Below are 226,141 nucleotides of genomic sequence, written 5' to 3' on the forward strand. Positions count from 1 at the left end.
GGTTTCTACCTGCGTCCTGCTGCCGAGAGCGCGGCGGTGATTGCTCAGCTTGAGCAATTGCAGGCTGAACTCGAAGTGATGGTCGAGCGCTGGGCCGAGCTGGATGCCTGATTGATCCTGCTGCAATAAAAAAAGCCCGACCTCGGTTACTCGAGTGTCGGGCTTTTCGTAGGAGCTGCCGAAGGCTGCGATCTTTTGATCTTCAAGAAAGCCAAGATCAAAAGATCGCAGCCTTCGGCAGCTCCTACAGGGGCGGCGAGGTTCAGCTTTTGATCAGGCGCACCGCAAGCACATCACAAGGCGCACCGTGCAGCACGTCGTTGGCGGTGGAGCCCAGTAGCAGCGCCAGGCCATGCCGGCCATGGCTGCCGACCACGATCAGGTCGCAGGTCTGTTCCTTGGCCAGGTGGTGAATCTCCTGTCGCGGCTGACCGTAAGTCAGGTGGCTGTATTCCTTGGAGAGTTCCGGGTACTTCACAATCAGCCGGTCAAGGCGCTCCTTGGCCTGATCGAACTGTTGCTGCTGCAACTGGGACAGGTCCATCGGCACGTCGCCGCCAAAGGCCATGGCCATCGGTTCGACAATGTGCACCAGGGACAGCTTCGCACCGTTGCTCACCGACAGTTCGCGGGCGCGGTGGATAACAGGATCGCACTCTTCGGTTAGATCTACAGCGACCAGAATATGGTTGTAGGGCATGAGGTGCTCCTCCTGAGGATTGCAATATTGGTAAGTATGGCTGGTTTCAAGCGCATTGGTTCCAAAGTGACCCAAAGCGCTCATCAAGAATCGGGAGTAGAGATATGACGGTCTGGATAGTGGTGTCAATCCTGCTGGTGGTACTGAGTCCGCTGGCATGGTTGCGACCGTCCCGCCACCAGAGCGGCCGTATGGCCTTGCGCATGGAGGCGCGGCGCATCGGGTTGGCCATGCAGCTGGCGCCTCAGGAGTGGCCGCATTGGCTGAGCCAGGAGCCGCCGAGCCCATGTGCCCAGTACCATCGACCGCGTCGAGGTAATCAGCCAGCGTGCTGGAGCTATTGGCAAAAAGCGCCGGGTGTATGGGTCAATCAGTGGCAGGAGATCTGTGAGGATCGGGCGTTGCTGATTCATTTCGAAAAGTTGCCAGATAACGTCTACAAGATCGAAGCGGACAAGCAGATGATCACGCTGTACTGGGGCGAGAAGGGCGAGGCGACGGTTTTGCAGGATATCGATGCGGTGCTGAAAGCGCTGGCATGACTCAAGGAAGTTTCGCGCTGCAATGGCGCGAAACGCCTGACAGACAGGCAATAAAAAGCCCGACATCATCATCGGGCTGGAGTTGGCCAGGCAGGCCGGAAATTCTTTGTGGCGCTGATCTTACGCCGGGCATTCGCCAAAAGCGTTTAAATTTTTTCTTCAATGTCCCGCCAGCGTAGCTGCTTAAACGCAGGTTGCCGTGAATTAGGGCGACTTTTCTAACTATTGATTCTATGAATGGCCTCACATGCATCCGCGTGTTGTAAACCTTCGTGTTACGGAAATGACTGGAAAGTCGCGTTTCAACCAGCATTTTGGGCGATTGACAATTGTCGGAAATTCCGTGAAGGTGGCGTACCCAAATCAAACGGGCGTATGAATTGAGCGTTTGTATTGCAGAACGCTCCTACAGAATCCCGACTATCGCGTTGGCGGGTGTGCCGGGTGGATTGGCGTTAGCATCGACGAAAAGCGTCCTGCCGAGCCATTCGCCTGCGTCCGACGTGTACTGTTCAGCTTCCATATCGTGGAGATCAGTTGATGATTTACGAAGGTAAAGCCATCACGGTTAAGGCTCTTGAAAGTGGCATCGTCGAACTGAAGTTCGATCTCAAGGGTGAGTCCGTCAACAAGTTCAACCGTCTAACCCTGAACGAACTGCGTCAGGCCGTAGACACCATCAAGGCAGATGCTTCGATCAAGGGTGTGATCGTCAGCAGTGGCAAGGACGTGTTCATCGTCGGCGCCGACATCACCGAATTTGTCGAGAACTTCAAGCTGCCAGATGCAGAGCTTGTCGCTGGCAACCTCGAAGCCAACAAGATTTTCAGCGATTTCGAAGACCTCAACGTCCCGACTGTCGCCGCGATCAACGGTATCGCCCTGGGCGGCGGTCTGGAAATGTGCCTGGCGGCGGACTACCGCGTCATGTCCACCAAGGCCAAGATCGGTTTGCCAGAAGTCAAACTGGGCATCTACCCAGGCTTCGGCGGCACCGTGCGCTTGCCGCGCATCATCGGTGCCGACAACGCCATCGAGTGGATTGCCGCCGGCAAGGAAAACCGTCCTGAAGACGCGCTGAAAGTTGGCGCCGTCGATGCAGTGGTTGCCCCTGAGAAACTGCAGGAAGCGGCTCTGGAGCTGATCAAACGCGCCATCTCCGGCGAGTTCGACTACAAGGCCAAGCGTCAGCCGAAGCTCGAAAAGCTGAAGTTGAATGCCATTGAACAAATGATGGCTTTCGAAACCGCCAAAGGTTTCGTGGCCGGTCAGGCTGGCCCGAACTACCCGGCGCCGGTTGAAGCGATCAAGACCATCCAGAAAGCGGCGAACTTCGGTCGCGACAAGGCACTGGAAGTCGAAGCCAACGGTTTCGTCAAACTGGCCAAGACCTCTGCTGCGCAGAGCTTGATCGGTCTGTTCCTGAACGATCAGGAACTGAAGAAAAAGGCCAAGGCCTACGACGAAATCGCCAAGGACGTGAAGCAGGCCGCTGTATTGGGCGCCGGCATCATGGGTGGCGGTATCGCTTATCAGTCGGCTTCCAAAGGTACGCCGATCCTGATGAAGGACATCAACGAGCACGGCATCGAGCAAGGTCTGGCTGAAGCCGCCAAACTGCTGGTCGGCCGCGTTGATAAAGGTCGCATGACCCCGGCGAAAATGGCTGAAGTGCTCAACGGCATTCGTCCGACCCTGTCCTACGGTGATTTTGGTCACGTTGATCTGGTTGTCGAAGCCGTCGTCGAAAACCCTAAGGTCAAGCAAGCCGTACTGGCCGAAGTTGAAGACAAGGTCAAAGAGGACACCATCCTCGCGTCCAACACCTCGACCATTTCCATTACCTTGTTGGCCAAGGCCCTCAAGCGCCCGGAAAACTTCGTCGGCATGCACTTCTTCAACCCGGTGCACATGATGCCGCTGGTTGAAGTGATTCGTGGCGAGAAGTCCAGCGAGCTGGCTGTTGCCACCACCGTTGCCTATGCCAAGAAAATGGGCAAGAACCCGATCGTCGTCAACGACTGCCCGGGCTTCCTGGTCAACCGTGTCCTGTTCCCGTACTTCGGCGGTTTCGCCAAGCTGGTCAGCGCCGGTGTGGACTTCGTCCGTATCGACAAGGTCATGGAAAAATTCGGCTGGCCTATGGGCCCGGCATACCTGATGGACGTGGTCGGCATCGACACCGGTCACCACGGTCGTGACGTGATGGCTGAAGGCTTCCCGGACCGCATGAAAGACGATCGCCGTACGGCCATCGACGTGCTCTACGAAGCCAAGCGCCTGGGCCAGAAGAACGGCAAGGGTTTCTACGCTTACGAGACCGACAAGAAGGGCAAGCAGAAGAAAGTCGCCGATCCGTCGGTGCTGGAAGTGCTCAAGCCGATCGTTTATGAGCAGCGCGAAGTCACTGACGAAGACATCATCAACTGGATGATGATCCCGCTGTGTCTGGAAACCGTGCGTTGCCTGGAAGACGGCATTGTCGAAACCGCCGCCGAAGCCGACATGGGTCTGGTCTACGGTATTGGTTTCCCTCCATTCCGTGGCGGCGCGCTGCGCTACATCGATTCGCTCGGTGTTGCAGAGTTCGTTGCCCTGGCTGACCAGTACGCTGATTTGGGCGCGCTGTACCACCCGACCGCGAAGCTGCGTGAAATGGCCAAGACTGGCCAACGGTTCTTCGGTTAAGCGTCCCAACTTTTGAGCGAGAGTGAAATTTTATGAGCTTGAATCCAAGAGACGTCGTGATTGTCGACTTCGGTCGTACTCCGATGGGCCGCTCCAAGGGCGGCATGCACCGCAACACCCGCGCCGAAGACATGTCGGCGCACCTGATCAGCAAACTGCTGGAACGCAACGTCAAGGTTGACCCGAACGAAGTCGAAGACGTGATCTGGGGCTGCGTAAACCAGACCCTGGAGCAGGGCTGGAACATCGCCCGCATGGCGTCGCTGATGACTCAGATCCCACACACCGCTGCCGGCCAGACCGTCAGCCGCCTGTGTGGCTCGTCGATGAGCGCCCTGCACACCGCGGCGCAAGCGATCATGACCGGCAACGGTGACGTGTTCGTCGTTGGCGGCGTCGAGCATATGGGTCACGTGAGCATGATGCACGGTGTCGATCCGAACCCGCACATGTCCCTGTACGCGGCGAAAGCCTCGGGCATGATGGGCCTGACCGCTGAAATGCTGGGCAAAATGCACGGCATCACTCGCGAGCAACAGGACGCTTTCGGCGTGCGCTCCCACCAGCTCGCCCACAAGGCGACTCTGGAAGGCAAGTTCAAAGACGAAATAATCCCGATGCAGGGCTACGACGAGAACGGTTTCCTGAAACTGTTCGACTACGACGAAACCATTCGTCCGGAAACTACCCTGGAAAGCCTGGCGGCGTTGAAGCCAGCGTTTAACCCGAAGGGCGGCACCGTGACAGCCGGTACTTCGTCGCAGATCACCGATGGTGCTTCGTGCATGATCGTGATGTCGGCGCAGCGGGCCCAGGACCTGGGCATCCAGCCTTTGGCGGTGATTCGCTCGATGGCGGTGGCAGGTGTGGATCCGGCAATCATGGGCTATGGTCCAGTTCCGGCTACTCAGAAAGCACTGAAGCGTGCGGGCCTGGGGATCAACGATATCGACTTCTTCGAGCTCAACGAAGCTTTCGCCGCACAGGCCCTGCCAGTGCTGAAAGATTTGAAAGTGCTCGACAAGATGAACGAGAAGGTTAACCTGCACGGCGGCGCAATCGCCTTGGGTCACCCGTTCGGTTGCTCCGGTGCTCGTATCTCCGGCACTTTGCTGAACGTGATGAAGCAAAATGGCGGCACCTTCGGGGTAGCCACCATGTGCATTGGTCTCGGCCAAGGCATCTCCACCGTCTTCGAACGCGTTTAAGCGTCTCGTTGATGGAAGCCGGGGCCACGTGCCCCGGTTTTTGTTTTTCTGAATTTATTTTTGTTTTTATTTTGAAAAGATTTGAGTGAGGGCCAAACCATGCCGATACAACCTGGGCTCTACCAACATTACAAAGGTCCGCAGTACCGCGTATTCAGCATTGCGCGGCATTCCGAAACCGAAGAAGAAGTGGTCTTCTACCAAGCCCTGTATGGCGATTACGGCTTTTGGGTGCGTCCCTTGAACATGTTCCTGGAGTCGGTCGAGGTTGACGGCGAACAGGTCCCACGCTTTGCTTTGGTGCAAGCCGAACCGAGCCTTTTTTCCAAGCCATAAGCTGAGTGCGCGCTGAACCCTGCGCTTGACCTCACCTTGTAGCCACTATATATAGCGGTGCCGCGTCAGGCGCCAACCGCCTTTCACTTCTAGAATTCAGGAATTTTCTGATCCATGGGCAAATCGCTGGTCATTGTGGAATCCCCGGCTAAGGCCAAGACCATCAACAAGTATCTGGGTAACCAATACGTGGTGAAGTCGAGTATCGGCCATATCCGAGACCTGCCCACCAGCGGTTCGGCTAGCGCCAGCAAAGAGCCAGCCGCCAAGCGCGGCAAGGCCGCCGCGGGTGAAGGTCCGGTGCTCACGCCGAAAGAGAAGGCGCGCAAACAGCTCGTCTCGCGCATGGGTGTCGATCCCGATCATGGCTGGAAAGCCAAGTACGAGATCCTTCCGGGCAAAGAGAAAGTCATCGAAGAGCTGCGCCGGCTCGCCAAAGATGCTGACACCATCTATCTCGCAACCGACTTGGATCGCGAGGGGGAAGCCATTGCCTGGCACCTGCGCGAAGCCATCGGTGGTGACGACAGCCGCTACAAGCGCGTGGTGTTCAACGAAATCACCAAGAAAGCGATTCAGGAAGCTTTCTCCAAACCGGGCGAGCTGGACATCGACCGTGTCAACGCCCAGCAGGCGCGTCGTTTCCTCGACCGCGTGGTGGGTTACATGGTTTCGCCGCTGCTGTGGGCCAAGGTCGCTCGCGGCTTGTCCGCCGGTCGCGTGCAGTCAGTTGCAGTAAAACTGGTCGTTGAGCGTGAGCGTGAAATCCGCGCGTTCAATCCGGAAGAGTACTGGGAAGTCCACGCTGATCTCGGCACCGCCAAGGGCGCAACCGTGCGCTTTGACGTGGCCCGCGAGAAAGGCGAGGCCTTCAAGCCGCTCAACGAAACCCAGGCCATGGCCGCACTGGAGAAGCTAAAGTCTTCCAGCTACAGCATCGTCAAGCGTGAAGACAAACCGACCAGCAGCAAGCCGTCGGCACCGTTCATCACCTCCACCCTGCAGCAGGCCGCGAGCAACCGCCTGGGCTTTGGGGTGAAGAAAACCATGATGATGGCCCAGCGTTTGTACGAAGCGGGCTACATCACGTATATGCGTACCGACTCCACCAACCTCTCGGTTGATGCAGTGGAGATGGCGCGTACTTATATTGAAGGCGAGTTCGGCAAGAAGTACCTGCCGGAGAACCCGAACGTCTACAGCAGCAAGGAAGGCGCACAAGAGGCTCACGAAGCGATTCGTCCCTCCGACGCCAATACTGAGCCAAGCAAGCTGTCGGGCATGGAGCGTGATGCTGAGCGGCTCTACGAGCTGATCTGGCGCCAGTTCCTCGCTTGCCAGATGCTGCCTGCGCAGTACCTGTCGACCACAGTGACCGTCGGTGCCGGTGATTTCGAGCTGCGCGCCAAGGGCCGCATCCTGAAGTTCGACGGTTACACCCGCGTCATGCCGCAAATCGCCAAGCCTGGCGATGATGACGTGCTGCCGGACATGGCCCAGGGCGACGCGATGAAGCTGATCAAGCTTGATCCGACCCAGCACTTCACCAAGCCGCCGGCGCGTTACTCCGAAGCGAGCCTGGTAAAAGAAATGGAAAAACGCGGCATCGGTCGTCCTTCGACCTACGCGGCAATCATTTCGACCATCCAGGACCGCGGCTACGTGGCGCTGCACAACCGTCGTTTCTACTCGGAAAAGATGGGCGACATCGTTACCGAGCGTTTGGCCGAGAGCTTCTCCAATCTCATGGACTATGGCTTCACTGCCGGCATGGAAGAGAACCTCGATGACGTGGCCCAGGGCGAACGCGACTGGAAAAACGTGCTCGACGAGTTCTACGGTGACTTCAAGAAGAAACTCGAAGTAGCCGAAAGCGCTGAAGGCGGCATGCGCGCCAACCAGCCGGTAATGACCGATATTCCGTGCGTGGTGTGCGGTCGTCCGATGCAGATTCGTACCGCATCGACAGGCGTGTTCCTCGGCTGCTCGGGCTACAGCCTGCCGCCGAAAGAACGCTGCAAAGCCACAGTCAACCTGGTGCCGGGCGATGAAATCGCCGCTGACGACGAGGGTGAATCGGAATCCCTGGTGCTGCGCGGCAAGCATCGCTGCCCGATCTGCAGCACGGCAATGGACGCTTACCTGCTGGATGAGAAGCGCAAGCTGCACATCTGCGGTAACAACCCGGATTGCGACGGCTACGAAATCGAAGAGGGCAGCTATCGCATCAAAGGCTATGAAGGTCCGAGCCTGGAATGCGATAAGTGCGGCAGCGAGATGCAACTCAAGACCGGCCGTTTCGGCAAGTTCTTTGGGTGCACCAATGCTACGTGCAAGAACACCCGAAAACTGCTGAAAAGCGGTGATGCTGCACCGCCGAAGATGGACCCGGTGAAGATGCCTGAGCTGAAATGCGAAAAGGTCAACGACACCTACATCCTGCGCGACGGTGCATCCGGCCTGTTCCTTGCGGCGAGCCAGTTCCCGAAAAACCGCGAGACCCGTGCTCCGCTGGTGATCGAGATCGTGCCGCACAAGGATGAGATCGATCCGAAGTATCACTTCCTCTGCGAAGCGCCGAAGAAAGATCCTGACGGTCGTCCAGCTGTGATTCGCTACAGCCGCAAGACCAAGGAGCAATACGTGCAGACCGAAGTCGAAGGCAAGCCTACCGGCTGGAAAGCTTTCTACGACGGCGGCAAGTGGACGGTTGAAGACAAGCGTACCCCTGCAAAGGCTTAAAAAGTCCTTGTACTGAAAAGGCCGCATGACAATCCTCGGATTTTCATGCGGCCTTTTTGTTTTGGGCTTGCGGTCAGATCGGCTGATCCACGACACTGTCGGGTCTGTGTGACGCAATTATTTCGCTGTGGAGGCTGCCGTCATGGCCCACGAACTCTATACCCGTACCAACCAGAAGATTTATTTCGCCGGCCTGTCGCTCGAAGCACTCGCCAGGGCCGAAGAGGGGCGGGCGATGAATTCCCTGGCACTGATTCAGGCCGGGCGCGAATCGGCGCTGTTTCACCTGTACGGTGCGTTGCTGGGGCTGTGCCATGAAATCGCCGGTTTCTATCGCTTGCCGCAGGCCAATGCGCCGCGAGCAGAGATGTTGCTGACCCGCGAGGTGCTTGAAGCCATCGCCATTCCGGAAATGGCCGAGCTAGTGGAGTTGGCAGGTAATTCGGATACCTGGCTGGCCAAACTACTGGCCGCTCACGCAGCCCTGTTTCAGCCGCCACGGGTGCCGCACAAGCCAAAGGGCGACGTGACGCAGCCATTGATCATGGCGGTAAATCTGGATGAAGAGGACGCACCTCAAGAGTTGAGCCGCGAAGAGCTGGAGAGCTGGCGTCAGAACCTCAAAGGGTTGGCGATTCGCTTTCGTGAAGGGTTGAACGAGTGCTAAGGGATTGATCGATTTTGACGGATGATCTGTTGGGTTGTCCGTTCAGAGTTAAGTACTAACAGATATTTCTTCGCGATGACTTCTGGTCAAGATCCCGAGCGAAGCTTGGCCGATGCCTATATAATCCCCGCCTTTCGTGGAGAACAGACCTTTATGCCAACGTCCTTTCTAGAAATTGTCGAGTTACCAGACGGCCGAATCGAACTGCGCAGGGCTGAGGACGAGGGTTCTCTGGTTACTTTGGATTTCTCCGAGGATGCCAAAGCGTTCCTTCAAGGCAATCACGTGGAAGTCGCCAAGGCGATGTTGAGCGTCGGTGTGCAAATGGCCGGACGCCTTGTTGAAGGCGAATTCAATAAAGATGAAGAGCCGCGGATCCTGCATTGATCCCGTCCGTCGGTTTCTGCTGATTCCGCTACAGATCGGCTTCTCTATCCCTGGAGAAGCCAGGCCCTGTTCAGGGCGTGAATTGTTTGTCAGTTATCCCAGTCGAATATTCAGACTTTGAGCATCCCCGGTGCGGGCGGCGCTGATCAACTGTTGCCGTGAAGCAGCATTCAGCGGGTTGAGCCAGCTGACGACCGTGTGACTGCGGCCCAATCGCAAAGCTTCGCAGGTCAGCTGTTGAGCGCTCTGGGTGCCACGGGGCTGCAGCAGCAGGATGCGTTCACGGTTCAGGCCAGCGTCTCGCAGCCATGTCTGGGTCAGGCTGGCGGGCGGGGCGATCAGGGTCAGCCAGCGTGCATCCTGGTCCTGGCTCAATTCCCGGAGAATAGGCGCCAGAAGGTTCAGGCAGCTCCCTGCTGCACCACGCAGTGACAGCTCGCTGAAGACTTCGGGCTCGGCGCTCCAGGGCGACTCGACCACGTCTTTCAGGATCGGCGCCAGCGGTTGCGCCATGAACGCCTCGAACAACGGCAGTTGGGCTTGCTGTGGTGTATGTGGGAACTGCATAAAGCCTCCTTTAGCGGCGAATCACGCCGACACTCAAGCCTTCGATCACCAGTTCCTGATCTTTCAGGTTGACTTCAATTGGGGCGAACTCAGGGTTTTCGGCAATCAGCCAAACCTTGCTGCCATCGCGCTTGAAGCGCTTGACGGTGACTTCATCGCCGATCCGCGCCACCACGATCTGGCCATTGCGGGCTTCGCGGGTGGTGTGGACGGCCAGCAGGTCGCCGTCGAAAATGCCCACATCCTTCATGCTCATGCCATGAACCCGCAGCAAATAGTCGGCACGTGGATGGAAGAAGGTCGGGTTGATGTTGCAGGACTCTTCGATGTGTTGCTGGGCGAGGATCGGGGCACCGGCAGCCACGCGACCGATAATCGGCAGGGTGGATTCGTCGGCCTTGGCTTCGAAACCGGGAATACGGATGCCGCGGGAGGCGCCAGGCGTCATCTCGATCGCGCCCTTGCGAGCCAATGCCTTGAGATGTTCTTCCGCCGCATTGGGCGACTTGAACCCCAGTTCCTGAGCGATTTCCGCACGGGTCGGCGGGTAGCCGTTGTCATCGAGGCAACGTTTGATGAAGGCCAGAATCTCTGCTTGGCGTGGCGTCAGCTTTAGCATATTGATCGCTCTGTCTTTTTATACAGTGACTGGGATTATATACAGTGAAAGCTTCTTGGCAATGCCCCTTTTTTAGCGCGCCGCTGGACGGTCAGTCAGCGCACTGATTAACGACGCCGAGTTGTATGGTTAAATAGCTGACCGACCATTCCCAAAACGAACCGGCAGGCTTGACAATGCACAGGCTGAAACGTATGTTTCAAACAAGTGTTTGTCAGGCGGAGTAGCCATGGCCCAGTCGGAAACCGTTGAACGCATTCTCGATGCTGCCGAGCAGTTGTTCGCGGAAAAAGGTTTCGCCGAAACCTCGTTGCGTCTGATCACCAGCAAGGCCGGAGTCAATCTGGCGGCGGTGAATTATCATTTCGGCTCCAAGAAGGCGCTGATCCAGGCCGTCTTCTCGCGTTTCCTCGGGCCGTTCTGCATTAGTCTCGATAAAGAGCTGGAGCGGCGTCAGGCCAAGCCGGAAAACAAGCCAACGCTTGAAGAGCTGCTGGAAATCCTCGTCGAGCAAGCCTTGGTGGTACAGCCCCGCAGTGGTAATGATCTCTCTATCTTCATGCGTTTGCTGGGCCTGGCCTTCAGCCAGAGCCAGGGGCACTTGCGTCGATATCTGGAAGACATGTACGGCAAGGTTTTCCGTCGTTACATGATGCTGGTCAACGAAGCCGCGCCACGTATTCCGCCGATTGAACTGTTCTGGCGCGTGCATTTCATGCTCGGCGCTGCGGCGTTCAGCATGTCGGGGATCAAGGCCTTGCGTGCGATTGCCGAGACCGATTTCGGCGTCAACACTTCCATCGAGCAGGTGATGCGCCTGATGGTGCCGTTCCTCGCTGCCGGCATGCGTGCCGAAACCGGCGTCACCGACACGGCCATGGCCACCGCGCAGTTGCGTCCGCGTAGCAAGTCGGCCCCGGTTGCCGCCAAGGTTTAACCGCACACGGGTGGGCGCGGCAGCTGACATCCGCTAAGCTAGCCGCCCATGCCGACTCTCGTTCTGAACCCGCTTCCCATTGATATCGCCGACCTGCCGGGCATAGCCCAAGGCGGCGAATGCGTGCGGGCCGGGTTTATCGTTTTCAAGGAATCTCTATGACTGCTGGCCTGCAAGGCTCGTTGATGGTGGACGTCGCCGGTACCTGGCTGACGGCCGAAGATCGCCAATTGTTGCGTCAGCCCGAAGTGGGCGGCCTGATCATTTTCGCCCGCAACATCGAGCACCCGCGCCAGGTGCGCGAGCTGAGCGCCGCGATCCGCGCTACTCGTCCAGATCTGCTGCTGGCGGTGGACCAGGAGGGCGGTCGGGTTCAACGCCTGCGTCAGGGTTTCGTGCGACTGCCGGCGATGCGCGCCATCGCCGATAATCCGAATGCCGAATACCTGGCCGAACAGTGCGGCTGGATCATGGCGACCGAAGTCCTCGCCGTCGGCCTCGACCTGAGCTTCGCCCCGGTGCTGGACCTGGATTACCAGCGCAGCGCTGTGGTCGGTACCCGCTCGTTCGAAGGCGACCCCGAGCGAGCCGCCTTGCTTGCTGGTGCATTCATTCGCGGCATGAACAGCGCGGGTATGGCAGCCACCGGTAAACACTTCCCGGGTCACGGTTGGGCCGAGGCGGATTCCCACGTCGCCATTCCCAACGATGAGCGTAGCCTCGACCAGATCCGCGCCAAAGACCTGGTGCCGTTCGCCCGCCTGAGCAAGCAACTGGCCGCCGTCATGCCGGCCCACGTTATTTATCCACAGGTCGACTCCCAACCGGCCGGCTTCTCCCGGCGCTGGTTGCAGGACATCCTGCGTGGCGAGTTGCAATTCGACGGCGTGATCTTCAGTGACGACCTGTCCATGGCCGGTGCCCATGTGGTTGGCGATGCCGCCAGTCGCATCGAAGCCGCGCTGACTGCCGGTTGCGATATGGGCCTGGTGTGCAACGATCGCGCTGCTGCTGAATTGGCCCTGTCCGCCGCCCAGCGCATGAAGGTCACGCCGTCGCCGCGTATCGCGCGGATGCGCGGGCAGTCGTTCGCCGGCACCGAATACCGTCAAGACCCGCGCTGGCTCTCCGCTGTCGGCGCGCTCAAAGAAGCTCAACTGATTGAATAAGGACTTAACGTTATGACGGTTTACGCGATTATCGGTGGCACCGGCCTGACTCAACTCGAAGGCCTGAACATTCGTCAGTCACTGGCGGTGGACACGCCTTATGGCCCGCCTTCGGCAGAAATTCAGATCGGCGCGTACGGAGGCAAGGAGGTGCTGTTCCTCGCACGCCACGGCCATCCTCATCGCTTGCCGCCGCATCAAGTGAACTACCGCGCCAACCTCTGGGCGCTGAAGCAGGCCGGGGCCGAAGCGATTCTCGCGGTCAACGCCGTGGGTGGGATTCATGCCGCGATGGGCACCGGACATTTCTGCGTGCCTCATCAACTGATCGACTACACCAGCGGCCGCGAACACACCTATTTCGCCGGTGACCTGGAACAGGTCACCCACATCGATTTCAGCTATCCCTACAGCGAGCCGCTGCGTCAGCAGTTGATCGCCGCATTGGCGGCCGAAGGTGTTAGCTACAGCAGTCACGGCGTGTATGCCTGCACTCAGGGGCCACGGCTGGAAACCGTTGCGGAAATCGCCCGGCTTGAACGTGACGGCTGCGACATCGTCGGCATGACCGGCATGCCGGAAGCGGCACTGGCCCGTGAGCTGGAACTGGATTACGCCTGCCTGGCGCTGGTGGTGAACCCGGCGGCGGGCAAGTCCACGGCGGTGATTACCATGGCCGAGATCGAACAGGCATTGCATGACGGGATGGGCAAAGTGAAGTCTACGTTGGCGCGAGTGTTAAGAGGCTGAGTTGTATGTCACCCGCATTAATCCATTCAACATATTGAGTCTATGTCGACAATCATTGAGCAAGTTCAACAGCTGCCATGGGCAGATGCATTCAGTCATCGCGCTCTGGATAAGGCGCGCAGATACGCCCATGAGCATCGGGTGAAAATCCTCGAACTTGATGATGTGTTGGTTCGTGCGACCTGTGAGGGCTCCCAAGGTAACGTCTACGAACAGCGCATCGAACTGGTCGAAGATGCTAACGGTGATTTCGAGCTGGACTGCACCTGTTCATGCCCAGTAGGGGTCGATTGCAAACACTGCGCAACCGTTATCTACGAACTGCAAGGCCTTCCTGTCACGGCGACTGACAGTACTGCTCCCGTTCACTTGAACCGCGAGTTGGAACGCTGGCTCGACGGTATTCCTTCGGCGGGCAAGACGCTCGATGAGCCGGCGTTGGGGACGAGTACGCGCCTGTTTTACAAACTCAGGGCAACGTCTACTGCCGGAAAATGGACGCTGGAAATTTTCAAGGCCCGCCAGCTCAAGGGCGGCCGCTTGCAAGACATCAAGTCGGTTTACTCGTTGTCGGATACGCTGATCCGACAACCCGGTTACCTGACTGAACTGGATCTGCGGATCGCCAGATTTTTGGTCGCCGTTCACTCCCACCACGCCTATTATTCCGGTTATCCCCTGGAAGGCAGCAGCGGCGCCGAACTCATCGAAATGCTGTTGCGAACCGCGCGTCTTTTCCTTGATTTCGACCGGCCACAACCCCTGACGCCGGGAATAAGGAGAACAGGTCAGTTTTCCTGGTCCGAACAAGCCAACGGCAGTTTTCGTCCGCAATGGAGTAGTGACGACGCCCCAGTGGAAACAATCCTGGCCTTGGAGCCCTTGTACTATCTGGATCGCGAGCGGCTGCAAGTCGGACCGCTGTTCAGCGAGCTCGATGAGAAACTGGCGTGTCACTTGTCGCTGGCCCCTGATATTCCGGCGCGCCAGGCAATGCAATTCAGTCATCGGATGAGTGCCGCAACCCGAGTAGCACCGCCACCACAGGCCCTGACGGAGCGCGTAATTGAGGGCATCTTGCCCCAGGCTAACCTGGCACTCGCCAGCGGCAAGCGGTACATCCGCTGGCAGCAAGAGCCAGAGCATCGGGCTGCCTTGGTGTTTACCTACAACGGCCATCCAACGTCGGACAGGAACCCTGAGGTGTTGGTCCTTTCCGGGACCGAAACCCAGCGTATCCAGCGCAACCCCGTCGCTGAAAAAACCTTGCGCCAAGCCCTGCAAAAATACGGTTTTAAGAAGGCCACACGCAAAAGCAACCTGGATCGTCCGGGCGAAATGCTCACCCTGCCGGATGACGCGGCCTGGCTTGCCTTTGTGCAGGATGGGATCCCGGCGTTGCGGGAGAAAAACTGGCTGATCGATATCAACGATAACTTTCACTTCAACTTGCAGCCTGTAGAGCAGTGGTATGCAGAGGTCGAGGAAGAGTCGGGGCACCAGTGGTTTGATCTGCAGTTGGGGATTGTCGTCAACGGCGAGCGCCACAGCCTGCTGCCGATCTTGCTGCATTTGCTGCGCAGTCAGCCGCAACTGCTGGATCCCGCAAGCCTGGCCCAGCGCGACGATGACGAACAGCTGTTGATTGAACTTGGCGATGGGCGTTTCGGTGCCAAGCCCCGTACTAAAGTCGCGCTGCCCTATGGTCGGATCAAACCGCTGATGGCTACCCTTGGCGAGTTGTATCTGGGGGAGCATCAAGGCGAGTCATTACGTTTGAGTTTGCCGGATGCCGCGCGCTTGAGTGCGCTGGAAGCCGTGCCACTAGTGTGGCAGGGCGGTGAACGGCTGCGCAGTTTTGCAAAGCGTTTACGGGATTCAAACCATGCTCACGTCCCAGCACCCGAAGGCCTGAACGCGACGCTACGACCGTATCAGCTCGAAGGCCTGAACTGGATGCAAACCCTCCGCGAGCTGGAGGTCGGCGGTATCCTCGGCGACGACATGGGGCTGGGGAAAACCTTACAAGCCCTGGCTCATCTGCTGACGGAAAAGCAGGCCGGGCGGCTTGATCGTCCGGCACTGGCCGTGATGCCCACCAGCCTGATTCCCAACTGGCTCGACGAGTCACTGCGCTTTACCCCGCAGTTGAAAGTATTGGCACTGCATGGCGCGACGCGGCAGAAAGACTTTGCCAACCTTGCCGACTATGACTTGGTGTTGACCACCTATGCGCTGCTGCCGCGGGATCTGGAGGTGTTGAAGCCTCAGGTCTGGAGTGTGCTGATTCTCGATGAGGCGCAGAACATCAAGAACCCGGTCAGCAAAGCCGCCCAGGCAGCCCGTGACCTGCAGGCCCGTCAGCGACTGTGTCTGAGCGGAACGCCGCTGGAAAACCACCTTGGCGAATTGTGGTCCCAGTTTCACTTTTTGCTGCCCGGCTGGCTGGGCGACAGCAAAACCTTCAATCGCGACTACCGCACGCCGATCGAGAAGCACGGCAACGGTGAGCGGATGCAGCATCTGACCGCCCGTATCAAACCCTTTCTGCTGCGTCGCAAGAAAGATCAGGTCGCCACCGAATTGCCGCCGAAAACCGAAATCGTGCATTGGGTTGATCTCAGCGACGGGCAACGGGATGTGTATGAAACCGTGCGCGTGGCCATGGACAAGAAGGTTCGGGACGAAATTGTCCGCAGTGGCGTGGGTCGCAGTCAAATCATCATCCTTGATGCGTTGCTCAAGTTGCGTCAGGTCTGCTGCGATCTGCGCTTGATTAAAATGACGCTCACGGCAAAGGCCCTGCGATCAGGCAGTGGGAAGCTGGTCAGTCTGATGGAGATGCTGGAGGAGTTGCTCAGCGAAGGCCGCAAGATTTTGCTGTTTTCGCAGTTCACTTCGATGCTCGCCCTGATTGAGGAAGAGTTGCAGCAGCGTGGTGTTGGCTACTCGCTGCTAACCGGTGAAACGACGGATCGGCGCACGCCGGTGAAGGATTTCCAGAGCGGTAAAGTGCCGCTGTTTCTAATCAGTTTGAAGGCCGGTGGCACAGGTCTGAACCTGACCGCTGCAGATACGGTGATACATTTCGATCCATGGTGGAACCCGGCAGTAGAAAATCAGGCGACCGACCGCGCCTACCGGATTGGGCAAAACAAACCGGTGTTCGTCTACAAGCTGATTGCCCGGGGTACGGTGGAAGAAAAAATACAGGCGTTGCAGCAGGAGAAGGCTGTGTTGGCTGGGGCGGTGCTTGAAGGTGGGGCGATGGGTGGGTTGAAGCTTGAGCAAAGTGATATTGAGGCGTTGTTTGCACCATTGCCCGATCTCAAGTCCTGATAGAGGGGCTTTTCAGTGATGGGCCCTTCGCGGGCAAGCGCTCCTACAGGATTGATGTAAACGCTGTAGGCGCAAGGCTTGCCCGCGATGACGATTGATTAGACCGCCAATCTCAACGCTTCTCCAACTTATCCGGCAACGGCGCAAACAGCGCTTCAATATCATCATTCTGCAACTTCCAGTCCCCGGCCGAGCGGCCATCGAGTACGCCCGCCGCCAGGTCGGATTTTTCCTTTTGCAGATGCTGAATCTTCTCTTCGACCGTGCCACGGGCAATCATCTTGTAGACGAACACCGGTTTCTCCTGGCCGATGCGATAAGCCCGGTCAGTCGCCTGGTTTTCCGTCGCCGGGTTCCACCACGGGTCGTAGTGAATCACCGTGTCGGCTTCCGTCAGGTTCAAGCCCACACCACCTGCCTTCAGGCTGATCAGAAAGATCTGACGCTTGCCGCTCTGGAAGTCCTTCACCGGTGCGCGTCGATCGCGGGTTTGTCCGGTCAAGATCGCGTATTCAACGCCGCGTTTCTTCAGTTCGTCCTCGATCAGCGCCAGCATCGACGTGAACTGCGAGAACAGCAAAATCCGCCGACCTTCTTCGAATAACTCTTCCAGCATCTCCATCAAGCTGTCGAGCTTGCCGGACGTGCTGCCGCGAGTGGGCAGGACGGCATCGTTGACCAGGCGTAAATCGCAGCACACCTGCCGCAACTTGAGCAGCGCTTCCAGAATGATGATCTGACTGCGCGCCACGCCTTTACGGGTGATCTCGTCGCGGACTTTCTTGTCCATGGCCAGGCGCATGGTTTCGTACACATCGCGCTGGGCTTCGTTAAGCTCGACCCAATGGATGATCTCGGTTTTCGGCGGCAACTCCGTCGCGACCTGTTCCTTGGTCCGACGCAGCAGAAACGGTTTGATCCGACCGTTGAGGTGCTGAAGTCTGACTTCGCTGCCGCGCTTTTCAATAGGCACGCGGTAATCGCGATTGAAACTTTTGACATCGCCGAGCCAGCCCGGAAGCAGGAAGTGGAACAGCGACCACAGCTCGCCCAAGTGATTCTCCAGCGGCGTGCCACTCAGGCACAGACGCTGGCGTGCATTGAGCTCACGGGCAGCCTGGGCGGCCTTGCTGTTGGGGTTCTTGATGTACTGCGCCTCATCCAGAACCAATACGTGCAGCGGCACCGCCGCCAGGGTTTCAACGTCCTTGGGCAGCAGTGCATAGGTGGTCAGGATCAGGTCGTAATCGGTCAGGTTCTCGAAGTGTTTTTTGCGGCTGGCACCGTACAGCGCCAGCACGTTGAGCTGTGGCGTGAAGTGCGCCGCTTCGTCGAGCCAGTTGGGGATCAGGCTGGTGGGCATTACCACCATGCACGGTCGATCGAGACGCCCGGCGATTTTCTCGCTGAGAATATGCGCCAAGGTCTGTAGGGTTTTGCCCAGGCCCATGTCATCCGCGAGAATCCCGCCGACTTCCAATTGTCGCAACGACTGCATCCAGCTCAGGCCTTCGAGCTGATACGGCCGCAAAGTAGCGTTCAAGCCCTCCGGCGCCACTGTCGTGAAGTCTTTGATGTCACGCAGGCGCTGGGCAAAGGTGCGAATCTGCTCGCCGCCTTCCCACAGCAGGGGCATGCCTTCCAGCGGATTCAGCCGGATGGCGTCGGCCTTGCTCAGACGCAGTGCGGTTTCGCCGGGGCCTTGCAGGTAGAACTCGCCAAGCGTTGCCAGCACCGGTTTCAAGCGACCGAAGGGCAGGGCGACCTGCAGCGGGCCGTATTCGGAGTTCGGGCGATTGGGGATGTTCACCAGGATCAACTCGTCGTCACGACGTCGAGCCAGTCGTTCCGGGTTGAGGATTTCGGTGTGCGAGCGCATCAGGTTCAGCAGGATCGGCAGCAGGCTCAGACGTTCGCCGTTGACGATGATCCCCAGCTCCAGGTCAAACCAGTCGCGCTCAGGCGCCTGTTCGACGGTGGCATACCAGTCATCCACGGCGGTCAGGTCGAAACCGAAATCCTCATCGATCTGCAGCTCCCAGCCCTGGGCGCGCAGCTTCGGCAGTTCGTTGAGGGTGAACGTCAGCCAGGCGCTGTCGTTGACCATCTCGAACAGTTCGCCGGCACTTTCCGGCAAGGCCTTGCTTTGGCGGGTGGCGATTTTGAAGCCGAGGATTCGTAGCTGTTCCCTGTAGGCCTGTTCGACTTCCGGGTGACGTTTTATCCGTAAAGTCTGTGTTTCCTGACGAATCAGGACGTCGGCATTCTTCTGCCCGGAGACGTATTCATCCAGATAGCTGAAGGACAGCGCCGCGCGATGCTGGATGTAACGCTGCATCTTGCCGTTGCGCGGTTCGAAAGCGCTGAACTCGATGCTCGCCAGCCACAGGCGCGGCACCGGTTGTACGTTATCCACCGGAATTTGTGGCAGTGCTTTCGGGCTGCGGTTTTCCAGCACGGCCTGGAGTTTTTCCAGCAGCTCGGCGTCTTGCGCCGCGGCGGGATAGGCCAGGGTTTCCTGGACTTTGAGCAGCACCGCTGCGCAATGTTTGCAGTTGCTGTGGACCGGGCAAGAGCAGTTGGCGTCGATTAACAGCAACGTGCCTTTGGCCGACTCGCGCAGGCGAATGGTCTGACGGTAAACGTTACCGCCCGAACCTTCACAAGCCGCGATGATGGTAGCGTCGCCGGCCTCGACGATCCTGACGCGGTTCTCCAAAGCGTAGCGACGGCCACGCTCCAGGCTCTGTTCCTTGAATCGGCTGACCCAGGAAGGTGCCAGGGGTTTGCTCAGGGTCGGGGGCATGGACTTAATCAGTCCGGAATTTGTTCGGGGGCTGGCCGAGGCGCAGGAGCGGTCAGCGAAGTGATCTTGATCAACAGGCCGAGGTGGCCATTGTCGAGGAAGTTCAGCTGGCCGTTCTTGGTGTGGCTTTCCTGCTTCAGGCGTTCGCTGGCGGTGACCATGCCGTTGGCGTCGATCTGGTTGACCCAGAAGTCGGCGTCGACGTCGGTGAAACGACCCAGTTTCAGGTTCAGTGTGCCCTCGATCGGGAACTGGCCGAACTGCTCCGTACCATCGCTGATCGCGACTTTGCTTTCGGATTCACCCAGAGTCTGTTGCCAGGCCTTGTGCAATAACACCGTGTAATCGGCGCTGGCCGTGAGTTTTTCTATCTCGCCATTCAGGCTCGGCGTGCGCTGGCTGTCGGGGCTGAGGCGCTGTGCGCCGGCCGCCCAGTCTTCCGGTGCGGCACGGCTGACGATGGCCGGCACGGCGTTTTGCCGGACCAGAATCATTTCGACCTGATACAGGTCATCGGCAAACGCCGTAGGAGTGACCAGAGCAATCAACAAGGTCAGTGAGCGAAACAGGCGCATGCGGCGTCCTTCAAGCAGTTTTCGGGAGGAGGCGCTCAAACAGCGCCTCTACAGTATTAAAGCGCTCTTCCGGGCGCTCCATCGGCACCATGAATTTGAACATCGTGGCGCCTTCGAATTTGTAGCGTTTGGGTTGGCCCTGAATCAGTTTGATCAGCGTCAACGGGTCGACCGGAGTCTGCGCCGCGAACTCGATTCGACCGCCTTGCGGGCCGCCGTCGACTTTCTTGATGCCCAGTTGTTCGGCCTGCAATTTCAACAAGGTGATTCGCACCAGGTTCTTGGTCGGCTCCGGCAGCAGGCCGAAACGGTCGATCATCTCCACTTGCAGGTCTTTGAGACCTTCCTCGTCGGTCGCCGAGGCGATGCGTTTGTAGAGAATCAGGCGGGCGTGAACATCCGGCAAGTAGTCTTCGGGAATCAACGCCGGTACCCGCAAGTTGACCTCCGGACCGCCACCCAGTGGCTGGTCGAGGTTCGGTTGTTCGCCCTTGCGGATCGATTTCACCGCGCGCTCGAGCATTTCCATGTACAGCGTGAAACCCACCGCCTGAATCTGCCCGCTCTGGCCGTCGCCCAGCAGTTCGCCGGCGCCACGGATTTCCAGGTCGTTGGTGGCGAGCACGAAGCCCGCGCCGAGGTCCTGGGTGTTGGCGATCGCTTCCAGACGCTTTTCGGCGTCGCCGGTGATTTGCTGGCGCGGCGGCGTCAGCAGGTACGCGTAAGCCTGGTGGTGACTGCGACCGACCCGGCCGCGCAACTGGTGCAACTGCGCCAGGCCGAACTTGTCGGCACGCTCGATGATGATGGTGTTGGCGCTCGGCACGTCGATGCCGGTCTCGATGATGGTCGAGGCGATCAGCACGTTGAAGCGCTTGTGGTAGAAGTCGCTCATCACCTGTTCGAGATCGCGTTCGCGCATCTGCCCGTGGCCGATACCGATCCGCGCTTCCGGCACCAGTTCGGCGAGGTCGGCGGCGCATTTCTCGATGGTTTTCACATCGTTGTGCAGGTAGTAGACCTGACCGCCGCGCAGCAACTCACGCAGCAGGGCTTCCTTGATTGTGCTTTTGTTCTGCTCCATCACGAAGGTCCGCACCGAGAGGCGACGGGCCGGCGGAGTGGCGATAATCGACAGATCGCGCATACCCGACACCGCCATGTTCAACGTGCGCGGAATCGGCGTGGCGGTCAGCGTGAGGATGTCGACTTCACTGCGCAGGGCCTTGAGCTGTTCTTTCTGACGCACACCGAAACGGTGCTCTTCGTCGATGATCACCAGCCCCAGGTTTTTGATTTTTACATCGTCGGATAGCAGTTTGTGCGTGCCGATAACGATGTCGATCTTGCCTTCGGCCAAGTCAGCGATGGCAGCATTCACTTCCTTGGTCGACTTGAAGCGGCTCATCACTTCCACGCTCACCGGCCAGTCGGCGAAGCGGTCGCGGAAGCTGTTGTAGTGTTGCTGGGCGAGCAGGGTGGTCGGCACCAGGATCGCCACCTGACGACCGCCGTGCACCGCGATGAACGCGGCTCGCATCGCCACTTCGGTCTTGCCGAAACCGACGTCGCCGCACACCAGTCGATCCATCGGTTTGGGCGCGAGCATGTCGGCGCGTACTGCGTCGATGGTGGTCTGCTGGTCCGGCGTTTCTTCGAACGGGAACCCGGCGCTGAAGGTCGCGTAATCGGCTTTCGGATCGGCAAAAGCGTAGCCCTCGCGGGCGGCGCGACGGGCATAGATGTCGAGCAACTCGGCGGCCACATCGCGCACCTGTTCGGCGGCTTTGCGCTTGGCTTTCTGCCAGGTCTCGGAGCCGAGACGGTGCAGCGGGGCCAGGGCATCGTCGCTGCCGGTGTAGCGGGCGATCAGGTGCAGGTTGGCCACTGGCACGTAGAGCTTGGCGCCTTCGGCGTATTGCAGGGTCAGGAACTCGGCGGCCTGGTCGTCGATTTCCAGGGTTGCCAGGCCGAGGTAGCGGCCAACGCCGTGATCGATATGCACCACCGGCGCGCCTTCGCGCAGCTCGGTGAGGTTCTTGATCACCGCATCGTTGTTGCCGTCGGCGCGCTTTTCCCTGCGCCGACGTTGCATTACCCGCTGACCGAACAATGGGCTTTCCGCGATCAACGCCAGCGCTGGATCGTCCAGCACCAGGCCCTCATCCAGCGGCGCAATGGTGATCGCCAGGCGATCCTTGCTCGCGACAAAGTCCGGCCAGCTGTCGACGGTTTTCGGTCGCAGCTTCAGGCGTTCGAGCAATTCCAGCAGCACTTCACGACGGCCCGCGGACTCGGCGGTAAACAGCACGCGGCCTGGGAATTCGTCGAGGAAGCCTGCGAGCGCCGCCAATGGTTGAGTGGCCTTGGCTTCGATGGCCAGGTTCGGCAACGCTTGCACCGGGAAGCGTTCGCGGCCGACGCCGGTTTCCACGTCTTGTTGACTGGCAACTACGCGCGGCCAGTTTTTCAGGCGCGCGAAGCAGTCTTCCACCGGCAGGAACAGCTCGGCCGGTGGTAATAAAGGACGAGCAGGATCGACGCGGCGTTCTTCATAGCGATTGCGCACGTCGTTCCAGAAGTTCTCCGCCGCCTGTTCGATGCCCGGCAGGGAAAACACCTGGGTGTCCTGGGGCAGGTAATCGAACAGCGTCGAGGTTTCATCGAAGAACAGTGGCAGGTAGTACTCGATACCGGCCGGGGTAATCCCGCTGCTCAGATCCTGAAAGATCGGGCAGCGACGGAAGTCCACATCGAAACGCTCGCGGAAGCGCGCCTTGAAGCGGGTGACCGCGTCTTTTTGCAGCGGGAATTCTCGCGCCGGCAGCAGGCGAACGGTGTCGACCTTATCGATGGAGCGCTGGTTGTCCGGATCGAACGTACGCAGGGTCTCGATTTCGTCGTCGAACAGGTCGATCCGGAACGGCAGTTTGCTGCCCATCGGGAACAGGTCGATCAGCGAGCCGCGCACGGTGAATTCGCCGTGCTCGTACACCGTATCGACGTAGCGATAGCCACTGGCCTCAAGCCGAGTGCGCATTTGCTCGACGTCGAGTTTCTGGCCGACATCCAGCACCAGGCTACTGCCGAGCAGGAACTTGGTCGGCGCGAGGCGATGCAGGGCCGTGGTGATCGGCACCACCAGCACGCCATGGGTCAGCTCCGGCAGCCTATATAAGCTGGCAATGCGCTGGGAGATGATGTCCTGGTGCGGCGAGAACAGATCGTAGGGCAGGGTTTCCCAGTCGGGAAAATGCAGCACGGGCAAATCCGGGGCGAAGAAACTCAGCTCCTGTTCCAGTCGTTCAGCACTTTGGCTGTCGGCAGTCAGCAGCAGGGTAAAGCGCTTGGCAGCGCTGGCGGCCTCGGCGATGGCCAGGCTCAGGGCGGCACCGGGCAGGTTGCCCCAGTGCTGTTTACCTGCCGCGGCAGGGAGTAGCGGTAGACGCAGAACGGGCACGGAAGGTTGAGCTCCAAGCGTTGCGACAAAGTCGGTAATTGTAGCGGCCTCAGGTGCCGGCTGTCAGTTGCAGATATGTCTATTACGCGGGTTGGGCGAAATGTAGTGGTAAAGACAAAATCGGCCGGTTTTTTAGCGAAAAATGACGATTATGTAGTGGCAAAACGAACAGGTGTTACGGATGGTTACGGACAAGGCAGCGCTGTCCCCAAAAAATTGACGATGCTGGAGGCCCCGGTTTTATTGGGCTTCAGGGCAGCGTAAATTTTTTGAACGGAAATTTGTTACGGCTCGCACGACAAGCGCGCATTGCTACGGGAGGCACTCGGCGGCATAATGTAGCCCCTTTTTTCTGCCCCTACATAGTGGAAGGTTCCCGTGACTCAGAAGCCCGACCAGTGTCTTGGTGAATGGATCGACCGTGAAGCACTCGCAGAAGCGATGATTCCGCTTATCGGTCAGCTCTACCGCAATAACAACGTGGTGAGCTCGATCTATGGCCGCAGCCTGATCAATCGTTCAGTCATTGCGATTCTCAAAGCCCACCGCTTTGCTCGCCATCGCCAGTCCGACGACAGCGAACTGTCCGTCCACGAAACATTCCCGCTGCTCAAAGCCATGAGCGAGCTCAAGCTCGGCGCCGCTTCGGTCGACCTGGGCAAGCTGGCGGTCAAATTCAAGGCCGAAGGCAATGGCCGCACGGCCGAGCAGTTCGTCCGTGAAGAACTGGCCGATGTGGTTGGCCAGCAAAACGTTGCCGCGCGCAAAGGCACCGACGTTGTCCTGTACGGCTTCGGTCGTATCGGCCGTCTGCTGGCGCGTATCCTGATCGAGAAAACCGGTGGTGGCGACGGCCTACGTCTGCGCGCCATCGTGGTCCGCAAGGGCGCCGAGAACGATCTGGTCAAGCGTGCCAGTCTGCTGCGTCGTGACTCGGTTCATGGTCCGTTCGATGGCACCATCACTATTGACGAAGCCAACAACACCATCACCGCCAACGGCAACCTGATCCAGGTTATCTACGCGAAAAACCCGACTGAAGTGGATTACACCCAGTACGGCATCAAAGACGCGCTGCTGGTGGACAACACCGGTGTGTGGCGTGACGCCGAGGGTCTGGGTCAGCATTTGGCTTGCCCTGGTATCGACCGCGTTGTGCTGACCGCGCCTGGCAAAGGCAAGCTGAAGAACATCGTTCACGGCATCAACCACGGCGAAATCACCGCTGACGACAAGATCGTTTCCGCCGCTTCCTGCACCACCAACGCCATCGTGCCGGTGCTGAAGGCAGTCAACGACAAGTTCGGCATCATCAACGGTCACGTTGAAACGGTGCACTCGTACACCAACGACCAGAACCTGATCGACAACTTCCACAAGGGCGATCGCCGTGGCCGTAGCGCCGCGTTGAACATGGTCATCACCGAGACCGGTGCTGCCACCGCTGCTGCCAAGGCTTTGCCTGAGCTGGCCGGCAAGCTGACCGGTAACGCGATCCGCGTTCCGACGCCTAACGTGTCGATGGCCATTCTCAACCTGAACCTTGAGAAAGCCGCCACTCGTGAAGAGATGAACGATTACCTGCGTTACATGGCGTTGCACTCCGATCTGCATAAGCAAATCGACTACGTCAACTCGCAGGAAGTGGTGTCCACCGACTTCGTTGGCTCGCGCCACGCTGGCGTGGTGGACGCTGAAGCGACGATCACCCAAGACAACCGCGTTGTTCTGTACGTTTGGTACGACAACGAATTCGGTTACAGCTGCCAAGTGGTTCGCGTGATGGAAGACATGGCCGGTGTAAACCCGCCAGCATTCCCACGCTAAGCGTTAGCCTCACATGAAAACGCCCCGACTTTGGTCGGGGCGTTTTTGTTTGTGCGGTGATCGTTCCCACGCTCGGAGTGGGAATGCCTCAATGGACGCTCTGCGTCCGCTGTCCCGGGCTGCATTCCCTCGCGGAGCGTGGGAACGATCATGTCGTCTAGCGGGCGCCGCCTACTACAGCCGCTTGCGCAGTCCGCAACTCATGCTTGTTACCCCGGAACAACACCAGGGTCGCAATCAACCCCATCACCGCTGCACCACTGAGCCAGATTCCCGGCGCGGCCTTATTGTCCAGCACGTGGATCAGGTAAGTACACGCCGCCGGTGTGAAGCCGCCGAAGGTCGCGGTCGCGAGGCTGTAGGCCAGGGAGAAGCCGGTCGTACGAACTTCTACCGGCATGATCTCGGTCAGGGCCACAACCATGGCGCCGTTGTACGAGCCATACAGGAACGACAGCCACAACTCGACGATCAGCAGATGACTGAAACTCGGGTTCGCCACCAGCCACGACAGGGCAGGGTAAGCCGTCAGGATCGCCAGAATGGTCGCCGCCAACAGTAGGGGTTTACGCCCGATCTTGTCGGAAAAAGCCCCCATCACCGGCAGCCAGAAGAAGTTCGACAGGCCGATGCACACGGTGACCAGCAACGCATCCAGATCTGACAGGTGCAACTCGGCTTTGCCGAAAGTCGGGGTGTAGGCGGTGATCAGGTAGAACGACACAGTGGTCATCACCACCAGCGCCATGCCGGCGATGACGATGCCAAAGTTCTGACCGACCGAACGAATGATTTCCTGCAGGGTAGGGCGGTGTTTACGCGCCTGGAATTCAGGGGTTTCTTCCAGGGAGCGACGAATCACGAAGATCACCGGCACGATCATGCAGCCGATCAGGAATGGCACGCGCCAGCCCCAGTCACCCATTTGTTCCGGGCTGAGCCAGTGGTTCAAACCCACCCCCAGCAAACCGGCGAATACCACGGCGGCTTGTTGACTGGCGGACTGCCAGCTGACGAAGAAGCCTTTGCGGCCCGGAGTGGAAATCTCGGCCAGGTACACCGACACGCCGCCCAGTTCCACGCCCGCCGAGAAGCCTTGCAACAGACGACCGAACAACACGATCAGCGGCGCGGCCACACCCAGCGTGGCGTAACCCGGTACGCAGGCAATCAGCACCGTACCGGCGGCCATCAGGGCGAGGGTGATGATCAGCCCTTTGCGCCGGCCATGACGGTCGATGTAGGCGCCGAGGAAAATCGCCCCCAGCGGACGCATCAGGAACCCGGCGCCGAATGTTGCCAGGGACAGCATCAGGGAGGCGAAGGCGCTGTCGGCAGGGAAGAAGGTCTTGGCAATGGCTGTGGCGTAAAAGCCGTAGACCATAAAGTCGAACATCTCAAGAAAATTACCGCTGACAACGCGAAAGATCGCTTTGCCTTTGCCCGTATTCGAGGACATTTTAACGCTCTCACTTTGGCTGTCTTATTGGAAATCCTTGGTCTTGACGCTTCCATGCTGTCGGCTTAAGGCATGCAGGCACGCGCCGAACAGTTTTGTAACGATATGTGTATGAAGATAGATAGGCAACCACTAGTTAGCCTGCTGCTTAAACGTTATAGCCATTACGCGGCATGAATATAGAGGTGGAGTGAATTAGCCTCTTGGTAGGAGCGAGGCTTGCCCGCGAAGGCGATCGATCTGACACACCGCCTTCGCGCAAGCCTCGCTCCTACAGGAGGGGCATAATGGCCACCCTTGGCGTTGTGTCAGAGGGCTCAGGAGAAGTGAGAGTGTTGAGATGGAAGGGTTTTTACCTGGTGCTGAGTGTTGCCCTGTCAGGCTGCGGCAACGGTGATTCCATGGAAAGCTTCGGTGGCCCGACCATGGGCAGCACCTATTCGATCAAGTACGTACGAACCAAAGGGCTACCCGCACCGAAAGAAGTGCAGGTCGAAGTCGAAAAGATCCTCGCCGACGTCGACCGACAAATGTCCACCTATCGCAGCGACTCGGACATCGAACGCTTCAACGATCTGCCCGCCAATCGCTGTCAGACCATGCCCGCGCCGATCCTCGAATTGGTCCGTGTCGGCGAGCAACTGTCGCTGCAAAGCGAAGGCTCTTACGACCTGACCGTCGAACCACTGATGAACCTTTGGGGTTTCGGCCCACAGGCCCGCGAGGAAAAAGTCCCGAGTCCCGAAGCGCTGGCCGAAGCGATGCAGCGAGTCGGTCACACGCACCTGCGTATCGACGGCGATCAGCTGTGCAAGGACGCCGCCGTCGAGGTCGACTTCAACAGCATCGCCGCCGGCTACTCGGTCGATACCATCGCTGCAAAACTCGACAGCATGGGTATCCACAACTACCTCGCCGAAGCCACTGGTGAACTCAAGGCAGCTGGCAAAAAGCTCGATGGCTCACCGTGGAAAATTGCCCTGGAAGAGCCCCGGGATGATCAGCAAATCGCTGAACGCATCATCAATGTCGACGGCTACGGCGTGTCCACCTCTGGCGACTACCGTAATTATTTCGAGCAGGGCGGCCAGCGTTATTCCCACACCTTCGATGCCAGCACCGGTGCGCCGATTACTCACACCTTGGCGTCCGTCACGGTCATCAATCCTTCAACGCTGATGGCTGATGGACTATCGACGTTGTTGCTGATTCTCGGCCCCGCACGTGGATGGGACTACGCCGAAAAACACAACATCGGTGCATTCTTTGTGATTCGTGCCGATACAGGTTTCGTCACACGGACCAATCAGGCTTTTGAACGCCTCAGTGGCGGCAAAACCGAATGAATACGGCGATCCGAGCATTGAAGACTGGCGTTGTAGCGCCGGCAAAAGTAGCCTACGACGCGACCAAGGGTTAATGTGCGCGGCGTTGACGCTTCTATAGACTGTGTCCGGGTTCTGCACTGGCCCCAAATTGTTCCTTCACGCCGCAGATCGGCGTGATTTAGCCGCAGGTGCCGATGGCGCCGCGGCCTGTTCTGAGGAGTACGCATGGCTGTCTACAACTACGACGTGGTGGTGCTGGGTTCCGGCCCGGCAGGAGAAGGCGCGGCAATGAACGCCGCCAAAGCAGGACGCAAGGTGGCGATGGTCGACAGTCGTCGCCAGGTCGGCGGCAACTGCACCCACCTGGGCACCATCCCGTCCAAGGCATTGCGTCACTCGGTCCGGCAGATCATGCAGTTCAACACCAACCCGATGTTCCGGGCCATTGGTGAGCCGCGTTGGTTCTCGTTCCCGGACGTGCTGAAAAGCGCAGAAAAAGTCATTTCCAAACAGGTCGCTTCGCGCACTGGCTACTACGCCCGTAACCGTGTCGACGTGTTCTTTGGCACCGGCAGCTTCGCCGACGAGCAAACCATCGAAGTGGTCTGCGCCAACGGTGTGGTTGAAAAGCTTGTCGCCAAGCACATCATCATCGCCACCGGCTCGCGTCCTTATCGCCCGGCGGACATCGATTTCCATCACCCGCGTATCTACGATAGCGACACCATCCTCAGCCTCGGCCACACCCCGCGCAAACTCATCGTTTACGGCGCTGGCGTGATCGGTTGCGAGTACGCCTCGATCTTCAGTGGTCTGGGTGTGCTGGTTGAGCTGGTGGACAACCGTGGTCAGTTGCTGAGCTTCCTGGACTCGGAAATTTCCCAGGCCCTGAGCTATCACTTCAGCAACAACAACATCACCGTTCGCCACAACGAAGACTACGACCGCGTCGAAGGCGTGGACAACGGCGTGATCCTGCACCTCAAGTCCGGCAAGAAGATCAAGGCCGATGCCTTGCTCTGGTGCAACGGCCGTACCGGTAACACTGACCAGTTGGGTCTGGAAAACATCGGTGTGAAGGTCAACAGCCGTGGCCAGATCGAAGTCGACGAAGCCTACCGCACCTGCGTGCCGAACATTTACGGTGCCGGTGACGTGATCGGCTGGCCGAGCCTGGCCAGTGCCGCCCACGACCAGGGCCGTTCGGCCGCTGGCAGCATCGTGGATAACAACAGCTGGCGCTTCGTGAATGACGTGCCGACCGGCATCTACACCATTCCGGAGATCAGCTCGATCGGCAAGAACGAGCAAGAGCTGACCCAGGCCAAAGTGCCGTATGAAGTGGGCAAGGCGTTCTTCAAGAGCATGGCGCGTGCACAGATCGCCGGCGAGCCTCAGGGCATGCTGAAGATCCTGTTTCACCGCGAAACCCTGGAAGTGCTGGGCGTTCACTGCTTCGGCTATCAGGCGTCGGAGATTGTTCACATCGGCCAGGCGATCATGAGCCAGCCGGGCGAACTGAACACCCTGAAGTACTTCGTCAACACGACGTTTAACTACCCGACCATGGCCGAAGCCTATCGGGTAGCGGCGTACGATGGCCTCAACCGGCTTTTTTGAGCGGCTCCGGCCGGTGGCCTGAGCCGGCCGGGGAGACCGATTTCAGCAATTCTCGAGGGTGGCAGTGGCCAAACCGGGAAAGTCTGTAATCAGGCTGTCAACGCCGAAGTCGGCGAGTCTGCGCATTAGCGCGGGCTCGTTGACTGTCCATACCGACACATGCAACCCCTGACGCTGCGCCTTCTGCAGGCGTTCCGGCGTACACAGGGTCCAGTTCAGCGCCAGAATCTCACAGCCATAGCTTTGCGCGACTTTCAACGGGTCGAGCCAGGCGTATTCGGCGACTAATCCGCGCGACACGTCCGGCACCAGGTCCAGCGCGGCTTTTAACACTTCGCGCGAACTTGAGGTGATGGTTACCTTGTCGAGCAGGCCGTGACGCACCGCCATTTCCCGAATCGCCAGCACCGTGGTCGCGGCGCGCGTGCGTGAAGCGCTTTTGACTTCCAGTTGCCAGTGCTCGAAATCGCATTTCTCGAACAGCTCTTCCAGCGTTGGAATCGGGCACGGCTTGATCCAGCCCGGGCCGCCCTTGCGTGCGTCGTAGGTCACCAGATCCTGTGCGCTGTGCTCGACCACTTTGCCGCGGCGGTCAGTGGTGCGCTTGAGCGTCGGGTCGTGGATGACCATCAGCTCGCCGTCCATGGACAGGTGCAGGTCCAGTTCGCAGCGGCGCACGCCGTGCTTGAGACATTCCTGAAAACTGGTCAGGGTGTTTTCCGGTGCTTCGCCTTTGGCGCCGCGATGGCCGTAGATAAGGGTCACGGTTCTTCCTTAATTAAATGCCTGATTCGTTTTGTTCGCGGGCCAGGCGTCGTTCCTGGGCCTGCTTTTGCAAGATGTAGCGGGCGAGCAATTGGCGCTGGGCATCAGTCGGGTACTCGAACTCGGTGCCGACATCGTAGCCGTCGCCCTTGCGATCGCAATGGGTGACCCTGGCCCGCAGCAACAGGCCCAGCGCTTGCGGCATCAGCACCAGTTTTACCGAAAGGTGCGCGCCGACAGCAATGGGGGTCGGGTACTGAAAGTCGATGCCGCCTTCGGAAATGATCACCGGTTGCGGTTCGCCGATCTGCCCGAGCACGGTCAGGGCAACCACCTGGCTGAGCAGGTCGATGCGTTTGTTCTGGGATTTCAAGAATGCAGCAATCGCCCGGTCGCGCTCACTGATCTGGCGCAACAGGTGTTGCGATTCGAATTCGCTCAGGTGCAGTTCGCTGAGCAAGTTGAAGAGTGGGGAAGCATCCTGCAACACTTCCTGGCCTGCGGCTTCGGGAGCGGACAGGGGCCGAATTTCCAGTGCGATCGCGTCCTCGATACGGTAGTATTCGCGGCGATCTTCTTCATCTAATGTCGACATGGCGAACCCATGGTAGCGGCGGTGGTCTGAGTGTAAAGCTGGTTATCGACCCCCGCCACAAGGACGTTCCTTTTCCCTCCGAACAAGCCCCGACATGTTCAGACCTCTCTTCGTATTTATTGGCACGCGTTATACCCGTGCAAAGCGTCGCAATCATTTTGTGTCGTTCATTTCCCTGACATCGATGATCGGGCTCGCCCTCGGCGTGGTCGTGATGATCGTCGTGCTGTCGGTCATGAACGGCTTCGATCATGAGATGCGCACCCGCGTGCTGGGCATGGTGCCCCACGCGACCATCGAGTCCGGTGAACCGATCAACGACTGGCAAGGCCTGGCCACCAAGGTCAAGCAGAATCCGCAGGTGACGGCCGTTGCGCCGTTCACCCAGATGCAGGGGCTGCTGACCAACAACGGCAAGGTCTCCAAGGTGCTGCTCAATGGCATCGACCCGGCGCTGGAGCGCCAGGTCTCGATCATTGATAACTTCATGCAGCAGGGCAAGCTCGACGACCTGGCCCCCGGCAGCTTCGGCATCGTTATCGGCGACAAGGCGGCGGCCAAACTCGGCGCGGCCATCGGCGACAAGCTGACCTTCGTCGCACCGGAAGTCACCGTGACCCCGGCCGGGATGTTCCCGCGCATGAAACGCTTTACCGTGGTTGGCATCTTCCATGTCGGCGCCGGTGAGCTGGATGGCTACCTGGGCGTGACCAATCTGCAGGACCTGGCCAGGCTGCATCGCTGGAAACCGGATCAGGTCCAGGGCATCCGCCTGAAATTCGACGACCTGTTCCAGGCGCCACGCGTGGCCTGGACCCTGGCCCAACAACTCGGCGAAGACCACTACTACGCCCGTGACTGGACCCGCACCCACGGCAATCTGTATCAGGCGATCCGCATGGAAAAAGCCATGATCGGCCTGCTGTTGTTGCTGATCGTTGCCGTTGCGGCCTTCAACATCATTTCCACGCTGGTGATGGTGGTGAATGACAAGAAGGGCGATATCGCGATTCTGCGCACCCTTGGCGCCACGCCGGGGTCGATCATGGCGATCTTCATGGTCCAGGGCACGGTCATTGGTGTGGTCGGGACGCTGATCGGCGCCGTGGTCGGGATCTTCGCCGCGCTGAACGTCAGTGCCGCGATCTCGGCCCTCGAAGGCTTGATCGGGCATAAATTCCTCAACGCCGACGTGTATTTCATTGATTACCTGCCATCGCAAGTGCAGAGCCAGGACGTGTTGATGGTCTGCGCCGCCGCGTTGGTACTGAGTTTCCTCGCCACCCTGTATCCAGCCTGGCGTGCCGCGCGCACCCAGCCTGCGGAGGCGCTACGTTATGAGTGAGTCGGGCATGAGTGAAAAAGCAATCTTGAGCTGCCGCAACCTGGGCAAATCCTACGAGGAAGGCCCGGAGTCGGTAGAGGTTTTGGCCGGTCTGCAACTGGAACTGCATCCGGGTGAGCGCGTGGCGATTGTCGGCACTTCGGGTTCGGGTAAAAGTACCTTGCTCAACCTGCTGGGCGGTCTCGACACGCCAACCAAGGGCAGCGTCTGGCTCGACGGCGAGGAACTCTCGGCACTGAGCGAGAAGAATCGTGGCCTGCTGCGTAACCGTTCCCTCGGGTTCGTGTACCAGTTCCACCATTTGCTGCCGGAATTCACCGCCCTGGAAAACGTCTGCATGCCGCTGCTGATCGGCAAGACCGCGATCCCGGAAGCGCGTCAGCGTGCCACTGCGTTGTTGGAGCGGGTAGGGCTGGGGCATCGCCTGCAGCACAAGCCGTCGGAACTGTCCGGTGGCGAACGTCAGCGTGTGGCCATCGCCCGCGCCCTGGTGAACAACCCGGGGCTGGTGATGCTCGACGAGCCGACCGGCAACCTCGACTCCCACACCGCGCAAGGCATTCAGGATTTGATGCTGGAACTCAGCACCTCGATGCGCACGGCGTTCCTGGTGGTGACTCACGACATGAACCTGGCTCGCCAGATGGATCGCGTCCTGCATTTGCAGGAAGGTTGCCTGACGCCCATCTGATTGACCGAAACCCGGCGTGACTGAAAAGTCCGCCGGGTCTTTTATTTAATACGGTGCCCAGCGAATGTTCAGACCGTTATCGATCTTTATCGGCGCGCGCTATACCCGCGCGAAGCGCCGCAATCGCTTTGTTTCTTTCATCTCGATGACCTCGATGATCGGCCTCGCCCTGGGCGTGCTGGCGATGATCGTGGTGCTCTCGGTGATGAACGGCTTCCAGCGCGAAATGAGCTCGCGCATCCTCGGCATGGTGCCCCACGCGACCATCGTCGGTGTGAACCCGATCGACGATTGGCAGCCAGTGGCCGCCGCGGCGATGAAAAATCCCGAAGTGACTGCCGCCGTGCCGTTCACCGAAATGGAAGGCATGCTCTCTTATAAGGGCGCGATGCAGCCAATCCAGATCAGCGGCATCGACCCGGCGCAAGAAGGCAAGGTTTCCATCGTTGCCCAGCACATCGTCCAGGGTCGTCTTGATGCCTTGAAGCCCGGCGAGTTCGGCGTGGTGGTCGGCGAGATCACGGCGCGGCGCTTCCGCTTGAACGTCGGCGACAAACTCACCCTGATCGTGCCGGAAGTCAGCACCGCACCGGGCGGCATCACCCCGCGCATGCAGCGGCTGAACGTGGTTGGCGTGTTCAAGGTTGGCGCCGAACTTGATGGTTCGATGGCGTTGATCCACATGGCCGATGCCGCGCAGATGCAGCACTGGCAGCCGAACCAGGTGCAGAGTGTGCGTCTGGCGGTGAAGGATTTGTACGCGGCGCCCAAAGTGTCGAATGACATCGCCGCCGGACTGGGTGCTGCTTACAAGGCTGACGACTGGACCCACACCCAGGGCAGCCTGTTCAGTGCGATGAAAATGGAAAAAACCATGATCGGCCTGTTGCTGCTGATGATCGTCGCAGTGGCGGCGTTCAACATCATTGCAACCCTGATCATGGTGGTGAACGACAAGGGCGCGGACATCGCGATCCTGCGCACCATCGGCGCCACGCCACGGCAGATCATGGCGATCTTCATGGTGCAGGGCACGGTGATCGGCATTGTCGGCACCTTGATCGGCGGCGTGCTGGGGGTGATTGCGGCGTTGAACGTCAGTGAACTGGTGGGTTGGCTGGAGCGCGTCAGCGGGCAGCACATCTTCAGTTCGGATGTGTATTTCGTCAGCAACTTGCCTTCGGAATTGCAGGGCGGGGATGTGTTGTTGATCTGCTCGGCGGGGTTCATCTTGAGCTTTTTGGCGACGGTATATCCGGCATGGCGTGCGGCGAAGATCGAGCCGGCTCACGCGTTGCGGTATTCGTAAACCACCCACGATCATTCCCTCGCTCTGCGTGGGAATGCCTCAACGGATGCTCCGCGTTCGGCTTTGGATGTGACGCAGAGCGTCACGGGCTGCATTCCCACGCAGAGCGTGGGAACGATCAGATTCGGGGTAACTCGATCACAAACCGCGTCCATCCTTGACCTGATTCGCAACGAATCTGCCCACCATGGGCACGGATGATCGACTGGGTGATCGCCAAACCCAACCCCGCATGCTCACTACTCCCTTCCTGGCGCGCCGGATCTGCCCTATAGAATCGGTCGAACAAGCGCGGCAGCAACGCCTCATCAATCCCGTCTCCGCTGTTTTCAACCGTCAGGCTCAAACCTTTGGGCTGCTCGACAATCCGCACCCGAACCTGACCCTCAACCGGGGTAAACCGCAACGCATTGTCCAGCAGATTGGAAAGCGCCCGGCGCAACATGCTGCGGTCGCCCTCCATCTGCGCCGTGCCGTCACGGCTCAGCTTCACCTGCGCGTCCTCGGCCAGCGGCGCGAAGAATTCCAGCAACAGATCCACTTCCTCCGCCAATTGCAGCGGTTCACGCTTGGGCATCAGCAATCCGTGGTCGGCCTTGGCCAGGTACAACATGTCGTTGACCAGTTGCGCCATCCATTGCAGTTCTTCGAGGTTGCTGTGCAGCGCTTCGCGGTAATCCTCAATGGGGCGCGGGCGGGTGAGGGTGACTTGGGTGTGGGTCAGCAGGTTCGACAGTGGCGTGCGCAGTTCATGGGCGATGTCGGCGGAGAAGGCTGAGAGTCGTTGAAAAGAGTCGTCGAGCCGTCCGAGCATGGCGTTGAAGTTGTGGGCCATTTCCGCAAGCTCCGGCGGCATGTTCTCCTCTGGCAGCCGTGCATTGAGCGATTGCGCCGAAACCCCACTGGCCACCGCGCTCATGCGCCGCAACGGACGCAAACCGCTACGCGCCGCCCAGGCCCCGAGCAGGGCAGTGGCCAGGGCCGAGAGGCCAACCGTCAGCCAGATCAGGTGCTGCATGCGTTGCAGGAAGTGCTGGTGATGAGTGATGTCCAGCAGCAGCGTCAGTTGCGGCGAATCGGGTGTGTCGAGGAACAGCGGGGCGTTGAGCACACGATAGTCGGTGCCATCGCTGCTCAGGGTCGATAAACCCACTGTTTGCGGGAGCTCCTTGGGCAATCGAATAGAGCTGTCGTACCAGCGTTGGCCATCGCTGCCAGTAATGCGCAGTGATAAATCAGCCTGTCGGCTCAGTTCGTCTTGCAGTTTGATTTCGCTTTCACTGGATTGAATGTCGTGCAGCGCCCGACGCAAACCGATCAACTTGCCGTCCAGCAACTGCTGATCGAGCTCAATGAAGTGCGCTTCGCTGGCGCGGCTGAACAGCACCCCGGCAAACAACGACACCACCGCGGTGCAAGCTGCGAACAACAGGGCCAGGCGATTGCTCAAGGACAGTCGGCGCATCAGGTGTCGCGCTCTTCGAGGACATAACCCATACCGCGCACGGTGTGGATCAGTTTGTTGGGGAAGTCGTCGTCGATCTTCAGGCGCAGACGCCGGATTGCTACTTCGATGACATTGGTGTCACTGTCGAAATTCATGTCCCACACCTGGGAGGCGATCAGCGACTTGGGCAGGACTTCACCTTGCCGGCGCAGGAGCATTTCCAGCAGGGCGAATTCCTTGGCGGTCAGGTCGACGCGCTGACCGCTGCGTTCGACCCGGCGGCGGATCAGGTCCAGGCGCAAGTCGGCCAGTTGCAGGTTGGTTTCCTGAGGTGTGGCGCTGCCGCGACGCAGCAGGCTGCGAACCCGGGCCAGCAGTTCGGAAAACGCGAACGGCTTGACCAGATAGTCGTCGGCGCCGAGTTCCAGGCCGTGAACCCTGTCCTCCACCGCGTCTCGGGCTGTCAGAAACAATACCGGCGTATCGAGGCCGGCACCGCGCACTGCTTGCAGAATCTGCCAGCCATCGCGACCGGGCAACATCACGTCGAGGATCAACAAGGCGTAATCGCCGGTCAGCGCCAGCTGCTGGCCGGTGCTGCCGTCGGCCACCAGTTCGGTGTTGAAACCGGCCTCGGTCAGGCCTTGGCGCAGGTAGTGGCCGGTTTTGGCCTGGTCTTCGACGATCAGCAGTTTCATGGGTCACTCTGTTTAGGTGGAACGAGCGCTTTATACCGTGGGTGGCTGCGATGCAGACCAACCTGACAAAGTTGTAATCTGCCTGTCAGGTTGAGGGCAGGCGTGTCAGTTTAGAGTTTTCCACAGGCTGAACCTTATCTTGTTGGAGTACGACTATGTTTTTGCGCAATCCCCTGGTGCTGGCCGCGTGTTTGCTGGCGTTGAGTTCGCCGGTATGGGCCTCGCCTGCGCAGACCTACGATTTCGGTCAACCAGCCCCGGCGGCCAAGGCCGGCCGCAGCGTGGAAGTGGTGATGGGCGATATGTCGTTCGATCCGAAGGCGATCGATATCAAGGCCGGTGAGACGATTCGCTTTGTGCTGGTGAATAAAGGCCAGTTGCTGCACGAATTCAACCTCGGCGACGCGGCGATGCATGCCGCGCACCAGCAGGAAATGTTGAAGATGCAGCAAAGTGGGATGCTGACGCCTACAGCGATGAAAGAAATGGACCACGGCTCCATGGCCGGCATGGATCACGGCATGAAGCACGACGACCCGAATAGCGTGCTGGTGCCGTCGGGTAAAACCGCTGAGCTGACCTGGACCTTCACCAAGGCCACCAGCCTGGAGTTTGCCTGCAACATTCCGGGCCACTATCAGGCGGGCATGGTCGGCAAACTGACAGTCAGTCAGTAAGCACTCAAAGGCGGGCGCAAAGGCTGGTAGAATCCGCTGATTCTTCAGTCAGGTTTCCGCCATGCATCCCGCAGCCGAACATTCGCCGCTGGGCAAATCCAGCGAATACATCGCCACCTACACGCCGTCCTTGCTGTTCCCGATCCCGCGCACCGCGAAATGGGCGGAGCTGGGGCTGACAGCGGACACCCTGCCGTATAAAGGCGTGGACTTCTGGAACTGCTTCGAGCTGTCGTGGCTATTGCCGTCCGGCAAGCCGGTGGTGGCGATCGGTGAATTCAGCATTCCGGCGGATTCGCCGAACATCATCGAATCCAAGTCGTTCAAGCTGTACCTCAATTCCCTGAATCAGACGCCGTTTGCCGACACCGCAAGCCTCGAAGCCACGCTGGTGAAAGACCTGTCGGCCGCAGCCGGTAAACCGGTCGGCGTGCGGATTCGCAGTCTGAAGGACGTCGAGGCAGAAGGCGTTGTGGCGTTGCCGGGCGTGTGTATCGATGACCTGGACATCAGCGTCAGCAATTACGAGCATCCGCGTCCGGAACTGCTGCGTTGCGATGACTCGCGCATTGTCGAGGAGAGCGTGCATAGCCATTTGCTCAAATCCAATTGCCCAGTCACCAGCCAGCCGGACTGGGGCAGCGTGGCGGTGGAATACCGTGGCGCAGCGCTGGAGCACGCGAGTTTGCTGGAATATATCGTGAGCTTCCGTCAGCACTCGGACTTTCATGAACAGTGTGTGGAGCGGATCTTTCTCGATCTGCAGCGGTTGTTGAAACCGGAGAAATTGACGGTGTATGCGCGGTATGTGCGTCGTGGCGGGTTGGATATCAATCCGTATCGCAGTACTGAAGAAGTGCAATTGCCGAACCACCGTCTGGTCCGCCAATAAGATCAAGATCTTTTGATTTCGGTGCTAAAAAAACAAAAAGCCCTGCTATCACTAGCAGGGCTTTTTTGCTTTTGGCGGGTTCAGATCCCGATATTGCCCAGCGTTTGCACGATGTTGCGCAACGTACCGGCAATGGCGGGGTGTTCGAGTTCGAAGCGTTCGACGGCCAGGTTCACGCCGTCGGCAAGGCTGGAATCCTGGGTTTTGGTTTCGAGTTCAAGCTCAAGTTCGATCTGTTCCATCAGCGCGTGCAGATCGGCGCGCTCGGCTTCGGATAGCGGCGGATTCTGTTCCAATTGCTCGCGCAGAGTATTGAGCTGTTCTTGCAGTTCGCGGGCAGGCATGGCGTTCTTCCTTTTATCGATAGGCACTGGCATAGACCGCAGCAGCACGCCAAAGGTCTATGGCTGACCTTTAGATTAATCCACTCTCGGGCAGGCTGCATGCATTCATAGGTGTGAGGCGGCGATCAGGGCTTTTCGCCCTTGAGCCGACGCAAGCTGATGTCCGCCAGGCAGGTATCGAGCTCCCCGAGGTGATCGATCACCGAATGCACCCCCAAGCCAAACAGTTGCATGGTGGCCTTACCGCGCAGGTGTTCGCGGTCTTTCTGGCCCAATGCTTGCCATTCGCTCGGCGCCAGGCCGCACAGCGAACCGCAGGACGCCAGGCCAATGGTCCATAACCCGGCATTCAGTCCGGCCTGCAGCAATCGCGGCTCGCCGCTGACCAGCACGCAGCCGTCCAGATGCTCGACATTTAACGCCATCAAGGCTTGCCAGCAGGCGTTCGGGGCCGGCCATGGATTGATTGTTGCTGGATGTTGCGAAGGTTTGATCCACGTCGGCAGGCCCGCGGCCAGTGTGTGGCTGAGGGCAGGGGGGAGTTCGTCGAGCCAGGCGCAGGGAATCTGCTGGCGCTGCAAACTGCGCAGGCTGTCCAGAGCGCCGGGGGTGGCTTCAGCGTGTTCTGCGTTGGGCGGGCCGGGCTGGCCCGTGCGAGCACCGAAATCCACCAGGCAACCACTGAGGCCGAACAGCACGGCGGTCAGGTTTGGCGCGGCGTCGGGCAAGGCTTCGGCATGCGGCATATCAGCGTCCCTGAAATAGCGACAAGGCTATGGGAAGACGGTGACAGTTGAGTGACATTGATGTGAATCGCTCACAGTCGTTTCGCATCGTCGGCAGGCCGACTGTTAGGGTGCTGCCTAAACCTGACTTTCCGTCTTATACTAGCCGCCTTTACGCTTGGGCCGCGCGCCCGCGCCAGTACAATCCAAGGAGTTTTCTATGCGCTGGAGCAATCAACTCGCTCAGCTATGTATGTGTGCCAGCGTGTTGCTGGTTCCGTTTGTTGCTCAGGCAGCTTCGGAAGATGATCCTTGGGAAAGCGTCAACCGCCCGATTTATCAGTTCAACGATTTTGTCGATACCTATGCGCTGAAGCCTATTGCCCAAGGCTATGAGTTCGTGACGCCGCAGTTCCTGGAAGACGGCATTCACAACATGTTCCGCAACGTCGGGGATGTCACCAACCTGGCCAACAACGTCCTGCAGGCCAAGCCGGCCGCTGCGGGCGTTGACACCGCGCGCCTCATTTTCAACACCACCTTCGGTTTGCTGGGTTTCTTCGATGTCGGGACCAAAATGGGCCTGCAACGCAGCGACGAAGACTTCGGCCAGACCCTCGGCTACTGGGGCGTCGGCAGCGGTCCGTATGTGATGCTGCCGTTGCTCGGCCCAAGCACCCTGCGGGATGCGCCGTCCAAGTTCGTCGACGGCTACACCGGCCCGTACCGGTACATCAACGACGTGCCAGTACGTAACTCGATCTTCGGCCTGAACATCGTCGATACCCGCGCCAGCCTGCTGTCGGCCGAGAAGCTGATCAATGGTGACAAGTACATCTTCATCCGCAATGCGTACTTGCAAAACCGCGAATTCAAGGTCAAGGACGGTCAAGTCGAAGACGATTTCTGATTCAGCGCGGTAAAACGAAGAAGGCGGCCATTGGGCCGCCTTTTTTGGTTCTGGATCCCGTTTATTTCATCTTCAGGATTGTAAGCCCGAGTTTCTGATTATCGCCGTCCTGGGCCTTCACCCACACCACTTCAGTGTCGGCCTCCAGCCCTTTGAGGGCCGCGTGATCGGAATCGATCCGCACGCTGAGCCGGTCCCCGACCTTGAACAAACGCGGCGCCTCCACCTGCATGCCACTGCTGGAAAGGTCGATGCAGACGGCTGGCACCTCATCGCCCTCGTGAATCAGTGACACATCGGCATCGACTCGCATGCGGATGAAATCGCGCTTTTCGCTGTAGTCCCGATCGGTTTGGCTCATGGGCTTCATCCTTCCATTGGGTTACGGTTTTGCCTGTTCTTATAACTCCCGGTGATTTGACAAGTAAAGACGTCAAGCGACCATCGGCGTGAGCTTGAAACGCCCCGCGGATGGGAGTACCGTCTGCGCCTTAGAAGGGCACCTCTGGTGGACCTGTGTGTAGGGCAAACGCTCGAAAACAGTGCAGCAGAGAGGCTAGAAAGCGAATCCAGTAGTGTGAGCCGGGACAAAACCCCTGCCTGCTACGCCAACCTAATTCTGGCGCCGTTTGCCCACATGCCAAAAACCAGTGCCACGCTGCTGATAATCGATGATGACGAAGTAGTGCGCGCGAGCCTCGCCGCCTATTTGGAAGACAGTGGTTTCAGTGTCCTGCAGGCCAGCAATGGCCAGCAGGGTCTTCAGGTATTCGAGCAAGACAAGCCCGACTTGGTCATCTGCGACCTGCGCATGCCGCAGATGGGCGGACTCGAACTCATTCGCCAGGTCACCGAGCTGTCGCCGCAAACCCCGGTTATCGTGGTGTCGGGTGCCGGCGTGATGAACGATGCGGTCGAGGCCCTGCGCCTGGGCGCGGCGGACTACCTGATCAAGCCTCTCGAAGATCTGGCCGTGCTCGAGCACTCCGTGCGCCGGGCCCTGGATCGTGCGCGCCTGCTGCTGGAAAACCAGCGCTACCGCGACAAGCTCGAAAAGGCCAACCGCGAACTCGAAGCCAGCCTGAACCTGCTCCAGGAAGACCAGAACGCCGGTCGCCAGGTGCAGATGAACATGCTGCCGGTCAGCCCCTGGACCATCGACGAGTTCCAGTTTGCGCACCAGATCATCCCGTCGCTGTACCTGTCGGGTGATTTCGTCGACTACTTTCGGGTCGATGAGCGTCGGGTAGCCTTCTACCTGGCGGACGTTTCCGGGCATGGCGCCTCTTCAGCTTTCGTCACCGTGCTGCTGAAGTTCATGACCACGCGCTTGCTGTTCGAATCCAAGCGCAATGGCACGTTGCCGGAATTCAAGCCTTCAGAGGTACTTGGTCATATCAACCGAGGCCTGATCAGTTGTAAGCTGGGTAAACACGTCACAATGGTCGGTGGTGTCATCGACGAGGAGACAGGTTTGTTGACCTATAGCATCGGCGGTCATCTGCCGTTGCCTGTGTTGTACACGCCAGACAGTGTTCGTTATCTGGAAGGGCGTGGTCTGCCGGTCGGCCTCTTCAATGAAGCCACCTATGAAGACCACGTGATGGAGTTGCCACCGACGTTCAGCCTGACGCTGATGTCTGATGGCATTCTGGACCTTTTGCCAGAACCGACACTCAAAGAGAAAGAAGCGGCGTTGCCCCAACGGGTCAAGGCTGCGGGCGGCACCCTGGATGGGCTGCGGCAGGTTTTTGGATTGGCCACGCTAGGGGAGATGCCGGATGATATCGCCCTGTTGGTGTTGAGCAGGAATCTTTAATGAGTACCGGTAGAATCCAGTTCGCCGAGCAGGACGGCACCTTCGTCCTCAAGTTCGTCGGTGAAGTTCGCCTGACCCTGTGTTCGGCGTTGGATGCGACTATTGAGCGGATCTTCACGGCGTTGAACTTCAACGCAATCGTGATCGACCTGACCGAAACCCGCAGCATCGACAGCACCACGTTGGGCCTGCTGGCCAAACTGTCGATCCTGTCGCGGCAGAAGGTCGGCCTGCTGCCGACCGTCGTCACCACCCACGAAGACATCACCCGTCTGCTGCAGTCCATGGGCTTCGAGCAAGTGTTCAACATCGTTGACCGCCCGATCCCGTGCCCTGAATGCCTGACCGACCTGCCAGACCAGGATCAGTCCGAAGAAATCGTGCGGATCAAAGTGCTTGAAGCACACAAGATCCTCATGGGCCTGAACGACTCCAATCGTGAAGCGTTTCATGATCTGGTGAATGCTTTAGAGCGCCACTGATTCCAAAGACTGTGGAGCCCGGACTTGCCCGCGAAGGCGTCCGCATGACCTCCCTATCCGTCAGCGCGAAGCCAGCCCAGTCCCACTCTCAGCAAATACAAAAAAGGGCGAACCCACCTGGGTTCGCCCTTTTTGCATTGCGCTGAACTAGATCACAGCTTGGCTTGCAGCAGCGCCTCAAGCTTCTCTTGATCCCGAGCAAACTGACGAATACCTTCAGCCAGTTTCTCGGTCGCCATCGCATCTTCGTTGGACAACCAACGGAACTGCGCTTCGTTCAGGTTCAAACGCGCTTCCCCAGCATGCCCAGGCGCCAGTTTACGCTCCAGCTTGCCGTTGTCCGCCGCCAGTTTCTCCAGCAGATCCGGGCTGATGGTCAGGCGATCACAACCGGCCAACTGCTCAATCTGATTCAGGTTACGGAAGCTCGCGCCCATCACTACGGTTTTGTAGTCATTGGCCTTGTAGTAGTTGTAGATGCGCGTCACCGACTGCACGCCCGGATCATCCGCGCCGGTGTAGTCGTTGCCGTTGGCCTTCTTGTACCAGTCGTAGATGCGGCCCACGAACGGCGAAATCAGGAACACCCCGGCGTCGGCGCAAGCAGCGGCCTGTGCAAAGGAGAACAGCAGCGTCAGATTGGTCTGAATGCCTTCTTTTTCCAGAATCTCGGCAGCGCGGATGCCTTCCCAAGTGGAGGCGATCTTGATCAGCACGCGGTCACGGCCAATGCCGGCCTTGTCGTACAGTTCGATCAGACGGTGCGCGCGCTTCAATACGGCGTCAGTGTCGAACGACAGACGCGCATCCACTTCGGTGGAAATACGGCCAGGGACCACTTTCAGGATTTCTTGCCCTACCGCGACGCCAAAACGGTCGCTGGCCAGGCCCACATCGCCCTTGCAGTCGTGAACGCAGGCGTTCAGCAACTCGGCATAACCGGGAATGGCCGCCGCTTTGAGCAGCAGGGAAGGGTTGGTGGTAGCGTCCACGGGTTTAACGCGAGCGATTGCTTCGAAGTCGCCGGTGTCGGCAACAACGGTAGTGATTTGTTTGAGTTGTTCCAGCTTGGAAGTCATGGGTGTGCTCTGTCCTATGGGTCTGTTGACATTACCCGAGCGCTGACAGCCACTCAAGGGCGGGTGTGCGTATCGATGGCCCCAATGGCAACATCCTGAAAACGGGTGTTTGATTGGCGGGGCGCGGTGTCGGTAAATACGATGCCAAATCGGGGCACAGGTTCAAAGCAACTGACCGTTAACGCTCCCGTGACCGGCCCTCGCTCCTGAACGGTTGACTGGCCTGGGCACACAACGCGTCCATCCTACTGCGGATTGAGCAATGCCCTGACGGCTATTTCGGCCGGTTTCGGCTGCCCATCAGACGTCTGCAGGCCAAAATTCCTCTCCCGATCATTCCCGCCCGAATCACTGTTCTTCCATTCATAAAGGGAAGTCAGCGGGATCTTCAGTTTTTTCACATCGGCGATGAACGTGCTGACTTTGCTGGCTTGCCCGTCGACCCCGCCGTTGGTACTGAGCGACGGCGCGCCCCATTCGCTGATAACCCCCGGTAATTGGAAGTTCTGCTGAATGAATGCCTGGGCATTGCTGATCTGGGCACCGGAAAGGCCATAGGGGTGATAGGAAATCGCGCTGAGGCATTTGGGGTAGTCACTGACAATCCTGTTCAACGCCACCGTGGACGCGGAACCCGCGCTCGGCGCTTTCGCGAAGCCAAAGCCGAGCAAGGGCGTCGGTTGCGCTTTCTGCCCCAGGGAATGGCACACCGCGCTCATGAACGGCACAAAGGTCGTCTCGAATTGGCCGGTCGGCCAATACTTTTCCAGGTCCGGCTCATTCCATATTTCAATGGCTACCAGCTGTGTGCGGTAGGACTGTTCCAGAGCCAACACCGATTTGGCGAAGAGTTCTCCCGCGGCCACCAGCTCGCGGGCGTTGCCGGGCGTGTCCGTCAGCGCCTCGGTTGCGCGAACGGTCAACAGTACTGGCAATCCGGCGGACTTGGCGGCGGCGAACGCATCGCTGATCTGTTGTTGATAGGCCGAGCCATCCAGGCTGTCTGTCCATACGCCAAAACGCACGAACCCGAATCCCGCCGCTTTGATCCGCCCGGCATCGACGGAGGTGAAATTCTGGATCTTGACCTGGACACCGATGGTCTTGTTAGCGGGCAGGGCGGGGAACAGTTCGCTGGCGTGAACCTGACTGGCGCTACTGAGCATTAGCAGAGTCGAAGCGGCAAGGCGTTTGAAAGGTATCGCATTCATGTCGGGTGTCCTCACGTCGGGCTGGAAATAACATTGGCCATTAGTTTTCGATGTTATTAGTTAGATGATCAAGAGGTTGCGAAGTGCTCGAATGTTATTTTCTGTCGGGTAACGATTGTTAGAAAGTCATCGTTATTTTTGGTCCGTTTATTCTGGTTGGGTGGTTTTTAGGTGTCGTGGTACTTAATACGCTTGTATTGACAGGGCTGATCCGTTTTTGAGTACGGAATGAACCCGTGAGTTCACTCATATCCCCACTACGCATTGGTTGATTCGACATTACACGGGAAGCATTGCCTTGTTCAGAAATATCCTTGTCGTCTGCGTAGGCAATATCTGTCGAAGTCCTACAGCAGAAATGCTGCTGCGCAACGCGCTGGCGTCCTCAACCATTGCCGTGACCTCTGCGGGCCTGTCCGCCAGGGTTGGCGAGGCCATGGAGCCTGCGGCACGCCAGGTTCTGGAAGACGGCGGGCATAGTGCCGAGGCGTTTAAAGCGCGGCAAATTACCCCGGATATCGTTAATGAATCAGACCTGATTCTGGTCATGGAAAAAGAGCATTTAAAACAAGTGCTGAAGATTGCGTCGCACGCCAGGGGCAAAGTGTTTCTTCTCGGGAAGTGGCAGGGTGAGCGAGAAATACAAGACCCGTATCGTCAAGGAAAAGCAGCTTTTATTCATGCCCATGCATTGATTGAAGATGCTGTTTGCTCATGGGCGCAGCGCCTCGGGCATTGATGAATAATTTTCAGATCAGTAAATGGTAAGAACGAACTTATGCAGTTACCGTCAGTAGTTGGCACCCGGGACAACGAGCGAGATGATATTGATCTTCTCGGTATATTCGGCAGTTTAATTGATCAGAAATGGTTGATCGGCGCGCTCACCGGTGCATTTATGCTGACCGGCGTTGCCTATGCGATTTTGGCGACGCCGGTGTATCTGGCGAACGCCGTGGTACAGGTCGAACCGAAAAAGAACGACATGCTCGGTTTTTCCGATCTCAACAGCATGCTCACTGGACAATCGCCGTCGGTGACCGAGATTGGCATCATCAAGTCTCGTGCAGTGATCGGCAAAGCCGTCGATGATTTGCACCTGGATATCGACGTCACGCCCAACACCTTCCCGGTCATTGGCAGTTTTCTGGCCCGACGTTACAAGGGCGACGGTGTAGCCGCACCGCGTTTTGGCCTGAACAGCTACGCCTGGGGCGGTGAACGCCTGGAGATCGCACGGCTCAACCTGCCGGAAGAGCTGTTGGGCAAGAAACTGACGCTGGTGGCCGCCGAGGAGCATCGATTCCAGCTGTTCGATGACAACGATAACCTGCGGGTGGACGGCGTCGTCGGCGAAGCGTTTGCGCAAAACGGCGTCGAGGGCCGGATCGCCAATCTGGCGGCCAATCCCGGCACTCGTTTCGAAGTGGTGCGCAGTCCAAGAATCGTCACCATCCTGGATTATCAGGATGACCTGGATGTGTCCGAGCAAGGCAAGGAGTCGGGCATCATCCGCCTGGCCCTGGCCAGCTCTGACCACGCCCAGGCGGTGAAGATTCTTAATAAAGTCGCCACGTTATATGTGCAGCAAAACGTCGAGCGCACCTCGGCGGAAGCGGCGCAAAGCCTGGATTTCCTGCAAGCCCAGTTGCCGCAGGTCAAGAACGACCTGATCAAGGCCAGCAATGCGCTCAACGGTTATCAAACCCGTGGCAAGACCGTCAACATTTCCCTCGAAACCCAATCGGTGCTGGAACAGATTGTCGGCCTGGACACGCGCATTTCCGAGTTGAAGCTGCAACAGGCGGACCTTGATCGCAAGTTCACCAAGCAGCATCCGGTGTATCGCGCCTTGATGACGCAGATCGGCGAATTGACCCGGCAACAGAAGAGTCTGGAGAGCAAGGTTCAGGATCTGCCCGCCACGCAACAGGAGCTGCTGAACCTGACCCGCGACGTGGAAGTGGCGTCGCAGATCTACACGCAGTTGCTGAACAAATCCCAGGAACTGGACATCGTCAGGGCCGGGGCGGTGGGCAATGCGCGGCTGATCGACGCCGCGGATGTCGACAAGACCACCCCGGTCAAACCGCGCAAGGCCCTGATCGTGCTGATTGCGACTTTCCTTGGGGCGTTTGGCGGCGTCGCCCTGGTGCTGGTGCGCAAATCCCTGAGTCGAGGATTGGAGGGGCCGGAGGCCATCGAGCAACTCGGTTTGCCGGTGTATGCGTCGATTCCGTACAGCGCGCTGCAACAGGAAGAGGACAGCAAAAAACTGCGCTTGAGTGACGAGTCGCGTCGCCAGTCTTTTCTGTTGGCAATGCGTAACCCGACCGACCTGTCTATCGAGTCGATCCGTAGCTTGCGCACCTGCCTGCACTTTGCCGGCCTGGACTCGACCAACAACCGCATCATGATTTCCGGCCCGAGCCCGCAGGTTGGCAAAACCTTCGTCTCTTCCAACCTCGCGGCGGTCATGGCGCAAAGCGGGCAAAGGGTTGTGCTGATCGATGCCGACATGCGCAAAGGGCATTTGCACAAGACGCTCAACACGCCGATCACCAATGGCCTGTCGGACCTGTTGGTCAAGCGCTGCAGCCTTGAGCAGGGCCTCCATCAAACCGAGATCGATAACCTGCACTTCATCAGCCGTGGACAGGTCCCGCCCAATCCGTCCGAGCTGTTGATGCACGCGAACTTCCGTGAGCTGCTGGCACAACTCAGCGACCTGTATGACGTGGTGATCATCGATACGCCACCGCTACTGGCCGTGACCGACGCCGCGATCGTCGGGCGTGAAGCCGCGATCAGCCTGATCGTCACCCGCTTCGGGGTGAACCCCGCCAAAGAGATCGAACTGACGATCCGTCGATTTGCCCAGAACGGCATCCAGTTGAAAGGCGCTGTGTTCAATGGCGTCGAAAAGCGTGCAGCGAGCTACTACGGCAACGGTGGATACGGCAATTACAGCTACGAGTATGCGTCCGACAAAGCTTGATTCGGCGATGGTCATTACCTGCATGGAAATGGGTGAATTGTGAAAAAAATACTGCATGTGGCCGAAACGATTAAAGGCGGCGTGGCGACCGTTATCCGCACGATATCGGTTCCACCTGAGGGCGAGGTTGCGAACTATGAGCTGGTGTATTTGATCCCGCTCGATCAGAAAAAAGAGCTGGTCGGCATTGATGAGCAACAGATCAGAACCTTCGACCGGACCAAGCGCGATGTGCGCTCGCTGCTGCGCTTCGCCTGGCAACTGGCTCGGGTGATTTTCAAGGAAAAACCCGATGTGGTGCATTTGCACAGCACCTTTTCCGGGGTCATTGGCCGTTGTGTGTGCCTGCTCCTGCGACCGTGGCGTTCGCCCAGGATCATCTACTGCCCGCATGCCTTTTCGTTTCTGATGGAGAGTTCGCCGGCCAAGCAGAAAGTCTATTCGCTGATTGAGCGGCTCTTGCAGAAAGTCACGGATACGATCATTTGCGTTAGCCAGTACGAACTGGATAAAGCCGCGCGGTTTGGCATTGATCGCCGTCGTATGACGTTGATCTACAACGGTATTCCTCACAAAAATGATGAGCCGAAGACCCCTGATCAGGCGCCGATCCATCTGCTGTTTGTGGGGCGGCTCGACTATCAGAAGGGTTTCGACGTCTTGCTCAAGGCGTTTGCCGGCGTCCAACGCACTGATCTGAAGCTGACGGTGGTGGGCAGTGCGGTCAACGAGGATACCGTCGATTGCCCGGTGATGGACGCGGTCGAATACGTGCCGTGGGTGACGCCGGCTGAAGTGAATGCGCTGTATCACGCGGCGGATGCGCTGATTGTTCCAAGTCGCTGGGAAGGCTTTGCCATGGTGCCGCTGGAAGGTATGGCCATGGGGCTGCCAGTGATTGCCAGTGACTGCACGTCCTTGCCCGAGTTGGTCACCCACGGTGTGACTGGCTACGTTTTCCCTGTTGGTGATCACCAGGCATTGACCAAGTTGCTGGTGAAAATCCAGAAGCCCGCCTTGCTGGCGCTCGGCGCTCAAGGTCGCCAGAAGGTCCGCGAGCGGTTCAGTGCCACGTTGATGATCAAGCAGACCTATGACGTGTATTCCGCTCCCTCCTATTAAGTAGATATCAGCACATGAACGTAACTATTTTGCATGGCTACAGCGCCTCCAACTCCGGTGATGGCCTGCTCGTGGATCTGGCCATCGCCCTGGTGCTGCGAAACTTTGGCGCCGACACCTCGATCAACGTCGTGGCCTCGGACCCGAAATCATTCAGCTACTTGCCCTACAAGCGCTATGACGCGCCGGTCATGGCGGCCAAGGGTTTGGGGCGGGTCAAGCAAGCGCTGTTCCTTGACCAGTCCTACGCCGGCCTTGCGGACCTGTTGAAAACAACGGACTTGATCGTCGGCGTCGGCGGCGGCTACATGCGCTCCAAAAGCGCCTTTGAACACATCAAGTTGAAACTGGGGCACGCCAAGCAACTGGAAACGGCGATCCTGAGCAAAGTACCGTCGGTGTACCTGCCGCAAAGCATCGGTCCTTTCCACGGTGAGGGCAGCAAGATCGTCGAGCATTACGCCCAGGCCGACGCGGTGTTTGTCCGGGACAACAGGTCGTCGGAGATTTTCGGCACTCATGAAAATGTCTACCGCGCGCCTGACTTGGCGGTGCAGGCCTTGGCCAGCAAGATTCTCCTGCAGCCCAAGTTCACCCGTTGCGCGGCAACTCCGGCGGTGGTCTGCGTAGTGCTGCGCAAACCGCCGGCATGGAGCAAGGAAAAGAAAGCCGGTTACGTGGCCAACTTGAAACTGCTGCTACAGCGCTTGAAGAACAAGAGCAAAGTGGTCTGTGCGGTGCAAAGCGCGGTGCGCGGCAACGATGACGGCGCGTTCTATCGCGAGCTGGGTATCACCGAAGATTTGCTGCCATTGAAGGCGACCCTGGCCAAGCATCAGCCGGACCTGGTGATTTCCGTGCGCCTGCATGGCGCCATCGAATCGCTGCTGGCGGGCGTCCCGGCGTTCCATATCAGCTATGAGCGCAAGGGCTTTGGCGCCTATCAGGACATGGGCGTGGAAGACTGGGTGATCAATGGCGGGGACATCAATGTCGACACCATCATCAACACAGTTTATGCACCGAACGCCTTGTCCCGGTTTGGCCAACAGTTGACGGACACCTGCCGGGAAATCGAAGCCAAGACCCTGGTCATGGACGGGATCATCAAGGGTATCGTTCGATGATATTTCGGCTATTGCTCCGGGGCGGAGCTTTAGGCGCGAAGTTCTTGCTGGTGTTGGCCATCACCCATTACCTGGGCTATGACGCGCTGGGCTTTTACGGCGTGGTGGTGGCCGCGTCGTTGATTGCGTCGAAGTTCTACAGCGTCGGGTTCAGTTCCGAAATCAATCGGCTGATCAGCGTTGGTCGCAGTTCGCGCTGGGTTGTCGATCGGGTTTTGCTGTTGTACCTCGGGGTGGGCATCGTGCTGTCGCTGGCGACGGTCACGGTGTATTCGCTGTTTCAGGGGATCGAGGCGAGTGTCACGCTGATCGTTTGTGTGGCGCTGCTGTTGCTCACCGAACACCTGTCGTTCGAAATCAACTCCTTTGTGTTTTCCGCGCAGAAAGCCACGTGGGGCGCGCTGCTGTTCTTTATCAAAACCGGCCTTTGGGCGCTGTTGGCGTTGGGCGGGATGATGCTCGGCTGGGTGTCCGATATCGCCAGCGTGTTGTGGTTGTGGGTGGCGGCCAACGTGTTGGTGATCGTTGCCGGTTACCTGATTGTGGTGAACGTTCACCGGGGCCGGGTGACCGCTGCCCTGACCACGGCATCGGTGTGGAAAGCCGGACTGCCGTTTTACCTGGGCACGGGCCTGATTGCGTTGAGTCAGTACGCCGAGCGCTTCCTGATTATCGATCTCGAGCCCTACGCCAGCCTGGGCAAGTACGTTTACGCTTGGTCGGCGGCCAACACCTTGCAAGCGCTGTCCTACGCCGTGGTCGCAGTAGTGGGCATCCCAGTGCTCGCCAAGCGCTATCAGAACGACCAGCAGGCGCTGACCGTGCGGCAGTTGTTCCTGAACAAGTGGGTGATGCGGGCGCTGGTGCTGTCAGGCGGCGTGGCGGTGATGATTTTTCTATTCTTCAACGTCGTGCTCGACTACGTCGCAACGTCGGTGCCGCGCCCGGATAACAACATCCTCGGCGTGCTGATTTTTTCCTTCGCCCTGCGCGCCGTTGGCGACATCGTCTGGGGTGGTTTGATCGCCTCGAAAAACAGCCGGGTGTCACTTGTCAGCGCGGCCATCTGCCTGCTGGTTTCGCTGCCGGTCAGTTACCTGTTGATCAAGCACCATTCGATTTATGGTGCGGCCTGGGGGAATGTCTTTTCGATCACCGTGCAGCTTGGCGTCATCGCTTTGTTGACCCGGTTTGCCCGAGCGAAGGTGACCGCGTGAAGCTGCCTTCCATCGAGTTTCGCGGCAGACGACTCGACGCGTCGATCTCGTTCCTGATTCTGTTCAGCGGCCTGTTCCTATCGGTGGCCATGCCGCTGCTGATGCACCGCGACCCGGGCCCCGATGCCATGACGTTGTGGTCCTCCTACGCCCGCGCTGACAACTGCAATTTCTGGAATCCCTTCTCGCCAGACCGCTCTTCCTACGAATGCTCGGCGTACCTGCTGCGACCCACCGGCATCAACCTGACCAATGCCTGGGCCTACGGGATGGCGTGTAATCTGTTCCTGACGGCGGTCCCGGTGTTTATGTTCCGGCGCATGCCGCTGACGATATTTTTCACCCTGTGTTTGTGGGGCGTGGTCCGCTCGTTTTTCCTCGAAAACCTGACCAAGGAAATCATTGTCTCGGTGGCGATGATTTCGATTCTGCTGTTCTCGTTTTCCAGAAAGTATCGCGGGGGATTTTTCTGCTCGGCGGTGATTTACGGCGTGCTGATCCGGCCTTACTGGATCTTGTTTTCCCTGGCCTGGTTCGGCGTCTGTGTGATGAAGAAGTACGTGTCTAGATTGACCTTCTTCCTGATGCTGTTCCTGTTCTACCTGGCCATCGCCACGGCGATTCAACTGGTGGTCGGCTATTCGGTGTCGTCGATTCGCGCAAGCAATAATGAGCTGCGCACGGCGGGCGAGGAGGGCTCGAAGTCGCTGATCGTATCGTGGATCAGCGGCGGTGACTTCGTGTCGCAAGCACTGGACTCGATGAGCATTTTTTTCCGCCTGTCGTTCCCCGTGGAGCTGATCCTGCTCTCCGGTCTGGGCCAGATCATCTTTGTGGTGTTGATGATGATGACGTCTTTGCTGATGTTCAAAATGATCACCTCGAGCGACTACAAGGGCGTGCGCATCGACACCAAAGTCAAAGAACTGATCGCCATTCCCCTGTCTTTTCTGCTGGTGCAGGGCCTGTTCGAACCGGACTTCGGTTCCTTCGCCCGGCATTTTTCCATGGTGGTGCCGGTGCTTTTCATGGGCCTGGGTTTGCAGCTGCGCGCCAAGAAACCTGAGTTGGTTGAAACAAGAATCCTGAGCTGAGGTTTGTGTTTTATGTCGAGCAAGAAGAAGTCGCTGGAGATCGAAACCCTGCGCGGCCTGGCCTGTTTGCTACTGGTGCTTTACCACGTGATCGGACCTTTGGGCGGAGGTTTGAAAATCGACCTGGGTTCACCTTTTCGGGTAATCGCCGACTCGATGGTGTACGTGCGCATGCCGCTGTTCACCTTTATCTCGGGCTACATCTATTCCATCTACAAAATCAGGGGCAATGACTTCTCCGCCTACTTTGTCGGCAAAGTCCGGCGGCTGATCGTGCCGTTGTTTTGCGTGGGGGTGCCGTTCTCGGTACTACAGGCGATCGGGCCTGGGGTGAACAAGGACGTTGGCGTGATCGATGCGCTGTTGTCGTTCTATGTGCCGATCAACCACTTCTGGTTTTTGCAGGCAGTGTTCATCATCTTTATGTTTGTCGGCCTGCTCGAATGGCGTGGGCTGTTGCAGACAATGACACGCCAGTACCTGTTGCTGGCGTTTGCGGCGGGGGTGTTTTTGCTGCCGCCGTTTGCGGTCGATGCGTTCGGTATCAATGGTGCGGTTTATCTGCTGCCGTTTTTTGTGCTGGGGATGATTGGCCATGAAAAGGTCAGCGAGATCCGGCAAACGTTCAGGGTAATCGGGCCGTTGGTGTTCGTGGTGATCTCGCTGGTGCTGCTGTATGTGGCGACGGTGGATCGCGGGTTGATCGTTGATCGTCGGAGCCTGGTCGGTTTGCTGGTAGGTTGTGTGTCTTGCGTGGCACTGCTGTCGAGTAACCTGCAGGCGCGGTGGCTGATCTGGCTCGGTGGTTATTCCTACGCGATTTTCCTGTTTCATGTGTTGTTTGCTGCCACTTCGCGATCCGTGCTCGGGCGTCTGGGGGTTAGCGATGACAGCGTTCTGGTGCTCAGCGGCGTGACCTGTGGTTTGCTGGGGCCGGTGGTGTTGGCGAATATTTTCAGCCGGTTCAGCATCACCTCTGTGCTGTTTCTGGGGGAGCGAGCGACACGCAAAACGCCGCCAGTCGCCGTAATCCCAGTCAGCTAAGCCACAACGCGACCCGTAGCAGCTGTCGAGCAACGCGAGGCTGCGTTCGGCGGCGAAGCCGTCGCAAAACCTGAGCACGCGGTCTTCCTGAAACACCGCACGGTCTGATTTCACGACGGCTTCGCCGTCGAACGCAGCCTCGCGGTGCTCGGCAGCTGCTACAAAGAGTGGCCGGCGCTAGCTGGTAGCCGTGGCAATCCTGATGATCGTTTTGATGAAGGAAATGACGCATGTTTGCAGTTGATGAAGTGCGTCCCGCAGTGGCTTCGGTGGTCGAAGTCGGTGACGCTCGCGAACGGTTTGCGCAATGGCGCGAAGGCAAGGCGGGGAAGGTCCTGGCCATCTCGGTGATCGGTGACAGCTACAGCGCCGGCCAGGATTTTTACCTGAATAAGCTGGTTCAGCGGCTGACCCACGAGGCGGGTTTCGCCGGGCCAGGCTATGTCGGCTTCAACCACGGCGCAGCGCTCGGCGGCACCCATTACAAATACACCCGCAGCAGCGAAAAGTACTTCGGCGGTGATTGGGACGTGTCCGGTCTTGGCCAGGCCAGCCCGGACAGTCGCACTGTCACGGGTCGGCCCGGTGCTTATCTGGAGATCGATGCCAGCTCGACACCTACCGTTGACACGTCCGTTGCCCTGGCGAAATTGCTTTATCTGGGCGACGGAAAATCCAGCGAGGTGCGCTATCGCTGGACGGCATCCGACACTTGGCATTCATTGCAGATCGGTGGTTCAGGTGCCCAGGAAATCCAGTTGCCCGGCACGCCCGATACGGCCGAGTGGGCGTTCCGACTGGAGGTGGTCAAAGGCGCACCCACCCTGTTCGGCCTGTGGCTGAGCAATCATCAGGGTGGCGTCCGGGTGTCCAAGCTCGCGGCGTCCGGCGCGGCTTCTGCGGATTTTTATCACAGCGATGTCCAGTGGCAGACACAGTGGAAAGCGGTGGTGGCGAAGATTCCTGCGGACATTTACCTGATCATGCTGGGCGGCAACGACCAAGGGTTTGGCGTGAAACCCGAGAAGTATCTGGAGAACATCCAAGGCCTGGTGCGGATGGTGCGCGAGATTCACCCGGCGGCGAGCATCAACCTGATCCTGCGCCAGGACACCACACGTTCGAGTGCCTATCCGATGTCGGCTTACGCGCAGGTCCTGGAACCCTGGGCGCGCAGCGAACACCTTGGATACGCCGATATGCAGTGCGCGTTCGGCGCTGACTTCAAACGCTATGCCCTGGGCGGACCTGCCCCGATGATTGGGCCGGACAAAATTCACCCTATCCCAGGGGCGGGAGGTCGGGTGATTACGGGCTATCTTTATCGGTTGATCGTTGGTGGCCACAAGGCGGTTTCGCCACAGGACACTTGTGGTGCGGAGCGACCGAAAATCTCCGGCGAAACAGGCTCTTTGTAGCAGCTGCCGAGCAACGCGAGGCAGCGTTCGGCGGCGGAGCCGTCGTAAAACCTGAGCGCGCGGTCTTGCTGAAGCACCGCGTCAGTTGATTTCACGACGGTATCGCCGCCGAACGCTGCCTCGAGTTGCTCGGCAACTGCTACAAATCGTACTCGGTTTAGCCGATGCCTTTCTCGAAGTGCTCCAACTGACTCAACAACTCAGCCGTCTTGAGCGGCATCAGATGCGGATCACAACGGGTTTGCACGGTGATGACGATGGCCGGGTCGCTGCCGCAAATGCGCGCGCGGAATCGCCAATCGCTGAAGATCACTTTCAGTCCGTCGCGTTCATCGACATCCAGCGCCTGTTGGGCGTACAGCGATTTCAGGTGGGCGAGGAGGGCGTCGGGGTCGAGAATCGGTCGACGGATTTCCCCGGAGGAGGGGAACACGCCGATTCGCTCCACCATCAGCGTGGAGCCCAGCCAGGCTTCAACCGGGGAGGGCAACGACGGATACAGTGACGACCAGGCCATCATCCCGACGTTGCCCATCTCCCGTTCAATGTCTGCCGTGTGTTTTGCATTGTTCATAGTGGCCTGCCTGAATGAAGAGTGGACGACGGTTGAGGACCTGGTCAGAGGCCCTTGAGGTACAGGTGCTCGTAACAGAAATTGGTCGCGTCGAGATAGCCTTCGGCGCCGCCGCAATCGAAGCGCAAGCCGTCGAACTTGTAGGCCAGGACGCAGCCATTTTGCGCCTGCTTCATCAGGGCATCGGTGATCTGGATCTCCCCACCTTTGCCGGGCTGGGTATCGGCGATCAGATCAAAGATATCGGGCGTCAGGATGTAGCGGCCGATGATCGCCAGGTTAGACGGGGCGTCTTCCGGTGCAGGCTTTTCCACCATGCTGCTAACGCGGTAGACGTTGTCGGCGATCAACTCGCCAGCGATCACGCCGTACTTGTGGGTCTGGTCGCGGGGCACTTCCTGGATGGCCACGATCGAGCAGCGGTATCGCTTGTAGAGCTGGATCATTTGCGCCAGTACGCCATCACCTTTCAAATTCAGGCACAGGTCATCCGCCAGCGACACGGCGAAGGGTTCATCGCCAATCAACGGGCGACCGCTGAGAATCGCGTGGCCCAGGCCCTTCATTTCGACCTGCCGGGTGTAAGAGAAGGTGCAGTTTTCGATCAGCTCGCGGGTACCGGCGAGGAATTTCTCTTTTTCGGTGCCGCGAATCTGATGCTCCAGCTCATAACTGATGTCGAAGTGATCTTCCAGCGCGCGCTTGCCCCGCCCTGTCACGATGGCCATGTGTTGCAGGCCGGCGTCCCGCGCTTCCTCTACCGCGTACTGGATCAACGGCTTGTTGACGATCGGCAGCATTTCCTTGGGCATGGCTTTGGTGGCCGGCAAGAAGCGCGTGCCATAACCAGCGGCGGGGAACAAACATTTACGAATCATAAAAGCATCCTGGAAGTCATGGGTCACAGCGAACTGACGAGTGCAATAAACAGTGATTGTAAGTTTCTGAACTAAGCGACTACTTTAATACCTGAGATGGGTTGTTGATGGCAATTATTGTCAGGTGCATAACATGGGAATGTTATGAGTTGTCCGTCTGTTGCGCGTTAGTTATTTTTCGTCGGTATCTGTTGATAGTGGTGGGCGTTTCATAGTGCTAAATAAGTACCCGGTATGACTGTCTGGTCGAACTAAATATTGATCGGTACACGTTATTGCGCACTTTACGACCCCACTATGGACCGCTCTTATGAAGATTCTGGTAACGGGTGGCACTGGGTATATCGGTTCGCACACCACACTTTCGCTGCTTGAAGCGGGCTTTGAAGTGGTGGTGCTGGACAATCTTTGCAACAGCTCCGACGCTGCGCTGCACGCCGTGGAAGCCATCTGCGGCAAAAGTGCGCTGATGATTCACGGTGATGTGTGCGACCGGGCCTTGCTGGACCGGATTTTCCAGCAGCACGCCATTGATGCGGTCCTGCATTTCGCCGGGCTCAAGGCGGTCGGCGAAAGCGTGCGCAAGCCGCTTGAATATTACGAAGCCAACGTCGGCGGCAGCATCACGCTGTGTCAGGCAATGGCCGCCGCCGGGGTGTTTCGCCTGGTGTTCAGTTCATCGGCCACGGTGTACGGCGCGCCGGAGCAGATGCCGATCAGCGAGGATGTCCCCACGGGCAGCCCGACCAATCCCTACGGTCAATCCAAGTTAATTGTTGAAAACCTGCTGCGCGACCTGTGTTTGGCGGAGCCGCGCTGGAGCGTCGCTCTGTTGCGCTATTTCAATCCGATCGGCGCGCATCACAGCGGCCACTTGGGTGAAGACCCCAATGGCATTCCCAATAACCTGGTGCCCTACATCAGCCAAGTGGCGGTCGGCAGCCTGAAAGAGTTGTCGATCTTCGGCAACGATTACCCCACGGCGGACGGCACCGGTGTGCGTGATTACATCCATGTCGTGGATTTGGCGGACGGGCATCTGAAGGCCTTGCAGTCGATTTCCCAAACGACCGGCATCAACATCTGGAACCTGGGCACGGGTGACGGCTACAGCGTGATGCAGGTGTTGCACGCGTTTGAGCAGGCGTCGGGGCGGCCAGTGCCGTATCGGATATTGCCGCGCCGCTCGGGTGATGTTGCCGAGAGCCTGGCCGATCCGTCCAAGGCCGCCCGTGAACTGGGCTGGAAGGCCACGCGCAGTTTGCAGCAAATGATGACCGATACCTGGCGCTGGCAATCGAATCATCCGAAGGGCTACCTCGGATAAGTATTGCTGTTACGACAAACACTGTTTCTGCGGGATGTTATAAACCGACAGGAATGTTAAGTAACGTCGGGAAATTAGGCTGGAGTTACATCCGGCAAATCCGTAGATATAAGCCCTGCCGTTCGACATTTATCAGTCACGTTTGACTGTGAATGAACAACGGATCTTGTTCGCACTTTTTGCGGCTTGATCTTACCACCTCTAACTGCACGCCTTGTTTTCTAACAGGGCCGAACGTTAGAAAGGAGTTGATATGAAGAAAGTGATGGCAATTGCCCTGTTGTCGATGTTTGGCAACTGGGCGTCCGCAGCGGAAGCACCGCTGACACAGGCAACTAATGTCGCCGGTAACGTAGCCGCTTCCCAAGCGCCTGCGGCCAGTACGGCGATGGTTGCAGGTGCAGTGGCTGCCTCCAACAGTGGTGGCAACGCCAACGGCGGTACTACCGGGACCACAGGAACTACCGGTACGACCGGCACCAGTAACTGAAAAACCCTGTAGGTGTAATACAAGGTCGCCCGATGCAAGTCGGGTGACCTTGTTGGATTTGCCCTTGAATAGCGTAGTGCCATTATGAATCGTAGTTTTCCTTTTTTGATGTTGGCCAGTCTCGCTTTGCAAGGTTGTATGTTTTCCCCGGGGCAATACCTGAGCACCAGCGATATCACGCGCCAAGGGGGCAGTGAAAGCAGTCGCGTCGAGCTGATTCCGATCACGCCCAAGCTCATTGCGATGGACAGGGCGACACAGAAACGCACGGCGCTGCCGGCGGAATTGCTGGCGACCCCGGCGGAGTACCGCATCGGCAGCAACGATGTCTTGTACATCACGGTCTGGGACCACCCCGAGCTGACGGCGCCCTCCGGCGCGCAACAGCAGATTGATGCCAACGGCCGTCTGGTACGTTCCGATGGCACGCTGTACTACCCCTTTATCAAAGAAGTCCAGGCGGCTGGCAAAACCATCCAGCAACTGCGTTCGGACATCTCCGAACGACTGTCGGCCTTCATTGCGGACCCGCAAGTGGACGTCGCCGTGTTGCGCTTTGCCAGCCAAAAGGTGGTGGTGTCGGGTGCTGTATCGAAGGCCGGTGCGCAACCCATTTCCACCAACCCGCTCAACGTGGTCGAAGCCCTCGGTTCTGCCGGTATCGACCCGATCAATGCCGACTTGTCCGGCTTGCTGCTGACGCGCAACGGGCGGGTCTATCCGCTGGATCTCGACGCGCTCAATCAGCAGGATTCCGAGTTGCAGAACGTCTACCTCAAGGGTGGCGATCAGCTGTACCTGCCGTACAACGACAACAAGCGCATCTACGTCATGGGCGAAGTCAATCAGCCCCGGGCGCTGACCTTCAAGACCGGCACCATGAACCTGTCTGACGTGCTTGGCTCGGTCGGCGGCTTGAGTCAGACCACCTCCAACGGCAACGCCGTGTACGTGATTCGCGGGGTGGAAAATCTGGATGTGGAACCGGCGAAAATCTACCAGTTGAAAGCCGAGTCGCCGACCGCCATGGCGCTCGCCACGCACTTCAATGTACGACCCCAGGACATCGTCTACGTGGGCCCCGCGAACGTGACTCGCTGGAACCGCTTCATCAGCCAATTGGTGCCTTCGGCCGCCATCCTCGGTGTGGGTGCTTCCTCGGCGAAGAACCTGAGTGAAGTCAGAGACAACGGCAAATAAGGTCAGGTCTGTGAGAACGTTGAATGTTGGCGTCTGCGTGATAGCGGCCGTGTTGTTGTGTGGATGTAACCCGCTGATGACCGCTTCTTTGGGCAACTTCAAAGCCGCGGTGATTGGCCCCGATGAACTGGAGGTCACGCCCGCCCAGGTGGCCAGGGTTGAATTTTCCCAGCTCACTTTAACCACGCCTTCCGGCTCCGGGGTGTTGGCAATGGTGCGTGAGCGGGGCGACCTGCAGTTCTGGGTCGCGTCCGGCAAACAGGTGTTGCTGCTGCGCGACGGACTTGCGGTCCGCACTATTGGCCTGGGCGTCGACGGTGATCTGGACGGCACGCGGCTGGCTGCCACCTCACCCTTCAAGCAGGGCCTGCACACGCTGCCGGATGGCTACACCAGCCAGCGCTGGATCGATCTTTATCGAGGCAGCGAAACAGGCGTGACCTTGAACAGCCGCTTCTCCCGAAAATCCATGGAAACCCTCGAGATTCTCAACAAGGAATACGCCGTGCTACGTGTCGATGAGCAGATTGACGCCCCGGCCATTGGCCTGCGTGCGACCAATCGTTACTGGGTCGATCCCGTTGACGGTTTCATTGTGCAGAGCGAACAACAACTGACCACGCGCCTGCGGGTCAAGATCGTTCAATTGACCCCTGAACGCAGGTTTGCCCGTTGAAGCGGCTACAGCTTCTGTCGGCGTGCCTGCTGTTGATCACCAGCGTCAGCCAAGCGGCGGTCACTGTCACGGGCGATGTGCAAGTCCCTGGGCCGGTCGACCTGCCGCCGGGGGGACGGTTGTCGGACGTAATCAGTGTTGCCGTGCCTAACGCCGAAAGCTACTGGCTCGCCGCCGCGTTGCTGCGCCAGTCGTTGCTGGAAGAACAGGGTCGGCTCAAAACCGGGGTGCTGTTCGATTTGCAGGTGTTGCGGCGTGAAGCCTTGATCTTCGACAGGCCCGGCCGGGCAGATTTGGCAACGCGTCTGTATGAGCAAGTCAGTGCCATGCCGGTCACTGGGCGCGAGGTCACGGTTTTGGACCCGGTTGCGATTGAGGTCGGGTTCGCCCGAAACGTCCGTCTGAGCGATGGCGATCGCCTCATCTATCCATTGCGCGTTGACGAGGTTGAAGTGCTCGGCGCCGTCGCCGAACCGTGCCGCTTGCCTCATGTCGTCCAGCAGGAAGCCCGGGAATACTTGAAAGGCTGCGCAACCCTGGCCGATGCCGATGCCGATTATCTGTGGCTGATCCAGCCTAATGGCGTCACGCGGCAAGTCGGCATCGCGCCGTGGAATCGTGAGAGCGGGCAGGTCCCTGCCGCTGGCAGCAAGATCCTGGTCCCGGTGAAAAATGATGATCTTGATCCGCCTATCCCTGAACTGAATCAGCAGTTGGCCGAATTTCTTGCCACGCAATTGGCTGAGGTGGTTCATTGAATTTACGTTTTGCAGCTGTGTTGTTATTGCCCTGTGGTTTGGCTCATGCGGAGCCGCGTCTGACCCAGAATGATTTCGGGGGAGTCGGCTTGTGGCAGACGCCAACCGCGCGGATGTCCCCGGCCGGCGAGTTGAGTGTGAACGCCAACCGTACCGAACCCTATAGTCGCTACAGCGTGGCGCTACAGCCGTTCGATTGGCTGGAAGGCGCGTTTCGCTACACCGCCATCACCAACCGCCCTTACGGCCCCGAGTCGTTGAGCGGCAACCAGAGTTACAAGGATAAGGCGGTCGATCTCAAAGTCCGTTTGTGGCAAGAAACCCATTGGGCGCCCGATGTGGCGTTGGGTTTTCGAGACATCGGCGGTACCGGCCTGTTCTCCAGCGAATTCCTGGTGGCCAACAAGCGCTATAACGATTTTGATTTCAGTGCCGGCATTGCTTGGGGTTACCTGGGCAATCACGGCGACTTCGACAACCCGGCAGGCTGGCTCGACGATCGCTTCAAGACCCGGCCGGACATGGAAGGCACCGGTGACGTCAACGCCGGCGCCTACTTTCGCGGCAAGCCTTCGTTGTTCGGCGGCGTGACCTACCAGACGCCCTGGGACCGGCTCAGCCTGAAACTCGAGTACGAAGGCAACGACTATAAACACGAGCCCAAGGACAACGTGATCCAGCAGGACTCACCGATCAACCTTGGCGCCGTGTTCAAAGTGAGCGACTCGCTGGACCTCAGCGCGGCTTGGGAGCGGGGCAACACCGCGATGTTCGGCCTGACCTTTCACACCAACTTTGTCAGCCGCAAGGCCCCGGCCAAGAGCTTCGATCCGCCGGCCGAACCGTTGCCGGCCAAGGCTCCGACCGTCGCGATGGAGCAGGTCGACTGGCCGGATGTGTCCCGGCGCCTGCAACAAAATGCCGGATACAAGGTCGAGCGCATCAGCCAGCGTGGTCCCGAGCTGATCGTCTACGGCGAGCAGGGCCGCTATTTTCATTCAGCCAAAGCGGTCGGTCGGGCCAGCCGGATTCTCGACAACAGCGTCAACGCCGATATCGACTGGTTCACCGTGGTGAACAAGCGTTACGACCTGCCACTGGAAGAAACCAGCGTGCCTCGGCAAACCTTTCGCGAGGTGCTCAACAATGAGGAGCCGCTGCAAGCGTTGCACCGCACCACCGAAACCAATCCGGCGATGCCGCACAACGAGAAAACCCTCTACACCGAAGCCCGCGACCCCTTCAGCTACGGCGCCGGGCTGGGCTTCAAACAGAACGTCGGTGGCCCTGACGGCTTTTTCTATCAGTTCAGTGCCGACGCGGACGCCGAGTATCGCTTCAACCGCAACACCTGGTGGAACGGCCTGATCAGCGCCAATCTGCTGAACAACTTCGACGGCTTCAAATACGACGCACCCAGTGGTTTGCCGCGGGTTCGCACGGACTTGCGCCAGTACCTGACCACCTCCGAAGTCACCATGCCGCTGTTCCAGGTCAGCCACGCCGAGCAGTTGGACAAAGACCTGTATGGCATGGTCTACGGCGGCTATCTGGAGTCGATGTTTGCCGGTGTGGGTGGCGAGGTGTTGTTCCGCCCGCAAGGCCAGCGCTGGTCGGTCGGGGCGGATTTGAACTACGTGCGTCAGCGCGAATTCGACCAAGGCTTTGGCCTGCGGGACTACTCGGTCGTCACCGGCCATATCACCGGCTATACCGACTTGCCCTTCGACACACTGGCGGCGGTCAGCGTCGGACGCTACCTGGCCGGGGATTGGGGCACCACGATCGATCTCTCGCGGGAGTTCTCCAACGGCGTGCGGTTCGGCGCCTGGGCGACGATCACCACGGCTACCGGCCCCGAATATGGCGAAGGTAGTTTCGACAAGGGCCTGTACCTGTCCATCCCGTTTGATGAGTTGATGAGCATGTCGACCATGCGCCGCGCCAACCTCGTCTGGTCGCCGCTGACCCGAGACGGTGGCGCGCGGCTCAATCGCAGCTTCCAGTTGCACTCGATGACCGACAGCCGCGACAACGACATGTTCTACCGCAACTTCGGGAAGATCACGGAGTAAGGGGCGGCGATCTGCAGGGCTACATGTCTTGTAGATCGCGTCTTGATTTGCCGCTCGTTGAACATCCGCCAAACACCAAATCACAGCCACGAAAAAGGGGACTTTCGTCCCCTTGTGGTGCTGCTGTCACGTTATCAGTAGATGTCCTTCGAGAGCAGCGTGAAGGGCGTCTTCACCAAGATCTTCAGGTCCAGCCACAACGACCAGTTATTGATGTACTTGAGGTCGATCTCCACACGTTTCTGCATCTTGTCGATGGTGTCCGTCTCGCCACGGCAACCGTTGATTTGCGCCAGTCCGGTGATCCCCGGCTTGATTCGGTGGCGTGCCATGTAGGCCAGAATTTTCCCCGAGTAGTAGTGGTTGTGGGCGACCGCGTGAGGCCGCGGGCCGACCAGGGCCATGTGCCCTTGCAGCACGTTGAACAGTTGCGGCAGTTCATCCAGCGAGGTACGACGGATGAAGCGGCCGACGGCGGTAATGCGCGAGTCGTTGCGGCTGGCCTGCTTGACTTCGTGGTCGTCGTGGACACGCATCGAGCGGAACTTCCAGACCTGGATCACCTTGCCATTCCAGCCATGGCGGTCCTGTTTGAAGAAGATCGGGCCGGGGGAGGTGAGCTTCACCGCCAGCGCAATCACCGCCAGCACCGGGCTCAGCAGGATGATTGCCAGCAATGCCACGGCTTTTTCCACCAGACTCTTGCTCAGTGCGGCGGTGGGTTGGCTGGTCAATGGGCTTTCATTCAAATAGATCGCCGGCAGACCGTCCACGACTCGCACCGAGTGATTGAGCAGGGTCAGGCAGTTCAAGTCCGGGACCCAGACCACATCGACATTGGCACCCAGCAAATCGACATACATGGCTTCGATTTTTGCCGCTTCACTCAGGGGCAGCGTGATGTACAAGCGTCGAATGTCATGGATTCTGATCAGTTCCAGCAGATCTTCCTGCGCACCAACGATCTGTGGTGCGTCTGGTTCCAGCGCGGCAGCGACGCCGGTGCTGACCAGGCCGACCAGGGGCAGGTTTTCGACGCTGCTCAACTTCTTGGCCAGGCCCAGCGCCAGTTCGCCCGTGCCGACGATCAGCGTTCTATGCTCGCTCTTTCGTGACCGCTGATAGTACTTGGAGAACCCGTGCAAAGGCGCGTACAGCAACGCCTGCCCGAGGAAACCATAGACGGCCCAGCTGAGAATCACCTGCCGGGAAAACAGGGCATCGGCCTTGCAGACAAATGCCATGAAGGCCAGCGCAGCCATGGTCATGGACCAGCCCATGAACAGGCGTCCCAGCCCTGTCAGGTAGTTGTCTCTTTTTCGGTATACGCCACTGAACGTATAGGCCGGAACCGAGGCCAATACTGCCAATGTCGCGCATACCCGGTAATAGAACTCGACCGCGCCGGTATGCTGTTCAGCGAGTATGAACAACAATGAAACAGTAAAGCCCTGCGCCAGCGCCCATTGGCCCCAAAAGGTAAGTCCCTTGAGGCCGGTATTTCGATTGATACGAAGAGTAAGATCCATGCGATATCCCCAAAAGACGTCCATTCAGGTATCGACAGTCGAACCGTGAGTTGTTTAAGCAGGATTGTTATTGTTTTAACTAATGCCCTGGGACTAACAACGTCAATAGGTCGAGCTGTCGTCAGTCAATAGATTAAGTTATTGATGGGGGGTGCTGTCTGACGAGTTCTAACAAGGTGGCAAAGTGCCAACTTTCGAGATTGAAAGTGTGGATGTTAGAAAAGGTCGATATTGACGGAGGAGGGGATTGTGGAGAGGGTGTTTGAAGGGGGGGCAAACAAAGTGCACTTTTTATTTTTGTATTAGCACTGTCACATGTTTGTTCTAAACGGGTCAGGCGGGTTGGGCCTCTGAAACAACTTCCTGAATGAGGCAATAGCCGCGATTTCTCACCGCGCGAAATAGTCGTTCACCTTTGCTGGCGCTTTTGAACTTGTCCTGCAATCGACTCAAGCACATTTCCAGGCCACGATACTGTTCCGGTTCTCTGCCAATGCTTAGAATCAGATCATCTCGACTAACGACACGATCTTCATGATGAAGCATCTTTTTCACGAGGGCGGCTTCCAATCCAGTGAGGTTTATCTCGACGTTTTCTTTGATCAATACACTTTGATCATTGTCGAGTTGCCAAGCATCACTGTAAGGATTGCCATCCTCGTTTTTTCGGGGTATATCGCTGGATTCAGCTGGATCTGGCGTAACGCTAGTGCGCGCCCCGGATTGCGCCGCCAACCACTCCGCTTCGAGAGTGGCAAGTATCTTCTGTGTTTCATGTTCGATCGTGTGGGCGACCTGTTTCTTTGTCCCACTTGGGTAGGTGAATTCCATCAGCACGGGGGCGCAAGAGGTAACACCTTCGATAAACATTTGTGCCTGGGATGTACCAAACGAGTTGAAACGCTCGCTGGACAGTATGGTCTCGAGCTCACGCTGGGATGTTGTGCTGTGAGTCACGACGACAAAATATTTTCTGGGGAGGGTTGTACTGATTTCCACGTCTCTCTCCTAAAGTAGTCACCAATGTTCGGTTAAAAGATGATCGGCAGGGGAGTAATAGCTCCCTTGGAAGTAATCAAAGGGCAGCGTCCGGGCCAATGAATGGCTCTCGATATGCTCTACACGATCGGCAATAAAAGAAATCTTGTTGTTGTGGCTCAGTGTCACCATACGGTCATGGAGTCGATTGAAAAACTCAGGGTTGCCATTGAGTTTTAAACACTGTTCCAGGGATGAAATCGATACCTTGATGTAATTAAACAGATTCAAAGTGCTGAAGCGTGTAAGCGCTTCCCGTTGGAGAGTGTAGCCATCCAGTGCGATTTCTATACCATGATCTTTCAAACGATACATATTATAAGTAATGTTTTTTTTATATTTGGAATCCACTTCCCAGAATGGTTGCTCATTGAGTGACACGACCAGGGTGTGGCCGAGATCGCGCAAGTTGTTGCCAGACCGGATCAGCTCGTCGGCCAGCGCGACGCTGGCAAGGCCCGGTTCAGACACGCAGAGGAGCGTTCGGTTCAAATATTTTTTTGGAGTGTTCGGGCGGCGGTCTTTCAAGGAGGAGGGAGAGAGCGCCTGCACCAATGCGTCGCTGCTGCGCTCACAGGATTGGCCTGCCAGCGTCGTCTGGAACGATGCAGCGGGAGGGCTGCGATGAGCCTCTTTCGTCGTTCTTATCTCACTGGCAAACGGGCGGTCATCACGTGACAGGATCAGTTGCCGTGTCAGATAGCGATACGGGGGCTTGGCGGGCGAGATACCTCTAGTCGCAGTCATGCAATAACTCCTTTCCTTGGTTGAATCAGGCGGTCGAGATCAGACCCCTCATCAAACGATATCCATACCCACGAATGCTCTGAATGGCATTAGTGCCATACATGTCTTTGATTTTTCCGCGAAGACGACTGATTGATTTCTCCAAAGCCCTGGGGTCATAAAAATTGGCGTTCAGCCCCATGATTCTGGCGATTTCATCGTGACTTAATATGTGGTTACTGGTTTGTGCAAACGCCTCCAGAATTTTCATTTCTGCAAACGAGATGTCCAGCTTATTGCGGGTGCCCAACAGGCATATACGAGTGGAGTCCAATACCAGGTTGACTTCCCTTTGCCACTCGTCACTGCTGAAGAACTCGGACAGAAACTCAGAGCTTTCGTCGGACAGGGTATTGAGTTTGATGCAGCAGTCGGCTCCAGCAAGATAATACTTCATCTTGTTGTAAGTGCCTCGACCCGTAATGACGGCGCAGATAATTGGATTTAAGTTGATGGCGCGAAGGTTTTCCACCAGCGCCAGGCTCTCATCGAATGCATGAGGGCTGTCAATAATGATGAAGATGGCACGGTACAAATCCGGGTGTTCATTTTTCTTATGCGAATTAGTGTATGAACTAGCATCAAGCGCTATATCAGAGTGCACATGCCTTGCGACTAATGCTCTAAAGTTCTCGGCCACGCTACGGGTGCGGCCCAAGGTGAGAACCCCTGGTTCCTCATTTGTCGGGCGCTGGCTTCTAGTCGCTAATTTCCCTGTAAGCATCATGCTTTTTGACTCGAATGGGTGCTGACATCAGGATGTTAAAGCACCGGTTCTCATCTGTGACTGACAATTGGTAACATTCAAAACGGATTTCAGGCGTGGTTTCCGAGTTTTCTAACATAAACAAAAGGTTTTCGACCTTTTAGTGCTTCTCGCAGCCTGCTGAACTAATGAATTGGCGCCGTTAGATGATGGCATAATGGAATTGTGCCACTATTTTGAATCGATGGCGATGCGTTTTTGTGATCAAAAGGCCATCACGGTCTTCAGCGGTGATTCCGAGCTATTATTCCTCTAAGAGTATGAATGTGTGCGCTCCGTCACATTTTTTATTGGGCAGGAACTAGCCTCCACACGCCGAAGTTCTGCTGATTCGTTAGCCGGACGATTAATAACAAGTCTTGAGTGTGTGGTTGGATAAGACTTATTATCCGCCGGTGCCCTCCGCTAGATGATCATGATTTACCAAGCATTTTAGTAGGCGTTAAGTGTCTGTCTGACGCTTATTGTTGTTCGTTTGTTTAATGTCTAATGAGTTTAATGGGCGTTCAATAAGAATGGCCTGATGGAGGATTGATGGAGTTTTGGACCCTTGTGCAGGTATTGGTTTTAGGTGCGGTAGAGGGGCTGACTGAGTTCTTGCCTATTTCCAGCACCGGGCACCAGATTATTGTCGCTGACTTGTTGAACTTTGGTGGCGAACGCGCCATGGCGTTTAACATTATTATTCAATTGGGTGCCATTCTGGCCGTCGTCTGGGAATTCCGCCCGAAAATCTTCGAGATCATCAAAGGCCTACCGACACAACGTAACGCCCAACGTTTTACATTGAACTTGCTGATTGGTTTTCTTCCCGCTGTTGTCCTGGGTGTGTTATTCGCCGATAAAATTCATGAGTATCTGTTTAATCCGATTACCGTAGCCGTGGCGCTGGTAGTGGGCGGAATAGTCATGTTGTGGGCCGAGCGAAGGGAACATGTGGTGCATGTCGAACATGTTGACGACATGCGTTGGTCAGACGCTTTGAAAGTAGGTTTCGCACAGTGCCTGGCGATGATTCCGGGCACTTCCCGCTCAGGGTCGACCATCATCGGCGGATTGTTGTTTGGACTGTCCCGCAAGACCGCGACCGAGTACTCGTTTTTTCTGGCGATGCCAACGATGGTCGGCGCCGCCGTGTATTCCGGCTACAAGTACCGAGATCTGTTCCAGGCTGGCGACCTGCCTGTATTTGCTCTGGGTTTTGTGATCGCCTTCATCTTCGCGATGATCGCGGTGCGTGGCTTGCTCAAGTTCATCGCCAGCCACAGCTACGCGGCATTCGCCTGGTACCGGATTGCCTTCGGTTTGCTGATTTTGGCCACTTGGGTGTTCGGGTGGGTGAACTGGACGGCGGCATCAGCGGCCTGACCGTCCATAAATGAAGGAGGGGGTTTAACGCCCCTCAAGCAACTCCGCCGCCTGATCCAGCAACACCAAAGGCTCTTTAGCCTTATGAATATCCACCGACAGCAACTGTCGAAACTTGCGCGCCCCCGGAAACCCGGTACCCAACCCCAGCACATGCCGAGTGATATGGTGCATCGACCCGCCGGCATCGATGTGCGCCGCGATGTAAGGCCGCAACTGTGCCAGCGCCTCGGCCCGGGTGATTACCGGCGCCGTGCTGCCAAACAACTGCTGATCCACCTCAGCCATCACATAAGGATTGTGATACGCCTCACGACCCAGCATCACGCCATCAAACGTCTGCAAATGCTCGTGACAGGCTTCCAGCGTCTTGATCCCGCCGTTGAGAATTATCTCCAACTCCGGAAAATCCTTTTTCAACTGCGCCGCCACGTCATACCGCAGCGGCGGAATGTCCCGATTCTCCTTCGGCGACAACCCCTCCAGAATCGCAATCCGCGCATGCACCGTAAAACTCGTGCACCCCGCATCCCGAACCGTACCGACAAAATCACACAACTGCTCGTAACTGTCCCGCCCATTAATCCCGATCCGATGCTTCACCGTCACCGGAATCGACACCGCATCACGCATCGCCTTCACACAATCCGCCACTAACTGCGGATGCCCCATCAACACCGCGCCGATCATATTGTTCTGCACCCGATCACTTGGGCAGCCGACGTTGAGGTTTACCTCGTCGTAGCCGTGGTCTTGGGCCATGCGTGCGCAGGCAGCCAGGTCCAAGGGGACGCTGCCGCCGAGTTGCAGGGCTAGCGGGTGTTCGGCTTCGTTGTGACGGAGGAAACGGTCGTGGTCACCGTTCAGGAGCGCGCCGGTGGTAACCATTTCGGTGTAGAGGAGGGCGTGTTTGGAGAGTAGGCGTAGGAAAAAGCGGCAGTGCCTATCAGTCCAATCCATCATCGGCGCAACGCTGAAGCGGCGGGAGAGTGGGGCGGGTGTCGCGGTGATTGAGTGCATTTGGGGGATCTGGAAATGGGTAAGGCAGGGATGTGGGAGTTTATCAGGATTGAGTCAGCAGGGTTGAAGGGAGTCTAGGATGCAAACTACCTTCCTGTTTGGAGAGGTTAGTCGTGAGGCGCAGGTTACAGCTCTGTAATGAAATATGGGCGACCGTCCAAGGCCACCCTTTAGATCTCTTATTTTTTGCTGCACATCTCAACGTCATCCTGCGTTCTCAAATCAGTCTCGATCCCCAACCGATATTTACAGTAGTCAATAATCAACCCCCGTTGCTCATCCGTCAGCCGTTCCACCTTTCGAGTTTCGCCGTCATTAGCGTGGATGTTGTAGAACTTGATTTGCAAGGTAGGGTGTTTCTTGATGAAGAGGATGGTTTCTACGTCGGCGTCTTCAAGCGCTGTGTAGTAGCCGATGTTTAAAACACCTAACAACATCAGCAGGGCAACTACGAACAGTTTTTTCATCCTTGAATCCCAATAGGAATGGTTTTTCGGAAAGGTCTGCCTTTGATGCTATGGATCTCACCTAAAACTCATACGTGTTTCAGAATTTCCTTCCAGATGTACCCTAGCTGAATCGCAGCCAGGTAACTTTCAATTTATCGACGGCACGACGAGCCCGGCTCGCCGCCCATCCTCCAATGCTTTGTCGATTTCGCACAGCAGCGACTCATCTTCGAATCCCGCCCGATCTCAGCCACAACAGCAACTAGAGCCCCCGCACCCAGTCTTTTTCTTCACCACCTCAAGACTATCTTCGGTCACTAACCTCGCCGGATACCCGGCCTCCGTCAGCGCCAATACCAGAATATCTCCCTCAACATCCCCGCTCACCGTCACCCGCCCAGATGCCAAATCAACCGTCACTCCATCCACCCCTTCAATCGGCTGCAACGCCGTATTGACGTGTTTAACGCAGCTGCCGCAGCTCATGCCTTCGACGTGCAGTTCAGTACTGTTCATTTCGTAAACCTCTTTCAATTAGAAGAGTGGCAGTGCCTGTTGGCGCTGTGATGACTGGAGGGTTGACCTTGTCACGATGGCAAGGTCAAGTGCTTCTTCTAAACGGTCATTGGGCCATCGGCATTTTCATCATGCTCGACTGCTGATCCATCATTTGCATCATCATCCCCATCATCTTTCCCGATCCGTCCTTGTCGCCGGACATGCCTTTGGCCATCCCCATGCCTTGGCAATGGTTGTGCATCATGCCCATGCTGTCTTTCATCGCGGCCATGCCTTCCTGCATGGCGAGTCGGCGTTCGGCCGGGGTTTTGGCGGCGGCCATTTTTTCGTGGGCGGTCTGCATTTTTTGCATCTGGTCGCTCATGGCCTTGTCTGGTTTGGGCTGGATTTGGGTGGTGGCTGGTGCGGTTGGCGGTGTGTCTGGGTGATGTTCGTCGACGGCCAGGGCAATCAATGGGCTGGCGATGAGCATCGCGGCGATGAGTGAATTGAGGGACTTGTGCATGGCATTCTCCAAGGAGTCAGGGACGTGCAGGACGTGGTGAGCCGCGCTAAAGAGGCGCAGCCAAGCGTGCGGCCGGACACCCGGCACGCGGATGAGGGGTTTAATCGTTGAAACGGACGAAGCGCAGACGTGCAGGCGGCCTGGGGGCGCTGGACGGAGTAAGGCGAGGAATGCGAATGGGATTGTCGTGCGGGCGCTTAGAAACACTGCGGGAAGCAGAAGCAGGGCGGCCCAAAGGGCGTGTTTAAAGGTGGGCAGGATCGGGGCGGGACTCAACGCTGTGGCGCTGTGTTCGCAATATTGCAGGCAGCCGCTGGCGTGCTGCGCATGGCCGGTGCTGTGGCTTATTTCGTGGTCGACGTTCAGGTCATGGGGCGGCAGGCTGAGGCATCCCTGGCTCGCCGCTACCACAAAGGCCAACAGCCACAGTGCGAGCACTTGGCGTATCAGCAGCGGTAGATGGGTGCGCAAGCCTTGCATGTCGTGTACCCGGTCTGAGGGTTATCTTGAGCTTAGTCCTGCGCCACAGGCTTTCATTGATCCATATCAAGTGACGCCCCATTACGTTACTCCGCGCTCAACTCTATCTCCGGACTCAACGTCCCCAACCAAGCCACCAACCCCACAATCAACACCGCAGCCGCCAATTCCACCCCCACACTGCGGCGCAACGCATTGGCCGCGACCCTGTATTGCCCCTCCCGCAATGACCGCTCCAAAAACGGCCCGAGATGAAAGCGGTTTAGCGCAGCCAGCACCAGCATCCCGCCAAACAGCATCACTTTGATAACCAGTAAAACGCCATAGGTGCTGAGGAATACCTCATCAAGTCTCGGCCCAACAATGAACAGGTAATTCACAATCCCCGTCACCGCAACCACCACCACAATTACCGCGCCCACCGATTCAAACCGTGCGACAGCACGAGCCAGCAACCTGATGCATCCTTCGGTGTAAACCCCACCGTTTTTCGCCATCAACCCAAACGCCACCAACGCCCCAAACCAAGCCCCCGCCGCTAGCAAGTGCAGAATATCCACCGCAAAATGCCAATAACGACGACTGCCTTCATCCATCGCCCCATGACCGTTCCAGGCCAGGCTGCCCAAGGCGATAGCGCCGGCAACAGAGACGATCAACAGGCTGAGTCCCGGCGCACGTTGATTGAGCATCACCGCCAAACCACCAATTACTAACGCAACGATCCGCACGACCCAAGCCAATCCGACGTCCGTCTCAAACAGCATCATTTCAATATGCGGACGCAACTCACTAAAGTCCGACTCGCCACTCATGGCACTCGCCATCACCACCATACTGGCGACGGACAGCGACAAGCCAAGCACCGCCGCCCCCGCCAGCATCGACCGAAACGGCAACACGACGCCCGACACCCGTTCTTGTCCTTTAAGGCTATAGAGCCCAAACACGGCCACCCCAAACAGCAACATCAAATCCACATACAACCCAAACCGCAGCGCAATGCCGCCCCAGTCGCTCATCAATCACTTCACTTTGAACGTAACGTTGCCGGTGATCGGATGAGTGTCCGAAGACACCGCGCGCCATTCGACTTTGTAGCTGCCGACGGGTAACGGCGATAGCGGGGTGATGACCATGGTTTTCGGATCGCTGCCGCCGGAGACTTTCGCTTTCATGGGCATGGGGGCGTGGGCCATGCCCGGCATTTCGGTCATGACCAGTTTTGCGCCGGAAAATTGGGTCACGAGGCTTTCGGAAAAGTGCAGTTCAATGCTGCTGGGCGCTGCGCCGTCCGCGCCTTCAGTCGGGGTGGAGGAGAGCAGTTTCGGGTGTGCCTGAGCCAGTGCGCTCACGAGTAATCCGGCGGCAACAACAGTGGTTTTGAACATACGCATGCAAGGCCTCTTTACCGCTTCAAGCGGTTGGTTTTTGATTGAACAGGTTTAAAACCACAGCCGAACCCCAAGCACCAGGCGTGCTTCGCTGCGATCCTCGCCTTCATCCCTGGCGTACTCAGCCGTTTTTCCGTAAGTGCGGTTCCAGGTCACGCCGATGTAAGGCGCAAATTCCCGGCGAATTTCATAGCGCAGCCTCAGCCCTGCTTCGGTGTTCGATAGCCCGGAGCCAATCCCCCGTTGCGGGTCGTTTTTTCCGTAGACATTCACCTCGGCGGTCGGTTGCAGAATGAGGCGGTTGGTCAGCAGGATGTCGTAGTCGCCCTCCAGGCGAGCGGCGGTTTGTCCGCCTTCACCGATAAACGCCGTGGCCTCGGCTTCGAAGTTGTACAACGCCATGCCTTGCACGCCGAACGCGGCCCAGGTTTGCGGGGCGCCGGGTTTGAAGTCCTGGCGCACGCCGGTCACCACGTCCCACCAGGGGGAAATGGCGTGGCCCCATAACGCCTGGATTTCGGCGTCTTCGGTTTTGCCGTTGGTGCGTTCGCCTTCGGAGCGCAGCCATAAGCGGTCGATGTCGCCGCCGATCCAGCCGGATAAATCCCAGGCCAGCGCGCTGCCGTCATCGGCGTTTTGCCATTCGAGTTTGTCGGCGAGGAAATACGAATTCAGCGCGGTGTCATGCACGTTGTGGCCGCCGGGACTGGTGAACACGGCGGCGCGGTCGGCATCGGTCAACGCCGGGATCGGTGTGCGGCTTTCGGTCGGTGCGGCGGGCTGCATCTGCCCGTCGTCCATGCTTTGCATCTGGCCAGGGTCCATGCCCGGCATCTGGCTGTGATCCATGCCTTGCATGTCGCCGGTGGCCGCCATCGCCGAAGAAAGTGTCAGGCTCGCAGTCATGAGTGCGAACAAAATCGAAGTGAATCTGGTCATGGGTAGGCGCCTCATTCTTCCACGCGAACTTCACGGAACATGCCCATTTCCATGTGGTACAGGAGATGGCAGTGGTAGGCCCAGCGGCCGAGCGCATCGGCGGTGACCCGATAGCTGCGGCGGGAACCGGGTGGCATGTCGATCGTGTGTTTGCGCACCATGAACTGGCCGTTCTCGTCTTCGAGGTCGCTCCACATCCCGTGCAGGTGAATGGGGTGGGTCATCATCGTGTCGTTGACCAGCACGATACGGACGCGCTCGCCGTACTTGAGTCGCAGCGGTTCGGCGTCGGAGAACTTCACGCCGTTGAACGACCAGGCGAATTTCTCCATGTGCCCGGTGAGATGCAACTCGATAGTGCGGTTGGGCTCGCGGCCGTCCGGGTCTTCGAAGGTGCTGCGCAGGTCGGCGTAGGTTAAAACCCGACGGCCGTTGTTGCGCAGGCCCAGGCCTGGGTCATCGAGTTTAGGCGCGGTGGTCATGGCTTGCATGTCCACCAGCGGGTTGTCTTTTTCCGAGTCGGGATGGGACTGCATGCCAGGCATGGCCATGTTGCTGTGATCCATGCCGGCCATGCTGCCGTGGTCCATCCCGCCCATGCCCATGTCGTCCATGGTCACCAGTGGGCGAGGGTCCAGCAGTGGCACTGGCGCCGATAAACCGGTCTTCACCGCCAGCGTGCCGCGGGCATAGCCGGTGCGGTCCATCGATTGTGCAAAGAGGGTGTAGACGGCTTCGGTCGGCTCGACAATCACATCGAACGTCTCCGCCACCGCAATACGAAACTCGTCGACGCTCACCGGTTTGATGTGCAACCCATCCGCCGCGACCACGGTCATTTTCAACCCGGGAATGCGCACGTCGAAATAGCTCATGGCTGAGCCGTTGATAAAGCGCAGCCGAAGTTTCTCGCCGGGGCGGAACACGCCCGTCCAGTTCGAGTTCGGTGCCTGGCCGTTCATTAAATAGGTGTACGTGGCACCGCTGACGTCGGCCAGGTCGGTGGGATTCATCTTCATCTCGGCCCACATCTTTCGATCGGCCACCGTTGAAGCCCAGCCTTTCTCGCTGACGTCGTGGATGAAATCACCCACGGTGCGCTTGTTGTAGTTGTAGTAATCCGACTGCTTCTTGAGGGTTTTCATCAGGCCGACCGGGTTTTCGTCGGTCCAGTCGGTCAGCATCACCACGTAGTCGCGGTCGTACTGGAAGGGCTCCGGGTCCTTGGCGTCGATCACCAGTGGCCCGTAGACGCCGGACTGTTCCTGAAAACCCGAATGGCTGTGGTACCAGTAAGTGCCGTTCTGCCGGACCTTGAACTGGTAGACGTACATACCGCCCGGTTCGATGCCGTGGAAGCTCAGGCCCGGCACGCCGTCCATGTTGGCCGGCAGCAAGATGCCGTGCCAGTGAATGGAAGTGGTGTCCTTGAGTTTGTTCCTGACCCGTAGGGTGACGGTGTCGCCTTCACGCCAGCGCAGCAGCGGGCCGGGGAGGCCGCCGTTGATGGTCATGGCAGTGCGCGGGTTGCCGGTGATGTTGACCGGTGTTTCGCCGATGAACAGGTCGAAATCTGAACCCGCCAATTCGCCAGACGCGGTGACCGCCCAGGCAGGCGTGCGCCATAATCCGAGGCCGCCAAGGAGCCCGCCCGCCGCCAGTCCCTTCACGAAGGTGCGTCTTGAAGTGTTGGAATGCATGGTGTTTTTGTTCCCCGTCCTGATGCCCTCGGATCCCTCCTGGGCGGAGGGCAGAGAACCTTATGGGGAGGCTAGCGAGTGGCACCTTTCAGTAGCCTGAGGTGGAGATTACCGTTTTGTCAGTTTGCGGGCGATTTGATGGACGGTTATGGCGTCGACACATCGGCCACGGTCGCACCACCGCAATTAACAAAAGACGAAGTCTTCAACCACCGCTGATCCGGATAATAAGAAAACAACAACTGCCCATTTTTCATCGAATCAATCAACCGATGCGCGATCGCCGGCCGCACTGCCGGGCATCCGAGGCTTCGACCGATGCGGCCATTGGCCCGGGCGAGGACGGGGCTGACATACGGCGCGCCGTGAATCACGATCGCTCGTTCAAACGCGTTATCGTTAAACCCGGGCTCCAACCCTTCCATGCGCAGCGAATAGCCGTTTTGCCCGACATAACTTGCCTGGGTACGGTATAAGCCAAGGCTGGTGGCGAAGCTTTCGTTCTGGTTGGAGAAGTTGACCGCCATGTTTTCGCCGCTGTTGCGGCCATGGGCGACGAGTTCATGAAACAGCAGTTTGCGCTTCTTTAAATCGAACACCCACAAGCGCTGTTCGGTCGAAGGTAGCGAGTAATCGATGACGGCGAGTCGCTGGACCGGGGCTGCGCCGCGGGCGATGCTGCACTGGGAGGCGCGTACGGCCAGCCCGATGACTTTGGCGTTAGCGCCAGGGGCCGCTTTGGCGAGGGCGGCAGCAAGAGAATCGGCGTACGCTGCTGGTAGGGACGTTACCGTCAGCAGCAGGACCGAGCATAGAAAGCCAAAGCGGTTTAGCGCCATAGAGATGTCTCATCAAGTTATTTCGAGTTTAGCAGGGCAAACGAGAAGTGCTGAACGCACGAGATTAAGGATTATCCATGAGGCAACTATCAAGGTTATTCGTCATAAGCCGCATCTTTTTTATGGGCTTTCTGATCAGCGGCACAGCGTACGCCGAAACTTCGCCGATTGCGCCGGAAAATCCGCCGATCAGCATGATTGAAGCGATACCCGACGATAACGTCGCCCAAGTGATCCATGCGGCGCTGGAGCCGCTGATCTCGGCTTTTCCACCGCTGCAGACCCGGCCGCGCCATCAACGGATCGACGTTAACCGTGTGGTTCTGGATTTTTATACCCATCGCCAGTTTCGCGCGGCTTGGACCAACCCTGACGATGTCACGCAGTTGTTAAAAAGCCTCAATGACACGCAAATCGATGGGCTGGAACCGGCGGATTTTCGTGGTGATGATTTGGCCATGGCCCAGGCATTGATGCGGAACACCGCGCCAACGCCGGAACAGCAAGCAGCCTTTGATGTCGCGGCCACTCGCACGTACCTCACAGCTTTGCTGCAACTGCGCCGGGGCAAGGTCGATCCTGCACGGCTGGACATGCATTGGAACTTCGATATTACCGGCGCCGATCCCCGAGACGACGTGAATAACTTCTTCATCGCCCTGGACACCCATGATGTCGCCCGCGCCTTTGCGCAGGCGCCGCCGCAAGAGGCGGTGTATGGCGGTTTGCGTGAGGCGTTGGCGCAGTTGCGCATCATCCGTGATCGGGGCGGTTGGCCGAAGGTTGCCGAAGGGCAGTCACTCAAGCCGGGGATGGACGGCGCCGCAGTGGCGCAGTTGCGCGCGCGTTTGGCGGCGGGTGGTTATCTAGACTCGAAACACAGCAAAAGCAACGCATACGACGATGCGGTGATTGCCGCCGTGAAGAAGTACCAGACCGAGCAATACCTGGGCGCGGACGGCGTTGCCGGGGCGACGACCCTCGCCGCGTTGAACGTGCCGGTGCAGGCACGCATCGATCAGGTGCGGGTCAATATGGAACGCGCGCGCTGGCTGCTTTATAAACTGCAGGGCACGTTCGTCATCGTCGATATTGCCGGGTACAAGGTGGCGCTGTATCGCGATGGCCAGCCGATCTGGCGCTCCCGGGTGCAGGTCGGTAAACCGTTCCGCAGTACGCCGATCTTTCAGGCCGAGATTACTTACGTCACGTTCAACCCTACCTGGACCGTGCCGCCGACGATTTTGAAAGAAGACGTGTTGCCGAAGATCCTGAGTAACCCGAATTACCTCAGTGCCAACCGGATCCGTCCGCTGGATCGGGAAGGGAACGTGTTGGATCCGGCGACCGTCGACTGGACCAACCCGCGGGGCATCACTTTGCGCCAGGACGCGGGGCCGGAAAACTCACTGGGTCAGGTGGTCATCCGCTTCCCCAATGACTATGCGATCTACCTGCACGACACGCCGCACCGGGAGTTGTTCGCGAAGAACGTCCGCGCCACCAGTTCGGGCTGTATCCGGGTGGAGAATCCGTTGCAGTTGGTGGAGCTGCTGTTCAACGATCCGGTGCGCTGGAACAGCGCCGGGATTCAAAAGCAATTGGCCAATGGCAAGACCGAGAACATTCGCTTGCCGGTGAAAGTGCCGGTGTTGTTGGCGTATTGGACGGTGGACATGGGCAGCAATGGGCGAGTGGCGTTTAAACCGGATGTGTATGGGTACGATATTCCGGTGTTGAAAGCGTTGAATTCGCCTGCCAAGTTGCCGGCGCTGGATTTGCAAGCAGCGGTGGGGCAAGGCAGGCCATAAATCCCAGTAGATTTTTCAAGGACAACCGATGCTCATTGTCTTCAGCGGGCTCCCGGGCACCGGCAAATCAACCATCGCCAAACGCCTGGTAACCGAACTGGGCGCGCTGTATCTGCGGATCGATTCGATCGAGCAAGCGATTAGAGACGCCGACGTACTCGCGAAGGACGTTGGCCGCAGCGGCTATCTGGTTGGCAACGCGCTGGCCCTGACCAACCTCAGCATGGGAAATATTGTCGTTGTCGATTGTGTTAACCCCGTGCAGGAAAGTCGCGACGCCTGGCGTGAGACGGCCAGTCGGGCGCGATCATCGTTGATCGATATCGAAGTGACCTGCTCTGACCGGGAGGAACATCGGCGGCGGGTAGAGACGCGCCAGATCGATGTTCCTGGCCTGAAAGCGCCCGATTGGCAATCGGTGCTGGATCATGACTATGAACCGTGGGACCGCGAGCCGTTTGGTATCGACACCGCATTGATGTCCGTCGATGAGGCCGTAGCCGGGATCATTGAATCATTGAGCGATTTTCGTTAAACCCGCTCAGGCGCCATTCTTGAGCAGCCGGCTGAGCGCTTCAAGCTCACCTTTCTCCACATCGGAAACCATCACAAACCGCATGTGATTCTCTTGCCAGGACACCACGTTGAAGCCGCGAATCGACTCGGTTTTCGGCGGTTTGTCCGTCTCGTTCGTCGGCAGGATAAAGACGTTGATAATGTGTTTAGCCCGCCCATAGCTCAGCGCCGCCGCAGTCTGATGTTGCAGATAATCCAGTCGTCCACCCAACAACGGAAACCCCTGCGCCGAGTAATCGAACACCGGCGGCGAGAAGTCGAGTTTGCCGGTGAACCAGGGCTTTACGGTGTGGCGGTCGGACGAAACCACATCGTTCAAATGTTCGCCCATCAACGAACGGACATGGCTCGACACAGCCTCATCCATCAACGGCTGTTCACTGCCAGGCGCTGCCACATAAAGCACCATGGCCAAGGTCAGAGCGGCCGCTGAAAACGCAGGCGCGAACCATTTTTTCCAGCGTTCGATGACGCTGGTCCGGGCCGCAACAGGGGCAAACACGCTGGTAGTCAACGACGCCGGCGCCAGGTAATACGGCGCATGTTGCTTCACGCTGACCGTCAGTAACCGCGCTTCCTCAAGCCACCGCGCGCACTCAGCACATCCGGTCAGATGCCCGGCCATATTCGCCGTCATTACCGGATCAAGTTCCTTGTCCAGAAAACCATGAATCAGCGTCTGGCAAACCGTGCAGTCGAGTTCATTCATGATCGTGCAACTTCAATAGTTCGAGTTTGAGCATGGCACGGGCGCGGGCCAGTCTCGACATGACAGTGCCGATGGGGATGTCGGCCACCAGGGCGATGTCCTTGTAAGGCATGTCTTCGAGCTCCTTCAGAATAATTACCTCGCGAAAAATCGGCGGCAGGGCGCACAGGGCTTGCTGGATCAGCACCGCGTTTTCCGTATGGATGGCCAGCAGTTCCGGAGTTTGGCTGTGACTCAGCGCGGCGTCGTCTTCGGGAAGCTCATCGCCGATGGTGACCCAGTGCTGGCCGGCCGAAGCCTTGAGCCAGGTGTAGCTTTCGTTACGCACGATGGTCAGGAACCAGGCCTTGGGGTTGCCGTCGGCGAAACGGTGCAAAAACCTGAAAGCACGCAGGGCGCTTTCCTGCACGACGTCACGTGCGGCGCTGTCGTTGCCGGTGAGCCAGCGCGCGAGGTTGTAGGCCGCGTCCATGTGGGGCGCAAACAGCTCCTCAAATCGCTTCATAGTGGTTCCCGCACCGTCCCACCCCTATAACTCTCACGCGCCGGGTTTTATTCCCGGGAAAAAACATATTTTTCGATGTGGAATAAAGACCTGTCCTACCCGGTTGTACCTCGTGTCAGCTACATCACTGTAGTCCGCCAGCGAGGGCATACCGATGGACATTCATTCAAAATACGAACGGCGCACCGACGGCCCGCTGAACCCCGACCGCCGGACGCTGCTCAAGTGTTCCGCATGGGCCGGGGCCGGCGTGATCTGGGCTTTGAGCGGAGGCATTCCCCGGGCCTTTGCGCTGGATGAGGGCGGCAACGTTTCCGACCCCAAAGCGCTGGCTGCGAGCACGTTCCACTTTGTGCAGATCAGCGACTCACACATCGGCTTCAACAAGGAAGCCAACCCGGAACCGCTGAAGACGTTGCAGGTGGCGATCGACAAGGTCATCGCGCTGCCGAAACGGCCGTCGCTGATCCTGCACACCGGCGACATCACCCACCTGTCCAAAGCCGAGGAGTTCGACACCGCCGCACAACTGCTCAAGGGCCTGCCGTCCACGGTTCACTATGTACCGGGCGAGCACGACACCCTCGACGAGGGCGGCGGCAAACTCTACTTGGAGCGCTACGGCAAGGGCACCAAGGGCAATGGCTGGTACAGCTTCGATGATCACGGCGTGCATTTCATTGCGCTGGTGAACGTCTTCAACTTCCAGGCCGGTCGTGAAGCGAACCTCGGCGCCGATCAACTGGCCTGGCTGGCCGATGACTTGCGCGCCGTGAGCACCAGCACACCGATCGTGGTGTTTACCCATATTCCGTTGTGGACAATTTATCAGCCGTGGGGCTGGGGCACCGAGGATGGCGACCAGGCGATTGCGATGCTGCGCAAGTACGGTTCGGTGACGGTGCTGAACGGGCATATCCATCAGGTGATCCAGAAGGTCGAAGGCAACATCACCTTCCACACCGCCCGTGGTACGGCTTATCCACAACCTGCACCAGGGACGGCGCCGGCACCCGGACCGATGACGGTGGCCGCCGATCAACTGCGCAATTACCTGGGAATCACCGATGTGCGCGCGACACAGGGCGAGCATCCGCTGGCGCTGATTGATTCAACACTGGTTTAGGGGAGGGCACTCAGATGAAAACGCGACTACTACCCGTGATTTGCCTGCTACTGTCGATGCCGGTGTGGGCGCAGGAGGTGAAAATCGACATCAAGGAGTTCATGTTCGGCCCCAAGGATTTGACCGTGGCCGTGGGCACCAAAGTGACGTGGGTGAACGATGATCAGATCCCGCACACCGTGGCGGAAACCCACAAGGCGTTTCGCTCGGGCGCGCTGGATACCAATGACAGCTTTTCCTACGTGTTCAACACGCCGGGGGAGTTCGAGTATTTCTGCGCTCTGCATCCGCAGATGATCGGGAAGATTGTGGTCAGCCAGTGAAAGGCTTGGCGCTGAAGCCGGTGCGAGCGAGCAAGCCCGCTCGCACCGCGGATTTAGAGGTCCAGTCCTTCCTGCACCACTGACAACAAATTAACCTCAGTCAACGCCACTGCATCAGTCTGTTGCCCGGATTGCTCGATCGACTGCAGCCACCACTGCGTTTCGCCGTGTTCGCTGACGGTTCGCAGCAGCGGAATCTCTTTGCCTTTGAGGTGAATTTCGACCCGGCCCTCACCGTCAGCGGTGAAGCGCACGATCGGCACGAAGGTGATGTTGTGGTGGTTGCCTTCGATCAGCAATTGGTCGATGGAATAGGCGTAGGTTGCACCTTCAGGGTGGCGCTCGAAAATATGGGTCGGGTTGCGGCGGATGCTCAGGCCGGCCTCGAGCAGCGGCGCTAGCCAGGCTTCGATCTGGTGATACATTGCATAAACCTGGCCCGGCCAGGCGTCGATCGCCTGATCGGTGCCGGTGGTCGCGTCAGCGGCTTGTCGGGTTTCTCTCAGTTTTGCGGCGAGCTCGTCTGCCTTACTCATGTCGATTCCCTGTCGTGATGTAAGTGTGATCGTAACCCCTTCAAGGTAATGCACGTTTTGCCCTGCGTCATGCGATTGAAACACCGGCATGACAAAACACCCCTTGGCCGATCGTCGGCCAAGGACTACATCCATCATTCCCAAGGAGTGGGTAAATGAAAAAGCTTTACGCAGTCATCGCAATCCTGGCGATAACGTTCGGCAACATCGGCCTGAGCAGCGCTCGACAATCACACCAAGGCAAAGCCCCGGTCGAGTCGGTGGCGGGGGTATTCGATTACTACCTGCTGACGCTGTCCTGGTCACCGACGTTCTGCCTGACCCACAAAGACGACATGCAATGTTCCGGCAAAGGCTACGGCTTCGTGCTCCACGGCCTCTGGCCGCAATACGCCCAGGGCGGCTGGCCGGAGTCGTGCCCGCCGATGGTGGCGTTGTCACCCTCCGAGCAAAAGCAAGGCCTGACGTTGTTCCCGACGCCGAAGTTGCTTGAGCACGAATGGGCCAAGCACGGTACGTGCAGCGGCCTCGGCGCGACGGGTTACCTGGACGCGGCGGACAAGGCTGTGGGGGCCTTGAAGATCCCCGAGCAACTGCAACCTTTCAGCAGTACGCATTACTTCCCGGCGCAGAAAATTGCCGACCTGTTTCGCGAGAGCAATCCCGGCATCCCGGCGGACGGCATCGCAGTACTCTGCAGTGGCCCCGAGTTGTCGGAAGTGCGGGTGTGCATGGGCAAAGACCTGGAGTTTGGCGCGTGTGGGAAAGGCGTGAAGACCCAGTGTCGGGCGGGGGATATCCGGGTTCCGCCGTCGCGCTGAAATCGGTCCGTTAAAACGCAGGACCTGTGGGAGCGAGTTTGCTCGCGATGAGGCCAGACCAGTCAACATTGATGTTGGATGTAAGACCGCCATCGCGAGCAAGCTCACTCCCACAGGATTGCGGTGGTTCAATCCTTCGAAGGTCCCTGTTTTCGAACTGGGTATTGGAAGTTCTTCGCCCTATCCCGCATTCTTGCGCGCTTGTTCAATGGATTGTCAGAAAAGCCTGCAAGGAGCTTGTTCATGAGCGCAAAACCCGTCGCCCGCGTCATCCTTTTGCTCTCGGTTGTCCTCTGTTCTGCCTGTGCAAAAGATCACACCAAGCCCCCGGCAAACTTGGATTATCTATCGGTCATGCGCGAGGGGAATTTGCCTCTCTATGATATTCACTACACTTCGGATATTGATGTTTTGGATCTCTTTGGCCGAGGTGAAAAGGAGGGCGTCGCATCGGCCAATCTTCAGTGTGCGTTGGACGATGATCAGGACTTTTCCGTAGAACACGTTCAACAGCTTTCGGCGTATGGGTTGATCTATACGGATACAGACAAGCAAAAGAGTCAGGGATATCGCTATGTCACACGCACCTTTTTGAAGAAAACCTCAATTAATGGCAGTTCGAGTGACAATTTGTCTGTATCGGAACTCAATAGGATTCTTTCGAATAAACAGAGTATCCCCTGCAAGGTCGTTATGACGGCCTACGGTTACAAACCCTACTACTCAAACACAATGAACCTCCCGGTCGCCGACCTGCTTCGCGAAGTCAATAACCCCCAGGCCAACTGACCAGGCTATTTCTCCCGCACCTCCTCACTCAACGCCCCCCGCAAAAACTCCACCAACGCCCGTTGCAACCCGGTCAACGTGCCCTCGCGACTCACCAGCGCCAACTCCGACGGCGGCAACTCGGGCAAATCGGTACACACCGTGTGCTCGGGCAGCACCGCCGACGCTGGCAGCACGGAAACCCCCAAACCCGAAGCCACCGCCGCCTGAATCCCGGTCAAGCTGTGGCTGCCGAACGCCACTCGCCATGGCCGTTGGGCCACGTCGAGCAAACGGGTGGCTCGCTGGCGATAAATACAGCCTTGGGGAAACAACGCCAACGGCAAGACCCCATTGGCCGAATCCATTCCCGCACCTTTCACCCACACCAGCACTTCCGGCCAGGCCGCCCAGCACGGTCCGCTGTCCGGTTCGCGTTTGATCAGGGCGATGTCGATGTCACCGGCATCAAGCTTGTGCTTGAGGTCCAGGCTCATGCCGCTGATGGTTTCCAGTCGGGCGTGCGGTCGGGCCTGGCTGAACCCGGCGAGGAGCACGGCCATGCGCCGGGCGTCGAAGTCTTCCGGCACACCGAGGCGCAGGATCTCCAGATCGACATCGTTGGCCAGGGCCTGCACCGCCTCCGAGGACAGCGCCAGCAAGCGTCGGGCATAGCCGATCAACCGTTCACCATGTTCAGTGACCGTGACGTTTTGCCCGGTGCGGTCACGGATTAGCAGCGGATGGCCGATCAACTCTTCGAGTTTGCGCAGTTGCTGGCTGACGGTGGACTGGGTCCGGTGTACGCGTTCGGCGGCGCGGGTGAAGCTGCCTTCGTCGACCACACAGACGAAGCTCTTGAGCAATTCAAGATCGAGCATGGCGGTCTCCTTGATATTCGATTTTCAACTGAGATGGCGGTATAGATTTAATTTCACACTATCACTAAGCGCTCTTAAGCTGAAGCTCTCAACTCCGAGGATAAGCTCATGACGCTCCAGCACACCCCGCGCCCCGAATGGCTGACCTTCGATTGCTACGGCACGCTGATTCAGTGGGATGAAGGCTTGAAAGCCGTGGCCACCGAAATCTTGCAGGACAAGGGCGAGCACTCGATCGACGTCGATCGCCTGATCGCGGTGTACGACCGGCATGAACATCAACTGGAGCAGACCCCGCCGCACCGTTCGTTTCGCCAATTGAGCACCCTCGGCTTGCAACGGGCCCTGGAAGAGTTGGGGCTGGCGAGTCTGCCCGAAGACAGTCAGCGCCTGGCCGGGGCGATTCCACGGATGTCGCCGTTTCCCGAGGTGGTCGAGACCTTGGCGCGGCTCAAGGCCATGGGCTTCAAACTGTGCATCGTGTCCAACACCGATGACGACATCATCGCCGGTAACGTCGCGCAACTCGGCGGGCATATCGATCGGGTCATCACCGCGCAACAGGCCGGCGCCTACAAGCCGAATCCGCGGTTGTTTGACTACGCTCATGAACAGCTGGGCGTGCGGCGCGATCAGGTGGTGCATATTTGCGCCAGTCCGATGCTGGACCACACTGCTGCGCGGGACATGCAGTTTCGCTGCGTGTGGATCGACCGCGGCACCGGTCGGCAATTGCTGCCGGACTATCGGCCGGACGCCATCCTGAGCACCCTGGATCAGGTCGTTCCCTTGTTCACCTCCCTTGGCTGGTAACACACGGAGTCGTCGTTATGGCACACACCCTTGCAGGCAGTTCCCGTCCGGCGCGTTATGCCGATCTGAACCTGGATTCGGAGGCCGCCATCATCGCCCGCACGCAATTGGCTGCGTGCTTCCAACTGGCGGCACTGCACCGTTTGGAGGAGGGCATCTGTAACCACTTTTCGGCCATGGTGCCGGGGCGCGATGATCTGTTTTTTGTGAACCCTTACGGGTATGCGTTTGCCGAGGTCAACGCTGACAATCTGCTGGTCTGCGATTTCCACGGCAATGTCGTAGCGGGTAACGGGCAGCCGGAGGCGACCGCGTTCTACATCCATGCCCGTCTGCATAAACAGCTGCCGCGAGTGAAAGTGGCATTTCACACCCATATGCCGAACGCCACTGCGTTGTGTTTGCTGCAAGGCCCGCCGCTGCTGTGGCTGGGGCAGACGGCATTGAAGTTTTACGGTCGCACGGCGGTGGATGAGGACTACAACGGCTTGGCCCTGGATGAATCCGAAGGCGACCGGATCGCCAGTGTGATGGGCGCTGCCGATATCCTGTTTCTGAAGAACCACGGGGTGATCGTTTGTGGGCCAACCATCGCCGAGGCCTGGGACGATTTGTATTACCTGGAGCGTGCCGCCCAGGTGCAGTTGCTGGCGATGGCGACCCAGCGCGAGCTCAAGCCGGTCCCTCATGAAATTGCCCAGCGGGCGTATGAGCAGATGCGTTTGGGGGATGCCGAAAGTGCCCGGGCGCATTTGCAGAGTGCGATGCGGCGGTTGGCGGGGTGAGTTTTTGTAGTGCTGTGGGGACCTCATCGCGAGCGAGTTGGCGATGAGGTCTCCGCCATTTCAGCCTGCTTGAACCGGCAACCCCAACGCCACCAGATCCTCACGCAACTGCGCCGCATTAAAAAACTGAATCCCGTGAAGCCCCACCCGCTGCGCCCCTTCAATATTCGGCTGGTGATCATCAATGAACACCGCACGACTCATATCTACGTCATAGCGTGAGGCAAGCAACTGGAAGATTTCCGGCGATGGCTTGATCACGCCCTCGACGCCCGACACCAGAATCCCTTCGAAGCGCTGCAGGAATTCAAAGCGCTCAAGGGCAATCGGGAAAGTTTCGGCGGACCAGTTGGTCAGCGCCAGCAGGCGGATGCCGTTGGCATGCAGTTCATCAAGGATGGTTACGGTGTCTTCGATGGCACCGTCGAGCGTTTCTTCCCAGCGTTCGTGGTAGGCGCGGATCAGCGCTTCCTGGCTCGGATGTCGGGCGATGGCTTCTTCGATCGCTTCCTGCCAGGTCCGGCCCCTGTCCTGTTGTTCGTTCCAGGCGGTGTGGCAGACCTCTGCCAAGAAGGTTTCCATCGCCTCTACATCGTCACCGAACAACTTTTTGTAAAGGTTTCTGGGGTTCCAGCGGATAAGTACATTGCCGAGATCGAAAACGGCGGTATTGAAAGTGACCGGGTGGGACTGAGTACTCATGTTTTCCTCCGTGGATAGACTTTCGGGGCAAGTGCTGAAGCCTTTCATCCTAGCAGAGAGGGTTTTCTCATTGGCCCCGGACAACCCCATAGACTAAGCTCACAAAAAATAAGGACTTTGGGCCTTTGCCCACGCCGTGCCCTCCAGGAAGCACCTTTGCCTATCCCCATTCACGACTCGCATCACGCTCCCGGCGCACTGAAACGCTTGCCTCTGCTCAAGGCTTCGGCGTTTTTCATCGCGGCGGTGTGCCTGTGCCTGTGTGGTTTGCTGTATCTGCAACTGGAGCAATCGCGGCGCCACGACCTGGCACTGGCCGAGGTCGCGTCGTCGAACCTCACTCGGGCCATGGCGCAGCAGGCCGAAGATACGTTCATGAAGGCCGATCTGGTGCTGACCAGCCTGGCAGACTGGATTCAGGCGGATGGCTATGACGCCGCCCAGGTGCCGCGCCTGCAGAAAACCTTCGCCAGTCGGGTCCAGGCACTGCATCAATTGCACGGGATTTTCCTGTTCGACCAGCAGGGGCAGTGGGTTATTACCTCGTTCTCGGACCTGCCTCGGGGCTCGGGCGTGGCGGATCGCGAGTACTTCAAGTTCCACCAACAGAACGTCTCGTCCCTGGCGCACATTGGTCCGGCTATTCGCAGTCGCGAGAACGGCGAGTGGATCATTCCGGTGTCCAAGCGGGTCAATGACAAGAACGGCAATTTCCAGGGCGTGTTGCTGGCCGGCATCAAAATGGCGTACTTCGATCAGTTCTTCAAAAGCTTCAGCATCGATGATCAGGGGGCAATGTTTCTGGCGCTCACTGACGGCACGCTGTTGGCGCGGCGGCCGTTTATCGAATCCCAGATCGGCACGTCGGTGGCCCAGGGCGCGATTTTCCAGAAGCACTTGCCCAACGCCAACGCGGGCAACGCGATGATCAACTCGGTGGTCGACAACACGGTTCGCTTGTATGGCTACCGGCAGCTGGAGGCATATCCGTTGGTGGTGTCGGCCGCTTCCTCGAAAGATGCGATTCTCAAGGACTGGTACGCCACGGCGTTTCAATCCAGCGTCATTGTGGCCTTGGTGGTGCTGGGCGTGGGGCTGTTCGGCTGGGTGTTCATTCATCAGGTTCGCGATGGTGGGCGGATCGAAGCCGATCTACGTGCGGCCCAGGAAGCGCTGGAGCTGATCGCGACCCACGACAGCCTGACCGGCCTGGCCAACCGGCGCCTGTTCGAGCGGGCGTTGGACATCGAGTTCGGCCGTGGTGCCCGGCAAGCGAGCCCGCTGAGTCTGGTGATGCTCGACATCGATTTCTTCAAGCGCTACAACGACACTTACGGCCATGTGGCGGGGGATCATTGCCTGGCCGAAGTGGCGCGCGCGCTGAAAAGTTGCTGCCATCGCAAGGCCGATCTGGCAGTGCGCTATGGCGGTGAAGAGTTTGCGGCGTTATTGCCAGACACCGATATTCACGGCGCGATGGTGATTGCCGAGCAAATCCGCCGCAGCGTCATGGACAAAAACATCACCCACAGCGGCTCGCCCACCGGTTACGTGACGGTCAGCCTGGGCTGCTATTCGTTTGTGCCCACCGGACGGGACAACATGGAAGTGTTTATCCAGCGCGCCGACGCCGCTTTGTATCAAGCCAAGCACTCGGGGCGAAACCGTTCGGCGGTGCTGTCCATGGAAGGTGGTGTGGAAGCCTTGCTGCGTTCGGATCGTTGATCATCTGAACAGGCAGGCCCTGATTCCGGGCATCGAAATCAGAAGCTGCCTTTACGCGTTCAGCTGCCCGTCCCACCGCCGGCTCCGCCCGTGCCGCCACCGGCCGCACCGGTGCCACCGCCCGCGCCAGAACCACTGGTTCCGCCATTGCTGCCATTGACGCCCGAGCCTGTGCTCGATGAGCCGGAACCACTGCCATTACTGCCCGAACTGTTTGCGCCTGATGGCGCGCCGGGCGTGCTGTTGGGCGGTAGCGTCGAACCGCTGACGCCGCCGGTCTTGGTGCCAGTGGCATCAGGTGCATCGTTGGCGGCATAGCTGGCCATCGATGCGGTGCACAACAAGCCGGCCAGCAGCAGCGAGGTGATTTTTGTCGTGATCATGGTACGTCTCCTGAGTTGAGTCGTTACCTGATATTGGTCTCAGGGGCGGCGCGGTTGGTGCCGGTTGGATGACGAATGGTTGGTTTCAGATGAACGCTTCACGCAAGCGGCTGATCGCCTGGTCGACTGTCATGCCGGGTGCCGGTGGCGGATCGGGCCGTTCACAGAACTCGCGCCAGACAAACAGTGTCAGCTCGGCACCATCGGTCAGGCTTTCGGGAGTGGTGGAAGAGTAGGTTTCGAGCAGCCGATAGCGTTCATCCCGCCAGAACAGGTCTTCGACCCAGTCGTAGATTGGAATGATGTGAAAATGGATGGAGTGCCCGGGTTCATGGCCGTAACGGCCGATGTACAGGCGTTTGGGTTTGAACAGTGTTTCAACGATGCGCTGGGTTGTGGCCAGCAGCGGACCGAGTTCGGCCAGTGCGCTGTCGGGCAGTTCGTGGAGCGCGTTGACGTTGGAGCGGGCGCCAACCATCAGGTAACCCGGCAACGCCGAGTTGAGGCGATGGTTGAGCCGCCAATGTTCGGTTTCGTGAATGATGAAGGGTTGCGGGATGTTCATTCGTGCACCTCTTCAGCCCTGCATGAGTGGTTTCTGTAACAGCCGATTCTCATAGGCATTGCCGCCGAATTCGTAGTGAGTGATGCCCACTTCTTCATAGCCTTGAGCCTGGTAGAACCCCCGGGTGCGATGGTTTTCAACCCAGGCTGATAACCACAGGAAGGGCTGCCCGGCCTCCCGGGTCAGCGCTTCGGCTTGCTGGAGCAACGCTTGCCCGATCCCTTGTCGGTGCGCATGGCGTTGCACGTACAGGCGAACCAGTTCCGCTCCGGCCGATAACCCAGGCATCGGCCCCTTCGCGTGGGCGACGATCTCGGCGAAACCCAGGAGATGGCCATCGCGTTCGGCCAGCACGAATCGAGTCGCCGGATCATTCAGGCGCGTTTCGAAACGTGCAGGCGTATAGACCGTGAGGGCTTCTTGTGCGAGGTCGGCACGCATGCCGTCGGTGGCGTAGGTGTCGAGAAACACCTGAGTGGCGAGGCCGCTGATGCACAAGGCGTCGGCGGGTTGGCCGAGGCGGTAGTGAAGTGGCATGGGGACGACTTCCTTTTCGTTTGTGACGATTCAATGTGTGAACGTGGCGTCAGCGAGGCGGGTACTGCGCCAGTTTCTTTTCCAAATGCTGCCGAACCTGTGGCCACTCATCATCAATGATGCTGAACCGCACCGAGTTGCGCTTGCGCCCGTCCGGCATGATCCGTTCGTGGCGCACGATGCCTTCCTGCAGCGCGCCCAGCCTGAGGATCGCGTTGCGTGATGTCTGGTTGTTTTCGTCAGTGGTGAATTGCACCCGCACGCAATCGAGCGCTTCGAAGGCATGGCGCAGCATCAGGTATTTGGCTTCAGTGTTGACGAAAGTTTTCTGCCAGCTGGCGCTGATCCAGCTGCTGCCGATTTCCAGCTTGCGGTTGAACCGGTCGACTTTCCAGAACCGGGTCGAGCCGATGACCTTGCCCGTCTCCTTGAGCGCGATAACGAACGGCAGGACGCTACCGGCATCGCGGCCGTCGAGGGCTCTTTTCAGGTAACTGTCGACGGTGGTCGAGGAGGGCACCACCGTGACGGTCAGGTTCCACAGTTCGCCGTCTTCGGCCGCTTTCACCAGCGCATCGGCATCGGCGTATTGAAGGGGGCGCAGGATGATTCTGTTGCCTTCGAGGGGGGTGTCCATGACGTCGATATTCTCGGTAAATCAGGCCGGGCATTGGGCGCCTATTACGCCGCACATTGCTTTGCTGGCGCAACCACCAGAACCGGCTGGTGTCACAATCTGGACACCTCTTCACCAGGAGCCCTGACCGATGAAGCCTTTGCGAATCGCGACGTTCAATGTCAACGGCCTGCGGGCCCGACTGCCGAACCTGCTGGCCTGGCTGGCGCGAGAGCAGCCGGACATCGTCTGCCTGCAAGAGCTCAAGTCCCTCGACAGTGCGTTCCCGGCCGCGGAGCTTGAGGCTGTCGGCTATGGCGCGATCTGGCAGGGCCAGTCCTCGTGGAACGGCGTCGCGATCCTGGCCCGGGATGCGCAACCGCTGGAAAGTCGTCGCGGTTTGCCCGGCGACGACACCGACACCCAGAGCCGCTATCTGGAAGCGGCGGTGCACGGGGTTCTGGTGGGGTGTCTGTACCTGCCCAACGGCAACCCGCAACCGGGGCCGAAGTTCGAGTACAAACTGGCGTGGTTCGAGCGGCTGATCCACTACGCGCAAGCCCTTCAGGCCAGTGACCATCCGGTGGTGCTGGCCGGCGACTACAACGTGGTGCCCACCGACCTGGACATCTACAACCCGCGCTCCTGGCTCAAGGATGCGTTGCTGCAACCCGAGAGTCGTGAGTGTTATCAGCGACTGCTGGAGCAGGGCTGGACCGATTCCCTGCGACATCTTTACCCGGAAGATCGCCTTTACACGTTCTGGGATTATTTCCGACAGCACTGGCAGAAAAATTCCGGGTTGCGTATCGATCATCTGCTGCTGAACCCGGCGCTGAGTCCGTATCTGCAAGAGGCCGGCGTCGATGCCTGGGTGCGCAACGAGCCCCATGCCAGCGACCATGCGCCGACGTGGATTCGGCTGGGGACGCGCAAGCGGCGTTGATTCTGTGTGGGGTGGCGATTGGCTAAATCAATTGTCGGTCAAACCGGTTTATCCCTTATATATGGCGCCCATCGGCGCAGTGACCTGCGGCCCCGTGCATAAGGATTGAGCAATGAGTGAGCCTCGCCTGACGAATCTGGAACTGTATCTGCAACGCTTGGGTTTCAGCGCTCCCCCGGCTCCCACCCTGGAAACCCTGCGTCAACTTCAACTGCGCCACACCGGCACTTTCCCGTTCGAGAATCTCACGACGTTATCGGGCGAACCGGTACTCATCGACGTGCCGTCCGTGGAGGACAAAATCCTGCATCAGGGCCGCGGTGGCTACTGCTATGAACTGAACAATAGCTTCCTGGCCCTGCTTCAGGCGCTGGGTTTTGACGCTCGCGGCATCAGCGGTCGGGTGGTGATGGGCCAGCCGGAAGGCGCGTGGACGGCGCGTACCCACCGCCTGAGCCTGGTGACCCTGGACGGCGTGCGCTACATCAGCGATGTCGGTTTCGGTGGCATGGTGCCCACCGCGCCGTTGATGCTCGATACCCGCGCCGAACAGCCCACGCCTCACGAGGCTTATCGCATTGAACAGCACGAAGACGGCTACACCCTTCGCGCGAAGGTCGGCGATGAGTGGCGGGCGATGTACATCTTCGATCTGCAACGCCAGGAAGACATCGATTACGCCGTCGGCAACTGGTACGTCTCAACCTATCCGGAATCGTCGTTCGCCAAGCAATTGATGGTGGCGCGTACAGGGAAAGGGTGGCGGCGGACGTTGAACAACGGCAGTTTTGCGATCCACCGGATCGGTAGCGAGAGCGAACGGCGCCAAGTGACGGATGTCGATGAATTGCTCGGGCTGCTGGAAAGCGAATTCGGGATTCGGGTGCCGGAGAGTGCCCGCTTGAAGCAGATGCTCGAGCGTTTGATTGAGCCCAAAGAACAGGACAGGTAGAAGCCTGGCCACTCTATTGCCCATGTTCGCTTTCTGCTCTCTCGTTTTAACGAATATCACGCCGCCATTGCCCACTCTTGGCGTTAAAGCGCCTGCAAGCAAGCCCCAGGCGTGGATAGATCCATGGAATGCCATAGGGGCGAATGGTGAAATAAAACCGGTACTCGGCCAAGCCGTCGATGGTGGCGTAGAAATGTGTGTCGTCCAGCCAGGCGACCTCGTCGAGCCAGAACGAGCTGTACATTTGGCCGACTGTGCGTTCGCTCAACACCGTTTTCAGGTCTTTGCTGACCAGTACAAAACAAACGGCCTCTTCGTAGGGGCAGTCGAAGTCGGTCACCAGCAGATAGCCGGCAATCGTTTGGTATTGACGCAATAGATTGAAGCCGGAGATCGCCAACGAAGAGACACAACCATCGATGATGACAGGGGTTTTCGCCGGCCAGCTTTCATAGGGACCGTGATGCTGCACCAGGGCGAATCGCTCAATCGCTTTCATGGCTATGGCTCTGCAAGTTGTTCGACGCTTCGGCTGTGGTTCAGCCGCTCTGAAGGACGACGGCGTTGTTGTCTAAGGTCGAACACCCGGTTCCATCACCCGACGGATTTCGCTAAGCGCGTCTGCGAGCTTCTTCTCGAGGCTTTTCAGGTCGGTGGCGGTCACGCCTTTTTTGAGGTGGCCTGTCGTGGCACCGCCCTGTTGATCGGCATTCGCGACTTGCGCCTTATCGTTGAGTAACGCCTGTCGCAAGGTGTTGTTGATCACCGTCTGATAACCAAATCCCTCGTTCTCCGCAACCGAGCGAGCGGCCTCGATCACGGCGTCATCGAGCATGATGGTAATGCGGGTCTTGCCTTTGCTCGAGGCAACCGCCCCGCGCTTGGCGTTACTGAAGTCGTACTCGTCTTTCATGGTCATGCCTCCTTGTATTGGCGACGCTCGTTTTTGGTCGCAACGCGCGCCGAAATGATTCGAACGAAATTCGGATCGCGCCAGGTGTAGGCGACCACCAGTACACGACCTATGGCGTCCTGCCCCACGATAATCCAGCGCTGCTCATCGTGATCGCGGTCTTGCAGCGTCAGGGCTCGCTCGTCGTCGAACACTGGTTCGGTTTCTGCAAGGCTTATGCCTCGATGCTTGAGTTTATTGGCCGCGTTTTTCGCTTTGTCATATTGAATTTCGAATGGCTTCATTATGCATACTTTATATGTATATAAAAGAGGGCCTCCGTGCCGGCGGTCGCCATGAAGGAAAAAGATTAGCGGGAGAAGAGAGGAGGGTCGGGATGGATGTATTTCAAGGTTTTAGAGCGATTGGAGGCGTCGTACGACGGTCAGGATGAACAGATGTCCATAATCTGACCGGCCAGTTGTATACAACTCTATAGACATTTGTCCTGAGTCTTGCATACAGTGTGCGCATAACAAAAACCAGGGAACTCCCCAACCATGAAAACGCCCCATGTTTCACACCAACGGCCTGAAGATGAGAATCTCGGGATCGGCGCGAATATGGCTTACGGCCTGCAACACGTTCTGACCATGTACGGCGGCATCGTCGCGGTACCCTTGATCATCGGCCAGGCGGCCGGGCTCTCGCCGGCGGACATCGGTTTGTTGATTGCTGCTTCATTGTTTGCGGGGGGCTTGGCGACGCTGCTGCAAACCCTGGGTTTACCGTTTTTCGGCTGCCAGTTGCCCTTGGTGCAGGGCGTGTCGTTCTCCGGCGTCGCGACCATGGTGGCGATTGTCAGCAGCGGTGGGGAGGGTGGCTTTCAGTCGATCCTCGGGGCGGTGATTGCCGCGTCGCTGATCGGTTTGCTGATCACCCCGGTGTTTTCTCGAATAACCAAATTCTTCCCGCCGCTGGTCACGGGCATCGTCATCACCACCATCGGCCTGACGCTGATGCCAGTGGCCGCACGTTGGGCCATGGGCGGCAACAGCCATGCGCCGGACTTCGGCAGCATGGCCAATATTGGTCTGGCGGCGGTGACGCTGGTGTTGGTATTGCTGCTGAGCAAAATCGGTAGTGCGACCATCTCCCGTTTGTCGATCCTGCTGGCCATGGTCATCGGCACGGTAATCGCGGTATTCCTCGGCATGGCGGACTTCTCGTCCGTTACCCAAGGCCCGATGTTCGGCTTCCCGACACCGTTCCACTTCGGCATGCCGACCTTCCACTTCGCCGCGATCCTGTCGATGTGTATCGTGATCATGGTGACCCTGGTGGAAACCTCCGCCGACATCCTGGCCGTCGGCGAAATCATCGGTACCAAGGTCGACTCCAAGCGCTTGGGCAACGGCCTGCGCGCTGACATGCTGTCGAGCATGATCGCGCCGATCTTCGGCTCCTTCACTCAAAGTGCTTTCGCCCAGAACGTTGGGCTGGTGGCGGTGACCGGCATCAAGAGCCGCTTCGTGGTCGCCACCGGTGGTGTGTTCCTGGTGGTCCTTGGCTTGCTGCCATTCATGGGCCGGGTGATTGCGGCAGTACCGACCTCGGTACTGGGTGGCGCCGGCATCGTGCTGTTTGGCACCGTGGCGGCCAGCGGCATTCGTACGCTGTCCAAGGTCGACTACCGCAACAACGTCAACCTGATCATCGTCGCCACTTCCATTGGCTTCGGCATGATCCCCATCGCCGCACCGAACTTCTACGATCACTTCCCGAGCTGGTTCGCGACGATTTTCCATTCAGGCATCAGTTCGTCAGCGATTATGGCCATCGTGCTGAACCTGACCTTCAACCACTTCACCACCGGCAACTCGGATCAACAGTCGGTGTTTGCGGCCGGCACCGAGCGCGTCCTGCGCTACCAGGATCTCGCGGCGTTGCGTGAAGGCGATTACTTCAGCGAAGGCAAGCTGCATGATTGCGACGGGAAGGCGATCCCGGTGGTAGAGGCGGAGCATGGGCATGCAGAGCCGCGGGTGGTGCATTCGAAAAGTGGGGAGCATGTTTGACGTTAGCCACTTGTTAAAAGGGCTGTAGATCAATAGATCGCAGCCCTCGGTAGCTCCTACAGGTGAACGCGAATCCTGTGTAGGAGCCGCCGAAGGCTGCGATTTTTTGACTTTATGGCAGCCCACAAAAAAGCCCCTGAATCTTTCGATTCAGGGGCTTTTCGGTACTTCTGTCTGGCTCCACGACCTGGACTCGAACCAGGGACCCAGTGATTAACAGTCACTTGCTCTACCAACTGAGCTATCGCGGAATGGCGTGTATGTTACTGATTCAAAAAGAGAAGTCAAGCATCCATTGCTAACTTGACGGATTCTATGGCGCCAACGGTGTTTTAACGCTCATTGACGGTTACCAGAACCGTAGCAGAGGTCTACCATAGCTGCCCGGAAGTGGTGACACGCGCTACCGGCCATTCGCCGAAAAGGTAAGCGCCATGAATCATCCAGTACTCACATCGCAAAACAACGGGGTGTTCGCATGAGCATTGCCCAGATCAGTCTGCCCAAGGGTGTCGGTCCTCACGCTGAGAAACTGTTCGACGCCATCACTCAGGCCAGTACCGCTGACGAATTGAACCGCGCCGGTGGCAAGGCTGAAGGCTTTGTCCTTGGCCTGGAAAGCACCAAGGCAATCAAGAGCCAGGTCGCCGAATCGCTTTACGTGGCTTATGACGACGCCGCCAGTCAGCGCGCGACCGAACTGGCCTAACCGCCGAAGGTGAAGGTGCCGAGCATCAACTTGGCATACAGCGCTGTGGCGCCCAGTTGCACCAGCCACAGGGCCAGGCCGCCGAGAAACACGCCGGCAGCCACTTGCAGCACGAGGTTGTTGCCGCGTTTGGCCGGGGTGCGAGGGACGAAATGGTCCAGTTCGTCACGGTCAGCGCGTAGGTCATCGTTTTTCATGTGGGCTCTCGTCAGAAATTCGGGTGTACGCATAATCTGTAGGAGCGAGCGGTGCGGCGATCCGACTTGCCCGCGAAGCTTGTAGCGTTGTGATGTCGCCTTCGCAGGCAAGCCATGCTCCTACAGGTGCATCGTTGTGTGGAGTTTAGAGGGCGCGGACAACGCTTTGACACTTATCTGCGACAAATAAAAAACGGGAAGCCAAAAGGCTTCCCGTTTTTCGTACAGCGCGAGACTCAGATCACCTCAACGATGGCCTTGGTCACCGCATCGATGTTGCTCTGGTTCAGTGCAGCCACGCAGATACGGCCGGTGTCCAGGGCGTAGATGCCGAACTCGCTGCGCAGACGGGTCACTTGCTCAACCGTCAGGCCAGAGTAAGAGAACATGCCGCGTTGACGACCGACAAAGCTGAAGTCGCGCTGTGGCGCTTGCTTCGCCAATGCTTCAACCATCTGGATGCGCATGCCGCGAATCCGCAGGCGCATTTCGGCCAGTTCTTCTTCCCACTGGGCGCGCAGGACCGGGCTGTTCAGCACGGCGGCGACGATGCTTGCACCGTGGGTCGGCGGGTTGGAGTAGTTGGTGCGGATCACGCGTTTGACTTGCGACAGCACGCGCGCACTTTCTTCTTTCGATTCGCTGACGATCGACAGGGCACCAACGCGCTCGCCGTACAACGAGAACGACTTGGAGAACGAGCTGGAGACGAAGAAGGTCAGGCCCGACTCCGCGAACAGACGTACAGCCGCGGCGTCTTCGTCGATGCCGTCGCCAAAGCCCTGGTAAGCCATGTCGAGGAACGGTACGTGACCTTTGGCTTTCATCACTTCCAGGACGTTGTTCCAATCGGCCTGGCTCAGGTCCACGCCGGTCGGGTTGTGGCAGCAAGCGTGCAGCACAACGATCGAACCGGACGGCAGGGCGTTCAGGTCTTCCAGCAGGCCGGTGCGGTTAACATCGTGGGTCGCGGCGTCGTAGTAGCGATAGTTCTGCACCGGGAAACCGGCGGTTTCGAACAGCGCGCGATGGTTTTCCCAGCTCGGGTCGCTGATCGCCACGACGGCGTTCGGCAGCAGTTGCTTAAGGAAGTCGGCACCGATTTTCAGCGCGCCAGTACCGCCAACAGCCTGGGTCGTGAGGACGCGGCCGGAAGCGATCAGTGGCGAGTCATTGCCGAACAGCAGTTTTTGCACGGCCTGGTCGTAGGCGGCAATACCGTCGATGGGCAAGTAGCCACGGGAAGCGTGTTGAGCGACGCGAATCGTCTCGGCTTCGACAACGGCGCGCAGGAGTGGAATTCGCCCCTCCTCGTTGCAGTAAACACCGACCCCCAGGTTGACCTTGTTGGTACGGGTATCGGCGTTGAATGCTTCGTTGAGGCCCAGGATTGGATCGCGTGGTGCCATTTCGACAGCGGAGAACAGGCTCATTTTTGCGGCGGCTCTGAATGGAGTGTGGAGGGACGTGTCGCGCTCCAGCCGAATGCACTAGAGCGGTGCACAAACGGGGAGCTAGTATAGAGGCCATCAGCGATCGATGGCGACAGACGATTCGGCTTTTACCGTAAGTTTTTCCGATTATTTTTCGACCGTTAGTCGAATGGCATCGTCAAAGACTTCGAGGGATGTAGGACGTTTGCCTTGAAAGCGCAGGCAATCGGCTCCACATTGAGCACAATCTTGTTTTTTTCCTCGGGCGACGTCGGTCGTTTGCGGTCTTTCTCGTTCCTGTCCGGTTTGACCGCGCGGGGGTGAATCCAGAGGTATTTCATGTCTGAATTCCAGCTAGTCACCCGCTTCGAGCCCGCCGGCGATCAGCCGGAAGCCATCCGCCTGATGGTCGAGGGCATCGAAGCCGGGCTGGCGCACCAGACGTTGCTCGGTGTGACCGGCTCGGGCAAGACCTTCAGCATCGCCAACGTGATCGCCCAGGTGCAGCGTCCAACCCTGGTGCTGGCGCCGAACAAGACCCTGGCCGCGCAGTTGTACGGCGAGTTCAAGGCATTCTTCCCGAACAACGCCGTCGAATATTTCGTTTCCTACTACGACTACTACCAGCCCGAAGCCTACGTGCCGTCGTCGGACACCTTCATTGAGAAGGATGCCTCGATCAACGATCACATTGAGCAGATGCGACTCTCGGCGACCAAAGCGCTGCTGGAACGCAAGGACGCGATCATCGTCACCACGGTGTCGTGCATCTACGGTCTGGGCAGCCCGGAAACTTATCTGAAAATGGTCTTGCACGTGGATCGCGGCGACAAGCTTGATCAGCGCGCGTTGCTGCGTCGCCTGGCTGACCTGCAATACACCCGCAACGACATGGATTTTGCCCGGGCAACCTTCCGCGTGCGCGGTGATGTGATTGATATTCATCCGGCGGAATCCGATTTTGAAGCGATCCGCATCGAGCTGTTCGACGATGAAGTCGAGAAGATTTCCGCCTTCGATCCATTGACCGGCGAAGTCACCCGGCAGTTGCCGCGTTTTACTTTCTATCCGAAAAGCCACTACGTGACGCCACGGGAAACCCTGCTCGGCGCCATCGAAGGCATCAAGGTCGAGCTTCAGGAACGCCTGGACTACCTGCGCACCAACAATAAATTGGTGGAGGCGCAGCGCCTCGAACAACGCACCCGATTCGACCTGGAGATGATTCTCGAGCTGGGTTACTGCAACGGCATCGAAAACTACTCGCGCTACCTGTCGGGCCGCGAGTCCGGTCAGGCGCCGCCAACCTTGTTCGACTACCTGCCGGCTGACGCCTTGCTGGTGATCGACGAATCCCACGTCAGCGTGCCGCAAGTCGGCGCGATGTATAAGGGCGACCGCTCGCGTAAAGAGACACTGGTGGAATACGGCTTCCGCCTGCCGTCCGCGCTGGATAACCGGCCGATGCGTTTCGACGAATTCGAAAACATCAGCCCGCAGACGATTTTTGTCTCGGCCACGCCGGGCAACTACGAGGCGGAACACGCCGGTCGCGTGGTCGAGCAACTGGTGCGCCCGACCGGCCTGGTCGACCCGCAAATCGAAATCCGTCCGGCGCTGACTCAGGTCGACGATCTGCTCTCGGAAATCGGCAAGCGCGTGGCGCTGGAAGAGCGGGTGCTGGTCACCACGCTGACCAAGCGCATGTCCGAAGACTTGACCGACTACCTGGCCGATCACGGCGTACGCGTGCGCTATCTGCACTCGGACATCGACACCGTGGAACGGGTCGAAATTATCCGCGACTTGCGCCTCGGTACCTTCGATGTGCTGGTGGGGATCAACCTGCTGCGTGAAGGCCTGGACATGCCGGAAGTGTCGCTGGTGGCGATTCTCGATGCGGACAAGGAAGGTTTCCTGCGGTCCGAGCGCTCGCTGATCCAGACCATCGGCCGGGCGGCGCGCAACCTCAATGGCCGGGCGATTCTGTATGCCGACCGGATTACCGGCTCGATGGAGCGGGCGATTGGCGAAACCGAGCGCCGTCGTGACAAACAGATCGCGTTCAACCTGGCTAATGGCATCACGCCCAAAGGGGTGTTCAAGGACGTCGCCGACATCATGGAAGGCGCCGTCGTACCAGGCTCGCGCAGCAAGAAGCGCAAAGGCATGGCCAAGGCCGCCGAGGAAAGCGCCAAGTACGAAGCGGAATTGCGTTCGCCGGGCGAGATCGCCAAGCGCATTAAAGCTTTGGAAGAGAAAATGTACGCGTTGGCGCGTGATCTGGAGTTTGAAGCCGCGGCGCAGATGCGTGATGAGATTGGTAAGTTGCGGGATCGGTTGATCACAGTCTGAGTTCAGGATCGTTCCCACGCTCTGCGTGGGAATGCAGCCCCGGACGCTCCGCGTCCTTTGTGACGCGGAGCGTCACTGGATTCATTCCCACGCGGAGCATGGGAACGATCGGCGGGGACTAATGCGCCTCGCCAGCCTTCAACCCCGCCGGCAACGCCTTAGTCAGCAACACCGCAAGCATGCTGATCCCCAGCGCAATCCCGACAAAGTGAAACGCATCGTTATAGGCCATGATCGAAGCCTGCTGATGCACGATTTCACTCATCTTGCCTAACGCCGCCGTGTCACTGCCAAACCGGTCCGCCATCGACGCCATCCGCTCGGCCACCTGGGGATTGCTCGGCACAATCGACTCGCGCAAATAATCAAAGTAAGTCTTGGTCCGCGCATCCAGCAAGGTGGCGAGCAGGGCGATGCCAATCGCGCCGCCGAGGTTACGCAGGATATTGAACAGGCTCGACGCCGAACCCGCGTCCTGCGGCAGGATGTACGCCGTGGCGATCAGCGAGATGGTTACCATGATCAACGGCTGACCCAGCGCGCGGATGATCTGGATCTGATTGAACTGCGGCCCGGCGAAGTCAGGGTTCAAGACACCCGATGAAAAACTGGCCAAGCCAAATAGCCCGAAGCCCAGCGTGCACAGCAACTTAGGCGAGATGAACTTCATCAGCTTCGGCACCAGCGGAATCAGGAACAACTGCGGCACGCCCATCCACATGATCACTTCGCCGATCTGCAGCGCGTTGTAGTTCTGGATCTGCGCCAGGTACAGCGGCAACAGATAGATAGAGCCGTACAGCCCGACTCCCATCCCCAAGCTCGAAATACTCGACAGCCCGAAATTGCGATTGCCAAGGATGCGCAGGTTGATCAGCGGGTTGGGTTTGGAAAACTGCACGATCACAAAGGTGATCAGGCTCAACAGCGCAATGCTGCCCAGGGTTACGATCAGGTTCGACTCCAGCCAGTCCTTGCGATGGCCCTCTTCAAGAAATACCTGCAAACAGCCGAGACCGACACCGAGGGTGAGGATCCCGGTGTAGTCGGTGCTTTTGAGCAGTTCCCAATGCGCTTCTTTCTTCTCCAGGCCATACATCAGGCCGGCAATCATGATCAGGCCGGGCGGTATGTTGATGTAAAAGATGTATTCCCAGCCCCAGTTTTCGGTCAGCCAACCGCCAATGGTCGGGCCAATGGAGGGCGCGAAAGTCGCGGTCATCGCGAACATGGCCATGCCTTTGGCGCGGTGGTGTTCCGGGAGTTTGATCAGCGTCAGGGTGAACGCCAGCGGGATCAGTGCGCCGCCGGTGAACCCCTGTAAAGCGCGGAAAATGATCATGCTCTCCAGGCTCCAAGCCATCGAGCACAGCAGCGAGGCACCGAGAAAACCGAGGGACACCCACACCGCCAGGCGTCGCGCCGACAGCAGCTGCACCAGCCACGCGGTGAGCGGGATCATGATGATTTCCGCCACCAGGTACGAGGTGGAAATCCACGAGCCTTCTTCCAGGGTCGCCGACAGCGCGCCCTGAATGTCCTTGAGCGATGAGTTGGTGATCTGGATATCGAGCACCGCCATAAAGGCGCCGAGCATCACGCTCATTACCGCGATCCAGTCCCGCCGGGTCGGTTCGCCGGCCGGGCGGATCAGTTGATCACCGGCCATCGTCAGGGGCGTCTTTGATGTTCACTTTGACGGTGACCGACATGCCCGGGCGGATCTTGCCGTGTAGCGGATTGTCCGCGGCGAAGGTCAATTTGACCGGAATCCGTTGTACGACTTTGGTGAAATTGCCCGTGGCATTGTCCGGTGGCAACAGGCTGAACTGCGCCCCCGAAGCGGCGAACAGGCTGTTGACCCGCGCTTCAATTGGCGTGTCGCCGTAGGCGTCGAAGGTCAGCTCGGCTTTCTGCCCGGGCTGCATGTGGCCGATCTGGGTTTCCTTGAAGTTGGCCTGAATCCAGATGTCCTGGTCCGGGACGATCGACAGCAAATAAGCGCCGGCCTGCACGTACTGGCCGTTGCGCGCGGCGCGCTGGCCGATCAGGCCGCTGATCGGTGCGTGGATTTCGCTACGGGTCAGGTTCAGTTGCGCCTGGGCCAGATCGGTCTTGGCGTTGGCGATCATCGCATCGAGGCGTTTGATCTCGGCGCTCAGAGCGTTGACCTGCTGGCGCTGACTTTGCGCATCGGCCTGGGCCTTGGTCACTTGCGATCGTGCGATGTGGTTGTCGGCGGAGAGGGTGGTCACCCGTTCTTCCGAGACGTAACCGGGTTTGCGCAGGGTCTGGGCCCGGGATAAATCGATCTGTGAGCGGCCGAGGCTGGCCTGGCTGGAGGCCACTTGTGCATCGCTGGCGGCAATCAGGCTGGCTTGCTGGGTCAGTTTGCTCTGGGCTTGCACGCGTTCGGCTTCGCGCATGGAGAGGGCGGCGTTGGCACGGTCGACGGCGAGGTGGAAATCATCGCCCTCAAGCTTGATCAGCAGTTGACCTTTCTCGATATGCTGATTGTCCTGCACCAGGACTTCATCGATGCGCGCGCCCAATTGACTGGAGACGCGGGTGATCTCGCCCTGGACATAAGCGTTGTCGGTGCTTTCATAAAAACGTCCCTTGAAGAACCAATGGGCAAAGAAGCCCCCGGCAATCAACAGGACGATCAGCAGGAAAATGAACAGGCGACGCTTGAGTTGGGCAGGCATGGGCAGACTGTAGTCGAGAAATTGTAAGGAAAGTTATCAGCAGGCGAATCTGGCATACAGCCGATAAACGGTAAATGCCATCGGCTGATATTCAGCCATTCACCGCAGCGTACGGGCGTTGTAGGCGCAACCTTGGCTTAAATGCCCTGCTTACTGGAGCCGGGCGGCTGTCGCCTGTTACCATTCGCCCTTTGATTGATCTTCATTTCGAGACTTGCCATGACCACCGTCCGCACGCGCATCGCGCCATCGCCTACCGGGGACCCCCACGTAGGTACCGCTTACATCGCATTGTTCAACTACTGCTTTGCCAAGCAGCATGGCGGTGAGTTCATCCTGCGGATCGAAGACACCGATCAATTGCGTTCGACCCGTGAGTCCGAACAGCAGATTTTCGACGCCTTGCGCTGGTTGGGTATCGAGTGGAGCGAAGGCCCGGACGTCGGCGGCCCGCACGGTCCTTACCGTCAGAGCGAGCGCGGCGATGTTTATCAGAAGTATTGCCAGCAACTGGTGGAAATGGGCCACGCCTTCCCGTGCTTCTGCACTGCCGAAGAACTGGACCAGATGCGCGCCGAGCAAATGGCTCGCGGCGAAACCCCGCGTTATGACGGCCGTGCGCTGTTGCTGTCGGCGGAAGAAGTTGCCCGCCGCCTGGCCGCTGGCGAACCGCACGTGATCCGCATGAAAGTGCCGAGTGAAGGCGTGTGCGTGGTACCGGACATGCTGCGTGGCGATGTCGAGATCCCGTGGGATCGCATGGACATGCAAGTGCTGATGAAGACCGACGGCCTGCCGACGTACTTCCTGGCCAACGTGGTCGATGACCACTTGATGGGCATCACCCACGTGCTGCGCGGCGAGGAATGGCTGCCGTCCGCACCGAAACTGATCTTGCTGTACGAGTACTTCGGCTGGGAACAACCAGAGCTGTGCTACATGCCGCTGCTGCGTAACCCGGACAAGAGCAAGCTGTCCAAGCGCAAGAACCCGACCTCGGTGACGTTCTACGAGCGCATGGGCTTCATGCCGGAAGCAATGCTCAACTACCTGGGCCGCATGGGCTGGTCGATGCCGGACGAGCGCGAGAAGTTCTCCCTGCAGGAAATGGTCGACAATTTCGACCTGAGCCGCGTCTCCCTGGGCGGTCCGATCTTCGACGTCGAGAAACTCTCGTGGCTCAATGGCCAGTGGTTGCGTGACCTGCCGGTGCAAGAGTTCGCTTCCCGCTTGCAGACCTGGGCACTGAATCCTGAATACATGATGAAAATCGCCCCGCACGTGCAGGGCCGGGTTGAAACCTTCAGTCAGGTTGCACCGCTGGCCGGTTTCTTCTTCGCTGGTGGCGTAAACCCGGACGCCAAGCTGTTCGAATCCAAGAAACTCTCGGGCGATCAGGTTCGTCTGTTGATGCAGCTGATCCTGTGGAAGCTGGAAAGCCTGCGTCAGTGGGAGAAGGACAGCATCACTGCGACGATTCAGGCGGTGGTCGAATCCCTGGAGCTGAAACTGCGTGACGCCATGCCGCTGATGTTCGCCGCCATCACGGGGCAAGCCAGTTCGGTGTCGGTGCTCGATGCGATGGAAATCCTCGGTCCGGACCTGACGCGTTTCCGTCTGCGCCAGGCCATCGACTTGCTCGGTGGCGTGTCGAAGAAGGAAAACAAGGAGTGGGAAAAACTCCTGGCCAATATCGCCTGATCCCCCCGTCCTCTGTAGCAGCTGCCGAAGGCTGCGTCGGGCTGCGCAGCAGCCCCTTATGGCAGCGACACGATCTGTCTGAAAGGGCAGGGCGACCGAATCGCGCATGCTACGCACGCGAACGCAGCCTGCGGCAGCTGCTACAGGAACGGATATGGCCTCGGATTTAAGGGGTTTGGCGGTAAGTGATTGTTATGTCGGCAAAAAACTTTGAAATATTTTAAAAATAAGTTTGACAGCCTTCCGATGCGCCATTAAGATTCGCCCCGTCCTCAGCGATGAGGGGCTATAGCTCAGCTGGGAGAGCGCTTGCATGGCATGCAAGAGGTCGACGGTTCGATCCCGTCTAGCTCCACCAATTTACACTTCAAGGTCTGGCCACACCGGCCTTGATGCGATCAGCGCTTAGCGTTGATCAGTTGTATAGAAGGGTTTGCGTCCCCTTCGTCTAGTGGCCTAGGACACCGCCCTTTCACGGCGGTAACAGGGGTTCGAGTCCCCTAGGGGACGCCAGTTTTACAGAAGCAGTGTCGCAAGATGCTGCTCCGCCGCCAGGCGATAAATCGGGGCTATAGCTCAGCTGGGAGAGCGCCTGCATGGCATGCAGGAGGTCAACGGTTCGATCCCGTTTAGCTCCACCAATTTTACAGTTCAAGGTCTGGCCACACCGGCCTTGAATCGATCAGCGCTCAGCACTGATCAGCTGTATAGAAGGGTTTGTGTCCCCTTCGTCTAGTGGCCTAGGACACCGCCCTTTCACGGCGGTAACAGGGGTTCGAGTCCCCTAGGGGACGCCACGATTACCCGCTCTGCGGGATTTATAAGGGTCATTCAATTATTGAATGGCCCTTTTGTTTGTCTGGCGTTTGGCCATTTCTCCTTTTTCTTCAAAACTGTTCTTCAGACCAGCGGTCACAGGCATGACTTGCGCAAATTTATTATGCGAATAATATTCTAGTCGTAATATTCGGAGGCAACGATGAACGATAAAAAAGCTCAAACCCGCGAACGCATCCTCAAGGCTGCCAGTGCAGCGCTGATTCAGCGCGGCCCGGCCGAGCCGAGCGTTGGCGAAGTGATGGGCGCGGCCGGCCTGACGGTTGGCGGCTTCTACGCGCACTTCGAAAGCAAGGACGCGATGATGCTGGAAGCGTTCAAGCAACTGCTCAGTCATCGCCGTGGCTTGATCGCCGACATGGACGCCGAGTTGACCGGCGAAGAGCGTCGCGCGTTGGTTGCTGCGTTCTACCTGTCGCGCAAACACCGTGATTCCTCTGAGTCCGCGTGCCCGATTCCGGCTTCGGTCGGTGAGTTGGGACGTCTGCCGGATGAGTTTCGTGCGGCGCTGAATGAACACCTGGAAATCATGGTCGCGCAATTGGCGGCCAGCCCGGAAGACACCGACAAAGCCCTGGCCGACATGGCCTTGATGGTCGGTGGTTTGGCTCTGGCACGGGCGCTGGGGCCAGGCGAGTTGTCCGATCGATTGCTGCGCGCCGCCAAATCAGCGGTGCTATGACCTGAAGGCAAAATGGCCTGAGGAGTGGAGCGATGAGCACGTTAAAGTGGGTTCGTGGCGTTAATGGCACCTTGGGCTGGTTCGCACCGCAACTGGTTGCGAGCAAAATGCGCCTGGCATTCATGACGCCGCGCGAGTTCGCACCTCGAGACTGGGAATTGCCGCTGCTGGCGAAATCCGAGCGCATCACTTTGCGCTTCGGCCTCTCGGCCTTGCGCTGGGGGCAGGGCCCGACGGTCTTGCTGATGCACGGTTGGGAAGGCCGGCCCACCCAGTTCGCCAGCCTGATCACCGCGCTGGTGGACGCCGGTTACACCGTGGTTGCCCTGGACGGTCCGGCCCACGGTCGCTCGCCGGGTCGTGAGGCCAACGTCGTGCTGTTCGCCCGGGCCATGCTCGAAGCGGCTGCTGAATTACCGCCGCTGCAAGCCGTCATCGGTCACTCCATGGGCGGCGCCAGTGCGATGCTCGCTGTGCAATTGGGATTACGTACCGAAACCCTGGTCACGATTGGCGCTCCGGCGCGGATTCTTGGCGTGCTGCGCGGTTTCGCCCGTTATGTGCGGCTGCCACCGAAAGCCCGCTCGGCGTTCATTCGTCAGGTCGAGAAAGACGTCGGCATGCGCGCTGCCACCCTGGATGTCGCGCACTATCAACTCGATATGCCGGGGCTGATCGTCCACGCCGAAGACGATCGCTATGTATCTGCCAAGGAGTCCCAGCTGATCCACGAAGCCTGGTTCGACAGTCGCTTGCTGCGCCTGGAAGAGGGCGGCCATCACCGAGTGATGGCGGATCCTCGGGTGATTGATGGGGTGCTATCACTGCTGTCTGGCCGCAGTCTTCAAGCGCGGCAATCGGCCTGAGCATCCGTTACACTGCCCCGGTCGAATTTATCTGACCGGGAGTGGGGCATGGGCTGGGATCGGGCAACGCCATTTATCATTGATCTGGAAGTCGGCGCCGAGGACATCGACGGGCTGGGCCACGCGAACAACGCCGTGTACGTGACCTGGCTCGAACGCTGTGCCTGGCGCCACTCGCAACGGCTTGGCCTGGACCTGGTCGAGTACCGTCGGCTGGATCGGGCGATGGCCGTGGTGCGCCACGAAATCGATTACTTGGCTGCCGCCTATGAAGGCGATGAGTTGCAATTGGCGACCTGGATCGTCGATTGGGATCAGCGCCTGAAAATGACCCGCCACTTCCAGCTCAAGCGCCCCAGCGACAACACCACGTTGCTGCGCGCCCAGACCACCTTCGTCTGCATCGAGCTGTCCACCGGCAAGCCCAAGCGCATGCCGGCGGAATTCATCGAGGGCTACGGCCCGGCGTTGCAAGTCCTGACCTGACGCCAATCCCTGTTGGAGCTGCCGAAGGCTGCGATCTTTTGATCTTGACCTTCGTCGGCAAAGTCAAAAGATCGCAGCCTTCGGCAGTTCCTACAGGAGCTAAACCTGTAAACTGCCGCACGTTTTTCGTTGAGTGTGTTTTCCATGCAAATTGCTTTGGCGCCCATGGAGGGGTTGGTCGACAACATCCTGCGGGACGTGCTGACCCGCGTCGGCGGTATCGATTGGTGCGTGACCGAATTCATTCGGATCAACGATCAACTGCTCACGCCTGCCTATTACCACAAGTTCGGCCCTGAACTGCTGACCGGTGCCCGCACTGCGTCCGGCGTGCCTCTGCGCGTGCAGTTGCTCGGGTCCGATCCAGTATGCCTGGCGGAAAACGCTGCGCTGGCCTGCGAGTTGGGTTCCGAAGTCATCGACCTGAACTTCGGCTGCCCGGCCAAGACCGTCAACAAGTCCCGTGGCGGCGCGGTGTTGCTCAAAGAACCTGAACTGCTCAACCAAATCGTCGAAACCGTACGCCGCGCGGTGCCTGCGCATATTCCGGTCACCGCCAAGATGCGCCTGGGCTTCGACAGCCCGGACGGCGCGCTGGTCTGCGCCACAGCCCTGGCCGAAGGCGGCGCGGCGCACATCGTGGTGCACGCGCGGACCAAGACCGACGGCTACAAACCGCCAGCCCACTGGGAATGGATTCCACGGGTACAGGACGTGGTCAAGGTCCCGGTGTTCGCCAACGGCGACATCTGGAGCGTCGAAGATTGGCGCCGTTGCCGCGAGATCAGCGGTGTCGAAGACATCATGCTTGGTCGCGGCCTGGTGTCGCGCCCGGACCTGGCTCGGCAAATCGCCGCCGCGCGCGCTGGTGAAGAAGTGGTCGAGATGACCTGGGCCGAGCTGCTGCCGTTGATCCAGGACTTCTGGCTGCAAGCCAAGGCACAGATGACACCGCGCCAATCGCCAGGTCGCTTGAAGCAGTGGCTGGCGATGCTGACTCGCAATTATCCCGAAGCGGTCGAGCTGTTCACGGTGCTGCGACGTGAAACTGAACTGGATCAGGTTTCACGCTTACTCGGCCTGCAAGTCGCCGAAGCAGCCTGAAAAAAACGGATAACAGTCTTTTTAACGCGCAATGAAGGCCCCGACATGTCGGGGCCTTTTTGTGTCCGGGCAAAAAAACCGCCCTGCGGGCTTTGCCGCCTTGCGACGGTTTCTCTACAATTCGCGCCAGTTTTGCCGACTCCCATTCTGCCTGGTCGGCCCGGAGCTTTTTTTCATGGAAGAGATACAACAGCGTTGGCTGTGCGGTCTTTCTGCGCCAATGGTTGCCCTCAATCCTCGTGCCGAATACGACGAGCCCGCTTTCTATTCCGATCCGGAATTTATCGACCTGCAATGCAGCTGGGGCATCAATGACCGGCCGCAGTTGTTGGGCATGCTCGAAAGAATGACCGATGACGGTCACGCCACCCACCTCAAAGAGGCGTATCGCTCATGGCAACGCTGTTTGCCCGGTGAGTGGCAGGCGTTGCTCGAGACACTGGAGCCCCGTGAGCGCATCTTGCATGAGTTTGCCAGCCGCACCTTCGAGGGCTGCGGTTCAGGTGGTATCCAGGCGTGGGATTTGGGGCGCATGGGCTTTCTCTTGCGGTGTGGCGTGCGCAACGAGTGGATCGACCTTTCCGAAAGCCTCTGGCTGCATTGGCGCCTGGCCGTCAGGGCGCAATATCGCTACGGCGATTGGTTTTCCTACCTCAACGGATTTCTCACCGGTCGCGCATTCTGGGGCTGCCAGAACAGCAGCGACGAAACGCTCGCTTACGAACTGGACCGACAAGGGGAGTGTTCGAGCAGCCTGCGCATCGCTCGCGGCCTGAGCCGCAACATGCCTGCTTTCCTGGCTGGCTTGCCTTGGCACCTGGAGCTTGATCCGCCGCAACGCCCGGCGTCCTTAGGGGAGTTCGACTGGTCATGAGTTGCTGGATACGTTTGGGCATAGAGCCCACCAAAGACCAGGCACTGATTCGGGATGCCTACCGCGCGCGTCTGCCGCAGCATCATCCGGAAAGTGATCCCGAAGGCTTCCAGGCGCTGCGTGAAGCCTATGAAAGCGCCAACCGTTTCGCCCGGCAGGAAGAGGACGAAATAGACGGGGAGGAGGATGCTGGCATCCCTGAGATGCCGCAGACCATAGTGGATTTTTATGCGCTGCTCGACGATCCGACGCGACGTTTTAATCCGGTAGCCTGGCAAGCTTTTGTCAAAGCGCTGGATCAATTGCCGCTGGACGCTCTCGATGACCTTAGTTGGGGGCTGTTCCATCCATTGGCCAACGCCGGTCCACTGTCTTACCGCTGCGCGAATCTGTTGGCGCAACGGCTGGCCTGGGAACAGCAGTTGCTGGATCTAGAGTTCGACCAGGCGAAAAAAGTCGAAGCGTTCCTGCAACGCATCAAGGGCCCCGACCCGTTCGACACGACGCTGATGGGCGATTGGCCCCAGCCTGCGCAGATGGAAACCCTCTGGTATGCCCGCAGCCTCGACTACATCTTCCAACATTGTCCTCTGCATGAGTTCGAAGACTTCGCCAGCCACCACACCTGTTTGCCACTGCCGGCGGATGACGCATTCATCCAGCGTTTGCTGGTGCGGTTCACTCAGGCGGGTATCGGCGGTCCCGGTCTGCGGCAACTGTGCGCCGAACAACAGGCGCAAGCCCCCGACGATGTCGACTGGCTGTATTTACTGGCGTGCCAAAACAGCTTGCTGGGGCAGGAAGATCAGGCGTTGCCTTGCTGGATCCGGCTTTGGCAGGAGCATCGCCACCCGAAGGCCGAAAGCCGTTTGCTGGAGCTTTGCGCCAAGCGTCAGCCGGACTTTTTAGCGCTGCTGATCCAGGCATTTGACCGTCTGGAAAATTTCCGCGCCTGGTCCACTGACCTCGCCGATGTCAGCCAAACCTATGGCAGCCCTTCACAACGCCCAGAGACGTTGGTCCGCTGGCTTGGGGTCGGGCAACTCAACCTGCAAGGCTTGACGGCGGCCTTTGTCGATTGGCGGATGACCGGGGATGAACTGCCGCTGCTGGCCTTGCTGCTAGGGGAATCTACGGATTCCCGTTTGCAGCAGCTGTACCGGCATGCCTGGGCCTTGCACCGTGGCGATGTGGGGTTGTTGCAACAAATACTGGACGAACCACAGCCGGTCGATGCCCTCGAAGGCTTGGTGCTGAGTGGGTTCAAGTATCAGGCCGAGCAGCAACTCTGCTGGTTGAATCAGGCGCCCATCCCATTGGCGATGAAGGCCTTCCTCAGCAGTCGTTCGGTTCAGCCGCAACTGGCCGAGGAACTGACAAAGGACGAGCCGCACAACATTGGCCGCCTCTGGCTGCGCAGGCTGCGGCCATACGATCAGTCCGCGCTGGTGCGGATCGATCAGGCATTTGATCTGCAAGACGCGCAAGCGGACGTGGACTTGTGCGGCGTGAGCCTGCTGGTCCAGTTGGAACAGCGAGGCGTGGTGTTGCCGGCCATGGCCCAAGGCGAGGCAGCGTGGCAATGGCACGCTCAAACCATGTTCCTGCTGGCGTTGCTCGATCAGCCGGAACGTTGGCTGTCGTTGATCGATTCGCCCTGCCTGGAGCGGCTGGACGTCAACCCGGCTCATCCTCTGAGTCGGCTCCAACCGCTACTGCGGCGCTTGCTACGCGAACAAGGTAATTGCGCCGGTTTGCTGGGCTGGTTGCAAGCCACCGATCCGGTTCATGGCTTGCTCGTGCAGAAGCTGTTCAATGTGCAACAGGCCCTCGACAGCGCTGCGCTACCGGGCAATGCGCAACTCTATACCTGCATTGAAAGTGATCCTGACGCCTGCGGCGAAGATGTGTTGGGGCTGATGCTGCTCTGGGGTGTGCTGTATCACGATCCGAGTCTGAATGCCGAGCAGCACCGCGCGCTGTTGCAATCCATCGCCGCCGTCAGTTGCGAAGATGAATGGTTCGAAGCGTTCCGCAATGGCTTGATCAAAGGCGATCCGGTGTGGCCGCCCGAAAAGGTGTTGGCGGATTTCGGTGTCGAGAAACTGGTGGTTTATGAAGTCCTCGATACGCTGAAAAGCCTGGTCCGTTATGGCGCGGCCGGGGTGCCGAGGAACAAGGTGCTAAAAATCTTGCAGTACGGCAAAGATGACACTGAGAACAGCGTGGGCCTGCGTCTGGCGCTAACCGCCCTGTTGTCGTGGAACGAACGCCTGCTGCTGGCCAACAGCGACACTCGTCCCGCGCCGGCTTCTGCGTTCTGGCGTCTGGGTTCCCGGCTGGGGCGCAAGGCGTTTATCTGGCAAGTGCTGGGGTGTGTGCTGGTCACCCCGTATCTGGCGTTGATGAGCGGCTCTGCGCTTTCGGGGATTGGCGTGCTACTGCTTGGCGTCGCGTTATTGCTCAGCGCGATACTGCGTCGGCTGCATGACATGGGGCGCGGGATTCCGACGCTGCTGATTTTTGGCTGCCTGTCGCCGGTGCTGCCGTTCATGCCGTTGCTGCTGTTCGGCTTTCCCGGCGACAAACTGCCCAACCGTTACGGCGTGCCGCCGGACAGCGGCGGTGAAGACACCTTGTCCGGCGGTTTGCAGACGGCCTTGCGGCGGCTTAACGGCTAAAGGCGCAGTTCATCCAGGGCTTTGTTGAGTTGTGACCGATGGCTGGCAATCTCCACCGATTGCTGGCCACCGAGCACGGCGGTAAAGGTATCCAGCCAATCGGCAATCTGCTCGCGCTCGTCGCCCAGGCTTTGCGTCCAGGCCCGCTCCAGGCGCGCCAGCAAGGTACGGTTGGGCAAGGTGTCGCGCGGGTGGATTTTCAGGGCGCTGAGCCGTTCATGGCTGTTTTGCCGCGATTGCGGATCGAGCCCGGTGGGGCTGCGGTCGATGCTGTGGCTGTGGCGTTCGCCGCTGGCCAGCAGGGTGACGTCGACTTCGAGTAACCCGTTGATGTCGTAGCTGAAGCGCACATCCAGCGCTTGGGTCTGCTCGCTGGGTGTCAGCGCGACGTCGAAGGCATCAATGTAAATATTGTCCCGCACCCACGGCCGCTCGCCTTGGTAGACCTCAATGCGGATCAACGTTTGCTGGGGATGAGTCGTGTAAAAACGTTTCACCCTGGACGTCGGGATCACCGTATTGCGCTCGATGATCGGCGAGAAGGCGCCGCTGACGCCTTCACCGCGATTGGTCGAGATGCCCAAGGTGTAGGGGCAAACGTCCGTCAGGATCAGCTCTTCGATTGCACTGTCCCGGGCTTTGCACGCAGCCTGGGTGGCAGCGCCCAGCGCGACAATCGTGTCCGGGTCGAGGTGGCGATAGGGCAGTCGCCCGAACAGCGTCGCGACCATTTGCTGCACGGCCGGCATCCGCGTGGCGCCGCCGACCATGACCAAGCTGTCGAGGTCCCGGGGTTTGAGCCGCGCATCGCGCAGGGCTTGCTCGATGGGCGCGCGTAACCGGGCCAGCAATGGCTCCCAGATTTTCAACGCCCCGGCTTCATCCAGCGACCATTCGCGCAACGCGCCAGCACCGTTCCAACTCAGGTGCTGGGTGCCTTCACTGAGTTTGCATTTGAGTTGTTCCAGGGCATCGCCGAGGCTGGCCAGGCCTTGGCCATCGATCATTTGCGAGGTGAGTTGCCACTCTTTCAGGCAGGCCTGCAACAACGCCGCCGTGAAGTCTTCGCCACCGAGGAAGTTGTCGCCGGTGGAGGCATGTACCTCGATCAGCGGCAGGGCGTATTCCAGCACCGTGACGTCGAAGGTGCCGCCGCCCAGGTCGAAAATCAGCGTGCGTTCGAACTTCTGCTCATGCAGCCCGTACGCCATGGCGGCGGCAGTCGGTTCGTTGATCAGCCGCGACACGCTCAGACCGGCCAGTTCGGCGGCAAACAGCGTGCGCTTGCGTTGCTCGTCACTGAAATACGCCGGCACCGAAATCACCGCTTCGTGCACCGAGTGGCCGAGAAAGGCTTCGGCGTCCTGCTTGAGCGAACCGATCACCAATGCCGAGAGTTCTTCCGGGCTGAACTGCCGCCCACCCAGTTCGAACTGCTTGTCGCTGCCCATAAAACGCTTGAACGCCGCGACCGTCCGTTCCGGGTGGGTGGTCAGGCGCGCGCGGGCGGCCTTGCCCACCAGAATGCTGTCGTCTTCATCGAGGCTGACCACTGACGGGGTGAGGACATCGCCGAGGGCGTTGGGAATCAACTGTGCCCGACCGTCCTGCCAGACGGCGATCAGGCTATTGGTGGTCCCAAGGTCGATACCCAGCAAGGCCGGGCGGGGGAGGGTTGCATCCTGCATGGTTGATCTCTTTGAGGCGGCGCAAAAAACGCGACCCTACAGGCTGGGAGAAAAACTGGCAATTACCGGACCCCGTAGCAGCTGTCGAGCCCCAGCGAGGCTGCGTTCGGCGGCGAAGCCGTCGTAAACCCGGCGCACGCGGTTTGCCTGATACACCGCATCGTATGATTTCACGACGGCTTCGCCACCGAACGCAGCCTCGCTGGGGCTCGACAGCTGCTACGGGGGGATTTATTTGAGCAGTGTCTGAAACGCCTCCACCGGCAATGGCCGGCTATGCAGGTAGCCTTGATACAAATGGCAACCTAAGCCCTGCAAAAACGCCAGTTGCTCCGGCGTCTCCACCCCTTCGGCAATCACTTCCAGTTGCAGGCTGCGGGCCATGGCGACGATGGCGCGGATGATTTCCGCGTCGTTGGGGTCCGTGGTTGCGTCGCGGATGAAGGACTGGTCGATTTTCAGCGTGTCCACCGGCAGGCGCTTGAGGTAGGTCAGCGAGGAGTAGCCGGTGCCGAAGTCGTCCATGGCAAAGCTCACGCCGAGTTTTTTAAGGCGACGCATTTTGCTGATGGTGTCCTCCAGGTTCTGGATGACGATGCCTTCGGTGATTTCCAGTTTCAGCAACGACCAGGGCAGGCCGTGGCTGCTGAGGCTGCGTTCGATGCGCTCGACGAAGTCGTTCTGGCGGAATTGCCGCGGGCTGATGTTCACGCACAGGCTGAAATTGAGCGGGTCGATCAGGCCTTTGGCGATCAAGTGTTTGAAGGCAGCGCAGGCTTCGTCGAGGATCCAGGTGCCGACCTCAAGAATCAGCCCGCTGTCTTCCAGCACCTTGATGAACTCGGCGGGCGATTGCGCGCCGAGTTCCGGGTGATTCCAGCGCACCAGGGCTTCGGCACCGATGATGCGGTTGTCCTGGGCGTCCACCTGAGGCTGGTAATGCACGCTGAATTCACCCCGGGAAAGGGCCAGGCGCAGATCGGTTTCCATGCGCAACCGCTCGCTGGCGGCCTTCTGCATGGTGTTGTGGTACATCTGCGTCGTATTCCGCCCCGAATCCTTGGCCCGGTACAGGGCGATGTCCGCGCGTTTGAGCAGGTCGGTCGGGGTCGAGCCGTGATCGGGAATCAGCGCGATGCCGATGCTCGGCGTGACTTGCAGGCGCTGACCGTCGAGGAACATCGGCTCCGATAGCAATTCGCGCAAGGTATCCGCCAGGTCCCGCACCTGTTCGCTGACCTCGCTGCGCGAACCTTCCAATCCACTGAGCAGCACCACGAACTCATCACCGCCAAGCCGCGCCACGGTGTCTTCCATGCGCACGCTGGCTTCGAGCCGCGCGGTGATGATCTTTAGCACCGTGTCACCCACCGGGTGGCCGAGGGAATCGTTGATGTGCTTGAAGTGGTCGAGGTCGAGAAACATCAAGGCGCCACGCAGGTTGTGGCGTTTGAGCAGGGCGATCTGCTGGCTCAGGCGATCCATCAGCAGTGCGCGGTTGGGCAGGTTGGTCAGCGGGTCGTGGTAGGCCAGGTGACGAATCTGCGCTTCGGCGTTTTTCAGCAGGCTGACGTCCCGGGCGGTGAGCAGCAGACAGGCGGTTTCGTTGAGGGTGATCGGTTCGACCGAGACTTCGACGGTGAGCAGGTCCCCACGTTTGTTGCGCCCGAGCATCTCCTGATGGTGCACGCGGCCCTTGATCTGCAACTCGGCCAGCAGCGCCGAGCGTTGCTTCTCTTCAGCCCAGATACCGACCTGATACACGGTTTTGCCCACCACTTCATCGGCGCGATAGCCGGTCAGGCGGCAGAAGCCGTCGTTGACCTCCAGATAGCGCCCGGTGTCGCGCTCGGTGATGGTGATGGCGTCGGGGCTGGAGTGGAACGCCTTGGCGAATTTCTCTTCGCTGGCCTTGAGCGCCGCCTCCGAACGCTGTTGCTGGGTGATGTCGCGCAGGGTGGTGACGATGCAGGGCTGCTCGCCGACGCTGATCTGCCGGCTGGAAATGACGCAGGTCAGGGCTTGCCCGTCCTTGTGCTGAACGAGGATCGCGACGTTGCTCAGGCCTTGCTCGCGGATGACCTGTTCGATCCGTTGCAGGCTCTTTGCCGAAGCGTCCCACAGGCCGATTTCATCGGCGCTGCGGCCAATCACGTCGGCGGCGGTCCAGCCGAAAATCTGGGTGAAGCTGGAGTTGATCTCGATGAACTGGCCGCTTTCCTGGCGCGTGACGCAGATCGGGTCCGGGCTGACCTGGAACAGCGTGGCGAATTTCTCTTCCGAGGCCACCAGCAGTTGCTCGCGTTCGACCTGATCGGTGATGTCCAGCAGGGTGCCGGCCATGCGCAGCGGCTGGCCGTTTTCATCGCGATAGAGCCGGGCGCGGCTCTCCAGGAAGCGCGAACTGCCGTCGGACAACTGCACGCGATATGTCAGTTGGTAATTACCGGCCGGGCCTTCGCGCAGGCTGCGGTAGGCGTTGCGCATGCTGTCCCGTTCTTCACCGGGCACGCCTTCGAAAAACTCATCAAAGGCTTCGTGAAACGGCTTGGGCTCCATGCCGTGCAACTGCGCCGCCCGCGCCGAGCCGTAGAGCATGCCGCTGGGAATGTGCCAATCCCAGGTGCCGAGTTGCGCCGAATCCAGGGCCAGGTCGAGGCGTTCCTGGCTGTCCTTGAGCGCATGTTCGGCGGCTTTGCGTTCGGTGGTGTCGAGGAATGTACTCAGCAGATATGGCTGGCCTTCCAGCTCGACCTTTTGCGCGCTGAGGATGCCATCGTGGACTTGGCCATTACTGGCACGAAACTGCACTTCCATGCTGATCAATTCGCCCTTGGCTTTGGTCGCCTTGACCAGCACGGCTCGTTGTTCGGGATGCACCCACAGGCCCAGTTCCAGCGTTGTACGGCCAATCACACTTTGCACCGGCCAGCCGAACAGGCTTTCGAAATACTGGTTGGCCTCGCTGATCAGGCCGTCTTCCTGGCGGGTCAGCAGCACCATGTTCGGGCACAGGTGAAACAGCGTGGCGAAACGCTTTTCCGAGCTGCTCAGGGCTTGCTCGCGTTGGCGCTGGTGGGTGATTTCCCGGATCACGCCGATCATCCGTGGCCGACCGTGTTTGTCCGGCAGCAGGCTGCCATTGATCTCCAGCCAGTGCAGGCTGCCGTCGGGCCAGCGGATGCGGTGATGCATCGCCTGCTCCAGCGGTGCGCCGGCGATGACCTGATGAAACGCGCGAATGGTTTTCGCCCGATCTTCCGGGGGCAGCAGGTCGAGGTATTCCAGGTCTTTGGGCAGCGGTTGCCGGGGGTCGAAGCCGAACAGCGCCTGCGTACCCCGGGACCAACTGATCTGCCCGCGTTCAATGTCCCAATACCACGCCCCTAGGTGCGCGCCGTTGAGCGCGGCCAGCAACTGCGGCGCGCTTTCCCAGCTCTGCTCGGACCGCTGCGGGTCAATGGCCTGAATACGCGGCATCGGCGGAATACGGTCAACAGATTTGGGCATTGGCAGCAGGCCTTGGGCTGAATGGGGCGTTAGGCACGGGGTTTTGCAGCTCTATAGGAGTAGCACAAGTTAGCCGTGGGTCCCTGGCAGATCGATTTGTGCATCCAGCAGGGCCATAAAGGCGCGTGCCGCATTCGAAAGCGTCCTTTCCGTGTGCAGGATATAGCCTAGCTGGCGAGTGAGCTGTATGCCCGGCAAAGGTATCCGCGCCACCTGTTCATCGAGCATGGTGCGTGGCAAAACGCTCCAGGCCAGGCCGATCGAGACCATCATCTTGATCGTTTCCAGATAATTCGTGCTCATGGCGATGTTCGGCGTCAGGCCCTGGGCTTCAAACAGGCGCTGGACGATGTGGTGGGTAAACGTGTTGCCGCCGGGGAAAACCGCTGGGTGCAGGGCGATATCCGCCAGGCTGACCGGGCCGTTGCTGATCAGCGAATGCTCCGGGGCCACCACGAAATCCAGCGGGTCGTCCCACACCGGGGTGGCTTTGACCAGTGCATGAGGCTCCGGCGCCAGGGTGATGACGGCCAGTTCGGCGCGACCATGGAGGATTTCTTCGTAGGCCACTTCCGAATCGAGGAACTGAATATCCAGCGCCACTTGTGGGTAACGCCGGGTGAATTCCCTTAATAAGGGCGGCAAACGGTGCAGGCCGATGTGGTGACTGGTGGCCAGTGTCAGACGGCCGGTCACTTCGCCGGTCAGGTTGGTCAGGGCGCGGCGGGTGTCGTCCAGCACGTTGAGAATCTGATAAGCCCGCGGCAGCAGGGCGCGCCCCGCTTCGGTCAGGCCGACTTCACGGCCCAGACGATCGAACAGGCGCACCTTCAATTGCTGCTCCAGCCCGGCAATGCGCTTGCTGATGGCCGGTTGTGTCAGGTGCAGCCGTTCGCCGGCGCCGGAGAAACTACCGGTCTCGGCAATCGCGATAAAAGCGTTGAGGTTGGCCAGATCCATTGTGGTATTCCAGTTGGTTATCCAAAGCATGAAAAATATGAATTTGAGTTATTTAATGTAACCCCCTAGGATCGGCCTCACAAGCCAAGGGGTTATTGAACTGCTGCACGACCCAAGGCATAGAAAATAGAAACAAGCTGATGAGGACCGTCTGATGGCCGGCAAAACGCTTTACGACAAGCTCTGGGATTCCCATGAAGTGAAACGGCGCGACGATGGGTCGTCGCTGATCTACATCGACCGCCACATCATCCATGAAGTGACTTCGCCCCAAGCTTTCGAAGGCCTGCGCCTGGCCGGGCGCAAGCCTTGGCGCGTCGACTCGATCATCGCCACTCCGGACCACAACGTGCCGACCACCCCGGATCGCAAGGGCGGTATCGAAGCGATTACCGACCAGGTCTCGCGTTTGCAGGTTCAGACCCTCGACGACTACTGCGACGAATATGGCATCACCGAATTCAAAATGAATGACGTGCGCCAGGGCATCGTTCACGTGATCGGCCCGGAGCAGGGCGCGACCTTGCCGGGTATGACCGTGGTCTGCGGCGACTCGCACACCTCGACCCACGGCGCATTCGGCGCCTTGGCTCACGGCATCGGCACTTCCGAGGTCGAGCACGTGTTCGCCACGCAGTGCCTGGTCGCCAAGAAAATGAAAAACATGCTGGTATCCGTCGAAGGCAAATTGCCGTTCGGCGTGACTGCCAAGGACATCGTCCTCGCGGTCATCGGCAAGATTGGCACCGCCGGCGGTAACGGCCATGCCATCGAGTTCGCCGGCAGCGCGATTCGCGACTTGTCCGTTGAAGGCCGCATGACCATTTGCAACATGTCCATCGAGGCCGGCGCCCGTGTTGGCCTGGTGGCCGCCGACGAAAAAACCGTGGAATACGTCAAGGGCCGTCCATTCGCCCCGAAAGGCGCGGAATGGGACATGGCGGTCGAAGCCTGGAAAGATTTGGTCTCCGACGCCGATGCGGTGTTCGACACCGTGGTTGAGCTCGACGCCGCACAGATCAAGCCACAAGTCAGCTGGGGCACCTCGCCCGAGATGGTCTTGGCCGTTGATCAGAACGTGCCGGACCCGGCGAAGGAAATGGACCTGGTCAAACGCGGTTCCATCGAACGCGCCTTGAAGTACATGGGTTTGAGCGCCAATCAGGCGATCACCGACATTCAACTGGACCGTGTATTTATCGGTTCCTGCACCAACTCGCGGATCGAAGACCTGCGCGCCGCGGCGGTGATCGCCAAGGGCCGCAAAGTCGCTTCGACCATCAAGCAAGCCATCGTGGTGCCGGGCTCGGGCCTGGTGAAGGCGCAAGCCGAGGCTGAAGGCTTGGACAAGATTTTCCTCGAGGCCGGTTTCGAGTGGCGTGAACCGGGTTGCTCGATGTGCCTGGCGATGAACCCGGACCGTTTGGAATCGGGCGAGCATTGCGCCTCGACCTCCAACCGCAACTTCGAAGGGCGTCAGGGCGCCGGTGGCCGTACGCACCTGGTCAGCCCGGCGATGGCCGCTGCCGCTGCCGTCAACGGTCGTTTCATCGACGTTCGCGAACTGATCTGAGGAACCGCACATGAGAGCTTTTACCCAACACACCGGTTTGGTCGCGCCATTGGACCGGGCCAACGTCGACACCGACCAGATCATTCCGAAGCAGTTTCTGAAGTCGATCAAACGCACCGGTTTTGGCCCGAACCTGTTTGACGAGTGGCGCTACCTGGACGTGGGCTACGCCTACCAGGACAACTCCAAGCGTCCGCTGAACAAGGATTTCGTGCTCAACGCCGAGCGTTACCAAGGCGCCAGCGTGCTGCTGGCCCGGGAAAACTTCGGTTGCGGCTCCAGCCGCGAACACGCGCCGTGGGCGCTGGAAGAGTACGGTTTCCGCAGCATCATCGCGCCGAGCTACGCCGACATTTTCTACAACAACAGCTTCAAGAACGGCTTGCTGCCGATCATCTTGAGCGACGCTGAAGTGGATGAGTTGTTCCAGCAGGTTGAGGCCAATCCTGGCTATGAGCTGACGGTCGATCTGCAAGCCCAGACCGTGACCCGGCCAGATGGCAAGACCTATCGCTTTGAACTGGACGAGTTCCGCAAGCATTGTCTGGTTAACGGTCTGGACGATATTGGTCTGACATTGATGGACCACGAAGCGATTGCAACGTTTGAGAGCAAGCACCGGGCGAGCCAGCCGTGGTTGTTTCGCGACGTTTGATTTTGTGTAAGGCGTGATGACGCCTTCGCGGGCAAGCCTCGCTCCTACGGTTGAAATGCATTCCCCTGTAGGAGCGAGGCTTGCCCGCGAAGAGGGCCGCCCAAACACCGCAAGACTCACCCCAAAAAGGAAGTCCCCATGACCAGCACCGCCCAGCACAGCCAAGTCGTACAAAAGCAATTCGGTGAACAGGCCTCGGCCTACCTGAGCAGCGCCGTTCACGCTCAAGGCACCGAATTCGCGCTGCTACAGGCTGAACTGGCCGGGCAGGGCGAGGCCCGCGTGCTGGACCTGGGTTGCGGCGCCGGTCATGTGAGTTTTCACGTGGCGTCGCTGGTGAAGGAAGTGGTGGCCTACGACCTGTCCCAGCAAATGCTTGACGTGGTCGCTGCCGCGGCTATTGACCGTGGTTTCAGCAATGTCACCACCGTTAACGGTGCCGCCGAGCGCCTGCCATTCGCCGATGGCGAGTTCGACTTCGTGTTCAGCCGTTATTCGGCGCACCATTGGAGCGATCTTGGCCTGGCCCTGCGGGAAGTGCGCCGGGTGCTGAAACCGGGCGGGGTAGCGGCGTTTGTCGACGTGTTGTCGCCGGGCAGTCCGTTGTTCGACACGTACCTGCAAAGTGTTGAAGTGCTGCGCGACACCAGTCACGTGCGCGATTATTCCGCCGGCGAGTGGTTGCGTCAGGTCAGCGAAGCGGGACTGCATACCCGCAGCACCACGCGTCAACGGCTGCGACTGGAGTACACCTCGTGGGTCGAGCGCATGCGCACGCCAGAAGTCATGCGCGCCGCGATTCTCGAATTGCAGAAGTCGATGGGCAACGAAGTGCGCGAATATTTTGAGATTGAGGCCGATGGTTCGTTCAGTACAGATGTACTGGTGCTGATGGCCGAACGATAAGCGCGGAACGATAGAATTTTTCCGGGAGCGCCCAAGGCGCACCGACTGATGACATGAGGAAAGCATGAGCAAGCAGATTCTGATTCTCCCAGGTGACGGTATTGGCCCGGAAATCATGGCCGAAGCCGTCAAGGTTCTGGAACTGGCCAACACCAAGTACAGCCTGGGCTTCGAGCTGAGCCACGACGTGATCGGCGGCGCCGCCATCGACAAGCACGGCGTGCCCCTGGCTGACGAAACCCTGGACCGCGCACGAGCTGCTGACGCCGTACTGCTGGGCGCCGTGGGCGGGCCGAAATGGGACACCATCGAGCGTGACATCCGCCCTGAACGCGGTCTGCTGAAGATTCGTGCGCAACTGGGCCTGTTCGGCAACCTGCGCCCGGCGATCCTCTATCCGCAGCTGGCCGAGGCTTCCAGCCTCAAGCCTGAAATCGTCGCTGGCCTGGACATCCTGATCGTCCGTGAACTGACCGGCGGCATCTACTTCGGTTCGCCACGTGGCACTCGTGTTCTGGAAAACGGCGAGCGCCAGGCTTACGACACCCTGCCATACAGCGAAAGCGAAATCCGCCGCATCGCCCGTGTCGGTTTCGACATGGCCATGGTCCGCAGCAAAAAGCTGTGCTCGGTGGACAAGGCCAACGTGCTGGCGTCCAGCCAACTGTGGCGTGAAATCGTCGAGCAAGTGGCCAAGGATTACCCGGAAGTCGAACTGAGCCACATGTACGTCGACAACGCCGCCATGCAGCTGGTACGTGCACCGAAGCAGTTCGACGTGATTGTCACTGACAACCTGTTCGGCGACATCCTGTCCGACCAGGCGTCGATGCTCACCGGTTCCATCGGCATGCTGCCATCGGCATCTTTGGACACCAACAATAAAGGCATGTACGAGCCGTGCCACGGTTCGGCGCCGGACATCGCGGGCAAAGGCATTGCCAACCCGTTGGCAACGATTCTGTCGGTGTCGATGATGCTGCGTTACAGCTTCAATCTGCAGGACGCAGCCGATGCCATCGAAAAGGCCGTCAGTCTGGTATTGGACCAGGGCCTGCGCACCGGCGACATCTGGTCGAACGGTTGCACTAAAGTCGGTACGCAGGAAATGGGCGACGCAGTAGTCGCCGCGCTGCGGAATCTGTAATCTCTCGGGCCCGCTGCCACTTTCACCCATGAAAGCAGCGGCCCACTTTTTCAAGAAGGTGTAGTTGCGATGAAACGTGTAGGTCTGATCGGTTGGCGCGGTATGGTCGGTTCCGTGCTCATGCAGCGGATGCTGGAAGAGCAGGATTTCGATCTTATCGAGCCGGTGTTTTTCACCACTTCCAATGTCGGTGGCCAAGGCCCGTCCGTGGGCAAGGACATTGCTCCGCTCAAAGACGCTTACAGCATTGAAGAGCTGAAAACCCTCGACGTGATTCTGACCTGCCAGGGTGGCGACTACACCAGCGAAGTGTTCCCGAAACTGCGCGAAGCCGGCTGGCAGGGTTACTGGATCGACGCCGCCTCCAGCCTGCGCATGCAGGACGACGCAGTGATCGTACTGGACCCGGTGAACCGCAAGGTCATCGACCAGCAGCTCGATGCGGGCACCAAGAACTACATCGGCGGCAACTGCACCGTCAGCCTGATGCTGATGGGCCTGGGCGGTCTGTTCGAAGCCGGTCTGGTCGAGTGGATGAGTGCCATGACCTATCAGGCGGCCTCTGGTGCCGGCGCGCAGAACATGCGTGAACTGATCAAGCAAATGGGCGCGACCCATGCCGCTGTCGCCGATCAACTGGCGGATCCAGCCAGCGCGATCCTCGACATCGACCGGCGTGTGGCCGAAGCCATGCGCAGCGACGCGTACCCGACCGAAAACTTCGGTGTTCCGCTGGCCGGCAGCCTGATCCCGTGGATCGACAAGGAACTGCCGAACGGCCAGAGCCGCGAAGAGTGGAAGGCCCAGGCCGAGACCAACAAGATCCTTGGCCGCTTCAAGAGCCCGATCCCGGTCGATGGCATCTGCGTGCGCATCGGCGCCATGCGTTGCCACAGCCAGGCGCTGACCATCAAGCTGAACAAAGACGTGCCGATCGCCGACATCGAAGGGCTGATCAGCCAGCACAACCCTTGGGTCAAACTGGTGCCGAACAGCCGCGAAGCCAGCATTCAGGAACTGAGCCCGACGAAAGTCACCGGCACCCTGAACGTACCGGTTGGCCGTCTGCGCAAGCTGAACATGGGCACTCAGTACCTGGGCGCGTTCACTGTGGGCGACCAACTGCTGTGGGGCGCGGCCGAACCGCTGCGTCGCATGCTGCGGATCCTGCTTGAGCGTTGATCGGTTGAAGTAATGCAAGAACCCGTGCCTTGAAAGAGGTGCGGGTTTTTTTATTCCCACTGATCGCCTGCTCGTTCCCACGCTCTGCGTGGGAATGCATCCCGTGACGCTCCGCGTCACATTCAGAGGCGGAACGCGGAGCGTCCCTGGCGGCATTCCCACGCAGAGCGTGGGAACGATCAGGGGCGATCGGGGTGGCAGAAATTGCCTGCACGCCACCCACCCGGTAAAGTGCCGCTCCCCCCGTTTCGCCAGAGGTAGAACCATGAGCCAGTCCTTCGATATTGCCGTGATCGGCGCCACCGGTACTGTCGGCGAAACGCTGGTGCAGATTCTCGAAGAGCGGGATTTCCCGGTCGGCAACCTGCACCTGCTGGCCAGCAGTGAATCCGCCGGACATTCGGTGCCGTTTCGCGGCAAGAATGTGCGGGTGCGCGAAGTCGATGAGTTCGATTTCAGCAAGGTGCAGTTGGTATTTTTCGCGGCTGGCCCTGCCGTGACCCTGAGTTTCGCCTCCCGCGCCCGCGCTGCCGGTTGCTCGCTGATTGACCTGTCCGGCGCTTTGCCAGCGGATGAAGCACCGCAAGTGGTGCCAGAAGCCAACGCCCAAGTGCTGGCCGGTCTGAAAAAACCGTTCCAGGTCAGCAGCCCGAGCCCGTCGGCCACCACCTTGGCCGTGGTCCTTGCGCCGTTGCTCGAAGTCATCGACCTGCAACGCATCAACGTCACCGCCAGCCTGGCCGTCTCTGCCCAGGGCCGCGAAGCGGTCACCGAACTGGCCCGTCAAACTGCCGAGTTGCTTAACGTGCGTCCGCTGGAGCCGACGTTTTTCGATCGGCAGATGGCCTTCAACCTGTTGGCTCAGGTCGGAAAACCCGATGAGCAAGGCCATACGCTGCTGGAAAAACGCCTGGTGCGGGAGCTGCGTCAGGTCATGGCGCTGCCTTTATTAAAGATTTCCGCAACTTGCATTCAAGCCCCGGTGTTTTTTGGCGATAGCTTTAGCGTGACCTTGCAGTCATCGAGTGCTGTCGACCTGGCCAAAGTCAACGCCGCCCTGGAAGACGCGCCGGGCATCGAGCTGGTAGAAGCCGGCGATTACCCGACAGCCGTGGGTGACGCGGTAGGGCAGGATGTGGTCTACGTTGGTCGGGTTCGCAGCGGTGTCGACGACCTGTCGGAACTTAATTTGTGGCTGACGTCAGATAACGTACGCAAGGGCGCCGCGCTCAATGCTGTGCAGGTGGCTGAATTGTTGATAAAAGACCTGCTGTAAAAGATACTTGGCAACAATTTGTCGAATGATTCTAGCCGAGCGCTATGCTTGGCCGGAGTGCTTGACGGCGAGTCACCTTGTGGGACTTTCCGGGCAGCAAAGAAATGATCGCGCGCGACGACCCTTCGCCGCCGCGCGCAATGCCTTACGGCAGCGACTTTCAATACCTTCTCGCTGGCCGAGGAATGTTCAAACAAAGGATGAGGCTATGGTTCAAGTTCGCAAACTGGTGTTAGCAATAGCGGCCGCCTCGGCGCTGTCCTCCGGTATGGCGCATGCCCTCGGGCTCGGGGAACTGACCCTGAAGTCGACGCTGAACCAGCCCCTGGTGGCCGAAATCGAGCTGCTCGACGTCAAGGACCTCACCGCTGCCGAAGTGGTGCCGAGCCTGGCCTCGCCGGATGATTTCGCCAAGGCCGGTGTCGATCGCCAGGCGTTTCTCAACGACCTGACCTTCACCCCGGTGCTCAACGCCAGCGGCAAAAGCATCCTGCGCGTGACCTCCAGCAAACCGCTCTCCGAGCCGATGGTGAAATTCCTCGTTCAGGTGATGTGGCCTAACGGTCGCCTGCTGCGCGATTACAGCGTGCTGCTCGATCCGTCCAAATTCTCGCCGCAAACCGCCGATGCCGCTGCGCAACCTGCGCCGGCCCAAGCGGTCACCGCGCCAACCACCGGCGCCACCAAGCCATCGACCTACACCACCACGCCGCGCGATACCCTGTGGGAAATCGCGGCCAAGGCGCGCAATGGCGGTTCGGTGCAGCAAACCATGCTGGCTATTCAGGCGTTGAACCCGGATGCCTTTATCAACGGCAACATCAACCTGCTGAAAACCGGCCAGGTCCTGCGCATGCCGGATCAGGTGCAGACCACCAGCCTGCCGCAACCCAAGGCGATCGCTGAAGTCGCCGCGCAGAACACCGCGTGGCGTCAGGGCCGTCGTTATGTGGCCAAGCCTGGCACCGGCCAGCAGCAACTCGATGCCACCAAGCGCGGTCGCGGCGATACCGCTTCGACCCAGGCCGCGAAAGATAATCTGAGCCTGGTGTCTGGCGAACCTGGCAAGGGCCGTAAAGGTGCCGCTGGCGATGCGAAGAATCTGAGCAACAAACTGGCGGTGACCCAGGAAAGCCTCGACACGACCCGTCGTGACAACGCCGAACTGAAAAGCCGTATGACCGATCTGCAAAGTCAGCTGGACAAGCTGCAACGCCTGATCGAACTGAAAAACAATCAACTGGCCAAGCTGCAGGCTGATGGTGCTGCTCCGGCGGCACCAGCGGCGGCTACTGCTCCGGCGATCTCGGCCGAGCTGGCGCCTGTTCCGACACCGGCGGCAACCCCGACGGAAGCGGCTCCAGCCACGCCTGCACCTGTGGTGACGGCACCCGAGGCCACGCCGGCTCCGGCTGAAACGCCAGTCGAACCAGCGCCTGCGGCGTCCGACGACCAGAAGTTCAACGACCTGCTGACCAATCCGGTCCTGCTGGGTCTGGTGGGCGGCGGGGCAATCGTCCTGCTGCTGTTGCTGTTGCTGCTGGCCCGTCGCCGCAAAGCCCAGCAAGAAGCCGAAAAGCATCTGCGCATGGCGCGTGCCTTGGCTGAAGAGCAGGAGTTTTCCCCCGAGCAAGACTTGCCGGAAAGCAGCTTCGAAGGCCTTGAAGTGCCGCCGCCAGCCGTGAAACTTGCCAAGACGCCTGCTCCGGCGCCGGCACCCGCTCCGGCTCCGATCATTGAGCCAGTCGTGGTCGCCCCAGTGATTGCCGCGCCGCTGGTTTCCCCGGCCGCCGAACGCAATGACGACGTCCTGACTCACGCCCAGTCGCACATCACCGCCGGTCGTCTGAATCAGGCGGCTGCGTTGCTCGAAGACGGCATCAAGCAGGAGCCGCAACGCAGTGACCTGCGTCTGAAACTGATGGAAGTCTACGGTCAGCAAGGCGATCGTGATGCATTCGTGGCCCAGGAGCGTCAGCTGGTGGCCAATGGCGATAACTTCGCCCAGGTCGAGCAACTGAAAAGTCGTTTCCCGGCCATGGCACTCGCCGCGGCCGGTGGTATCGCTGCCGCCGCCATCGCCGCCGAACTGGACGCCCAGTACGTCAAAGACCTGCTGCTGGATGAGCCTGAAGTTCCGGCACCGGCTCCGGCCGCCGATGATCTCGACAGCGCCTTCGACTTGAGCCTGGATGATCTGGAAAACGTTTCTCCGGCGGTGGTTGCTCCGGCACCGGAACCGGAAGCCTTGGCGGAACTGGACGAATTCCCTCTGGACGACGACCTGAGCTTTGAATCGGTGCTGCAACAGCAGACCGACATCAAGGAAAACCTCGACGACCTGTCGGACTTCGATCTGGATCTGGACTTGGGTGGCGATGCTTCGCCAGCGACTCTGGCCGAAGACGACTTCCTGCTGGACCTGGATGAGGGTGTCAAGGACCTGCCTCCCGTCGAAGCGCCAGCCGTGACCGAAGCGGCGCTGGACGACCTGGAATTGCCGGCCGATTTCGACCTGTCCCTGGCTGACGAAATGGACGTCCCGGAGCCGAAGGATGCGTTTGCGGCTGAACTGGATGACGTTAACGCCGAGTTGGATCGCTTGTCCCAGAGCATGGGTGAGCCAACCTTCACCGCCGAAGATGCGGCCGCTTCCATGGCTGACGAGCCGGACTTCGATTTCCTCTCCGGCACCGACGAAGTCGCTACCAAGCTCGATCTGGCCCAGGCCTACATCGACATGGGCGACAACGACGGCGCCCGGGACATCCTCAACGAAGTAGTGACCGAGGGTGATGCAGGGCAGAAGAGCGAAGCCAAGGAAATGCTTTCGCGTCTGGCTTGATGGTCAGTAAGTTGTAAAAAAAACGGCAGCCTTTCGAGGTTGCCGTTTTTGTTGGGGAAGCAAAAAGATCGCAGCCTTCGGCAGCTCCTACAACAAATCCTCATAAAACGCCCCGAACGGTCGGGTAGGGTGGGCAATCTGGATCTCCAGAATCCACAGCCCCACATTCGGGCAGTCCTCGAAATTGCCCAAATCCCCGGCGCGATAGATCGCATGCGGGAAATCACTGACCCGATGCCCCTTGATCTCCAAATTCAACTTCCAGCCCATCGCTGTGGCCTGTTCGTCGGCGTAGCGGTACAACTCAGGGCCAGCCACCTGCCTTGTGCGCCAGTAATTGTGGACCTGATCGAACAGGGTTTTTGCCGCCACGGCGCACGCTTTCATCTGCGGGTCATCGCCGACGGTGAACGTCGCGCCCGAGTCGCCTTCATGGCGGTCCCAGACCACGCCCAGGTCAATAAAGAAAATATCGTTTTCAGCCAGCACCGGATCGCCGTCGGAGCGCTGCTTGAAGGTTTTCAGGGTGTTTTCGCCGAAACGGATTTTCGACGGGTGCCAGATGCGGTCCATGCCCTGTTCGTTCAACACTTCAAGGCTCATCGCCTGGGCTTCGGATTCCAGCATGCCGGGTTTGACGCGTCGGGCCATTTCGTCGATGGCTTCCCAGGTCTTGCGTTTGGCGTGGAGCATGCCTTCCAGGCTATACGCCAGGCCGACGGCTTCCTTGTTTAAAGTGGCGGTCATCATCAGGTCTCGGTTGTCGTGTTTTCGTTGTGTAGTTATCTATATAGCGAAGTCGATGGGCGTGATGCAATGGCACACAGCGCTGGCGTACCGGACCTGCGGCCTTATAATGCCCGCCTTTGCGTACATCAGCAGGCTGTCACCCCTTGGCAAATATAGATAATCCGGCCGCCGAAATGGCGGCTGACGGCTTTTTCCGGATCGCGTTGGGCGTTGAATACAAAGGCTCGCGTTTTCGCGGCTGGCAGCGTCAGGCCTCTGGCGTGCTGACGGTGCAGGAAACCCTCGAAAAAGCCTTGTCCAAAGTCGCCGATTCACCGGTGTCGTTGCATTGCGCCGGGCGCACCGATGCGGGCGTGCATGCCTGCGGCCAGGTGGTGCATTTCGATACCCAGGTCGAGCGTTCCCTGAAAGCCTGGGTCATGGGCGCCAATATCAATTTGCCCCACGACGTCAGCGTCAGCTGGGCCCAGGTCATGCCGCCGCACTTTCATGCGCGCTTCAAGGCCATCGCCCGGCGTTATCGCTACGTGATCTACAACGATCAGATCCGCCCGGCGCACCTGAACGAAGAAATCACCTGGAACCATCGTCCGCTGGACGTCGAGGGCATGGCCGAAGCCGCGCAGTATCTGGTCGGTATCCATGACTTCAGCGCTTTTCGTGCAGGGCAATGCCAGGCCAAGTCGCCAATCAAGGAATTGCACCACCTGCGCGTCACCCGGCACGGCAAGATGATCGTGCTGGATATTCGCGCCAGCGCCTTCCTGCACCACATGGTGCGCAACATCGCCGGGGTGCTGATGACCATCGGTGCCGGCGAGCGTCCGGTGGAGTGGATGAAGGAAGTGCTGGAGAGCCGCGTTCGGCGTTCCGGCGGGGTGACGGCGCACCCGTACGGCCTGTACCTGGTGCAGGTGGAGTACCGCGACGAGTTCCAATTGCCCGAGCGTTACATCGGGCCGCACTTCCTCACCGGTTTCACCGAACTTGACGGCTGACGCCCTCGAACGCATTTGTTACCATCCGGGACTTTCTCGGATTTGCCTTGGGGTTCTATCGACATGTCAGCCGTTCGCAGCAAGATTTGCGGGATTACCCGCATAGAAGATGCGTTGGCGGCGGTCGAGGCAGGGGCTGATGCGATCGGGTTTGTGTTTTACGCCAAAAGCCCACGGGCGGTGACGTTTGCGCAGGCGAGGGCGATCATCAAGGCCTTGCCGCCGTTCGTGACCACCGTGGGTTTGTTCGTCAATGCCAGTCGCTGCGAGTTGGGGGAGATCCTCGACGCGGTGCCGCTGGATCTGTTGCAGTTTCACGGTGATGAAACCGCAGCTGAGTGCGAAAGCTGGAATCGGCCGTACATCAAGGCCCTGCGGGTCAAGGCCGGGGATGACATCGCCGCTGCGTGCGACGCGTTTCCAAGTGCCAGCGGTATCCTGCTCGATGCGTATGTCGAAGGGGTACCGGGCGGAACTGGCGAAGCGTTCGACTGGTCATTGATACCGCATGGCTTGAGCAAGCCGATTATCCTCGCGGGCGGTTTGACTCCGGACAACGTCGCCGAGGCGATTACCCGGGTTCGGCCATATGCCGTGGACGTCAGCGGTGGGGTAGAGGCGAGCAAGGGCATCAAGGATCACGCAAAGATTCAGGCATTCATCAAAGCGGTACGTGATGTGACGGCTGGCTAACTGCCGCCGTCCACAGCTCTGTAGAAAAGAGGCTGAGGGTTTTCGGGTTGTACGCAGGTCAGTTTTTCTGACCCGGCCATCCGGCGATCATCGCCACACACATGAATTTAGCTCAAGGGCATACGCGGGGCTGCGAACCAAAGCGTTCGGGCCGCCGGTACTGGAGAAAGAAAGCATGAGCAACTGGTTAGTAGACAAACTGATCCCTTCGATCATGCGTTCCGAGGTCAAGAAGAGCTCGGTGCCTGAAGGTCTGTGGCACAAATGCCCGTCTTGCGAGGCTGTGCTGTACCGTCCGGAGCTGGAAAAGACCCTGGACGTTTGCCCCAAGTGCAACCACCACATGCGTATCGGCGCCCGCGCCCGCATCGACATTTTCCTCGACGCTGAAGGCCGTGCCGAACTGGGCGCGGACCTGGAGCCAGTTGACCGTCTGAAATTCCGCGACGGCAAGAAGTACAAGGATCGCCTGACCGCCGCGCAAAAAGCGACTGGCGAAAAAGATGCCCTGATCTCCATGAGCGGCACCCTGCTGGGCATGCCGGTGGTGGTGTCGGCCTTCGAATTCTCCTTCATGGGTGGTTCGATGGGTGCCATCGTCGGTGAGCGCTTTGTTCGCGCCGCCAACTACGCGCTGGAAAACAAATGCCCGATGATCTGCTTCGCCGCCTCCGGTGGTGCGCGGATGCAGGAAGCCCTGATTTCCCTGATGCAAATGGCCAAGACCTCCGCAGTACTGGCGCGTCTGCGTGAAGAAGGCATTCCGTTTATCTCGGTCCTGACCGATCCGGTCTACGGCGGCGTTTCCGCCAGCCTGGCGATGCTCGGCGACGTGATCGTCGGTGAGCCGAAAGCCCTGATCGGCTTCGCCGGTCCGCGCGTTATCGAGCAGACTGTGCGTGAAAAGTTGCCGGAAGGTTTCCAGCGCAGCGAGTTCCTGCTGGAACACGGCGCGATCGACATGATCATTCACCGTCAGGAGTTGCGTCCGCGCCTGGGCAACCTGCTGGCACAAATGATGGGTCTGCCGACGCCGAAATTCGTTGCCGCGCCGATCGAACCGATCGTGGTTCCGCCGGTACCTGCCAACATATGACCCAACGTACCCTTGGCGAATGGCTCGCCTACCTTGAGCAGTTGCACCCTTCGGCCATCGACATGGGCCTGGAGCGCTCGCAACAGGTAGCGTCCCGCATGGGACTGGGCAAGCCGGCGCCTCGGGTGATCACGGTCACTGGCACCAACGGCAAGGGTTCCACCTGTGCGTTCGTGGCTTCATTGCTGCGGGCTCAGGGCCTGAACGTGGGTGTCTACAATTCTCCGCACCTGCTGCGTTACAACGAGCGGGTGCAGGTCAATGGCGTCGAAGCCACTGACGCCGAGCTGTGCGAAGCGTTTGTTGCGGTCGAGGCCGGTCGTGGCGAGACGTCCCTGACCTACTTCGAAATGGGCACCCTGGCGGCGTTCTGGCTGTTTCAACAGGCCAGACTCGATGCGGTGGTGCTGGAAGTCGGCCTCGGCGGGCGTCTCGACACAGTCAACGTGGTCGATGCGGACATTGCGCTGGTCACCAGCATTGGCGTCGATCACGCCGATTACCTGGGCGATACCCGCGAATCCGTGGCCTTCGAGAAGGCCGGCATCTTCCGCCAGGGTGCGCCTGCGCTCTGCGGCGATCTGAATCCTCCCCAACCCCTGCTGGACAAGGCGCGCGAGCTGGCTTGCCCGTTTTTCCTGCGTGGGCGCGATTTCGATCTCGGCATCACTGATCAAAACTGGCAGTGGCGTGGCCTGGACGCTCAAGGGCGTGTGGTCGAGCTGCATGATCTGCCTTTGCTGGATCTGCCAATGGAAAACGCGGCGCTGGCATTGCAGGCTTACCTGCTGCTCGATTTGCCGTGGGTGGACGCACAGATTATTGAAGCGCTGAAAGCGACGCGGATCGTCGGTCGACTTGATCGTCGGCAGTTCGACTGGCAAGGCAAGCGGCTTAATTTGTTGCTGGATGTGGGGCATAACCCCCATGCGGCCGAGTATCTGGCCCGGCGCCTGGCTAGCCACCCACCGGTTGGCAAGCGTCTGGCGGTATTCGGATTGCTGGCAGACAAGGATCTGGATGGTGTTGTCGGCGAATTGAATGCTAGTGTCCAGTCATGGGCTGTCGCGCCGCTGGATTCACCGCGAGCGCGTCCGGTTGCGGATTTACACGCAGCCTTGCAGAACCTTGGCGCGTCGGTAACGTCCTATGGCAGTGTGGCGGCCGCCCTGGAAGGGCAGTGCGCACTGGCGACGAGCGACGACGAGATTCTGTTGTTTGGATCATTTTATTGTGTTGCCGAGGCCCTTGAATGGCTGGCCCGGCGCTCCACGGAGGAAGCGGCAAATGGCTTTGCTGGATAAGGCGTATAAACAGCGCATGGTCGGTGCCCTGGTATTGGTGGCGCTGGCGGTGATTTTCCTGCCGATGCTGTTTTCCCGTCAGGACGAACAGCGTCAAATCACGGTGCAGGCGCCGTCTGCGCCACAAGCCCCTTCGATGCCGCAAGTGCAGGTCGAGCCGGTGGTGGTGCCTGAACCGCAAGCCTTGCCTCAGGAACCGGTGCCGAGCGACGACGAAATCGCCGACCAGCAAGCACCGACGACATCGATTGCACCGGCTGCTCCAGTAGCTTCGGCTCCGGCTCCTGCCGCTAAACCGGTGACGCCGCCGCCTGCTCCGGTCGCCAAGCCGGCACCGGCCCAGCCGATTGCCGCCGCACCGGCAAAACCGGACACCACCCAGAGTCGCGTCGACGCCAATGGCCTGTCGGTCAGTTGGTCGGTGCAACTGGCCAGCCTGTCGAGCCGTGAAAGTGCCGAAAGCCTGCAAAAAGACCTGCGTAGTCAGGGCTACAACGCTTACATCCGCGCCTCTGACGGCAAGAATCGAGTGTTCGTCGGGCCGCTTATCGAGCGCGCCGAAGCCGACCGTCTGCGTGACTTGCTGGACCGTCAGAAGAAGCTCAAGGGCTTTGTTGTACGTTTCCAGCCTGAGCGCGGCTAACAGCAGCGCCGCAACTTACGTAGCAGCTGCCGAGCCCGCGAGGCTGCGTCCGGCTGCGAAGCAGTCGTAAACCCTGCGTCCGCAGTCTTATTGAAAGGCCGCGGCGCCTGAATTTGCGACTGCTGCGCAGCCGAACGCAGGCTTCGCCAGCTGCTACAGGGCCTGGCGCAGCTCGATAAGGGTTATCACTATCGCCCCGATTTGAAATGCACTGACAATCGCAGCTTACCGATAAGCATGGGCTCTGCTAAAATGCGCCGCCTTATCCGTCTGTAGGCTGCACTGTGCCATTTACCTGGGTTGACTGGGCGATCGTTGCAATCGTCGCCATCTCCGCATTGATCAGTCTGAGCCGCGGCTTCGTCAAAGAAGCATTATCGCTGGTGACCTGGATCATCGCAGGAGCTGTTGCCTGGATGTTCGGTGGTTCATTGTCCGAGTACCTCGCCGGATACATCGAAACGCCATCGGCTCGTGTGATCACGGGCTGCGCCATCATGTTTGTCGCCACGTTAATCGTAGGCGCAATGATCAATTATCTTATCGGCGAGTTGGTTCGCGTCACCGGGTTGTCCGGGACCGATCGATTCCTCGGCATGGCCTTCGGCGCCGCGCGTGGCGTGTTGCTGGTGGTCGTGGCGGTCGGGCTGTTGAGCCTGGGGCCGGTACAGCAGGACAGCTGGTGGAAAGAATCACAGCTCGTGCCAAAATTTTTATTGGTCGCAGATTGGTCCAAAAACCTGATTCTCGGGTGGAGCAGTCAGTGGCTTGCCAGCGGTATCAGCGTACCCGCTGATCTACCGTTCAAGGAACATCTCTTGCCGACGGCCAAAACGCCTCAGTGAGTTGTGTTCAGTTCAGATCCATTAAGTAGGGGTTGCGTCGCATGTGTGGCATCGTCGGTATCGTCGGTAAGTCGAACGTCAATCAGGCGCTGTATGACGCGCTAACCGTGCTCCAGCACCGCGGCCAGGACGCTGCCGGTATCGTGACCAGCCATGACGGCCGGTTATTCCTGCGCAAGGACAATGGCCTGGTGCGTGACGTGTTCCATCAGCGTCACATGCAGCGCCTGGTCGGTCACATGGGTATTGGCCATGTGCGTTACCCGACCGCAGGCAGCTCGACCTCGGCCGAAGCTCAACCGTTTTACGTCAACTCGCCTTACGGCATTACCTTGGCGCACAACGGTAACCTGACCAACGTTGAACAACTGGCCAAGGAGATTTACGAATCTGACTTGCGCCACGTCAACACCAACTCCGATTCGGAAGTACTGCTCAACGTGTTCGCGCACGAACTGGCCCAGCGCGGCAAGTTGCAGCCAACCGAAGAAGACGTATTTGCCGCCGTGACTGACGTGCACAACCGTTGCGTCGGTGGTTACGCGGTCGTGGCCATGGTCACCGGTTACGGCATCGTCGGTTTCCGCGATCCGCACGGCATCCGCCCGATCGTTTTCGGTCAGCGTCACACCGACGAAGGCGTCGAGTACATGATCGCCTCCGAAAGCGTGTCCCTGGACGTGCTCGGTTTCACCCTGATTCGCGACCTGGCACCGGGCGAAGCGGTCTACATCACTGAAGACGGCAAGCTGCACACTCGTCAGTGCGCGACCAACCCGTCCCTGACCCCGTGCATCTTCGAACACGTCTACCTGGCGCGTCCGGACTCGATCATCGACGGCGTGTCGGTCTACAAGGCCCGCCTGCGTATGGGTGAGAAGCTCGCCGACAAGATCCTGCGCGAGCGCCCAGAGCACGACATCGACGTGGTCATCCCGATCCCGGACACCAGCCGCACCGCGGCCCTGGAGCTGGCGAACCACTTGGGCGTCAAGTTCCGCGAAGGCTTCGTGAAGAACCGCTACATCGGCCGGACCTTCATCATGCCGGGTCAGGCCGCACGGAAAAAATCCGTACGCCAGAAGCTCAACGCCATCGAACTGGAATTCCGCGGCAAGAACGTGATGCTGGTGGACGACTCCATCGTTCGCGGTACTACGTGCAAGCAGATCATCCAGATGGCCCGTGAAGCCGGCGCGAAAAACGTCTACTTCTGCTCCGCAGCCCCGGCCGTTCGCTACCCGAACGTCTACGGCATCGACATGCCGAGCGCCCACGAGCTGATCGCCCACAACCGTTCGACCCAGGACGTGGCTGACCTGATCGGCGCCGACTGGCTGATTTATCAGGACTTGCCTGACTTGATCGAAGCGGTCGGTGGCGGCAAGATCAAGATCGAGAAGTTTGATTGCGCAGTGTTCGACGGCCAGTACGTGACCGGCGACGTCGACGAGGCTTACCTGAACAAGATCGAGCAGGCTCGTAATGATGCCTCCAAGGTCAAGACCCAGGCAGTCAGTGCGATCATTGATCTGTATAACAACTGAGTAACCACCGGCCCTGAGGGGCCGGTTTTGTATCTACTAAAAGAGCAAGGCAAGGAGTGACAGCATGAGTCAGGATTGGGATGCCGGTCGGCTGGACAGCGACCTCGATGGCGTAGCGTTCGATACCCTGGCCGTACGCGCCGGTCAGCACCGTACGCCGGAAGGCGAACACGGTGATCCGATGTTCTTCACTTCCAGCTATGTATTCCGTACCGCTGCCGATGCGGCGGCACGTTTCTCCGGTGAAGTGCCGGGCAACGTTTACTCGCGTTACACCAACCCGACCGTGCGTGCGTTCGAAGAACGTATCGCCGCGCTGGAAAGTGCGGAGCAAGCGGTGGCCACGGCGACCGGCATGGCCGCGATCATGGCGGTGGTGATGAGCCTGTGCAGTGCCGGCGACCACGTGCTGGTCTCGCGCAGCGTGTTCGGTTCGACCATCAGCCTGTTCGAAAAGTACTTCAAGCGCTTTGGCGTCGAAGTCGACTACGTGCCGCTGGCGGACCTGTCCGGCTGGGACGCAGCGATCAAGGCCAACACCAAATTGTTGTTCGTCGAATCGCCGTCCAACCCGCTGGCCGAGTTGGTGGACATCGCCGAACTGTCGAAAATCGCTCACGCCAAAGGCGCGATGCTGGTGGTCGATAACTGCTTCTGCACGCCTGCCTTGCAGCAGCCGCTGAAGCTGGGCGCGGACATCGTCGTGCACTCGGCGACCAAGTTCATCGACGGCCAGGGCCGTTGCATGGGCGGCGTGGTGGCCGGTCGTAGCGAGCAGATGAAAGAAATCGTCGGTTTCCTGCGCACCGCCGGGCCGACCCTCAGCCCGTTCAACGCCTGGATCTTCCTCAAGGGCCTCGAAACCCTGAACCTGCGGATGAAGGCGCACTGCGCCAATGCCCAGCAACTGGCCGAGTGGCTGGAGCAGCAGGACGGCATCGAGAAAGTCCATTACGCCGGCCTCAAGAGCCATCCGCAGCACGAATTGGCCCTGCGTCAGCAGAAGGGCTTCGGCGCGGTGGTGAGTTTTGAGGTCAAGGGCGGCAAAGAGGGCGCCTGGCGCTTTATCGATGCGACCCGTTTGATTTCCATCACCGCCAACCTCGGTGACACCAAGACCACCATCACCCACCCGAGCACCACTTCCCACGGCCGTCTGGCGCCGCAAGAGCGTGAAGCCGCAGGTATCCGTGACAGCCTGATCCGCATTGCGGTCGGCCTGGAAGACGTGGCCGACCTGCAAGCCGATCTGGCGCGCGGGTTGGCTGCCTTGTGATCGAATTGTCCACGCCGAGTACAGGCACCCATGGCCGCGTTGCACTGGTCACCGGTGCCGCGCGTGGTATCGGCCTCGGCATCGCTGCCTGGCTGATCAGCGAAGGCTGGCAGGTGGTGTTGACGGATCTGGATCGGGTGCGCGGTTCGAAAGTGGCGAAGGTGCTGGGCGACAACGCCTGGTTCATCGCCATGGACGTGTCGAACGAAGGTCAAGTGGCACTGGGCGTCGCCGAGGTGCTGGGGCAGTTCGGGCGCCTGGATGCGTTGGTGTGCAATGCGGCGGTCGCCGATCCGCACAACATCACCCTGGAAAGCCTCGATCTGGCCTACTGGAACCGCGTATTGGCGGTGAACCTCAGTGGGCCGATGCTGCTGGCCAAGCACTGTGCACCGTACCTGCGCGCCCACAACGGTTCGATCGTCAATCTGGCCTCGACCCGCGCCGGGCAGTCGGAACCGGACACCGAGGCTTACGCGGCGAGCAAGGGCGGTCTGTTGGCCCTGACTCACGCGTTGGCGATCAGCCTGGGGCCGGAGATCCGCGTCAATGCGGTCAGCCCGGGCTGGATTGATGCACGGGACCCGACTGCAAGGCGTGCGGAGCCACTGACCGACGCCGACCATGCCCAGCATCCGGCGGGCAGGGTAGGGACGGTCGAGGACGTAGCGGCGATGGTGGCCTGGCTGTTATCCCGCAATGCCGGTTTTGTCACGGGCCAGGAGTTCGTGGTCGATGGCGGCATGACCAAGAAGATGGTCTACGCGTAGACAGCTGCAAGTTTCAAGCTGCAAGGGGCAAGTAAGAGCGAGCCGGTGCATGGCCAGAGTTCGCAATCCTGCTTTTACTTGCCGCTTGTAGCTTGCGACTTGAAGCTGTTTTGAAAAAACTTCAATCCTGCTATTGACTTAGGTTCGCTACCTGCGTAAATTTCGCGGCCTCGGAGATGCAAACCGGGTGATTAGCTCAGCTGGGAGAGCGTCTGCCTTACAAGCAGAATGTCGGCGGTTCGATCCCGTCATCACCCACCACTTCCGAGAGTCTTGCGAAAGCAAGATGGAAGCTTTTAAAAGCCTCCACCGACGCGCAGCGGTAGTTCAGTCGGTTAGAATACCGGCCTGTCACGCCGGGGGTCGCGGGTTCGAGTCCCGTCCGCTGCGCCATATTTCCGAAGCAGGTTTTGCCTGGTTCGAGATTGAAAAGCCTCGAAGCTTTCAGTCAGACGAGTTACTTGAGCGAAAGCTCAAAGCGATACGCAGCGGTAGTTCAGTCGGTTAGAATACCGGCCTGTCACGCCGGGGGTCGCGGGTTCGAGTCCCGTCCGCTGCGCCATATCTGCTTCAAGGCCCACTGAACGCCTTGAAGCTACGAAGAAAGCCGCTGGCTGACTTCGAGTCGATAGCAAAGACCCTGGTCGAAAGACCGGGGTTTTTTGTGTCTGCGATTTGGCTTTTTTCTCCTTTCCCCTCGTCCTCAGGGATTCGCATCCGTCGACCGAGCGCGGATACGCAAAAATCTCACTCCTGTTGATAATCCCTCTCAATCACGCGCAGCCCTGATTAACCGGTGCTTGCGCGCCGAAATTCCCGTCCGACATTCATTTATTCAAGTATTTACTGGGTGCAAACCGCACAAAGCGCTTTATTTGAAGTCCCATCACTAATTAGAATGAGTCGCATTTAAAATATTTCTTCGCGCAGGGTTCCTTTAGATGAGTGATGCAGCGATGCCGACGGGGCAAACCTTCCACGACCTGTACCGCGATCACCGGGGCTGGCTGGAAAGCTGGTTGAGACGACGCATGAGCAATGGCTGTGATGCGGCGGACCTCAGTCAGGATACGTTTGTGCGTCTACTCGCCAGCTCCCAGCGCATTGCCGACCTGCAAGAACCCCGCGCCTACTTGGCGACAGTCGGCAAGCGGCTGCTGACCAACTTCTACAAGCGTCGCGGCCTGGAGCAGGCCTATCTCAATGCCTTGGCGCTGCTGCCGGAGGACTGCGTGCCGTCCCCCGAGCAGCGCTGGATCCTGCTGGAAACCCTGCAAGCTCTGGACGAATTGCTCGATGGCTTGCCGAGACCGGTGCGACGAGCGTTTCTCTGGAGCCAGCTGGAAGGCCTGGGCTACTCGGAAATCGCTGAGCGCCTGCAAGTCTCGGAGCGCACGATCAAGCGCTACATGGCCCAGGCCTACGAGCATTGCCTGCTGGTGGAACTGTGATCGGTTCGCCACCGTCGGCCGAAGCCCGCCAGGTTGTGCGGGCCGCCGCGCAGTGGTTGGCGCTTATGGAATCCGGTAGCGCTAATGAGCGGGATCGCGCCAACCTGCAGAGCTGGCGTGATAGCCATACCAGTCACGAACAGGCCTGGCAGAAAGCCCAGCTTTTGCGCCAACGCTTTGCCGACCTGCCACCGGCACTGGCGATGGCCAGTCTGGATCGGCCGCAAGCCAGTCGGCGCACTGTGCTCAAACGCGCCGTCGGTGCCGTGGCGCTGGTGCCGACCGCCTGGCTGATCAGACGGCAGCTGCCCCTGGACGTCTGGAGCGCCGACCTGCGTACCGCGACCGGGGAGGGCAAGAAAGTCCAGTTGGCCGATGGCAGCTCGTTGCAACTGAATACCGCGACTGCCGTCGATATCGACCTGAAGAACCGCCTGCTGAAACTCGTGGAAGGCGAAATTGCGCTGAACGTGCCTGGGACCTCGCCGCTGACGATCCAGACGCGCTTCGGGCAAGTGCTCGTCAGTCAGAGCGACGTGTGCGTGCGTCAGGGCCAGACGGGCTGCAAGGTGTCGGTACTTAAAGGCTCGGTGCAGTTGCAGCCTCTACGCGGGCCGGTCTTTTCCTTGCGAGGCGGCCAACAGGTCAGCCTTCAGGCGACGGGCGCCGGCAATGTGGAGCCATTCGATGTGCTCGCCCCAGGCTGGCGTGACGGTGTACTGATGGCGCAAAACCAGCCGCTGGGGAGTTTTTTGCGCGAGCTCAGCACCTATCGCCCGGGCGTGTTGCGCTGGGAACCCGAACTGGAATCCTTGCGCGTCACCGGCAGTTTCCGTCTGGAAGACACTGATCGCATCCTTGCGTTGCTAGCGGCCAGCCTGCCGCTGGAGGTGCATTCGCGTACGCGTTATTGGGTAACGCTGCTGCCGCGCAAAAATATTGTTTAAGGCGTGTCCCCTTTTTTCGCGTCGCTTGTCATTCAAGACAAGTGAAACGAAATCAGAGAGATTCTCAATGCCCGCAGTGATGCCCTGCAGTACGCGTCTGGCTCCATCCAGGCTGCGCCCGTTGTTGCACTTGAGTCTGTTGTTGAGCCTGAGTGCCTGTCCGTTGTTCATCACTGCCGGTTGGGCTGCAGACGCGGCTAAACGCAGCTATCAGGTGCCGGCCGGCAGCCTCAGTGCCGCGCTGACCCGTTTCGCCGGGTTGGCCGGGGTCAATCTGTCGGTGGACCCGGCGCTGGTCAGCGGTCGTAACAGCCCAGGGCTGTCCGGTGACTTCGCGGTCGAGGAGGGCTTTGCCCGGCTGTTGCAGGGTTCCGGTCTGCAATTGCAGCCAGTGGGCGATCAGGCCTACATCCTGACCCCGGCACCAGAAGGCGGCAGTCTGCAACTGGCGCCGACTTCGATTCTCGGTGCCACGGGCGGGTCGGACGGCGAGGTGTATGCCGGTGGCCAAGTCGCGCGCAAAGGCTCGCAAGGCATGCTCGGCTCGAAAGACTTCATGGAAACGCCGTTCAGCATGACCACCTACACCGCCGAGGCGGTGAAGAACCAGCAGGCTCGGACCTTGGGCGACCTGGTGGCCAGCGATCCTTCGGTCCGCGCCACCAACCCGGCGGGTGGGCGTTATGAACAGTTCACCATTCGCGGACTCAGCCTGTTTAACAGTGATGTTTCCTACAACGGCCTCTACGGCGTCCTGCCGACCTATACGATCGACATGGAGATGGCTGACCGCGTCGACATCATCAAAGGCCCGAGCCAACTGATTAACGGCATCTCGCCGCGAGGCAGCGTGGGTGGCGGGATCAACGTGGTACCCAAGCGCGCGACCGACAAGCCGATCACCTCGTTCACCGGTAGCTACGCCTCTAATAACCAGCTCGGCGGTGCCGTGGATATCGGCCGGCGCTTTGGTGAAGATGACAAGTTCGGTATTCGCTTCAACGGTGTGAAGCAGTCCGGCGACACCGAATGGGATCACCAGAGTGTCGACCGCGACATGGCCGTGCTGGGCCTGGACTTTCGTGGTGAACGTCTGCGTCTCTCGACGGACGTGGGGCACACCGAGCGTGATACCGACGCCCCGCAGGAGCGTGTGATCGTCGGCGCCAACGCGCAGGTTCCCCATGCCAGCGAGGTGCGCAGCAACTATGCGCAGCCCTGGAGCAAGGCGCGGACCAAGGACACCTTCGGCACGGTGAACGGCGAATTCGATGTCAGCGATTCAGTCATGCTGTACGGCGGCGTGGGTGCGCGCAAAAGTAATCATGACTTCCTCCGTCACGCCGTTTCAATCACCAATGACGCCGGCGATTTCAGCGTTCAACCCCGTGACTTCACCCGTGACGAGAATGTTCGGACGGCCAATTTTGGCGTACGCAACTGGTTTCATACCGGTTCGGTCAGCCATGAAATCAACCTGGCGGCCAGCTACTTCTATATGGACTTCGAAAATGGCGGCGCCCGTTATGCCTCCGCCCCCAGCAACCTCTACAACCCGGTAGAAACGCCGACGCCGAACAATCCCACGCGACAGGATTCGAAGGTCTATACCGAGAACCGCTCCACCGGCGTGGCGTTGTCCGACACCCTGGGCTTCTTTGATGACCGCGTGCTGCTGACCCTCGGCGCACGCTGGCAGCGCGTGAAGGTTGACGACTGGACCGATAACGTCAAAGGCGACACCGCCTACGATGATGAAAAGGTGTCGCCATCGGGCGGCATCCTGTTCAAGGCCACCGACAAGCTGTCGCTGTACGCCAACTACATGGAAGGCCTGAGCCAGGGCAAGATCGCGCCGTCGACCTCGGTCAACGAAGACGAGATCTTCCCGCCGTTCATCAGCCGTTCGGTCGAGGTCGGCGCCAAGTACGATGCGGGGCCATTCGCCGTGACCGCAGCGGTGTTCCGGATCAAGCAACCGGCCTACGAGACCAACGCCACTACGCGGGTCTTCGGCCCGAACGGCAAGCGCGAAAACACCGGCGTGGAACTCAGCATGTTCGGTGAACCGCTGGATGGTTTCCGCCTGCTCGGCGGCGTCATGTACATCGACAGCGAGTTGAAGAAGACCACCGGCGGCCTCTTCGACGGCAACCGCGCGCCGGCCACGCCGAAATACAACGTCAACCTGGGCGCCGAATATGATGTGCGCAGCGTACAGGGCCTGACCCTGACCAGCCGCGCCATCTATTCCAGCTCGCAATACCTGGACCAGTCCAACGTCAAGGAAATCGACGCCTGGACGCGTATGGACGTCGGCGCTCGCTACGCGTTCAAGGTTGACGAAAAGAACATCACCCTGCGTGGCAATATCGAGAACGTGGCGAACAAGCGCTACTGGAGTTCCGCCGGGGCTTCGGATGACAGCGAGCCTGGCTTGACGCTGTCGACCCCACGCACCTATCTCCTGTCGGCGACTGTCGACTTCTAAATCGAGGCAACCGTGCACTGCGCCACAGGGAAGGGCGCCGTCGGTTGTTTCATCCGTTTATTCCTGCAGAGGAAACATCCATGTCCATGCTGACTTGATGATCTATCGCGATACTTTTTTATAAGTTAGTGCCTGTCTCAAGGTAGTAACAAAGTTGTCAGTCTTATAACAAGAACATGGCCGAATAATGGCACTGATGAGCACTTAAACAAGTTTATATAACTTGTGATTTTGTGTGCGTGAATGGTTTTAATAACTGATTGTCGAGCTATGTAAATATTCCCAAAAAGTGCAAGCAAGCAGTTGCGTCATTTTGTAAATGGGAATAGTTTTCATATCGAAACTTATCGAGGATAAACCGATGTTGAATGATGGCGTATTGCACTCTAATCCATTGCAAAAAACCAATGCCGACTATCTGGCTCGACAAAGCAAGTTCGAATCCAATGTACGCAGTTATCCACGCAAGTTGCCACTGGCAATTGCCAAGGCCCACGGACTCTGGGTCACCGACGTCGAGGGCAATAGTTACCTTGACTGCCTCGCCGGCGCCGGCACTTTAGCTCTGGGGCACAATCACCCGGCCGTCATGGCCAGCCTCGACAGCTTCCTGGCCTCGGGCCTGCCGATGCACACGCTGGACCTGACCACCGTGGTCAAGGACGCCTTCAGCGAAACCCTGCTCAGCCTGTTGCCGAACCAGGGCCGTGATTATTGCCTGCAATTCTGCGGGCCGTCCGGGGCAGATGCCGTTGAGGCCGCGCTGAAACTGGCCAAGACCTACACCGGGCGCAACAACATCATCAGTTTCTCCGGGGCCTACCATGGCATGACCCACGGCGCCCTGGCCCTGACCGGCAATACCGCGCCGAAAAATGCCATCGCCAGCCTGATGCCCGGCGTGCAGTTCATGCCGTTCCCTCACGAATACCGCTGCCCGCTGGGCATTGGCGGCGAGGCCGGGGTCGAGGCGCTGACCCACTATTTCACCCAGTTCATTGAAGACGTCGAAAGCGGCGTGTCGTTGCCAGCGGCGGTGATCCTAGAAGCGGTGCAAGGTGAGGGCGGCGTCAACTGCGCCCCGGCAAGCTGGCTGCGGGCGATCCGCGAGGTGACGCGCAAGCACGGCATTCTGCTGATCCTCGACGAAGTGCAGACCGGTTTCGGTCGCACCGGCAAGATGTTTGCCTTTGAACACGCTGAAATCGAACCGGACCTGATCGTCATGTCCAAAGCCGTCGGTGGCGGTTTACCCATGGCGGTGTTGGGCATCCGTCGCGAATTCGACGCCTGGGAGCCTGGTAACCATGCCGGCACTTTCCGCGGCAACCAAATGGCCATGGCCGCCGGGCTCGCGACATTGCAGGTGCTGCAACAGCAAAACCTCGCCGCCCAGGCCGAGCGCCGTGGCCAGTGGCTCAAGGACCGTTTGGTCGAGTTGCAGGTGCATTATCCGGCCCTCGGCCAGGTGCGCGGTCGCGGCCTGATGCTGGGCATCGAGATCGTTGACGAACGCCAACCGGCTGATCGCCACGGGCATTTCCCGATGGACCCGGCGCTGGCCGTGGCCATTCAGCAACACTGCTTTAAACAAGGCCTGCTGCTGGAACGCGGCGGGCGCAAGGGCAATGTCATCCGCTTGTTGCCGCCATTGATTATCGACGATGAACAATGCCAGCAAGTGATCCAGCGTTTTGATAACGCCATGGCGGCTGCTTTATTGCAGCTGCGTCCGTGAATGTTTAATCGAAGAGTTTAACAATCCGCCGAGTTGCAGTTTGATGACGCTGGTGCCAATCACGTTGATCGTCGTTTGAATGTTTAAAAGGTTCAGTGAAGTGAAGTCGTTACGTGGAGTTCCGTCGGCCGTTGAAACGGTCGATCAGCAACTAATTTTTTCGCCATATAACGTGTCCAGTGGCCTCGCGGGCTACGGTGGAGCACCCATGAATCATCCAAATCGCAGTGTTTTACCGAACATGGTCAGTGAGTTGGCGACAACGTGCGCCTTGCTTAATTGTTTAATTAAAGAGTTCGCTTTGCCGGAAAACTGCCTCAGTTACAGTTGGCCGACGCAGATGCAAGGCATCGCCCCGGGCAGTTACCTCGAGGGCCTTGAATGGAAGGGCATTCCCCTGACCATCAACCTGCCCAACCAGCAGCAATTCTTTGTAATGGTGGATCGCCGTGACGGGCTCGGCAGTCATCGTTACCTGTCGGACGTCTATGCCCGGCGCGGTGAAGGCGATTGGTCGAGCCTGCGGTTTGCCGAGTTCGTCGAGCAGTTACTCGCCGCTTGCGAACACATGACCCGCGCCAGCAACGACGAGTTGCTCGATCAGGTGTTGCAGAGCCAGTTGTTGACTGCGGCCATCGTCGGCCACAACACCCCGATGGACGCGGATCCGCTCAGCGGCTACCTGGCCAGCGAGCAGGGCTTGTGGTTTGGTCATCCGAACCACCCGGCCCCCAAGGCGCGGCTGTGGCCCGCTCATCTGGCCCAGGAAACCTACGCCCCGGAATTCCAGGCACGCACGGCGATGCACTTGTTCGAGGTGCCGTTGGAAGGGTTGAACGTCGGTGCCAATGGCTTGAGCAAAGCCCAAGTGTTGGCCGGTTTTGCCGATCAGTCCCAGGCACGGCCAGGGCACGCGGTGATTTGCATGCACCCGGTGCAGGCGCAGTTGTTCATGCAGGATGGCCGGGTGCAGCGTCTGCTGAAAACCAAAGACATCGTCGATCTGGGTGCCACGGGGCTGATGGCCAATCCCACGGCCTCGATCCGCACCTGGTACATCGAAGGTCATGAGTTCTTTATCAAGGGCTCGCTGAACGTGCGCATCACCAATTGCGTCAGGAAAAACGCCTGGTACGAGTTGGAAAGCGCGCTGATGATCGACCGCATCTTCCGCAACCTGCAACTGACCCAGCCCGAGACCCTCGGCGGGTTGTCGGTGGTGGCCGAGCCGGGCCTGTTGAGCTGGGCGCCGCATACCGCCAGCGAAGCCGACAACCATTGGTTTCGCGAGCAGACCGGGGCGATTCTGCGCGAGAACTTCTGCCTCGATACCGGTACGGACTGCAGCATCATGGCCGGCACGTTGTTCGCCCGGGGCCTCCATTTGCGGCCGTTGGTGCACGAATTCCTTACCCGCTTCAACGGCAACGACATCGATGATCAACAGCTGTTGAGCTGGTTCGACGACTATCAGGCTCTGTTGCTGCGGCCAGTGCTGGCGCTGTTCTTCAATCACGGCATCGTCATGGAGCCGCATCTGCAAAACAGCGTGCTGGTGCACGACAACGGTCGTCCGCAACGCTTGCTGCTGCGGGATTTCGAAGGGGTGAAACTGACCGAGGAACTGGGTGCTTCGAAGATCGATTCCGACGTTCATCCGCGAGTGCGCGAGTCGCTTCTCTATTCCCGCCAGCAAGGCTGGAACCGCATCGTCTATTGCCTGTTCGTCAATAACTTGTCCGAAGCCGTGCTGGCGCTGAGCTGGGAGCGTCCGCACCTGGCGCCGCTGATGTGGCAACGGGTCGAGCAGCAATTGATCAGCATCCGCGCCGAATTGTGTCGCGCGGCGCCGGAGTTGGATGCGCTGATCGACGGTCAGCCGATTGCCTGCAAAACCAACCTCAAAGTGCGTTTGGCAGCCAAGGCTGATCGCCAGGCCGGCTACGTCACATTGGTGTCCCCATGGGGCAAGGAGGCCCGGCATGGATAAGCTGCCCGCCACGGTGTTGGCCGCCATCGACGAAGCCCGCACGCAGCACGAAGATCCACTGGCGCTGTTCGTCTATGACCTGGACGCGCTGAAACAGCACGTCACGCAAGTGATGGCCGCGCTGCCCAAAGGTGTGGAGCTTTACTACGCGATCAAGGCCAACAGCGAAGCGCAGATCCTCGCCACCGTCGCGCCGTTGGTGCACGGCTTCGAGATTTCCTCTGGCGGTGAGATCGATCGTCTCCAAACTTGCCCGACGCCCAAGCCGTTTATCTTCTCCGGCCCCGGCAAACTCGATTCCGATCTGCGTTCGGCTTTGCAACATCAGGTCGAAGCGATCCACATCGAGAGCCTGAATGAAATCGTCCGCCTGCAACGGCTGGCACTGGAAGCGGGACGGGTGCAGGACGTGTTGCTGCGCATCAACCCGGAACTGCCGTCGCCGCTGTCGAGCAAACTGGCAATGGCCGGCACCGCCACGCCGTTCGGGATTGACGAGTCAGAACTGGCGCAAGCGGTGAGCTGGGTCGATAACGCCAGCCATCTGCGGCTCAAGGGTTTCCATGTGCACGCGATGTCCCATCAGTCGCTGGTGGAACGCCACGAACAACTGCTCGACCTGTACCTGGAACGCTGGCCGCAATGGAAGGCGTTGTCGGCTAATCCAGCGACGATCACCCACCTCAATGTCGGCGGCGGCATTGGCGTGAATTACCTCGGCGCGGAGCAGTTCGATTGGCAGCGTTTGTGCGCGCATCTGGGGGAATCCCTGGCAGCGTGTGCCGATGCGCCGATCGTGCGGTTTGAGCCCGGTCGTTTCATCAGTGCTTATTGCGGTTACTACGCCATTGAAGTGCTGGACAGTAAAACCAGTCACGGCAAGCACTTCCTGGTCTGTCGCGGTGGCACCCATCAGTTCCGTTTGCCGGTGGCCCAAGGACACGATCACCCGGTCATTCATCTGCCTCGGCACCCCATCACATCGGGCGCAGTGGAGCAGAAGTGGACCGTAGTCGGGCAACTCTGCACGCCCAAGGATGTACTGAGTCGCGATTATCCACTGACTGGCGTTGAGGTCGGCGACATGCTGGTGCTGCCGCTCGCCGGGGCCTACGGCTACAACATCTCTCATGCCGATTTTCTCTGCCATCCGCGACCACCGCAGCTGTTTGTAGGAGGCGCATCTTGGGTTTGACGGTGGCCGCTCCGCGCTGGTTGGTGGTGGTCAATGTGCTGTTGGGCACGTTGACCGTCAGCCTCAACAACAGCTCGCTCAACCCGGCGTTGCCAGCGTTCATGACCGCCTTCGACATCGGGCCGGTGCTGGCGACGTGGATCGTCGCCGCGTTCATGGTGAGCATGGGCATGACCATGCCGCTGACCAGTTTTCTCAGCCAGCGGGTAGGGCGCAAGCGCTTGTACCTGTGGGGCGTGGCGTTGTTTGTCTGCGGCTCGCTGATGGGCGCTTTCGCCAACTCCATCGCGCTGGTGATTACCGCTCGCGTGGTGCAAGGCATTGCCAGCGGCCTGATGATTCCGTTGTCGCTGGCGATCATTTTTTCGGTGTACGCCAAAGACGAGCGCGGCCGGGTCACCGGTCTGTGGGGCGCGGCGGTGATGCTGGCGCCGGCGTTGGGGCCGTTGTGCGGCAGCCTGATGCTGGAGTGGTTCAGTTGGCGTTCGCTGTTCCTGATGAACGTGCCGATTGGCATCGTCGCGCTGATCCTTGGCGTGGCGGTGCTGCCGGCGTCTGAAGCGACCGAACGCAAACCGTTCGACCTGGCGGGTTACCTGCTGATTGCGGCGGGCATTGGCCTGTTGATGATCGCGGTCGGTCGCCTGCGCCACGCCGAAGCCCTGACCGATCCACTCAACCTCGGCATGTTGCTGACGGCCATCGTCTGTCTGGTCGCATTCGTGCGCCTGGAGCTGAACCGTACTTCGCCGCTGCTCAACCTGCGCATCTTTGCCCTGCGCGGTTATCGCCTGAGCGTGATCATCGCGGTGGTGCAGTCGGTCGGCATGTTTGAGTGCCTGGTGTTGTTGCCACTGCTGGTGCAGGTGGTGATGGGTTACAGCGCGATCTGGACCGGTCTGTCGCTGCTGTGCACGGCGGCGTTTGCCAGCCTGTTCGGCAATCTCGGCGGCCGCTGGCTGGATCGATATGGGCCACGGGGCGTGGTGTTCTGGGGACTGCTGATGACCGGTGCTGCGACGCTCGGCCTGGGCATGCTCGGCGCCGGCTCCTCCATCGCCATGGTGTTTTTCCTGATGATGGTTCGCGGCGCCGGGCTGGGTCTGTCGTACATCCCGATCACCACCGCCGGGCTCAATGCGTTGCCTGAACCGATGGTCACCCAGGGCGCGGCGATGAACAACATTTCCCGGCGCCTCGTGTCGTCACTGGCCATCGTCATCGCCTCGCTTTGGCTCGAATTTCGTCTGGGGGCGGGGGTTCATTCCGCAGGCAACTCTGAGGCAATCAGCGAAGTATTCATGGCCACCGGCATCCTCGTTTTGCTGGCGCTGCCCTGCGCCTGGCGTTTTCCCGTACACGCATCCGACGAGCCGGCCGAGGCACTGCCCTCGGCCCTCGAACACCGTTAATTCTTTAATCGATAGGTATGACAATGGCGACCTCTTCTCAGGCAACACCTCAGGCACCAGGCGTCTGGCTGGCGACCGCCGACACCCAACGCTATCAACAAGTGGAACAGCGAGTGGTCGGTCAATTGCTGCAAACCCTGCTGTATGAAAACGTTCTGCCGTACCGCCATTCACCGTTGAGTGGCAGCCAATACCGTTTTGTCGTCAGCGGCGTCGATGCGCAGCAACAGCCTGTGGAATATCACTGCACCGGTTTGCTCAGCGCCAGTTTCGAACTGATCCGCCTTGATTACTCCAGCCTTGAGCGCGTCGATGCCCAAGGCAAACACAGCCAACCGCACCTGCATCAAGCCCTGGCCGAATTGCTGAGCGATCTTCAGGACAGCCCGCACCTGCCACGCTTCACCCATGAACTGGAACAAACCCTGCTCAAGGACCTGCAATCGCGCAGCCAGGGTTATCAAGCCGCCCGACCTAGCCATCAGCTGGACGTCGATGCGCTGGAACAGCACTTCATGGACGCCCACAGCTATCACCCTTGCTACAAGTCGCGCATCGGTTTCTCGCTCAAGGACAACGCCAATTACGGACCAGAGTTCGCCACGCCAGTCGCCATCGTCTGGCTCGCCGTGGCGAAAACCTGCGGGGCGATGAACATCTCCCAGCAGCTGAACTACGACGACTTCATTCAGCAGGAATTCGGCCTCCAGCGCTGGCAGGAACTGGCGGAAAACCTCACCGATCAAGGCAAGTCGATGGGCGATTGCTGGCTGATGCCGGTGCACCCGTGGCAGTGGGAAAACGTCGTTGTTCCCGTGTTCTACCCGGAATTGGTCAGCGGTGAAATCATCCATCTGGGCACCACGGAGGATCGATATAAAGCGCAGCAGTCGATCCGCACCCTGGCCAACGTCACGGACAAACAGCGGCCTTACGTCAAGCTCGCACTGAGCATGACCAACACCTCCAGCACGCGCATTCTGGCCCGGCACACGGTGATGAACGGCCCGATCATCACCGACTGGCTGCACCAGTTGATCCGCAGCGACAGCACCGCCCGCGACCTTGGCTTTGTGATTCTCGGCGAGGTGGTCGGCGTCAGTTTTGCCTACGACCACCTGCCCGCCACGCGCATGTCCCAGGCCTACGGCACCCTGGGCACCCTGTGGCGCGAAAGCATTCATCAATACCTGGAAGCCGATGAGCAAGCGGTGCCGTTCAATGGCTTGAGCTCTGGGGACAATCGCTACGGCAGCGGTGAGCAGACGCCGTTTATCGACGCCTGGATCAAGCAATACGGCCTGCACGCCTGGACCCGCCAACTGTTGCAGGTCGCGGTGTCGCCGATCATTCACATGCTCTACGCCGAAGGCATCGGCATGGAATCCCACGGGCAAAACATCGTCCTCATCGTCAAGCAGGGCTGGCCGCAACGCATCGCCCTGAAAGACTTCCACGACGGTGTGCGCTATTCGCCGCAGCACCTCGGCCGCCCCGAATTGGCCCCGACCCTGGTACCGCTGCCTGCCAGCCACGCCAAGCTCAACCGCAACTCGTTCATCCTCACCGACGACGTGGATGCTGTGCGCGACTTCTCCTGTGATTCGTTCTTTTTCATCGCCCTGGCCGAGATGGCGATCTTCCTACATCAGCACTATCAACTGGCAGAAACCGAGTTCTGGCAGATGACCGCCGAGCTGATTACCAGCTACCAGTCTGAGCATCCGCAGCACCGCCCGCGTTATGACGCGTTTGATGTGTTCGCGCCGTTCTACGAAGTCGAAGAACTGACCAAGCGCCGCCTGCTGGGCGATGGCGAACGTCGTTTCAAATCGGTGCCGAATCCGCTGCATGCCTTCCGGCCGCAATCATGCTGAGGACCAATCTGCTCAAGCAGAAACTCAGCGCGGGCGCGCCGGCCTATGGCCTGATCAGCTCGATTCCGTCACCCGCGGCCATCGAGTTGATCGCCGAAGCCGGTTTCGATTTCGTGATCATCGACATGGAACACGTGCTGATCAATCCGCAAACCGTGGAGAACATGATCCGCACCGCCGAGAGCTATGCGCTCACGCCGCTGGTGCGAGTGGCGGACCTCAACCCGAAAACGATGCTGCGTCTGCTCGATGGCGGCGCCCAAGGCATCGTGTTGCCGATGATCGAAGGCCCCGAGCCTTTGGCCGAAAGCATCCGTGCCTGTAAATACCACCCGCTGGGCGGCCGCAGCCTGAACGCCGGGCGCCCCGGCGCGTTTGGCAAGCACAGCCTGGCGGAATACATCGGGCTGGCCAACGGGCAAATCATGATCGTGGCGATGATCGAGAGCGCCGAAGGCGTGCGACGTGCGGGGGAGATTGCTGCGGTGCCCGGCCTCGACATGATCCTCGAAGGCGCCGCCGATCTATCGCAATCGCTGGGAACGCCCTGGCAGATTGACCGGCCCGAAGTCCAGCAAGCGCTGCTCGCCAGTTGGCAGGCAGCGAGTGCGGCGGGCGTGCCGTACTGCGCGATTCCACGCCAACCGGGCGACCACGAACGCTGGTTGGGCCGGGGCGTTAAAAGTTTTGTTTTGGGTGACGAGCGTGGCATCGCTTTTCGCGCCCTCCAGGCCAAATTGGCCGCCACTTCAGCAGAAGGGAAATAATCCGATGAACTTCACCACAATGGCCGCCGACAGAGTGATGCAGGATCTGGTCGATTGTTTGCTGGCCGAACATTTTTTCGGGACTGAACCGCTGAGCCTGGTGGCGCCCGCAGCCGACCAGCCGTTTACCGGGTTGAGTGCCGAGCAGCGCATCTGGGAATGGCGCGAGTCGATCCTCGTGGCCTTGCGCCCTGGCATCACTCAGCAATGGGAAAAAGTGCCGGGCACGCCGGTATTGGGGCGCGAGAATGGTCAACTGGCTGAACTGGCCCCCGAAGCCTTCATGACCCAAGTGCTGGCGGGGATGACCGACCGCTATCAGGACAATGAAAAGGGCTTTGCGCTGTTCCTCGATGTGCTGCGCACCAGCGTGCGCCAGACCGAGTTGTCCCTGGCTCATCGGGTCGACAGCGAACGTCTGCTGGAAAAGAGCAACGGCGATTTCTTCCTGGCGATGGAGCAGTGGGCGTCGCTGCGTGATCGTCCTTACCACCCGCTGGCCAAAGCCAAGCAGGGTTTGAACGACGCGGAATATCAGCACTATCAGGCGGAATTTGCCCGGCCAGTAGCGCTGAACTGGGTCGCCATCGACCGCACGTTGCTGCAATGCGGCGACGGCGTGACCGACCTGGCGCAGCAAAGTCCCGCCGAGTATTTGTTGCCGTTCGCGTTACACGCCGGCCTGCAACACGAGATGCAGCAGCGGGGCATTTACGAAAGCCATATCGCGTTGCCGGTGCACCCGTGGCAGTTCGATCACGTGCTGCAAGCGCAACTCGGCGACGCCTTCGCCAAGGGTGACTGCCAGCGCCTGGACTTCAACGACGGTGACTTCTACGCCACCTCGTCGTTGCGCTCGATGACCCCGTGCTTCAACAGCGCCGACTACCTGAAGTTGCCAATGGCGATCTATTCCCTCGGCGCTTCGCGTTACCTGCCGGCGGTGAAAATGATCAACGGCGGTTTGAGTGAAAAGTTGCTGCGTCAGGGCTTGGAAAAAGACGAAACCCTGCAACAGAAACTGCACTTGTGCGATGAAACAAAGTGGTGGGCGTTCATGCCGCCGGACGCGACGCTGTTCGACGAAGCACCACGTCATCTGGCAGCCATGGTCCGTGGCTATCCGCCGGCGTTGCTGGAAGACCCGGACACCCGACTGGTGCCGATGGCCGCCCTCGGCACGCCGCTGCCCGGCAGCAATCAGCACTTTTTCGATGACTGGATGACCTACCGCCAACTGCCGGCCAATGCGGCCTCGGTGATGACCCTGTTCCGCGAGCTGTGCCACAGCTTCTTCGACATCAACCTGCGGATGTTCCGCATCGGCATGCTCGGGGAAATCCACGGGCAGAACGCGGTACTGGTGTGGAAGGACGGGTACGCCCAAGGCTTGCTGTTGCGCGATCACGATTCGCTGCGCATCTTCGTGCCATGGCTAGAGCGCAACGGCCTCGCCGATCCGGCGTACCGATTGAAGAAGGGCCACGCCAACACGCTGTATCACGAGCGTCCTGAAGACCTGTTGTTCTGGTTGCAGACCTTGGGTATCCAGGTCAATTTCCGCTCGATCATCGAAACGCTGGCGCTGGTTTACGCCTTGCCGGAACGCGGTTTGTGGACGGCAATGGGCGAAGTGTTGAATGAGTTGATTGACACCATCGACTTCGACACCGAAGCTCGGGCGATGATTAAACAGCAATTGTTCGAAGTACCCCACTGGCCACAGAAGCTACTGCTCACACCGATGATCGAGCGCGCGGGCGGCCCCGGCAGCATGCCGTTCGGCAAAGGCCAAGTGGTGAACCCTTTCCACCGGTTGAATAATGAAGCCTGAACCACGATGTCAGCCCTCCAGGCGCACGCTGTTGCGCCTGTCTTTGGGGGTGCTTGCACTCAGGTTTTCCATGCCTGTGTGGGCACAAACCGACGCCGCGCCGCTGCGGGTGATCACCCTGTTTCAGGGCGCCTCCGACAGCGCCGTGGCGTTGGGCGTTACGCCGTGCGGCATCGTCGACTCCTGGAGCGAAAAACCCACCTATCACTATTTGCGTTGGGCGCTGGATCAGGTGCCCCATGTCGGGCTGGAGACTCAGCCCAGCCTGGAGGACATCGCGCTGCTGAAACCGGACGTGATCATCGCCTCGCGCTTTCGCCATGAACGCATCGCCCCGTTGCTCAAGCAGATCGCCCCGGTAGTAATGCTGGATGAGGTCTTTGAGTTCAAAAAGACCTTGGCGCTGATGGGCATCGCCCTGTACCGCAAGCAGCAAGCCGATGAGTTGCTGGGCCAATGGCAACAGCGCGTGGCGCAACTGCGCCTGCAATTGCAGCAAAAGTTCGCCGGGCGCTGGCCGCCGACTGTGTCGATTCTCGATGTGCGCGAAGACCATATCCGCAGCTATTTACCGGCGAGTTTTCCAGGCTCGGTCATCAGCGAGTTGGGTTTCGACTGGAGTGAAGCCAGCCGGGCGGCGAGCGGGGTGTCGATCAAACTCACCAGCAAGGAAAGCCTGGCGGTGGTGAATGCCGATATTTTCTTCATCTTCTTGCGCGCGGAGAAAGCGGCAGTGCAGCGAAACTACGAAAGCCTGGTGCAGCATCCGCTGTGGCAGCAAATGCGCGCGCCGCAGCAAGGGCAAGTATGGCGGGTCGATGGCGTGGCCTGGAGCCTGTCCGGCGGCATGCTTGGCGCGAATCTGATGCTCGATGACGTTGCGCGTCTGGTCACCGCCTCATGAGCAACGGGTTGAAGATGTGGAGCGCGGGCGTTGTTTTGCTCCTGAGCTGCTTACTGAGCTTGGCAGTCGGGGCCACGTGGATTCCGTTGTCGCAGATTTTCGCCGCATTTGTGCATCCCGATCCGTTGAGCGTCAGCCATGTGCTGGTGACCACCACGCGGCTGTCGCGGACCTTGATGGCCATGGCCGTGGGCGCGAGCCTGGCGGTGGCCGGCGCGTTGATGCAGGCGCTGACGCGCAATCCGTTGGCGTCTCCCGGCCTGTTCGGGATCAACGCCGGGGCGACGTTTTTTATCATCCTCGGTTCCTCGCTGTTCTCCCTGGCGTCCCCTGATGCGTGGCTGTGGTGCGCGTTTATCGGCGCAGCGGTGGCGGGCACTCTGGTGTGGCTGATCGGCAACATGGGGCAGGGCAGTCTCAGCCCGTTGCGCATCGTATTGGCAGGCGCGGCCATGGCGGCGCTGTTTTCGGCGTTCAGCCAGGCGTTGCTGGTGGTCAATCAGGATGGGCTGGACACGGTGCTGTTCTGGCTCGCGGGGTCGCTGACCGAACGCAGCCTGTCAGTCGCCGCGCCGTTGCTGCTGTGTGGCGTGCTTGGATTGTTCGGGTCGATGTTGCTGGCGGGGCAGGTCAATGTGCTGAATGCTGGGGAAGAGATTGCCACCGGTCTCGGACAGCGAACGGGTTTGATCCGCTTGTTGATGGCTGTGCTGGTGGTGTGTCTGGCGGGCAGTGCGGTGGCGCTGGCGGGCAGCATTGGTTTTATCGGCTTGCTGGTGCCGCACATGGTGCGCAAGGGGCTGTCCATCGACCATCGCTGGTTGCTGCCGGGATGCGCGCTACTGGGCGCGATTGTTTTGTTGCTGGCGGACACCTTGTCGCGGGTGCTGATCCTGCCGCAAGAGGTGCCGGTGGGCGTGATGACGGCGCTGTTCGGTGCGCCGTTTTTCATCCTGCTGGCCCGGCGTGGAGGTCGTTATGGATAAGGTCCTGACCTGGCGCCGCAGCGGGTTTTCCCGGCGCATTAATGTCGCGACGTTGTGGCGTTTGCTGGCGGCGTTGATGGTGACCGCGTTGATCATGCTCGGCTCGCTGTCGTTGGGCAAAGTCATGCTCTCGCCGCTGGAAGTGCTGCGCATATTACTGTCGAACCAGGACGCCAGCCTGACGTTCATCGTCGAGCAACTGCGCTTTCCGCGCCTGCTGCTGGCGGCGCTGGTGGGGGCGGCGTTGTCGGTGTCGGGGCTGATCCTGCAAAGCATCATCCGCAACCCATTGGCCTCGCCGGACCTGCTGGGCATCACCAGCGGTGCCAGTGCGGCGGCGGTGTTGTATTTGTCGTTTTTCTCGGTGGCGCTGGGTCAACAGTATCTGCCGCTGGCGGCGATGCTCGGTGCGGGGCTGGCGGCATTGGCGATTTATCTGCTGGCCTGGAAGCAAGGGACTTCACCGCTGCGGCTGGTGTTGATCGGTGTCGGTATCTCCGCGATGTTGACCGCTGCCACTACATTCATTTTGGTGTTCAGCCCGCTGACCACAACCTTGTCAGCCTATGTCTGGCTGACCGGCAGCGTGTACGGTGCCAGTTGGCCGGAACCGCTGGCGCTGGGCAGTTGGTTGCTGGGCATTTGTCCGCTGCTGGTGTTCCTGGCGCGGCAGGTGATGGTGCAACAACTGGACGACAGCCTCGCCCAAGGGATCGGCGTGCGTGTGCAATGGTTGCGTGCTGGTTTGCTACTGGTCAGCGTGGCCCTGGCCGGTGCAGCGATTGCCTGGGGCGGGGCGATTGCCTTTGTCGGGTTGATTGCGCCGCACATTGCCAAGCGCCTGGTGGCGCCGGGTTTTGGTGGTCAAGCGGTGATGGCCGCGCTAGTCGGGGCCAACCTTGTGGTGCTGGCCGATCTCGCCGGGCGCACGCTGTTTTTGCCGCTGGACTTGCCCGCCGGGATTTTTGTTGCCGTGCTGGGCACACCCTTTTTTCTCTATCTGTTGATTAAACAACGTCATTAAGGAATTCAACGTATGACGTCGATTGCAAGTCGCGGCCTGACCCTGAGTTATCAGCGCCAGGTGATTATTGACGCGTTGGACATGCAACTGCCCCAAGGCAAGATTTCGGTATTGATCGGCAGCAACGGCTGCGGCAAAAGTACCTTGCTCAAATCCTTCGCCCGCCTGCTGAAACCGCAGCAGGGTTCGGTGATTCTCAACGGTGTGGATATCCAGCAAAAATCCACGGCGGCGGTGGCCCGGGAGTTGGCAATCTTGCCCCAGACCCCGAGCGCCCCGGAGGGGATTACCGTCCGGCAATTGGTGGCGTTGGGGCGCTACCCGTATCAGAGCTGGATGCAGCAGTGGTCGGCGGAAGACGAAGCCATGGTCAATCGCGCGCTGGCGCAAACCAGTCTGCTGGCCCTGGCGGATCGGCCGGTGGACGCGTTGTCCGGCGGACAGCGCCAGCGGGCGTGGATCGCCATGACGTTGGCCCAGGACACCGGCATCGTGCTGCTCGACGAACCGACCACGTTCCTTGACCTCGCGCACCAGATCGAAGTGCTGGACCTGCTGCGCGACCTCAACCGGCTCGAAAACAAAACCATCATCATGGTGCTGCACGACCTCAATTTGGCCTGCCGCTACGCCGATCACATGGTCGCGGTGCACAACCAGACCGCGTTTGCCCAGGGTCGCCCCGATGAGGTGTTGACCGAGGCGCTGGTCAAAACCGTGTTCGACCTCAATTGCCGGATCATTCCCGATCCGTTCTTCGGCACGCCGCTGTGCATTCCGTTTGGCCGGGAACTGCCGCAATGAATCTGGCCGGCCATTTCACCGAGTCTGAGTGGGCGGTGCTGTCCGGCGGGTTGCGGCTCAAGGACAGCGCTGAACGCGACCCGTTGCGTGCACTGATGGCCCGGGACTTGTTGCAGGAGGACGTGTGCGCGCAACTGCTGGATGCGTTGGGGCCGGTGATTGGCTCGCCGACTCGGGCGATTACCGCCTCACTGCTGGGCAAGCGTTTGTCGTTCCTGGCGACTGGCGCGTGTTTGTATGCGATGTCGGTGTACGACAAAGGGCTGTTGCTGTCGCTCGACAATACGGTGATCGAGTACGGCCACGATGACGGGTTGTGGACGTCGTCGATGCCGATTGGCCATTCCCTTCCGCTGACGTATGAAGCGGGCGAACGCGAGGCCTGGCGCGAAGCTCTAGTGCAGGCGTTGTTCGCCGGATTGCTGAAACCGCTGTGGCAAACCTTCAATAAAGTCACCGGCGTTTCCCGGCGCATCCTCTGGGAAAACACTGCGGTGCGCGTGTATTCGCTGTACGAAAAACGCATGGCGAAAATCGATGATCCAGTGATCCGTGAACGTTATGAAGCAGACTTCCAGTGGCTGCTGACCCAAGCCGAACCCGCGCTGTTCGGTCTCGATTACAACCCGCTGAGCCATTTCCGCCGGCCGCCGACGCTGGTGGATGAAGGGCAACGCAGCATTCGCTTTCGCCGAACCTGTTGCTTCTACTACCTGGCCACTGAGCCCGCTGAATACTGCTCGACCTGCCCATTGCTGCGTCCGGGGAAAAAATGCCGATGAGTTACCTGATTAGTCCCCGCCAGCAACTGATCAGTCCGGAGTTGCTCGAAAAATACCGATCCATCCCATCGTCCACCCTCGGCCACTTTTCCGACCACGGCTTCCTGCGCGGGATCAAACCGTTGTTCAACAACATTCGCATGCTCGGCAACGTGGTCACGGTCAAAGTCTTCCCGCCGGATGGCAGTGTTTTGCGTGAGGCGTTGTTGCTGAGCCAACCGGGCGACGTGCTGGTGATCGAATGCGTGGGCGATGCTGAGTGTGGTTGTTGGGGTGAGTTGCGAACGCTGGCCGGTTTGATCAAAGGCCTGGCCGGGGTGGTGGTGTCGGGCGCGGTCACCGATGTCAGCGCCTTGCGCCGTCATGGTTTGCCGGTGTTTTGCCGCGACGTCAGTGCGTATACCACTCGTGGAATTGGTGCCCAAGGGGAGGTCAATCAGCCGATCCAGATCGGCGAAGTTCGGGTTCAACCGGGAGACTTGGCCATCGGTGACGATGACGGCGTCTTCATCCTCGATGCCCAGCGCGCGGCGGAGCTTTTGCCGGAATTATTGGCCAAGGAAGAAACCGACCAACGCCGACGCGCGGAATTCCTGCAAAGACTCGACGCCCGCCAGACCTAAGGCTTGTTCATCGATCTATTGCAGCGCAATGCGGCAGTAATTTGATTCATTGGTCAGTTTTTTTGTAACTGGTTGTTTGCGGCAATCGCAGAAACCTATAAAGTTAACCTTTCGGTCAGCTTTGCACTGTCAACTACAGCCTTTTGCTTCGTTCAAAAGCGCTTCTGCAAGACTCGAGATCCCCAGAACATAACCAGAAGGGCGGACCCATAACCGCCCAGAGGATGATCCATGTCCAACCGTGAAATATCCCGGCGCTCGTTCCTTCAGGGCGGGCTGGTGGCGGGTGTGAGCGTGACGCTTACACCGCTCAGCACCCAGGCGCTGGCGGCCTTGATGGAAAACAGCGTGACCGTGCCGTCCGAGCAATGGCTCGGCAACAACGGCAAGGCGCGCTCGCGTAACGATGCCTTGTCCAAAGTCTGCGGCAGCAAAGTCTTTGCCCGCGACATCCGCGCCAAGGACATGCCGGGCTGGCCCCAGCAGCAGGGCCACGCCATGTTGCTGAAAATCACCAAGGCCGACCGCATCTACGCAGGTTACGACCTGTCGTGGCTCGGCGCCGACTTGCAGCCTGACCGCATTGTCACCGCCGCCGACCTGGACAAGGACGGCATTGTCTTCCCGGAAGAGCACGCGCCTGATCCGCTGCTGCCCGAAGGCAAAGTGCCGATGTTCATCGGTCACCCGGTGGCGATCCTGATCTGGAACGACTTCGAGCGTTTCCGTCAGGCCAAGGCCAAGCTCAAATTCAATGACAAAGCCATCCGCTACGGCGCCCAAGTGCCGTACTACGAAGGCGATCCCTACGGCAGCTTCCGCTACGTACGGGTCGGCGGCGCGACCTCGGCGGATGAAGATGAATTCGCCAGCCTCAAGGATTCGATCCTGTTCCCGATGCTGAAAAACCGTCGCCCGGTGTGGAATTCCCAGCCGGACCTGCACGGCAACCTGACCGAGCGCGGGCTGTTTTACGCCGACCGGATGAAGCAGCAAATCGACAGCCCGCCGGACAACTGGCTGGTGTTCGACGAGCGCTACAAAACCCCGTCGATCGAACCCGCTGCGATGGAGCCGGACAACGGCAACGGCTGGTACGACCCGGCCACCAAGACCTTGCATTTTGTCGTTGCGACCCAGTGCCCGCTGGAAGCCGCCACCGAGACCGCGAAGATGATCGCGCCGTCGCGGTTCGGCTTGGCCAACCTGAACATGCACCCTGGCTACACCGTCGGTTACGGTTCCAAAGACCACAACATCTTCGTCTACTACGCCGCGCTCGCCGCGTTGTACGGCGCCGGTGTGCCGGTGCGTCTGGCCAACGATCGCTACGAACAATTCCAGAGCGGCATCAAGCGTCACCCGTTCGATATCCGCTACCAATTGGCCGTGGACAAGACCGATCACAGCTTCAAGATTTTCCGCGCCGAGATGAACGTCGACGGCGGCGGACGGATCAACTACAGCCCTTCAGTGGCGGCGGTTGGCGCCACGGCGGCGCAGTCGATCTACTACATGCCGCAAAACGATTTGCAGGTTACGGCCTACCATTCCCGCGCCGTTGAAGCCGGGTCGATGCGCGGTTACGGCACTCTGCAAAGCATGGCCTCCACCGAGATGATGGTCGACGAAATCGCCGGTCGCCTCGGCATCGACGCCATCGACCTGCGCAAGAAAAACGCCATGCTCTCGGGCATGAAAAACACTCAGGGCGCGGTCCCGGCCGGTGCCTTGCGCCTGCACGAAATCCTCGACAAGGCCGCCGTCCACGAAGTCTGGAAAAACCGCGATCTGATCAAGCTGCAGCGCGAAGCCGCCGACCCGGATCACTGGTACGGCGTCGGTTTCGCCATCTGCCAGAAAGACTTCGGCACCGGTTCCGAAGCGCCGATGGCCAGCATCGAATTCACCGCTGAAGGGCACGTGACCCTGCGCCATATCGGCATCGAAATCGGCACCGGCATGTCCACTTCGCAAGCCCTGGTGGTGGCTGATTTCATCGGCATCCCGGCCACCGAAGTGAAGACCGGCGAAACCGAATGGAAAGAGTTGCAGCTGATCACTGGCGGCAACCCGTACATCATGAGCCAGGCCGAGCAGGACGGTTTCCTGCGTAACCCGCGTTGGGTCGGCAAGCTCGCCTCGGCCTCGTCGGCGACTAACTCCGCCTACTACTTCAGCCACGCCACCCGAGAAGCCTCCCGCGTGCTGTTCAACCACGGCTTGTGGCCAGCGGCGCTGCAGATCTGGGGTCAAGGTCCTTACGGCGGCCAGGCCAACCCGTACGTGGTGCGCCGTGAAGACTCGCATTGGGTCGACGGCAAACTCACCGCGAACGGCATGCAGCCGCTGAGCTTCGAGCAACTGGCGAAACACGCCCACGATAAGGGCCTGGTGACCGGCGCGACGGTGCACGGTTTCAACCGCTGGAGTTGGGCCGAAGCCGAGTTCAGCATCGACGGCGTCCGCGAACGTCTGCCGCTGGATGGCTTGGCCGTGAAGTACGGCGATGGCGCACCGAAAGCGAAGCTGGCGCAGATGACCAGCGCCGGTTTCCACCTGCTGGATCGCCAGAACGTGCACTACCCGGACACCCAGTTGAACAACGCGGCGGTGACTTACTACAGCCCGGTCGCGACGCTGGTGGAATTGAAAGTGAACAAGGGCTCCGCCGAAGTGCAAGTGCTCAACCATCACTCGTGGGTAGAGTGCGGTCGGGTGCTGGTGGAAGAACTGGTCAAGGGCCAACTCGAAGGCGGGATCGCCATGGGCATCGGCCATGCGCTGCTCGAAGAGATGCCGCTGTACGAAGGCGGGCCGGGGGAGGGTGACTGGAACTTCAACCGCTATCGCTTGCCGATGGCACGCCACGTTGCGGTGTGGAACCAGACCGCCGAGATCCTGCCGCCGCTGTCGCCGAGCGATCCATCCAAGGGCATTGCCGAAGTGGTGATGATCCCGGTGGTCGGCGCCATCGGTAACGCCGTGGCCCACGCCATCGGCAAACGGGTCCGCGACCTGCCTATCACTTCTGCACGCATCAAGGAGGCCCTCAATGGCTAACCGTCCGCTTCAACTGACCCTCAACGGTCAATCCGTCGGCCCGGTGGACATCCCTGATGACCTGCCGATGATCGACTACCTGCACGAATACAAAAACCTCACCGGCTCGCGCCTCGGCTGCGGCCAGGGTATCTGCCACGCCTGCGTGGTGATCGTCGATAACCCGGACGGCACCAGCGAAGAAGTACGCACCTGCATCACTGGCGCGCACTACTTCGAAGGCAAGAAAGTGCGGACCATCGAAGGCCACGCGACCCGCGATGAGCAGGGCAAGGTCACCGAACTGAACCCGATCCAACAGCGTTTCGTCGATGAATTCGCTTTCCAGTGCAGCTACTGCGCGCCAGGTTTTGTGAATGCCGCGACCGTGTTGGTGGAAAAACTCCAGCGTCAGCCGATCGTCAAAAGTCAGCTGGAAAAAGTCATCGAGGACAGCCTCGGCCACCATATCTGCCGCTGCACCGGCTACGTGCGTTATTACAGCGCGACGCGCAACGTGCTGACCGATCTCGGCCTGGTCAAGGAGGGTTAAGCATGAAGCATTTACTGTCCCGCCTGGCGTTGGCGGTTGGTCTGGCTGCGCCGGTGTTGCTGGCTCACGCGGATGATCAGGTGAAGCGCGGCGAATACCTCGCCCGCGCCGCCGACTGCATGGCTTGCCACACTGCACCGGGCGGCGCGCCTTATGCGGGCGGTCTGCCAATCGTCTCGCCATTCGGCACGATCTACGGCACCAACATCACCCCGAGCAAAGAGCACGGGATTGGTTTGTACAACGATGACGAATTCTTCGCCGCGCTCACTAAAGGCAAACGCCGGGATGGCGCGAACCTGTACCCGGCGATGCCCTACACTTCGTATCACCTGATGCCGCGCGAAGATTCTGATGCGATTCATGCGTATCTGAAAACCGTCGAGCCGATCGAGCGCGCAGCACCGGTCACTAGCCTGAGCTTCCCGTTCAACGTGCGCCTGGGTTTGATGGGCTGGAACATGCTCTACGGCAAGGACGTGAAACTCGCGCCCACCGAAGGCAAAAGCGAAACCTTCAAGCGCGGCGAGTACATGGTCGAAGTGCTCGGTCACTGCGGCGAATGCCACACCCCGCGCGGTTTGCCCGGTGCGATGCAACAGGATAAACGCCTGACCGGCGGCCTGCTCAACGGCTATCTGGCGCCAAGCCTGCTGGCCACTGACTTGGCCGCGCGCGGCTGGAATCATCAGGACCTGAGCACCTTCCTCAAGCACGGCATGAGCGCCCAGGGCACGATGTTCAACGAGATGTTTCCGGTGTTCCACAACAGCACCCAAGGCCTCAATGACCCGGACCTGGCGGCGATGGCCACTTATCTGCTGGGCGATCCAGCCCCGGCGGCCAAAGTGCTGACCGAGGTGCCGCTGGAAAAAATGAGCCCCAGCGCCCAACGCGGTCGTCAGGACTACCTGAACGTCTGCGCCGGTTGCCACGCGCCAAACGGCGAGGGCAAGCCGCACATCGCCGTGGCCATGCGCGGCAACACCACGTTGCGCCTGGAAGACCCGCGCAACCTGTTGCGGGTGATCGAGGACGGCATCGGCGAGCAGAAATTCGCCGGGTTCGAACGCATGCAACCGATGCCGGGGTTTGCCGACAAACTCAGCCATGAGCAACTGACCGATCTGCTGAATTACCTGCGTCAGGGTTGGGGCGGTCAGTCGAGCGAGTTGGCGGTGAGCGATGTGCAGAAGCTGCAAGCGGACGCCCCACCGGCTGAGCACAAGGCGCACTGACATGCAGCATCTCGATCTGCAAGTGGTGCGCCGGGCGCTGGAGTGGTCTTGCGCCGGTCAGCGGGTGTGGTTGTGCACGGTGCTGGCCACTTACGGCTCGGCACCGCGTGCGCCGGGCTCGCTGCTGGCGGTGAACGCTGAGGGGCAGTGGATCGGCTCGCTGTCCGGCGGTTGCGTCGAGGAGGATTTCCTTGAACGTGTTGCTGAAGGCGCGTTTGAGGAGGCGGTCAGCGTCGTGCGTTATGGCGAAGGCGATGACCCACGTTCCCGAGTGAGCCTGCCCTGCGGCGGCGTACTCGATGTGCTGGTGGAGAAGCTTGAATCGGATTGCGAGGTTCAGGCGCATTTGCGCGAGCTGGAGTCGGCGCTGTTGGGTCAGCGCCGGTTGATCCGCGAGGTCGATCTGGCCAGCGGCGCACGCAGTGCCTTTGCCGACAGCGAGCAGGGTGCGCGCATCGAGCGTGAGATTGACCGGGTGCGCGTGCGGATCGGCGCGGCTCAGCGGTTGCTGCTGGCCGGGTATTCCAGCGTCGCCCAGGCCTGCGCGGAGTTTGCCGTGGGTTTGGGGTTTGAGGTGATTCTGTGCGACCCCCGGGACGAAGTGCTGGAAGGCGTGGTGCTGGAAGGCGTCGAGATTCGTCGCCAACTGCCGTCGGTGTTTATCGCCGATGGCGGCTGTCACAGCGATACGGCGGTTGTTGCGTTGACCCACGATCCACGGATTGATGACCTGGCAATGATGGAAGCGGTGCGCACCGACGCGTTTTACATCGGCGTGATGGGGTCGATGCAGACATCGCAAAAGCGCTTCGAGCGGTTGCGCAGGATTGGTGGGTTGGGGGATGCGGAATTGGCGCGGATACATGCGCCGATTGGGTTGAACCTGGGTAGCAAGACCCCGGCGGAAATCGCCCTTGCAGTATTGGCCGACATCCTGCGAATCCGCAGCGGCATCCCGCGGGATCGGCTTTAAAATCAAAAGATCGCAGCCTTCGGCAGCGCCTACAGGGGAGTGCGTTCGGCGTAGGAGCTGCCGAAGGCTGCGATCTTTTGGCTACATCCCCAATGAATTGGCCTTCAAAAAATCGATAAACGCCCGCAACTTCTTCGGCGTGTTATTGCGCTCAAAGTAATACAGGTAAAGCGTGCTGGTCGGCACCCAGTCTTCCAGAACGGACACCAACTCCCCGCTATCCAAGTGCGCGGCAATCGGCGCATGGGACAAGTACGCAAACCCAAAACCATCCAGCGCCGCCCGTAACAGCAAATCGCTATCATTGGTCGCCAGCCGTCCCTTGACCGCAATCCGCGTGTGCTTGCCGTCCTTTTCAAAATCCCAACGGGGCAGGGCGCCTGACGCGGCGCTGCGATAATTCAGGCATTCATGCTGCAACAAATCCTGCGGCTGCTGAGGAAGCGTCCGGCACTCCAGGTACTCCGGCGACGCCACCACCGCAAAGCGCATGTCCGTCAGGATCGGCACCACCACCATGTCTTGGGCCAGCACATCGTCGTAACGAATGCCGGCGTCGAAACCCTGAGTAACGATATCAATCAGGCTGTTGTCCACCGCGACTTCAAGGTTGATCCCCGGATGCGCCGACAAAAAACGGCGCAACAGCGGTTGCAGGATCAGCCGACTGGCGCTTGATGGAATGCTCAGGCGCAACGTCCCGGCCACCTCATCACCCGCCGCCGAAGCGCTGCGCAATGCCAGCCCCAGATCCTCCATCAACGGCGCGATCCTGGCGATCAACTGCTCACCCGCTTCCGTAACATTGACGCTGCGAGTGGTCCGGTTCAGCAATCGCAGCCCCAGCTGTTTCTCCAGTTCGCGCACGGCATGGCTGACCGTGGACACCGATAACCCCGTGGCATCGGCGGCGCTGGTGAAGCTTTTCGCCTGGGCAACCTGCATGAACAACCGCAACTGTTGAAAATCCGGATCTTTCATTGTGTGGTTGTTCCGAAAAGGGCTTGCGGATTATGGCCCTTTTTAGCAAAGCCAGGCGTGTCCATACTCGATCCCATGGCTCGCACGAGCGGGCAGTTACCTGGAGGAAGATCCGCATGACTGCATCGACAAGCAAACCGGTCTGGTTCATCACTGGCTGTTCAACAGGTTTCGGCCGTCAACTGGCCTTGCACACCCTCAGCCTCGGCTACCCGACCGTAGTCACCGCGCGTAACCCGGCGCAGGTCGAAGACATCGTCAAAGGTCACGAAGACATCGCTCTGGTATTGACGCTGGACGTCACGGACCCGGCGCAGATCAACGCTGCCGTTGAAGCCGCTCAGGCACGTTTCGGCCGCATCGATGTGTTGGTGAACAACGCAGGGGTTGGCTACTTCGGCTCGTTCGAAGAAAGCGATCTGGAACAAGTGCGCAACATGATGGAAATCAATGTCTGGGGCCTGGCGCAAATGACCCGCGCCGTGCTGCCGGGCATGCGCCAGCAGCGTAGCGGCTCGGTGGTGAATATCTCCTCGGTCGGCGGGATTGTTGCGTTCCCGGCGGTGAGTTTCTACCACGCCACCAAGTTTGCGGTGGAAGGGATGTCCGAGTCCCTGGCCCAGGAAGTTGCGCCGCTGGGCATCAAGGTGTTGATCGTCGAGCCCAGCGGTTTCCGTACCGATTGGGCGGGGCGTTCGGCCAACGAGGCGAGCCGGACCATCAGCGATTACGATGAAACGGCTGGCAAGCGCATGGACATGATCCGTGGCTACAACGGCAAACAGCCGGGTGATCCGGTCCGTGCGGCGGTGGCCATCGTCAATGCGGTCGAATCTGAAAACCCGCCGTTGCGCCTGCTATTGGGCAAAGCCGCACTGGCGGGTGGGCGCGGCAAAATCGAAGCCCTGCGCAAGGACTTCGAAGGCTGGGCGGATGTCAGTGAAGGCGCAGACTTCCCAAGCTGATAGCCACGACACTAAACAAAATGTGTGAGCAACCCCAAGCTCTGTAGCAGCTGTCGAGCCCCAGCGAGGCTGCGTTCGGCTGCGCAGCAGTCGTCAAACCTGAGCGCGCGGATATCCTGAAACACCGCGTCGCCTGATTTTACGACTGCTGCGCAGCCGAACGCAGCCTCGCTGGGGCTCGACAGCTGCTACAGAGCCGAACGCAGCCTCGCCGGGGCTCGACAGCTGCTACAGAGCCGAACGCAGCCTCGCCGGGGCTTGACAGCTGCTACAGAGCGGAAACAGGCGCTCAGTACCCAAACTTATCCCGCAATCCGTAATACCAGGCCCCCAATGCCGCAAACGGCGTACGCAGCAATTGCCCACCCGGAAACGGGTAATGCGGCAAATCCGCAAACGCATCAAAGCGCTCAGCCTGCCCGCGCAACGCCTCGGCCAGCACTTTGCCCGCCAGATGCGTGTACGTCACACCATGCCCGCTGCAACCCTGGGAATAGTAAATGTTGTCCCCCAGCCGTCCGACCTGCGGCAGACGCGACAGGGTCAGCAGGAAGTTTCCGGTCCAGGCGTAATCGATCTTCACGTCTTTCAACTGCGGAAACGCCTTGAGCATCTTCGGCCGAATAATCGCCTCGATATTCGCCGGATCCCGCGCGCCATACACCACGCCACCGCCGAAGACCAAACGCTTGTCGCCGGTCAGACGGTAATAATCGAGCAAGTAATTGCAGTCCTCGACACAGTAATCTTGCGGCAACAGCGCCTTGGCCAACGCATCGCCCAACGGCTCGGTGGTGATCACCTGCGTCCCGCACGGCATCGACTTCGCTGCCAACTCCGGCACCAGATTGCCGAGATACGCGTTGCCCGCCACGATGATGAACTTGGCCCGAACCTTACCCTGCGGCGTATGCACCACCGGATTCGCCCCGCGCTCAATGCGCACCGCCGGCGACTGCTCATAAATAGTGCCGCCCAACGACTCCACGGCCGCCGCTTCACCCAGCGCCAAGTTCAACGGATGAATATGCCCGCCGCTCATATCGAGCATGCCGCCGACATACTGATCGCAGGCCACCACTTCACGAATGCGCTTCTGATCCAGCAACTCAAGCTGCGTATGCCCGAACCGCTCCCACAGACGCTTCTGCGATTCCAGATGCCCCATCTGCTTGGCCGTGATCGCGGCGAACACACCACCGTCCTTCAAATCGCACTGGATATTATATTTGGCGACCCGCTCACGAATAATCCGCCCACCCTCAAACGCCATCTGCCCCAGCAACTGCGCCTGCTTGGGCCCGACACTGCGCTCGATCACATCAATGTCGCGGCTATAACTGTTAACGATCTGCCCACCGTTGCGCCCCGACGCGCCAAACCCGACCTTGGCCGCCTCAAGCACCGTGACCTTAAAACCGTTCTCCAGCAAAAACAGGGCAGAGGACAACCCGGTATAACCGGCGCCAATCACACAGACATCAGTCTCTACGTCATCCTGCAAAGCCGGGCGCGGCGGCACCGCATTGGCCGATGCAGCGTAATAGGACTCGGGGTAGGGGGTGTTCGCCATCCTGCAGCCTCTGTTTAATATATTTTACGAGTCCGCCGATCCTATCCGAGTTAAAAAACCGCCGCCAGCCACCGGAAAATCTCCGTCGCAGCAGCAAAATTAAATATTTTGCATATTCATAGGGTTAGCTCGAAAAAAGGTGTTGACACCCCTCCGGAATTCCGTAGAATGCCGCCACACAGCAGGCACGTAGCTCAGTTGGTTAGAGCACCACCTTGACATGGTGGGGGTCGTTGGTTCGAGTCCAATCGCGCCTACCAAACAAAATCCGCTCTGCTGGGCGGTCTAGAAGGGCTCACCGAAAGGTGGGCCCTTTTTTGTTGTCTTGGATTTATGCAGAGCGCTCACAAAATATCGGGTTCGTTCACAAAAGGTAATGTGAGCGCCGATAACGGATGGTGCTGTAGAGGTTCTCATTGATATGGGAAGTCATTAAACGAGGCTTGCGACCATCAAACGAAATGACGGGCTGCCAACGGTCTAGTGCCATTCAAGAGTTAACAAAAAGCGAAGAGCCTGTACCGGGCAGTTGAGGCGTAGCATTGCATGTCGATCACAAATCCGAAGGTCATTGATATCTGGGCTGTCGAAAAGTGGGAGTCTGACAACTTGATATTGGTGATCACTGACCATCTCGAATGGGGTGGCAAAGCCGAACAAGGCGAGCACCTGCTGTTGCTCCAAGAGAAAATCAACGCATACATAGCCTTCATCGAAAGCGGCGAGATATACACCGAGATTCCCGGTGCGCTGGGCAAGCACCCCATCATCCGTGTTATCGGTTTGTATGAGCTCCCCGAGCAAGCCGAGTTCTTCATCGATCGCGTTACTGAGACGCTAGAGGAAGTGGGGATCGGATTTGAGTTCGAGCTTGATGCGAACGAAGAAATTCGCAGAATGTAACTGGCTAGGTATCGATGTTCAGCCAGCAAAGAGCGTTCAGATATGGAGTTTGGTGAACTGCTCATGGCTTATCGGGATACAACGATTAACGAATGGACTGTGAGAGAACCTATGGAGCTTCGCCCTGATTTAATGCCGCCCGTACTAGACGAATTGCAAGTCGCCCGGCTGACTGAGTTGGCTGAAGAAATTGATGGCGGACATCCCGAACAGACTCGGGATCAGTTGATCGCTTTCAATCGAGAAGCCATGACTGAGCTTGAGTTCATTGACTTTCAGGGTATTTATGGAGGCCAGGCTCATGACACGTGGGTTCGCAAGGTTTTGGCCAAGCCGAATCAGCGACGCGTGGCCGATGTAACCAAACTTGAGTTGATTGAACTGGCGCGAAGGGTCATGCAGGGTGATGGGGAAGACCATGCCATCGAGTTTTGGCTGAGTCTGCTGGAAATCAACATCCCCAATGAGCGCGTATCAGATTTGATTTTTTGGCCAGACGAATACTTTGGCGATGTGAATTATTCGCAGGAGCTATCCCCTGAGCAAGTGATCGAAATTGCGTTGATTGATGGAGAAGCGTCTAAGTAGATATGGCTTTCTCAAAGCCATCGTGCGCTGTAGTGAAATTGAGCATGTTGGCGAGCAGCCCTGAATCTATATCCGCATGCCCTGGCTCTGGAAGGGGCGCTCACTACTACGTCTTGATTGCCCCCAAAGGCTTCAAAAAATAAACCACCCGTTCGGTCTCTGCGAAGCCTAATGCCTTATGCATGGCGTGGCTTCCCTGGTTATCCAGCAGTGCATCCGAAGCCAGTTCGGTGCAGCCCATTTCTTCTGCCCACTGTTGGACGCCCGTCACCAGTCGCCGCGCTATGCCTTCGCCCCGACTGGCAGGCTGGACGTACAGACCTTCGAGAAAGGCCACGGGCGTGGAGTTGGTACCGTTGACGTAGTCCGTTCGGATCGACGCTTCGGCAAACCCTAGCGCGTCGTCTTCCTCATTAACGAAGATCAGCACCAAATAGCGCTCTGGCGCGCTCAGCATGGTTTGTTTGTCATGGTCATTGTCCGCGGCGGAGTCGGGCCACAGGGCAACACGCAGGGGCAACCAACCCTGATGGTCGAGCAAAGTGCAGCGTTTAATCATTGAGGGAGCACTCGAAAGAAGAACTGCCGAGGATCATAGGTCATCCTCGGATAGGTTTGAAATGGGAAAAGGGGGGCAGATTTATTTTCGTAGATTTAAGCAGTAAATAAATTTGTCACCTTTTTGGGGCCACCTTTTTGCGACTAAAAATCTTTCTTCTTAAAGGTCTGGTCGCCCGACTGATCGTTGCTAATCGTTAGTACACCTTTCGAAATTGAATACGTTGTCGACGCATCTCCCTCTGAATATCGGTTTCTCCAGCGACCCCATTCGTTTGTATCGGCCAAGAATGTTGACCAGATAACACGGTCTTCGCTCACTTGGCATCGATACCGAAATGAGTCACCGTCCGAACGTCGATAAGATATCTCAGGGTTTGGTTCAGCCTGGTTGGTTTTCATCGTTTTTGTTGGTCGGCCCATCTCAACTGAAATGGCTGCCTTGCAGATGTCTGCACTTGTGAAGGTGTCGGCGTGGGCGCAGGAAATGAGTCCAATGGACGCGAGAAGTCCTGCTACTACTTTTTTTTTCATACCTTTGTCCTTGGTTTATTGAAATAGCCACCAAACCTAATTCATCTCGCGCTGAAGCGCCTCTTGATAGCAAACCAGGTCACTCGATCTCTGATTGCTTTCGTATTCCGTCTGGTAGTGCTCCGCGCTTTGGCTGCAATCGTATCCGGAGCTTCCTCCAAGTTCGCGCTCGAGTGCTTTCTGGTAGCAGACAAGGTCGCTGGCTCTCATCGTGCTTTGGTATCGATCCTGATAGGACTGAGCGCTGTCGCTACATGACCCGTAAGGGGTTACTGCCAAAGCAACCGAGCAGCATGAAGCCAGGGAGCACCCCAACAGTAGACGTTTTATTAAGCTCATCCTTGATTCCCTCGTGAGATCCATCCCGACACCGACGATCTATCACTATAGCTGCAGGGAAAAAATGCGTGGCATCATGCCGAGCCTCTGGGAGGGGTGCAATTATCCTTTCTGGAGTAAGCTTCCCACCTTTCAGCAAAAGGAGTTGAGTGATGTTTGCACGAATCATTGTGGGTATTGTGATTGGTCTTGCAGCAGGTCTATTTCTGCATGGGAAATTTTCTCTGGAAGAAAAGACGCTAAAAATCATCCAGATTTTTGTTGGCATCGTGGCGATAGGTTTCATCGCCTCATCGTTCATGTTTGGCGCGGTGTATGGGGTGCTGGCCGTCGCTGAGATTGCGGGGGGGTATTTCGCCTATACCAAGCTATTCCAAGGTCATGCTTCCAAGCCATAAGCAGACCGGCAGCATCTTCGCTACGCATGCGGCCCTCTGCACCATTTCATGGATGTATATATGCAAGCTGCTAACCCTGCCAAACCTTCGGCGGCGTTTCTACTGGGTGCTGTCGTTAGCGGCTGGGGATTGTTCTATGCAGGTCGACCTCGACTTGCCGCAGCGCTCATTGCCGCGCTATGGAGCTGCTTACTGATAGGAGGATGGTCTGGGCTGTTTACCAGCCGGCGCGGCGTACTTGTATTGGTCGCGATTATCATCGTGACGAAGTGCGTATCAGCCTTTGCCGGTGCCTGGTTTGCGCGTAGGCGTATCAAAGTGCACAGCAAGCGAGAGCATTTTTTCTTCCTTGCCGCGATGGCAGTCGGTCTTTGGTTGCTGATTCAACCCAGCACGCGTTCTCGATTGCTCGGATTTGAAGGTTATCGCATTCAGGGGAATGGCATGGCGCCGACGCTGATGACTGGCGATGCGGTTGTTTGTGATAGTCGGCGTAGAGATTATTCTCTGGGCGATGTCGTAGCTTACGAGTGTGAAGGGAAAGTTCAGGTCAAGCGTATCGCCGCCACCGAGGGAAACAGCATTGAGATTGTCGACGGCGACGTGCTGCTTAACGGAGAAAACTTTGGGCCGTTTCATTCGGGGTCACCAAGGGAGAATAGCTACTCGCAAAGCTTTGAGCGAACACAGATTGCGCGTGGGTATGTCTTCGTGTTGGGAGACAACCGCGACAATAGTCGTGAGTGTAGTGGTCTAATGAAACCGGACACCCATTTAGGTGAGAATGCTCGCCAGATCGAGGTGTCAAATGACCAAACAACGCCGTTCCTTTTCTGCTGAATTCAAACGCGAGGCTGCCGACCTCGTGCTCAAACAAAACTACAGCTACATCGAAGCCAGCCGTTCACTCGGCGTCGGCGAGTCGGCCCTGCGCCGCTGGGTTGATCAGGTTCAGCAGGAGCGCCAAGGCGTCACTCCGCAGAGCAAAGCGCTGACCCCGGAACAGCAGAAAATCCAGGAGCTGGAAGCCCGGATCGCCCGCCTTGAACGGGAAAAATCGATATTAAAAAAGGCTACCGCGCTCTTGATGTCGGAAGATCACGAGCGTACGCGCTGATCAATCAGCTGAGCGTCCATGAGCCGATTGATTGGCTGTGCAAGGTGTTTGAAGTCACCCGTTCGTGCTACTACGCCCAGCACCTTAGGCGCCGAACGCCTGATGTCGAACGGCTTCGGTTGCGCAGCCGGGTGAGCGAGCTGTTCTCGCAAAGTCGCAGTGCTGCGGGCAGCCGCAGCATCCTGTCGCTGATGCGTGACGACGGTGAGCAGCTCGGTCGATTCAAAGTGCGCAGCCTGATGCGTGAGCTTGACCTCGTCAGTAAACAGCCCGGATCACATGCCTATAAACGAGCGACGGTTGAACGGTTGGATATCCCGAACATCTTGAATCGGGAGTTCGATGTTCCGGCACCCAACCAGGTGTGGTGCGGCGACATCACCTACATCTGGGCCCAGGGGAAATGGCATTACCTGGCTGTCGTGCTGGATCTTTGCACGCGCCGGGTGGTGGGCTGGGCGTTGTCGGAAAAGCCGGACGCCGATCTGGTTATCAAGGCGCTGGATATGGCTTACGAGCAGCGCGGAAGACCTCAGGGCCTGCTGTTTCACTCGGATCAAGGGTCGCAGTATGCGAGTCGTTTATTTCGCCAGCGGCTGTGGCGTTATCGCATGCGCCAGAGCATGAGTCGCCGGGGGAATTGCTGGGACAACGCGCCAATGGAGCGCGTGTTCCGCAGCTTGAAAACGGAATGGATACCGACCACGGGTTACCGAACGGCTCAAGAAGCCCAGCGCGATATCAGCCATTTCTTGATGCATCGGTACAACTGGGTTCGACCCCATCAATTCAATGGTGGGCTGGCGCCAGCTCGGGCCGAAGAAAAACTTAACGTCGTGTCCGGGATTAGTTGACCACTACATGACAGTCGAACCGATGGGCCAGTAGCGCTGGCTAATGTCCGCTGCAAAACTACCGAAATCATTTACTCGGTTGACGGTAGGAAAACCGGAACAGCGATCTGGTAGGTGGCATCCATTCACTGACGAACTCGGCATCGGTGACTAACTTTTTGCAATGCCGTCTATGCACTTCTGCGCATGGAAGTAATAAGGACGTTACGTGTTTTGGAAAGTGATTTTACTGGCTGTGCTCACCGGTTTAAGTGGGTGCGCGGCGGTCGCTACGCGGATGGACTATTACCACCCTTGTCCCTATATGGGTGTTCGTTTTGATTGGTGGTTGGTCGGCACATCCCACGGAAAACTGATCCCCTTTTTACTGCTCGACGCGCCGTTTTCATTGGTGGTCGATACGGTGTTTTTCCCTTTCGAATATCAATACACCTGCAATCTCTGAGGCGTCTATGCCGCAGACATGGAACAGTAATAAGGACATTACGTGCTACGGAAGCTCATTTTAATGTTGGCTATTTCACAGTTGAGCGGTTGCGCCTGGTTGGGCTCGGTGACGGGGCCAGGTTCATATCAATGCTACGGCGGGATACACGATGAGTATCTGTGGGCTCAGTTCTTCGGTCCGCTTGTACTGATCGACGTTCCATTCACTTTTGTGGCTGACACTGTATCACTGCCTTTTTGCCGGTAGTGATCGAGGACGTACCCAGGTTTTGTGAGATGTGTTTAACCGTTGCGAGCCGCGCGTTTAAAGACACTCTGTGTTACGTCATAAGAGGCTACAAACTCTTGCGCCATTACCTACGCGTGCGCCAGAATCCGCCGGCTTGTGCGCCTTGGGGCTGGGCTCTATCGTTTACCTACCACTGCTCATCAGTGGTCGGGTTTAGTCGCCCGTTGTTGCTAAGTCGCATAAGCGCCAATCAGTCAGGTATCCCAACCTGCACTTGATGGTAGCTGTGCGCAGGGCACTCTCGGGTGCGCCGATTTCTTAGCTCGTCGGTCGACTAACCTGTGCACAGCTGCCTCCCTTTCGTTTAGTCGCGAACTGGTCGTAGCCTCATAGAGAGAGTTAAGACATGTTCAAAGTAACGCCCAACCCCCCAGATACCGATCCAGTACCCTACGATGCTTCTTTTGATCTTGATCCCGAGAAACTGAAAGCGTCGGCCGACCGCGCACTCAAGTTCTACCTCAACTCAGGGGCGACGAAAACGCAGATACCGCCCCGCAAATCCGGCACTTTTTACACCATCGACGCAGCGGTGGATGACGAAACGTTGCTTGTCGATGCCAGCGAATCGTTGGCCTCAGCCCGCGAGATGGTCAACGACCTCGTTGACTTATCGGACGGCCCGCGACGCTACACGATGCTGGTGCTGCAACGGGTGATCATGTTGAGTGAGTTAGCGGTCAATCGCGTACTGGATAACCACAAGCCTGGGTAGCAGCCAGGCACGGTAACGAGGGGGATCGCCCCCTCGTTACTTCAACAACGCGTAAAAATCATCCTTCCAACACCCGCCCCGGAAAAAACAACTCAAAACACGTCACCCCATTCTCACTGGTGACGCCATACCCCCCGCTATGCAACTGCATAATCGTCGCCACAATCGACAGCCCCAACCCATTCGATTGCGCCGACCGTTCCCGCGACTCATCCACCCGATAAAACCGGTCAAACAATTTCGGCAAATGCTCCGCATCAATGGTCGCGCCGTGATTACTCACCCGCAGGCTGATCCCATCAGAAGAAGGCGTCGCACTCACCACCAACTCCGAATCAGGTGCGCCATATTTGATAGCGTTCGAGCACAGGTTGGCCAGCGCTCGCCGCAGCAACATCGGTTCGGCCCAGATCACGCCACTGCCATGGGCGTTGATGCTGATCCCGGCATCCGCCGCCAATCCTTCAAAGTAATCCGCCATCCGCTCCATCTCATCCGCCGCGTCCAGTTCCTGGCGTTGGCGCAGGGCGCTGGCCGGGTCGGTTCGGGCGAGGAACAGCATGTTGTCGAGCATGCGCGCCAGGCGTTCGAGTTCTTCGACGTTGGAGGCGAGCAGTTGTTGGTAGGCTTCGACGCTGCGGTTTTGCTGGAGGGCGACTTGGGTTTCGCCGAGCAGGTTGTTGATCGGGGTGCGCAGTTCGTGGGCCATGTCGGTGGAGACCTGGCCGAGTTGGATGAAACCTTTGGCGAGGCGGTCGAGCACGCCGTTGAAGGCGTCGATCATCGGCAGCACTTCCAGCGGCGCGCCTTGGCTGACGAGGCGTTCGCTGAGGTTGCCGACGCCGATGCCGTGGGCGTGTCTGGCCAAGTGCCGCAAGGGCAGCAGCCCGCGATAAAGCAGCAAATAGCCGCAGAGCGCGAGCAATAGGGCGGCGACACCGGCCAGGAAGTAAACGCGCAACCGGTAGTTGGCCAGCACGCTGGTGCGCTCGGTCATCAGTCGGCCGGCCACCACTTGCAGGCTGCCCAAATCGCCCGAGTCGATGGTCGCTGCCAGCGCCGCGAAGGGCACGCCATCCACGCCTGAAAAATGCTGAACGTCGGCCAGGACCAGCGGATGATCCATCGTCACGGGCGACAGGCTCGGCAAGTCGAGGTTGCCGGGATTGACCACCAGCAAAGGTTTTTGTCCGGCCGCACCGATCACCAGCACCGATTCACGGTTGCCGAGCATGTTCTGGAACAAGGCCGGTTTGCTCTTGATCAGGTCCAGGGTGTTGCTGTCATTCAGAAACGTGCGCAGTTGATCGACCCGGGTGACCAGTGCGGCATCGTCCCGCCGGATCAACTCGCGCTCCAGCTCGCGGTACAAACACACGCCCAGGGTGATGACAGAGGCAAACGCCAGCAAGGCAAACAGCAAGGCCAGGCGTAGGGTCAGGGAATGCGGCCGACCGTTCATGGCTGCGTATCAAAGCGATAGCCGATACCGCGCACGCTGTGGATCAGCTTGAGCTGAAACGGATCGTCGACTTTCAAGCGCAGCCGCCGCACGGCGACGTCCACCACATTGGTGTCGCTGTCGAAATTCATGTCCCAAACCCGCGAGGCAATCAGCGAGCGCGACAGCACTTGGCCCTGATGCGTGGCGAACAGATGCAGCAAGGCGAATTCTTTGTTGGTCAGGGTGATCCGCACGCCGTCGCGGGTGATGCGGCGCTTGAGCACGTCGATCTGCAGGTCGGCCACTTGCAGTTGTTCTTCTTCCCGGGACGGACCGCGTCGGGTCAGGGTGCGCAGGCGCGCCACCAGTTCGGCGAAGGAGAACGGTTTGATCAGGTAGTCGTCGGCGCCGAGTTCCAGGCCCTTGATGCGGTCGGCGATGTCGTCGCGGGCGCTGAGGAATAGCACCGGCGTATCGGCTTCCTTGCGCAAGCGCCGCAGCACTTCCCAGCCGTCCATTTTCGGCATCATCACGTCGAGCACGATGACGTCGAACGAGGTTTCCAGGGCCAGGTGCAGGCCGTCCACGCCATTGCGCGCCAGGCTGACCGAGTAACCGAGTTCCTGCAGGCCGTTGAGCAGGTAGTTGCCTGCCTTGGGCTCGTCTTCAACGACAAGGATGTTCATGGTCGGTTTCCGTATGAAGTCATTGCGCCGTGGAGGGCGTGAGCCAGTGTAGCCCGATCATCCGCACCTGAGGCGAGCTACACAGGGCTGGCAACGCACACTCAATTGTCATTGGTGCAACCGGAGCCTTCGACCTGGTAATCCAGCACGTGCTCCTGACCTTTGTGGTCCAGGTAGTCCAGCCGCGCAGGAATGATGCCGCACTGTTGTGAGATATCAGTAGTGGACAGGACTTTAGCGACGTCCATATGGACGAAGAACCCGGTCTTGTCGTGAATCACCGGTGCTTGTGGCTGGGTGTCGGCAAAGGCCGAACCGGTGGCGAGGAGGGCGGCGAAACCGAGGATTAACATTTTCATGAGGTGTCTCTCTCTAAATCTGAATGAAGGTGGCTGCCGTCAGATGGCTGGGCAGTGAGCTCAGGTTAACGAGGCGATCCGGACAGCCGACCAACAGTTGAATGACAAAGTTGTAATGCAAATCCGCCCGGGATTACGGCTGGCGGCCGGAGGCTTCGAGGATCAGGTCGGCGATTTCCTTCGAGTGGGATACCAGCGACAAATGGCTCGAAGGCAACTCGATGGTGGTCGCGCCCATGCGTTTGGCGAGGAAGCGTTCCAGGTCCGGGTTGATGGTCTGGTCGAGGCTGGACACCGCGTACCACGACGGTTTGCTGTGCCAGGCCGCCGCAGTGGTGCGCTCGCCAAATAGGGTTTTGGCGATCGGTTGTTGCACGGCGAACAGGGCCAGGGCCTTGTCGCGAGGGACATCACCGGCGAAGTATTTGAGGAAGGCGTCCTGCTTCAAGGTGACGTAGCCGTCGTGCTCCTCGGTGCCGGCGCGCACCGGCATCGTTGGGTATTTGCCGGATAACGCGACGAAATCTTCTCCGGCATCCGGGGCGCGGGCGGCGACATAGACTAGCGAGCTGACCTTCGGATCGAGCCCGGCTTCACTGACCACGGTGCCGGCGTAGGAATGGCCGACCAACACCGTCGGGCCGTCCTGTTGATCGAGAACGCGCTGGGTGGCGGCGACGTCATTGGCCACCGATGTCAGCGGATTCTGCACTGCAGTGACGTGCAGACCGGCGGCCTGCAACCGCGTGATCACCTCGGACCAGCTCGAGCCATCGGCCCAGGAGCCATGCACCAGCACGACGTTGTTGGCCTTCACGGGCGCAATGTTGCTGGCCATGGCGGAACCGGTGCCAAGCATCAGCAGGCTGGCGGCGATCAGGCAGAGTTTGTTCATTGGTTTCATGGTGTCGACCCTTGTCATCATCGGTGGAGGCGAGTCACCCGGGCTGGGTGACTGACGACTTCACTGTATGAATCGAGGGTGCCGCCTACGCTGACAACTCAATGACAAGTTTGTAATCCGGGGTTCGGGCGGCGCTGAGTGGTCAATCGGGGCCATTCGGTTCCATCGAAAATTTGCGTAACACTTGAAAAGTTTGCCGTGTGCGTCACAAACACTCGGCACAGTAAGCAGGCCGGGGGCTGATCACCGTGCGCTGTGTCACACAATGACGTAGTGGCAAATCAATACTTTGATCGAATCAACATTCATCGGGAACTTTCCGAGAAATGCTTGTCTCTCTTCCGAGGGAATAAAAACAGCCCCGAGCTGGAAATTCCCCAGGGAAGAGAACAACTCGTACAGAGGAGCAAGACTTTGAGAATACAGTTGACATGTATAACTTCGAATGTATGCTCGTGTTCACTTCCGAAAATGAGACCGGCGGTTTTGTTCATTGGCGAACTGCGCTGATGATCCGTCAGATAATTGAAATCAAGTTTAAGTAAGCTTGTTCGGTATTGCTGCGTCGGTGATGGCTAGCAGTGCTTCATTATGGTGCTTCAACGCAACAATGGTGCAGCTGTAACCGGTTTCACCCAATATCTCTACGCGTCAGTACTGTATTAACGGTTTTTGGATAATCGCGCCTTATTCAATGGAGTCGTCAACTTGTGACGACTGCCCTGCAGTAACTTGCTGAATTGTTTGCACTCGTCCAATAATTAGAATAATTGCTTTATTTATTTGCCTGGCAAGTTTGTGCCGGGGATGAAGTGTCGCCCGTGGAAACAATTGACTGCATGGCACGACGGCAGGGGTCATAAGCCTTGAAGTCACCAAGTAGTTCAAAGGCAACGATCAGAGCCTATGGACGGGGGCATAACTTGAAGGAAACCGATCTGGAGATCGTAGATGAGTGTGTACGATTACTTTGATTGTGAGCTTGACTGCGATAACGACCTCCCCGACATAAAAATCATTGCGCAAAGCACCTCGCCACTGGGCATCGATCTGCTGCTGTCGGGGGAGACCGGCACCGGCAAGGACACCCTGGCGCAACGCATTCACGTGTTGTCGGAACGCAAGGGCGGGTTTGTGGCGATGAATTGCGCGGCGATTCCGGAATCCCTGGCCGAAAGCGAATTGTTCGGGGTGGTCAGCGGCGCGTTCACCGGGGCCAGTCGTTCGCGGATGGGCTACATCGAAGCGGCGCAAGGCGGCACGCTGTACCTCGACGAGATCGACAGCATGCCGCTCAATCTCCAGGCGAAACTGCTGCGGGTGCTGGAGGTCCGGGCCATCGAGCGACTCGGCTCGACCACGGTCATTCCCCTGGAGTTATGCGTGATCGCCTCGGCCCAGAGGCCTCTGGACGAAATGGTCGAGCAGGGCCTGTTTCGCCGCGACCTGTATTTTCGCCTCAACGTGCTGACCATCCAGTTGCCGGCATTGCGCGAGCGTCGCGACCAGATCATTCCGCTGTTTTCCCAATTTTCCAACGCCGCCGCCCGAGACCTGGGGCGGGGTCACAAAGCGCTGGGCGCGGCGCTGACCCAAGTGCTGCTCAGCCATTCCTGGCCCGGCAACATCCGTGAATTGAAGTCCGCGGCCAAGCGTTTCGTGCTGGGTTTCCCATTGCTCGGCGGCGGTCCCGGTGAAGACCCCGAGAGCCAGACCCTCAAGGCGCAGATGCGGGTTATCGAACGCATCCTGATCCAGGAGGCGCTCAAGCGCCATGGTCAGTCCGTCGACGCGGTGAGCATGGAATTGGGGGTGCCGCGGCGCACGCTTTATCACCGCATCAAGTCGCTGGATATATTCCTCAAACACGATCCCCTGGAAAAAAAAGTGGAACCCAAATCCGCCACGGCTCCACTCATGGATATCTCGCACTGATGCGGGTGTTCATTGTGGAGTTAAGACTATGGCTGGTATGGGTGGAGTAGGTGGCGCTGCGAATACAGCGGTAAATGGTTTCAACTCAGTTAAAGAAACCGCTAACTCGGTTAAAGGCAATGCGCAAAACCAGTCGGCAGCCGCCGATATGTCTGGCGGCGGTAAAGCGGCCGACGCACAAATGAAAATGATGCAGATGCAGGACGAGCAATCGGCCCGCAATATCACCATGCAAGGCCAGGCGGCCATGCAAACGGAACAGCGCAACACACTGCAGGCCATCAGTTCCGCCCAGACGGACGCGGCCAACAAGCAAATTTCCAACGTCGCACAAAGTGCGAAAGGCATCAGCTATTAATCATCCCTATGCCCTCTGTTTGTGCAGAGGGCTTTTGATCGTTAGCGAGAATCTTCCATGTTAAATCCTCTAGCAGCAGGTGCCAGTTCGCTTCTGAAAATGGGCGGCGCTATTCCGGCGACCTTAACTTCCGTGGCCTCCGAATCAATTAATTCCATGAAAGGGGTGGTCGACAAGTTAAGCAGTTCGCTGATGTCCGGCGGCCACCTCAATACCGATTCGCCCTTGGGCAAGATGGTTGAACAACAACTTAAAAAAGAGAACCCGTTCATGGCCTTGGCCGGGGGAAAGGGCGGCGAAGAGAACGCCGTCAAGAAAGCGTTGGGCGATTTGATCAAGGACAAACTGGGCAGCAATTTCGGCGCCTCGGCGGATGCCGGCATTGGCGGCAAAGGCCAGGGCGGGCAGGATTTGATGTCCCAGACCCTGCAAGGTCTGGGCAAGTCATCGCTGGACAATGCGCTGACCGACAAGGGCGAAGGCTCGACCTTCTCTAAGGCCGACAAACCGATCCTGCAACAGGTCGCCAATTTCATGGACCAGAACAAAGCCCAGTTCGGTGCGCCGGATTCCGGGTCCTGGAGTAAGGAACTCGACGAGAGCGGCGGCAAGGACAACTTCCTCGACAAGGGTGAAACCTCGAAATTCCGCGCGGCGCTGGAGCAGATTTCCCAGCAGATGGGTGCCGGTGGCGCACAGGGCACGCAATCGACCCAGGGCAACGGCGGCCTGGGCAGCCCGCAACAGGAACCGTCGGCCAACGATGCGTCTTCGGGCGGCCAATCCAACGATCTGTCGCAACTGTCGGGCAGCAGCAACCCGATGGACATCTTCAAGCAAGGCCTGGAAATGGGCCTGGGGATTGCCGGAGGCAAAGGGGCGGAGGGCGGCGCTGATAGCCTCCCGCAGAACGGCCTGAGCCCGCAGTTGCAACAACACAGCCTGAAAAGTTCGGCCGCCGAAGCGGCGCAAAACATCCTCGACGTGATGAGCGCGGGCGTTTCCTGATCCCAGGATTGCCGTGAACCATCGCACCCCTCGACACCGTCTGCCGGAGAACGCCCGTGAGTCTTTCCCCCATCAATGCACCCAAAGGCGTCCCGGTCGAGCCTGACCCAGGCCTGGTTTCCGGACCTGCGCAGGCGGATGTCGACTTATTCAATGGCGCCATGCGCAACGAGGCCGCCCCGGCGGGGCATATGGCCGACGGTGTGATGGGCGCGCTGTCCGAGCGTTTCCAGTCTCAGGAACAGTTGTCGCAGCAGGCGCTGCGCTCGATGAAAACCGCTGCCGGCTCGGCTGATCCGATGGACATGGTCAAGATGAGCCGCTCGCTGTCGCAGTACTCGCTGCAAATGGCGATCACCACCAAAGTGGTGAGCAAGAGCGCCCAGGCGCTCGATAAATTGACCAACATGCAGTAGGCCCGGCGTGAAATTCTTTGCCCCGATTGTGTTGCTGTGCCTGCTGTTGCTCAGCGGTTGCAGCGACGACACGGAACTGTTCGGCGGCCTCTCGGAGCCGGACTCCAATGACGTCATCGCCAAGCTCGCCGACCAGCACATCGACGCCCGCAAGCAGATGCAAAAAACCGGCGTGACCATCATCGTCGCCGCCCGCGACATCAATCGCGCGGTGCGCGTGCTGGAAGCCGCCGGCCTGCCGCGACGGGCCCGCACCAGCCTCGGTGAAATCTTCAAGAAAGAAGGGGTGATTTCCACACCGCTGGAGGAACGGGCACGCTACATCTACGCCTTGTCCCAGGAACTGGAATCGACCTTGTCGCAGATCGACGGCGTGATTGTCGCGCGGGTCCACGTGGTGCTGCCGGAACGCATCGCCCCTGGCGAACCGGTGCAACCGGCGTCGGCGGCGGTGTTCATCAAGCACACTGCGGCGCTTGATCCGGACAGCGTACGTGGGCGCATTCAGCAAATGGTCGCGAGCAGCATTCCGGGGATGTCCCAGGAGGCGGCCAACTCGAAAAAATTCGCCATCGTCTTCGTCCCGTCCATGGAGTTTCAGGACAAGGAAAACCTCGTGCGTTTCGGCCCATTCCTGATCGACAGCCCGGACGTTGGCTTCTGGCATGTCATGACGCTGGTGCTTCCGGTCAGCCTGTTGTTACTGCTGGCCGCGCTGGCCCTGGGGTTGCGCCGTGACTGGCGCGGGGCATTGCTCGCCCGTGTGTGGCCCGGCCGGCGCAGCGATTCGACGTTACCGGCGAACCTATGACCGCGACCGACTGGGTGAACTGGTGGTGTTGCACCTGGCGTTGGGCGCATCCGGCCTGGCAGGCGCAGATGCTGGCGCTCCAGGGCCTGGAACCTGAGGCATGCGCGGGTGTGACGCGCAGCCGGCAGGCGGATTTACTGGCCAGCCTCGGCGTGCGTCCCAGCCAACCGCCCGAGCCGGACGCCGATGTGCTGTTGTGGCTGTCGCTGAGCCTGGAGCAACGTCAGCAAGCGCTGGCCTTCGCTCGCTCGATCTGTTGCGCGCCGCTGCCCGCCGAACCCACCGTGGCCGCGCGGCACGATGCCTGGTGTCGCAGCCTGGCCAAGGCCTTGCGCCCGGGTCTTTGGGCCGACCCGCAACAGACCGACATGCGTCCGCTGCTCGGCGCCTGGCTGGGCCCGGCGATCTGGCCGCGCTTGCGTCTGGGATGGGCCCCGGGGGAGGTCGGGGAGCCGGCGACGGACCTGCCGCCAAACAAACTCGACACCTTGTGGTGCGCCGTGTTGTGGCGCGTCTCGACGCCATGAACCTCCACCGAGTACTGCGCTGATGCTGGTTCGACGACGCTTGTCCCTGGGCACCGAGGCGTTGCTGCGGGAACCGATCCTGCGCCGCGAAGACCTCGCGGATGCGCAACGGGCCAGTGACTTGCTGCTCACCGCCCATGCCGAAGCCGAGGCGTTGATCGCCGAGGCGCAAGGCCAATGCCAGCGTTCTCTCGATCAGGCGACGGGGCAGTTCTGGGCGCAGGCCAATGCCTTCCTGCAAACCCTGGAGGACCAGCGCCAGGCCTTGCAACGTTCGGCGGTCGAGTCGGCCGAGGCCATGCTCACGCTGGCGCTGACCCGGCTGTTCGACGACACCAGTGTCATCGAGCGCGGACAAGCGCTGATCAAGCATCTGGCGGCCAGCCAGAGCGATGCCTGCACCGCGACCCTCAGTTGTCCCCCCGCGTTATTCGCCGACGTGCAGGACTGGCTCGCCGGAGGCCGTTTCGCCGCGCTGTGGACGTTGCGCGAAGAGTCTTCGATGCCGCCGCAGAACCTGCGCCTGAGCAGCGACGCCGGGGAATTCGATCTCGATTGGTCCGGGTTGGTCCGCTGCCTGTTGGGGCAGGGCGACTGACTAGGCGGCGCCTTCTTTTTCCCCTCTTATGCAAAAAGTGGAACCGGCTGACGGTTTTGCTCCACTCACTGGCGACCCTTTCCGTGGAGCACTCTTCATGATCAGTTTCAAAGCCTTGCAGCATCGCCTCGACCATTCATTCAGCAACAGCCAGACCAACACTGACGAGGCCGCCCTCGACGCCGCGGACAGTGGCTCGCCCGAAGACATGATGGCATTCAGCGACGCGTCGCAGAAAATGGCCACCGCGACCTCGGTGTTGAGCGAAGGCCTGCGCGCCCAGCATGGTTTGACGAAAGCGATCATCGATGGAATTCAATGACTTCGTTGCGGTGATCACCCAGTGGTGCGAGCAAGGTGCTGGCGCACCGCTGGACTGTTGGATCGACGAGGCCAACGCCCGACTAGCCCGCTGCGAAGACGGCGTGCGTTGCAGCATCGACGTGCTGGACCCGTACGACGCCGCCGATCCCGATCGCTTGACCGCGCTGCTGATCCAGAGCAGCGCCGGCGTGGCCTGTCACTGCGAAGGTGCGCTGGCGATCGATCCCGACAGCCACTGCCTGGTGCTGGTCAGTTGGCAGGCACCGCCCTCTGCCGCCCCTGTGTTGCTGCAACGCCTGGAACACCTGGCCAATCAGCGCGCCGCGATGCTCAGCCTGTTACAGAATTCTTTGGGCAGCCTGGCGAATACTGCGTTGCCCCGTTCGACCCTCAATACCTGGCAACCCGGAGCGTGAAATGAAGGCCTTTAAGTGGTTGCCTTGGCTATTGATCTGGATGAGTGCCTCGGCATTCGCCGCCGTGCCGCCGGCCTGGAAACACACGGCGTACGCCTATGACGCCAGTCAGGCGGATTTGGCGACGGCGCTGGCCGACTTCGCCAAGGAGTTTGGCCTGGGCCTGGAAATGGAACCGGTGGACGGCATCGTCGACGGCCGCATCAAGGCGCAAAACCCCCAGGCGTTTCTTGAGCGATTGAGCCAGGAACATCACTTCCAGTGGTTCGTCTACAACGAGACGCTGTACATCAGCCCGACCAGCGAGCAGACCTCGGCGCGCATCGAGGTGTCCCCGGATGCGGTGGATGACCTCAAGAGTGCCCTGACCGATGTCGGCCTGCTGGATTCCCGATTCGGCTGGGGCGCCTTGCCCGACGAGGGCGTGGTGCTGGTGCGCGGGCCGGCCAAGTACGTCAATTTCGTGCGCGACTACAGCAAGAAAGTCGACACCCCGGACGAGAAGCAGGACATCGTCGTGCTGCCGTTGAAGTACGCCAACGCCGCCGACCGCACCATTCGCTATCGCGACCAGCAACTGACGGTGGCCGGGGTCGCGAGCATTCTTCAGGACTTGCTCGAAACCCGCTCTCGGGGCGATACGATCAACGGCGTCAACCTGCTCCAGGGCGCCGGGCTGGGTGCCGGTGGCAGTCCCTACGGCGGCGGTTCGACGCTGCTCGGCGGGCTCGACACCAACGACCTGCAAAAAGGCCTGGATCAGGTGCTGGCCAATACCGGTTCGAGGAAGGGCAAGGGCGCGTCCGGCAGCAAGTCGCGGATCCGCGTCAGCGCCGATGTGCGCAACAACGCAGTGCTGATCTATGACTTGCCAAAGCGCAAGGCGTTGTATCAGAAGCTGGTCAAACAGCTCGATCAACCGCGCAACCTGATCGAAATCGATGCGGTGATTCTCGATATCAACCGCGAAGACCTGGCCGAACTGTCCAGCAGCTGGAACATTTGGGCCGGCGGCACCAATGTCAGTGCCTCGCTGCTCGATTCAGGTTCCAGCTCGACCTTGTCGGTGGAAAACTCTGGTCGATTTGCCCTGGCCATTCATGCGCTGGAAGGCAAGGGCTCGGCGACGGTGGTGGGCAATCCGTCGATCCTGACCCTGGAAAACCAACCGGCGGTGATCGACTTCAGTCGCACCGAATACCTGACCGCCACTGGCGAACGGGTCGCCGATATCCAGCCGATCACCGCCGGCACCAGTCTGCAGGTGATTCCGCGCTCGCTGAATCACGAAGGAAAATCCCAGGTGCAACTGATCCTCGACATCGAAGACGGACAGATCGACGCCTCGGTGCTCAACCCTTCGCAACCGAGCGTGCGCAAAGGCAACGTCAGTACCCAGGCGGTGATCGCCGAACACGGGTCGTTGGTGGTCGGTGGTTTCCATGTGCTGGAGTCCGACGACAAGGTGCGCAAGATTCCTTACCTCAGCGCCATTCCGTTGATTGGCAAACTGCTGTTCACCTCCAGCAGCCACCGCACCAGCAAACGCGAGCGGCTGTTTATCCTCACGCCACGGCTGATCGGTGATCAGGTCGACCCGTCGCGCTACGTCGAAAACGGCAACCCGGACGACGTGGATGCGGCGTCCAAACGCATCAGCGGTCGGCGTGACGGCGCGCAACCGACGCGCATCGACGTGCAGAAAGCTTTCACCCAATTGCTCGATGGCATCGCCCCGGCCGGGTTCACCAGCAGCGATCAACTGCCGTTCATTCCCAACACCTTGTGCGACTCGAATTCAGGCGTGGCCATCGATGGCGAACGCGCCCAGTGGTACACGCAAAAGCAGTGGGGCGTGGCGGTGGTGGTGGCGCGCAACACCAGCGACAAACCCCAGCGCATCGATGAAAGTACTTGCGGCGGGCGCTGGGTACTCGGCGTCAGCGCCTGGCCCAAGGCCTGGCTGCAACCGGGGGAAGAAAGCGAAGTGTTCATTGCCGTGCGCCAACCCAAATCACTCACGGCCAACGCCCAGGCGCGCGCCTCGTTACTCAAGGGAACGACACCATGAACCAGGTTTTGTGTGGGACGTTGCTGGCGTTGTGCGCGATGTTGGCCGGTTGCGCGGGCTCGGGTACCGGTTGCGCCGCAGAGGCGTGCGATCGACCCGACTCCAACGATCGCGAACTGGTGATCTGGTGGCCGGCGGACATGCGCCAGGGCCTCGAAGCGCGTGAGCGCACGCTCGACTTCACCGTCGTGCCATTAAGGGATTGAAGGCTATGATCCGAGTTTCAGAGAAGTCGGCGTTCTACGCCCAAGTTGCCGCCGAACAGGCTGCAGTCTGGCCGGTTGCGGCGGGTGTTTCGTTCGTCAGTCGCCGCGAACACCAGGACTGGGGCATCGCCTTGCACATTGAAAGCCGATCATTGAAACCCCAGCAATTGCGCACGGCACTGGAGCGGCGCTTCACTCAGTCGCACCTGTTTCCCGATTACTTTCTGTTCCTCGATTCCCAGCGCGATTTCGTGGTGTGGCACGCCACGCCCATGGGCTCGGGCAGCCACGTGTCCCTGGACGATATCCGCCAGCATCAACTGCTGCTGGCGGGGCTCGATCACTTGGGCGATGGCGCTTACTGACCTTCCCGAGCGTTCTCTATTTGCGCGCGCAGGGCATTGGCCCGGCGATTGATGGCGGCAGCGCCCTGCGGTTCGATGCCCGGTTGGGCGACGGCGGCTGGCGTCTGCGCTGGCGGGTTGTCGAGGGCTTTGCGCACGCTGCCGTGGGCCTGGAACGTCTGGTTCATGGTGCGATAAGCCAGGCCCATAGCCGCAGCGGTGCCGGCATTGCCGAGGAAGCTGCCGAGGGCCGTTGAGGTATTGCCGCGGGTGACTTCGCCCATGGCCATGTTGATCGCGCTGGCCAGGCTGGTCCAGGCCACGCGCGCCGGGGACTGATCGAGAATCCGCCCATAATCCTTGAGCGGCAGGCTCGCTTCGAACTGTTGCGTGGTGCCGGCCTGGCGCGTGTCGAAATGCTTTTGCAGGTGATTGTCCATGATCGCGATCACGGTGTTGAACGCCGCGCGGGTGCCGGCCAGGGTCTGGATAGATTTGGCCAGCGCTTCACCCCGAAGCGGCAACTTATCAGCGCCTGTCAATGCCGGGCTCGACAGGGTTTGCCCCGGCGGCAAGGTCTGCGGGCTGACCGAATCCTGGACGAAGCCCATGGTCAGGGTCATCGCGCCATAGGCCCAGCCGAGCAGGGCCATGTTGTCCTGATTGACCCCGTGAGTTTTGGTGTCGTCGTGTTTGCCGGTCATGCTCAGGCTGGCCTGCATGGCTTCGCGCGACACGGCGTAGATCACGTTGCGTAACTGGGTCGAGAGAATCCGCGCGCTCAAGGCGCCGTCGCCGCGAGCAGCTCCGAGTGCGCCGAGGCTCAGGTAGATCGCTTCGGCGGCCACTTGATTGCGCGTGACGTTGCGCGAGTCGCGCTGCAACTGCGTGCGCAGGGCGTCTTGTTTGTCGGGCGCCAGGCCATTCCATTTCGCTTCGCTCAAGGCAAAGTGGCCGCGCACGGCGACGTTCGATTCGGCGCCGAGACGCTCCAGGCGCGGTTGGCGCACGTAGACTTGGGTGGCAATCGACGCCAGGGAAATCGCCGCTTGCAGCACCAGGGCACCGCCGGGGTTTTTTTCCGCCAGGCCATCGGCCAGCGCGCTGTAGGCGTGCATGAACGCGACTTCGCGCACGTAAGTCGGCAGGCCGCAGGTGGCCATCTGTTGCAGGGTCTGGCCGGCCGCCGCCAGCGTGGTGCGACCGGACGGCAGATTCGCCGCGCTGTCACTCCAAGCCTGGATCGCGCCGCTCTTGAGCTGATCGCGCACCGCACCCCCGGCGCTGCTGGCGCTTGCATAGGCCGGCGCCAGATAACTGCGGTGGAACGTCTGGCCCAGGCTCATCGCCGCTTGTGCCGCCCGAGCGGTGAAACCGGGTGGGGGCGGCGGTGTCTGCCCGCGCTCCAGATCTACCGGGGTTCGGTTGCGGCCCAGTGGTTGCAATTCGAGCCGCGTCGGCGGGGCAATGCCAGGTGCTGCGGGTCTCATGTCCATGCCGGATTCCTCTTGGGTAGCGCGGCGGGCGAAGGCGCGACGAAACTGTCGGCCAGTCGGGCAACATCCAGCAGCCAGTCGGCGAAGGCCTCGCCGTCCAGCCCTTTGCAATCCCAGCGGGCTTGCAGGCAACTGCCCTGAGGCGCGAGGGCCACGGCGCAACCGCTCAGCAGCATTAATTGCAGGTTGGCGCGTAAGGCTAGTTCACGTTGAGCGGCACTGCGCAGTGGCGCCTCGATGATCGTACTGACCAGCAGGTGGCGCTGGTCGCCATCGGCGATCACTTCGAACGACCGGGCGCCGAGCTGGATCACCCCGACGGTCTGGATCTGTGCCTCCGGCGGGGCGGCAATGCCCAGTTGTTGCATCGCTTGAATCAGCAAGGGTCGATGCCAGTGCTGGTCCATCGCCGCTTTGGCCGCTGGTGCCGTGACAGGATTCGACGCGGGCGCCGGACCTGGCGTTGTCTCGGCGCGGACCGGCCCTGAAGTCAACGCGGTAGCCCCCGCGACCAGACTTTCTGCCACGGCGATCATATGGTCCAGTTCGTTAGCCAGTCCTGCGTGATCCGAGTACGCCTGATACCCCAGGCGCTTGACCAGCAAGCCATGGCCGCGTTCGTCCAGTGCGGCGGTGCAAGCGCTCATGGCGCTGATCGCGCAGTTGGCCCGCAGCAGCAGTTCGTTCCATTGCAGCGGGGTCAGGGTTTCGGGACGCGGTAGCTGTGCCAGCACGATCCACTGCGCGAAAGGTTCGATTTGCCAAAGGATCAGTTGCAGCGTCAGCCCCGGCAGTTGCAACTCGCCGCTGCGGGCGAAATCCCGGGCCTGTTGTGGCGCCACACCAAGGTGTTTGGCGGCGTTCAACAACCAGGGTGTGGCGGCATCGGGAACGGGCGTAAGAGGCGACGAATTCATGAGCTACACTGCCGAAAGTTTTGAAGGCCATTGAAGCCTTTTAACGTTGCAGTTTCGTGAACGCGCCGCTCTGAATCAGCGGTCTTCGAGTTGAATGATCTCGTCGGTGATCTCATCCAACTGACGGATCACCTGGTAGATATGCGCCACTTCCAGCAGGGTCGGGCGCGGGATGTGGCGACCGGTCCTGACCTTGTACAAGGTGCGCGCCAGCCACACGCTTTGCACGATCGGAATCTTCGCCTGTTTCGCCCGTTCGATCAGCGCCAAGGCGTCTTCGTCTTCACCCTTGCAGTGAATCAGTGGCAGCGGCGTCTGGCCCGGCCGGTAATACAACGCCACCGCAAAGTGCGTCGGGTTGACCAGCAGCAGGTCGGCGTCCTCCAGCGGTTTGGCCGGCGAGGTCGGTTCTTCGTTGAGCAGTTCGTGGGCCAGTTGCCGGCGATGGCCCTTGACGTGCGGATCGCCCTCGGACTCCTTGTATTCCTTCTTGATGTCCTCATGGCTCATGCGCATTTTCTTGGCGTGGAAGTACTTTTGCAGCGCGTAGTCGACCAATGCCAGGACCAGCAGCAAGCCGAGGGTGGTGCGCAAGATGCTGCGAAACAGCGTCAGCAGCGCATGCCAGTAAGTGGTCAGGTCCGAGTCCGCCAGCAGGATCAATTTGCCCAGCACCGGTTTAATCGACACGTACAGCGTCGCGCCGATGGCGATGGCCTTGAGGATGCTCAGCAGCAGGGTCGTCAGGTTCTGCCCGGAAAACATCTGCTTGAGATGACCGATGGGGTTGAGCTTGCCGAGGTCGATTTTCAGCGCCTTGGGTGCGAATAGAAAACCGATCTGCAACCAACTGCCGGCCATGCGCATCAGCATGGCCACGCCGACACTCAGCAGAATGAAGGTGATCAACACCCAGGTGGCCTCGCCGATCAGTTCGGTCAGGGTGCTGAGGAACGGTTCGTTCATGCGCTTCAACGACAGGGTCAGCAGGTATTCCAGTTTCTCCACGCTTTGATCGGCCATGCCCAGGCAGACCTCGCTGACCACCATCAGCACCAGCAATTTGCTCAGGTCCTGGCTTTGCCCGACCTGGCCTTTTTCCCGGGCATCGCGCAGTTTCTTGGGTGTGGCTTTTTCGGTTTTTTCGCTCATGGCACCAGCACCAGATGCCCGAGCAGAAACTTGATATCGAGCAGCTTTTGCAATTGGCCGTTGCCCAGTTCCAGCAGGGTCGGCATGTACACCAGCAGGAACGCCAGCCCGGCCATGCTTTTGGCCGGCATTGCCAGCACCGAGACATTCAGTTGCTGGGCGTACAAGCCGACGATGGCAAACGCGGCCTCGATCAACAACAGCAGGCCAATGAAGGGTGCGGCGTACAGCAGCGCGTGTTGCAGGGTCAGGTTCAATTGGCCGAGGAAAATATCCAGGCCCTGGGCGTTCATCCCCGGCAACCACACGGTGGGCGGCCAGATTTCATAGCTGTCCCAAATCACCTGGGTGATCAGCGACAGACCACCGGACAGAATCACCAGCATGATCAGCGTTTCCTGGAACAACTCGCCCAGCGGTGTGGCGTCCGGCCCCAGCGACGGGTTTATCTGCCCGCCACTCAAGGCGCCGCGCTGGCTGTCGAGCAAGGCGCCGACCGTGGCGAACATCCAGAACGGCGCGTACAGCAACAATCCCAGCAACACCCCCAGCACCGACTCCTTGAGCAGCAGCCCGACGATGGTGTACCAGTTGTCGTTTTCCAGGGCCAGCACCCGGCCGATGCTCGGCGCCGGCACCAGGGAAATCGCGCAGGTCACGCCATAGCGCAGCGGCCCTTTGATGTGCTTGAAACAGAACGCCGGGACTAGGATCAGGCACGGCAGAATCCGCGCGATAGCCAGGCCCATGCCGAGCATCAGCTCGAACAGGTGCTCGGCGTTGAACGGCATCAATGGGCGCCGCCGGTGCGGGCAATCAGGTCGAACGAGAGGTTGATGAACTGGATCAGTTCGACGCCGATCCAGCGCCCGGTCGCCGCCAGTGTCAGGCCCACGGCGGCCAGTTTGATCCCGAAGGGCAACGTCTGGTCCTGGATCTGCATCAGCGCCTGCAACAGCGACGTCAGTACGCCGACCAACACCGCGACGCCGAGGGTCGGCGCGGTGAGGATCACCACCAGGAACATGCCTTGCTTGAACAGTGCCAATGCTTCCACGGTGGGCCTCACATATAGGAATAAAACAGACTGTCGAGCAGCCGCGACCACCCCTGCACCAGCACGAACAGCAGCAGCTTGAGCGGCAGCGAGATGGTCATGGGCGAGACCATTTGCATGCCCAGCGCCAGCAGCAGGTTGGAGACGATCAGGTCGATGACGATGAAGGGGATGTAGATCAGAAAACCGATCTGGAACCCGGCCTGCAACTCAGAAAGCACGAACGCCGGGATCGCTAGCAGCAGGTCATTGCTGCTGGCCTTTTCCGCCATTTCCGCCGGCCACATGCGGTGGGTATTTTCCAGCAGGTGAGCTTGCACGTCGGGGTCGGTGTTGCGGCTCATGAAGCGCTGGATCGGCTCCATCACCGTGTTGGCGCTGACCTGGAGTTTTTCCGTGGTGCCCATTTCCAGCGGATTGTCCTGCACCCGCTGCTGGATTTCGTGTGCCACCGGGGCCATGACGAACATCGTCGCCGCCAGGGCGATGCCGTACATCGCCATGTTCGGCGGCACTTGCTGCACGCCGATGGCGTTGCGGGTGATCAGCAGCACCATGGAGATTTTCAGGAACGCCGTGCAGACGATCAAAAACAGCGGGACCAATGACAACGCGCCCAGCAGCAGCGCGAGCATGATCGGGTTCATGCCCTCCATGATCATCGGTCGAATACCACCCGAGTAATTTGCAGGCCGAGGCGCCCGTCGATATCCACCAGTTCGCCGTGGGCGACGACCCGCTCGCCATGGCACAGGGTCGCTTCGCCGGGCGCCACGCCGGCAACGTCCAGCACAGAACCCGGGGCCAGGCGTTGCAAGGCTTCCAGGCTTAGGCTTAGCCCGCCACTGCGCACCGTCAGGTCCAGGCTCAGGCCGGTCAGGGGCGAGGAGGGCAGGACCGGGTCCTGGGCAATCGATTCGGCCGGCGGTTGCTCGTCGGCTGGCTCGGTCACTTCGATGTCGGCTTCGGCGACGTCGCCGTCAATCTCCGGCAATTCGTCTTCGTACAGCGGGTCATTGTCCATCGTGAAGGTCCTTTTCGCGGATCAGCCGCAGTTGCAAGTTGCCGTCGAGCGCCTCGGCATCGACCGCCCAATCACGGGCGCCCAGTCGCAGGTGTCCGTGTCCTTCGCTGTCGAAACCCGGTTCGCCGGGCAGCACCACATCGCCCACCCGTAGCGAGCCCAATTGCTGAATCGTCAGGGCCAGGCGGCCGAGCACCACCGGGTAGTGCAGCGGCCAATCGCTCGGCAACGCTTGTTCGATGGCCTGCCACGGGGCGGCGTCCAACACCCGCAGCAAAGTGTCGGCGGCGCAACTCAGTACGCCGTGTACGGTTTCGCCCGCCCGTTGCACGCTGATGCGGCAATCGAAGCGCTCGGGCAGCGGCTCATCGACGCCTTCGAGAGGTTCGAGCGGCGCGAACAGGCTGGCCAAGGTCGGGCTCAGTTGTTGATTCACGTATTGCCAGTACCAGGGTTGCATCGGGCCGGCGCAGACTACCGGCGCGGTGCCGAACAGGCTCAACAGCGCATCGGCGTTGCCCAGGCGCAACAGGCCACGGGCGCTGCCGAACGGCACGGTGGCAGTGCTATCGAAGGACCGCAGCGGACTCAAGGTCAGGCGCCCGTCCTCGCCCGCGCTGGAAAAATCCAGCCAGCCACCACGGCCCAACAATCGGCTCGCGGCGGCGACGCTCGGCGCAACCTGGCGCAGTGTCAGCGGCTTCATGCGACCCCCATCGACAGGTCGACGTCGTGCCCCAGTGCATCGGCAAACGCGTCTTCGCAGGCTTGATGGCGGGCGCTCAAACGCGCCAGCACGTCACTGCGCTCGAAGCCCAGTTCAATCGCCCAACGGCTGTCACGCTTGTTCGCCCGCACCTGAACTTTCCCCAGGTTGGGCATCAATAATGTGGCGCTAAACGGGCGGTTGCCGTAGGCCGGCAGTTGCAGCGCCAGTTCATCGATCAACTGCGTTGGCACACCGTCAGCCGGGGCGAACATGTTGAAATGGCTGCCGCCACCGGCGCCGGACTGGTCGCCCTTGCCACTGCCCGACGGCACCAGCAGTTGCTCGAAGAACAAGCCGTCGGCATCCAGGTGGCGGGTGCTGTCGCGGCCCTGATTCAGTCGACTGTCCGCCAAACGGCTGCGCTCCGGCTCGTTGCGCCGAGGCTGCGAATTGGCGGCCGCTGGATTGTCGACCCGGGGCTGGATCGCCGCCGGTGCCGGTTTCTGTGGCGGCCGCGGCGCCGGGTGCTGGATCGGTGCGTTCAAAAGCTCATTCCTCATTCAGGGTCTCGCTCATGCAGGCGAGTTTTTCCACGGCGCGCTGGCGGGCCTTGGCTTCCAGCCGCGCTTGCTCGATGCGCAGGTGTTGCTGCTCGATGCCGTGGTGCAACTGGTTGGCGTTCTGGCGGATGTAGGCGAGGCGGTCGAGCATGCGGCGCTCCTTGTCATGCCAACGGTCGACGTCATCCAGTGCCATGGTTTTCTGCAGGTGCGCGGCCGACAACTGCTGGCGCCGGACCTTCTGGTTGTCCCGTTCCTGCACCCACGACTGCTCGGTGAGCCGCAGTTGTTCGTGCATCGCCTGCAACTCGTCCTGCAACTGACGTTGGGCACGTTCGGCGCGGGCCTGGCGGTGTTGGCGCAAGGGCGTCAGCACGCCGATCACGTGCGCCAGGGCGGCGCGGTCCGGGTCGACTTCGAGTTCGTCGTCCATGCTCAACCCGGCAACTGCGAGGTGATTTGCATGAGCAGCTCAAGGGTGGTTTCCAGCAGCACCGGTTCGCGCAGGTCCTGGCGCAGAAAGTCGTTGATGGCGTCGTTGAGTTGCACCGCGCAATCGGTCACCGGATCGGACCCAGGCTGGTATTCCCCCAGGCGCAGCAACATCTCCACTTGCCGATAGGCCGCCATCAACCGGCGCAGGCGATTGTTGGCTTGCTGGTGTTCGCGGCCGGTGACGTTGCTGAGAATCCGACTGATGCTGGCGGGCACGTCGATTGCCGGGTAGTGCCCGCGCTCGGCGAGTTTGCGCGAGAGTACGATATGGCCGTCGAGCAGCGAGCGCACTTCGTCGGCCACCGGATCGTTCATCGAATCCTGTTCGATCAGTACCGTATAAATCGCGGTGATCGAGCCGTTTTCGCTCATGCCGGCGCGCTCGACCAGTTGTGGCAGCAAGGTGTACACCGACGGCGGCAACCCCCCACGGCCCAAGGGTTCGCCGGCGGCGAGGCCGATTTCGCGTTGGGCCCTGGCAAACCGGGTCAGGGAGTCGATCAGCAGCAAGACCTTCATCCCGCGATTGCGAAAAGCCTCGGCGATGGCGGTGGCGGTGAACGCCGCGCGGGCGCGCTCCATGCTTGAACGGTCGGATGTGGCGCAGATCAGCACTGAACGCTGGCGCAGGGTGTCGTCCAGTTCATGGTCGAGGAATTCGCGCAGCTCGCGCCCGCGCTCACCGATCAAACCGAAGACGATGACATCGCAATCCATGTTGCGCGCCATTTCTGCCAGCAACGTGGTCTTGCCGCAACCGGCCCCGGCGAACAGCCCGACCCGTTGCCCTTCGCCCAGCAGGATGGCACTGTCGATGGCGCGGATGCCGGTGGGCAGCGCCGTGCTGATCCGCGGTTTTTGCATCGGTGGCAAGGCGTCGGCGATCACCGGGGTGGTGGTGCGTCGGTCATACGGCCCGGCAAATGCACCGTCGCCATCGCCCAGCAGCGGCCGGCCGAAACCGTCGAGCACGCGGCCAAGCAAACTGTCATCGACGCCGATGCGATGGGCCATGCCCAGCGGCCGGATGCGCGCGCCAACCTGAATGCCATCCGGCGTACCAAGGGCGCTGAGCAAGGTGCATTGCGAGGTGAAACCGACAATCTCGGCGAGCATGCTGTTGCCGTCGGCCTTGCTCACTTCGCACAAGTCACCGATCTTCGCGGCGGGCACCTGGCATTCGAGCAGGATGCCGTTGACCGCCGAGACCCGGCCGCTGATGCGCACCGCCGAACAGTTCGACAGGCGCGTGGTTTGTTCGCGGGTCCATTGCGCCAGGGCGGTGGTCACCAGTGCACCTCGACATGCCGGTCGCCGTCGAACTCGATACGCTGCTCGTCGATCCGGCTCAGGCGCAGACCGTTGAGCACATCGCCGATGTACAGCCGCTGGCCCTCGCTGGTGACCAGGTGGGCGTTGGTACCGCTGATGATCTGCACGATCACAAACGGCAGGCCGGCACCGGCGGTGGCGACCTCGTCGAGCAGCGGCACCGGCAGTTCGTAACGTTCGTTGAAGCGTTGCAGCATCCGTTGATAAACCAGCAGCGCGTCGTCTTTCAGGCCGCCCTTGAGGGCCAGGCCTTCGCCGCTGTCTTCGACGCTGACGTCGGTCAACAGCCGATCGCTGAGCAATGCGTTGAGCTGGCGGCGTACCGCGTCGCGGCTGGCCAGTTTCACTTTCGACGGCGATGCCGCTGCGGTGGTTTTCCCCGGGGCGGGCGCGGTGACGGCCTCGCTCGGTGGGCTGGCGCTGCGACTCAAGCCCCAGGCGCTGCCCATGATGCCCACCAGCACGCCGACGATCACCGCGCCGATGCGGTCGAACCGCGTCGAGCGTCCCGAAACATTCACCAGCGGCGGCGATTGCTCAGCGCTGTCCTGGGCATTTTCGGGCTGTGCAACCACGGGCACCAGCGGCCAATCCTGCTCGGCCGCCGACAGGCACAACCAGACATTGCCCAGGGCGAAGGTCTGGTTCGGTGTCAGTTCGGTCACCGTGCGGGCATGGCCTTCTTCGTCGTTGATCAGGCTGTCTTCGGCCTTCAACTGCCAGCCGTCCTCGGTGCGGGTCAGCCGACAATGCAGGGCGGCGACGCCGGGGTCGTACAACGCCAGATCATGCTCGGCATCGGCACCGATCAGCCACTGCTCGCCAATCAACGGCAACGCGGCGCCCTGGTGCAAGCCACTCAATACCCGCAGCTCAAACATCACGACAGTCTCCAGGCATCAGGCTGCATAGTCGTCCTCCAGCGCTTGCTGGTCGTCTTCGAGATCGAAACGGCCCATCACTTTCACTTCGGCGACGTTGCTGATCTCGGCGAAGGACAGCACCGGCACGTGGTGGAATTCATCCTGCAACAAGGTGCGCAACGGGCTGCGCAAGTCCTGGGCGACCAGCAGCACGGCGCGCTCGGCGGCGCGCAAGGGGAAGGCGATGCGCAGTTGCTGCACCAGTTGCTGGCTCGAGCCGTTGCTCAAGGCAAAGAAGGTTTCGGTCTGGGTCTGGCGCAGGCTGTCGCGCAGGATGCCTTCGCTTTCCGGGGTCAGCAGCCACACCAGCAAACCGTTGGCGCCGCAGTACTGGTTGTAGATCAGCGATTTGAGGGCGATGCGCACGTAGTCGGTGAGGGCGGTGATGTCGCGTTCATGCTGACCGTGTTCGATCAGGGTTTCGGCAATCACCCGGATCGCCCGCAGCGGCACGCATTCGGACGCCAGGCGTTGCAGCACCGAAGAGAAGCGCGCCAGCGGCAGCACCCGTTGCATTTCCTGGGCGAGTTCCGGTTGCTCGGATTCGAGCCAGCCGAGGATCGCCTTGGTTTCCTGCAAACCGATGAACTGCGGCCCGCAGGCCTGCAAGGCGCGCTCCATGCGTTCGACAATCAGGGTGCTGGCGCTGATGGTTTCCACCGGGCTGTCCTGCAACTGCGCGGCGTCGGCCGGCAACCACAGCCATTGGCTTTCCTGGCGGTCGAGACTGCCGGCCACTGCCTGCTCGTACTGCCCGGCGTCCAGGGTATCGACGTCGATGGCGACTTGGGTCTGGTTGAACGTGGCCTTGAGCATCGGCACTTCATAGACCGAGAAACGGAACTCGTCCGGCGCCAGGTGCTCGGCGGTTTCGATGATGAACGAGGGCAGGGTCAGGCCGTAATGCACCACCAGGCGATTGCGCCGCTGACGGATTTCACTGACCAGCGCTTCTATTTGCGCCATGTCCTGCCGGGGATGGAATTGCAGCAAAAACTGCCGGCTCGGGGTAAAGGTGCGCAGGTCTTCGTTGCCGTTGTCCTCCGGCGCCACGGCGACCGGTTGGTCCTGGCCGGACTTGGGTTTAGCCCGCTGCAATTGCAGCACGCCGCCCAGGCTGCAAATGATCGCGATGACGATGAACACCGCAGTCGGCATCCCTGGCATGGCGGCAAAACCGAGCATCGCCACCGAGGCAATGATCCAGGCCTTGGGCTGGCTGGTGATCTGCTCGGCGATCTCGCGGCCGATGTTGGCTTCCACCCCCGGATTGTCGTTGGACACCCGGGTAATGATCATCCCCGAGGTCACGGAAATCAGCAGCGCCGGAATCTGTGCGATCAAGCCGTCGCCAATGGTCAGCACGGTGTACAGCTGCACCGCGTCGCCTGCGGTCATGTCGTGCTGGATCACGCCGATGGCGATTCCGCCGATCATGTTGATCGCGACGATGATCAGGCTGGCGATGGCATCGCCGTTGACGAATTTCATCGCCCCGTCCATGGCCCCGAACAACTGGCTTTCCTTGCCCAGTTCCGAGCGTCGGCGCCGGGCTTCATGGACGCTGATCAGGTTGGCGCGCAAGTCGCTGTCGATGGACATCTGCTTGCCGGGCATGGCGTCGAGGGTGAACCGCGCGCCGACTTCCGCCACCCGTTCCGACCCCTTGGTGATCACCAGGAAGTTGACCACGGTGAGGATCATGAAAATCACCATGCCCACCGCCAGGTTGCCGCCGACCACAAACTGCCCGAACGCCTCGACGATGTGCCCGGCGTCCTGGTCCAGCAGGATCAGGCGCGTGGTGGAAATCGACAGCGCCAGGCGAAACATCGTGGTGATCAGCAACACCGAGGGGAAGGTCGAGAACGCCAGCGGGCGCGGCAAGTGCATGGCCAGCATGATCAACAGGCAGGAAATGCAAATGTTGATCGCAATCAGGATGTCCACCAGCCAGGTGGGCAGCGGGGTAATCATCATGAACACGATGGCGAGCACGACAAACGCGCCCACAATCTCCGAGCGTCGCATGGCTGCCAGGGCGATCTGGTTGAGCGCGTTGATAATCCATTGCATCAGGCAGTGTTCCCCTGGGTCGGGTTTTGCTCTTGGCGGGTGAGCTCCGCCATCAGCGTCAGCAGGTTGCCCAGGGCGGTCTGGCGGGCCTTGAGGTCGCGCCATAACAGAATGGGCAACTGCTGCAGCATCGGGCGCAAACCATTGAGAAAGGCCAGTTGGTGCTTGAGGTGTTTGCCGCCGACAAATTGCGTCAGTTGCAGGGTTTCATGCAGGTTCATGCCTTTGCCCGAGAGCGTCAGCAGGTGCTTGAGGAACGTCGGCGCATTCAATTGCAGTGCGGGGTTTTTGCCGCGCATGCGGCCCAGCAAGTGCTCGCTGGTTTGCAACAGGGTCGCGACATGCCGGGCGGTGTTCAGACCGTGCATCAGGTTGCGCAATTGCTGTTGGGTGCTCGACGGGCTGAGGGCCGCGAGGTCGTCGGCGATGGCCCCGCGCAGGTCACGCAGGGTCGGGGCGAATTGCCGTTCGCCTTCATCCTGGCCGAGCAGGGTGTCGATCAGCCCGGAGATGCTTTGTTGGCCGACCACGCCCGAATAGTACAAATCGCGCAAGGTTTGCCGGCGTCGCGGGTTGAGGCTGGACTTGGCAAACGCCCGGGCAGTATTGATGCCGGCCTGGGCCTTGTTGCCATGTTCGCGCCGCAGCAGCTTGAGTTGCTGATTGAGGCTGACATGTTCACCGCTGGCCCCTTCGTTATAGGCCTGGCGCGAGGCGGCCTGGAGCATCACATGGGCCTTGGCCGCATCGTCGCCACTGAGTGCCAAAACTTGCGCAAGGGTCGGGGTATGGTTCTTCAGTTGCTTGCGCAGTTCCCGCGCAGCGCTGTCGAGACCCTTGTCCTGGCTGCCCATCAGCAGTTGATAAAGCTCCCCCAGCTTGACGGCCTTGGATTGCAGCGCGTTGGTGCTGGCCATCAAGTCGCGCTGGCTCAGCGTGCGGCTTTGCTGAATCAGTGCCGAGGCGAAGCGCGTGACCTGTTGCGTGGCGGTGCCTTGATTGGTCGGCGGCGTGCTCTGGGCAAGCAGCGCCGCCGACCTGACAGGCGTCGCTGGGGCCGGTTGCTGGACATGTGGAATGTTCGGAGCCGCGATCTTCATGGCGCATGTCTGTCAGGGATATGCGCAGTGAGTGGCCGATCCTGGCCATCCGGTTCCATCGCGATGGCAAACGGAACAGGTGTGCCAGTTCTGGTATTGGATCCAATCGGCTTGTGCAAGAACTTGCACAGAAATCATCAGCAACAGTTTTGAAAACCGTTACAAATCATGCGATTACAGTAATGTGTCAATTGGCATACATATCGCTATAGCTCTGGGACATATCCTGAAATGGTTTATAGCGATGCTTTCCAGCAATTCGATGACCTGTCCAGCACCTGTTTCCGGCCTCCGCCAGCTCAATACCGAGGAGGTGCACAAGCTAAGAATCTTCATCAAGAAACGAGTGATGAACCTCGACGATGTGGAGGACATCCTCCAGGGCACATTCCTCGAAGCACTGCGCAACGAGCATAAATTTCGTTACGACTCCCAGCCGCAAACCTGGTTGTGCGGCATCGCCCTGAACCTGATTCGCAACCACTTTCGCAAACTGTACAAACAGCCTTTTCAGGAAAGCTGGGAGGACCGCGAAGAGTTGGAATTCAGCGATGGCTGCGACATTGGTGCGCAGGTGGATGATCACCGGCAGCTGGCGCGGGTGGTCCGGGCCATCGGTACTTTGCCGATGACCATGCAACAAGTGCTGCGGGTCAGCCTGGAAATGGACGGTAACTATCAGGACACCGCTTCGAGCCTGGGCGTGCCCATCGGCACCGTGCGCTCGCGTTTGTCCCGGGCGCGGGAGCAACTCAAGCGCAGCGTGCCCTGTGTTTTTTGAGCGTCGGGGGAACTCATTCGCCGAACATTGGAACCGTTTGCGCTCGCGATGCCACACATCGGCACTGTCCGACTGAAAATGGCGACCCCTCATGCGCATTTCCAACACACCGTTACCCGCCACCGGCTCTCCATCGTTGGGTGGCGACAAGCCGTTGCGGCCCACGGCGGAAAATGCCAGGCCCAGTGCCTTGTCCGCGCCGGGTGGTGGTGTGCAGTTCGGGCAACAGGCCGGGTCCCAGACCCTGGCCAGCCCGGGCAAAGACGCTCAATCGCCGAACCTGTTGGGGCTGGTGATGAAGCGTTTGCTCGGCGGCGATGAACGCACCACGCCCGCGCGGCCGCTCACCGATGTCACGCCCGCGACCCGCACTGCCACCGCCACGGCGACGAGCGATGCCACAGCCTCCGACTCTGCGGCGACGACCAGTCCTGAAGCCCAGTTGCTCGACGACTCGAAATACTCCTCGCCCAAGGAACTCGAACGCTGGGCACCGCTGGTGGCGGACTTGCCGCCGGAGCAGCGCGAGCAGGCGGCAAAGGAGCTCAATCGACCGATCGCCGCCGCCCTGATGGCCACGGAAAAAGGCCCGGAAGCGGCCAAGGCAATGAAGTTCATCAATGACAATCCAGCGTTGAAAACCGCGGTCGACACCGGCAAGCACGGTGGCAAGGCTGACGGTAAAATCACCGACGGCGACCTCAAGGCGTTTGCCAAGAAGATGCAAGGCGCGGCGGATAACGCCGACAAAGGCCTGGCGAATTATCAGAAAGACCATCCGAATGCGGATCCTCAGTCGTTGCAGATGGTCCGCTCGGCTTCGTTGCTGCAAGCCAACGGCCCGCTGGCCAACGCCGCCAGTCCCAAGCACGCGGCCGGCACGGAAGGCGAAACCAAAGTCGACCAGTACATGGACGCCGACGGTTTGAAGGCCTTGCAAGACAACAACCCGGGGCTTGCCGGGCCGCTCAAGCAAGCGTCGAAAACCTGGTCGCAGCCCGGCCTGCTGAACATGCTCGACCAGGGCGGGCTCAAAGGTCGGGACCTGGCCACCCATGGCCCGGACAAGAAATTCGACGCGGCGAACATCAGCAACTGGATCAAGAACCAGGCACCCACCAACGGTGGCGAGTTCGCCGGGATGCTCAGCGACGCCGCGACCCTGAATGCCGTCGCCGGCACGGACATCAGCAAGCTGGGAAAAGAGGTCTTCGAGCAACCGCAGAATCACACCGGCGCCGAGAAAGCCGCTGTGATGGTCAAGTTGCAACAGACCCAGCAGAGCGTGGTGGCCGGCTCCGATCTGCGCAAGACCGGCAAGACCGAAGAGGCGCTGGCGCAAAAGATCGGCCAGTTGCAGGACGACCCCGATGTGCAGGCCTACATGAACCAGGCCATCCCCAGTCAGGAACGAGCCCTGGTGGCCAGCGACCCGTCCCTGGAAAAAGCGGTGAAGGGCCAGTTGCAAAATGTGGTCAGTGGCCAGGCCTTGCGCAACGACATGAACAGCGCCGACAAGTCCGCAAAAAAAGACACCAACCCCGACTACAGCGGTGCGCTGGGCGGGTTATCGGCGCAACTGCAAATGCAGCAGGATTTGCTCGGTCCCGAGGCCAATCTGCCGACGGCTGCACAGGTGGTCGGCAACCAGCCGGACGTCCAGGGCAAGTTGCAACAGTCCTACGTCAGCAATTTCAGTGAAGGCGGGTCGCTCAAGCAATTGCTGGGACAGAAAAAAGCCGATGCCGGCCAGTCCCTGAACACCAGCGATGCGCAGAAAGCCGCTTATGACGCGGTGCTGCCGCAGAGTTTCGTCCAGGGTCAGCAGGCCAGTTATGTGGACGCCACCGTCGGCCAGTTGCAGCAATCGAAAAAAGGTCGCGAGCTGCTGGAAAACGCCGGTGATGGAGCAGGGCGGTCCGGTTCGGTCTCCGATGCCGTGGCCCCGAAAAACAAGGCCCAGCAAGTCAAGGATGCCTACGACAACACCAAGCAGGGACTCTCGTCGGCCAAGGATGGCGTCGATGCGGCGCGCAAGCTGGCCGGTCGTGAAGCATCGGCCGGGCTCGGCCGCATGGCCGGCTCCATCGGTGGACGGATTGCCGGGGCCGTGGCGGGCGAAGCGGCGGGGCTGGCGGCGGCGTCGGCCATCGGCGCGGCGGCCGGTCCCGTGGGTTGGGTGATTGACGCAGCCATGAGCATTGGTTTCGGCATCGCCGCGATTGTCGAGGCGGTGAAGAAACACACCGCGCAAAAGCATTTTGACCACAACGTCGATCCGACCCTGGAGCAGTTTGGTATTCCCAAGGCGCACTGACCAGAGCTTCTACCTGATGCCCACTATTTAATACACCACGAGGATTGCCCATGAACTCGATAACGCCTTCCATCCGCCCCCAATCGTTGCATACGCCCGAGCCCCTTGAATTGCAAACGCGGGGAGCCTCGACATCGGCCAGCGGGAGCGTCGCAATCACGTCGGGTAGCCCGGAAGCACTGGCGGGTCTGAAAACCCAAATGACCGAGTTGTTCAGGGGCGACCGAACCGAAGAAAACGGGGCAGAGATGGACGCGTTGGCCAACGGACGGGCCAACAAACTGCATGAGATGGGCTTCATCCCCACCGAAATCGAGGGTCTGCTGGACAAGGCTGAGCGCATGGACCGGGTGACTGTTCCGACCCAGGGCGCCGTGGGCGGCTTGCCGTTCGGCGTGGTCACCGTGGTGCTCGACAAAGTACCCGGAGTGACGGCCGCTGCCACCGGCAACCCGGGCTATACCGGGTATATCGCCGGGTCCATGTCGGGGGCGGCCGATGTCGTGGGTGCCGGGCTGCTGACCAAAGCGACGGAAGATTCGCTGTGGCTTAAAGCGCCGGCCGACAAGCTTGAAGACATCATGGCGGCCTCGCAGAAGACCAAGACCGAGGCCAATCCGCTCAAGCAGGCCGGGCAAAGCGCCACGGCCCTGCAGACATTTACCGCGCGTAACGTCGCGCGCCTGGGTGTCGCGGCAGCGCTCAATGCCACGGTCGGGCCCAAGGCTGCCGCTGCGGCGGATACGGCCATTGGTTCGGCGGGCGGCATGGCCGCCGGTGCCGGCTATGCCATGATCATGCATAAACATCAAAAAGCCGCCGGCCTGGTCGGCGGGGCGCAGTTGTTCGGGCGCAAAGACTGGGAAAAGCAAATCACGGAGCTGAGGGATTGCAGTCCGTCCCGGCCTTACATCAATGGCGCCAAGCGCGCTGCCAAATTCCCCCTGGACGTGGTGACCGATACCTTGAGCTCGGTGCGCAAGGTTTTTGAAGGCGGTAACCTGCTGACTAACGGCGGTGCGTTGGCGGGCGGTTTCGCGTTGACAGGCATGGCGCGTAACGCGGCCAAGACCGCGGCGCTCAATCACGGGTTGCCGGCGGGTGCCGTTGCGGCGGCGGATCATGCGGTCAACGTCGCGGGTTCGGCATTGACCTTCGCTGCCTACGGTGCTGCCGGTGTACTGGCCGGAAAAGCGACGGAAAAAGGCGTCAAGGTGATTCAGGAAGACATTCCGCCCAAGGCGCAGAAACTGGCAGACGGTGCCCAGAAAGGTATTGAGACCGGAGCGAAAGCCACCGGGAAATTTGCCGGCGACACCTATGATTCGGCCAAAACGGGCTTGGCCGAGGCGGGCACAGCGATCGGGGATGCCTACACCACCGGCACGACTGCACTCGGGGATGCCTACACCACCGGCACGACTGCACTCGGGGAAGCCTACGACTCCGGCACCACCGCGCTCGGCAATGCGGCGCGCTCCGGTGCCGACAGGGTTGGCGATCTGGCCGTGCGCTCGGGCTTGCGCCGACGTCCGGGGCCTCCCGATGGCAGTGCGGTCTGAAGGAACTCCCCGGTGTGCAAGCATCGGGGGCTTCAACCGGTTTGCCGCGCTTGCATAAACCCGATGACAAGGCGCGCCGCTTCATCGGGTGCTGCCTGAAGTAGGCAATGCGGTGCGTTGACTTCGAGCATTTGCACTTGCGGTTTCAGCTCCGAGATTCGCCGCGTGGCGGCTTCGGGTACCACGCAGTCCCGGGTGGCGCGTAGATAAACCGTCGGCACATCGACTTGAGCGAACTGCGCCGACACATCGACGCCGAGCACCGACCGCAGTCGGGCGCGCATCACCGAGGGGCTGACCTGATTGATCGCTCGGCTCAAGGCTATGCGCAAGGCGCGGGTGGAGAATCGACCGAGCAGCAATGGGCTGAACCACCCGGCGGGCACGGCGCCAATCGGCAGGAGGTTGACCAGGAAGCTCAAGCGATTGAACAGCGGCCGCGGGTTACTGGCAAACGTGCAGCAGAGCACCAGCCCAACCTGTTGCGGCAGGTGCAAGGCTGTCAGGGCGAGGGCGATCGGGCCCGAAAAGGATTCGCCGAGCAACACGAACGGGCGGTCTGTGGGCAGTGACTGCCTGACAAGGGCTTGCAATTGCGTGTAGTTCAGCGGGATGTCACAGGGGTAAGCCACGACGATGACGTCGCAAGCGTGCCCCAGGGCTGCTACGAAAGGCTCGAACAGTTCACCTGTTCCATCCATTCCCGGTAGCAGGACTAGCGTCGGCAGCTTTGATCGGTCCATGAGTTCCTTCCTTGGCGAGTCGCTATTCTGGCCCATTTGACTCACCTCATGCTTGTCAGAATCGGCCTCTTTATCTGTGGGTCGCAGGGAGGCAGGTCTCCAAGTTTTAGGCTACTACTGACAAGCCTTTTCCATTTCTCTGTCAGGAGCTTCCTTATGCTGTTTCACTGGTTTCTTGCGGCGATCCACCTCTTGGCGTTTGCCATGGGCCTCTGGGGCGTACTGACCCGAGGTACGGCATTAAGCCGTCTGGTCGCGGGCACGGCGCCGGTCCGCAGCGTGCTGGTGGCCGATAACGTGTGGGGAGTTTCTGCGGGGATATTGCTGATCACCGGTCTGATGCGCGCCTTCGGCGGGTACGAAAAAGGCACTGACTATTACCTTCATCAGCCGCTGTTTCATCTCAAGATGACGCTGTTCGTGATCATCCTGCTGCTGGAGCTGGCGCCGATGATCACCTTGATCAAGTGGCGTATCGCGTTGGGGCGGGGCGTTGCGATTGATTTGGGGCGGGCGAAACTGTTCGCACGCATCAGCCATGTCGAGGCGCTGTTGCTGATGCTCATTGTGATTGCGGCCACCGGTATGGCACGGGCGGTGACCTTCGACTAGCGCGGGCCTGATTCGTCGGGGTTAAAGCGAATAGTCTGACAGCCATGGCGTAGCCGAAGCCGGTAGTATCGGCTTCACGAAATGGGCGGAGGGTTAGGGTGACGAGCGTTCAGCAAAATACCGAGCATGAATCTTTAGCCAGCCATTGCGCTGAAGCGAACGGGCTGGCTGCTGACTGCAACAGGATTCAGGGTGTTTGCGGCTTGTCTGGAGCGGTAAGGCCAGCCTGAATGCGCTGATAAATTTCTTCACGATGCACGGCAACGTCTTTCGGGGCGTTGATGCCGATCCTGACTTGCTGGCCGCTAACGCCCAGAATGGTGATAGTGATGTCATCACCAATGTTTATGCTTTCACCGACTTTGCGGGTGAGTATCAGCATGGTCTTCTCCTTGATTGCTTGTAGGGCACCTGATTCAGACAGTGCAGAGGTCGGTGTAGTTATAGATTAGTGCGAAGTCTCACGGTTTGGGTGCCTCTTTCTGACGCGCAGATGCTGCATTAATTCCCAAGGCGTAACTATACAGAGGCCGCAACCATCATTCTCGTTGTTTTAAGCCCATTTTGCGGCACTCGGGAAGTATTCATGAATGTTAAAATCCGCGCTTTCAGCATTCAGAGGGAAGCGTTGTGCGCAAAATGGCCTTGGTAATCGCAGTATTGGCGTTGGCAGGATGTGGTGAAGGCAAGGATGCGAGCGCTCAAAAGACGCCATCCGCGACTGTTTCCGCACCGGTAACGGCGCCCGCCGTTGCAGCGGGTCCGCAATGGGACCTCGAAGTGCGTGGCGAAACAACCCAGGCGGTCAGCGACCTGAGCGGCTGGTTGATCGAACACAGCTTCGTTTCCAATGTGGTCCGGGAAAACGGCAAGGACCGGATCCTGCTCGGTCCGTTCGCTTCGAAAGCCGAGGCCGAGGCCCGGCAGGCCGACTTGAACGCGGCCCTGGCCCGGGCGAAAAAGATGAACATCGAATCGCTGATCATCGAGCGTCCGGCGGCGCAGTAATCGCGCATCTGTTCAGGCGCCGTTCAGCGGAGAATCCTAAAGGGTGTCGGTGGTGGCTCGTATTTAAACGTAGTCACTGTCGATTCCCAGAAGGAGCTCCCCCATGGCCTCCACCAATCCTTACAAAATGTTCGACGCGGTCTTGCGGCGCAAGCAGACCCTGAGCCCACACATGATGCGCGTCACCCTGGCCGGACCGATGGTCACCGAGATGGCCACCTGGGCGCCGGATCAACGGGTGAAGCTGTTCTTTCCGGCAGACGATGGCTCGCCGGCCAAACTGGCCCATGACGACGGCTGGTACGCCCGCTACCGCTCAATGCCGGTGGCCCAGCGTCCGGCGATGCGTACCTACACCATCCGTCATTTGCGCGCCGAGCAGGGCGAAGTCGATATCGATTTTGTATTGCACGGTGAAACCGGTCCGGCTTCCCGTTGGGCCATCCGTGCGCTGCCGGGTGCCTCGATCCAGATCACCGCGCCGGACCGGCATTTCTCGGCGCAGGACGCGGGAGGGTTCGAATGGAAGCCGCCTCAAACGCTCAAGCAACTTTTGCTGGTCGCTGATGGCACTGCGTTGCCCGCGGCACTCGGCATTCTCGATGAGCTGGCGGCCATGGCCGAGCCGCCGGTCACTCAGGCTTTTTTTGAAGTCGACTGCCGGGAAGATGCCTTGCCGGTGCCGGACTGGCCCGGGCTTTCGGTTGAATGGTTGATTCGAGATCACGCGGGTGCAGGATCGCTGATGGTCGAGGCAGTCCAGCGGGCGAACTTACCGTCATTGACCTCGAAAGCATCCGAAACGGTGGAACTGGCGGAAGTCGATGTCGACGAAGAGATCCTCTGGGAAACCTCCGAGTCAACCAGCGATGGCTTCTACGGCTGGATCGCCGGGGAAACCGTGGCGGTGATGAGCCTGCGCAAGTACCTGATCAAGGAACGCGGCATTCCTCGGGAGTCGCTCAACTTGATGGGCTACTGGCGCTACAACAAAGTCGGCGGTTAGGAACGAACAAAGGCCTCAGGTTTCAATACCCGAGGCCTTTGTGTTTTCAGCGTTTGTTCAACCACAGGCTTTCATGTCCACCGGGCCGACAAACTCGTTACCGCGTCCCATCACACACGCCACGCTCTGATTGCGCTGGCGCTCCCAGGTTTGCACCGGGTAGGTCTTGTTCCAGGCTTCATACAGTTGGCGATCCTGTTTGGATAACCGCAAACCGTACTGCTTGCTCATGTAGAAATACGTCCGGGCGATCATTCCGCGAATCGAGGGGCGGGGCATGACCTTCTTCGCCTTGAAGTCGACCTGGGTCAGGCACGAGCCGTATTGACCCGATTGCACCGGCAGCCAGCCAAAGCTGAAGTTGCTGCGGTCGCCGTTTACCTCACCGATGCTCGGCACCAGGTTGTGCAAGTCGGCCTCGGCCTTCTGATAGACCGGGTCGTAGCGCGTGCAGTTTTTGCGTCCGCCCGACTGCCAGCACTGGCGCTGATGGCCAATCTGCCAGGCCGGGACAATGTGTTCCCACTCGATGCGGGCGGCACGCTTGGCGCTTTTGCGCGGCACATAACCGCAGGCAGCGAGGTCCACCTTGTTACCGGTGTACTTGCAGCCGCAGTAAAACTCGGTGGATTGCGGGGCGTAGAGCTTCCAGGCGACTTTCTTGGCTTCGTTGAAGGTACGTGGCGCGGCGGCCTGGGCGCCCATGGTGATGAACAGCAACAACAAAGCGAAACAACGGACACTCATTGACTCAATCTTCCTTCGGCACAACCCAGAAAATCTGCACACCGCCATCGTCGCGGTAGGCGAGGGTGACGTTATCGTTTTCGTCGATTTCTTCGAGCAGTTGTTCCCACTCATCCATCGGTTCGTCGGGCAGGCGAAAGATCAGGGCCGCTTTGGCTTTCTGGGCGCTTTGGGAATTGATGATTTTTTGGACGCGAACGCCCATGCGTTGATAGGAGTCAGGAGAGGCGGAAGTGGTGGCCACGGAATTATCCTTATTAGGCTGTACGTGCATACAGTATTTAACTGTAAGCATTTTCGCAACTGCTTAAAATTCAAGAAAATCCTCTGACAGTGGTTTTTTCCGTTTGGTGTAGGGCGCTTGGAGTTTTTTTGTAGGAGAGGTGCCCGACCGGAGTCGGTCGGGCGAGGTCGGATCAGTATTCCCAGAACATCCGTTGCAGCTCTTTGCTGTCGTTGGTCTTGGTCAGTGCGACCATGGCCAGGATGCGTGCCTTCTGTGGGTTCAGGTCGTGCGCCACCACCCAGTCGTACTTGTCGTCAGGCTGTTCAGCGTTACGCAGGACGAAACCGCCGGCGTTGACGTGGGACGAGCGGATGATTTGCACGCCGTCCTTGCGCAGTGCTTGCAGGGTAGGCACGACGCGCGAAGACACCGAACCGTTGCCGGTACCCGCGTGGATAATCGCTTTGGCGCCCGATTGCGCCAGGGCTTTGTAGGCGGTGTCGCTGACGTTGCCGTAGGAATAGGCGATTTCTACGTCTGGCAGGCTCTTGATGGTTTTGATGTCGAATTCCGAGTCCATGGTGTGGCGCTTGGCCGGCAGGCGGAACCAGTAGGATTTGCCTTCGACCACCATGCCCAGTGGACCCCAGGCACTTTTGAAGGCCTCGGTCTTGATGTTGATCATTTTGCTGACATCGCGACCGGACTGGATTTCATCGTTCATGGTCACCAGCACGCCTTTGCCGCGCGCTTCTTTGCTGCTGGCCACGGCCACGGCGTTGTACAGGTTCAGCATGCCGTCGGCCGACATCGCGGTGCCCGGACGCATGGAACCGACCACGATGATCGGCTTGTCGGTCTTTTCCACCAGGTTCAGGAAGTAGGCGGTTTCTTCCAGGGTGTCGGTGCCGTGAGTGATGACGATGCCATCGACGTCTTTGCTGTCGGCCAATTCCGCCACGCGGCGGCCCAACTGCAACAGATTGTCGTTGGTGATGCTTTCCGAGGCGATCTGCATGACCTGTTCGCCGCGCACATTGGCCAGTTGGCTGAGTTCCGGCACGCCGGCGATCAGTTGCTCGATACCGACCTTGGCCGCTTGATAGGTGGCACTGTTGGCCGCGCTGGCGCCAGCGCCGGCAATGGTGCCACCGGTGGCCAGGATCACCACGTTCGCCAGTTTCTGTTGGGTTTCAGCTTCTTTTGCCTGAAGGGCAGTGGGCAGGAGCAGCAGGAGGGCCAATGCGCCCGGAATAAAGGTGTTGAAAGCAGATTTCATTATTTTCTCTCTAGTAGTGAGACGGTGCTGATGCAGGTTCATCTAGATACGGCCCCGGCGGATCTGAACGCCTGGGGTGCACGAGAAGGAGCAGGATCTGTACCAGCCGTACTTTGAATCAGAGAAAACTTTAAGTTGATGATTTGTATCAGTATTTATGTCGTCGGTAACAAAGTTAAACAACTGGTTGTCCGGGTTTCCGAATACGTTGAGTATTTGCGTTCGGTTCTCCGAAAGGACCTACGGGTTTTGTTGATTAGTCGCCTTGCCGGATTTCGAATCAGTGCTAAAGAAAATCCTGCGCAGGTCGATGGTTCTTCAAAGGAATCTTTTTTCAGGAGTTCACATGTCGTTATCAGTCGGTCTTCCCAACGCTGCGGGCGTCACCATTGGCGGCAAATCCGCTGCCACGATCCGCGCGTTGAACGATGCCGCGCAGGCCGAGGCAGACAAAGCGCTGGGCACTAAAGAAGATGACGGCAAGGTAGTCAAGACCGGTCCTGTAGGACTGGATAAAAGCGCCGATGCAAAAGCCTCAGCCGAGGCCGTTAGCAACCAGAGCGTGGCGGTGAAAGTCCTCCTCAAGCGTATGCAGGAGTTGCAACAGCAACTGCGCGAGCAACAGCAGCAATTGGCCCAGGCTCAAGCGGCGTCTTATCCGACACCGGAAGCCAAGGCCACTGTGTTGATGTCGATTCAGGGGCAGATCGCCGACACCAACGGCGCGTTGCTGGAAGTATCGGCCGCCCTGGTCAAGGAATTGTCCAAGGGGGCCAGCACCGGGTCGGTGGTCAATACCACGGCTTGAGGCCAAGGCTCGGCTTTTGCCAGCCAGTGCACAAAATGGTCGATTCTGCTCGTTGACAAATCCCGGCAGAGTTCGCATAGTTCGATCTACGCAAACGTTTGCGCGGCAGCCATGATGGCTCGTTCCATCGGGAATGCCCTGTAGCCTACGCCAGCGCAAGCGTTGCTCACAATAATCATAAGATCGGAGTGAACCCATGAAGCTGCCATTCGCTGGACGTCTTCTCGCTGTCGCTATGCTGGCTGCCGCATCCGCCGCTTTGCCCCTCTCTTCGGCTTTCGCCGACACTGAAAAACCTAAAGTCGCCCTGGTCATGAAATCCCTGGCCAACGAATTCTTCCTGACCATGGAAGATGGCGCCAAGGCCTATCAGAAAGACCACACCGCCGATTTCGACCTGATCTCCAACGGCATCAAGGACGAAACCGACACCGCTGGCCAGACCCGCATCGTCGAGCAAATGATCCTGGCCAAGGTCAATGCACTGGTCATCGCACCGGCTGACTCCAAGGCCATGGTGCCAGTGATCAAGAAAGCCATCGATGCCGGTATCACCGTGATCAACATCGATAACCAGCTCGATCCGGCCGTCGTCAAAAGCAAGAACATCACCGTACCGTTCGTAGGCCCGGACAACCGCAAAGGCGCGCGTCTGGTGGGCGAGTACCTGGCCAAGCAACTGAAGGCCGGTGACGAAGTCGGCATCATCGAAGGCGTGTCTACCACCACCAACGCCCAACAGCGCACCGCGGGTTTCAAAGACGCGATGGAAGCGGCGAATATCAAGGTCGTATCGCTGCAGTCCGGTGACTGGGAGATCGACAAAGGTAACAAGGTTGCCGCCTCGATCCTCAGCGAGTATCCGGAAGTCAAAGCCCTGCTGGCTGGTAACGACAGCATGGCCGTCGGCGCTGTTTCTGCCGTTCGTGCCGCGGGCAAGGCCGGCAAGGTGCAAGTGGTTGGTTACGACAACATCAATGCCATCAAGCCGATGCTCAAGGATGGTCGCGTCCTGGCCACCGCTGACCAGTTTGCCGCCAAGCAAGCCGTGTTCGGTATCGAGACCGCGCTGAAAATCATCAAGGGCGAGAAAGTCGACAGCGGCACCAACGGTGTGATTGAAACTCCGGTAGAGCTGGTCACCAAGTAGTCCTTCTGGCGACACAACGGTGCTCGCCCGTCCGGGCGAGCGCATGGAGAGTTTTTATGTCAGTTTCCGCCCCGAACGCTGTCCTCTCGGTCAGCGGTATCGGTAAGACCTATGCCCAACCGGTCCTGACCGGCATCGACCTGACGCTGATGCGCGGTGAAGTGCTGGCGCTGACCGGTGAGAACGGCGCCGGCAAAAGCACCCTGTCGAAGATCATCGGCGGGCTGGTCACGCCGACCACCGGCCAGATGCAATTCCAGGGTCAGGAATACCGCCCCGGCAGCCGGACCCAGGCCGAAGACCTGGGCATCCGCATGGTCATGCAAGAACTCAATCTGTTACCGACCCTTTCGGTGGCGGAAAACCTGTTTCTCGATAACTTGCCGAGCAGCGGTGGCTGGATCAGCCGCAAGCAGCTGCGTAAGGCGGCAATCGAAGCGATGGCCCAGGTCGGCCTCGATGCGATTGACCCGGACACCCTGGTCGGCGAGTTGGGCATCGGTCACCAGCAAATGGTCGAGATCGCCCGTAACCTGATCGGCGACTGCCATGTGCTGATTCTCGACGAACCGACCGCGATGCTGACGGCCCGTGAAGTCGAGATGCTGTTCGAGCAGATCACGCGCCTGCAAGCCCGTGGCGTGTCGATCATCTACATTTCCCACCGCCTCGAAGAACTGGCGCGGGTGGCCCAGCGTATTGCGGTGCTGCGCGACGGCAACCTGGTTTGTGTCGAGCCGATGGCCAATTACAACAGCGAGCAACTGGTCACCCTGATGGTCGGTCGTGAGCTAGGCGAACACATGGACATGGGCGTGCGCAAGATCGGCGCGCCAGCCTTGACGGTCAAGGGGCTGACCCGTTCCGACAAGGTGCGTGACGTGTCTTTTGAAGTCCGCGCCGGTGAGATCTATGGCATTTCCGGGCTGATCGGGGCAGGGCGCACCGAGTTGCTGCGCCTGATCTTCGGTGCTGACACGGCCGACAGCGGCACCGTCGCATTGGGTTCGCCGGCTAAAGTCGTCAGTATTCGTTCGCCGGCCGATGCGGTCGGTCACGGCATCGCCTTGATCACCGAAGACCGCAAAGGTGAAGGTCTGCTGCTGACTCAATCGATCAGCGCCAACATTGCCTTGGGCAATATGCCGGTGATTTCCAACGCGGGCGTCGTCAACAACGGTGACGAGATGGCGCTGGCCAAACGTCAGATCGACGCCATGCGCATCCGCAGTTCCAGCCCGACGCAATTGGTGTCCGAGCTGTCCGGCGGCAACCAGCAGAAAGTCGTGATCGGCCGTTGGCTGGAGCGTGATTGTTCGGTGATGTTGTTCGACGAGCCGACCCGCGGTATCGACGTCGGCGCCAAGTTCGACATCTATGCCTTGCTCGGTGAATTGACTCGCCAGGGCAAGGCGCTGGTGGTGGTGTCCAGTGACCTGCGGGAACTGATGTTGATATGCGACCGGATCGGCGTGTTGTCGGCGGGGCGTCTGATTGACACGTTCGAGCGCGACAGCTGGACCCAGGATGATTTGCTTGCTGCCGCTTTTGCCGGCTACCAAAAACGTGATGCGTTGCTCAATGAAGCAGCGCCTAGGGATCTTCCATGAAAACTGCAACGTCTGCCGGTAAACGTAGTGGCAATTTTTACGGCCTCGGCACCTATTTGGGCCTGGCCGGTGCCTTGCTGGCGATGGTCGCGCTGTTCTCGGTCCTGAGCAGCCATTTTCTCTCGTATGACACCTTCAGTACCCTGGCCAACCAAATCCCGGACTTGATGGTGCTGGCGGTCGGCATGACCTTCGTGCTGATCATCGGCGGCATCGATCTGTCGGTCGGTTCGGTGCTGGCGCTCGCGGCTTCGGCGGTCAGCGTGGCGATTCTCGGTTGGGGCTGGAGCGTCTTGCCGGCGGCTTTGCTCGGCATGGCGGTGGCGGCATTGGCCGGGACCATCACCGGTTCGATCACCGTGGCCTGGCGGATCCCGTCGTTTATCGTGTCCCTCGGCGTGCTGGAAATGGCTCGCGGCCTGGCGTACCAGATGACCGGTTCGCGCACGGCTTATATTGGTGATGCCTTCGCCTGGCTGTCCAACCCGATTGCCTTCGGTATATCGCCGTCGTTCATCATTGCCTTTGTGATCATCATCGTCGCCCAGGCTGTGCTGACTCGTACCGTGTTCGGTCGTTACCTGATCGGCATCGGCACCAACGAAGAAGCGGTGCGCCTGGCCGGGATCAATCCAAAACCCTACAAGATTCTGGTGTTCAGCCTGATGGGCCTGCTGGCCGGTATCGCTGCGCTGTTCCAGATTTCCCGTCTGGAGGCCGCGGACCCGAATGCCGGTTCCGGCCTGGAGCTGCAAGTGATCGCCGCCGTGGTGATCGGCGGCACCAGCCTGATGGGCGGCCGTGGTTCGGTCATCAGTACGTTCTTCGGTGTGTTGATCATTTCCGTGCTGGCGGCCGGCCTGGCGCAGATCGGTGCGACCGAACCGACCAAACGCATCATCACCGGTGCGGTTATCGTGGTGGCGGTGGTGCTGGATACTTATCGCAGTCAGCGCGCAAGCCGGCGGACCTGATTCATGGCAACGATCAAGGATGTGGCGGCACTTGCAGGAATTTCCTACACCACGGTGTCCCACGTGGTGAACAAGACGCGGCCGGTCAGTGAAGAAGTGCGGGTGAAAGTCGAGGCGGCGATCAAGAGCCTCGACTACGTACCCAGCGCCGTCGCGCGTTCGTTGAAAGCGAAAACCACGGCGACCATCGGTTTGCTGGTGCCCAACAGCCTCAACCCGTACTTCGCCGAGCTGGCCCGGGGTATCGAGGATTACTGCGAGCGTAACGGCTACTGCGTGATCCTCTGCAACTCCGACGATAACCCAGACAAGCAGCGCAGCTACCTGCGCGTGCTGCTGGAAAAACGCATCGACGGCTTGATCGTGGCCTCGGCCGGTGGCGATGCCGTACTCGCTGAAGGCCTGGCCGGTGTGCGCACGCCGATGGTGATTGTCGACCGTGGGCTGGAAGGGGTGAATGCCGACCTGGTGCGCATCGACCACGAATACGGCGCCTACCTGGCCACCCGGCATCTGCTGGAATTGGGTCATCGGGACATCGCCACCATCGGCGGGCCGGCGGATACCAGCGTGGCGCAAATGCGTCTGGCCGGTTATTGCCGGGCGTTGAAAGAGGCGGGTGTCGAGGTGCCACGCGAGCGCATGCTGGAAAGCGACTTCACCAGCACTGGCGGCTACAGTGCCGCTGCGATCCTGCTGGAAAAGAACCCGCCCAGCGCGATTTTCGCCGGTAACGACATGATCGGCATCGGTGTGCTGCGAGCCGCCGCCGAGCGCAATATTCGTGTGCCCAGCGAGTTATCGGTGATCGGTTTCGATGACATTCAAATGAGCCGTTATGTCTACCCGGCGCTGACCACCGTGGGCCAGTCGATCCTGCAGCTCGGTGAGATGGCCGCCGAGGTGTTGTTGCGCAGGATTGCCACCCCGGGCCTGGCCACCGATCAACGGATCGTGACCCCCAGTATCGTCTTGCGAGAATCGACTGCGCCGCTGGCCGGTGTGTTCTCCGAATTCCGCTGAAAGCACCGCAGAAACAGAATTGATGAGTAGTGACGTATGCCAGCAAAAGTAGTGGTAATAGGCAGTCTGAACATGGACCTGGTGACCCGGGCGCCACGGCTGCCCCGTGGCGGTGAAACGCTGATCGGTCAGTCGTTTTCCACGGTCTCCGGCGGCAAGGGCGCGAACCAGGCCGTGGCTGCCGCGCGACTGGGTGCCCAGGTGGCGATGGTCGGCTGTGTCGGCACCGATGCCTATGGCCAGGAATTGCGCGGCGCGCTGTTGGCCGAGCAGATCGATTGTCAGGCAGTCAGCATCGTCGAGGGCGCCAGTGGCGTGGCCTTGATTGTGGTCGATGACAACAGTCAGAACGCGATTGTGATTGTCGCCGGTGCCAACGGTGCGTTGACGCCGGAAGTGATCGACCGTTTCGACGCCGTATTACAAGCGGCGGACGTGATCATCTGCCAGTTGGAGGTGCCGGACGCCACGGTCGGGCATGCGCTCAAGCGCGGTCGTGAACTGGGCAAGACCGTGATTCTCAACCCGGCGCCGGTCAGTCGTCCGCTGCCGGCGGACTGGTATGCGTCCATCGACTACCTGATCCCCAACGAAAGCGAAGCGTCGGCCCTGAGCGGGTTGCCGGTGGACTCCCTCGACTCCGCCGAAACCGCCGCCACCCGATTGATCAGCATGGGCGCTGGCAAGGTGATCATCACCCTCGGAGCCCAAGGCTCACTGTTTGCCGACGGCACAGGCTTCGCGCATTTCCCTGCGCCAACAGTGCAGGCGGTGGATACGACGGCGGCAGGTGACACCTTTGTCGGCGGTTTCGCCGCGGCGTTGGCATCCGGCAAAAGCGAGGCCGAGGCGATCCGTTTTGGGCAGGTCGCTGCGGCGCTGTCTGTGACCCGTGCCGGTGCCCAGCCATCTATTCCAACCTTGTCCGACGTACAGGCCTTTAAGACACCATGAAAAAGACACCCTTGCTCAACGTCGCACTGTCGCGGCTGATCGCGTCCCTGGGCCATGGCGACATGGTGGTGATCGGCGATGCCGGCCTGCCAGTGCCGCCGGGCGTCGAGCTGATCGACCTGGCCCTGACCCATGGGATTCCGGATTTCATCAGCACCTTGAAAGTGGTGCTCAGCGAAATGCAGGTCGAAAGCCATGTGCTCGCCCAGGAGATCCTGGACAAGCAACCGACAGCGTTGACGACACTGGATGAGCTGAGCGCCGAAGGTGCCCTTGGTCAGCGCGAACTGCTTAGCCATGACCAATTCAAAGTCCTCAGCCGACAGGCACGGGCGATTGTTCGTACGGGCGAATGTCAGCCTTACTGCAACATCGTGCTGGTGTCCGGGGTGACGTTCTAACTCGCTGTATCCCTTTCTGCTTTCCCACGCACAAGGAGTGCGCTATGCACCGCTATGCTCAGAAACTGCATCATCTGCTCCGGAGTCTGCTGCTTTTGTCCCTGATTACCGCAACAAGCGCCCAGGCGGCGGAAAAAATCGACTTGATCATCGACACCGATCCGGGTGCCGACGACGTCGTCGCTTTGCTGTTTGCTCTGGCGTCGCCGGAAGAACTGAATATTCGCGCACTGACCACCGTGGCTGGCAACGTGCGCCTGGACAAGACCTCGCGTAACGCGCGTCTGGCCCGTGAGTGGGCCGGGCGCGAAGAGGTGCCGGTCTACGCTGGCGCGCCGAAACCGCTGATGCGCACGCCGATCTACGCCGAGAACATCCATGGCAAGGAAGGCCTGTCGGGTGTCACCGTGCACGAACCGAAGAAAGGCCTGGCCCAAGGCAATGCGGTCAATTACCTGATCGATACCCTGAAAGCCGCCAAGCCTCACAGCATCACCATCGCCATGCTCGGTCCGCAGACCAACCTGGCCCTGGCACTGATCCAGGAACCTGAAATCGTTCAGGGCATCAAGGAAGTGGTGATCATGGGCGGCGCGCACTTCAATGGCGGCAATATCACCCCGGTGGCCGAGTTCAACCTGTTCGCTGACCCACAGGCCGCGGAAGTGGTGCTCAAGAGTGGTGTGAAGCTGACCTACCTGCCGCTGGATGTGACCCACAAGATCCTCACCAGCGACGCGCGCCTGAAGCAGATTGCCGCGCTCAACAACAATGCCGGCAAGATCGTGGGCGATATTCTCAATGAATACGTCAAGGGTGACATGGAGCACTACGGCATCCCGGGTGGCCCGGTGCATGACGCCACCGTCATCGCTTACTTGCTGAAGCCGGAGCTGTTCACCGGTCGTTCGGTCAACGTAGCGATCGACAGCCGTGAAGGCATCACCTTTGGCCAGACCGTCGTCGATTGGTATGACGGCCTGAAAGCACCGAAGAATGCCTTCTGGGTCGAGAATGGCGACGCCCAAGGCTTTTTCGACCTGCTGACCCAGCGTCTGGCTCGTCTGAAGTAAGCGTTACACCCGCAGGTGCCAGCCTGCGGGTTTTTATTCCCTGCCTGAATCCACCACGCCGGGGTAGTCGGCCGGGTATTTTTCGAATACCTGGGTGATGAACGACTGGGCGGCTTGTGTTCCCAATTCCTTGACCAATAGATCGATCCCAATGATTGCCAGCTCCTCCGGGCTTCCGGGGCTGTAGGAGCTGTGGCCCTGTGCCCACTTGGCTTTGATGTCGGCGTCGATACTTACGGTGGTCATGATGGCGCTCGTGAAGTCGGAAAAGTCTGAACGTCGAGTTAACCATTTTGCGCGACATTTGGCACTCCGACTTAGGCATGAGGGGAGGGCTATGCGACACTTGGTCTTTGATGGATTTTCAAGGACAGCGCTGTGCAGATTGATTTGAACACCCCTGACGGCTTGACCCTTGAGGCCGTGCGTCAACTGCTGGCGTCTGCCAGCGATGATGAACACACCCAATTGCGAGTAACCAAGGGCGGAATCGCTTACATTTCGTCGGGCGTCGTCGGCGGCACCGACATCGGTGGGCTGCTGTTTCGTCTGGAGACGTGGGCCAAGGGCTCGGGTTACGTGGGATTGGTCGCGGCCAGTGACGAGGTCTGGGTTATGCAGATCTTCAACGCGCTGAAAGAGAACTGGCCGCATCCGCTTTACGACTACATCGACGTCTACTGAGTCTGTTCATATTCAGTCACGATTGAGTGATGAGCGCTGCGGCGATGCTCAGGCAAACTCGCCGATTGTCCAGATCGAGGGCAGGGTGAAAGCACTGCTTGTGAAACCAAACGCCGGATTGGCGGTCGCACGATCTCAGCTTAACTATTGAATAAAGGAGGCTTCATGCCTTGGAAGCTCGCGTCATTGGGTACATTGTTGGCCGTTGCCATGCTGGCCGGTTGCAGCACGCCCTCCACCGAGTCGGCAGCGAAGGACCCTGTGGTGACCGACACTGGTCACAGCCGGTGTGACTCAAAGGCTGCAGAATTCACCCTCGGCAAAAAGGCTTCGCCAGAGTTGCTGGAGCAGGCACGTGACCGCGCAGGCGCGCAGAATGCCCGGATCCTCAAGCCCAGTGATATGGTGACCCTGGAGTATCGCTCCGATCGCCTGAACCTGAACACCGATGACAACCTGGTGATCACTCGCATCAACTGCGGCTGATACCTTCGGGCTTTTGTTTCGCCCATAAAAAACCCCGTCACATGGACGGGGTTTTTTTAGTGCGCCAGAAACTTACTCTGGGCGAACTTGTGCAGCTTGCATACCCTTTTGGCCTTTCTCAGCCACGAAGGAAACGGTCTGGCCTTCTTTCAGGCTTTTGAAACCGTCGCTTTCGATAGCTTTGAAGTGTACGAACAGGTCGTCACCGCCACCTTGAGGAGTGATGAAGCCGAAGCCTTTTTCATCGTTGAACCATTTAACGGTGCCGGTTTGGCGATTAGACATGGTGTATCTCCAAGAAACATATATTTTCAGTAGTACTGTGCTGCTCAGGCCAACTGGGCACACGGGACTATCATAGTCGAAATGTACGGTTTGGGAGCCCCCCGCAGGTGCTGTTTGCCCTGCAACCGTGCTTTGTTTGCTGCTTGATCGGGCTGAAAGCCCCGATTTAAAAGGCTTTCAGCCAAAAGTAAAGACGATAAAAAAAGCTGTAAAACCTGCATAAATTGTACAAAAAAGCGGTTTTCAGAGGCTTTTCATGGCCTGTCAGGGCCTTCAAAGCGTTCTTTTGGGCTTATTTTTTCGCTTTGTTATCGGCTTTGCAGGACGAAATCTGGGTCAGTGCTTTTTGTTTCAAGGCATCACTGGCCGTGTTGTCCATCAGGGCCTGGATGTCACCGGCCGGGTACGATTTGATCGCGTCGGCACCACAAGCGCAGTGAGCCTTGGCCGCAGCGGCGCCAATCTGAGGTGTGGCTGCCTGGGTGCACTGAGCCATGTATTTATCGCGCTCACCCTTTGGCCAGTCGGCGTGGGCGGCCAGTGGCAACAGCAGGACGATGGGGGCGACTACAGCGAACAAACGATTCAGACGCATGCTGGGATGCTCCTTGTGGGTCAATGTCTTGTTATCTGAGGGGTAAAGCGGGGTTCAAGTTCAGCACTCTGGCATAAAAACGCCAGATTTACCGCTGCACAAAACCTCTCTACCGCGACGACCGTTCATCTGTGCTAGCATGCCTCGCTCGGGCTTTTGCGGGCTCCGGATGACTTTCAGTCCCGGTAGCGGCAGAGGCGCGAATAACCCTGATTTGAATCCCAGTCACTCTGGTTCGGTTTTCCGGTTGGCCGCAAGGCTCCTGCCGCTGTAAGGCAGGCGTTCGTCATTGAATGGCCTGGATCGGATCTTGTACTGGCTCATCCCAACCCACGTGACCTTTGGTAGGGGTCACCACTAGGAGAGGAGGCGCCATGCCAACTATTACTCTTCCCGACGGCAGTCAACGTTCATTCGATCACCCGGTTTCCGTAGCCGAGGTCGCCGCATCCATTGGTGCTGGCCTGGCCAAAGCCACCGTGGCCGGCAAGGTCAATGGCAAGCTGGTCGACGCCAGCGACATCATCGACAGCGATTCCACGCTGCAAATCATTACGCCAAAGGATGAAGAGGGGCTGGAGATCATTCGCCACTCTTGCGCGCACCTGGTTGGCCACGCGGTCAAGCAGTTGTACCCGACGGCCAAGATGGTTATCGGTCCGGTCATTGACGAAGGCTTTTATTACGACATCGCCTTCGAACGTCCTTTCACTCCGGACGACCTGGCCGCCATCGAACAGCGTATGCAACAGCTGATCGAAAAAGATTACGACGTGATCAAGAAAGTCACTCCGCGCGCCGAAGTGATCGAAGTGTTCAAGGCCCGTGGCGAAGACTACAAGTTGCGCCTGGTCGAGGACATGCCGAACGAGCAGGCCATGGGTCTGTACTATCACGAAGAATACGTCGACATGTGCCGCGGTCCGCACGTGCCGAACACGCGTTTCCTGAAATCCTTCAAGCTGACCAAGTTGTCCGGCGCCTACTGGCGTGGCGATGCCAAGAACGAGCAGTTGCAGCGCGTTTACGGCACCGCGTGGGCTGACAAGAAGCAGTTGGCGGCTTACATCCAGCGCATCGAAGAAGCTGAGAAGCGTGATCACCGCAAGATCGGCAAGCGCCTGGGCCTGTTCCACACCCAGGAAGAGTCGCCGGGCATGGTGTTCTGGCACCCGAACGGCTGGACTCTGTATCAAGTGCTCGAGCAGTACATGCGCAAGGTTCAGCGCGACAACGGCTACCTGGAGATCAAGACTCCGCAAGTCGTTGACCGCAGCCTGTGGGAAAAATCCGGGCACTGGGCCAACTACGCCGACAACATGTTCACCACTCAGTCGGAAAACCGCGACTACGCCATCAAGCCGATGAACTGCCCTTGTCACGTGCAGGTGTTCAATCAGGGCCTGAAGAGCTACCGCGAGCTGCCGATGCGCCTGGCCGAATTCGGTGCTTGCCACCGTAACGAGCCATCGGGTGCGCTGCACGGCATCATGCGTGTACGTGCGTTCACTCAGGACGACGCCCACATCTTCTGTACTGAAGAGCAGATGCAGGCCGAATCCGCTGCGTTCATCAAGCTGACCATGGACGTTTATGCCGACTTCGGCTTTAAAGACGTCGAGATGAAGCTGTCCACTCGTCCGGAAAAACGTGTCGGTTCCGACGAACTGTGGGATCGCGCCGAAGCCGCATTGGCTGCAGCCCTTGATAGCGCTGGCTTGCCGTACGATTTGCAGCCGGGCGAAGGTGCCTTCTACGGTCCGAAGATCGAATTCTCGCTGAAAGATTGCCTTGGCCGCGTCTGGCAGTGTGGTACCCTTCAGCTCGATTTTAACCTGCCTGTCCGTCTGGGAGCCGAATACGTCTCCGAAGACAACAGTCGCAAGCACCCGGTTATGTTGCACCGGGCGATCCTCGGATCCTTCGAACGTTTTGTCGGGATCCTGATCGAGCACTACGAGGGTGCGTTCCCTGCGTGGCTGGCTCCGACCCAGGCAGTGATCATGAACATCACTGATAAACAGGCTGATTTCGCCGCCGAGGTTGAAAAAACTCTCAACGAAAGCGGATTTCGTGCCAAGTCTGACTTGAGAAATGAAAAGATCGGCTTTAAAATCCGCGAGCATACTTTGCTCAAGGTTCCTTATCTCTTGGTTATCGGAGATCGGGAAGTCGAGATGCAGACTGTCGCTGTGCGTACTCGTGAAGGTGCTGACCTGGGCTCGATGCCCGTCGCCCAATTCGCTGAGTTCCTCGCTCAAGCGGTTTCCCGGCGTGGTCGCCCAGATTCGGAGTAATTACTATTAAGCGTGAAATGAGACAAGATAAACGAGCTGCACCGAAAGCCCCGATCAACGAGAATATCTCGGCACGCGAGGTTCGGTTAATTGGGGCTGAGGGTGAGCAGCTTGGGATTGTGTCAATTGAAGACGCGCTTCTTAAGGCTGAAGAGGCCAAACTGGATCTGGTGGAAATTTCCGCCGATGCAGTACCCCCTGTTTGCAAACTGATGGACTACGGCAAATCGATCTTCGAAAAGAAGAAGCAGGTTGCCGCGGCCAAGAAAAACCAGAAGCAGATCCAGGTTAAAGAAATCAAGTTTCGTCCAGGGACGGAGGAAGGGGATTACCAGGTAAAACTGCGCAACCTGGTACGTTTCCTGAGTGATGGGGACAGGGCCAAGGTATCCTTGCGATTCCGCGGCCGTGAGATGGCCCACCAGGAGCTGGGGATGGAACTCCTCAAGCGAGTTGAAGGTGACTTGCTCGAGTACGGTTCGGTCGAACAGCATCCTAAGATGGAAGGACGCCAGCTGATCATGGTCATCGCCCCGAAAAAGAAGAAGTAATCAATAGGGCACGGCAGGCCTTCTGATTATGTTTATCAACTGAATGCGGAGTATCCGAACATGCCAAAAATGAAAACTAAAAGTGGTGCTGCTAAGCGGTTTCTGAAAACTGCTAACGGTATCAAGCACAAGCACGCTTTCAAGAGCCACATCCTGACTAAAATGTCGACCAAGCGTAAGCGTCAACTGCGCGGTAGCAGCTTGCTGGCACCGTGTGACGTGGCAAAAGTCGAGCGCATGCTGCGCCTTCGTTAATTTAGTCAAGAATAGAGGAAGTAACTCATGGCTCGTGTAAAGCGTGGCGTCATTGCCCGTAAACGTCACAAAAAAATTCTGAAACTTGCTAAAGGCTACTACGGCGCTCGCTCGCGCGTATTCCGTGTTGCCAAGCAAGCGGTAATCAAGGCAGGCCAATACGCCTACCGTGACCGTCGTCAGAAAAAACGTCAGTTCCGCGCTCTGTGGATCGCTCGTATCAACGCTGGTGCACGTATCAACGGTCTGTCCTACAGCCGTTTCATCGCCGGCCTGAAAAAAGCGTCCATCGAGATCGACCGTAAGGTTCTGGCTGATCTGGCAGTGAACGAAAAAGCGGCGTTTGCTGCGATTGTCGAGAAAGCTAAAGCCACCTTGGCTTAAGTACCCCCGACAGTCACCCGGCCTCACCTCTGTGGGGCCAGGTGTTAAACGTCATAAATAGGGGAAGAGCCTTCAAGCTCTTCCCCTATTTTGTATCTGGAGTCTGTACATGGAAAACCTGGACGCGCTGGTCTCTCAAGCTCTAGAGGCTGTGCAAAGCGCTGAAGATATCAATGCCCTGGAGCAAATCCGGGTTCACTACCTTGGTAAAAAGGGCGAGTTGACTCAGGTGATGAAGACCCTGGGGAATTTGCCTGCAGAAGAGCGTCCGCAAGTCGGCGCCCTGATCAACGTTGCCAAGGAGCGTGTCACAGAGGTTCTCAATGCGCGCAAGGCACTGTTTGAAGAGGCCGATCTGGCCGCCAAACTGTCCGCCGAGTCCATTGACGTGACCCTGCCTGGCCGTGGCCAGACCTCCGGTGGTCTGCATCCGGTTACTCGCACTCTGGAACGTATCGAACAGTTCTTCACCCACATCGGCTACGGCATCGCCGAAGGCCCTGAGGTCGAAGACGACTACCACAACTTCGAAGCGCTCAACATCCCAGGCCATCACCCGGCCCGGTCGATGCATGACACCTTCTATTTCAATGCCAACATGTTGTTGCGCACCCATACCTCGCCGGTACAGGTCCGCACCATGGAATCGAAACAGCCGCCGATCCGCATCGTCTGCCCAGGCCGTGTGTACCGTAGCGACTCCGATATCACCCACTCGCCGATGTTCCACCAGGTCGAAGGCCTGCTGGTCGATCGCGACATCAATTTCGCCGACCTGAAAGGCACCATCGAAGAATTCCTGCGCGTGTTCTTCGAAAAAGAGCTGGCCGTGCGTTTCCGCCCTTCGTACTTTCCGTTCACCGAGCCATCCGCCGAAGTCGACATGGAATGCGTGATGTGCAGCGGTAAAGGCTGCCGTGTCTGCAAGCAGACCGGCTGGCTGGAAGTCATGGGCTGCGGCATGGTTCACCCGAACGTGTTGCGTATGTCCGGGATCGATCCGGAAGAGTTCTCGGGCTTTGCCTTCGGCATGGGCGTTGAGCGTCTGGCCATGCTGCGTTACGGCGTGAACGACTTGCGTCTGTTCTTCGACAACGACTTGCGGTTCCTCGCGCAATTTCGCTAGTCGTAACGAATTCTTAGGAGAGCAGGATGAAATTCAGTGAACAATGGCTGCGTGGCTGGGTAAGCCCGCAGGTAAGTCGTGACGAGCTCGTTGCTCGTCTGTCGATGGCCGGTCTTGAGGTCGATAGCGTTACGCTGGCCGCCGGCGAATTCACCGGTGTGGTGGTGGGCGAGGTGCTGAGCACCGAGCAACACCCGGACGCTGACAAATTGCGTGTTTGCCAGGTCAGCAATGGCTCGGAGACCTTCCAGGTCGTTTGCGGTGCGCCGAACGTGCGCCCGGGTCTGAAGATCCCGTTCGCCATGATTGGTGCCGAACTGCCAGGCGACTTCAAGATCAAGAAAGCCAAGCTGCGTGGTGTTGAGTCCAACGGCATGCTGTGCTCGCAAGCCGAGCTGCAAGTGGGCGAAGGCAACGATGGCCTGATGGAATTGCCGGCCGATGCGCCGGTCGGTCAGGACATTCGTGAATACCTGAGCCTGGACGACGCCAGCATCGAAGTCGACCTGACTCCGAACCGCGGCGACTGCCTGTCCCTGGCCGGTCTGGCTCGTGAAGTAGGCGCGCTGTACAACGCCGAAGTCACCCGTCCGGTGGTTCCTGTTGTGCCCGCCGTGCACGATGAAGTGCGTTCCATCGAAGTCCTGGCGCCCGCCGCTTGCCCGCGTTACCTGGGTCGAGTGATCCGTAACGTCGACCTGTCCAAGCCAACGCCGCTGTGGATGGTCGAGCGTTTGCGTCGTGGCGACGTGCGCAGCATCGACGCTGCCGTCGACATCACCAACTACGTGATGCTGGAACTGGGTCAACCCCTGCACGCATTTGATCTCGCTGAAATCAATGGCGGCATCCGCGTGCGCATGGCTGAAGAAGGCGAGAAGCTGGTACTGCTCGACGGTCAGGAAGTCAGCCTGCGTAGCGATACGCTGGTGATTGCCGACCACACCCGCGCCTTGGCTATCGCCGGCGTCATGGGTGGCGAGCACAGCGGCGTCAACACAGCGACCACTCGCGACGTATTCCTCGAAAGTGCGTTCTTCGACCAGATTGCCGTCGCTGGCAAGGCCCGTTCCTACGGCCTGCACACTGACGCTTCGCACCGCTACGAGCGTGGCGTGGACTGGCAGTTGGCCCGTGAAGCCATGGAGCGCGCCACTGGCCTGCTGCTGGAAATCACTGGCGGCGAAGCCGGCCCGATCATCGAAACCGTCAGCGAGCAACACCTGCCAAAAATCGCGCCGGTGACCCTGCGTGAGCAGCGCATCACCCAGATGCTGGGCATGGAAATGGAATCGTCCGAAGTCGAGCGTCTGCTCAACGGCTTGGGTCTGGCCGTTTCCGCCGATGGGGCAGGGCAGTGGCGCGTAGAAGTGCCAAGCCATCGCTTCGATATCAGCCTGGAAGTTGATCTGATCGAAGAACTGGCTCGTTTGTACGGTTACAACCGTCTGCCGGTTCGCTACCCGCAAGCCCGCCTGGCGCCGCAAGCGAAGGCCGAAGCCCGAAGCGATCTGCCTGAACTGCGCCGTCTGCTGGTGGCGCGTGGTTATCAGGAAGCGATCACTTACAGCTTCATCGATCCGAAACAGTTCGAACTGTTTAATCCGGGTGTGGAACCGCTGTTGCTGGCGAACCCAATTTCCAACGACATGGCGGCCATGCGCTCGTCCTT

At 59.4% G+C, this 226,141-nt stretch carries 220 protein-coding genes and 9 tRNA genes (2 of these 229 running past the window's edge); 146 read left to right on the top strand and 83 right to left on the bottom strand.

Translation table 11 applies throughout. The annotated features are described in order from the left end of the window. A protein-coding gene (locus ACA071_RS09735) for an ATP-binding cassette domain-containing protein (RefSeq protein ID WP_497644121.1) crosses the window boundary here: on the top strand, window positions 1-111 show its final stretch. Its footprint begins 1,806 nt before the window's first position; only the last 111 of its 1,917 coding nucleotides appear in the window; the start codon falls outside the window, past its left edge; its stop codon occupies window positions 109-111. A 151-nt stretch (window positions 112-262) separates the two neighbouring features. On the opposite strand, the gene ACA071_RS09740 is transcribed toward ACA071_RS09735, so the two are convergent. Next, a complete protein-coding gene (locus ACA071_RS09740; RefSeq protein WP_008151425.1) occupies window positions 263-700 on the bottom strand; it encodes a universal stress protein in 438 nt (145 codons plus the stop codon). A gap of 104 nt (window positions 701-804) precedes the next feature. Between ACA071_RS09740 and ACA071_RS09745 the strand changes: the two genes are divergently transcribed. From ACA071_RS09745 to ACA071_RS09775, 7 genes are all read left to right on the top strand, one after another. Then, window positions 805-1,242, top strand: a complete 438-nt coding sequence (locus ACA071_RS09745) for a hypothetical protein (RefSeq protein WP_497644122.1) — start codon at window positions 805-807, stop codon at window positions 1,240-1,242. 540 nt (window positions 1,243-1,782) lie between these two features. Next, window positions 1,783-3,930 carry a fatty acid oxidation complex subunit alpha FadB gene (gene fadB / locus ACA071_RS09750; protein WP_497644123.1) on the top strand — a complete coding sequence of 716 codons (2,148 nt, stop codon included), beginning with the start codon at window positions 1,783-1,785 and terminating at the stop codon, window positions 3,928-3,930. Between the two features lie 32 nt (window positions 3,931-3,962). Beyond that, on the top strand, window positions 3,963-5,138 hold the full coding sequence (fadA, locus tag ACA071_RS09755; protein WP_010456360.1) for an acetyl-CoA C-acyltransferase FadA: 1,176 nt from the start codon (window positions 3,963-3,965) through the stop codon (window positions 5,136-5,138). Window positions 5,139-5,237: 99 nt separating this feature from the next. Further along, complete coding sequence (locus ACA071_RS09760) at window positions 5,238-5,474, top strand: DUF1653 domain-containing protein (RefSeq protein WP_090182094.1); 237 nt, start codon at window positions 5,238-5,240, stop codon at window positions 5,472-5,474. 114 nt (window positions 5,475-5,588) lie between these two features. Further along, on the top strand, window positions 5,589-8,216 hold the full coding sequence (gene topA, locus ACA071_RS09765) for a type I DNA topoisomerase (RefSeq protein ID WP_497644124.1): 2,628 nt from the start codon (window positions 5,589-5,591) through the stop codon (window positions 8,214-8,216). Between the two features lie 142 nt (window positions 8,217-8,358). After that, complete coding sequence (locus tag ACA071_RS09770) at window positions 8,359-8,883, top strand: DUF6586 family protein (RefSeq protein ID WP_497644125.1); 525 nt, start codon at window positions 8,359-8,361, stop codon at window positions 8,881-8,883. A 153-nt stretch (window positions 8,884-9,036) separates the two neighbouring features. Beyond that, window positions 9,037-9,270 carry a hypothetical protein gene (locus ACA071_RS09775; protein WP_123403749.1) on the top strand — a complete coding sequence of 78 codons (234 nt, stop codon included), beginning with the start codon at window positions 9,037-9,039 and terminating at the stop codon, window positions 9,268-9,270. Window positions 9,271-9,363: 93 nt separating this feature from the next. Here the strand turns inward: ACA071_RS09775 and sulA are convergent, their stop codons facing one another. Both sulA and lexA read right to left on the bottom strand, forming a co-directional pair. Then, a complete protein-coding gene (sulA, locus tag ACA071_RS09780; RefSeq protein ID WP_497644126.1) occupies window positions 9,364-9,837 on the bottom strand; it encodes an SOS-induced cell division inhibitor SulA in 474 nt (157 codons plus the stop codon). A 10-nt stretch (window positions 9,838-9,847) separates the two neighbouring features. After that, a complete protein-coding gene (lexA, locus tag ACA071_RS09785; protein WP_092270751.1) occupies window positions 9,848-10,456 on the bottom strand; it encodes a transcriptional repressor LexA in 609 nt (202 codons plus the stop codon). A 229-nt stretch (window positions 10,457-10,685) separates the two neighbouring features. Here lexA and ACA071_RS09790 point away from each other — a divergent pair, with 229 nt between their 5' ends. The 4 genes from ACA071_RS09790 to ACA071_RS09805 all read left to right on the top strand — a co-directional run bounded on the left by ACA071_RS09790 (window position 10,686) and on the right by ACA071_RS09805 (window position 16,651). Continuing rightward, a complete protein-coding gene (locus ACA071_RS09790; protein WP_123512258.1) occupies window positions 10,686-11,393 on the top strand; it encodes a TetR/AcrR family transcriptional regulator in 708 nt (235 codons plus the stop codon). Between the two features lie 158 nt (window positions 11,394-11,551). Next, window positions 11,552-12,562: a beta-N-acetylhexosaminidase gene (nagZ, locus tag ACA071_RS09795; RefSeq protein ID WP_497644127.1), complete on the top strand. Its 1,011-nt coding sequence runs from the start codon at window positions 11,552-11,554 to the stop codon at window positions 12,560-12,562. A gap of 12 nt (window positions 12,563-12,574) precedes the next feature. Then, window positions 12,575-13,312, top strand: coding sequence for an S-methyl-5'-thioinosine phosphorylase (locus ACA071_RS09800; RefSeq protein WP_497644128.1), 738 nt, complete (start codon window positions 12,575-12,577; stop codon window positions 13,310-13,312). Window positions 13,313-13,354: 42 nt separating this feature from the next. After that, window positions 13,355-16,651 (top strand): DEAD/DEAH box helicase, encoded by a 3,297-nt coding sequence (locus tag ACA071_RS09805; protein ID WP_497644129.1) that lies wholly within the window; start codon window positions 13,355-13,357, stop codon window positions 16,649-16,651. A gap of 112 nt (window positions 16,652-16,763) precedes the next feature. Here ACA071_RS09805 and ACA071_RS09810 read toward each other — a convergent pair whose 3' ends face one another. From ACA071_RS09810 to mfd, 3 genes are read right to left on the bottom strand one after another with little or no spacing between them, the layout of a single operon-like run. Next, on the bottom strand, window positions 16,764-19,457 hold the full coding sequence (locus ACA071_RS09810; RefSeq protein ID WP_497644130.1) for a DEAD/DEAH box helicase: 2,694 nt from the start codon (window positions 19,455-19,457) through the stop codon (window positions 16,764-16,766). Between the two features lie 8 nt (window positions 19,458-19,465). Next, window positions 19,466-20,032 carry a CsiV family protein gene (locus tag ACA071_RS09815; RefSeq protein ID WP_497644131.1) on the bottom strand — a complete coding sequence of 189 codons (567 nt, stop codon included), beginning with the start codon at window positions 20,030-20,032 and terminating at the stop codon, window positions 19,466-19,468. A gap of 10 nt (window positions 20,033-20,042) precedes the next feature. Next, the gene (gene mfd / locus ACA071_RS09820) at window positions 20,043-23,492 is read right to left on the bottom strand and encodes a transcription-repair coupling factor (protein WP_497644132.1); all 3,450 of its coding nucleotides are present in this window, start codon (window positions 23,490-23,492) and stop codon (window positions 20,043-20,045) included. A 378-nt stretch (window positions 23,493-23,870) separates the two neighbouring features. On the opposite strand from mfd, the gene ACA071_RS09825 reads away from it, so the two are divergent. Then, the gene (locus tag ACA071_RS09825; RefSeq protein ID WP_497450914.1) at window positions 23,871-25,319 is read left to right on the top strand and encodes a glyceraldehyde-3-phosphate dehydrogenase; all 1,449 of its coding nucleotides are present in this window, start codon (window positions 23,871-23,873) and stop codon (window positions 25,317-25,319) included. A 157-nt stretch (window positions 25,320-25,476) separates the two neighbouring features. Here ACA071_RS09825 and ACA071_RS09830 read toward each other — a convergent pair whose 3' ends face one another. Next, window positions 25,477-26,778 (bottom strand): MFS transporter, encoded by a 1,302-nt coding sequence (locus tag ACA071_RS09830; RefSeq protein ID WP_497644133.1) that lies wholly within the window; start codon window positions 26,776-26,778, stop codon window positions 25,477-25,479. A 401-nt stretch (window positions 26,779-27,179) separates the two neighbouring features. Here ACA071_RS09830 and ACA071_RS09835 point away from each other — a divergent pair, with 401 nt between their 5' ends. Next, window positions 27,180-28,124 (top strand): FAD:protein FMN transferase, encoded by a 945-nt coding sequence (locus ACA071_RS09835; RefSeq protein ID WP_497645284.1) that lies wholly within the window; start codon window positions 27,180-27,182, stop codon window positions 28,122-28,124. A gap of 207 nt (window positions 28,125-28,331) precedes the next feature. Next, window positions 28,332-29,726, top strand: coding sequence for a Si-specific NAD(P)(+) transhydrogenase (gene sthA / locus ACA071_RS09840; protein WP_007907752.1), 1,395 nt, complete (start codon window positions 28,332-28,334; stop codon window positions 29,724-29,726). Window positions 29,727-29,768: 42 nt separating this feature from the next. Here sthA and ACA071_RS09845 read toward each other — a convergent pair whose 3' ends face one another. Together ACA071_RS09845 and ACA071_RS09850 are read right to left on the bottom strand one after the other, a co-directional pair. Further along, window positions 29,769-30,491, bottom strand: a complete 723-nt coding sequence (locus ACA071_RS09845) for a glycerophosphodiester phosphodiesterase (RefSeq protein WP_497644134.1) — start codon at window positions 30,489-30,491, stop codon at window positions 29,769-29,771. A gap of 13 nt (window positions 30,492-30,504) precedes the next feature. Continuing rightward, window positions 30,505-31,086 (bottom strand): PilZ domain-containing protein, encoded by a 582-nt coding sequence (locus ACA071_RS09850; protein WP_169370745.1) that lies wholly within the window; start codon window positions 31,084-31,086, stop codon window positions 30,505-30,507. Between the two features lie 94 nt (window positions 31,087-31,180). Here ACA071_RS09850 and ACA071_RS09855 point away from each other — a divergent pair, with 94 nt between their 5' ends. From ACA071_RS09855 to ACA071_RS09865, 3 genes are all read left to right on the top strand, one after another. Then, a complete protein-coding gene (locus ACA071_RS09855; protein WP_497644135.1) occupies window positions 31,181-32,431 on the top strand; it encodes a lipoprotein-releasing ABC transporter permease subunit in 1,251 nt (416 codons plus the stop codon). Window positions 32,432-32,438: 7 nt separating this feature from the next. Further along, window positions 32,439-33,122 carry a lipoprotein-releasing ABC transporter ATP-binding protein LolD gene (gene lolD, locus ACA071_RS09860; protein ID WP_166655989.1) on the top strand — a complete coding sequence of 228 codons (684 nt, stop codon included), beginning with the start codon at window positions 32,439-32,441 and terminating at the stop codon, window positions 33,120-33,122. A 64-nt stretch (window positions 33,123-33,186) separates the two neighbouring features. After that, window positions 33,187-34,431 carry a lipoprotein-releasing ABC transporter permease subunit gene (locus ACA071_RS09865; RefSeq protein WP_497644136.1) on the top strand — a complete coding sequence of 415 codons (1,245 nt, stop codon included), beginning with the start codon at window positions 33,187-33,189 and terminating at the stop codon, window positions 34,429-34,431. 118 nt (window positions 34,432-34,549) lie between these two features. Here ACA071_RS09865 and ACA071_RS09870 read toward each other — a convergent pair whose 3' ends face one another. Together ACA071_RS09870 and ACA071_RS09875 are read right to left on the bottom strand one after the other, a co-directional pair. Then, window positions 34,550-35,896: a heavy metal sensor histidine kinase gene (locus tag ACA071_RS09870; protein ID WP_497644137.1), complete on the bottom strand. Its 1,347-nt coding sequence runs from the start codon at window positions 35,894-35,896 to the stop codon at window positions 34,550-34,552. Beyond that, window positions 35,896-36,576 carry a heavy metal response regulator transcription factor gene (locus ACA071_RS09875; RefSeq protein ID WP_497644138.1) on the bottom strand — a complete coding sequence of 227 codons (681 nt, stop codon included), beginning with the start codon at window positions 36,574-36,576 and terminating at the stop codon, window positions 35,896-35,898. Before ACA071_RS09875 ends, ACA071_RS09870 begins: the two co-directional genes overlap by 1 nt. A gap of 155 nt (window positions 36,577-36,731) precedes the next feature. Between ACA071_RS09875 and copI the strand changes: the two genes are divergently transcribed. Both copI and queF read left to right on the top strand, forming a co-directional pair. After that, window positions 36,732-37,253 (top strand): copper-resistant cuproprotein CopI, encoded by a 522-nt coding sequence (gene copI, locus ACA071_RS09880; protein WP_497644139.1) that lies wholly within the window; start codon window positions 36,732-36,734, stop codon window positions 37,251-37,253. A gap of 61 nt (window positions 37,254-37,314) precedes the next feature. Continuing rightward, window positions 37,315-38,145 (top strand): NADPH-dependent 7-cyano-7-deazaguanine reductase QueF, encoded by an 831-nt coding sequence (queF, locus tag ACA071_RS09885; RefSeq protein ID WP_497644140.1) that lies wholly within the window; start codon window positions 37,315-37,317, stop codon window positions 38,143-38,145. 80 nt (window positions 38,146-38,225) lie between these two features. Here queF and ACA071_RS09890 read toward each other — a convergent pair whose 3' ends face one another. Together ACA071_RS09890 and pcrP are read right to left on the bottom strand one after the other, a co-directional pair. After that, window positions 38,226-38,489 carry a DUF4404 family protein gene (locus ACA071_RS09890; RefSeq protein WP_497644141.1) on the bottom strand — a complete coding sequence of 88 codons (264 nt, stop codon included), beginning with the start codon at window positions 38,487-38,489 and terminating at the stop codon, window positions 38,226-38,228. 125 nt (window positions 38,490-38,614) lie between these two features. Beyond that, entirely contained in the window at window positions 38,615-39,235 is a 621-nt protein-coding gene (gene pcrP, locus ACA071_RS09895; RefSeq protein ID WP_497644142.1) for an HAD superfamily inactivated hydrolase PcrP, read from the bottom strand. 199 nt (window positions 39,236-39,434) lie between these two features. Between pcrP and ACA071_RS09900 the strand changes: the two genes are divergently transcribed. Continuing rightward, entirely contained in the window at window positions 39,435-40,124 is a 690-nt protein-coding gene (locus tag ACA071_RS09900; RefSeq protein WP_169370735.1) for an MlaA family lipoprotein, read from the top strand. Window positions 40,125-40,185: 61 nt separating this feature from the next. Here the strand turns inward: ACA071_RS09900 and ACA071_RS09905 are convergent, their stop codons facing one another. Then, the gene (locus ACA071_RS09905; RefSeq protein WP_497644143.1) at window positions 40,186-40,485 is read right to left on the bottom strand and encodes a PilZ domain-containing protein; all 300 of its coding nucleotides are present in this window, start codon (window positions 40,483-40,485) and stop codon (window positions 40,186-40,188) included. A gap of 276 nt (window positions 40,486-40,761) precedes the next feature. Here ACA071_RS09905 and rssB point away from each other — a divergent pair, with 276 nt between their 5' ends. Together rssB and rssC are read left to right on the top strand one after the other, a co-directional pair. Then, window positions 40,762-41,943, top strand: a complete 1,182-nt coding sequence (gene rssB / locus ACA071_RS09910) for a two-component system response regulator RssB (protein ID WP_123512298.1) — start codon at window positions 40,762-40,764, stop codon at window positions 41,941-41,943. Then, window positions 41,943-42,425 carry an anti-sigma factor antagonist RssC gene (rssC, locus tag ACA071_RS09915; RefSeq protein WP_123403442.1) on the top strand — a complete coding sequence of 161 codons (483 nt, stop codon included), beginning with the start codon at window positions 41,943-41,945 and terminating at the stop codon, window positions 42,423-42,425. Before rssB ends, rssC begins: the two co-directional genes overlap by 1 nt. Window positions 42,426-42,577: 152 nt before the next feature. On the opposite strand, the gene tal is transcribed toward rssC, so the two are convergent. Continuing rightward, entirely contained in the window at window positions 42,578-43,504 is a 927-nt protein-coding gene (gene tal / locus ACA071_RS09920) for a transaldolase (protein ID WP_169370732.1), read from the bottom strand. A 245-nt stretch (window positions 43,505-43,749) separates the two neighbouring features. Further along, window positions 43,750-44,715 (bottom strand): glycosyl hydrolase family 5, encoded by a 966-nt coding sequence (locus ACA071_RS09925; protein ID WP_497644144.1) that lies wholly within the window; start codon window positions 44,713-44,715, stop codon window positions 43,750-43,752. Window positions 44,716-45,013: 298 nt separating this feature from the next. Here ACA071_RS09925 and ACA071_RS09930 point away from each other — a divergent pair, with 298 nt between their 5' ends. The 8 genes from ACA071_RS09930 to ACA071_RS09965 all read left to right on the top strand — a co-directional run bounded on the left by ACA071_RS09930 (window position 45,014) and on the right by ACA071_RS09965 (window position 54,735). Then, a complete protein-coding gene (locus tag ACA071_RS09930) occupies window positions 45,014-45,454 on the top strand; it encodes a low molecular weight protein-tyrosine-phosphatase (RefSeq protein WP_497644145.1) in 441 nt (146 codons plus the stop codon). A gap of 39 nt (window positions 45,455-45,493) precedes the next feature. After that, window positions 45,494-47,713, top strand: coding sequence for a polysaccharide biosynthesis tyrosine autokinase (locus ACA071_RS09935; protein WP_497644146.1), 2,220 nt, complete (start codon window positions 45,494-45,496; stop codon window positions 47,711-47,713). A gap of 39 nt (window positions 47,714-47,752) precedes the next feature. Then, window positions 47,753-48,835 (top strand): glycosyltransferase, encoded by a 1,083-nt coding sequence (locus ACA071_RS09940; RefSeq protein WP_497644147.1) that lies wholly within the window; start codon window positions 47,753-47,755, stop codon window positions 48,833-48,835. Window positions 48,836-48,849: 14 nt separating this feature from the next. After that, the gene (locus tag ACA071_RS09945; protein ID WP_497644148.1) at window positions 48,850-49,962 is read left to right on the top strand and encodes a polysaccharide pyruvyl transferase family protein; all 1,113 of its coding nucleotides are present in this window, start codon (window positions 48,850-48,852) and stop codon (window positions 49,960-49,962) included. After that, window positions 49,959-51,179, top strand: coding sequence for an MATE family efflux transporter (locus ACA071_RS09950; RefSeq protein ID WP_497644149.1), 1,221 nt, complete (start codon window positions 49,959-49,961; stop codon window positions 51,177-51,179). Before ACA071_RS09945 ends, ACA071_RS09950 begins: the two co-directional genes overlap by 4 nt. Next, the gene (locus ACA071_RS09955) at window positions 51,176-52,273 is read left to right on the top strand and encodes a hypothetical protein (protein WP_497644150.1); all 1,098 of its coding nucleotides are present in this window, start codon (window positions 51,176-51,178) and stop codon (window positions 52,271-52,273) included. Before ACA071_RS09950 ends, ACA071_RS09955 begins: the two co-directional genes overlap by 4 nt. A gap of 12 nt (window positions 52,274-52,285) precedes the next feature. Next, on the top strand, window positions 52,286-53,317 hold the full coding sequence (locus tag ACA071_RS09960) for an acyltransferase family protein (protein ID WP_497644151.1): 1,032 nt from the start codon (window positions 52,286-52,288) through the stop codon (window positions 53,315-53,317). Between the two features lie 230 nt (window positions 53,318-53,547). Further along, window positions 53,548-54,735, top strand: coding sequence for an SGNH/GDSL hydrolase family protein (locus ACA071_RS09965; protein ID WP_497644152.1), 1,188 nt, complete (start codon window positions 53,548-53,550; stop codon window positions 54,733-54,735). A gap of 157 nt (window positions 54,736-54,892) precedes the next feature. Here the strand turns inward: ACA071_RS09965 and ACA071_RS09970 are convergent, their stop codons facing one another. Both ACA071_RS09970 and galU read right to left on the bottom strand, forming a co-directional pair. Further along, window positions 54,893-55,309, bottom strand: a complete 417-nt coding sequence (locus tag ACA071_RS09970; RefSeq protein WP_497644153.1) for a mannose-1-phosphate guanylyltransferase — start codon at window positions 55,307-55,309, stop codon at window positions 54,893-54,895. Window positions 55,310-55,353: 44 nt separating this feature from the next. Next, window positions 55,354-56,187: a UTP--glucose-1-phosphate uridylyltransferase GalU gene (gene galU, locus ACA071_RS09975; RefSeq protein ID WP_497644154.1), complete on the bottom strand. Its 834-nt coding sequence runs from the start codon at window positions 56,185-56,187 to the stop codon at window positions 55,354-55,356. Window positions 56,188-56,497: 310 nt separating this feature from the next. Here galU and galE point away from each other — a divergent pair, with 310 nt between their 5' ends. The 6 genes from galE to ACA071_RS10005 all read left to right on the top strand — a co-directional run bounded on the left by galE (window position 56,498) and on the right by ACA071_RS10005 (window position 62,713). Beyond that, window positions 56,498-57,514, top strand: coding sequence for a UDP-glucose 4-epimerase GalE (galE, locus tag ACA071_RS09980; RefSeq protein ID WP_497644155.1), 1,017 nt, complete (start codon window positions 56,498-56,500; stop codon window positions 57,512-57,514). 253 nt (window positions 57,515-57,767) lie between these two features. After that, a complete protein-coding gene (locus ACA071_RS09985) occupies window positions 57,768-58,004 on the top strand; it encodes a hypothetical protein (RefSeq protein ID WP_123403467.1) in 237 nt (78 codons plus the stop codon). Window positions 58,005-58,088: 84 nt separating this feature from the next. Continuing rightward, a complete protein-coding gene (locus ACA071_RS09990; RefSeq protein ID WP_497644156.1) occupies window positions 58,089-59,204 on the top strand; it encodes a polysaccharide biosynthesis/export family protein in 1,116 nt (371 codons plus the stop codon). A 10-nt stretch (window positions 59,205-59,214) separates the two neighbouring features. After that, window positions 59,215-59,880, top strand: coding sequence for a YjbF family lipoprotein (locus ACA071_RS09995; RefSeq protein WP_497644157.1), 666 nt, complete (start codon window positions 59,215-59,217; stop codon window positions 59,878-59,880). Further along, window positions 59,877-60,638, top strand: a complete 762-nt coding sequence (locus tag ACA071_RS10000; protein ID WP_497644158.1) for a capsule biosynthesis GfcC family protein — start codon at window positions 59,877-59,879, stop codon at window positions 60,636-60,638. Before ACA071_RS09995 ends, ACA071_RS10000 begins: the two co-directional genes overlap by 4 nt. Further along, the gene (locus ACA071_RS10005) at window positions 60,635-62,713 is read left to right on the top strand and encodes a YjbH domain-containing protein (RefSeq protein ID WP_497644159.1); all 2,079 of its coding nucleotides are present in this window, start codon (window positions 60,635-60,637) and stop codon (window positions 62,711-62,713) included. Before ACA071_RS10000 ends, ACA071_RS10005 begins: the two co-directional genes overlap by 4 nt. Before the next feature lie 134 nt (window positions 62,714-62,847). On the opposite strand, the gene ACA071_RS10010 is transcribed toward ACA071_RS10005, so the two are convergent. From ACA071_RS10010 to ACA071_RS10025, 4 genes are all read right to left on the bottom strand, one after another. Further along, window positions 62,848-64,242, bottom strand: coding sequence for an undecaprenyl-phosphate glucose phosphotransferase (locus ACA071_RS10010; RefSeq protein WP_497644160.1), 1,395 nt, complete (start codon window positions 64,240-64,242; stop codon window positions 62,848-62,850). Between the two features lie 333 nt (window positions 64,243-64,575). After that, window positions 64,576-65,241 carry a winged helix-turn-helix domain-containing protein gene (locus ACA071_RS10015; RefSeq protein ID WP_497644161.1) on the bottom strand — a complete coding sequence of 222 codons (666 nt, stop codon included), beginning with the start codon at window positions 65,239-65,241 and terminating at the stop codon, window positions 64,576-64,578. Window positions 65,242-65,259: 18 nt separating this feature from the next. After that, on the bottom strand, window positions 65,260-66,027 hold the full coding sequence (locus ACA071_RS10020; protein ID WP_497644162.1) for an EAL domain-containing protein: 768 nt from the start codon (window positions 66,025-66,027) through the stop codon (window positions 65,260-65,262). A gap of 25 nt (window positions 66,028-66,052) precedes the next feature. Then, window positions 66,053-66,793, bottom strand: coding sequence for a winged helix-turn-helix domain-containing protein (locus ACA071_RS10025; protein ID WP_497644163.1), 741 nt, complete (start codon window positions 66,791-66,793; stop codon window positions 66,053-66,055). 573 nt (window positions 66,794-67,366) lie between these two features. Between ACA071_RS10025 and ACA071_RS10030 the strand changes: the two genes are divergently transcribed. Continuing rightward, entirely contained in the window at window positions 67,367-68,200 is an 834-nt protein-coding gene (locus tag ACA071_RS10030) for an undecaprenyl-diphosphate phosphatase (protein ID WP_497644164.1), read from the top strand. A 24-nt stretch (window positions 68,201-68,224) separates the two neighbouring features. Here the strand turns inward: ACA071_RS10030 and dusA are convergent, their stop codons facing one another. From dusA to ACA071_RS10075, 9 genes are all read right to left on the bottom strand, one after another. Beyond that, window positions 68,225-69,220, bottom strand: a complete 996-nt coding sequence (dusA, locus tag ACA071_RS10035; RefSeq protein WP_497644165.1) for a tRNA dihydrouridine(20/20a) synthase DusA — start codon at window positions 69,218-69,220, stop codon at window positions 68,225-68,227. 179 nt (window positions 69,221-69,399) lie between these two features. Beyond that, entirely contained in the window at window positions 69,400-69,687 is a 288-nt protein-coding gene (locus ACA071_RS10040) for a hypothetical protein (protein ID WP_497644166.1), read from the bottom strand. Window positions 69,688-69,915: 228 nt separating this feature from the next. Beyond that, window positions 69,916-70,185, bottom strand: coding sequence for a heavy-metal-associated domain-containing protein (locus ACA071_RS10045; RefSeq protein ID WP_497644167.1), 270 nt, complete (start codon window positions 70,183-70,185; stop codon window positions 69,916-69,918). A 106-nt stretch (window positions 70,186-70,291) separates the two neighbouring features. After that, a complete protein-coding gene (locus ACA071_RS10050; protein WP_497644168.1) occupies window positions 70,292-71,173 on the bottom strand; it encodes a hypothetical protein in 882 nt (293 codons plus the stop codon). Between the two features lie 86 nt (window positions 71,174-71,259). Further along, window positions 71,260-72,195 carry a copper homeostasis membrane protein CopD gene (gene copD / locus ACA071_RS10055; protein ID WP_497644169.1) on the bottom strand — a complete coding sequence of 312 codons (936 nt, stop codon included), beginning with the start codon at window positions 72,193-72,195 and terminating at the stop codon, window positions 71,260-71,262. Between the two features lie 3 nt (window positions 72,196-72,198). Beyond that, window positions 72,199-72,570, bottom strand: a complete 372-nt coding sequence (gene copC, locus ACA071_RS10060; protein ID WP_497644170.1) for a copper homeostasis periplasmic binding protein CopC — start codon at window positions 72,568-72,570, stop codon at window positions 72,199-72,201. Window positions 72,571-72,618: 48 nt separating this feature from the next. Next, a complete protein-coding gene (locus ACA071_RS10065; protein ID WP_497644171.1) occupies window positions 72,619-73,506 on the bottom strand; it encodes a copper resistance protein B in 888 nt (295 codons plus the stop codon). A gap of 11 nt (window positions 73,507-73,517) precedes the next feature. After that, the gene (locus ACA071_RS10070) at window positions 73,518-75,206 is read right to left on the bottom strand and encodes a copper resistance system multicopper oxidase (protein ID WP_497644172.1); all 1,689 of its coding nucleotides are present in this window, start codon (window positions 75,204-75,206) and stop codon (window positions 73,518-73,520) included. 146 nt (window positions 75,207-75,352) lie between these two features. Continuing rightward, window positions 75,353-76,045: a murein L,D-transpeptidase catalytic domain family protein gene (locus tag ACA071_RS10075; RefSeq protein WP_497644173.1), complete on the bottom strand. Its 693-nt coding sequence runs from the start codon at window positions 76,043-76,045 to the stop codon at window positions 75,353-75,355. A 77-nt stretch (window positions 76,046-76,122) separates the two neighbouring features. On the opposite strand from ACA071_RS10075, the gene ACA071_RS10080 reads away from it, so the two are divergent. After that, window positions 76,123-77,856 (top strand): L,D-transpeptidase family protein, encoded by a 1,734-nt coding sequence (locus ACA071_RS10080; RefSeq protein ID WP_497644174.1) that lies wholly within the window; start codon window positions 76,123-76,125, stop codon window positions 77,854-77,856. 28 nt (window positions 77,857-77,884) lie between these two features. Further along, window positions 77,885-78,391 (top strand): P-loop nucleotide/nucleoside kinase family protein, encoded by a 507-nt coding sequence (locus ACA071_RS10085; protein ID WP_497644175.1) that lies wholly within the window; start codon window positions 77,885-77,887, stop codon window positions 78,389-78,391. Between the two features lie 6 nt (window positions 78,392-78,397). Here the strand turns inward: ACA071_RS10085 and ACA071_RS10090 are convergent, their stop codons facing one another. Together ACA071_RS10090 and ACA071_RS10095 are read right to left on the bottom strand one after the other, a co-directional pair. After that, window positions 78,398-79,141 (bottom strand): anti-sigma factor family protein, encoded by a 744-nt coding sequence (locus ACA071_RS10090; RefSeq protein WP_497644176.1) that lies wholly within the window; start codon window positions 79,139-79,141, stop codon window positions 78,398-78,400. Continuing rightward, the gene (locus tag ACA071_RS10095; RefSeq protein WP_497644177.1) at window positions 79,134-79,646 is read right to left on the bottom strand and encodes a sigma-70 family RNA polymerase sigma factor; all 513 of its coding nucleotides are present in this window, start codon (window positions 79,644-79,646) and stop codon (window positions 79,134-79,136) included. The genes ACA071_RS10090 and ACA071_RS10095 overlap by 8 nt, the downstream gene beginning before the upstream one ends. A gap of 154 nt (window positions 79,647-79,800) precedes the next feature. On the opposite strand from ACA071_RS10095, the gene ACA071_RS10100 reads away from it, so the two are divergent. Beyond that, entirely contained in the window at window positions 79,801-80,772 is a 972-nt protein-coding gene (locus ACA071_RS10100; protein WP_497644178.1) for a metallophosphoesterase family protein, read from the top strand. A gap of 14 nt (window positions 80,773-80,786) precedes the next feature. Continuing rightward, a complete protein-coding gene (locus ACA071_RS10105) occupies window positions 80,787-81,095 on the top strand; it encodes a cupredoxin domain-containing protein (protein WP_497644179.1) in 309 nt (102 codons plus the stop codon). Between the two features lie 53 nt (window positions 81,096-81,148). Here ACA071_RS10105 and ACA071_RS10110 read toward each other — a convergent pair whose 3' ends face one another. Next, window positions 81,149-81,631, bottom strand: coding sequence for a hypothetical protein (locus ACA071_RS10110; RefSeq protein WP_497644180.1), 483 nt, complete (start codon window positions 81,629-81,631; stop codon window positions 81,149-81,151). A gap of 155 nt (window positions 81,632-81,786) precedes the next feature. On the opposite strand from ACA071_RS10110, the gene ACA071_RS10115 reads away from it, so the two are divergent. Continuing rightward, window positions 81,787-82,452: a ribonuclease T2 gene (locus ACA071_RS10115; protein WP_497644181.1), complete on the top strand. Its 666-nt coding sequence runs from the start codon at window positions 81,787-81,789 to the stop codon at window positions 82,450-82,452. 243 nt (window positions 82,453-82,695) lie between these two features. Continuing rightward, on the top strand, window positions 82,696-83,241 hold the full coding sequence (locus ACA071_RS10120; protein ID WP_497644182.1) for a hypothetical protein: 546 nt from the start codon (window positions 82,696-82,698) through the stop codon (window positions 83,239-83,241). Window positions 83,242-83,246: 5 nt separating this feature from the next. On the opposite strand, the gene ACA071_RS10125 is transcribed toward ACA071_RS10120, so the two are convergent. Beyond that, the gene (locus ACA071_RS10125) at window positions 83,247-84,101 is read right to left on the bottom strand and encodes a LysR family transcriptional regulator (protein WP_497644183.1); all 855 of its coding nucleotides are present in this window, start codon (window positions 84,099-84,101) and stop codon (window positions 83,247-83,249) included. A gap of 108 nt (window positions 84,102-84,209) precedes the next feature. Between ACA071_RS10125 and ACA071_RS10130 the strand changes: the two genes are divergently transcribed. Further along, complete coding sequence (locus ACA071_RS10130) at window positions 84,210-84,914, top strand: haloacid dehalogenase type II (RefSeq protein ID WP_497644184.1); 705 nt, start codon at window positions 84,210-84,212, stop codon at window positions 84,912-84,914. 17 nt (window positions 84,915-84,931) lie between these two features. Next, complete coding sequence (locus tag ACA071_RS10135) at window positions 84,932-85,699, top strand: aldolase (RefSeq protein ID WP_497644185.1); 768 nt, start codon at window positions 84,932-84,934, stop codon at window positions 85,697-85,699. Window positions 85,700-85,759: 60 nt separating this feature from the next. Here ACA071_RS10135 and ACA071_RS10140 read toward each other — a convergent pair whose 3' ends face one another. Next, window positions 85,760-86,401 (bottom strand): HAD family hydrolase, encoded by a 642-nt coding sequence (locus tag ACA071_RS10140; RefSeq protein ID WP_497644186.1) that lies wholly within the window; start codon window positions 86,399-86,401, stop codon window positions 85,760-85,762. Window positions 86,402-86,557: 156 nt separating this feature from the next. Between ACA071_RS10140 and ACA071_RS10145 the strand changes: the two genes are divergently transcribed. After that, window positions 86,558-88,126 carry a sensor domain-containing diguanylate cyclase gene (locus tag ACA071_RS10145; RefSeq protein WP_497644187.1) on the top strand — a complete coding sequence of 523 codons (1,569 nt, stop codon included), beginning with the start codon at window positions 86,558-86,560 and terminating at the stop codon, window positions 88,124-88,126. A 59-nt stretch (window positions 88,127-88,185) separates the two neighbouring features. Here the strand turns inward: ACA071_RS10145 and ACA071_RS10150 are convergent, their stop codons facing one another. The 4 genes from ACA071_RS10150 to ACA071_RS10165 all read right to left on the bottom strand — a co-directional run bounded on the left by ACA071_RS10150 (window position 88,186) and on the right by ACA071_RS10165 (window position 90,248). Next, window positions 88,186-88,509 (bottom strand): hypothetical protein, encoded by a 324-nt coding sequence (locus ACA071_RS10150; protein ID WP_497644188.1) that lies wholly within the window; start codon window positions 88,507-88,509, stop codon window positions 88,186-88,188. A gap of 85 nt (window positions 88,510-88,594) precedes the next feature. Continuing rightward, complete coding sequence (locus ACA071_RS10155; RefSeq protein WP_497644189.1) at window positions 88,595-89,074, bottom strand: HIT family protein; 480 nt, start codon at window positions 89,072-89,074, stop codon at window positions 88,595-88,597. Window positions 89,075-89,086: 12 nt separating this feature from the next. After that, window positions 89,087-89,611, bottom strand: coding sequence for a GNAT family N-acetyltransferase (locus ACA071_RS10160; protein WP_497644190.1), 525 nt, complete (start codon window positions 89,609-89,611; stop codon window positions 89,087-89,089). 49 nt (window positions 89,612-89,660) lie between these two features. Further along, window positions 89,661-90,248 (bottom strand): GNAT family N-acetyltransferase, encoded by a 588-nt coding sequence (locus tag ACA071_RS10165; RefSeq protein WP_497644191.1) that lies wholly within the window; start codon window positions 90,246-90,248, stop codon window positions 89,661-89,663. 130 nt (window positions 90,249-90,378) lie between these two features. On the opposite strand from ACA071_RS10165, the gene xth reads away from it, so the two are divergent. Continuing rightward, a complete protein-coding gene (xth, locus tag ACA071_RS10170) occupies window positions 90,379-91,173 on the top strand; it encodes an exodeoxyribonuclease III (RefSeq protein WP_497644192.1) in 795 nt (264 codons plus the stop codon). Window positions 91,174-91,285: 112 nt separating this feature from the next. Then, window positions 91,286-92,125, top strand: a complete 840-nt coding sequence (locus ACA071_RS10175) for an arylamine N-acetyltransferase family protein (protein WP_497644193.1) — start codon at window positions 91,286-91,288, stop codon at window positions 92,123-92,125. Between the two features lie 46 nt (window positions 92,126-92,171). On the opposite strand, the gene ACA071_RS10180 is transcribed toward ACA071_RS10175, so the two are convergent. From ACA071_RS10180 to ACA071_RS10190, 3 genes are all read right to left on the bottom strand, one after another. Then, window positions 92,172-92,624 (bottom strand): hypothetical protein, encoded by a 453-nt coding sequence (locus ACA071_RS10180; protein WP_497644194.1) that lies wholly within the window; start codon window positions 92,622-92,624, stop codon window positions 92,172-92,174. 72 nt (window positions 92,625-92,696) lie between these two features. Then, window positions 92,697-93,038 (bottom strand): BrnA antitoxin family protein, encoded by a 342-nt coding sequence (locus tag ACA071_RS10185; protein ID WP_497644195.1) that lies wholly within the window; start codon window positions 93,036-93,038, stop codon window positions 92,697-92,699. Window positions 93,039-93,040: 2 nt separating this feature from the next. Beyond that, on the bottom strand, window positions 93,041-93,322 hold the full coding sequence (locus ACA071_RS10190) for a BrnT family toxin (RefSeq protein ID WP_497644196.1): 282 nt from the start codon (window positions 93,320-93,322) through the stop codon (window positions 93,041-93,043). A gap of 255 nt (window positions 93,323-93,577) precedes the next feature. Between ACA071_RS10190 and ACA071_RS10195 the strand changes: the two genes are divergently transcribed. Further along, a complete protein-coding gene (locus ACA071_RS10195) occupies window positions 93,578-95,095 on the top strand; it encodes a nucleobase:cation symporter-2 family protein (protein WP_497644197.1) in 1,518 nt (505 codons plus the stop codon). A gap of 175 nt (window positions 95,096-95,270) precedes the next feature. On the opposite strand, the gene ACA071_RS10200 is transcribed toward ACA071_RS10195, so the two are convergent. Beyond that, a tRNA-Asn gene (locus tag ACA071_RS10200) sits at window positions 95,271-95,346 on the bottom strand. A 227-nt stretch (window positions 95,347-95,573) separates the two neighbouring features. Here ACA071_RS10200 and ACA071_RS10205 point away from each other — a divergent pair. After that, a complete protein-coding gene (locus ACA071_RS10205; protein WP_008007186.1) occupies window positions 95,574-95,804 on the top strand; it encodes a hypothetical protein in 231 nt (76 codons plus the stop codon). Here the strand turns inward: ACA071_RS10205 and ACA071_RS10210 are convergent. The 3 genes from ACA071_RS10210 to ACA071_RS10220 form a co-directional block, all read right to left on the bottom strand. After that, on the bottom strand, window positions 95,801-96,001 hold the full coding sequence (locus tag ACA071_RS10210) for a hypothetical protein (protein WP_497644198.1): 201 nt from the start codon (window positions 95,999-96,001) through the stop codon (window positions 95,801-95,803). The two genes, ACA071_RS10205 and ACA071_RS10210, sit on opposite strands and share 4 nt — an antisense overlap. A gap of 236 nt (window positions 96,002-96,237) precedes the next feature. Then, window positions 96,238-97,434 (bottom strand): amino acid aminotransferase, encoded by a 1,197-nt coding sequence (locus tag ACA071_RS10215; RefSeq protein WP_497644199.1) that lies wholly within the window; start codon window positions 97,432-97,434, stop codon window positions 96,238-96,240. 161 nt (window positions 97,435-97,595) lie between these two features. Beyond that, window positions 97,596-97,775 carry a hypothetical protein gene (locus ACA071_RS10220; protein WP_497644200.1) on the bottom strand — a complete coding sequence of 60 codons (180 nt, stop codon included), beginning with the start codon at window positions 97,773-97,775 and terminating at the stop codon, window positions 97,596-97,598. Between ACA071_RS10220 and uvrB the strand changes: the two genes are divergently transcribed. Next, window positions 97,774-99,789, top strand: coding sequence for an excinuclease ABC subunit UvrB (gene uvrB / locus ACA071_RS10225; RefSeq protein WP_497644201.1), 2,016 nt, complete (start codon window positions 97,774-97,776; stop codon window positions 99,787-99,789). The two genes, ACA071_RS10220 and uvrB, sit on opposite strands and share 2 nt — an antisense overlap. Window positions 99,790-99,907: 118 nt before the next feature. On the opposite strand, the gene ACA071_RS10230 is transcribed toward uvrB, so the two are convergent. Both ACA071_RS10230 and ACA071_RS10235 read right to left on the bottom strand, forming a co-directional pair. After that, complete coding sequence (locus ACA071_RS10230) at window positions 99,908-101,458, bottom strand: MDR family MFS transporter (RefSeq protein WP_497644202.1); 1,551 nt, start codon at window positions 101,456-101,458, stop codon at window positions 99,908-99,910. After that, window positions 101,448-102,497: an HlyD family secretion protein gene (locus ACA071_RS10235; protein ID WP_497644203.1), complete on the bottom strand. Its 1,050-nt coding sequence runs from the start codon at window positions 102,495-102,497 to the stop codon at window positions 101,448-101,450. The genes ACA071_RS10230 and ACA071_RS10235 overlap by 11 nt, the downstream gene beginning before the upstream one ends. Window positions 102,498-102,716: 219 nt before the next feature. On the opposite strand from ACA071_RS10235, the gene gltX reads away from it, so the two are divergent. From gltX to ACA071_RS10290, 11 genes are all read left to right on the top strand, one after another. Next, on the top strand, window positions 102,717-104,198 hold the full coding sequence (gene gltX / locus ACA071_RS10240; RefSeq protein ID WP_497644204.1) for a glutamate--tRNA ligase: 1,482 nt from the start codon (window positions 102,717-102,719) through the stop codon (window positions 104,196-104,198). 282 nt (window positions 104,199-104,480) lie between these two features. After that, window positions 104,481-104,556, top strand: a tRNA-Ala gene (locus tag ACA071_RS10245). Window positions 104,557-104,635: 79 nt separating this feature from the next. Beyond that, window positions 104,636-104,711 (top strand) — tRNA-Glu (locus ACA071_RS10250). Window positions 104,712-104,763: 52 nt separating this feature from the next. Beyond that, window positions 104,764-104,839 (top strand) — tRNA-Ala (locus tag ACA071_RS10255). Between the two features lie 80 nt (window positions 104,840-104,919). Continuing rightward, window positions 104,920-104,995, top strand: a tRNA-Glu gene (locus tag ACA071_RS10260). Window positions 104,996-105,177: 182 nt separating this feature from the next. Then, on the top strand, window positions 105,178-105,717 hold the full coding sequence (locus ACA071_RS10265; protein ID WP_497644205.1) for a TetR/AcrR family transcriptional regulator: 540 nt from the start codon (window positions 105,178-105,180) through the stop codon (window positions 105,715-105,717). A 32-nt stretch (window positions 105,718-105,749) separates the two neighbouring features. Continuing rightward, window positions 105,750-106,583, top strand: coding sequence for an alpha/beta fold hydrolase (locus tag ACA071_RS10270; protein ID WP_497644206.1), 834 nt, complete (start codon window positions 105,750-105,752; stop codon window positions 106,581-106,583). Window positions 106,584-106,631: 48 nt separating this feature from the next. Next, window positions 106,632-107,069: an acyl-CoA thioesterase gene (locus tag ACA071_RS10275; protein WP_497644207.1), complete on the top strand. Its 438-nt coding sequence runs from the start codon at window positions 106,632-106,634 to the stop codon at window positions 107,067-107,069. Window positions 107,070-107,213: 144 nt separating this feature from the next. Continuing rightward, entirely contained in the window at window positions 107,214-108,173 is a 960-nt protein-coding gene (locus tag ACA071_RS10280) for a tRNA dihydrouridine synthase (RefSeq protein ID WP_149658905.1), read from the top strand. A gap of 175 nt (window positions 108,174-108,348) precedes the next feature. Next, window positions 108,349-109,047: a DUF1266 domain-containing protein gene (locus ACA071_RS10285; protein WP_497644208.1), complete on the top strand. Its 699-nt coding sequence runs from the start codon at window positions 108,349-108,351 to the stop codon at window positions 109,045-109,047. Next, complete coding sequence (locus tag ACA071_RS10290) at window positions 109,044-111,728, top strand: DUF805 domain-containing protein (protein WP_497644209.1); 2,685 nt, start codon at window positions 109,044-109,046, stop codon at window positions 111,726-111,728. Before ACA071_RS10285 ends, ACA071_RS10290 begins: the two co-directional genes overlap by 4 nt. On the opposite strand, the gene ACA071_RS10295 is transcribed toward ACA071_RS10290, so the two are convergent. From ACA071_RS10295 to ACA071_RS10305, 3 genes are all read right to left on the bottom strand, one after another. After that, window positions 111,725-113,416: an Hsp70 family protein gene (locus tag ACA071_RS10295; protein WP_497644210.1), complete on the bottom strand. Its 1,692-nt coding sequence runs from the start codon at window positions 113,414-113,416 to the stop codon at window positions 111,725-111,727. The genes ACA071_RS10290 and ACA071_RS10295 overlap by 4 nt on opposite strands. Before the next feature lie 231 nt (window positions 113,417-113,647). Then, entirely contained in the window at window positions 113,648-116,926 is a 3,279-nt protein-coding gene (locus tag ACA071_RS10300) for a sensor domain-containing protein (RefSeq protein WP_497644211.1), read from the bottom strand. A gap of 69 nt (window positions 116,927-116,995) precedes the next feature. Next, complete coding sequence (locus ACA071_RS10305; protein ID WP_121732118.1) at window positions 116,996-117,886, bottom strand: LysR family transcriptional regulator; 891 nt, start codon at window positions 117,884-117,886, stop codon at window positions 116,996-116,998. Window positions 117,887-118,040: 154 nt separating this feature from the next. On the opposite strand from ACA071_RS10305, the gene leuC reads away from it, so the two are divergent. The 7 genes from leuC (at window position 118,041) to ACA071_RS10340 (ending at window position 127,470) form a co-directional block, all read left to right on the top strand. Then, window positions 118,041-119,459 (top strand): 3-isopropylmalate dehydratase large subunit, encoded by a 1,419-nt coding sequence (gene leuC, locus ACA071_RS10310; protein WP_201202279.1) that lies wholly within the window; start codon window positions 118,041-118,043, stop codon window positions 119,457-119,459. Between the two features lie 10 nt (window positions 119,460-119,469). Continuing rightward, window positions 119,470-120,114, top strand: coding sequence for a 3-isopropylmalate dehydratase small subunit (gene leuD, locus ACA071_RS10315; protein WP_497644212.1), 645 nt, complete (start codon window positions 119,470-119,472; stop codon window positions 120,112-120,114). Window positions 120,115-120,252: 138 nt separating this feature from the next. Then, window positions 120,253-121,020: a class I SAM-dependent methyltransferase gene (locus ACA071_RS10320; RefSeq protein WP_497644213.1), complete on the top strand. Its 768-nt coding sequence runs from the start codon at window positions 120,253-120,255 to the stop codon at window positions 121,018-121,020. 64 nt (window positions 121,021-121,084) lie between these two features. Continuing rightward, window positions 121,085-122,167, top strand: coding sequence for a 3-isopropylmalate dehydrogenase (gene leuB / locus ACA071_RS10325; protein ID WP_497644214.1), 1,083 nt, complete (start codon window positions 121,085-121,087; stop codon window positions 122,165-122,167). Between the two features lie 69 nt (window positions 122,168-122,236). After that, complete coding sequence (asd, locus tag ACA071_RS10330; protein WP_149658895.1) at window positions 122,237-123,349, top strand: aspartate-semialdehyde dehydrogenase; 1,113 nt, start codon at window positions 122,237-122,239, stop codon at window positions 123,347-123,349. 265 nt (window positions 123,350-123,614) lie between these two features. Continuing rightward, complete coding sequence (locus tag ACA071_RS10335; protein WP_497644215.1) at window positions 123,615-124,625, top strand: aspartate-semialdehyde dehydrogenase; 1,011 nt, start codon at window positions 123,615-123,617, stop codon at window positions 124,623-124,625. Window positions 124,626-124,833: 208 nt separating this feature from the next. Continuing rightward, a complete protein-coding gene (locus ACA071_RS10340; RefSeq protein ID WP_497644216.1) occupies window positions 124,834-127,470 on the top strand; it encodes a motility hub landmark protein FimV in 2,637 nt (878 codons plus the stop codon). A gap of 87 nt (window positions 127,471-127,557) precedes the next feature. Here ACA071_RS10340 and ACA071_RS10345 read toward each other — a convergent pair whose 3' ends face one another. After that, the gene (locus ACA071_RS10345) at window positions 127,558-128,217 is read right to left on the bottom strand and encodes a M24 family metallopeptidase (RefSeq protein WP_497644217.1); all 660 of its coding nucleotides are present in this window, start codon (window positions 128,215-128,217) and stop codon (window positions 127,558-127,560) included. A 176-nt stretch (window positions 128,218-128,393) separates the two neighbouring features. Here ACA071_RS10345 and truA point away from each other — a divergent pair, with 176 nt between their 5' ends. The 32 genes from truA to ACA071_RS10505 all read left to right on the top strand — a co-directional run bounded on the left by truA (window position 128,394) and on the right by ACA071_RS10505 (window position 164,023). After that, window positions 128,394-129,218, top strand: a complete 825-nt coding sequence (gene truA / locus ACA071_RS10350) for a tRNA pseudouridine(38-40) synthase TruA (RefSeq protein ID WP_497645285.1) — start codon at window positions 128,394-128,396, stop codon at window positions 129,216-129,218. 63 nt (window positions 129,219-129,281) lie between these two features. Beyond that, complete coding sequence (locus tag ACA071_RS10355; protein WP_497644218.1) at window positions 129,282-129,911, top strand: phosphoribosylanthranilate isomerase; 630 nt, start codon at window positions 129,282-129,284, stop codon at window positions 129,909-129,911. Between the two features lie 175 nt (window positions 129,912-130,086). Continuing rightward, window positions 130,087-131,007: an acetyl-CoA carboxylase, carboxyltransferase subunit beta gene (gene accD / locus ACA071_RS10360; RefSeq protein ID WP_054052935.1), complete on the top strand. Its 921-nt coding sequence runs from the start codon at window positions 130,087-130,089 to the stop codon at window positions 131,005-131,007. Beyond that, complete coding sequence (gene folC / locus ACA071_RS10365) at window positions 131,004-132,311, top strand: bifunctional tetrahydrofolate synthase/dihydrofolate synthase (RefSeq protein WP_497644219.1); 1,308 nt, start codon at window positions 131,004-131,006, stop codon at window positions 132,309-132,311. Before accD ends, folC begins: the two co-directional genes overlap by 4 nt. After that, window positions 132,295-132,954, top strand: coding sequence for an SPOR domain-containing protein (locus ACA071_RS10370; protein WP_497644220.1), 660 nt, complete (start codon window positions 132,295-132,297; stop codon window positions 132,952-132,954). The genes folC and ACA071_RS10370 overlap by 17 nt, the downstream gene beginning before the upstream one ends. Window positions 132,955-133,238: 284 nt before the next feature. Further along, a complete protein-coding gene (locus tag ACA071_RS10375; RefSeq protein ID WP_497644221.1) occupies window positions 133,239-133,799 on the top strand; it encodes a CvpA family protein in 561 nt (186 codons plus the stop codon). A 41-nt stretch (window positions 133,800-133,840) separates the two neighbouring features. Beyond that, window positions 133,841-135,346: an amidophosphoribosyltransferase gene (gene purF, locus ACA071_RS10380; RefSeq protein ID WP_123512535.1), complete on the top strand. Its 1,506-nt coding sequence runs from the start codon at window positions 133,841-133,843 to the stop codon at window positions 135,344-135,346. A 64-nt stretch (window positions 135,347-135,410) separates the two neighbouring features. After that, window positions 135,411-136,622 (top strand): O-succinylhomoserine sulfhydrylase, encoded by a 1,212-nt coding sequence (locus ACA071_RS10385; protein ID WP_054052945.1) that lies wholly within the window; start codon window positions 135,411-135,413, stop codon window positions 136,620-136,622. Continuing rightward, on the top strand, window positions 136,619-137,392 hold the full coding sequence (locus ACA071_RS10390; protein ID WP_497644222.1) for an SDR family oxidoreductase: 774 nt from the start codon (window positions 136,619-136,621) through the stop codon (window positions 137,390-137,392). The genes ACA071_RS10385 and ACA071_RS10390 overlap by 4 nt, the downstream gene beginning before the upstream one ends. 185 nt (window positions 137,393-137,577) lie before the next feature. After that, window positions 137,578-137,653, top strand: a tRNA-Val gene (locus tag ACA071_RS10395). 55 nt (window positions 137,654-137,708) lie between these two features. Beyond that, a tRNA-Asp gene (locus ACA071_RS10400) sits at window positions 137,709-137,785 on the top strand. Between the two features lie 92 nt (window positions 137,786-137,877). Next, window positions 137,878-137,954 (top strand) — tRNA-Asp (locus ACA071_RS10405). Between the two features lie 379 nt (window positions 137,955-138,333). Then, a complete protein-coding gene (locus tag ACA071_RS10410; RefSeq protein ID WP_497644223.1) occupies window positions 138,334-138,843 on the top strand; it encodes a sigma-70 family RNA polymerase sigma factor in 510 nt (169 codons plus the stop codon). Further along, entirely contained in the window at window positions 138,840-139,790 is a 951-nt protein-coding gene (locus ACA071_RS10415; protein WP_497644224.1) for a FecR domain-containing protein, read from the top strand. Before ACA071_RS10410 ends, ACA071_RS10415 begins: the two co-directional genes overlap by 4 nt. 67 nt (window positions 139,791-139,857) lie before the next feature. Beyond that, entirely contained in the window at window positions 139,858-142,281 is a 2,424-nt protein-coding gene (locus ACA071_RS10420; RefSeq protein ID WP_497644225.1) for a TonB-dependent siderophore receptor, read from the top strand. A 361-nt stretch (window positions 142,282-142,642) separates the two neighbouring features. Further along, the gene (locus ACA071_RS10425; RefSeq protein ID WP_497644226.1) at window positions 142,643-144,019 is read left to right on the top strand and encodes a diaminobutyrate--2-oxoglutarate transaminase; all 1,377 of its coding nucleotides are present in this window, start codon (window positions 142,643-142,645) and stop codon (window positions 144,017-144,019) included. Window positions 144,020-144,227: 208 nt separating this feature from the next. Further along, a complete protein-coding gene (locus tag ACA071_RS10430; protein WP_497644227.1) occupies window positions 144,228-146,009 on the top strand; it encodes an IucA/IucC family protein in 1,782 nt (593 codons plus the stop codon). Further along, window positions 146,002-147,204, top strand: a complete 1,203-nt coding sequence (locus tag ACA071_RS10435; protein WP_497644228.1) for a type III PLP-dependent enzyme — start codon at window positions 146,002-146,004, stop codon at window positions 147,202-147,204. The genes ACA071_RS10430 and ACA071_RS10435 overlap by 8 nt, the downstream gene beginning before the upstream one ends. Then, window positions 147,201-148,616: a DHA2 family efflux MFS transporter permease subunit gene (locus tag ACA071_RS10440; RefSeq protein ID WP_497645286.1), complete on the top strand. Its 1,416-nt coding sequence runs from the start codon at window positions 147,201-147,203 to the stop codon at window positions 148,614-148,616. Before ACA071_RS10435 ends, ACA071_RS10440 begins: the two co-directional genes overlap by 4 nt. 17 nt (window positions 148,617-148,633) lie before the next feature. Beyond that, on the top strand, window positions 148,634-150,493 hold the full coding sequence (locus ACA071_RS10445) for an IucA/IucC family protein (protein ID WP_497644229.1): 1,860 nt from the start codon (window positions 148,634-148,636) through the stop codon (window positions 150,491-150,493). After that, entirely contained in the window at window positions 150,487-151,260 is a 774-nt protein-coding gene (locus tag ACA071_RS10450) for an HpcH/HpaI aldolase family protein (protein ID WP_497644230.1), read from the top strand. Before ACA071_RS10445 ends, ACA071_RS10450 begins: the two co-directional genes overlap by 7 nt. A 4-nt stretch (window positions 151,261-151,264) precedes the next feature. Then, window positions 151,265-153,094, top strand: coding sequence for an IucA/IucC family protein (locus ACA071_RS10455; RefSeq protein WP_497644231.1), 1,830 nt, complete (start codon window positions 151,265-151,267; stop codon window positions 153,092-153,094). After that, a complete protein-coding gene (locus ACA071_RS10460; protein ID WP_497644232.1) occupies window positions 153,084-153,998 on the top strand; it encodes an ABC transporter substrate-binding protein in 915 nt (304 codons plus the stop codon). The genes ACA071_RS10455 and ACA071_RS10460 overlap by 11 nt, the downstream gene beginning before the upstream one ends. After that, the gene (locus ACA071_RS10465; RefSeq protein WP_497644233.1) at window positions 153,995-154,984 is read left to right on the top strand and encodes a FecCD family ABC transporter permease; all 990 of its coding nucleotides are present in this window, start codon (window positions 153,995-153,997) and stop codon (window positions 154,982-154,984) included. Before ACA071_RS10460 ends, ACA071_RS10465 begins: the two co-directional genes overlap by 4 nt. Next, window positions 154,977-156,008 carry a FecCD family ABC transporter permease gene (locus tag ACA071_RS10470; protein ID WP_497644234.1) on the top strand — a complete coding sequence of 344 codons (1,032 nt, stop codon included), beginning with the start codon at window positions 154,977-154,979 and terminating at the stop codon, window positions 156,006-156,008. The genes ACA071_RS10465 and ACA071_RS10470 overlap by 8 nt, the downstream gene beginning before the upstream one ends. A gap of 12 nt (window positions 156,009-156,020) precedes the next feature. Beyond that, on the top strand, window positions 156,021-156,812 hold the full coding sequence (locus ACA071_RS10475; RefSeq protein WP_054615494.1) for an ABC transporter ATP-binding protein: 792 nt from the start codon (window positions 156,021-156,023) through the stop codon (window positions 156,810-156,812). Next, window positions 156,809-157,594: an IucA/IucC family C-terminal-domain containing protein gene (locus ACA071_RS10480; RefSeq protein ID WP_497644235.1), complete on the top strand. Its 786-nt coding sequence runs from the start codon at window positions 156,809-156,811 to the stop codon at window positions 157,592-157,594. The genes ACA071_RS10475 and ACA071_RS10480 overlap by 4 nt, the downstream gene beginning before the upstream one ends. After that, the gene (locus tag ACA071_RS10485) at window positions 157,585-158,217 is read left to right on the top strand and encodes an RraA family protein (RefSeq protein ID WP_497644236.1); all 633 of its coding nucleotides are present in this window, start codon (window positions 157,585-157,587) and stop codon (window positions 158,215-158,217) included. Before ACA071_RS10480 ends, ACA071_RS10485 begins: the two co-directional genes overlap by 10 nt. A gap of 231 nt (window positions 158,218-158,448) precedes the next feature. After that, window positions 158,449-161,280 (top strand): xanthine dehydrogenase family protein molybdopterin-binding subunit, encoded by a 2,832-nt coding sequence (locus tag ACA071_RS10490; protein ID WP_497644237.1) that lies wholly within the window; start codon window positions 158,449-158,451, stop codon window positions 161,278-161,280. Continuing rightward, window positions 161,273-161,812: a (2Fe-2S)-binding protein gene (locus tag ACA071_RS10495; RefSeq protein WP_007982256.1), complete on the top strand. Its 540-nt coding sequence runs from the start codon at window positions 161,273-161,275 to the stop codon at window positions 161,810-161,812. Before ACA071_RS10490 ends, ACA071_RS10495 begins: the two co-directional genes overlap by 8 nt. A 2-nt stretch (window positions 161,813-161,814) precedes the next feature. Next, complete coding sequence (locus ACA071_RS10500) at window positions 161,815-163,050, top strand: c-type cytochrome (protein ID WP_497644238.1); 1,236 nt, start codon at window positions 161,815-161,817, stop codon at window positions 163,048-163,050. A 1-nt stretch (window position 163,051) separates the two neighbouring features. Then, a complete protein-coding gene (locus tag ACA071_RS10505) occupies window positions 163,052-164,023 on the top strand; it encodes an XdhC family protein (RefSeq protein ID WP_497644239.1) in 972 nt (323 codons plus the stop codon). Between the two features lie 81 nt (window positions 164,024-164,104). On the opposite strand, the gene ACA071_RS10510 is transcribed toward ACA071_RS10505, so the two are convergent. After that, on the bottom strand, window positions 164,105-165,004 hold the full coding sequence (locus ACA071_RS10510) for a LysR family transcriptional regulator (protein ID WP_497644240.1): 900 nt from the start codon (window positions 165,002-165,004) through the stop codon (window positions 164,105-164,107). Between the two features lie 116 nt (window positions 165,005-165,120). Between ACA071_RS10510 and ACA071_RS10515 the strand changes: the two genes are divergently transcribed. Further along, window positions 165,121-165,969, top strand: a complete 849-nt coding sequence (locus ACA071_RS10515; protein ID WP_497644241.1) for an oxidoreductase — start codon at window positions 165,121-165,123, stop codon at window positions 165,967-165,969. A gap of 289 nt (window positions 165,970-166,258) precedes the next feature. Here the strand turns inward: ACA071_RS10515 and ACA071_RS10520 are convergent, their stop codons facing one another. Continuing rightward, window positions 166,259-167,542, bottom strand: coding sequence for an NAD(P)/FAD-dependent oxidoreductase (locus tag ACA071_RS10520; RefSeq protein WP_497644242.1), 1,284 nt, complete (start codon window positions 167,540-167,542; stop codon window positions 166,259-166,261). A gap of 183 nt (window positions 167,543-167,725) precedes the next feature. Between ACA071_RS10520 and ACA071_RS10525 the strand changes: the two genes are divergently transcribed. The 3 genes from ACA071_RS10525 to ACA071_RS10535 all read left to right on the top strand — a co-directional run bounded on the left by ACA071_RS10525 (window position 167,726) and on the right by ACA071_RS10535 (window position 169,033). Then, window positions 167,726-167,802: transfer RNA gene (locus tag ACA071_RS10525), tRNA-Val, on the top strand. 286 nt (window positions 167,803-168,088) lie between these two features. Then, window positions 168,089-168,445, top strand: a complete 357-nt coding sequence (locus tag ACA071_RS10530) for a DUF6572 domain-containing protein (RefSeq protein WP_497644243.1) — start codon at window positions 168,089-168,091, stop codon at window positions 168,443-168,445. 42 nt (window positions 168,446-168,487) lie between these two features. Continuing rightward, complete coding sequence (locus ACA071_RS10535; protein ID WP_497644244.1) at window positions 168,488-169,033, top strand: bacteriocin immunity protein; 546 nt, start codon at window positions 168,488-168,490, stop codon at window positions 169,031-169,033. 106 nt (window positions 169,034-169,139) lie between these two features. On the opposite strand, the gene aac(6') is transcribed toward ACA071_RS10535, so the two are convergent. Together aac(6') and ACA071_RS10545 are read right to left on the bottom strand one after the other, a co-directional pair. Then, window positions 169,140-169,592 carry an aminoglycoside 6'-N-acetyltransferase gene (gene aac(6'), locus ACA071_RS10540; protein ID WP_497644245.1) on the bottom strand — a complete coding sequence of 151 codons (453 nt, stop codon included), beginning with the start codon at window positions 169,590-169,592 and terminating at the stop codon, window positions 169,140-169,142. Window positions 169,593-169,735: 143 nt separating this feature from the next. Beyond that, a complete protein-coding gene (locus ACA071_RS10545; protein ID WP_497644246.1) occupies window positions 169,736-170,125 on the bottom strand; it encodes a hypothetical protein in 390 nt (129 codons plus the stop codon). Between the two features lie 491 nt (window positions 170,126-170,616). Here ACA071_RS10545 and ACA071_RS10550 point away from each other — a divergent pair, with 491 nt between their 5' ends. The 6 genes from ACA071_RS10550 (at window position 170,617) to ACA071_RS10575 (ending at window position 174,284) form a co-directional block, all read left to right on the top strand. After that, complete coding sequence (locus tag ACA071_RS10550) at window positions 170,617-170,862, top strand: hypothetical protein (RefSeq protein ID WP_497644247.1); 246 nt, start codon at window positions 170,617-170,619, stop codon at window positions 170,860-170,862. 60 nt (window positions 170,863-170,922) lie between these two features. Beyond that, complete coding sequence (gene lepB, locus ACA071_RS10555; RefSeq protein WP_497644248.1) at window positions 170,923-171,702, top strand: signal peptidase I; 780 nt, start codon at window positions 170,923-170,925, stop codon at window positions 171,700-171,702. Further along, window positions 171,671-172,833 (top strand): IS3 family transposase gene (locus ACA071_RS10560; RefSeq protein ID WP_497303756.1). Its coding sequence is split into 2 segments (ribosomal slippage): window positions 171,671-171,926 and window positions 171,926-172,833, totalling 1,164 coding nucleotides; the frame shifts between segments, so codons are not numbered across the junction. The genes lepB and ACA071_RS10560 overlap by 32 nt, the downstream gene beginning before the upstream one ends. A gap of 208 nt (window positions 172,834-173,041) precedes the next feature. Then, on the top strand, window positions 173,042-173,278 hold the full coding sequence (locus tag ACA071_RS10565) for a YceK/YidQ family lipoprotein (protein WP_497644249.1): 237 nt from the start codon (window positions 173,042-173,044) through the stop codon (window positions 173,276-173,278). Window positions 173,279-173,341: 63 nt separating this feature from the next. Continuing rightward, window positions 173,342-173,527: a YceK/YidQ family lipoprotein gene (locus ACA071_RS10570; RefSeq protein WP_429514219.1), complete on the top strand. Its 186-nt coding sequence runs from the start codon at window positions 173,342-173,344 to the stop codon at window positions 173,525-173,527. 388 nt (window positions 173,528-173,915) lie between these two features. Then, a complete protein-coding gene (locus ACA071_RS10575; protein ID WP_497644250.1) occupies window positions 173,916-174,284 on the top strand; it encodes a DUF6124 family protein in 369 nt (122 codons plus the stop codon). Between the two features lie 58 nt (window positions 174,285-174,342). Here the strand turns inward: ACA071_RS10575 and ACA071_RS10580 are convergent, their stop codons facing one another. The 4 genes from ACA071_RS10580 to ACA071_RS10595 all read right to left on the bottom strand — a co-directional run bounded on the left by ACA071_RS10580 (window position 174,343) and on the right by ACA071_RS10595 (window position 177,677). Continuing rightward, on the bottom strand, window positions 174,343-175,746 hold the full coding sequence (locus ACA071_RS10580; RefSeq protein ID WP_497644251.1) for a heavy metal sensor histidine kinase: 1,404 nt from the start codon (window positions 175,744-175,746) through the stop codon (window positions 174,343-174,345). Continuing rightward, complete coding sequence (locus tag ACA071_RS10585; RefSeq protein WP_054053013.1) at window positions 175,743-176,414, bottom strand: heavy metal response regulator transcription factor; 672 nt, start codon at window positions 176,412-176,414, stop codon at window positions 175,743-175,745. The genes ACA071_RS10580 and ACA071_RS10585 overlap by 4 nt, the downstream gene beginning before the upstream one ends. A gap of 101 nt (window positions 176,415-176,515) precedes the next feature. Continuing rightward, a complete protein-coding gene (locus ACA071_RS10590) occupies window positions 176,516-176,773 on the bottom strand; it encodes a DUF2790 domain-containing protein (RefSeq protein WP_497644252.1) in 258 nt (85 codons plus the stop codon). Between the two features lie 133 nt (window positions 176,774-176,906). Next, the gene (locus tag ACA071_RS10595; RefSeq protein ID WP_497644253.1) at window positions 176,907-177,677 is read right to left on the bottom strand and encodes an alpha/beta hydrolase; all 771 of its coding nucleotides are present in this window, start codon (window positions 177,675-177,677) and stop codon (window positions 176,907-176,909) included. Window positions 177,678-178,628: 951 nt separating this feature from the next. Here ACA071_RS10595 and ACA071_RS10600 point away from each other — a divergent pair. The 12 genes from ACA071_RS10600 (at window position 178,629) to ACA071_RS10655 (ending at window position 186,712) form a co-directional block, all read left to right on the top strand. Further along, on the top strand, window positions 178,629-179,612 hold the full coding sequence (locus ACA071_RS10600; RefSeq protein ID WP_169370631.1) for a sigma 54-interacting transcriptional regulator: 984 nt from the start codon (window positions 178,629-178,631) through the stop codon (window positions 179,610-179,612). Window positions 179,613-179,640: 28 nt separating this feature from the next. Beyond that, window positions 179,641-179,970, top strand: coding sequence for a type III secretion system major pilin HrpA (locus tag ACA071_RS10605; protein ID WP_169370630.1), 330 nt, complete (start codon window positions 179,641-179,643; stop codon window positions 179,968-179,970). Window positions 179,971-180,069: 99 nt separating this feature from the next. After that, the gene (locus ACA071_RS10610; RefSeq protein ID WP_497645287.1) at window positions 180,070-180,978 is read left to right on the top strand and encodes a hypothetical protein; all 909 of its coding nucleotides are present in this window, start codon (window positions 180,070-180,072) and stop codon (window positions 180,976-180,978) included. A gap of 56 nt (window positions 180,979-181,034) precedes the next feature. Further along, window positions 181,035-181,394 carry a type III secretion system inner rod subunit SctI gene (gene sctI / locus ACA071_RS10615; protein WP_497644254.1) on the top strand — a complete coding sequence of 120 codons (360 nt, stop codon included), beginning with the start codon at window positions 181,035-181,037 and terminating at the stop codon, window positions 181,392-181,394. A gap of 7 nt (window positions 181,395-181,401) precedes the next feature. Beyond that, complete coding sequence (gene sctJ / locus ACA071_RS10620) at window positions 181,402-182,205, top strand: type III secretion system inner membrane ring lipoprotein SctJ (RefSeq protein ID WP_497644255.1); 804 nt, start codon at window positions 181,402-181,404, stop codon at window positions 182,203-182,205. Then, window positions 182,202-182,732 carry a type III secretion protein gene (locus tag ACA071_RS10625; RefSeq protein ID WP_497644256.1) on the top strand — a complete coding sequence of 177 codons (531 nt, stop codon included), beginning with the start codon at window positions 182,202-182,204 and terminating at the stop codon, window positions 182,730-182,732. Before sctJ ends, ACA071_RS10625 begins: the two co-directional genes overlap by 4 nt. A gap of 22 nt (window positions 182,733-182,754) precedes the next feature. Next, window positions 182,755-183,330, top strand: a complete 576-nt coding sequence (gene sctL / locus ACA071_RS10630; RefSeq protein WP_497644257.1) for a type III secretion system stator protein SctL — start codon at window positions 182,755-182,757, stop codon at window positions 183,328-183,330. A 97-nt stretch (window positions 183,331-183,427) separates the two neighbouring features. Further along, the gene (locus tag ACA071_RS10635) at window positions 183,428-183,652 is read left to right on the top strand and encodes a type III secretion protein (RefSeq protein ID WP_133836968.1); all 225 of its coding nucleotides are present in this window, start codon (window positions 183,428-183,430) and stop codon (window positions 183,650-183,652) included. Then, complete coding sequence (locus tag ACA071_RS10640; RefSeq protein ID WP_497644258.1) at window positions 183,639-184,070, top strand: type III secretion protein; 432 nt, start codon at window positions 183,639-183,641, stop codon at window positions 184,068-184,070. The genes ACA071_RS10635 and ACA071_RS10640 overlap by 14 nt, the downstream gene beginning before the upstream one ends. A gap of 1 nt (window position 184,071) precedes the next feature. Next, on the top strand, window positions 184,072-186,141 hold the full coding sequence (gene sctC, locus ACA071_RS10645) for a type III secretion system outer membrane ring subunit SctC (protein ID WP_497644259.1): 2,070 nt from the start codon (window positions 184,072-184,074) through the stop codon (window positions 186,139-186,141). Then, window positions 186,138-186,347 (top strand): HrpT family type III secretion system protein, encoded by a 210-nt coding sequence (gene hrpT, locus ACA071_RS10650; protein WP_497644260.1) that lies wholly within the window; start codon window positions 186,138-186,140, stop codon window positions 186,345-186,347. The genes sctC and hrpT overlap by 4 nt, the downstream gene beginning before the upstream one ends. 5 nt (window positions 186,348-186,352) lie before the next feature. Then, window positions 186,353-186,712, top strand: a complete 360-nt coding sequence (locus ACA071_RS10655; RefSeq protein ID WP_497644261.1) for a type III secretion protein HrpV — start codon at window positions 186,353-186,355, stop codon at window positions 186,710-186,712. Here the strand turns inward: ACA071_RS10655 and ACA071_RS10660 are convergent. From ACA071_RS10660 to sctW, 14 genes are all read right to left on the bottom strand, one after another. After that, the gene (locus ACA071_RS10660; RefSeq protein ID WP_497644262.1) at window positions 186,706-188,187 is read right to left on the bottom strand and encodes a hypothetical protein; all 1,482 of its coding nucleotides are present in this window, start codon (window positions 188,185-188,187) and stop codon (window positions 186,706-186,708) included. The two genes, ACA071_RS10655 and ACA071_RS10660, sit on opposite strands and share 7 nt — an antisense overlap. After that, a complete protein-coding gene (locus tag ACA071_RS10665; protein WP_497644263.1) occupies window positions 188,178-189,104 on the bottom strand; it encodes a type III secretion system chaperone in 927 nt (308 codons plus the stop codon). The genes ACA071_RS10660 and ACA071_RS10665 overlap by 10 nt, the downstream gene beginning before the upstream one ends. A 75-nt stretch (window positions 189,105-189,179) precedes the next feature. Beyond that, on the bottom strand, window positions 189,180-190,256 hold the full coding sequence (gene sctU, locus ACA071_RS10670; RefSeq protein ID WP_497644264.1) for a type III secretion system export apparatus subunit SctU: 1,077 nt from the start codon (window positions 190,254-190,256) through the stop codon (window positions 189,180-189,182). Next, on the bottom strand, window positions 190,253-191,047 hold the full coding sequence (sctT, locus tag ACA071_RS10675; RefSeq protein WP_497644265.1) for a type III secretion system export apparatus subunit SctT: 795 nt from the start codon (window positions 191,045-191,047) through the stop codon (window positions 190,253-190,255). The genes sctU and sctT overlap by 4 nt, the downstream gene beginning before the upstream one ends. Further along, window positions 191,047-191,313 (bottom strand): type III secretion system export apparatus subunit SctS, encoded by a 267-nt coding sequence (gene sctS, locus ACA071_RS10680; RefSeq protein ID WP_497644266.1) that lies wholly within the window; start codon window positions 191,311-191,313, stop codon window positions 191,047-191,049. The genes sctT and sctS overlap by 1 nt, the downstream gene beginning before the upstream one ends. A gap of 8 nt (window positions 191,314-191,321) precedes the next feature. Next, entirely contained in the window at window positions 191,322-191,975 is a 654-nt protein-coding gene (sctR, locus tag ACA071_RS10685) for a type III secretion system export apparatus subunit SctR (RefSeq protein ID WP_169370616.1), read from the bottom strand. After that, window positions 191,972-192,337 carry a FliM/FliN family flagellar motor switch protein gene (locus ACA071_RS10690; RefSeq protein WP_497644267.1) on the bottom strand — a complete coding sequence of 122 codons (366 nt, stop codon included), beginning with the start codon at window positions 192,335-192,337 and terminating at the stop codon, window positions 191,972-191,974. Before ACA071_RS10690 ends, sctR begins: the two co-directional genes overlap by 4 nt. Next, a complete protein-coding gene (locus tag ACA071_RS10695; RefSeq protein ID WP_497644268.1) occupies window positions 192,327-193,043 on the bottom strand; it encodes a type III secretion system protein in 717 nt (238 codons plus the stop codon). Before ACA071_RS10695 ends, ACA071_RS10690 begins: the two co-directional genes overlap by 11 nt. Beyond that, window positions 193,040-193,591 (bottom strand): type III secretion system HrpP C-terminal domain-containing protein, encoded by a 552-nt coding sequence (locus tag ACA071_RS10700; protein WP_497644269.1) that lies wholly within the window; start codon window positions 193,589-193,591, stop codon window positions 193,040-193,042. Before ACA071_RS10700 ends, ACA071_RS10695 begins: the two co-directional genes overlap by 4 nt. A 4-nt stretch (window positions 193,592-193,595) precedes the next feature. Further along, window positions 193,596-194,039, bottom strand: coding sequence for a type III secretion protein (locus ACA071_RS10705; RefSeq protein ID WP_497644270.1), 444 nt, complete (start codon window positions 194,037-194,039; stop codon window positions 193,596-193,598). A 2-nt stretch (window positions 194,040-194,041) separates the two neighbouring features. After that, a complete protein-coding gene (locus ACA071_RS10710; RefSeq protein WP_497644271.1) occupies window positions 194,042-195,391 on the bottom strand; it encodes a FliI/YscN family ATPase in 1,350 nt (449 codons plus the stop codon). Further along, window positions 195,388-196,314: an FHA domain-containing protein gene (locus ACA071_RS10715; RefSeq protein WP_497645288.1), complete on the bottom strand. Its 927-nt coding sequence runs from the start codon at window positions 196,312-196,314 to the stop codon at window positions 195,388-195,390. The genes ACA071_RS10710 and ACA071_RS10715 overlap by 4 nt, the downstream gene beginning before the upstream one ends. A gap of 18 nt (window positions 196,315-196,332) precedes the next feature. Continuing rightward, complete coding sequence (gene sctV, locus ACA071_RS10720) at window positions 196,333-198,432, bottom strand: type III secretion system export apparatus subunit SctV (RefSeq protein ID WP_497644272.1); 2,100 nt, start codon at window positions 198,430-198,432, stop codon at window positions 196,333-196,335. Next, window positions 198,432-199,532, bottom strand: a complete 1,101-nt coding sequence (gene sctW / locus ACA071_RS10725; protein WP_497644273.1) for a type III secretion system gatekeeper subunit SctW — start codon at window positions 199,530-199,532, stop codon at window positions 198,432-198,434. The genes sctV and sctW overlap by 1 nt, the downstream gene beginning before the upstream one ends. A gap of 244 nt (window positions 199,533-199,776) precedes the next feature. On the opposite strand from sctW, the gene ACA071_RS10730 reads away from it, so the two are divergent. From ACA071_RS10730 to ACA071_RS10740, 3 genes are all read left to right on the top strand, one after another. Further along, window positions 199,777-200,313, top strand: coding sequence for an RNA polymerase sigma factor (locus ACA071_RS10730; RefSeq protein WP_497644274.1), 537 nt, complete (start codon window positions 199,777-199,779; stop codon window positions 200,311-200,313). A 91-nt stretch (window positions 200,314-200,404) separates the two neighbouring features. After that, window positions 200,405-202,630 (top strand): type III effector HrpK domain-containing protein, encoded by a 2,226-nt coding sequence (locus ACA071_RS10735; protein ID WP_497644275.1) that lies wholly within the window; start codon window positions 200,405-200,407, stop codon window positions 202,628-202,630. Between the two features lie 200 nt (window positions 202,631-202,830). Further along, entirely contained in the window at window positions 202,831-204,192 is a 1,362-nt protein-coding gene (locus ACA071_RS10740) for a hypothetical protein (RefSeq protein WP_497644276.1), read from the top strand. Between the two features lie 32 nt (window positions 204,193-204,224). Here the strand turns inward: ACA071_RS10740 and ACA071_RS10745 are convergent, their stop codons facing one another. Continuing rightward, window positions 204,225-204,935, bottom strand: a complete 711-nt coding sequence (locus tag ACA071_RS10745) for an alpha/beta fold hydrolase (RefSeq protein ID WP_497644277.1) — start codon at window positions 204,933-204,935, stop codon at window positions 204,225-204,227. Window positions 204,936-205,091: 156 nt separating this feature from the next. Here ACA071_RS10745 and ACA071_RS10750 point away from each other — a divergent pair, with 156 nt between their 5' ends. Next, on the top strand, window positions 205,092-205,547 hold the full coding sequence (locus ACA071_RS10750) for a DUF2214 family protein (protein WP_497644278.1): 456 nt from the start codon (window positions 205,092-205,094) through the stop codon (window positions 205,545-205,547). A 187-nt stretch (window positions 205,548-205,734) separates the two neighbouring features. Here ACA071_RS10750 and csrA read toward each other — a convergent pair whose 3' ends face one another. Then, window positions 205,735-205,929, bottom strand: a complete 195-nt coding sequence (gene csrA / locus ACA071_RS10755; protein ID WP_007938114.1) for a carbon storage regulator CsrA — start codon at window positions 205,927-205,929, stop codon at window positions 205,735-205,737. Window positions 205,930-206,177: 248 nt separating this feature from the next. On the opposite strand from csrA, the gene ACA071_RS10760 reads away from it, so the two are divergent. Both ACA071_RS10760 and ACA071_RS10765 read left to right on the top strand, forming a co-directional pair. Then, window positions 206,178-206,555, top strand: coding sequence for an SPOR domain-containing protein (locus ACA071_RS10760; RefSeq protein ID WP_497644279.1), 378 nt, complete (start codon window positions 206,178-206,180; stop codon window positions 206,553-206,555). 103 nt (window positions 206,556-206,658) lie between these two features. Beyond that, the gene (locus ACA071_RS10765; protein WP_497644280.1) at window positions 206,659-207,561 is read left to right on the top strand and encodes a siderophore-interacting protein; all 903 of its coding nucleotides are present in this window, start codon (window positions 206,659-206,661) and stop codon (window positions 207,559-207,561) included. 57 nt (window positions 207,562-207,618) lie between these two features. On the opposite strand, the gene ACA071_RS10770 is transcribed toward ACA071_RS10765, so the two are convergent. The 3 genes from ACA071_RS10770 to ACA071_RS10780 all read right to left on the bottom strand — a co-directional run bounded on the left by ACA071_RS10770 (window position 207,619) and on the right by ACA071_RS10780 (window position 209,813). Continuing rightward, complete coding sequence (locus ACA071_RS10770) at window positions 207,619-208,308, bottom strand: endonuclease (RefSeq protein ID WP_497644281.1); 690 nt, start codon at window positions 208,306-208,308, stop codon at window positions 207,619-207,621. A gap of 4 nt (window positions 208,309-208,312) precedes the next feature. Continuing rightward, entirely contained in the window at window positions 208,313-208,603 is a 291-nt protein-coding gene (locus ACA071_RS10775) for a DUF1654 domain-containing protein (protein WP_497644282.1), read from the bottom strand. 121 nt (window positions 208,604-208,724) lie between these two features. Further along, window positions 208,725-209,813 carry an asparaginase gene (locus ACA071_RS10780; RefSeq protein WP_133836993.1) on the bottom strand — a complete coding sequence of 363 codons (1,089 nt, stop codon included), beginning with the start codon at window positions 209,811-209,813 and terminating at the stop codon, window positions 208,725-208,727. 346 nt (window positions 209,814-210,159) lie between these two features. On the opposite strand from ACA071_RS10780, the gene ACA071_RS10785 reads away from it, so the two are divergent. The 8 genes from ACA071_RS10785 (at window position 210,160) to ACA071_RS10820 (ending at window position 217,806) form a co-directional block, all read left to right on the top strand. Further along, window positions 210,160-210,621 carry a hypothetical protein gene (locus tag ACA071_RS10785; RefSeq protein ID WP_497644283.1) on the top strand — a complete coding sequence of 154 codons (462 nt, stop codon included), beginning with the start codon at window positions 210,160-210,162 and terminating at the stop codon, window positions 210,619-210,621. Between the two features lie 196 nt (window positions 210,622-210,817). Continuing rightward, on the top strand, window positions 210,818-211,771 hold the full coding sequence (locus tag ACA071_RS10790; protein WP_497644284.1) for a sugar ABC transporter substrate-binding protein: 954 nt from the start codon (window positions 210,818-210,820) through the stop codon (window positions 211,769-211,771). Window positions 211,772-211,827: 56 nt separating this feature from the next. Beyond that, complete coding sequence (locus ACA071_RS10795) at window positions 211,828-213,381, top strand: sugar ABC transporter ATP-binding protein (RefSeq protein ID WP_497644285.1); 1,554 nt, start codon at window positions 211,828-211,830, stop codon at window positions 213,379-213,381. After that, window positions 213,378-214,355, top strand: coding sequence for an ABC transporter permease (locus ACA071_RS10800; RefSeq protein ID WP_123599265.1), 978 nt, complete (start codon window positions 213,378-213,380; stop codon window positions 214,353-214,355). The genes ACA071_RS10795 and ACA071_RS10800 overlap by 4 nt, the downstream gene beginning before the upstream one ends. 3 nt (window positions 214,356-214,358) lie before the next feature. Next, entirely contained in the window at window positions 214,359-215,378 is a 1,020-nt protein-coding gene (locus ACA071_RS10805; protein ID WP_497644286.1) for a LacI family DNA-binding transcriptional regulator, read from the top strand. Window positions 215,379-215,414: 36 nt separating this feature from the next. After that, entirely contained in the window at window positions 215,415-216,332 is a 918-nt protein-coding gene (gene rbsK / locus ACA071_RS10810; RefSeq protein ID WP_497644287.1) for a ribokinase, read from the top strand. Then, window positions 216,329-216,733 carry a D-ribose pyranase gene (gene rbsD, locus ACA071_RS10815; protein ID WP_497644288.1) on the top strand — a complete coding sequence of 135 codons (405 nt, stop codon included), beginning with the start codon at window positions 216,329-216,331 and terminating at the stop codon, window positions 216,731-216,733. The genes rbsK and rbsD overlap by 4 nt, the downstream gene beginning before the upstream one ends. Before the next feature lie 44 nt (window positions 216,734-216,777). Then, window positions 216,778-217,806: a nucleoside hydrolase gene (locus ACA071_RS10820; RefSeq protein ID WP_497644289.1), complete on the top strand. Its 1,029-nt coding sequence runs from the start codon at window positions 216,778-216,780 to the stop codon at window positions 217,804-217,806. A gap of 33 nt (window positions 217,807-217,839) precedes the next feature. Here the strand turns inward: ACA071_RS10820 and ACA071_RS10825 are convergent, their stop codons facing one another. Continuing rightward, a complete protein-coding gene (locus tag ACA071_RS10825; protein ID WP_497644290.1) occupies window positions 217,840-218,052 on the bottom strand; it encodes a hypothetical protein in 213 nt (70 codons plus the stop codon). Window positions 218,053-218,184: 132 nt separating this feature from the next. On the opposite strand from ACA071_RS10825, the gene ACA071_RS10830 reads away from it, so the two are divergent. Together ACA071_RS10830 and ACA071_RS10835 are read left to right on the top strand one after the other, a co-directional pair. Further along, complete coding sequence (locus ACA071_RS10830; RefSeq protein WP_497644291.1) at window positions 218,185-218,490, top strand: hypothetical protein; 306 nt, start codon at window positions 218,185-218,187, stop codon at window positions 218,488-218,490. Window positions 218,491-218,655: 165 nt separating this feature from the next. Continuing rightward, on the top strand, window positions 218,656-218,976 hold the full coding sequence (locus tag ACA071_RS10835; RefSeq protein WP_497644292.1) for an I78 family peptidase inhibitor: 321 nt from the start codon (window positions 218,656-218,658) through the stop codon (window positions 218,974-218,976). Between the two features lie 72 nt (window positions 218,977-219,048). Here the strand turns inward: ACA071_RS10835 and ACA071_RS10840 are convergent, their stop codons facing one another. After that, window positions 219,049-219,261 (bottom strand): cold-shock protein, encoded by a 213-nt coding sequence (locus ACA071_RS10840; RefSeq protein ID WP_003179963.1) that lies wholly within the window; start codon window positions 219,259-219,261, stop codon window positions 219,049-219,051. Window positions 219,262-219,553: 292 nt separating this feature from the next. Further along, window positions 219,554-219,856: a hypothetical protein gene (locus tag ACA071_RS10845; protein WP_497644293.1), complete on the bottom strand. Its 303-nt coding sequence runs from the start codon at window positions 219,854-219,856 to the stop codon at window positions 219,554-219,556. 374 nt (window positions 219,857-220,230) lie between these two features. Between ACA071_RS10845 and thrS the strand changes: the two genes are divergently transcribed. The 6 genes from thrS to pheT form a co-directional block, all read left to right on the top strand. Next, on the top strand, window positions 220,231-222,153 hold the full coding sequence (gene thrS, locus ACA071_RS10850) for a threonine--tRNA ligase (RefSeq protein ID WP_010455934.1): 1,923 nt from the start codon (window positions 220,231-220,233) through the stop codon (window positions 222,151-222,153). Further along, complete coding sequence (infC, locus tag ACA071_RS10855) at window positions 222,153-222,704, top strand: translation initiation factor IF-3 (protein ID WP_176469887.1); 552 nt, start codon at window positions 222,153-222,155, stop codon at window positions 222,702-222,704. Before thrS ends, infC begins: the two co-directional genes overlap by 1 nt. Before the next feature lie 60 nt (window positions 222,705-222,764). Next, window positions 222,765-222,959 carry a 50S ribosomal protein L35 gene (gene rpmI, locus ACA071_RS10860; protein ID WP_008145659.1) on the top strand — a complete coding sequence of 65 codons (195 nt, stop codon included), beginning with the start codon at window positions 222,765-222,767 and terminating at the stop codon, window positions 222,957-222,959. A gap of 27 nt (window positions 222,960-222,986) precedes the next feature. Beyond that, window positions 222,987-223,343, top strand: a complete 357-nt coding sequence (gene rplT / locus ACA071_RS10865; protein WP_007905879.1) for a 50S ribosomal protein L20 — start codon at window positions 222,987-222,989, stop codon at window positions 223,341-223,343. A gap of 109 nt (window positions 223,344-223,452) precedes the next feature. Further along, window positions 223,453-224,469 (top strand): phenylalanine--tRNA ligase subunit alpha, encoded by a 1,017-nt coding sequence (gene pheS / locus ACA071_RS10870; protein ID WP_007905876.1) that lies wholly within the window; start codon window positions 223,453-223,455, stop codon window positions 224,467-224,469. Between the two features lie 26 nt (window positions 224,470-224,495). Beyond that, window positions 224,496-226,141, top strand: the 5' portion of a protein-coding gene (gene pheT, locus ACA071_RS10875) for a phenylalanine--tRNA ligase subunit beta (protein ID WP_497644294.1). Its footprint extends 736 nt past the window's final position; only the first 1,646 of its 2,382 coding nucleotides appear in the window; its start codon is at window positions 224,496-224,498; its stop codon lies off the right edge, out of view.

Source organism: Pseudomonas sp. LBUM1646 (genome assembly GCF_059716165.1).

Bases quoted from the DNA above. Each gene is read 5' to 3' on its own strand.
- ACA071_RS10530 (WP_497644243.1), top strand. From the start codon at position 168,089: ATGTCGATCACAAATCCGAAGGTCATTGATATCTGGGCTGTCGAAAAG.
- sulA (WP_497644126.1), bottom strand. From the start codon at position 9,837: ATGCAGTTCCCACATACACCACAGCAAGCCCAACTGCCGTTGTTCGAG.
- ACA071_RS10030 (WP_497644164.1), top strand. From the start codon at position 67,367: ATGGAGTTTTGGACCCTTGTGCAGGTATTGGTTTTAGGTGCGGTAGAG.
- ACA071_RS10490 (WP_497644237.1), top strand. From the start codon at position 158,449: ATGTCCAACCGTGAAATATCCCGGCGCTCGTTCCTTCAGGGCGGGCTG.
- ACA071_RS10610 (WP_497645287.1), top strand. From the start codon at position 180,070: ATGGGCGGCGCTATTCCGGCGACCTTAACTTCCGTGGCCTCCGAATCA.
- ACA071_RS10585 (WP_054053013.1), bottom strand. From the start codon at position 176,414: ATGAACATCCTTGTCGTTGAAGACGAGCCCAAGGCAGGCAACTACCTG.
- ACA071_RS10190 (WP_497644196.1), bottom strand. From the start codon at position 93,322: ATGAAGCCATTCGAAATTCAATATGACAAAGCGAAAAACGCGGCCAAT.
- ACA071_RS09805 (WP_497644129.1), top strand. From the start codon at position 13,355: ATGTCGACAATCATTGAGCAAGTTCAACAGCTGCCATGGGCAGATGCA.
- sctT (WP_497644265.1), bottom strand. From the start codon at position 191,047: ATGCCGTTCAACGCCGAGCACCTGTTCGAGCTGATGCTCGGCATGGGC.
- ACA071_RS10215 (WP_497644199.1), bottom strand. From the start codon at position 97,434: ATGAGCCTGTTCTCCGCTGTCGAAATGGCACCACGCGATCCAATCCTG.
- fadA (WP_010456360.1), top strand. From the start codon at position 3,963: ATGAGCTTGAATCCAAGAGACGTCGTGATTGTCGACTTCGGTCGTACT.
- ACA071_RS10790 (WP_497644284.1), top strand. From the start codon at position 210,818: ATGAAGCTGCCATTCGCTGGACGTCTTCTCGCTGTCGCTATGCTGGCT.
- ACA071_RS10625 (WP_497644256.1), top strand. From the start codon at position 182,202: ATGACCGCGACCGACTGGGTGAACTGGTGGTGTTGCACCTGGCGTTGG.
- ACA071_RS10745 (WP_497644277.1), bottom strand. From the start codon at position 204,935: ATGGACCGATCAAAGCTGCCGACGCTAGTCCTGCTACCGGGAATGGAT.
- ACA071_RS10280 (WP_149658905.1), top strand. From the start codon at position 107,214: ATGCAAATTGCTTTGGCGCCCATGGAGGGGTTGGTCGACAACATCCTG.
- ACA071_RS10460 (WP_497644232.1), top strand. From the start codon at position 153,084: ATGAAGCCTGAACCACGATGTCAGCCCTCCAGGCGCACGCTGTTGCGC.
- ACA071_RS10570 (WP_429514219.1), top strand. From the start codon at position 173,342: ATGTTGGCTATTTCACAGTTGAGCGGTTGCGCCTGGTTGGGCTCGGTG.
- ACA071_RS10485 (WP_497644236.1), top strand. From the start codon at position 157,585: ATGCCGATGAGTTACCTGATTAGTCCCCGCCAGCAACTGATCAGTCCG.
- ACA071_RS10595 (WP_497644253.1), bottom strand. From the start codon at position 177,677: ATGAAACCAATGAACAAACTCTGCCTGATCGCCGCCAGCCTGCTGATG.
- ACA071_RS10750 (WP_497644278.1), top strand. From the start codon at position 205,092: ATGCTGTTTCACTGGTTTCTTGCGGCGATCCACCTCTTGGCGTTTGCC.
- ACA071_RS10290 (WP_497644209.1), top strand. From the start codon at position 109,044: ATGAGTTGCTGGATACGTTTGGGCATAGAGCCCACCAAAGACCAGGCA.
- ACA071_RS10295 (WP_497644210.1), bottom strand. From the start codon at position 113,416: ATGCAGGATGCAACCCTCCCCCGCCCGGCCTTGCTGGGTATCGACCTT.
- ACA071_RS10730 (WP_497644274.1), top strand. From the start codon at position 199,777: ATGCTTTCCAGCAATTCGATGACCTGTCCAGCACCTGTTTCCGGCCTC.
- ACA071_RS10420 (WP_497644225.1), top strand. From the start codon at position 139,858: ATGCCCGCAGTGATGCCCTGCAGTACGCGTCTGGCTCCATCCAGGCTG.
- ACA071_RS10125 (WP_497644183.1), bottom strand. From the start codon at position 84,101: ATGCTCGATCTTGAATTGCTCAAGAGCTTCGTCTGTGTGGTCGACGAA.
- ACA071_RS10195 (WP_497644197.1), top strand. From the start codon at position 93,578: ATGAAAACGCCCCATGTTTCACACCAACGGCCTGAAGATGAGAATCTC.
- ACA071_RS10100 (WP_497644178.1), top strand. From the start codon at position 79,801: ATGGACATTCATTCAAAATACGAACGGCGCACCGACGGCCCGCTGAAC.
- ACA071_RS10085 (WP_497644175.1), top strand. From the start codon at position 77,885: ATGCTCATTGTCTTCAGCGGGCTCCCGGGCACCGGCAAATCAACCATC.
- ACA071_RS10120 (WP_497644182.1), top strand. From the start codon at position 82,696: ATGAGCGCAAAACCCGTCGCCCGCGTCATCCTTTTGCTCTCGGTTGTC.
- galU (WP_497644154.1), bottom strand. From the start codon at position 56,187: ATGATTCGTAAATGTTTGTTCCCCGCCGCTGGTTATGGCACGCGCTTC.
- ACA071_RS10335 (WP_497644215.1), top strand. From the start codon at position 123,615: ATGAGCCAGTCCTTCGATATTGCCGTGATCGGCGCCACCGGTACTGTC.
- ACA071_RS10110 (WP_497644180.1), bottom strand. From the start codon at position 81,631: ATGAGTAAGGCAGACGAGCTCGCCGCAAAACTGAGAGAAACCCGACAA.
- ACA071_RS09950 (WP_497644149.1), top strand. From the start codon at position 49,959: ATGATATTTCGGCTATTGCTCCGGGGCGGAGCTTTAGGCGCGAAGTTC.
- ACA071_RS10535 (WP_497644244.1), top strand. From the start codon at position 168,488: ATGGAGTTTGGTGAACTGCTCATGGCTTATCGGGATACAACGATTAAC.
- ACA071_RS10695 (WP_497644268.1), bottom strand. From the start codon at position 193,043: ATGAAGCCGCTGACACTGCGCCAGGTTGCGCCGAGCGTCGCCGCCGCG.
- ACA071_RS09990 (WP_497644156.1), top strand. From the start codon at position 58,089: ATGAATCGTAGTTTTCCTTTTTTGATGTTGGCCAGTCTCGCTTTGCAA.
- ACA071_RS10835 (WP_497644292.1), top strand. From the start codon at position 218,656: ATGCCTTGGAAGCTCGCGTCATTGGGTACATTGTTGGCCGTTGCCATG.
- leuD (WP_497644212.1), top strand. From the start codon at position 119,470: ATGAGAGCTTTTACCCAACACACCGGTTTGGTCGCGCCATTGGACCGG.
- ACA071_RS09775 (WP_123403749.1), top strand. From the start codon at position 9,037: ATGCCAACGTCCTTTCTAGAAATTGTCGAGTTACCAGACGGCCGAATC.
- accD (WP_054052935.1), top strand. From the start codon at position 130,087: ATGAGCAACTGGTTAGTAGACAAACTGATCCCTTCGATCATGCGTTCC.
- ACA071_RS10070 (WP_497644172.1), bottom strand. From the start codon at position 75,206: ATGCATTCCAACACTTCAAGACGCACCTTCGTGAAGGGACTGGCGGCG.
- ACA071_RS10825 (WP_497644290.1), bottom strand. From the start codon at position 218,052: ATGACCACCGTAAGTATCGACGCCGACATCAAAGCCAAGTGGGCACAG.
- ACA071_RS10185 (WP_497644195.1), bottom strand. From the start codon at position 93,038: ATGAAAGACGAGTACGACTTCAGTAACGCCAAGCGCGGGGCGGTTGCC.
- ACA071_RS10635 (WP_133836968.1), top strand. From the start codon at position 183,428: ATGATCAGTTTCAAAGCCTTGCAGCATCGCCTCGACCATTCATTCAGC.
- ACA071_RS10795 (WP_497644285.1), top strand. From the start codon at position 211,828: ATGTCAGTTTCCGCCCCGAACGCTGTCCTCTCGGTCAGCGGTATCGGT.
- tal (WP_169370732.1), bottom strand. From the start codon at position 43,504: ATGACTTCCAAGCTGGAACAACTCAAACAAATCACTACCGTTGTTGCC.
- ACA071_RS10655 (WP_497644261.1), top strand. From the start codon at position 186,353: ATGATCCGAGTTTCAGAGAAGTCGGCGTTCTACGCCCAAGTTGCCGCC.
- sctR (WP_169370616.1), bottom strand. From the start codon at position 191,975: ATGATCATGGAGGGCATGAACCCGATCATGCTCGCGCTGCTGCTGGGC.
- csrA (WP_007938114.1), bottom strand. From the start codon at position 205,929: ATGCTGATACTCACCCGCAAAGTCGGTGAAAGCATAAACATTGGTGAT.
- ACA071_RS10690 (WP_497644267.1), bottom strand. From the start codon at position 192,337: ATGGACAATGACCCGCTGTACGAAGACGAATTGCCGGAGATTGACGGC.
- ACA071_RS09865 (WP_497644136.1), top strand. From the start codon at position 33,187: ATGTTCAGACCGTTATCGATCTTTATCGGCGCGCGCTATACCCGCGCG.
- ACA071_RS09810 (WP_497644130.1), bottom strand. From the start codon at position 19,457: ATGCCCCCGACCCTGAGCAAACCCCTGGCACCTTCCTGGGTCAGCCGA.
- sctW (WP_497644273.1), bottom strand. From the start codon at position 199,532: ATGAAGATCGCGGCTCCGAACATTCCACATGTCCAGCAACCGGCCCCA.
- copD (WP_497644169.1), bottom strand. From the start codon at position 72,195: ATGAGCGACTGGGGCGGCATTGCGCTGCGGTTTGGGTTGTATGTGGAT.
- ACA071_RS09815 (WP_497644131.1), bottom strand. From the start codon at position 20,032: ATGCGCCTGTTTCGCTCACTGACCTTGTTGATTGCTCTGGTCACTCCT.
- ACA071_RS10430 (WP_497644227.1), top strand. From the start codon at position 144,228: ATGAATCATCCAAATCGCAGTGTTTTACCGAACATGGTCAGTGAGTTG.
- ACA071_RS10090 (WP_497644176.1), bottom strand. From the start codon at position 79,141: ATGAATGAACTCGACTGCACGGTTTGCCAGACGCTGATTCATGGTTTT.
- ACA071_RS10455 (WP_497644231.1), top strand. From the start codon at position 151,265: ATGAACTTCACCACAATGGCCGCCGACAGAGTGATGCAGGATCTGGTC.
- ACA071_RS10160 (WP_497644190.1), bottom strand. From the start codon at position 89,611: ATGCCACTTCACTACCGCCTCGGCCAACCCGCCGACGCCTTGTGCATC.
- ACA071_RS10175 (WP_497644193.1), top strand. From the start codon at position 91,286: ATGAGTGAGCCTCGCCTGACGAATCTGGAACTGTATCTGCAACGCTTG.
- hrpT (WP_497644260.1), top strand. From the start codon at position 186,138: ATGAACCAGGTTTTGTGTGGGACGTTGCTGGCGTTGTGCGCGATGTTG.
- sctC (WP_497644259.1), top strand. From the start codon at position 184,072: ATGAAGGCCTTTAAGTGGTTGCCTTGGCTATTGATCTGGATGAGTGCC.
- ACA071_RS10735 (WP_497644275.1), top strand. From the start codon at position 200,405: ATGCGCATTTCCAACACACCGTTACCCGCCACCGGCTCTCCATCGTTG.
- ACA071_RS09790 (WP_123512258.1), top strand. From the start codon at position 10,686: ATGGCCCAGTCGGAAACCGTTGAACGCATTCTCGATGCTGCCGAGCAG.
- ACA071_RS10845 (WP_497644293.1), bottom strand. From the start codon at position 219,856: ATGCGTCTGAATCGTTTGTTCGCTGTAGTCGCCCCCATCGTCCTGCTG.
- ACA071_RS10305 (WP_121732118.1), bottom strand. From the start codon at position 117,886: ATGGATCTGGCCAACCTCAACGCTTTTATCGCGATTGCCGAGACCGGT.
- ACA071_RS10660 (WP_497644262.1), bottom strand. From the start codon at position 188,187: ATGGACATGAGACCCGCAGCACCTGGCATTGCCCCGCCGACGCGGCTC.
- ACA071_RS10410 (WP_497644223.1), top strand. From the start codon at position 138,334: ATGAGTGATGCAGCGATGCCGACGGGGCAAACCTTCCACGACCTGTAC.
- ACA071_RS10500 (WP_497644238.1), top strand. From the start codon at position 161,815: ATGAAGCATTTACTGTCCCGCCTGGCGTTGGCGGTTGGTCTGGCTGCG.
- ACA071_RS10840 (WP_003179963.1), bottom strand. From the start codon at position 219,261: ATGTCTAATCGCCAAACCGGCACCGTTAAATGGTTCAACGATGAAAAA.
- sctV (WP_497644272.1), bottom strand. From the start codon at position 198,432: ATGCAATGGATTATCAACGCGCTCAACCAGATCGCCCTGGCAGCCATG.
- ACA071_RS10550 (WP_497644247.1), top strand. From the start codon at position 170,617: ATGTTTGCACGAATCATTGTGGGTATTGTGATTGGTCTTGCAGCAGGT.
- lolD (WP_166655989.1), top strand. From the start codon at position 32,439: ATGAGTGAAAAAGCAATCTTGAGCTGCCGCAACCTGGGCAAATCCTAC.
- ACA071_RS10140 (WP_497644186.1), bottom strand. From the start codon at position 86,401: ATGAGTACTCAGTCCCACCCGGTCACTTTCAATACCGCCGTTTTCGAT.
- ACA071_RS10775 (WP_497644282.1), bottom strand. From the start codon at position 208,603: ATGCTTACAGTTAAATACTGTATGCACGTACAGCCTAATAAGGATAAT.
- ACA071_RS09870 (WP_497644137.1), bottom strand. From the start codon at position 35,896: ATGCGCCGACTGTCCTTGAGCAATCGCCTGGCCCTGTTGTTCGCAGCT.
- folC (WP_497644219.1), top strand. From the start codon at position 131,004: ATGACCCAACGTACCCTTGGCGAATGGCTCGCCTACCTTGAGCAGTTG.
- ACA071_RS09740 (WP_008151425.1), bottom strand. From the start codon at position 700: ATGCCCTACAACCATATTCTGGTCGCTGTAGATCTAACCGAAGAGTGC.
- ACA071_RS09925 (WP_497644144.1), bottom strand. From the start codon at position 44,715: ATGAATGCGATACCTTTCAAACGCCTTGCCGCTTCGACTCTGCTAATG.
- ACA071_RS10300 (WP_497644211.1), bottom strand. From the start codon at position 116,926: ATGCCCAAATCTGTTGACCGTATTCCGCCGATGCCGCGTATTCAGGCC.
- ACA071_RS10210 (WP_497644198.1), bottom strand. From the start codon at position 96,001: ATGAAAAACGATGACCTACGCGCTGACCGTGACGAACTGGACCATTTC.
- ACA071_RS10370 (WP_497644220.1), top strand. From the start codon at position 132,295: ATGGCTTTGCTGGATAAGGCGTATAAACAGCGCATGGTCGGTGCCCTG.
- asd (WP_149658895.1), top strand. From the start codon at position 122,237: ATGAAACGTGTAGGTCTGATCGGTTGGCGCGGTATGGTCGGTTCCGTG.
- ACA071_RS10450 (WP_497644230.1), top strand. From the start codon at position 150,487: ATGCTGAGGACCAATCTGCTCAAGCAGAAACTCAGCGCGGGCGCGCCG.
- ACA071_RS10805 (WP_497644286.1), top strand. From the start codon at position 214,359: ATGGCAACGATCAAGGATGTGGCGGCACTTGCAGGAATTTCCTACACC.
- ACA071_RS09905 (WP_497644143.1), bottom strand. From the start codon at position 40,485: ATGAGCCAAACCGATCGGGACTACAGCGAAAAGCGCGATTTCATCCGC.
- ACA071_RS10180 (WP_497644194.1), bottom strand. From the start codon at position 92,624: ATGAAAGCGATTGAGCGATTCGCCCTGGTGCAGCATCACGGTCCCTAT.
- ACA071_RS10340 (WP_497644216.1), top strand. From the start codon at position 124,834: ATGGTTCAAGTTCGCAAACTGGTGTTAGCAATAGCGGCCGCCTCGGCG.
- copI (WP_497644139.1), top strand. From the start codon at position 36,732: ATGTTTTTGCGCAATCCCCTGGTGCTGGCCGCGTGTTTGCTGGCGTTG.
- ACA071_RS10495 (WP_007982256.1), top strand. From the start codon at position 161,273: ATGGCTAACCGTCCGCTTCAACTGACCCTCAACGGTCAATCCGTCGGC.
- ACA071_RS10515 (WP_497644241.1), top strand. From the start codon at position 165,121: ATGACTGCATCGACAAGCAAACCGGTCTGGTTCATCACTGGCTGTTCA.
- sctU (WP_497644264.1), bottom strand. From the start codon at position 190,256: ATGAGCGAAAAAACCGAAAAAGCCACACCCAAGAAACTGCGCGATGCC.
- rplT (WP_007905879.1), top strand. From the start codon at position 222,987: ATGGCTCGTGTAAAGCGTGGCGTCATTGCCCGTAAACGTCACAAAAAA.
- ACA071_RS10040 (WP_497644166.1), bottom strand. From the start codon at position 69,687: ATGAAAAAACTGTTCGTAGTTGCCCTGCTGATGTTGTTAGGTGTTTTA.
- ACA071_RS10800 (WP_123599265.1), top strand. From the start codon at position 213,378: ATGAAAACTGCAACGTCTGCCGGTAAACGTAGTGGCAATTTTTACGGC.
- ACA071_RS10075 (WP_497644173.1), bottom strand. From the start codon at position 76,045: ATGGCGCTAAACCGCTTTGGCTTTCTATGCTCGGTCCTGCTGCTGACG.
- ACA071_RS10265 (WP_497644205.1), top strand. From the start codon at position 105,178: ATGAACGATAAAAAAGCTCAAACCCGCGAACGCATCCTCAAGGCTGCC.
- ACA071_RS10705 (WP_497644270.1), bottom strand. From the start codon at position 194,039: ATGGACGACGAACTCGAAGTCGACCCGGACCGCGCCGCCCTGGCGCAC.
- ACA071_RS09850 (WP_169370745.1), bottom strand. From the start codon at position 31,086: ATGTCGACATTAGATGAAGAAGATCGCCGCGAATACTACCGTATCGAG.
- ACA071_RS10600 (WP_169370631.1), top strand. From the start codon at position 178,629: ATGAGTGTGTACGATTACTTTGATTGTGAGCTTGACTGCGATAACGAC.
- thrS (WP_010455934.1), top strand. From the start codon at position 220,231: ATGCCAACTATTACTCTTCCCGACGGCAGTCAACGTTCATTCGATCAC.
- ACA071_RS10820 (WP_497644289.1), top strand. From the start codon at position 216,778: ATGCACCGCTATGCTCAGAAACTGCATCATCTGCTCCGGAGTCTGCTG.
- ACA071_RS10205 (WP_008007186.1), top strand. From the start codon at position 95,574: ATGAGCATTGCCCAGATCAGTCTGCCCAAGGGTGTCGGTCCTCACGCT.
- ACA071_RS10115 (WP_497644181.1), top strand. From the start codon at position 81,787: ATGAAAAAGCTTTACGCAGTCATCGCAATCCTGGCGATAACGTTCGGC.
- ACA071_RS09770 (WP_497644125.1), top strand. From the start codon at position 8,359: ATGGCCCACGAACTCTATACCCGTACCAACCAGAAGATTTATTTCGCC.
- ACA071_RS09945 (WP_497644148.1), top strand. From the start codon at position 48,850: ATGAACGTAACTATTTTGCATGGCTACAGCGCCTCCAACTCCGGTGAT.
- ACA071_RS10510 (WP_497644240.1), bottom strand. From the start codon at position 165,004: ATGAAAGATCCGGATTTTCAACAGTTGCGGTTGTTCATGCAGGTTGCC.
- ACA071_RS10275 (WP_497644207.1), top strand. From the start codon at position 106,632: ATGGGCTGGGATCGGGCAACGCCATTTATCATTGATCTGGAAGTCGGC.
- ACA071_RS10780 (WP_133836993.1), bottom strand. From the start codon at position 209,813: ATGAAATCTGCTTTCAACACCTTTATTCCGGGCGCATTGGCCCTCCTG.
- ACA071_RS09855 (WP_497644135.1), top strand. From the start codon at position 31,181: ATGTTCAGACCTCTCTTCGTATTTATTGGCACGCGTTATACCCGTGCA.
- ACA071_RS10770 (WP_497644281.1), bottom strand. From the start codon at position 208,308: ATGAGTGTCCGTTGTTTCGCTTTGTTGTTGCTGTTCATCACCATGGGC.
- pcrP (WP_497644142.1), bottom strand. From the start codon at position 39,235: ATGCCGCATGCCGAAGCCTTGCCCGACGCCGCGCCAAACCTGACCGCC.
- ACA071_RS10270 (WP_497644206.1), top strand. From the start codon at position 105,750: ATGAGCACGTTAAAGTGGGTTCGTGGCGTTAATGGCACCTTGGGCTGG.
- ACA071_RS09965 (WP_497644152.1), top strand. From the start codon at position 53,548: ATGTTTGCAGTTGATGAAGTGCGTCCCGCAGTGGCTTCGGTGGTCGAA.
- ACA071_RS10715 (WP_497645288.1), bottom strand. From the start codon at position 196,314: ATGTTTGAGCTGCGGGTATTGAGTGGCTTGCACCAGGGCGCCGCGTTG.
- ACA071_RS10545 (WP_497644246.1), bottom strand. From the start codon at position 170,125: ATGAAAAAAAAAGTAGTAGCAGGACTTCTCGCGTCCATTGGACTCATT.
- queF (WP_497644140.1), top strand. From the start codon at position 37,315: ATGCATCCCGCAGCCGAACATTCGCCGCTGGGCAAATCCAGCGAATAC.
- ACA071_RS10105 (WP_497644179.1), top strand. From the start codon at position 80,787: ATGAAAACGCGACTACTACCCGTGATTTGCCTGCTACTGTCGATGCCG.
- ACA071_RS09960 (WP_497644151.1), top strand. From the start codon at position 52,286: ATGTCGAGCAAGAAGAAGTCGCTGGAGATCGAAACCCTGCGCGGCCTG.
- ACA071_RS10165 (WP_497644191.1), bottom strand. From the start codon at position 90,248: ATGGACACCCCCCTCGAAGGCAACAGAATCATCCTGCGCCCCCTTCAA.
- lexA (WP_092270751.1), bottom strand. From the start codon at position 10,456: ATGCTAAAGCTGACGCCACGCCAAGCAGAGATTCTGGCCTTCATCAAA.
- ACA071_RS09830 (WP_497644133.1), bottom strand. From the start codon at position 26,778: ATGTCCTCGAATACGGGCAAAGGCAAAGCGATCTTTCGCGTTGTCAGC.
- ACA071_RS10025 (WP_497644163.1), bottom strand. From the start codon at position 66,793: ATGATGCTTACAGGGAAATTAGCGACTAGAAGCCAGCGCCCGACAAAT.
- ACA071_RS10235 (WP_497644203.1), bottom strand. From the start codon at position 102,497: ATGCCTGCCCAACTCAAGCGTCGCCTGTTCATTTTCCTGCTGATCGTC.
- ACA071_RS10580 (WP_497644251.1), bottom strand. From the start codon at position 175,746: ATGAACGGTCGGCCGCATTCCCTGACCCTACGCCTGGCCTTGCTGTTT.
- ACA071_RS10020 (WP_497644162.1), bottom strand. From the start codon at position 66,027: ATGACTGCGACTAGAGGTATCTCGCCCGCCAAGCCCCCGTATCGCTAT.
- ACA071_RS09760 (WP_090182094.1), top strand. From the start codon at position 5,238: ATGCCGATACAACCTGGGCTCTACCAACATTACAAAGGTCCGCAGTAC.
- ACA071_RS10045 (WP_497644167.1), bottom strand. From the start codon at position 70,185: ATGAACAGTACTGAACTGCACGTCGAAGGCATGAGCTGCGGCAGCTGC.
- ACA071_RS10740 (WP_497644276.1), top strand. From the start codon at position 202,831: ATGACCGAGTTGTTCAGGGGCGACCGAACCGAAGAAAACGGGGCAGAG.
- uvrB (WP_497644201.1), top strand. From the start codon at position 97,774: ATGTCTGAATTCCAGCTAGTCACCCGCTTCGAGCCCGCCGGCGATCAG.
- ACA071_RS10575 (WP_497644250.1), top strand. From the start codon at position 173,916: ATGTTCAAAGTAACGCCCAACCCCCCAGATACCGATCCAGTACCCTAC.
- ACA071_RS10150 (WP_497644188.1), bottom strand. From the start codon at position 88,509: ATGATCACGACAAAAATCACCTCGCTGCTGCTGGCCGGCTTGTTGTGC.
- ACA071_RS10130 (WP_497644184.1), top strand. From the start codon at position 84,210: ATGACGCTCCAGCACACCCCGCGCCCCGAATGGCTGACCTTCGATTGC.
- leuC (WP_201202279.1), top strand. From the start codon at position 118,041: ATGGCCGGCAAAACGCTTTACGACAAGCTCTGGGATTCCCATGAAGTG.
- pheS (WP_007905876.1), top strand. From the start codon at position 223,453: ATGGAAAACCTGGACGCGCTGGTCTCTCAAGCTCTAGAGGCTGTGCAA.
- copC (WP_497644170.1), bottom strand. From the start codon at position 72,570: ATGCGTATGTTCAAAACCACTGTTGTTGCCGCCGGATTACTCGTGAGC.
- ACA071_RS10605 (WP_169370630.1), top strand. From the start codon at position 179,641: ATGGCTGGTATGGGTGGAGTAGGTGGCGCTGCGAATACAGCGGTAAAT.
- topA (WP_497644124.1), top strand. From the start codon at position 5,589: ATGGGCAAATCGCTGGTCATTGTGGAATCCCCGGCTAAGGCCAAGACC.
- ACA071_RS10080 (WP_497644174.1), top strand. From the start codon at position 76,123: ATGAGGCAACTATCAAGGTTATTCGTCATAAGCCGCATCTTTTTTATG.
- ACA071_RS10065 (WP_497644171.1), bottom strand. From the start codon at position 73,506: ATGACCAGATTCACTTCGATTTTGTTCGCACTCATGACTGCGAGCCTG.
- ACA071_RS10470 (WP_497644234.1), top strand. From the start codon at position 154,977: ATGGATAAGGTCCTGACCTGGCGCCGCAGCGGGTTTTCCCGGCGCATT.
- ACA071_RS10220 (WP_497644200.1), bottom strand. From the start codon at position 97,775: ATGAAATACCTCTGGATTCACCCCCGCGCGGTCAAACCGGACAGGAAC.
- ACA071_RS10465 (WP_497644233.1), top strand. From the start codon at position 153,995: ATGAGCAACGGGTTGAAGATGTGGAGCGCGGGCGTTGTTTTGCTCCTG.
- ACA071_RS10520 (WP_497644242.1), bottom strand. From the start codon at position 167,542: ATGGCGAACACCCCCTACCCCGAGTCCTATTACGCTGCATCGGCCAAT.
- ACA071_RS10050 (WP_497644168.1), bottom strand. From the start codon at position 71,173: ATGCAAGGCTTGCGCACCCATCTACCGCTGCTGATACGCCAAGTGCTC.
- fadB (WP_497644123.1), top strand. From the start codon at position 1,783: ATGATTTACGAAGGTAAAGCCATCACGGTTAAGGCTCTTGAAAGTGGC.
- ACA071_RS10475 (WP_054615494.1), top strand. From the start codon at position 156,021: ATGACGTCGATTGCAAGTCGCGGCCTGACCCTGAGTTATCAGCGCCAG.
- rbsD (WP_497644288.1), top strand. From the start codon at position 216,329: ATGAAAAAGACACCCTTGCTCAACGTCGCACTGTCGCGGCTGATCGCG.
- ACA071_RS10445 (WP_497644229.1), top strand. From the start codon at position 148,634: ATGACAATGGCGACCTCTTCTCAGGCAACACCTCAGGCACCAGGCGTC.
- galE (WP_497644155.1), top strand. From the start codon at position 56,498: ATGAAGATTCTGGTAACGGGTGGCACTGGGTATATCGGTTCGCACACC.
- ACA071_RS09970 (WP_497644153.1), bottom strand. From the start codon at position 55,309: ATGAACAATGCAAAACACACGGCAGACATTGAACGGGAGATGGGCAAC.
- ACA071_RS10665 (WP_497644263.1), bottom strand. From the start codon at position 189,104: ATGAATTCGTCGCCTCTTACGCCCGTTCCCGATGCCGCCACACCCTGG.
- sctL (WP_497644257.1), top strand. From the start codon at position 182,755: ATGCTGGTTCGACGACGCTTGTCCCTGGGCACCGAGGCGTTGCTGCGG.
- ACA071_RS10480 (WP_497644235.1), top strand. From the start codon at position 156,809: ATGAATCTGGCCGGCCATTTCACCGAGTCTGAGTGGGCGGTGCTGTCC.
- purF (WP_123512535.1), top strand. From the start codon at position 133,841: ATGTGTGGCATCGTCGGTATCGTCGGTAAGTCGAACGTCAATCAGGCG.
- ACA071_RS10785 (WP_497644283.1), top strand. From the start codon at position 210,160: ATGTCGTTATCAGTCGGTCTTCCCAACGCTGCGGGCGTCACCATTGGC.
- rssB (WP_123512298.1), top strand. From the start codon at position 40,762: ATGCCAAAAACCAGTGCCACGCTGCTGATAATCGATGATGACGAAGTA.
- ACA071_RS10230 (WP_497644202.1), bottom strand. From the start codon at position 101,458: ATGGCCGGTGATCAACTGATCCGCCCGGCCGGCGAACCGACCCGGCGG.
- ACA071_RS09875 (WP_497644138.1), bottom strand. From the start codon at position 36,576: ATGAAACTGCTGATCGTCGAAGACCAGGCCAAAACCGGCCACTACCTG.
- leuB (WP_497644214.1), top strand. From the start codon at position 121,085: ATGAGCAAGCAGATTCTGATTCTCCCAGGTGACGGTATTGGCCCGGAA.
- ACA071_RS10385 (WP_054052945.1), top strand. From the start codon at position 135,411: ATGAGTCAGGATTGGGATGCCGGTCGGCTGGACAGCGACCTCGATGGC.
- ACA071_RS10320 (WP_497644213.1), top strand. From the start codon at position 120,253: ATGACCAGCACCGCCCAGCACAGCCAAGTCGTACAAAAGCAATTCGGT.
- xth (WP_497644192.1), top strand. From the start codon at position 90,379: ATGAAGCCTTTGCGAATCGCGACGTTCAATGTCAACGGCCTGCGGGCC.
- rssC (WP_123403442.1), top strand. From the start codon at position 41,943: ATGAGTACCGGTAGAATCCAGTTCGCCGAGCAGGACGGCACCTTCGTC.
- ACA071_RS09935 (WP_497644146.1), top strand. From the start codon at position 45,494: ATGCAGTTACCGTCAGTAGTTGGCACCCGGGACAACGAGCGAGATGAT.
- rpmI (WP_008145659.1), top strand. From the start codon at position 222,765: ATGCCAAAAATGAAAACTAAAAGTGGTGCTGCTAAGCGGTTTCTGAAA.
- ACA071_RS10425 (WP_497644226.1), top strand. From the start codon at position 142,643: ATGTTGAATGATGGCGTATTGCACTCTAATCCATTGCAAAAAACCAAT.
- ACA071_RS10355 (WP_497644218.1), top strand. From the start codon at position 129,282: ATGTCAGCCGTTCGCAGCAAGATTTGCGGGATTACCCGCATAGAAGAT.
- truA (WP_497645285.1), top strand. From the start codon at position 128,394: ATGGCGGCTGACGGCTTTTTCCGGATCGCGTTGGGCGTTGAATACAAA.
- nagZ (WP_497644127.1), top strand. From the start codon at position 11,552: ATGACTGCTGGCCTGCAAGGCTCGTTGATGGTGGACGTCGCCGGTACC.
- ACA071_RS09890 (WP_497644141.1), bottom strand. From the start codon at position 38,489: ATGCCTGCCCGCGAACTGCAAGAACAGCTCAATACTCTGCGCGAGCAA.
- ACA071_RS10435 (WP_497644228.1), top strand. From the start codon at position 146,002: ATGGATAAGCTGCCCGCCACGGTGTTGGCCGCCATCGACGAAGCCCGC.
- ACA071_RS10095 (WP_497644177.1), bottom strand. From the start codon at position 79,646: ATGAAGCGATTTGAGGAGCTGTTTGCGCCCCACATGGACGCGGCCTAC.
- ACA071_RS09985 (WP_123403467.1), top strand. From the start codon at position 57,768: ATGAAGAAAGTGATGGCAATTGCCCTGTTGTCGATGTTTGGCAACTGG.
- ACA071_RS10135 (WP_497644185.1), top strand. From the start codon at position 84,932: ATGGCACACACCCTTGCAGGCAGTTCCCGTCCGGCGCGTTATGCCGAT.
- gltX (WP_497644204.1), top strand. From the start codon at position 102,717: ATGACCACCGTCCGCACGCGCATCGCGCCATCGCCTACCGGGGACCCC.
- ACA071_RS09800 (WP_497644128.1), top strand. From the start codon at position 12,575: ATGACGGTTTACGCGATTATCGGTGGCACCGGCCTGACTCAACTCGAA.
- sthA (WP_007907752.1), top strand. From the start codon at position 28,332: ATGGCTGTCTACAACTACGACGTGGTGGTGCTGGGTTCCGGCCCGGCA.
- dusA (WP_497644165.1), bottom strand. From the start codon at position 69,220: ATGCACTCAATCACCGCGACACCCGCCCCACTCTCCCGCCGCTTCAGC.
- rbsK (WP_497644287.1), top strand. From the start codon at position 215,415: ATGCCAGCAAAAGTAGTGGTAATAGGCAGTCTGAACATGGACCTGGTG.
- ACA071_RS10590 (WP_497644252.1), bottom strand. From the start codon at position 176,773: ATGAAAATGTTAATCCTCGGTTTCGCCGCCCTCCTCGCCACCGGTTCG.
- ACA071_RS09900 (WP_169370735.1), top strand. From the start codon at position 39,435: ATGCGCTGGAGCAATCAACTCGCTCAGCTATGTATGTGTGCCAGCGTG.
- ACA071_RS10285 (WP_497644208.1), top strand. From the start codon at position 108,349: ATGGAAGAGATACAACAGCGTTGGCTGTGCGGTCTTTCTGCGCCAATG.
- ACA071_RS09745 (WP_497644122.1), top strand. From the start codon at position 805: ATGACGGTCTGGATAGTGGTGTCAATCCTGCTGGTGGTACTGAGTCCG.
- ACA071_RS10345 (WP_497644217.1), bottom strand. From the start codon at position 128,217: ATGACCGCCACTTTAAACAAGGAAGCCGTCGGCCTGGCGTATAGCCTG.
- ACA071_RS10765 (WP_497644280.1), top strand. From the start codon at position 206,659: ATGGCCTCCACCAATCCTTACAAAATGTTCGACGCGGTCTTGCGGCGC.
- ACA071_RS10505 (WP_497644239.1), top strand. From the start codon at position 163,052: ATGCAGCATCTCGATCTGCAAGTGGTGCGCCGGGCGCTGGAGTGGTCT.
- lepB (WP_497644248.1), top strand. From the start codon at position 170,923: ATGCAAGCTGCTAACCCTGCCAAACCTTCGGCGGCGTTTCTACTGGGT.
- ACA071_RS10640 (WP_497644258.1), top strand. From the start codon at position 183,639: ATGGAATTCAATGACTTCGTTGCGGTGATCACCCAGTGGTGCGAGCAA.
- ACA071_RS09835 (WP_497645284.1), top strand. From the start codon at position 27,180: ATGGAAAGCTTCGGTGGCCCGACCATGGGCAGCACCTATTCGATCAAG.
- ACA071_RS10155 (WP_497644189.1), bottom strand. From the start codon at position 89,074: ATGAACATCCCGCAACCCTTCATCATTCACGAAACCGAACATTGGCGG.
- ACA071_RS10010 (WP_497644160.1), bottom strand. From the start codon at position 64,242: ATGGATCTTACTCTTCGTATCAATCGAAATACCGGCCTCAAGGGACTT.